At 58.0% G+C, this 230686-nt stretch carries 204 protein-coding genes and 6 pseudogenes (2 of these 210 running past the window's edge); 114 read left to right on the top strand and 96 right to left on the bottom strand.

Features of this window, described 5'->3' with window-relative positions:
• Positions 1–173: the 3' portion of a universal stress protein gene (locus ACJBF3_RS04000; protein WP_032640434.1), read on the top strand. The gene continues 259 nt to the left of window position 1, outside the view; 173 of the gene's 432 nt are visible here — the last part of the coding sequence; the start codon falls outside the window, past its left edge; it ends in the stop codon at positions 171–173.
• 36 nt (positions 174–209) lie between these two features.
• On the opposite strand, the gene ACJBF3_RS03995 is transcribed toward ACJBF3_RS04000, so the two are convergent.
• Both ACJBF3_RS03995 and ydfG read right to left on the bottom strand, forming a co-directional pair.
• Complete coding sequence (locus ACJBF3_RS03995; protein WP_014883681.1) at positions 210–896, bottom strand: GntR family transcriptional regulator; 687 nt, start codon at positions 894–896, stop codon at positions 210–212.
• A gap of 91 nt (positions 897–987) precedes the next feature.
• Positions 988–1734 carry a bifunctional NADP-dependent 3-hydroxy acid dehydrogenase/3-hydroxypropionate dehydrogenase YdfG gene (gene ydfG / locus ACJBF3_RS03990; protein WP_045329041.1) on the bottom strand — a complete coding sequence of 249 codons (747 nt, stop codon included), beginning with the start codon at positions 1732–1734 and terminating at the stop codon, positions 988–990.
• A 142-nt stretch (positions 1735–1876) separates the two neighbouring features.
• Here ydfG and dcp point away from each other — a divergent pair, with 142 nt between their 5' ends.
• The gene (gene dcp, locus ACJBF3_RS03985; RefSeq protein ID WP_045329040.1) at positions 1877–3910 is read left to right on the top strand and encodes a peptidyl-dipeptidase Dcp; all 2034 of its coding nucleotides are present in this window, start codon (positions 1877–1879) and stop codon (positions 3908–3910) included.
• Positions 3911–3958: 48 nt separating this feature from the next.
• Here the strand turns inward: dcp and ACJBF3_RS03980 are convergent, their stop codons facing one another.
• Positions 3959–4630 (bottom strand): MgtC family protein, encoded by a 672-nt coding sequence (locus ACJBF3_RS03980; RefSeq protein WP_045329039.1) that lies wholly within the window; start codon positions 4628–4630, stop codon positions 3959–3961.
• Between the two features lie 460 nt (positions 4631–5090).
• Between ACJBF3_RS03980 and ACJBF3_RS03975 the strand changes: the two genes are divergently transcribed.
• The gene (locus ACJBF3_RS03975) at positions 5091–6296 is read left to right on the top strand and encodes an MFS transporter (protein ID WP_045329038.1); all 1206 of its coding nucleotides are present in this window, start codon (positions 5091–5093) and stop codon (positions 6294–6296) included.
• 19 nt (positions 6297–6315) lie between these two features.
• On the opposite strand, the gene ACJBF3_RS03970 is transcribed toward ACJBF3_RS03975, so the two are convergent.
• Entirely contained in the window at positions 6316–7305 is a 990-nt protein-coding gene (locus ACJBF3_RS03970; RefSeq protein WP_045329037.1) for a 2-hydroxyacid dehydrogenase, read from the bottom strand.
• A 210-nt stretch (positions 7306–7515) separates the two neighbouring features.
• Between ACJBF3_RS03970 and ACJBF3_RS03965 the strand changes: the two genes are divergently transcribed.
• The 3 genes from ACJBF3_RS03965 to ACJBF3_RS03955 are packed head-to-tail and all read left to right on the top strand — an operon-like array spanning position 7516 to position 10668.
• Positions 7516–10155, top strand: a complete 2640-nt coding sequence (locus tag ACJBF3_RS03965) for a YdbH family protein (protein ID WP_045329036.1) — start codon at positions 7516–7518, stop codon at positions 10153–10155.
• Positions 10152–10343 (top strand): YnbE family lipoprotein, encoded by a 192-nt coding sequence (locus tag ACJBF3_RS03960; RefSeq protein WP_032651162.1) that lies wholly within the window; start codon positions 10152–10154, stop codon positions 10341–10343. Before ACJBF3_RS03965 ends, ACJBF3_RS03960 begins: the two co-directional genes overlap by 4 nt.
• A 7-nt stretch (positions 10344–10350) precedes the next feature.
• A complete protein-coding gene (locus tag ACJBF3_RS03955) occupies positions 10351–10668 on the top strand; it encodes a YdbL family protein (RefSeq protein WP_032640419.1) in 318 nt (105 codons plus the stop codon).
• Here ACJBF3_RS03955 and feaR read toward each other — a convergent pair whose 3' ends face one another.
• Positions 10669–11577: a transcriptional regulator FeaR gene (gene feaR / locus ACJBF3_RS03950; RefSeq protein ID WP_045329035.1), complete on the bottom strand. Its 909-nt coding sequence runs from the start codon at positions 11575–11577 to the stop codon at positions 10669–10671.
• Between the two features lie 241 nt (positions 11578–11818).
• Between feaR and ACJBF3_RS03945 the strand changes: the two genes are divergently transcribed.
• Complete coding sequence (locus tag ACJBF3_RS03945) at positions 11819–13318, top strand: aldehyde dehydrogenase family protein (RefSeq protein WP_045329034.1); 1500 nt, start codon at positions 11819–11821, stop codon at positions 13316–13318.
• 87 nt (positions 13319–13405) lie between these two features.
• Here ACJBF3_RS03945 and ACJBF3_RS03940 read toward each other — a convergent pair whose 3' ends face one another.
• From ACJBF3_RS03940 to paaZ, 6 genes are all read right to left on the bottom strand, one after another.
• A complete protein-coding gene (locus ACJBF3_RS03940; RefSeq protein WP_045329033.1) occupies positions 13406–14512 on the bottom strand; it encodes a GGDEF domain-containing protein in 1107 nt (368 codons plus the stop codon).
• A 118-nt stretch (positions 14513–14630) separates the two neighbouring features.
• Positions 14631–16904, bottom strand: a complete 2274-nt coding sequence (tynA, locus tag ACJBF3_RS03935; RefSeq protein WP_047717727.1) for a primary-amine oxidase — start codon at positions 16902–16904, stop codon at positions 14631–14633.
• 160 nt (positions 16905–17064) lie between these two features.
• Entirely contained in the window at positions 17065–17460 is a 396-nt protein-coding gene (locus ACJBF3_RS03930) for a hypothetical protein (protein WP_045329031.1), read from the bottom strand.
• Positions 17438–17842: a polymorphic toxin type 44 domain-containing protein gene (locus ACJBF3_RS03925; RefSeq protein WP_072049952.1), complete on the bottom strand. Its 405-nt coding sequence runs from the start codon at positions 17840–17842 to the stop codon at positions 17438–17440. The genes ACJBF3_RS03930 and ACJBF3_RS03925 overlap by 23 nt, the downstream gene beginning before the upstream one ends.
• A complete protein-coding gene (locus tag ACJBF3_RS03920; RefSeq protein WP_045329029.1) occupies positions 17842–18324 on the bottom strand; it encodes an Hcp family type VI secretion system effector in 483 nt (160 codons plus the stop codon). The genes ACJBF3_RS03925 and ACJBF3_RS03920 overlap by 1 nt, the downstream gene beginning before the upstream one ends.
• Before the next feature lie 224 nt (positions 18325–18548).
• The gene (paaZ, locus tag ACJBF3_RS03915) at positions 18549–20588 is read right to left on the bottom strand and encodes a phenylacetic acid degradation bifunctional protein PaaZ (RefSeq protein ID WP_045329028.1); all 2040 of its coding nucleotides are present in this window, start codon (positions 20586–20588) and stop codon (positions 18549–18551) included.
• Between the two features lie 284 nt (positions 20589–20872).
• On the opposite strand from paaZ, the gene paaA reads away from it, so the two are divergent.
• The 15 genes from paaA to ACJBF3_RS03840 all read left to right on the top strand — a co-directional run bounded on the left by paaA (position 20873) and on the right by ACJBF3_RS03840 (position 33021).
• Entirely contained in the window at positions 20873–21802 is a 930-nt protein-coding gene (paaA, locus tag ACJBF3_RS03910) for a 1,2-phenylacetyl-CoA epoxidase subunit PaaA (protein WP_045329027.1), read from the top strand.
• 12 nt (positions 21803–21814) lie between these two features.
• Positions 21815–22102 (top strand): 1,2-phenylacetyl-CoA epoxidase subunit PaaB, encoded by a 288-nt coding sequence (gene paaB, locus ACJBF3_RS03905; protein ID WP_003857353.1) that lies wholly within the window; start codon positions 21815–21817, stop codon positions 22100–22102.
• A gap of 8 nt (positions 22103–22110) precedes the next feature.
• Complete coding sequence (gene paaC, locus ACJBF3_RS03900; protein ID WP_045329026.1) at positions 22111–22857, top strand: 1,2-phenylacetyl-CoA epoxidase subunit PaaC; 747 nt, start codon at positions 22111–22113, stop codon at positions 22855–22857.
• 11 nt (positions 22858–22868) lie between these two features.
• Positions 22869–23366 (top strand): 1,2-phenylacetyl-CoA epoxidase subunit PaaD, encoded by a 498-nt coding sequence (gene paaD / locus ACJBF3_RS03895; protein ID WP_045329025.1) that lies wholly within the window; start codon positions 22869–22871, stop codon positions 23364–23366.
• 7 nt (positions 23367–23373) lie between these two features.
• Positions 23374–24444, top strand: a complete 1071-nt coding sequence (gene paaE / locus ACJBF3_RS03890) for a 1,2-phenylacetyl-CoA epoxidase subunit PaaE (RefSeq protein WP_045329024.1) — start codon at positions 23374–23376, stop codon at positions 24442–24444.
• A complete protein-coding gene (gene paaF, locus ACJBF3_RS03885; protein ID WP_045329023.1) occupies positions 24441–25208 on the top strand; it encodes a 2,3-dehydroadipyl-CoA hydratase PaaF in 768 nt (255 codons plus the stop codon). Before paaE ends, paaF begins: the two co-directional genes overlap by 4 nt.
• On the top strand, positions 25208–25996 hold the full coding sequence (paaG, locus tag ACJBF3_RS03880) for a 2-(1,2-epoxy-1,2-dihydrophenyl)acetyl-CoA isomerase PaaG (RefSeq protein ID WP_088475360.1): 789 nt from the start codon (positions 25208–25210) through the stop codon (positions 25994–25996). The genes paaF and paaG overlap by 1 nt, the downstream gene beginning before the upstream one ends.
• A 1-nt stretch (position 25997) precedes the next feature.
• Positions 25998–27422 (top strand): 3-hydroxyacyl-CoA dehydrogenase PaaH, encoded by a 1425-nt coding sequence (gene paaH, locus ACJBF3_RS03875; RefSeq protein WP_045329022.1) that lies wholly within the window; start codon positions 25998–26000, stop codon positions 27420–27422.
• On the top strand, positions 27412–27834 hold the full coding sequence (gene paaI / locus ACJBF3_RS03870; RefSeq protein WP_045329021.1) for a hydroxyphenylacetyl-CoA thioesterase PaaI: 423 nt from the start codon (positions 27412–27414) through the stop codon (positions 27832–27834). The genes paaH and paaI overlap by 11 nt, the downstream gene beginning before the upstream one ends.
• The gene (gene pcaF / locus ACJBF3_RS03865; RefSeq protein WP_045329020.1) at positions 27834–29039 is read left to right on the top strand and encodes a 3-oxoadipyl-CoA thiolase; all 1206 of its coding nucleotides are present in this window, start codon (positions 27834–27836) and stop codon (positions 29037–29039) included. Before paaI ends, pcaF begins: the two co-directional genes overlap by 1 nt.
• A gap of 27 nt (positions 29040–29066) precedes the next feature.
• The gene (paaK, locus tag ACJBF3_RS03860; RefSeq protein ID WP_045329019.1) at positions 29067–30383 is read left to right on the top strand and encodes a phenylacetate--CoA ligase PaaK; all 1317 of its coding nucleotides are present in this window, start codon (positions 29067–29069) and stop codon (positions 30381–30383) included.
• Between the two features lie 125 nt (positions 30384–30508).
• Complete coding sequence (gene paaX, locus ACJBF3_RS03855) at positions 30509–31444, top strand: phenylacetic acid degradation operon negative regulatory protein PaaX (RefSeq protein WP_045329018.1); 936 nt, start codon at positions 30509–30511, stop codon at positions 31442–31444.
• A gap of 9 nt (positions 31445–31453) precedes the next feature.
• Positions 31454–32050 (top strand): phenylacetic acid degradation protein PaaY, encoded by a 597-nt coding sequence (paaY, locus tag ACJBF3_RS03850; RefSeq protein ID WP_045329017.1) that lies wholly within the window; start codon positions 31454–31456, stop codon positions 32048–32050.
• Positions 32051–32092: 42 nt separating this feature from the next.
• Positions 32093–32590 carry a glutathione peroxidase gene (locus ACJBF3_RS03845; protein ID WP_045329016.1) on the top strand — a complete coding sequence of 166 codons (498 nt, stop codon included), beginning with the start codon at positions 32093–32095 and terminating at the stop codon, positions 32588–32590.
• 119 nt (positions 32591–32709) lie between these two features.
• On the top strand, positions 32710–33021 hold the full coding sequence (locus ACJBF3_RS03840) for a cupin domain-containing protein (RefSeq protein ID WP_045329015.1): 312 nt from the start codon (positions 32710–32712) through the stop codon (positions 33019–33021).
• A gap of 84 nt (positions 33022–33105) precedes the next feature.
• On the opposite strand, the gene ACJBF3_RS03835 is transcribed toward ACJBF3_RS03840, so the two are convergent.
• The 3 genes from ACJBF3_RS03835 to ACJBF3_RS03825 form a co-directional block, all read right to left on the bottom strand.
• The gene (locus ACJBF3_RS03835; protein WP_045329014.1) at positions 33106–34044 is read right to left on the bottom strand and encodes an omptin family outer membrane protease; all 939 of its coding nucleotides are present in this window, start codon (positions 34042–34044) and stop codon (positions 33106–33108) included.
• Positions 34045–34289: 245 nt separating this feature from the next.
• The gene (locus ACJBF3_RS03830; RefSeq protein WP_045329013.1) at positions 34290–34727 is read right to left on the bottom strand and encodes a VOC family protein; all 438 of its coding nucleotides are present in this window, start codon (positions 34725–34727) and stop codon (positions 34290–34292) included.
• Between the two features lie 64 nt (positions 34728–34791).
• The gene (locus ACJBF3_RS03825) at positions 34792–35949 is read right to left on the bottom strand and encodes an MFS transporter (RefSeq protein ID WP_045329012.1); all 1158 of its coding nucleotides are present in this window, start codon (positions 35947–35949) and stop codon (positions 34792–34794) included.
• Between the two features lie 133 nt (positions 35950–36082).
• On the opposite strand from ACJBF3_RS03825, the gene ACJBF3_RS03820 reads away from it, so the two are divergent.
• Together ACJBF3_RS03820 and ACJBF3_RS03815 are read left to right on the top strand one after the other, a co-directional pair.
• Positions 36083–36619: a MarR family winged helix-turn-helix transcriptional regulator gene (locus tag ACJBF3_RS03820; RefSeq protein WP_045329011.1), complete on the top strand. Its 537-nt coding sequence runs from the start codon at positions 36083–36085 to the stop codon at positions 36617–36619.
• Positions 36620–36639: 20 nt separating this feature from the next.
• A pseudogene (locus ACJBF3_RS03815) lies at positions 36640–37205 on the top strand (LysR family transcriptional regulator).
• Between the two features lies 1 nt (position 37206).
• Here ACJBF3_RS03815 and ACJBF3_RS03810 read toward each other — a convergent pair.
• Positions 37207–37377: a hypothetical protein gene (locus ACJBF3_RS03810; RefSeq protein WP_158409379.1), complete on the bottom strand. Its 171-nt coding sequence runs from the start codon at positions 37375–37377 to the stop codon at positions 37207–37209.
• Positions 37378–37641: 264 nt separating this feature from the next.
• Between ACJBF3_RS03810 and ACJBF3_RS03805 the strand changes: the two genes are divergently transcribed.
• Positions 37642–38118: a WbuC family cupin fold metalloprotein gene (locus ACJBF3_RS03805; protein ID WP_045329010.1), complete on the top strand. Its 477-nt coding sequence runs from the start codon at positions 37642–37644 to the stop codon at positions 38116–38118.
• On the opposite strand, the gene ACJBF3_RS03800 is transcribed toward ACJBF3_RS03805, so the two are convergent.
• From ACJBF3_RS03800 to ACJBF3_RS03775, 6 genes are all read right to left on the bottom strand, one after another.
• On the bottom strand, positions 38108–38713 hold the full coding sequence (locus ACJBF3_RS03800) for an NAD(P)H-dependent oxidoreductase (RefSeq protein WP_045329009.1): 606 nt from the start codon (positions 38711–38713) through the stop codon (positions 38108–38110). The two genes, ACJBF3_RS03805 and ACJBF3_RS03800, sit on opposite strands and share 11 nt — an antisense overlap.
• A gap of 73 nt (positions 38714–38786) precedes the next feature.
• Positions 38787–39380 carry a TetR/AcrR family transcriptional regulator gene (locus ACJBF3_RS03795; protein ID WP_045329008.1) on the bottom strand — a complete coding sequence of 198 codons (594 nt, stop codon included), beginning with the start codon at positions 39378–39380 and terminating at the stop codon, positions 38787–38789.
• A gap of 34 nt (positions 39381–39414) precedes the next feature.
• Positions 39415–42504 (bottom strand): efflux RND transporter permease subunit, encoded by a 3090-nt coding sequence (locus tag ACJBF3_RS03790; protein ID WP_045329007.1) that lies wholly within the window; start codon positions 42502–42504, stop codon positions 39415–39417.
• On the bottom strand, positions 42501–43610 hold the full coding sequence (locus tag ACJBF3_RS03785) for an efflux RND transporter periplasmic adaptor subunit (protein ID WP_045329006.1): 1110 nt from the start codon (positions 43608–43610) through the stop codon (positions 42501–42503). The genes ACJBF3_RS03790 and ACJBF3_RS03785 overlap by 4 nt, the downstream gene beginning before the upstream one ends.
• A gap of 74 nt (positions 43611–43684) precedes the next feature.
• A complete protein-coding gene (locus tag ACJBF3_RS03780; protein ID WP_045329005.1) occupies positions 43685–44299 on the bottom strand; it encodes a TetR/AcrR family transcriptional regulator in 615 nt (204 codons plus the stop codon).
• A gap of 133 nt (positions 44300–44432) precedes the next feature.
• Positions 44433–45344 carry a LysR family transcriptional regulator gene (locus ACJBF3_RS03775; protein WP_045329004.1) on the bottom strand — a complete coding sequence of 304 codons (912 nt, stop codon included), beginning with the start codon at positions 45342–45344 and terminating at the stop codon, positions 44433–44435.
• A 210-nt stretch (positions 45345–45554) separates the two neighbouring features.
• Here ACJBF3_RS03775 and ACJBF3_RS03770 point away from each other — a divergent pair, with 210 nt between their 5' ends.
• The gene (locus tag ACJBF3_RS03770; protein ID WP_045329127.1) at positions 45555–46094 is read left to right on the top strand and encodes an ester cyclase; all 540 of its coding nucleotides are present in this window, start codon (positions 45555–45557) and stop codon (positions 46092–46094) included.
• Between the two features lie 39 nt (positions 46095–46133).
• Here ACJBF3_RS03770 and ACJBF3_RS03765 read toward each other — a convergent pair whose 3' ends face one another.
• Entirely contained in the window at positions 46134–46601 is a 468-nt protein-coding gene (locus ACJBF3_RS03765; protein WP_045329003.1) for a nuclear transport factor 2 family protein, read from the bottom strand.
• 103 nt (positions 46602–46704) lie between these two features.
• Here ACJBF3_RS03765 and ACJBF3_RS03760 point away from each other — a divergent pair, with 103 nt between their 5' ends.
• Complete coding sequence (locus ACJBF3_RS03760; protein WP_045329002.1) at positions 46705–47286, top strand: TetR/AcrR family transcriptional regulator; 582 nt, start codon at positions 46705–46707, stop codon at positions 47284–47286.
• Between the two features lie 91 nt (positions 47287–47377).
• Here ACJBF3_RS03760 and ACJBF3_RS03755 read toward each other — a convergent pair whose 3' ends face one another.
• Positions 47378–48148, bottom strand: a complete 771-nt coding sequence (locus ACJBF3_RS03755; RefSeq protein ID WP_045329001.1) for a hypothetical protein — start codon at positions 48146–48148, stop codon at positions 47378–47380.
• A 1-nt stretch (position 48149) separates the two neighbouring features.
• Positions 48150–48347, bottom strand: a complete 198-nt coding sequence (locus tag ACJBF3_RS03750) for a hypothetical protein (RefSeq protein ID WP_045329000.1) — start codon at positions 48345–48347, stop codon at positions 48150–48152.
• 258 nt (positions 48348–48605) lie between these two features.
• On the opposite strand from ACJBF3_RS03750, the gene ACJBF3_RS03745 reads away from it, so the two are divergent.
• From ACJBF3_RS03745 to ACJBF3_RS03710, 8 genes are read left to right on the top strand one after another with little or no spacing between them, the layout of a single operon-like run.
• On the top strand, positions 48606–49040 hold the full coding sequence (locus ACJBF3_RS03745; protein ID WP_045328999.1) for a nuclear transport factor 2 family protein: 435 nt from the start codon (positions 48606–48608) through the stop codon (positions 49038–49040).
• Positions 49037–49756, top strand: a complete 720-nt coding sequence (locus tag ACJBF3_RS03740) for an SDR family NAD(P)-dependent oxidoreductase (RefSeq protein ID WP_045328998.1) — start codon at positions 49037–49039, stop codon at positions 49754–49756. Before ACJBF3_RS03745 ends, ACJBF3_RS03740 begins: the two co-directional genes overlap by 4 nt.
• On the top strand, positions 49753–51012 hold the full coding sequence (locus tag ACJBF3_RS03735) for an NAD(P)/FAD-dependent oxidoreductase (protein WP_045328997.1): 1260 nt from the start codon (positions 49753–49755) through the stop codon (positions 51010–51012). The genes ACJBF3_RS03740 and ACJBF3_RS03735 overlap by 4 nt, the downstream gene beginning before the upstream one ends.
• Before the next feature lies 1 nt (position 51013).
• Entirely contained in the window at positions 51014–51736 is a 723-nt protein-coding gene (locus tag ACJBF3_RS03730; RefSeq protein ID WP_045328996.1) for a DUF1365 domain-containing protein, read from the top strand.
• Entirely contained in the window at positions 51733–52953 is a 1221-nt protein-coding gene (locus ACJBF3_RS03725) for a cyclopropane-fatty-acyl-phospholipid synthase family protein (protein WP_045328995.1), read from the top strand. The genes ACJBF3_RS03730 and ACJBF3_RS03725 overlap by 4 nt, the downstream gene beginning before the upstream one ends.
• On the top strand, positions 52950–53435 hold the full coding sequence (locus ACJBF3_RS03720) for a DUF2878 domain-containing protein (protein ID WP_045328994.1): 486 nt from the start codon (positions 52950–52952) through the stop codon (positions 53433–53435). Before ACJBF3_RS03725 ends, ACJBF3_RS03720 begins: the two co-directional genes overlap by 4 nt.
• Complete coding sequence (locus tag ACJBF3_RS03715) at positions 53432–53956, top strand: hypothetical protein (protein WP_045328993.1); 525 nt, start codon at positions 53432–53434, stop codon at positions 53954–53956. Before ACJBF3_RS03720 ends, ACJBF3_RS03715 begins: the two co-directional genes overlap by 4 nt.
• Positions 53953–54486 carry a DUF3833 domain-containing protein gene (locus tag ACJBF3_RS03710; protein WP_045328992.1) on the top strand — a complete coding sequence of 178 codons (534 nt, stop codon included), beginning with the start codon at positions 53953–53955 and terminating at the stop codon, positions 54484–54486. The genes ACJBF3_RS03715 and ACJBF3_RS03710 overlap by 4 nt, the downstream gene beginning before the upstream one ends.
• Here the strand turns inward: ACJBF3_RS03710 and ACJBF3_RS03705 are convergent.
• Both ACJBF3_RS03705 and ACJBF3_RS03700 read right to left on the bottom strand, forming a co-directional pair.
• Positions 54483–54941: a DMT family transporter gene (locus tag ACJBF3_RS03705; protein WP_045328991.1), complete on the bottom strand. Its 459-nt coding sequence runs from the start codon at positions 54939–54941 to the stop codon at positions 54483–54485. The two genes, ACJBF3_RS03710 and ACJBF3_RS03705, sit on opposite strands and share 4 nt — an antisense overlap.
• 3 nt (positions 54942–54944) lie before the next feature.
• Positions 54945–55379 carry a DMT family transporter gene (locus ACJBF3_RS03700; protein WP_045328990.1) on the bottom strand — a complete coding sequence of 145 codons (435 nt, stop codon included), beginning with the start codon at positions 55377–55379 and terminating at the stop codon, positions 54945–54947.
• A 99-nt stretch (positions 55380–55478) separates the two neighbouring features.
• Here ACJBF3_RS03700 and ACJBF3_RS03695 point away from each other — a divergent pair, with 99 nt between their 5' ends.
• A complete protein-coding gene (locus tag ACJBF3_RS03695; RefSeq protein WP_045328989.1) occupies positions 55479–56411 on the top strand; it encodes a LysR family transcriptional regulator in 933 nt (310 codons plus the stop codon).
• A gap of 3 nt (positions 56412–56414) precedes the next feature.
• On the opposite strand, the gene ACJBF3_RS03690 is transcribed toward ACJBF3_RS03695, so the two are convergent.
• The 5 genes and pseudogenes from ACJBF3_RS03690 to ACJBF3_RS03670 form a co-directional block, all read right to left on the bottom strand.
• Entirely contained in the window at positions 56415–57443 is a 1029-nt protein-coding gene (locus tag ACJBF3_RS03690) for a methionine synthase (RefSeq protein ID WP_045328988.1), read from the bottom strand.
• A gap of 23 nt (positions 57444–57466) precedes the next feature.
• Positions 57467–58441, bottom strand: a complete 975-nt coding sequence (locus ACJBF3_RS03685; protein ID WP_045328987.1) for a DUF1852 domain-containing protein — start codon at positions 58439–58441, stop codon at positions 57467–57469.
• 181 nt (positions 58442–58622) lie between these two features.
• Positions 58623–58724 (bottom strand): annotated as a pseudogene (locus tag ACJBF3_RS03680) (type VI secretion system tube protein Hcp); the annotation flags it as partial.
• Between the two features lie 27 nt (positions 58725–58751).
• Positions 58752–58967 (bottom strand): annotated as a pseudogene (locus tag ACJBF3_RS03675) (DUF4926 domain-containing protein); the annotation flags it as partial.
• Between the two features lie 10 nt (positions 58968–58977).
• On the bottom strand, positions 58978–60093 hold the full coding sequence (locus tag ACJBF3_RS03670; protein ID WP_045355338.1) for a DUF6883 domain-containing protein: 1116 nt from the start codon (positions 60091–60093) through the stop codon (positions 58978–58980).
• Between the two features lie 311 nt (positions 60094–60404).
• Between ACJBF3_RS03670 and ACJBF3_RS03665 the strand changes: the two genes are divergently transcribed.
• Positions 60405–60944, top strand: coding sequence for a DUF2058 domain-containing protein (locus ACJBF3_RS03665; protein WP_045330134.1), 540 nt, complete (start codon positions 60405–60407; stop codon positions 60942–60944).
• Positions 60945–60951: 7 nt separating this feature from the next.
• Here the strand turns inward: ACJBF3_RS03665 and ACJBF3_RS03660 are convergent, their stop codons facing one another.
• Together ACJBF3_RS03660 and azoR are read right to left on the bottom strand one after the other, a co-directional pair.
• A complete protein-coding gene (locus ACJBF3_RS03660) occupies positions 60952–61638 on the bottom strand; it encodes an RluA family pseudouridine synthase (protein ID WP_045330136.1) in 687 nt (228 codons plus the stop codon).
• Positions 61639–61727: 89 nt separating this feature from the next.
• Positions 61728–62333 carry an FMN-dependent NADH-azoreductase gene (azoR, locus tag ACJBF3_RS03655; RefSeq protein ID WP_045330139.1) on the bottom strand — a complete coding sequence of 202 codons (606 nt, stop codon included), beginning with the start codon at positions 62331–62333 and terminating at the stop codon, positions 61728–61730.
• A gap of 205 nt (positions 62334–62538) precedes the next feature.
• On the opposite strand from azoR, the gene hrpA reads away from it, so the two are divergent.
• Entirely contained in the window at positions 62539–66441 is a 3903-nt protein-coding gene (gene hrpA / locus ACJBF3_RS03650) for an ATP-dependent RNA helicase HrpA (RefSeq protein WP_045330141.1), read from the top strand.
• A gap of 84 nt (positions 66442–66525) precedes the next feature.
• Here hrpA and ACJBF3_RS03645 read toward each other — a convergent pair whose 3' ends face one another.
• The 4 genes from ACJBF3_RS03645 to ACJBF3_RS03630 form a co-directional block, all read right to left on the bottom strand.
• Positions 66526–67185 carry an O-methyltransferase gene (locus ACJBF3_RS03645; RefSeq protein WP_045330144.1) on the bottom strand — a complete coding sequence of 220 codons (660 nt, stop codon included), beginning with the start codon at positions 67183–67185 and terminating at the stop codon, positions 66526–66528.
• Positions 67186–67284: 99 nt separating this feature from the next.
• Positions 67285–68664 (bottom strand): efflux transporter outer membrane subunit, encoded by a 1380-nt coding sequence (locus tag ACJBF3_RS03640; RefSeq protein ID WP_045330147.1) that lies wholly within the window; start codon positions 68662–68664, stop codon positions 67285–67287.
• The gene (locus tag ACJBF3_RS03635) at positions 68664–69743 is read right to left on the bottom strand and encodes an HlyD family secretion protein (RefSeq protein WP_047723587.1); all 1080 of its coding nucleotides are present in this window, start codon (positions 69741–69743) and stop codon (positions 68664–68666) included. The genes ACJBF3_RS03640 and ACJBF3_RS03635 overlap by 1 nt, the downstream gene beginning before the upstream one ends.
• Positions 69744–69765: 22 nt before the next feature.
• Complete coding sequence (locus ACJBF3_RS03630; protein ID WP_045330155.1) at positions 69766–71418, bottom strand: MFS transporter; 1653 nt, start codon at positions 71416–71418, stop codon at positions 69766–69768.
• A gap of 203 nt (positions 71419–71621) precedes the next feature.
• On the opposite strand from ACJBF3_RS03630, the gene ACJBF3_RS03625 reads away from it, so the two are divergent.
• A complete protein-coding gene (locus tag ACJBF3_RS03625) occupies positions 71622–72416 on the top strand; it encodes a YdcF family protein (RefSeq protein WP_045330158.1) in 795 nt (264 codons plus the stop codon).
• A 54-nt stretch (positions 72417–72470) separates the two neighbouring features.
• Here the strand turns inward: ACJBF3_RS03625 and gap are convergent, their stop codons facing one another.
• Complete coding sequence (gap, locus tag ACJBF3_RS03620; RefSeq protein WP_045330161.1) at positions 72471–73472, bottom strand: type I glyceraldehyde-3-phosphate dehydrogenase; 1002 nt, start codon at positions 73470–73472, stop codon at positions 72471–72473.
• Positions 73473–73661: 189 nt separating this feature from the next.
• On the opposite strand from gap, the gene cybB reads away from it, so the two are divergent.
• Complete coding sequence (cybB, locus tag ACJBF3_RS03615; protein ID WP_045330164.1) at positions 73662–74192, top strand: cytochrome b561; 531 nt, start codon at positions 73662–73664, stop codon at positions 74190–74192.
• An 89-nt stretch (positions 74193–74281) separates the two neighbouring features.
• Here the strand turns inward: cybB and ACJBF3_RS03610 are convergent, their stop codons facing one another.
• Complete coding sequence (locus ACJBF3_RS03610) at positions 74282–75349, bottom strand: oxidoreductase (protein WP_045330165.1); 1068 nt, start codon at positions 75347–75349, stop codon at positions 74282–74284.
• 13 nt (positions 75350–75362) lie between these two features.
• Entirely contained in the window at positions 75363–76106 is a 744-nt protein-coding gene (locus tag ACJBF3_RS03605) for a DeoR/GlpR family DNA-binding transcription regulator (protein ID WP_045330168.1), read from the bottom strand.
• Positions 76107–76845: 739 nt separating this feature from the next.
• Between ACJBF3_RS03605 and ACJBF3_RS03600 the strand changes: the two genes are divergently transcribed.
• The 5 genes and pseudogenes from ACJBF3_RS03600 (at position 76846) to ACJBF3_RS03580 (ending at position 99838) form a co-directional block, all read left to right on the top strand.
• Entirely contained in the window at positions 76846–78183 is a 1338-nt protein-coding gene (locus ACJBF3_RS03600; protein ID WP_045330169.1) for a TolC family outer membrane protein, read from the top strand.
• 120 nt (positions 78184–78303) lie between these two features.
• Positions 78304–94180 (top strand): annotated as a pseudogene (locus ACJBF3_RS03595) (Ig-like domain-containing protein); the annotation flags it as partial.
• Positions 94181–94242: 62 nt separating this feature from the next.
• On the top strand, positions 94243–96309 hold the full coding sequence (locus ACJBF3_RS03590) for an FG-GAP-like repeat-containing protein (RefSeq protein WP_406544751.1): 2067 nt from the start codon (positions 94243–94245) through the stop codon (positions 96307–96309).
• A gap of 176 nt (positions 96310–96485) precedes the next feature.
• On the top strand, positions 96486–98666 hold the full coding sequence (locus ACJBF3_RS03585) for a type I secretion system permease/ATPase (protein WP_045330174.1): 2181 nt from the start codon (positions 96486–96488) through the stop codon (positions 98664–98666).
• Positions 98663–99838 carry an HlyD family type I secretion periplasmic adaptor subunit gene (locus ACJBF3_RS03580; RefSeq protein WP_406544725.1) on the top strand — a complete coding sequence of 392 codons (1176 nt, stop codon included), beginning with the start codon at positions 98663–98665 and terminating at the stop codon, positions 99836–99838. Before ACJBF3_RS03585 ends, ACJBF3_RS03580 begins: the two co-directional genes overlap by 4 nt.
• A 36-nt stretch (positions 99839–99874) precedes the next feature.
• Here ACJBF3_RS03580 and ACJBF3_RS03575 read toward each other — a convergent pair whose 3' ends face one another.
• The gene (locus tag ACJBF3_RS03575; protein ID WP_045330178.1) at positions 99875–100759 is read right to left on the bottom strand and encodes a hypothetical protein; all 885 of its coding nucleotides are present in this window, start codon (positions 100757–100759) and stop codon (positions 99875–99877) included.
• 284 nt (positions 100760–101043) lie between these two features.
• Between ACJBF3_RS03575 and ACJBF3_RS03570 the strand changes: the two genes are divergently transcribed.
• A complete protein-coding gene (locus tag ACJBF3_RS03570; protein WP_045330180.1) occupies positions 101044–102507 on the top strand; it encodes an EAL domain-containing protein in 1464 nt (487 codons plus the stop codon).
• Positions 102508–102535: 28 nt separating this feature from the next.
• On the opposite strand, the gene ACJBF3_RS03565 is transcribed toward ACJBF3_RS03570, so the two are convergent.
• The 3 genes from ACJBF3_RS03565 to ACJBF3_RS03555 all read right to left on the bottom strand — a co-directional run bounded on the left by ACJBF3_RS03565 (position 102536) and on the right by ACJBF3_RS03555 (position 104197).
• Positions 102536–102808 carry a YqjD family protein gene (locus ACJBF3_RS03565; RefSeq protein ID WP_045330181.1) on the bottom strand — a complete coding sequence of 91 codons (273 nt, stop codon included), beginning with the start codon at positions 102806–102808 and terminating at the stop codon, positions 102536–102538.
• A 119-nt stretch (positions 102809–102927) separates the two neighbouring features.
• A complete protein-coding gene (locus ACJBF3_RS03560) occupies positions 102928–103596 on the bottom strand; it encodes an epoxyqueuosine reductase QueH (protein ID WP_045330183.1) in 669 nt (222 codons plus the stop codon).
• Between the two features lie 124 nt (positions 103597–103720).
• Positions 103721–104197 carry a GNAT family N-acetyltransferase gene (locus ACJBF3_RS03555; protein WP_047717718.1) on the bottom strand — a complete coding sequence of 159 codons (477 nt, stop codon included), beginning with the start codon at positions 104195–104197 and terminating at the stop codon, positions 103721–103723.
• Positions 104198–104287: 90 nt separating this feature from the next.
• Here ACJBF3_RS03555 and ACJBF3_RS03550 point away from each other — a divergent pair, with 90 nt between their 5' ends.
• Positions 104288–105217 carry a LysR family transcriptional regulator gene (locus ACJBF3_RS03550; protein WP_045330186.1) on the top strand — a complete coding sequence of 310 codons (930 nt, stop codon included), beginning with the start codon at positions 104288–104290 and terminating at the stop codon, positions 105215–105217.
• Positions 105218–105268: 51 nt separating this feature from the next.
• Here the strand turns inward: ACJBF3_RS03550 and ACJBF3_RS03545 are convergent.
• Positions 105269–105724: pseudogene (locus ACJBF3_RS03545) on the bottom strand (GyrI-like domain-containing protein); the annotation flags it as partial.
• Between the two features lie 164 nt (positions 105725–105888).
• Between ACJBF3_RS03545 and ACJBF3_RS03540 the strand changes: the two are divergent.
• Entirely contained in the window at positions 105889–106053 is a 165-nt protein-coding gene (locus ACJBF3_RS03540; RefSeq protein WP_153247016.1) for a hypothetical protein, read from the top strand.
• Positions 106054–106372: 319 nt separating this feature from the next.
• Here ACJBF3_RS03540 and ACJBF3_RS03535 read toward each other — a convergent pair whose 3' ends face one another.
• The gene (locus ACJBF3_RS03535; RefSeq protein ID WP_223239926.1) at positions 106373–107023 is read right to left on the bottom strand and encodes a phospholipase D family protein; all 651 of its coding nucleotides are present in this window, start codon (positions 107021–107023) and stop codon (positions 106373–106375) included.
• 230 nt (positions 107024–107253) lie between these two features.
• On the opposite strand from ACJBF3_RS03535, the gene ACJBF3_RS03530 reads away from it, so the two are divergent.
• The 3 genes from ACJBF3_RS03530 (at position 107254) to ACJBF3_RS03520 (ending at position 110531) form a co-directional block, all read left to right on the top strand.
• Positions 107254–107529, top strand: coding sequence for a metal/formaldehyde-sensitive transcriptional repressor (locus ACJBF3_RS03530; RefSeq protein WP_045330193.1), 276 nt, complete (start codon positions 107254–107256; stop codon positions 107527–107529).
• Positions 107530–107560: 31 nt separating this feature from the next.
• The gene (locus tag ACJBF3_RS03525) at positions 107561–108679 is read left to right on the top strand and encodes an S-(hydroxymethyl)glutathione dehydrogenase/class III alcohol dehydrogenase (RefSeq protein WP_045330196.1); all 1119 of its coding nucleotides are present in this window, start codon (positions 107561–107563) and stop codon (positions 108677–108679) included.
• 160 nt (positions 108680–108839) lie between these two features.
• Positions 108840–110531, top strand: a complete 1692-nt coding sequence (locus tag ACJBF3_RS03520; protein ID WP_045330199.1) for a methyl-accepting chemotaxis protein — start codon at positions 108840–108842, stop codon at positions 110529–110531.
• A gap of 121 nt (positions 110532–110652) precedes the next feature.
• Here ACJBF3_RS03520 and ACJBF3_RS03515 read toward each other — a convergent pair whose 3' ends face one another.
• From ACJBF3_RS03515 to ACJBF3_RS03500, 4 genes are all read right to left on the bottom strand, one after another.
• Positions 110653–113034, bottom strand: a complete 2382-nt coding sequence (locus ACJBF3_RS03515; RefSeq protein ID WP_045330201.1) for a glucose/quinate/shikimate family membrane-bound PQQ-dependent dehydrogenase — start codon at positions 113032–113034, stop codon at positions 110653–110655.
• 246 nt (positions 113035–113280) lie between these two features.
• Positions 113281–114204: a LysR substrate-binding domain-containing protein gene (locus ACJBF3_RS03510; protein ID WP_047717716.1), complete on the bottom strand. Its 924-nt coding sequence runs from the start codon at positions 114202–114204 to the stop codon at positions 113281–113283.
• Positions 114205–114385: 181 nt separating this feature from the next.
• On the bottom strand, positions 114386–115267 hold the full coding sequence (locus ACJBF3_RS03505; RefSeq protein WP_045326143.1) for an SDR family oxidoreductase: 882 nt from the start codon (positions 115265–115267) through the stop codon (positions 114386–114388).
• A gap of 52 nt (positions 115268–115319) precedes the next feature.
• Positions 115320–115709 (bottom strand): YdeI family stress tolerance OB fold protein, encoded by a 390-nt coding sequence (locus ACJBF3_RS03500; protein WP_045326145.1) that lies wholly within the window; start codon positions 115707–115709, stop codon positions 115320–115322.
• A gap of 354 nt (positions 115710–116063) precedes the next feature.
• Between ACJBF3_RS03500 and ACJBF3_RS03495 the strand changes: the two genes are divergently transcribed.
• The gene (locus ACJBF3_RS03495) at positions 116064–116582 is read left to right on the top strand and encodes a 2-oxo-tetronate isomerase (protein WP_045326147.1); all 519 of its coding nucleotides are present in this window, start codon (positions 116064–116066) and stop codon (positions 116580–116582) included.
• Positions 116583–116616: 34 nt separating this feature from the next.
• Here the strand turns inward: ACJBF3_RS03495 and cydB are convergent, their stop codons facing one another.
• The 6 genes from cydB to ACJBF3_RS03465 form a co-directional block, all read right to left on the bottom strand.
• Positions 116617–117627, bottom strand: a complete 1011-nt coding sequence (gene cydB, locus ACJBF3_RS03490) for a cytochrome d ubiquinol oxidase subunit II (protein ID WP_045326148.1) — start codon at positions 117625–117627, stop codon at positions 116617–116619.
• Positions 117627–119030 (bottom strand): cytochrome ubiquinol oxidase subunit I, encoded by a 1404-nt coding sequence (locus ACJBF3_RS03485; protein WP_045326150.1) that lies wholly within the window; start codon positions 119028–119030, stop codon positions 117627–117629. The genes cydB and ACJBF3_RS03485 overlap by 1 nt, the downstream gene beginning before the upstream one ends.
• Positions 119031–119242: 212 nt before the next feature.
• Positions 119243–119749 (bottom strand): ferritin-like domain-containing protein, encoded by a 507-nt coding sequence (locus ACJBF3_RS03480; RefSeq protein ID WP_045326151.1) that lies wholly within the window; start codon positions 119747–119749, stop codon positions 119243–119245.
• Between the two features lie 25 nt (positions 119750–119774).
• Positions 119775–119978: a hypothetical protein gene (locus ACJBF3_RS03475; protein ID WP_032640249.1), complete on the bottom strand. Its 204-nt coding sequence runs from the start codon at positions 119976–119978 to the stop codon at positions 119775–119777.
• A 23-nt stretch (positions 119979–120001) separates the two neighbouring features.
• On the bottom strand, positions 120002–120496 hold the full coding sequence (locus ACJBF3_RS03470; RefSeq protein ID WP_045326152.1) for a ferritin-like domain-containing protein: 495 nt from the start codon (positions 120494–120496) through the stop codon (positions 120002–120004).
• A gap of 93 nt (positions 120497–120589) precedes the next feature.
• Positions 120590–120775, bottom strand: a complete 186-nt coding sequence (locus ACJBF3_RS03465; protein WP_004136767.1) for a general stress protein — start codon at positions 120773–120775, stop codon at positions 120590–120592.
• Between the two features lie 528 nt (positions 120776–121303).
• Here ACJBF3_RS03465 and ACJBF3_RS03460 point away from each other — a divergent pair.
• Both ACJBF3_RS03460 and ACJBF3_RS03455 read left to right on the top strand, forming a co-directional pair.
• Complete coding sequence (locus tag ACJBF3_RS03460) at positions 121304–122647, top strand: VOC family protein (RefSeq protein ID WP_045326154.1); 1344 nt, start codon at positions 121304–121306, stop codon at positions 122645–122647.
• Positions 122648–122691: 44 nt separating this feature from the next.
• Positions 122692–124197, top strand: coding sequence for a carboxylesterase/lipase family protein (locus ACJBF3_RS03455; protein WP_045326609.1), 1506 nt, complete (start codon positions 122692–122694; stop codon positions 124195–124197).
• Here the strand turns inward: ACJBF3_RS03455 and ACJBF3_RS03450 are convergent.
• The gene (locus tag ACJBF3_RS03450; RefSeq protein ID WP_045326156.1) at positions 124184–125026 is read right to left on the bottom strand and encodes a LysR family transcriptional regulator; all 843 of its coding nucleotides are present in this window, start codon (positions 125024–125026) and stop codon (positions 124184–124186) included. The genes ACJBF3_RS03455 and ACJBF3_RS03450 overlap by 14 nt on opposite strands.
• 114 nt (positions 125027–125140) lie before the next feature.
• Here ACJBF3_RS03450 and ACJBF3_RS03445 point away from each other — a divergent pair, with 114 nt between their 5' ends.
• The 4 genes from ACJBF3_RS03445 (at position 125141) to rimL (ending at position 129782) form a co-directional block, all read left to right on the top strand.
• On the top strand, positions 125141–126310 hold the full coding sequence (locus ACJBF3_RS03445) for a pyridoxal phosphate-dependent aminotransferase (RefSeq protein ID WP_045326158.1): 1170 nt from the start codon (positions 125141–125143) through the stop codon (positions 126308–126310).
• Positions 126311–126465: 155 nt separating this feature from the next.
• Positions 126466–127239 (top strand): transporter substrate-binding domain-containing protein, encoded by a 774-nt coding sequence (locus tag ACJBF3_RS03440; protein ID WP_045326160.1) that lies wholly within the window; start codon positions 126466–126468, stop codon positions 127237–127239.
• A 242-nt stretch (positions 127240–127481) separates the two neighbouring features.
• A complete protein-coding gene (locus ACJBF3_RS03435) occupies positions 127482–129137 on the top strand; it encodes a glucan biosynthesis protein D (RefSeq protein ID WP_045326162.1) in 1656 nt (551 codons plus the stop codon).
• Between the two features lie 105 nt (positions 129138–129242).
• The gene (gene rimL / locus ACJBF3_RS03430) at positions 129243–129782 is read left to right on the top strand and encodes a 50S ribosomal protein L7/L12-serine acetyltransferase (RefSeq protein ID WP_045326163.1); all 540 of its coding nucleotides are present in this window, start codon (positions 129243–129245) and stop codon (positions 129780–129782) included.
• Here the strand turns inward: rimL and ydcK are convergent.
• Positions 129777–130757: a YdcK family protein gene (ydcK, locus tag ACJBF3_RS03425; RefSeq protein WP_406544721.1), complete on the bottom strand. Its 981-nt coding sequence runs from the start codon at positions 130755–130757 to the stop codon at positions 129777–129779. The two genes, rimL and ydcK, sit on opposite strands and share 6 nt — an antisense overlap.
• 136 nt (positions 130758–130893) lie before the next feature.
• Here ydcK and tehB point away from each other — a divergent pair, with 136 nt between their 5' ends.
• Positions 130894–131487, top strand: coding sequence for a tellurite resistance methyltransferase TehB (gene tehB, locus ACJBF3_RS03420; protein ID WP_045326166.1), 594 nt, complete (start codon positions 130894–130896; stop codon positions 131485–131487).
• Here tehB and pepT read toward each other — a convergent pair.
• Positions 131484–132713, bottom strand: coding sequence for a peptidase T (gene pepT, locus ACJBF3_RS03415; protein ID WP_045326167.1), 1230 nt, complete (start codon positions 132711–132713; stop codon positions 131484–131486). The two genes, tehB and pepT, sit on opposite strands and share 4 nt — an antisense overlap.
• A gap of 111 nt (positions 132714–132824) precedes the next feature.
• Between pepT and ACJBF3_RS03410 the strand changes: the two genes are divergently transcribed.
• Positions 132825–134420: an ABC transporter substrate-binding protein gene (locus tag ACJBF3_RS03410; RefSeq protein WP_047717714.1), complete on the top strand. Its 1596-nt coding sequence runs from the start codon at positions 132825–132827 to the stop codon at positions 134418–134420.
• 135 nt (positions 134421–134555) lie between these two features.
• Positions 134556–135230 carry a DUF3313 domain-containing protein gene (locus ACJBF3_RS03405; protein ID WP_045326170.1) on the top strand — a complete coding sequence of 225 codons (675 nt, stop codon included), beginning with the start codon at positions 134556–134558 and terminating at the stop codon, positions 135228–135230.
• A 34-nt stretch (positions 135231–135264) separates the two neighbouring features.
• On the opposite strand, the gene ACJBF3_RS03400 is transcribed toward ACJBF3_RS03405, so the two are convergent.
• Positions 135265–136161 (bottom strand): DMT family transporter, encoded by an 897-nt coding sequence (locus ACJBF3_RS03400; RefSeq protein ID WP_045326171.1) that lies wholly within the window; start codon positions 136159–136161, stop codon positions 135265–135267.
• Positions 136162–136335: 174 nt separating this feature from the next.
• Here ACJBF3_RS03400 and ACJBF3_RS03395 point away from each other — a divergent pair, with 174 nt between their 5' ends.
• Positions 136336–137208 (top strand): helix-turn-helix transcriptional regulator, encoded by an 873-nt coding sequence (locus tag ACJBF3_RS03395; protein WP_045326174.1) that lies wholly within the window; start codon positions 136336–136338, stop codon positions 137206–137208.
• Here the strand turns inward: ACJBF3_RS03395 and ACJBF3_RS03390 are convergent.
• Positions 137188–138354 (bottom strand): benzoate/H(+) symporter BenE family transporter, encoded by a 1167-nt coding sequence (locus tag ACJBF3_RS03390; protein ID WP_045326176.1) that lies wholly within the window; start codon positions 138352–138354, stop codon positions 137188–137190. The two genes, ACJBF3_RS03395 and ACJBF3_RS03390, sit on opposite strands and share 21 nt — an antisense overlap.
• 91 nt (positions 138355–138445) lie before the next feature.
• Between ACJBF3_RS03390 and ACJBF3_RS03385 the strand changes: the two genes are divergently transcribed.
• Positions 138446–138973 carry a helix-turn-helix domain-containing protein gene (locus ACJBF3_RS03385; protein ID WP_045326179.1) on the top strand — a complete coding sequence of 176 codons (528 nt, stop codon included), beginning with the start codon at positions 138446–138448 and terminating at the stop codon, positions 138971–138973.
• 80 nt (positions 138974–139053) lie between these two features.
• Positions 139054–141018, top strand: coding sequence for a U32 family peptidase (locus ACJBF3_RS03380; RefSeq protein ID WP_045326181.1), 1965 nt, complete (start codon positions 139054–139056; stop codon positions 141016–141018).
• On the opposite strand, the gene ACJBF3_RS03375 is transcribed toward ACJBF3_RS03380, so the two are convergent.
• Positions 141019–141249 (bottom strand): DUF2554 family protein, encoded by a 231-nt coding sequence (locus ACJBF3_RS03375; protein ID WP_045326184.1) that lies wholly within the window; start codon positions 141247–141249, stop codon positions 141019–141021. It lies immediately after the preceding gene.
• Positions 141250–141492: 243 nt separating this feature from the next.
• Between ACJBF3_RS03375 and ACJBF3_RS03370 the strand changes: the two genes are divergently transcribed.
• Positions 141493–141855: a hypothetical protein gene (locus tag ACJBF3_RS03370; protein ID WP_045326185.1), complete on the top strand. Its 363-nt coding sequence runs from the start codon at positions 141493–141495 to the stop codon at positions 141853–141855.
• Positions 141856–142041: 186 nt separating this feature from the next.
• On the opposite strand, the gene ftrA is transcribed toward ACJBF3_RS03370, so the two are convergent.
• Complete coding sequence (gene ftrA, locus ACJBF3_RS03365; protein WP_045326187.1) at positions 142042–143049, bottom strand: transcriptional regulator FtrA; 1008 nt, start codon at positions 143047–143049, stop codon at positions 142042–142044.
• A 73-nt stretch (positions 143050–143122) separates the two neighbouring features.
• Between ftrA and ACJBF3_RS03360 the strand changes: the two genes are divergently transcribed.
• From ACJBF3_RS03360 to zinT, 8 genes are all read left to right on the top strand, one after another.
• Positions 143123–143536, top strand: a complete 414-nt coding sequence (locus tag ACJBF3_RS03360; protein ID WP_045326190.1) for a rhodanese-like domain-containing protein — start codon at positions 143123–143125, stop codon at positions 143534–143536.
• Between the two features lie 156 nt (positions 143537–143692).
• The gene (locus tag ACJBF3_RS03355; RefSeq protein WP_045326192.1) at positions 143693–144796 is read left to right on the top strand and encodes a cobalamin-independent methionine synthase II family protein; all 1104 of its coding nucleotides are present in this window, start codon (positions 143693–143695) and stop codon (positions 144794–144796) included.
• 200 nt (positions 144797–144996) lie between these two features.
• Entirely contained in the window at positions 144997–146268 is a 1272-nt protein-coding gene (urtA, locus tag ACJBF3_RS03350; protein WP_045326195.1) for an urea ABC transporter substrate-binding protein, read from the top strand.
• Between the two features lie 22 nt (positions 146269–146290).
• On the top strand, positions 146291–147865 hold the full coding sequence (gene urtB, locus ACJBF3_RS03345) for an urea ABC transporter permease subunit UrtB (RefSeq protein WP_045326197.1): 1575 nt from the start codon (positions 146291–146293) through the stop codon (positions 147863–147865).
• The gene (gene urtC / locus ACJBF3_RS03340; RefSeq protein WP_045326202.1) at positions 147865–148938 is read left to right on the top strand and encodes an urea ABC transporter permease subunit UrtC; all 1074 of its coding nucleotides are present in this window, start codon (positions 147865–147867) and stop codon (positions 148936–148938) included. The genes urtB and urtC overlap by 1 nt, the downstream gene beginning before the upstream one ends.
• Positions 148938–149735 carry an urea ABC transporter ATP-binding protein UrtD gene (urtD, locus tag ACJBF3_RS03335; RefSeq protein ID WP_045326204.1) on the top strand — a complete coding sequence of 266 codons (798 nt, stop codon included), beginning with the start codon at positions 148938–148940 and terminating at the stop codon, positions 149733–149735. The genes urtC and urtD overlap by 1 nt, the downstream gene beginning before the upstream one ends.
• A gap of 9 nt (positions 149736–149744) precedes the next feature.
• Positions 149745–150443 (top strand): urea ABC transporter ATP-binding subunit UrtE, encoded by a 699-nt coding sequence (gene urtE / locus ACJBF3_RS03330; RefSeq protein ID WP_045326207.1) that lies wholly within the window; start codon positions 149745–149747, stop codon positions 150441–150443.
• A gap of 52 nt (positions 150444–150495) precedes the next feature.
• Complete coding sequence (gene zinT / locus ACJBF3_RS03325; RefSeq protein WP_045326209.1) at positions 150496–151137, top strand: metal-binding protein ZinT; 642 nt, start codon at positions 150496–150498, stop codon at positions 151135–151137.
• Positions 151138–151184: 47 nt separating this feature from the next.
• On the opposite strand, the gene ydeE is transcribed toward zinT, so the two are convergent.
• The gene (gene ydeE, locus ACJBF3_RS03320; protein ID WP_045326212.1) at positions 151185–152402 is read right to left on the bottom strand and encodes an efflux MFS transporter YdeE; all 1218 of its coding nucleotides are present in this window, start codon (positions 152400–152402) and stop codon (positions 151185–151187) included.
• Positions 152403–152596: 194 nt separating this feature from the next.
• On the opposite strand from ydeE, the gene eamA reads away from it, so the two are divergent.
• Positions 152597–153490, top strand: a complete 894-nt coding sequence (eamA, locus tag ACJBF3_RS03315; protein WP_045326214.1) for an O-acetylserine/cysteine exporter — start codon at positions 152597–152599, stop codon at positions 153488–153490.
• 42 nt (positions 153491–153532) lie between these two features.
• Here eamA and marB read toward each other — a convergent pair whose 3' ends face one another.
• Genes marB through marR form a run of 3 tightly spaced genes read right to left on the bottom strand, consistent with a single transcriptional unit; the run spans position 153533 to position 154620 of the window.
• Complete coding sequence (marB, locus tag ACJBF3_RS03310) at positions 153533–153751, bottom strand: multiple antibiotic resistance protein MarB (RefSeq protein ID WP_045326217.1); 219 nt, start codon at positions 153749–153751, stop codon at positions 153533–153535.
• Between the two features lie 33 nt (positions 153752–153784).
• Complete coding sequence (gene marA, locus ACJBF3_RS03305; protein ID WP_008502237.1) at positions 153785–154165, bottom strand: MDR efflux pump AcrAB transcriptional activator MarA; 381 nt, start codon at positions 154163–154165, stop codon at positions 153785–153787.
• Between the two features lie 20 nt (positions 154166–154185).
• Positions 154186–154620, bottom strand: a complete 435-nt coding sequence (gene marR / locus ACJBF3_RS03300; RefSeq protein ID WP_008502236.1) for a multiple antibiotic resistance transcriptional regulator MarR — start codon at positions 154618–154620, stop codon at positions 154186–154188.
• A gap of 255 nt (positions 154621–154875) precedes the next feature.
• Here marR and ACJBF3_RS03295 point away from each other — a divergent pair, with 255 nt between their 5' ends.
• Complete coding sequence (locus ACJBF3_RS03295; protein ID WP_045326219.1) at positions 154876–155541, top strand: MarC family NAAT transporter; 666 nt, start codon at positions 154876–154878, stop codon at positions 155539–155541.
• Positions 155542–155633: 92 nt separating this feature from the next.
• On the opposite strand, the gene ACJBF3_RS03290 is transcribed toward ACJBF3_RS03295, so the two are convergent.
• Positions 155634–156830, bottom strand: a complete 1197-nt coding sequence (locus tag ACJBF3_RS03290; protein WP_045326221.1) for a sugar transporter — start codon at positions 156828–156830, stop codon at positions 155634–155636.
• A gap of 177 nt (positions 156831–157007) precedes the next feature.
• On the opposite strand from ACJBF3_RS03290, the gene ACJBF3_RS03285 reads away from it, so the two are divergent.
• Positions 157008–157796 carry a PhzF family phenazine biosynthesis protein gene (locus ACJBF3_RS03285; protein WP_045326223.1) on the top strand — a complete coding sequence of 263 codons (789 nt, stop codon included), beginning with the start codon at positions 157008–157010 and terminating at the stop codon, positions 157794–157796.
• Between the two features lie 26 nt (positions 157797–157822).
• Positions 157823–158614, top strand: a complete 792-nt coding sequence (locus ACJBF3_RS03280; RefSeq protein WP_045326225.1) for a PhzF family phenazine biosynthesis protein — start codon at positions 157823–157825, stop codon at positions 158612–158614.
• Here the strand turns inward: ACJBF3_RS03280 and ACJBF3_RS03275 are convergent.
• Positions 158606–159469, bottom strand: a complete 864-nt coding sequence (locus ACJBF3_RS03275) for a putrescine utilization regulator PtrR (RefSeq protein ID WP_045326227.1) — start codon at positions 159467–159469, stop codon at positions 158606–158608. The two genes, ACJBF3_RS03280 and ACJBF3_RS03275, sit on opposite strands and share 9 nt — an antisense overlap.
• A 98-nt stretch (positions 159470–159567) precedes the next feature.
• On the opposite strand from ACJBF3_RS03275, the gene sad reads away from it, so the two are divergent.
• The 9 genes from sad (at position 159568) to ACJBF3_RS03230 (ending at position 169935) form a co-directional block, all read left to right on the top strand.
• Positions 159568–160956, top strand: a complete 1389-nt coding sequence (sad, locus tag ACJBF3_RS03270; protein WP_045326230.1) for a succinate-semialdehyde dehydrogenase — start codon at positions 159568–159570, stop codon at positions 160954–160956.
• A 112-nt stretch (positions 160957–161068) separates the two neighbouring features.
• Positions 161069–162658 (top strand): methyl-accepting chemotaxis protein, encoded by a 1590-nt coding sequence (locus ACJBF3_RS03265; protein WP_045326233.1) that lies wholly within the window; start codon positions 161069–161071, stop codon positions 162656–162658.
• Positions 162659–162720: 62 nt separating this feature from the next.
• A complete protein-coding gene (glsB, locus tag ACJBF3_RS03260) occupies positions 162721–163647 on the top strand; it encodes a glutaminase B (RefSeq protein WP_032640159.1) in 927 nt (308 codons plus the stop codon).
• Complete coding sequence (locus ACJBF3_RS03255; protein ID WP_406544716.1) at positions 163647–164009, top strand: DUF4186 domain-containing protein; 363 nt, start codon at positions 163647–163649, stop codon at positions 164007–164009. Before glsB ends, ACJBF3_RS03255 begins: the two co-directional genes overlap by 1 nt.
• 106 nt (positions 164010–164115) lie before the next feature.
• Positions 164116–165564 carry a GGDEF domain-containing protein gene (locus tag ACJBF3_RS03250; RefSeq protein WP_045326237.1) on the top strand — a complete coding sequence of 483 codons (1449 nt, stop codon included), beginning with the start codon at positions 164116–164118 and terminating at the stop codon, positions 165562–165564.
• Positions 165565–165674: 110 nt separating this feature from the next.
• Entirely contained in the window at positions 165675–166640 is a 966-nt protein-coding gene (locus ACJBF3_RS03245) for a sensor domain-containing diguanylate cyclase (protein WP_045326239.1), read from the top strand.
• An 82-nt stretch (positions 166641–166722) separates the two neighbouring features.
• Positions 166723–167250, top strand: coding sequence for a GNAT family N-acetyltransferase (locus tag ACJBF3_RS03240; protein WP_045326241.1), 528 nt, complete (start codon positions 166723–166725; stop codon positions 167248–167250).
• 118 nt (positions 167251–167368) lie between these two features.
• Entirely contained in the window at positions 167369–168820 is a 1452-nt protein-coding gene (locus ACJBF3_RS03235; protein ID WP_045326243.1) for a tagaturonate reductase, read from the top strand.
• Positions 168821–169020: 200 nt separating this feature from the next.
• Positions 169021–169935, top strand: a complete 915-nt coding sequence (locus tag ACJBF3_RS03230) for a bestrophin family protein (RefSeq protein ID WP_045326244.1) — start codon at positions 169021–169023, stop codon at positions 169933–169935.
• On the opposite strand, the gene ACJBF3_RS03225 is transcribed toward ACJBF3_RS03230, so the two are convergent.
• Positions 169923–170471: a GNAT family N-acetyltransferase gene (locus ACJBF3_RS03225; RefSeq protein ID WP_406544714.1), complete on the bottom strand. Its 549-nt coding sequence runs from the start codon at positions 170469–170471 to the stop codon at positions 169923–169925. The genes ACJBF3_RS03230 and ACJBF3_RS03225 overlap by 13 nt on opposite strands.
• 173 nt (positions 170472–170644) lie before the next feature.
• Here ACJBF3_RS03225 and ACJBF3_RS03220 point away from each other — a divergent pair, with 173 nt between their 5' ends.
• The 7 genes from ACJBF3_RS03220 (at position 170645) to ACJBF3_RS03190 (ending at position 177299) form a co-directional block, all read left to right on the top strand.
• Positions 170645–171607, top strand: coding sequence for a hypothetical protein (locus ACJBF3_RS03220; RefSeq protein ID WP_045326249.1), 963 nt, complete (start codon positions 170645–170647; stop codon positions 171605–171607).
• Positions 171607–172194, top strand: a complete 588-nt coding sequence (locus tag ACJBF3_RS03215) for a hypothetical protein (protein WP_045326252.1) — start codon at positions 171607–171609, stop codon at positions 172192–172194. Before ACJBF3_RS03220 ends, ACJBF3_RS03215 begins: the two co-directional genes overlap by 1 nt.
• A gap of 113 nt (positions 172195–172307) precedes the next feature.
• Positions 172308–172748 carry a GNAT family N-acetyltransferase gene (locus ACJBF3_RS03210; protein ID WP_045326253.1) on the top strand — a complete coding sequence of 147 codons (441 nt, stop codon included), beginning with the start codon at positions 172308–172310 and terminating at the stop codon, positions 172746–172748.
• Between the two features lie 145 nt (positions 172749–172893).
• On the top strand, positions 172894–173889 hold the full coding sequence (locus tag ACJBF3_RS03205) for an alpha/beta fold hydrolase (protein ID WP_045326256.1): 996 nt from the start codon (positions 172894–172896) through the stop codon (positions 173887–173889).
• 44 nt (positions 173890–173933) lie between these two features.
• Positions 173934–174674 carry a response regulator gene (locus ACJBF3_RS03200; protein ID WP_045326258.1) on the top strand — a complete coding sequence of 247 codons (741 nt, stop codon included), beginning with the start codon at positions 173934–173936 and terminating at the stop codon, positions 174672–174674.
• Positions 174671–175969, top strand: coding sequence for a HAMP domain-containing sensor histidine kinase (locus tag ACJBF3_RS03195; protein ID WP_045326261.1), 1299 nt, complete (start codon positions 174671–174673; stop codon positions 175967–175969). The genes ACJBF3_RS03200 and ACJBF3_RS03195 overlap by 4 nt, the downstream gene beginning before the upstream one ends.
• A gap of 139 nt (positions 175970–176108) precedes the next feature.
• On the top strand, positions 176109–177299 hold the full coding sequence (locus ACJBF3_RS03190; RefSeq protein ID WP_045326264.1) for a cytochrome c biogenesis protein/redoxin: 1191 nt from the start codon (positions 176109–176111) through the stop codon (positions 177297–177299).
• A gap of 6 nt (positions 177300–177305) precedes the next feature.
• Here ACJBF3_RS03190 and tam read toward each other — a convergent pair whose 3' ends face one another.
• Both tam and ACJBF3_RS03180 read right to left on the bottom strand, forming a co-directional pair.
• The gene (tam, locus tag ACJBF3_RS03185; protein WP_045326611.1) at positions 177306–178064 is read right to left on the bottom strand and encodes a trans-aconitate 2-methyltransferase; all 759 of its coding nucleotides are present in this window, start codon (positions 178062–178064) and stop codon (positions 177306–177308) included.
• 83 nt (positions 178065–178147) lie between these two features.
• Complete coding sequence (locus tag ACJBF3_RS03180; protein WP_045326266.1) at positions 178148–178732, bottom strand: NUDIX domain-containing protein; 585 nt, start codon at positions 178730–178732, stop codon at positions 178148–178150.
• A gap of 85 nt (positions 178733–178817) precedes the next feature.
• Here ACJBF3_RS03180 and ACJBF3_RS03175 point away from each other — a divergent pair, with 85 nt between their 5' ends.
• Positions 178818–179579: a DeoR/GlpR family DNA-binding transcription regulator gene (locus tag ACJBF3_RS03175; RefSeq protein ID WP_045326267.1), complete on the top strand. Its 762-nt coding sequence runs from the start codon at positions 178818–178820 to the stop codon at positions 179577–179579.
• Between the two features lie 27 nt (positions 179580–179606).
• Here ACJBF3_RS03175 and ACJBF3_RS03170 read toward each other — a convergent pair whose 3' ends face one another.
• Together ACJBF3_RS03170 and ACJBF3_RS03165 are read right to left on the bottom strand one after the other, a co-directional pair.
• Positions 179607–180050, bottom strand: coding sequence for a PACE efflux transporter (locus ACJBF3_RS03170; RefSeq protein ID WP_045326268.1), 444 nt, complete (start codon positions 180048–180050; stop codon positions 179607–179609).
• A 226-nt stretch (positions 180051–180276) separates the two neighbouring features.
• Positions 180277–180483 (bottom strand): annotated as a pseudogene (locus tag ACJBF3_RS03165) (alpha/beta hydrolase); the annotation flags it as partial.
• A 154-nt stretch (positions 180484–180637) separates the two neighbouring features.
• Here ACJBF3_RS03165 and ACJBF3_RS03160 point away from each other — a divergent pair.
• Together ACJBF3_RS03160 and ACJBF3_RS03155 are read left to right on the top strand one after the other, a co-directional pair.
• Positions 180638–181603 (top strand): hypothetical protein, encoded by a 966-nt coding sequence (locus tag ACJBF3_RS03160; protein WP_045326341.1) that lies wholly within the window; start codon positions 180638–180640, stop codon positions 181601–181603.
• 138 nt (positions 181604–181741) lie between these two features.
• A complete protein-coding gene (locus ACJBF3_RS03155) occupies positions 181742–182188 on the top strand; it encodes a hypothetical protein (RefSeq protein ID WP_227658513.1) in 447 nt (148 codons plus the stop codon).
• A 42-nt stretch (positions 182189–182230) separates the two neighbouring features.
• Here ACJBF3_RS03155 and silA read toward each other — a convergent pair whose 3' ends face one another.
• The 4 genes from silA to ACJBF3_RS03135 are packed head-to-tail and all read right to left on the bottom strand — an operon-like array spanning position 182231 to position 188399.
• The gene (gene silA, locus ACJBF3_RS03150) at positions 182231–185371 is read right to left on the bottom strand and encodes a Cu(+)/Ag(+) efflux RND transporter permease subunit SilA (RefSeq protein WP_045326620.1); all 3141 of its coding nucleotides are present in this window, start codon (positions 185369–185371) and stop codon (positions 182231–182233) included.
• Between the two features lie 10 nt (positions 185372–185381).
• Entirely contained in the window at positions 185382–186632 is a 1251-nt protein-coding gene (locus ACJBF3_RS03145) for an efflux RND transporter periplasmic adaptor subunit (RefSeq protein WP_045326344.1), read from the bottom strand.
• Positions 186633–186643: 11 nt separating this feature from the next.
• Positions 186644–186985 (bottom strand): cation efflux system protein CusF, encoded by a 342-nt coding sequence (gene cusF / locus ACJBF3_RS03140; protein WP_045326345.1) that lies wholly within the window; start codon positions 186983–186985, stop codon positions 186644–186646.
• A gap of 28 nt (positions 186986–187013) precedes the next feature.
• Positions 187014–188399 (bottom strand): efflux transporter outer membrane subunit, encoded by a 1386-nt coding sequence (locus ACJBF3_RS03135; protein ID WP_045326347.1) that lies wholly within the window; start codon positions 188397–188399, stop codon positions 187014–187016.
• Positions 188400–188561: 162 nt separating this feature from the next.
• On the opposite strand from ACJBF3_RS03135, the gene ACJBF3_RS03130 reads away from it, so the two are divergent.
• Entirely contained in the window at positions 188562–189245 is a 684-nt protein-coding gene (locus ACJBF3_RS03130) for a copper/silver response regulator transcription factor (RefSeq protein WP_045326350.1), read from the top strand.
• Positions 189235–190695 (top strand): Cu(+)/Ag(+) sensor histidine kinase, encoded by a 1461-nt coding sequence (locus tag ACJBF3_RS03125; RefSeq protein ID WP_045326352.1) that lies wholly within the window; start codon positions 189235–189237, stop codon positions 190693–190695. Before ACJBF3_RS03130 ends, ACJBF3_RS03125 begins: the two co-directional genes overlap by 11 nt.
• Before the next feature lie 4 nt (positions 190696–190699).
• On the opposite strand, the gene ACJBF3_RS03120 is transcribed toward ACJBF3_RS03125, so the two are convergent.
• Complete coding sequence (locus ACJBF3_RS03120) at positions 190700–191605, bottom strand: LysR family transcriptional regulator (protein ID WP_045326354.1); 906 nt, start codon at positions 191603–191605, stop codon at positions 190700–190702.
• Between the two features lie 117 nt (positions 191606–191722).
• Between ACJBF3_RS03120 and ACJBF3_RS03115 the strand changes: the two genes are divergently transcribed.
• Positions 191723–193135: an MFS transporter gene (locus tag ACJBF3_RS03115; protein WP_045326356.1), complete on the top strand. Its 1413-nt coding sequence runs from the start codon at positions 191723–191725 to the stop codon at positions 193133–193135.
• Positions 193136–193194: 59 nt separating this feature from the next.
• Here the strand turns inward: ACJBF3_RS03115 and ACJBF3_RS03110 are convergent, their stop codons facing one another.
• Genes ACJBF3_RS03110 through ACJBF3_RS03100 form a run of 3 tightly spaced genes read right to left on the bottom strand, consistent with a single transcriptional unit; the run spans position 193195 to position 195905 of the window.
• On the bottom strand, positions 193195–194190 hold the full coding sequence (locus ACJBF3_RS03110; RefSeq protein ID WP_045326357.1) for a DUF2891 domain-containing protein: 996 nt from the start codon (positions 194188–194190) through the stop codon (positions 193195–193197).
• A gap of 9 nt (positions 194191–194199) precedes the next feature.
• Entirely contained in the window at positions 194200–195186 is a 987-nt protein-coding gene (locus tag ACJBF3_RS03105) for a DUF979 domain-containing protein (protein ID WP_045326358.1), read from the bottom strand.
• On the bottom strand, positions 195183–195905 hold the full coding sequence (locus ACJBF3_RS03100) for a DUF969 domain-containing protein (protein WP_045326361.1): 723 nt from the start codon (positions 195903–195905) through the stop codon (positions 195183–195185). The genes ACJBF3_RS03105 and ACJBF3_RS03100 overlap by 4 nt, the downstream gene beginning before the upstream one ends.
• A 199-nt stretch (positions 195906–196104) precedes the next feature.
• On the opposite strand from ACJBF3_RS03100, the gene ACJBF3_RS03095 reads away from it, so the two are divergent.
• Complete coding sequence (locus ACJBF3_RS03095) at positions 196105–196656, top strand: winged helix DNA-binding protein (protein ID WP_406544709.1); 552 nt, start codon at positions 196105–196107, stop codon at positions 196654–196656.
• Here the strand turns inward: ACJBF3_RS03095 and glgX are convergent.
• Genes glgX through treZ form a run of 3 tightly spaced genes read right to left on the bottom strand, consistent with a single transcriptional unit; the run spans position 196653 to position 202996 of the window.
• Positions 196653–198728: a glycogen debranching protein GlgX gene (gene glgX / locus ACJBF3_RS03090; RefSeq protein WP_045326362.1), complete on the bottom strand. Its 2076-nt coding sequence runs from the start codon at positions 198726–198728 to the stop codon at positions 196653–196655. The two genes, ACJBF3_RS03095 and glgX, sit on opposite strands and share 4 nt — an antisense overlap.
• A 15-nt stretch (positions 198729–198743) precedes the next feature.
• Complete coding sequence (gene treY, locus ACJBF3_RS03085; RefSeq protein WP_045326364.1) at positions 198744–201212, bottom strand: malto-oligosyltrehalose synthase; 2469 nt, start codon at positions 201210–201212, stop codon at positions 198744–198746.
• Positions 201209–202996 (bottom strand): malto-oligosyltrehalose trehalohydrolase, encoded by a 1788-nt coding sequence (gene treZ, locus ACJBF3_RS03080; RefSeq protein ID WP_045326367.1) that lies wholly within the window; start codon positions 202994–202996, stop codon positions 201209–201211. Before treZ ends, treY begins: the two co-directional genes overlap by 4 nt.
• Before the next feature lie 132 nt (positions 202997–203128).
• Here treZ and ACJBF3_RS03075 point away from each other — a divergent pair, with 132 nt between their 5' ends.
• The 4 genes from ACJBF3_RS03075 to ACJBF3_RS03060 all read left to right on the top strand — a co-directional run bounded on the left by ACJBF3_RS03075 (position 203129) and on the right by ACJBF3_RS03060 (position 206533).
• Positions 203129–203656, top strand: a complete 528-nt coding sequence (locus tag ACJBF3_RS03075; RefSeq protein WP_045326369.1) for a GNAT family N-acetyltransferase — start codon at positions 203129–203131, stop codon at positions 203654–203656.
• 86 nt (positions 203657–203742) lie between these two features.
• Positions 203743–204492 carry a 5'-nucleotidase, lipoprotein e(P4) family gene (locus tag ACJBF3_RS03070; RefSeq protein WP_249431479.1) on the top strand — a complete coding sequence of 250 codons (750 nt, stop codon included), beginning with the start codon at positions 203743–203745 and terminating at the stop codon, positions 204490–204492.
• A 141-nt stretch (positions 204493–204633) separates the two neighbouring features.
• Entirely contained in the window at positions 204634–205620 is a 987-nt protein-coding gene (locus ACJBF3_RS03065) for an MBL fold metallo-hydrolase (protein WP_045326371.1), read from the top strand.
• A gap of 1 nt (position 205621) precedes the next feature.
• Positions 205622–206533: a LysR family transcriptional regulator gene (locus ACJBF3_RS03060; protein ID WP_045326372.1), complete on the top strand. Its 912-nt coding sequence runs from the start codon at positions 205622–205624 to the stop codon at positions 206531–206533.
• On the opposite strand, the gene ACJBF3_RS03055 is transcribed toward ACJBF3_RS03060, so the two are convergent.
• Positions 206524–207408, bottom strand: a complete 885-nt coding sequence (locus tag ACJBF3_RS03055; RefSeq protein ID WP_406544706.1) for a LysR substrate-binding domain-containing protein — start codon at positions 207406–207408, stop codon at positions 206524–206526. The genes ACJBF3_RS03060 and ACJBF3_RS03055 overlap by 10 nt on opposite strands.
• 111 nt (positions 207409–207519) lie before the next feature.
• Here ACJBF3_RS03055 and ACJBF3_RS03050 point away from each other — a divergent pair, with 111 nt between their 5' ends.
• Entirely contained in the window at positions 207520–209010 is a 1491-nt protein-coding gene (locus ACJBF3_RS03050) for a UbiD family decarboxylase (RefSeq protein ID WP_045326375.1), read from the top strand.
• Between the two features lie 21 nt (positions 209011–209031).
• Here the strand turns inward: ACJBF3_RS03050 and ACJBF3_RS03045 are convergent, their stop codons facing one another.
• The 5 genes from ACJBF3_RS03045 to opgC are packed head-to-tail and all read right to left on the bottom strand — an operon-like array spanning position 209032 to position 213123.
• On the bottom strand, positions 209032–209457 hold the full coding sequence (locus ACJBF3_RS03045; protein ID WP_045326378.1) for an ATP-binding protein: 426 nt from the start codon (positions 209455–209457) through the stop codon (positions 209032–209034).
• Positions 209458–209796, bottom strand: a complete 339-nt coding sequence (locus ACJBF3_RS03040) for an STAS domain-containing protein (protein WP_045326379.1) — start codon at positions 209794–209796, stop codon at positions 209458–209460. It lies immediately after the preceding gene.
• Positions 209786–211000 (bottom strand): PP2C family protein-serine/threonine phosphatase, encoded by a 1215-nt coding sequence (locus ACJBF3_RS03035; RefSeq protein ID WP_047717703.1) that lies wholly within the window; start codon positions 210998–211000, stop codon positions 209786–209788. The genes ACJBF3_RS03040 and ACJBF3_RS03035 overlap by 11 nt, the downstream gene beginning before the upstream one ends.
• A 9-nt stretch (positions 211001–211009) precedes the next feature.
• Positions 211010–211894, bottom strand: a complete 885-nt coding sequence (locus tag ACJBF3_RS03030) for a hypothetical protein (protein ID WP_045326381.1) — start codon at positions 211892–211894, stop codon at positions 211010–211012.
• Positions 211895–211905: 11 nt separating this feature from the next.
• Positions 211906–213123, bottom strand: a complete 1218-nt coding sequence (gene opgC, locus ACJBF3_RS03025) for an OpgC domain-containing protein (protein ID WP_045326382.1) — start codon at positions 213121–213123, stop codon at positions 211906–211908.
• Between the two features lie 282 nt (positions 213124–213405).
• On the opposite strand from opgC, the gene ACJBF3_RS03020 reads away from it, so the two are divergent.
• The 9 genes from ACJBF3_RS03020 to ACJBF3_RS02980 all read left to right on the top strand — a co-directional run bounded on the left by ACJBF3_RS03020 (position 213406) and on the right by ACJBF3_RS02980 (position 226426).
• Complete coding sequence (locus ACJBF3_RS03020; protein ID WP_045326385.1) at positions 213406–215223, top strand: glycosyltransferase; 1818 nt, start codon at positions 213406–213408, stop codon at positions 215221–215223.
• Positions 215220–216551 carry a DUF3131 domain-containing protein gene (locus tag ACJBF3_RS03015; RefSeq protein WP_045326388.1) on the top strand — a complete coding sequence of 444 codons (1332 nt, stop codon included), beginning with the start codon at positions 215220–215222 and terminating at the stop codon, positions 216549–216551. The genes ACJBF3_RS03020 and ACJBF3_RS03015 overlap by 4 nt, the downstream gene beginning before the upstream one ends.
• Positions 216548–218095 carry a DUF3131 domain-containing protein gene (locus tag ACJBF3_RS03010; protein WP_045326391.1) on the top strand — a complete coding sequence of 516 codons (1548 nt, stop codon included), beginning with the start codon at positions 216548–216550 and terminating at the stop codon, positions 218093–218095. The genes ACJBF3_RS03015 and ACJBF3_RS03010 overlap by 4 nt, the downstream gene beginning before the upstream one ends.
• A complete protein-coding gene (locus ACJBF3_RS03005; RefSeq protein WP_047717701.1) occupies positions 218080–219474 on the top strand; it encodes a DUF3131 domain-containing protein in 1395 nt (464 codons plus the stop codon). Before ACJBF3_RS03010 ends, ACJBF3_RS03005 begins: the two co-directional genes overlap by 16 nt.
• Positions 219471–219896: a globin gene (locus ACJBF3_RS03000; RefSeq protein WP_045326394.1), complete on the top strand. Its 426-nt coding sequence runs from the start codon at positions 219471–219473 to the stop codon at positions 219894–219896. Before ACJBF3_RS03005 ends, ACJBF3_RS03000 begins: the two co-directional genes overlap by 4 nt.
• Before the next feature lie 11 nt (positions 219897–219907).
• Positions 219908–222577, top strand: a complete 2670-nt coding sequence (locus ACJBF3_RS02995; RefSeq protein ID WP_045326395.1) for a PAS domain-containing hybrid sensor histidine kinase/response regulator — start codon at positions 219908–219910, stop codon at positions 222575–222577.
• Positions 222574–224745, top strand: coding sequence for a glycoside hydrolase family 2 (locus ACJBF3_RS02990; protein WP_045326397.1), 2172 nt, complete (start codon positions 222574–222576; stop codon positions 224743–224745). The genes ACJBF3_RS02995 and ACJBF3_RS02990 overlap by 4 nt, the downstream gene beginning before the upstream one ends.
• Positions 224746–224838: 93 nt before the next feature.
• Positions 224839–225126, top strand: coding sequence for a VF530 family DNA-binding protein (locus ACJBF3_RS02985; protein ID WP_045326398.1), 288 nt, complete (start codon positions 224839–224841; stop codon positions 225124–225126).
• 7 nt (positions 225127–225133) lie between these two features.
• Positions 225134–226426, top strand: coding sequence for a glycoside hydrolase family 10 protein (locus ACJBF3_RS02980; RefSeq protein WP_045326399.1), 1293 nt, complete (start codon positions 225134–225136; stop codon positions 226424–226426).
• Between the two features lie 39 nt (positions 226427–226465).
• Here ACJBF3_RS02980 and dsbG read toward each other — a convergent pair whose 3' ends face one another.
• From dsbG to ACJBF3_RS02955, 5 genes are all read right to left on the bottom strand, one after another.
• Positions 226466–227224, bottom strand: a complete 759-nt coding sequence (dsbG, locus tag ACJBF3_RS02975; RefSeq protein ID WP_045326401.1) for a thiol:disulfide interchange protein DsbG — start codon at positions 227222–227224, stop codon at positions 226466–226468.
• Positions 227225–227265: 41 nt separating this feature from the next.
• Entirely contained in the window at positions 227266–227877 is a 612-nt protein-coding gene (locus ACJBF3_RS02970; RefSeq protein WP_045326403.1) for a DsbA family protein, read from the bottom strand.
• A 7-nt stretch (positions 227878–227884) separates the two neighbouring features.
• Positions 227885–229909, bottom strand: a complete 2025-nt coding sequence (locus ACJBF3_RS02965) for a protein-disulfide reductase DsbD (protein ID WP_045326405.1) — start codon at positions 229907–229909, stop codon at positions 227885–227887.
• Positions 229910–229957: 48 nt separating this feature from the next.
• The gene (locus tag ACJBF3_RS02960; RefSeq protein ID WP_045326406.1) at positions 229958–230329 is read right to left on the bottom strand and encodes a hypothetical protein; all 372 of its coding nucleotides are present in this window, start codon (positions 230327–230329) and stop codon (positions 229958–229960) included.
• A gap of 87 nt (positions 230330–230416) precedes the next feature.
• Positions 230417–230686 carry the 3' end of an RNA polymerase sigma factor gene (locus ACJBF3_RS02955; protein WP_080351139.1) on the bottom strand. It continues 291 nt past the right edge of the window, so only the last 270 of its 561 coding nucleotides appear in the window; its start codon lies off the right edge, out of view; it ends in the stop codon at positions 230417–230419.

The raw sequence follows: 230686 nt of genomic DNA, 5'->3' as shown, positions 1-230686 counted from the left end.
CGCTGGTTCGCTTTGGCAACGTCCGCGATGAAATTATCAGCCTCAGCAAGGAAGGAGAATATGACGCGATCGTCATCGGGTCGAAAAATCCGGGCATCTCCACCCATCTGCTGGGATCAAATGCCGAATCTATTTTGCGCTACGCCACGATCCCGGTGTTAGTCGTTCGCTAACCCCATCGCCGCGCCCGAAAGGGGGGCGGCGTACTATTACTCTTCGCTAAACCACTCGCTATTTTCCTGACGAATCAGCTGCACGGATTCGCTAATTTCCTGCAGATGCAGCGTCATCGCTTTCTCCACGCCGTCCGGGTCGCGTTTTTCCAGCGCGCTGAAAATATCGTGATGCTGTCGAAGCAGCATTTCCGGCGGGGAGACGTGATCGAGGCTCATGTAGCGCACGCGGTCAATAGTGGCCTTGATGTTTTCGATAGTGTCCCAGGCCAGCTGACAATCCGCAATCTGCGCCAGCTTCTGGTGGAATTCATCGTCAAGCTGGAAGAAGTCATTCAGCTGCTTGCGGTCAATCGCAATGCGCTGCTGATGGAGGTTCTGCTCCAGCAGGTAACACTGGTTGTCATTGATAAGCGTTGCGGCCCGGCGGGCGACGGCGCATTCAATGGCCTGGCGAACGAAACAGCCGTTACGCACCTGAGAAAGTGAAATTTTGTTCACATAGCTGCCGCGCTGCGGGCGGATTTGAATCAGGCCGTTTTCAGCAAGCTTGATAAACGCTTCGCGCACCGGCTGACGGGAAACGTCAAAACGCACGGACACCTCTTTTTCAGAAAGCGGCGTGCCGGGTGGGATCAGGCAGTGGACAATATCACGTCGCAAAATGCGATAAATTTGCTGGTTTACGGGCTGGGTAGGATTGAGTTGCGATTCAGCGGCCATGAGTTGTCATTTCTCAGAGAGTTAGCCCGAACATACTACCATTCTTTTAGTTGCCTAAACAGACCCGGCCCGCAGGCCGGGAAGGGCCAATTTAGCCACGATGGACGCTAAGTCCGGCAAAACTCTGGCTGACAGGCATCATTTCTACGGTATTGATGTTGACGTGTTTCGGCAGCGTCGCCACCCACCAGACCGTTTCGGTGACGTCTTCTGGCGTCAGCGCGTTAGCATTTTCGTAGGTCTTGCCCACTTTCGCATCGTCGCCCTTGAAGCGCACGTTGGAAAACTCGGTGCCGCCCACCAGACCCGGCTCGATGTCGGTGACGCGAATGGCGGTGCCGTGCAGGTCAGTACGCAGGTTCAGGCTGAACTGGCGCACAAACGCCTTGGTTGCGCCATAGACGTTGCCGCCCGCGTAGGGCCAGCTTCCGGCGGTAGAACCGATGTTAATAATGTGGCCGCGGTTGCGCTCGACCATGCCCGGCAGCACCGCGCGGGTCATATAGACCAGCCCCTTGTTGTTGGTGTCGATCATGTTTTCCCAGTCTTCAACGCTGGCTTTATGCGCAGGCTCCATGCCCAGCGCCAGACCGGCATTGTTGACCAGCACGTCGATGTCGCGCCACTCGGCGGGCAGGTTGGCAATCATCTCTTCGATGGCCGCGCGGTTGCGCACGTCCAGCTGCGCGGTCAGGATGCTGTCGCCCAGTTCATCCTTCAGCTCCTGTAAACGCTCCTGGCGGCGACCCGTGGCAATAACCTTATGCCCGTTGGCGACGAAGCGACGCGTGATGCTTTCACCAAAACCTGCCGTTGCCCCGGTAACTAAAATAATCATCTCACTGTTCCTCAACGCTTTTTGTGTTGTACTAACATAGCACGGCTGCAGAGGGGGCGTTAAGGCAACATTTGTATGACGGCGTTGCAGGCAATGGCGGCCTGGCCTACTCTGGGAGAATACCCGTACTCAGGAGCGAAAGATGACGGCCACGAATCCCTTTTTTGACATCAGCCTGCTGCCTTACCAGGCCCCCCATTTTGATGAGATCAACGACGACCACTATCGCCCGGCGTTCGATGAAGCGCTTCGCCAGAAGCGGGCGGATATTGACGCCATTGTCTCTCAGACCGCTGCGCCTGACTTCACCAACACCGTGCTGGCGCTGGAGAAAAGCGGCGCTATGCTCGCGCGCGTCAGCAGCGTGTTCTTCGCCATGACCTCCGCGCACACCAATCCGTATTTACAGGCGCTGGAAGAGCAGTTCTCCACCGAGCTTGCCGCCCTGGCGAACGATATCTGGCTGAATGACGTGCTGTTCGCCCGGGTGGAGAGCGTCTGGCAGGACCGCGCCGCGCTGGATGCCGAATCCCGGCGGCTGGTCGAGGAGACGTATCAGCGGTTTATTCTTGCCGGTGCGCGTCTGAATGAGACCGAAAAAGCGGAGCTAAAGGCGCTGAATACCGAGGCGGCGACCCTGACCAGCCAGTTTAACCAGCGTCTGCTGGCGGCCGATAAGACGGGTGGGCTGGTGGTGGATTACGCGCACCAGCTTGACGGGCTCAGCGCCAGCGAGATTGCCGACGCGGCGCAGGCCGCCGCGGAGAGAGGGCTAAACGATCGCTGGCTGATCCCGCTTCTGAACACCACCCAGCAGCCCGCGCTTGCGGCGCTACGCAATCGCCAGACCCGCGAAAACCTCTTCAACGCGGGCTGGACGCGTACCCAGAAAGGGGACGAAAACGACACCCGTGCGCTGATCCTTCGCCTGACGGCGCTGCGCGCGCGACAGGCTCGCCTGCTGGGCTTCGAAGACTACGCCAGCTGGAGCATCGCCGATCAGATGGCGAAAACGCCTGCCGCCGCGCTGGAATTTATGCGCGGCATCGTGCCAGCCGCCCGCGCCCGCGCGGAACGCGAGCAGGCCGATATTCAGAAAGTCATCAACGACGAGCAGGGTGGTTTCACCGTTCAGGCCTGGGACTGGGCCTTCTATGCCGAGCGCGTGCGCCAGGCGAAATATGCGCTTGATGAATCCCAAATCAGACCCTATTTTGCGCTCAACACCGTGCTTCAGGATGGCGTATTCTGGGCCGCAAGCCAGCTGTTTGGCATCCGCTTTGTGGAGCGCTTCGATATCCCCGTGTATCACCCGGACGTCCGCGTATGGGAAATTTTCGACCACACCGGTGAGGGCATGGCGCTGTTTTACGGTGACTTCTTTGCCCGTGATTCCAAGCAGGGCGGCGCCTGGATGGGGAATTTCGTCGAGCAATCCTTCGAGTTTGCTGCCCGCCCGGTGATCTACAACGTCTGTAACTACCAGAAACCGGCTAACGGCGGCGTTGCGCTTCTCTCCTGGGATGACGTGATAACCCTGTTCCACGAGTTTGGCCATACGCTGCACGGCCTGTTTGCCAGCCAGCGCTTCGCCACGCTTTCCGGCACCAATACGCCGCGTGATTTCGTTGAGTTCCCGTCGCAAATTAACGAGCACTGGGCCAGCCATCCGCAGGTGTTTACCCATTATGCGCGCCATTACGAAACCGGCGAGCCGATGCCGGACGCCCTGCGGGAAAGCATGCTCAACGCGACCCATTTCAACAAGGGTTATGACATGACGGAGCTGCTGGGAGCCGCGCTGCTGGACATGAACTGGCACGCCCTCCGTGAAGCCGTATCGGACGTTGAGGGCTTTGAAACGGCAGCGTTGCAAAAAGAGGGGCTGGATCTGCCCGCCGTACCGCCGCGCTACCGCAGCAGCTACTTTGCCCATATCTTCGGCGGCGGCTATGCGGCGGGGTATTACGCTTACCTGTGGACCCAGATGCTGGCGGACGATGGCTATCAGTGGTTTGTCGAGCAGGGCGGCCTGACCCGTGAAAACGGGCAGACATTCCGCGAGGCGATTTTGTCGCGCGGGAATAGTACTGATTTAGCCGAGCTGTATCGCCAGTGGCGCGGGCACGATCCGAAGATTGAACCGATGCTGGAGAATCGCGGGTTGAGCGAGTAGGGGTGCCGTTAGCGGGAAAAAGAACCGGGCTTTGCGCCCGGTTTATGTTTAAGCGGCGTGAAAGCTCACGGAAGCCATAATCTTATTCCCGCCAATATTACCCATAATCAGATCGAGTAATTTTCGGTATTCCTCACGGGTCATCACCTCGGCCCGTATTTCCGTTTTTCCTTCCGCTTGCGCCGTATCGCAATAAATCGCTTTCAGACTCAACGTCAACTCTTTCGCCATGCTGACCACGCTCTGCCGCACCGCATCTTTATGCTCGTCATCGCAGGTAATTTTCAGAACATAGCATTTTTCGCCTTCGTGGAGCGCGGGCAGTTGATTAATCCGCTGCGCGGCCTCGCGAAGCAGGATGTTGGCGCAGAGTATAATTCCGCTGGCCATAGCGGCATTCCAGAATTGACCTAAGCCGCACAACACACCAATTCCGGCCGAGCACCACAGCGTAGCGGCAGTATTGAGACCACGAATATTCATGCCCTCACGCATAATGACCCCTGCGCCAAGAAAGCCTATTCCGGAGACAATCTGCGCTGCAATACGCCCCGGGCTATCAGGCGACGTCGAGAGAGAACTTAAAATAAATACGGCTGCGCCCGTCGCCACCAGTGCATTGGTGCGAAGCCCGGCCATACGCTGGCGCCACTGCCTTTCCGCGCCGATAATTGCGCCCAGCAGCATCGCTGCGAGCAGATGAGAGATATAAGGGAACATCAGCCTGTCGCCTGTTAACGTTATAAAATAATAAGCGTCAGTGCTTCGCTAAGCACATCATAACGCCGTTTAAATGCTAAACGTGTCAGAACGACGGTGGTGGAAAGAGTGAGTGTTTAAACATGAACATCGCGATGCCCCACAAATTGAGCGGTTCTTATTCTGTCGGGATACAATCGCGTAAAGAGGATTGCTGCCCACCGGTTAAGGTAAGCAGCGAGAATATTGCGCTAGCTTACCTTCGTATCGACGCTAAAATAACTTTCCAACGAAGGTCTCCTGTGAAAATTTATTGCCAGTATAGTCAGGCGAGTGAATGAGTAAAGCGAAAAAACAGCCTCCTTTATGAACCGTTTAAGTTCGCAAGGCATGTTTTTTTAAGGCGTCATCTGATTTTCAAACATACCCGGTATACTCCATTGTGCTTTTTAACAGGCGATAACAGTCAAAGGCAGGAAGTATGTCTCTTCGTTCGCTGCGGGCATTATGCCTGACCAGTTTTTTTATCGCGGATGTTCGCGACGGGCTTGGGCCTTTTCTCGGTATTTTTCTGACCGAACGCCACTGGACCCCGGATGATATTGGCATCCTGATGACGGCAGGTGGGCTGGCGGGACTGCTGGCCACGCTTCCGGCGGGGGTTATCACCGACACTTCCCGGAACAAACGTGCGGTGCTGGCGCTGCTGTGCGTGTTGATCACCCTGAGCACGCTGCTGCTCTGGTTTAGCCAGCAGACCATCGTTGTCGCCGTCTCGCAGATGGTCACCGGTATCTGCGCGGCGTTTGTCGGCCCGCTGATTGCGGGGATTACGCTGGGCCTCACCGGGCAGGGCGGGTTCAGCGCGCAGATGGGCAAAAACGAGGCGTTCAATCACGGCGGCAATTTCGTTACCGCACTCCTGGCGGGCGGTATTGCCTGGTACTGGGGCGTCGGGGGGATTTTCCTGCTGATGACCTGCACCACGCTGCTCACGCTGTGCGCTTTACTTGCCATTCGCAACCGGGATATCGATAACGACGCGGCGCGCGGGCTTTCCTCCTCGGGGAGCGCTCCGGTTCCCGGCTTTGCCGTGCTGATTAAAAACCGGGCGCTGTTTGTGACCGGGATGACGCTGCTGCTGTTCCACCTGGCGAACGCCGCGCTGCTGCCGATGCTGAGCATGAGGGTGGCGTCGGCGCCCGCGTCGATCAACCCCGGCCTGTATGCGGCAGGCACCGTCATCATCTCACAGGCCGTGATGATCCCCGTCGCCATTTGGGTTGCTCACCGAATAGACCGCTACGGCTACTGGCGCTTGATTATGCTGGCTCTGCTGGTGATGCCGGTGCGCGCGGCACTGGCGGCCTCTACGGATGCGCCGTTGATGATGATCCCAGTCCAGATTCTTGACGGTCTGGCCGCCGGGATCCTGGGGGTAGTCGTACCGTCGTTTATCGTGGTGCTGTTGCGCGGAAGCGGCCACGTCAATGCCGGGCAGAGTGTGGTGATGCTGATGCAGGGGATTGGGGCATCCTTGAGCCCGGCGTTAACCGGCACGATTGCCGGGCATTACTCCTTTACGACGGCATTCAGCGTTCTGAGCGCGATTGCGCTGGCGGCCGTCCTGATCTGGTGGCGCGTTGCGCATCGTAGCTGGGAAACAAACGCGCCGGGCGAGGTATAGACGCCACCCGGCGTTGGGGTTAAGCCAGTTCGTTAGGGCAGGCTTCACCCTTTTCCAGCTGCTGCAGGTTACCCAGCGTGGTTTCTGAAATGCTGATCAGCGCTTCGGCCGTCAAGAACGCCTGGTGGCCGGTAAACAGCACGTTATGGCAGGCAGACAGGCGGCGGAACACGTCGTCCTGAATCACGTCGTTAGACTTGTCTTCAAAGAACAGATCGCGCTCATTCTCGTACACGTCCATACCCAGCGCGCCAATTTTCTGGGTTTTCAGCGCTTCGATGGCGGCCTGGGAGTCAACCAGCCCGCCGCGGCTGGTGTTGATGATCATCACGCCGTCTTTCATCTGGTCAAACGCCGCCTGGTTCAGCAGGTGGTAGTTTTCCGGCGTCAGCGGGCAGTGCAGGGAGATCACGTCAGACTGTGAGAGCAGGGTCGGCAGGTCGACGTATTCCACGCCCAGCTCCAGCGCTGCGGCGCTTGGGTACGGATCGAACGCCAGCAGACGCATGCCGAAGCCTTTCAGAATGCGCAGGGTCGCTACGCCAATTTTACCGGTGCCGATCACGCCTGCGGTTTTGCCGTACATGGTAAAGCCGGTCAGCCCTTCCAGCGAGAAGTTGGCGTCACGGGTACGCTGATAAGCGCGGTGAATACGACGGTTGAGCGACATCATCATGCCGATCGCATGTTCCGCGACCGCTTCAGGAGAGTAGGCCGGAACGCGCACCACCTTCAGACCCAGCTCTTTCGCCGCGTCGAGGTCCACGTTATTAAAGCCCGCGCAGCGCAGGGCGATGTACTTCACCCCGTGTTTTTTCAGCTCTTCCAGCACCGGGCGACTGCCGTCGTCGTTAACAAAAATGCAGACGCCTTCACAGCCGTGCGCCGTTTTGGCGGTTTTTTCGGACAGCAGAAAGTCGAAAAATTCAAGCTCAAACCCGTAAGCCTCGTTTACATGTTGCAGATACTTTTTGTCGTACTGCTTTGTGCTGTATACCGCGAGTTTCATAAGACTTTCTCCAGTGATTTTGCATTCACGTTAGCATGATTAAAATTATCTTACAATTTCTAAAATATTATTGAATTCAATAAGTTCTATCAATTATTCTAGAGCATCTATCCTTAAAAATGGCATTCCCTTCAACTAACTGGCTAAACATGCGACAATAATCGGCACTGCCGGCTTAATTCTTTCGCTAAATCAGGATATTAACTGCCCATGAAGGGTAAATACAAAGCCGCTCTTGCGCTTTTACTGCTGTTCATACTGTTGCCGCTGACGCTGCTGATGACGCTCGCCCAGTGGGTGCCGACGCTCGCCGGGATCTGGCTTCCCGTCGGGACGCGCATCGCGTTTGAAGAGAGTCCGAAACTGACCCGCCACGCGCTGCTCATCCCCGATCTCCGCTATCTGGTGGATGACTGCGAGATTGCCCGCATCGAGAACGTGACGCTGTCACATCCAAGCCGCTGGCAGCTGGATATCGGCGCGCTGGATCTTAACTCCGTCTGCCTCAGCAAAATTCCCCAGTCAGCGCCCTCAACGGTCGCCCCCAAAACGCTGGCGCAGTGGCAGGCGGTGTTACCCAATACCTGGCTCACGGTTCACCGTCTGACGCTGTCGCCCTGGCAGCAGTGGCAGGGCGAGCTGAAGGCGTCGCTGACCCCGTCCATGCAGGAGATCGCCTATAAAGGCGAACAGGTCAGCATTAAAGGCACGCTTCGCGGCCAGACGCTCTCGGTCAGCCAGTTCGATGTACAGCTTCCTGACCAGCCGCAGCCCGTTAAGCTGGTGGGCGAGTTCACGCTGCCGCTGGTGCCGGACGGCGTGCCGGTGAAAGGCCACGCGGTGGCAACCTTTAACGTGCCACAGTTAACGTCTCTGGTCGATGCCGATCTGGACTGGGAAGACAATCAGGGGCAGCTGGTGGTGATGGCGCGGGACAACCCCGATCCGCTGCTCGATCTGCCGTGGCAGATCGCGGCGGAGCAGCTGAACATCAGCGACGGGCGCTGGAACTGGGATCTTTCCGGTATGCCGCTGAGCGGGCGGGTGTCCCTTCGCGCCGACAACTGGCAGCAGGGGCTGGAGAAAACCACCCTGACCGGACGACTGAACGTGTTGACGCAGGGCGATGCGGGGAAAGGCAACGCGGTACTGAATATTGGGCCCGGCAGGCTCAGCATGGAAAACAGCGACATGCCCCTGCACCTCAGCGGCGAGGCGAAGCAGAACGATCTTATTCTTTACGCCAAACTGCCTGCAACGCTGACCGGCAGCCTGTATGACCCGCAGCTGGCCTTTGAGCCGGGCGCGCTGCTTCGCTCGCGCGGGCGGATCATTAACTCGCTCGATATCGATGAAATCCGCTGGCCGCTGGCGGGCGTGAAGCTCACCCAGAAGGGCGTGGACGGCCGCCTGCAGGCGATCCTGCGCGCCCATGAAAACGAAATGGGCGATTTTGAACTGCACCTGGACGGACAGGCCAGCGACTTTTTACCCGACAGCGGCCTGTGGCAGTGGCGCTACTGGGGGAAAGGCGGGTTTACGCCGATGCACGCCCGGTGGGATGTCGCCGGGAAAGGCGAGTGGCGCGACAACCTTATCGAGCTGACGGCGCTCTCCACCGGTTTTGACAAGCTGCAGTACGGCACGATGGAGGTCAGCAAGCCGCGTCTGGTGCTGGATAGGCCTGTACGCTGGTTGCGCGATGCCGAAAAACCGACCTTCAGCGGCGCGCTGTCGCTCAATGCCGGGCAAACCCGCTTCTCCGGCGGCAGCGTTTTGCCGCCCTCGGTCCTGACCTTCAGCGTCGACGGCACCGACCCGACGGTATTCCAGTTTAAGGGCGACCTCCATGCGGAAAAAATCGGTCCGGTGCAGGTGAACGGTCGCTGGGACGGCGTTCGCCTTCGCGGGCAGGCCTGGTGGCCGAAACAGTCGCTCACCGTCTTCCAGCCGCTTATCCCGCCGGACTGGAAAATGACCCTGCGCGACGGGGAGCTTTATGCCCAGGTGGCCTTCTCGGCGGCGGCCGATCAGGGCTTTGAGGCGGGTGGGCACGGCGTGCTGAAATCCGGCAGCGCCTGGATGCCCGATAACCAGATTAACGGCGTCGACTTTGTGCTGCCGTTCCGCTTCAGCGAGGGCACCTGGTCTCTCGGCACGCGCGGTCCGGTCACGCTGCGCATCGGCGAAGTGGTAAACCTGGTGACCGCGCGCAACATTACCGCGGATTTACAGGGCGATTATCCCTGGACGGAGGACAATCCGCTGCTGCTCACCAACGTGAAGGTGGAAACCCTCGGCGGGAAGATCACCATGCAGCAGCTGCGGATGCCGCAGCACGATCCGGCCCTGCTGCGCGTGGACAATATCTCATCAAGCGAGCTGATTAGCGCCGTCAATCCGAAACAGTTTACCCTCTCTGGCCCGGTCAGCGGGGCGCTGCCGTTCTGGCTGGATAATGAAAAATGGATCATTAAGGATGGCTGGCTGACCAACCCGGGGCCCATGACGCTGCGCATCGACAAAGATACTGCAGACGCCATCGTAAACGATAATATGGTGGCGGGCGCGGCGATTAACTGGCTCCGCTATATGGAAATTTCACGCTCGTGGACGAAAATCAATTTAGATAACCTGGGTGAATTAACCATGCAGGCGACCATCAAGGGGACCAGCCGGGTGGAGGGCAAAAGCAGCTCCGTCAACCTGAACTACACCCATGACGAAAATGTCTTTACCCTCTGGCGCAGCCTGCGTTTTGGGGACAACCTGCAAACCTGGTTTGAGCAACATGCGGCGATACCTGCTCTCCGCAGTTCGACCGGCAAGGAAAGTGAGGAACAACAATGAACAAGATGGCTGGTGCGCTCACCGTTGCCGTTGCCGCGCTACTGACCGGCTGTACGCCGCGTATCGAAGTTGCTGCACCAAAGGAGCCGATTACCATCAATATGAATGTCAAAATCGAACATGAGATCCACATTAAGGTCGATAAAGACGTTGAAACCCTGCTGAAATCGCGCAGCGATCTGTTCTGAGGATGCCATGAAACGATTAGCTCTGATTTTACTGGCGCTGGGGATGAACGTGCAGGCGGCTACGCTGACCTTAAGCGATGCCCGGGCGCAGGGGCGCGTGGGGGAAACCCTCAGCGGTTACCTTGCCCCGATCCAACAGGATGCGGAAACGCTGGCGCTGGTCAATCGTATTAACGCGGCGCGCACGGAGAGCTATCAGAAGCTGGCCGACAGCAATAATTTGCCGGTCGATGAAGTGGCTAAAATGGCAGGGCAAAAGCTGGTTGCCCGCGCGCAGCCGGGTGAATACGTGAAGGGGATTAACGGCAAATGGCTGAAAAAATAGCTAGCGGTAGCGCCTGCGGTATTCCCCCGGCGAGACGCCAAAACGCTGCTTAAATGCCGTTGAGAAATGGCTATGGTCGGTGAACCCCCAGCTGTAGCCAATGCCCGCCAGCTTTTCATCATCCCCGGCAGCGCGCAGCACCTGCGCGCACAAATCCAGCCGACGGTTTTTGATGTACTGCGCCACCACCAGCCCCTTCTCGGCAAACATGCGGTAGAGGCTGCGCACGGACATTCCGCTCTCGGCGGCAATCCATTCCGGGCGCAGCGATTCAGACTGAATATGGTCGTCAATCAGCGCCACGACGTGCTGAAACTGGCGCTCCTTGCGCGGCTGAATCACCTCGCGCTGCTGGAAAGCGGGGCGCAGCAGGCAGATCATTGCTTCGAGCGCCGCTTCACTCTCCCGGTCGCTCAGGTCGGCATTGCTCATGCTCTCCATCAGCAGGCGATGGCTCAGCTGGACCGTGGGCAAGGTGCGGGAAAGGGCGGTCGCGCAGCTTATCTCCTGGAAGCGACACTGCTGCTCAATAATCTGGCGGGGAACCAGCAGCGAAATCTGGCGAGATTTTTCCCGCCAGTTGATCGAGCAGGGTCGTGACGCGTCAATCAGCGTGATATCACCGGTTCTGAGCAGCGCGCGACGGTCATCCTGCTCAATTTCCGCGCTGCCTTCGAGCTGGAAGACGGTATAGAACCAGGCATCATGACTCTGGGCGATCTCCTGACGGGAGCGGAACAGGTTAACGCCGCCTGCGGTGACGGTGCTGAGCTTCAGGCTGCGCGCATAGCTGGTCTCCAGCTCGCCGAAGAACTTCCCCTCCGTGGGCTGCGCGTTAAACCGCCCGCAAACCTGGTTAATTTGCGCCAGCCACTGCTGATACTGTTCCTGCTCGCTTGCACACGCCATCGTTTCTCTCACTGCACCGTCAACGTTTTCACATTGTTGCATTTGTGTTGCATTTTGTCAGAGCTATGAGGCTGACTATAGGAAAGAACGCTCACCGGTAACAGCGATATAAGCGGCAATTATCGCGATTTGCGGAGCCTGTCACAGGTGGCAAAGCGAATGTCACAGAGACAAAAGCGAGAACGTAAAACCCCACTTAGACTGGATAAACACCCTGCGAAGAATAACGAAGGAGTATCCTATGTCTGCATCACAGGTGGCCATTCAGCCCGCCGTACAACAGTTTTTAGACCGCCAGCATGGCCTGTGGATTGAAGGGCGTCAGGCCGCGTCGGACAGTGAAAAGCGGCTGAACGTCTACAATCCGGCCACGGGCGAGGTGATTGCCTCGACGGCCGACGCCAGCGTCGACGACGTTGATCGTGCCGTCATGTCCGGCTGGCGCGCGTTTGTGGCCCGCAGCTGGGCCGGAAAACTCCCGGCAGAGCGCGAGCGGATCCTGCTCCATTTCGCCGATCTGGTGGAGCAGCATAGTGAGGAGCTGGCCCAGCTTGAAACCCTGGAGCAGGGCAAATCCATCAACATTTCCCGGGCCTTTGAAGTGGGCTGCACGCTGAACTGGATGCGCTACACCGCCGGGCTGACCACCAAAATTTCGGGTAAGACCCTCGACCTTTCCATCCCGCTGCCGCAGGGCGCCCGCTATCAGGCGTGGACGCGCAAGGAGCCGGTTGGCGTGGTGGCCGGGATTGTGCCCTGGAACTTCCCGCTGATGATTGGGATGTGGAAGGTGATGCCCGCCCTGGCGGCTGGCTGCTCAATTGTCATCAAGCCGTCAGAAACCACGCCGCTGACCATGCTGCGCGTGGCGGAGCTGGCCAGCGAGGCGGGCATTCCAGACGGGGTATTCAACGTGGTGACCGGCAGCGGCGCGGTGTGTGGCGCTGCGCTGACGTCGCATCCGCATATTGCCAAGGTGAGCTTTACCGGCTCAACGGCGACGGGCAAGCAAATTGCCCGCGCGGCGGCAGACACGCTTACCGGGGTGACCCTGGAGCTGGGCGGGAAAAACCCGGCTATCGTCCTGAAAGACGCGGATCCGGCGTGGGTGATCGAAGGCCTGATGACCGGCAGCTTCCTGAACCAGGGGCAGGTGTGCGCGGCAAGCTCGCGCATCTATATTGAAGCGCCGCTGTTTGACACGCTGGTCAGCGGGTTTGAGCAGGCGGTGAAATCCCTGAGCGTCGGGCCGGGCATGTCGCCGGAGGCGTTTATCAACCCGCTGGTGTCGCGCGCGCACTGCGATAAGGTGCAGGCCTTCCTTGATGAAGCGACCTCGCGCAACGCGGAGCTGCTCGTCGGTAACCGGGGGCCAGAAGGCAAAGGCTATTACGTCTCGCCAACGCTGGTGGTGAACCCGGATGCCTCGCTGCGTTTAACCCGCGAAGAGGTGTTTGGCCCGGTGGTCAACCTGGTGCGCGTCGCCGACGGCGAAGAGGCGCTCCAGCTGGCAAACGACACCGAATACGGCCTGACCGCCAGCGTCTGGACGCAGAACATCAGCAAGGCGCTGGAGTACACCGACCGGCTGCAGGCGGGCACCGTCTGGGTGAACAGCCATACGCTGATCGACGCCAACCTGCCGTTCGGCGGCATGAAGCAGTCCGGTACAGGGCGCGACTTTGGCCCGGACTGGCTGGACGGCTGGTGTGAAACCAAGTCGGTTTGCGTGCGGTATTAAAAAACAAGCCGGGTGGCGGCTACGCCTTACCCGGCCTACAACGGCACGAACCGTAGGCCGGGTAAGCGCAGCGCCACCCGGCTTCGCCTACCGCGACAACCGATCCCGCCCGGCCTCTTTCGCCCGGTACAGCGCCGCATCGGCGCGGGCGATAATCTCGGTGCCCGCGAGCCCCTCCGTCATGCTCGCAATGCCCATGCTCACGGTGACATGGTCGCTGACCGTCGACGCGCCGTGCGGTATGGCTTCCGCGCGCAGGCCGTCCTGAATACGCAGGGCAACCTTTTCAGCGATGTTTACCGGGCAATTGAAGAGGATGACCACGAACTCCTCACCACCGTAGCGCGACACCACATCGTCAGGCGTTCGCACCGACTGCTTCAGCACGCGCGCCACGCGGGTCAGACAGTCGTCGCCCGCCTGGTGCCCGTAGGTATCGTTGTAGCGCTTGAAGTAATCGATATCCAGCATGATCACCGAGAAGGTTTTTTTCTGCTCTACCGCGTTCTCCAGCACCACCTCCATTTTCCGGCGATTGGCGGTTTTGGTTAGCGGATCCTGATGCGCCAGCGCATCCAGTCGCGATATCAGCAGCTGATTTTGCTGGTTACGCCGCCAGGCTTCGTCAAACCAGCTCAACAGGATGAAACGCCCGCAAATCAGGATCAGCGTAAAGACGCTCCAGATAATAATGAAGTGAAGGTTGAGACCGTCATTCAGGATCCCGTTTGCGACAGGCAGGGTGATCCACAGCGGGAGGATAAAAGCGAGTAGCCCCTCAGGATAAAAATAGAGCGCCGTTAAGCCCGCGAGTAAGAGAATGACGCACAGCGGCCAGACGTGCGGGAGCAGCAGCTGGGTAATAAACCAGAAGCAGGAGACCGACCAGATGGCGCTACAGATAAACAGCACCACGCTGATACCGGCGATGCGCCGCCAGGCCATCAGGACCAGCGCGGCAGAGAGGAGGATAATGCCGAGCATCGAGGCATCGACCATCTTCGTCAGCTGCGGCGAATGGGGATAAAGGGGATCGCTGGCCTTGAGCAGGATGTGGCGCAGCAGAATCATCACCGCGAAGCTGATATTCACGAAGGCCAGCCACGGCAGGTTCATCGCCAGCCCATGCATCACCATGGCCTGGCGCGTCGGCCAGGTTGCCCGTTCAAGCGTCGGTTTTTTTCTTTTTTCCATAAATGCCTTTCCCGTCCGGGGGATAAATCATGCAGGTGGGATATCAGTAACTATAAGCAAGCCCGGACGAAGCTCAAATGCAGAGGCAAAAAAAACCGGGCAATTGCCCGGCCGGTGGTTATTTATCCTCTTTTTTCTTCCCGAGCGTTGGCGTCTCGTCGAAGAAGTTCCACGGTTTAAGCAGGGTATGTACCCATTCCGTCGGCATAATCGGCCATTCCTCCGCGCGCGCGACGTGGGTGGTGCCGGTGGTCATCCAGACGACGTCATCCTGGCCGTTGAGCGACTCGTTATCTTTGCTGTACTGTCCCAGGCCGGTATCGTGGATGGAACGATTCGGGAATTTCCCTTCCGGATACAGCTCATCCGGGTGGTAGCGGGTCACCCACAGCTGTTTGTCCATAAAGCTCAGGCGATGGTAGATCCACTCGTCCGGGGCAAATTTCGCGCCGGTCGCCACCGGGTGCGTACCGCCCGCGTAAGGGATGATCTGGTAGGAGACCGGGTTGCCCATGCGGTTCTCTTTACTCGTGTTGCTCAGCAGGCGAATGGTGCCCGGGTCGAACTTCTGCGCCGCCTGCTGCTCGGTATCGATATCGTACTGGTTGACCTGCATGGTGCTGGTGCGCGGGCCTCCGGCGGTATTCGGCTTCACCTCCGGATCCATCGCCACCAGCTTGTTGTTTATGCCGTCCACGTCCATATCAAGACGGAAGTTATAGATGTGCTGGTGCGTGGTGCCCACGATGTTATGGTCGATCAGCGTGCCGTATTTTGTGTCGTCTTTGGCGGTGGCGTCGTGCATGGTTTTCGCCTGCACGCCTTTCACCGCTTCGATACCCGTCGCGCCGGCATCAATGCCGATGGTGCCGTTCTCGTGGAACACCCAGTCGAAGATGTAATCGTAGTTGCCCACGGTACTCACCCAGCGTACCACCAGCTCGCGGCGCTCGGCGCTGACGTTTGGCTGGCCCATCTCCTGATGCTTGTATTCTGGCCCCGCGTAGCGTTCGAAAATAGCGATCGCGCGCGGGATCTCCATCGGCGCGCCGGTGTAGTCCGGAATGGTTTCATTAAGCATCACGGCGTTGGACGGCACGTCTTTCCCGCGAACCAGCGGCGAGGTCAGGGTGCCCATGCCGTAGTCGCCGGAGTCAAGATAGGCCTTAAAGTACCAGCCCACGTCCGGATCGCCGTAGGGGACGATCATGCCGCCCAGCGACCCCTGGTACATAATCTGGCGTTTTTTGCCGTTGTCGTTATACGTGACGGTCGAAATCATCGGGCCGACGCGGGAGTCCAGGCTCAGGTGGAAATCCCAGTTCTGCCAGTGCACCATATCGCCGGTAATGGTGTAGTTCTTGCCCTCCGGCTCGACAATCTCCAGGGGTTTCTTCACCGTTTCTACCCGGTCGCGGCCGTCATACGGGCGCGGGGTGAGCGGGACCGGGATGACCGGGCCTTCTTCGATCTTCTGGATCTTCATCTGCTCAAGGTCGACCACCGCCACCAGGTTTTCAATCGGGTGCGCCCAGTAGTTGCCGTCGCCGACGTCCAGATAGCTCACCACCTTCAACAGGCGATCTTCCTGCTTCAGGCCGTCTTTACCGTCGAAATAGCCGACGGTTAGCGGCGTGGTAATCACTTTTTTCGGGTCGGTGATGCCGTGTTTTTTAAGCACCTCGGCGAACTCGGTACTTTCGTTGATAATTTGCTGAACCGCGGTGAAATCATCCAGCAGCACCATGCCGTGCGCGTCTTTTACCGGTTCCCAGCGCAGGATTTTTTTATCCTTCAGGTCCACCACGCTTTCAATAACGTGCTTTCCATCGAGCATGACGATCTTTGCCTGGCGAGGAGCATCTACTGCGGTACCGTTGAGCACAAAGTCCCACACTTTGGCTTTCTCGGGCTCGGCAAGGGCAATCTGGGTGAAGCGGGTATTCGGTTTAAAATCCGCCGAGGCTTTCACAATCTCAACGGCCTGCTTAATTTCGTCCGCCGTCAGCGCGTTTAGCGGGTGAGGGCGTTTTTCAACCTGGAACGTCTGGTCAAGGCCGGACTGGAAAACATCGTTGATAAACGTATCGGAAATAAAGGCTTTCTTGCCTTTCATCACTACCGGCACCTCAAGCGTGAGGGGTTTCCCGTTGACGATGGCGGTTTTCGCACCCGGTTTGACCTTCACAAAGGCGCCGTCTTTCGCAATGGTGAACATCTGTGCGTAATCATCCCACTGCACATCTGCGCCAAAGTCCTGCAGCGTCTTGTCCATCGGGACCATATGCGCCTCGCTGCCGTGGGCGAAAACAGGGGATTGCCAGGCGCAACACAGCGCAACGGCCATGGCCAGCGCCGTTCTACGGGCAGAAAAAGAAGAATTGCTTCCCATCGTAGACCTCATCTTGTTGTGTTTATTGTGTTGTTACAGCCTTATCCTGACAGGCGCCTGAGAAAAGCGTTTGCCTGCATCTGCCAGATTATTTGTCAGTCTTGCCAGGTTAAAAAAGAGCGGGGATAGGTCACATCCCCGCGATAATGACGCAATGCGATCAGTTGGCGGATCTGTCGAGATGAATAGGTACATCGAACCCCGCTGCAGTGAAGGCGTAAATATTCCCCTGAACGCGGAGATAAATTTCTCCGTTTGTTACCGTTGCAGAGGCTTTTGCATCGTTGGTAACCATGAAAGGATTGATATCTGATACGTGAGACATAAACTCTTCCGTGCTTTTTCTTGCATCGTAGAGATAAAAGTGAAACGTATTTTTGGATAAAGAACTTGCTTCTACCTGGGTGATATACAGAGTCAGACGGTCGTTAACCCGAATTTTTTCCTGAAAATTTTCATATACGGTGAAAAGATCGCGGAAGGGATAGAAGATAAACCCAAGGAAAATGACAACTACTATTCCGCCTCGCCAGTTAAAAACCCGACCGTCGCGCATAATCTATTCCTGCCCTAATCCATAACTGATCAACGGGGTCATCTCCATAAGCATAGGCACCCTGATATTTTGCAAATTCTACGGGATCGCTTGTGCCAGCAAGGATCTGAGCCATACCTGCGCCGCGCAGCAGTATCCCGTCAGGGATGCCCGCAGCCGCGCCAACCGCACCGTAATGGAAATTTCCAAAGTTGGCATATTCGGCGCGGCCCTGCTTATAATCCCAGGGACCGTGGTTTCTCACCATTTGATAAAACCATACGTAAGTCATCAATGACGCACCACCATGAAATCGAGCGATAACCATATGGCTAATAACATCAATGCCAGGTGGTGCAAATGAAGAAATATCATACGGAGTTGAATAAAAGGGAATACGCATTACCGTTCTGCCCAGCTGTCCGCGAACCGCAAATTACCGTCGCGATACGTCCAGGTTATTTTGTCGTAGCGTAGTTCAACGACTTCAAGATGATTGTGTTTTTCCTTCGTAGGGTCTTTAGTGTCATGCATTAATGGCGAAACGGAAACGACGCGAACGTTATCGAGATGCATATTGTAATATTCTACCTCCTGCCCGGCGTCATTAATGCGATACCACCTGAACTCTGCTGTTTTGAGCGTTTGTCCGGTAGCCACGGCTTTCATCAGATAAGGCGAAGATGAATCAATTTCTTTTTGAAAAACAATTGGGGCATGGTTGCGTTTACTGGTGATTTTACCTGTCAAAGGATCCGTTGGCAGTCGCAGGTTATGTGTAAAACCAGTGACCTCAATGCTTCCCTCACGGCCTTGTACATCTACCGAGCCTGTTATTATTGCACCGCCGTCGTCAGTCAAGAAAAGATAAACAGGAATTGCCATAGCTTATTAATCTTCCATGTAATTTAAATCGGGAACATTCCCTGCCCTAAATAATAACCATGGTAACTATGTGGTCAATTTGCTTACTGTTTCTGTTTGTAACTTATGCACAGCACGCTGACTGGATGGCATGGTTAACCCAATCCATCCAGTGCATGCTTTCTCATAAGGCTATTTTGTTGCGCTCAACTCATTCAAGTATCTTCGCTAACGCTTGCTTTTGATTAAAAGTCACCCCGCTGGCGCGCCACCAGCGTCAGAATGGAGTAGAGCGCCACGGCCTGCTGGTGCTGGTTGAAGATCTCAACCGCCCATTCCACCACGCCCGTCGGTTTTTCTTCCGCGGTGCGCTGTTTCTTCAGCGTTTTGCGTTTGCAGGTCAGGCGCACCTGAATGGTATCGCCCGGCTTGACCGGCTCGATAAAGCGCAGGTTTTCCATGCCATAGTTGGCGATCACCGGCCCGACGCCCGCATCAACAAACAGCCCCGCGGCGGCGGAGATGAGGAAGTAACCGTGCACCACGCGCTCGCCAAAGATCGACTCTGCCGCGCCGATCTTGTCCATATGGGCGTAGAAGTGGTCGCCGCTGAGGCAGGCAAAGTTCACGATATCCGCTTCCGTCAGGGTGCGGCGCGGCGTCAGCAGGCTGTCGCCCGGCTGCAGCTCCTCGAAGTATTTGCGGAACGGATGCACGCGATCTTCCTGCACCGCTGCGCCCCGCACCCACTGCTTGCCGATGGCAGCCAGCATAGAGGGGCTACCCTGAACAGCGGTGCGCTGCAGGTAGTGCTTCACCGCGCGCAGGCCGCCCAGCTCTTCACCGCCGCCCGCGCGGCCCGGACCGCCGTGGACCAGCTGCGGCAGCGGGGAGCCGTGGCCGGTGGACTCTTTGGCGGATTCCTCGTTAAGGATCTGAATTCGCCCGTGGGCGCGCGCCGCACCGGCAATAAACTGGCGGGCAAGGGCTACATCAGCGGTAACCAGCGTGCCTGCGAGGCTGCCGCCGCCCGCGCGGGCAAGCGTCATCGCGTGTTGCGTATCGCGGTAGGGCATCAGCGTTGCAACCGGGCCGAAGGCTTCGGTTGAGTGCACCGCCGGGGTTTCATCCGGCTGCGGGCAGAACAGCAGGGTCGGCGGGAAGAATGCGCCCGCGGCCTGCAAATCTGCTTTGCCACCCAGACGGATCTCGCAGCCTGCTGCAACCAGCTGCTCCACTTTCTCCTGAACGTCCGCGCGCTGTTCGGCGTTGACCAGCGCGCCCATCTTTACCCCTTCCTGCGCCGGGTCGCCCACCACCACCTTTTCCAGACGGGCAATCAGCGCCTGGCTCACCGCCTCAATCTGGTTTTGCGGGACGATAATGCGGCGAATGGCCGTACATTTCTGTCCGGCCTTGGCGGTCATCTCGCGGACCACTTCCCGGATGAACAGGGCAAACTCCGGCCGATCTGGCGTAACGTCTTCACCCAGCACGCAGCAGTTCAGGGAGTCGGCTTCCATGGTGAAGGGAATGGAATTCGCCACAATATTCGGGTGCACGCGCAGGCTTTGCCCGGTGCTGGCGGAGCCGGTAAAGGTCACCACGTCCTGGCTGTCGAGCTGGTTGAGCAGATCGCCCGCGCCGCCGCAGATCAGGCTGATGGCGCCGTCCGGCAGCAGCCCGCTGTCGACGATGGATTTCACCATCGCCTGCGTCACCTGCGCGGTAGCGGTAGCGGGTTTGATGATGGCGGGCATACCGGCGAGCCAGGTCGGCGCCAGCTTTTCCAGCATCCCCCAGCAGGGGAAGTTGAAGGCGTTGATGTGTACCGCCACGCCGGATTTCGAGGTCAGAACGTGGCGCGCCGCAAAGCCGCCTTCTTTCGACAGCGGGATTAACTCATCTTCCGGCCACACGGTATCGTCAGGCAGCTCGCGGCTGCCAAGGCTGGCGTATGTGAACAGGGTGCCGATCCCGCCTTCGATATCGACCCAGCTGTCCGCCTTCGTCGCCCCGGTCTGGGCAGACAGAGCATAAAACGTCTCTTTCTCGCTGAGCAGGTGCTTTGCTACCGCCTTCAGCATGGCGGCACGTTCAATAAAGGTCATCCCGTGAAGCGCTTCACCGCCGCGCTCAATCGCATACCGACGGGCGGCCGCCATATCCAGCCCTTCGCTGGTCACGCTCCACAGCGCTTCGCCACTGATGGCGTGATGAATAGTGCGTTCGCGGCCCCGGCCAGACTGCCAGGTACCGGACACGAAGCTGGCTAACTGCTGCATCGCTTATCTCCAAATGTTACGTAATATCACTATTAATAGTTTAATCGTGAATCATAAAAATCAAGCTGAGTTTTAATGAATTGTTAACATTGTGATCCAGTCTTATGGATCTCCTCGTCAGAAATCGCCCGCCCAGAGGCCTGAAATAAAAGCCTTGCGAGCGACATCACAAAACAGGGAAACAATTCTTGGGGTTATATTTAACCTTTGTGTAACTTTTAAAAAACAAAGTGATTCACAATTTCGCTTTAATATGCAAACTAACGAATCATAAAGGTGATGACGTGACGCAAGAACAACGGTTTGAGCAGCGCATAGCGCAGGAGACGGCGATTGAGCCTCAGGACTGGATGCCTGACGCCTACCGTAAGACGTTGATCCGCCAGATTGGTCAGCACGCGCACTCTGAAATTGTCGGCATGCTGCCGGAAGGAAACTGGATCGCCCGCGCCCCGACGCTGCGCCGAAAAGCGATCCTGCTGGCGAAGGTGCAGGACGAGGCCGGACACGGGCTCTACCTCTACAGCGCGGCGGAAACGCTGGGCTGCGCGCGGGAAGACATCTACCAGAAGATGCTCGACGGCAGGATGAAATACTCCTCCATCTTTAACTATCCGACCCTGAGCTGGGCCGATATCGGCGTGATTGGCTGGCTGGTGGACGGGGCCGCTATCGTCAACCAGGTGGCGCTGTGCCGCACCTCCTACGGTCCGTATGCCCGTGCGATGGTGAAAATCTGTAAAGAAGAGAGCTTCCACCAGCGTCAGGGGTTTGAAGCCTGCATGGCGCTGGCGCAGGGCAGTGAATCCCAGCGGCAGATGCTGCAGGACGCCATCAACCGCTTCTGGTGGCCAGCGCTGATGATGTTCGGGCCGAACGACGACAACTCGCCGAACAGCGCCCGCAGCCTGGCCTGGAAAATTAAACGCTTCGGCAACGACGAGCTGCGCCAGCGCTTTGTCGACAACACGGTACCGCAGGTGGAAATGCTGGGCATGACGGTGCCGGATCCCGATCTGCGCTTTGACGAAGAGAGCGGCCACTACCGCTTCGGCGAGATCGACTGGCAGGAATTTGAAGAGGTCATTAACGGGCGCGGCATCTGCAACCACGAACGCCTGGCCGCGAAGCGTAAGGCCTGGGAAGAGGGCGCATGGGTGCGCGAAGCCGCCCTGGCGCACGCGGAAAAACAACGCGCCCGTCAGGCCGCATAAGAGGAAATAACCATGAGCAATGTCTACTGGCCGCTGTACGAAGTGTTCGTACGCAGCAAACAGGGGCTGTCCCACCGTCACGTGGGCAGTCTTCACGCCGCCGACGATCGCATGGCGCTGGAAAATGCGCGCGATGCCTACACCCGCCGCAGCGAAGGGTGTTCTATCTGGGTGGTGAAGGCGAGCGAGATTGTCGCCTCCCAGCCGGAAGAGAGCGGCGAGTTCTTCGACCCGGCGGAAAGCAAGGTTTACCGCCATCCGACGTTCTACACCATCCCCGACGGCATCGAGCATATGTGAGGCAAAGAATGAATTCAGTGACTGCCTATGCCCTGCGTCTGGGCGACAACGGTCTGGTGCTCTCCCAGCGCCTCGGCGCCTGGTGCGGTCACGCGCCGGAGCTGGAAATCGACCTCGCGCTCGCCAACATCGGTCTCGACCTGCTGGGCCAGGCGCGCAATTTCCTGGCCTATGCCGCGGAGATGGAAGGCCAGGGCGATGAAGACACGCTGGCCTTTGGCCGCGACGAGCGTCAGTTCCGCAACGTCCTGCTGGTGGAACAGCCGAACGGCAGCTTCGCCGACACCCTTGCCCGTCAGTACCTGATGGATGCCTGGAACGTGGCGCTGTACGAACGTCTGACCCAAAGCCGCGACGCCCAGCTTGCCGCCATCGCCGCGAAAGCGATTAAAGAGGCGCGCTACCACCTGCGCTTCAGCCGGGGCTGGCTGGTGCGCCTGGGCGACGGCACCGAAACCTCCGCGCAAAAGATGCAGCAGGCCATCGACAATCTGTGGCGCTTTACGGCTGAACTGTTTGAGGCCGATGACGTCGAGCTGGCGCTGGTGGATTCCGGCGTGGCGGTCGATCCGCGCCTCCTGCGCCAGCCGTGGGAAAGCGAAGTGTATGCCGGTCTGAATGAAGCCTGCCTGCAGGTCCCCGCAGAGGTGGCGTACCGCACCGGGGGCAAGCGGGGGCTGCATACCGAACATCTGGGCCCGATGCTCGCTGAAATGCAGTACCTCCAGCGCGCGTATCCCGATCAGCAGTGGTAAAGGAGAAGGCTATGCAACGCCACGTCGACATCGCGCCCGCGCAAATCCCGCAGATATGGGCGCTGTTGAGCCAGATCCCGGACCCGGAAGTGCCGGTGTTAACCATCACCGATCTCGGCATGGTGCGCAGCGTGAAGGCGCAGGGGGAAGGCTGGGTCATCGGCTTCACGCCAACCTACTCGGGATGCCCGGCAACCGAACACCTGCTGGGGGCGATCCGCGAGGCGATGACCGCGCACGGCTTTACCCCGGTGCACATCGTGCTCCAGCTTGAGCCCGCCTGGACCACCGACTGGATGACCGCCGACGCGCGCGAACGCCTGCGGGCTTACGGCATCAGCCCGCCCGTGGGGCATAGCTGCCACGCGCACGCGCCTTTGGCGGTGAGCTGCCCGCGCTGCGCCAGCACCAACACCGCGCTAATCAGTGAATTTGGTTCGACGGCCTGCAAAGCGCTCTACCGCTGCAATACCTGCCGCGAGCCCTTCGACTATTTCAAATGCATTTGAGGCTGCCATGACAACGTTTCATTCATTAACAGTGGCAAAAGTGGAACCCGAAACCCGCGACGCGGTGACCATCACCTTTGCGGTGCCGCAGCCGTTGCAGGACGCCTACCGCTTCCGTCCCGGCCAGCACCTGACGTTAAAAACGAAGCTGGGCGAAGACGAGCTGCGCCGCTGCTACTCCATCTGCCGCAGCGCCGCGCCGGGCGAGATCAGCGTGGCGGTCAAAGCCATCGACGGCGGGCGCTTTTCCCGCTATGCACGGGACGAGATCAAACCGGGCATGGCGCTGGAGGTGATGGTTCCTCAGGGGCAGTTTGGCTACCAGCCCCAGGCCGAACGCGAAGGCCACTACCTGGCGATTGCCGCAGGCTCCGGCATCACTCCGATGCTGGCGATTCTCTCCGCCACGCTGGCGACCGAGCCCAACAGCCATTTCACCCTGATTTACGGTAACCGCAGCAGCCAGAGCATGATGTTCCGCCAGGCGCTGGCGGACCTGAAGGACAAATACCCGCAGCGCCTGCAGCTGGTTTCCATCTTCAGCCAGGAGCGGCTGGACAGCGATCTGCTCTACGGCCGCATCGACGGGGAAAAGCTGCAGGCGCTGGCGAAAACCCTGATCGACTTCCGCCAGTACGACGAGGCCTTTATCTGCGGCCCGTCGGCGATGATGGACGACGCCGAAGCCACGCTGAAGGCGCTGGGGATGCCCGAAAAAGCCATCCATCTTGAGCGCTTCAACACCTCCGGCATCACCGTTAAGCGCGCGGTGCACGTGCAGGCACAAAGACAGAAGGTGACCGTGCGTCAGGACGGGCGCGACCGTGAAATCACCCTCACGGCGGACGACGAAAGCATCCTCGACGCCGCGCTTCGCCAGGGGGCGGATCTGCCGTATGCCTGCAAGGGCGGCGTGTGCGCCACCTGTAAATGCAAAGTGCTGCGCGGGAAGGTGGACATGGCGACCAACTACAGCCTGGAGCCTGACGAGCTGGCCGCCGGGTATGTGCTGAGCTGCCAGTCGCTGCCGCTCACCGCCGACGTGATCGTCGACTTTGACGCGAAGGGGATGGCATGAGCGAGCTGATTGTTACCCGTCATGGTCGCGTGCTGCAGCTGACGCTCAACCGTCCGGCGGCGCGCAACGCCCTCAACAACGCGCTGTTGACTCAGCTTGCGGAACAGCTTGAGGCCGCCGCTGTGGATGCCGACATCGCCGTCTGCGTGATTTACGGCAGCGAGTACTGCTTTGCCGCCGGGGCCGATCTCAGCGAAATGGCGGAGAAAGACCTGCCCGCCACCCTGAACGATATCCGTCCGCAGCTGTGGGCGCGCATTAACGCGTTCAATAAACCGCTGATCGCCGCCGTTAACGGCTTCGCGCTCGGCGCGGGCTGCGAGCTGGCGCTGCTGTGTGACGTGGTTATCGCCGGGGATAAAGCCCGCTTTGGCCTGCCGGAAATCACGCTCGGCATTATGCCCGGCGCGGGCGGTACCCAGCGTCTTATCCGCAGCGTCGGTAAATCGCTCGCCAGCAGGATGGTGCTGACCGGAGAGAGCATTACCGCGCAGCAGGCGCTGGGCGCCGGTCTGGTGAGCGATGTTTTCCCGGCCGCGCTAACGCTGGAGTATGCCCTGAAGCAGGCGGCACTCATGGCGCGCCACTCGCCGCTGGCGCTGCAGGCGGCGAAACAGGCGCTGCGCCAGTCGCAGGAGGTGCCGCTCCAGGCCGGTCTGGCGCAGGAGCGCCAGCTGTTTACCCTGCTTTCCGCTACCGAAGACCGCCGGGAAGGCATCGACGCCTTCTTACAAAAACGCACCCCCGACTTTAAAGGACGCTAATTGTGGAATTTATTCTCAGTCATGTAGAACAGGGCGTAATGACCATTACGCTGAACCGTCCGGAGCGTCTGAACAGCTTTAACGACGTGATGCACCAGCAGCTTGCCGAGTGCCTGAAGCAGGCCGAACGCGACGACACCGTTCGCTGCCTGCTGCTCACCGGGGCAGGACGCGGCTTTTGCGCCGGTCAGGATCTGAACGACCGCAACGTCGACCCCAACGGCCCGGCGCCGGATCTGGGGATGTCCGTGGAGACCTTTTACAACCCGCTGGTGCGCCGCCTGGCAAAGCTGCCGAAGCCGGTTATCTGCGCGGTCAACGGCGTGGCGGCGGGCGCGGGTGCGACCCTGGCGCTCGGCTGCGACATGGTGATTGCCGCGCGTTCCGCCAGCTTTGTGATGGCCTTCAGCAAGCTTGGCCTGGTCCCGGACTGCGGCGGCACCTGGCTGCTGCCGCGCGTGGCCGGACGCGCCCGCGCCATGGGGCTGGCGCTGCTCGGGGACAAGCTCAGCGCCGAGCAGGCGCAGGCGTGGGGCATGATCTGGCAGGTGGTCGATGACGACCAGCTCTCCACCACCGCGCAGCAGATGGCGCTGCACTTTGCCTCTCAGCCGACCTTCGGGCTGGGGCTGATCAAGCAGGCCATTAACGCCGCGGAAACCAACACCCTGGACGCCCAGCTCGATCTGGAGCGTGACTATCAGCGTCTGGCCGGGCGCAGCGACGATTACCGTGAGGGCGTCAGCGCCTTCCTGGCGAAGCGCGCGCCGCACTTTACGGGGAAATAAGATGCTGAACATACGCACGGTCGCCGTGATCGGCAGCGGCACGATGGGGGCCGGAATTGCCGAAGTTGCCGCCAGCCACGGTCATCAGGTTCTGATTTACGACATCGCCGGCGATGCGGTTTCACGCGCCATCGACGGGATCCGCCAGCGGCTGGCCTCCCGGGTGACGCGCGGGAAGCTCTCCGCCGATGCCGGGAGTCAGATCCTCGCCCGGCTGATTCCGGTCACGGATATTGAGGCGCTCGCCGGGGCCGATCTGGTCATCGAAGCGGCCTCCGAGCGGCTGGAGGTCAAAAAGGCGCTGTTTGCGCGGCTGGCTGAGATCTGCCCGCCGCAGACGGTGCTGACCAGCAACACGTCTTCTATCTCCGTCACGGCGATTGCGGCGGACGTGCACCATCCGGAGCGCGTCGCAGGGCTGCATTTCTTTAACCCGGCGCCGGTGATGAAGCTTGTGGAGGTGGTCAGCGGGCTGGCGACCTCTCCGGAGGTGGCCGACGCGCTGTGCGAGCTGGCGCTGAACTGGGGCAAACAGCCCGTTCGCTGCCAGTCAACGCCGGGGTTTATCGTCAACCGCGTCGCCCGCCCGTTCTATTCCGAAGCCTGGCGCGCGCTGGAAGAGCAGGTCGCTCCGCCGGAGGTGATTGACGCTGCACTGCGGGAAGGCGGCGGCTTCCCGATGGGGCCGCTGGAGCTGACCGACATGATTGGTCAGGACGTGAACTTTGCGGTGACCTGCTCGGTGTTTAACGCCTTCTGGCAGGAGCGTCGTTTTCTCCCCTCGCTGGTGCAGCAGGAGCTGGTGCTGGCTGGAAGGCTGGGCAAAAAGAGCGGGAAGGGGGTTTACGACTGGCAGGGGGACAAACCTGAAGTGCAGTGGATTGAGTCGGTGAACGACAGCTATAGCCCGATGCGCGTGGAAAAAAGACGTGACGGTGTCACAGAAATTGATGACGTGTATATGGTTGAAACGCAGGGTGAAACCGCTCAGGCGCTGGCGCTGCGGCTCAACGGGCCGGTGGTGGTGGTGGACCGCGTTGAGTGCGACGTGGCGGTAGTTGCCGCGGCCGCCAGCAACCCGCATACCGCGACGCAAAAAGCCATCCGCTACCTGCAGCAGCAGGGGCACCGGGTGGTGCAAATTGCCGATTATCCCGGCCTGCTGGTCTGGCGCACGCTGGCGATGATTGCCAACGAGGCGCTGGATGCCCTGCAAAAGGGGGTCGCCAGCGAGAAGGACATCGACACCGCCATGCGTCTGGGCGTCAACTACCCGAGCGGCCCGATCGCCTGGGGTGAGCGTCTGGGCTGGCAGCGCCTGCTGACGCTGCTGGAGAACCTGCAGCGTCATTACGGCGAAGAGCGCTATCGCCCCTGTTCACTGCTGCGCCAGCGCGCGCTTCTGGAGAGTAGCTATGAGTCATAACGCCTGGCATAACGCCCGCATCATGTACGAAAACGACGCCTGCGCGCAGGCGATGGGGATGGACATTGTCGAGATGGACGACGGCTACGCGGTGGTGACCATGACCATCACCCCGCAGATGCTTAACGGTCACAAAACATGCCACGGCGGCCAGCTGTTTTCGCTGGCGGACACCGCCTTTGCCTACGCCTGCAACAGCCAGGGGCTGGCGGCGGTAGCCTCCGGCTGCTCGATTGATTTTCTGCGTCCGGGCTTTGCCGGGGACACGCTCACCGCCACCGCGCGGGTGAAGCATCAGGGCAAACTGACCGGCGTCTACGACATTGAAATTCAGAATCAACAACAGAAAACCGTTGCCCTTTTTCGCGGAAAATCTCACCGCATCGGCGGCAGCGTGACAGGAGAGGCCTGATGCGTGACGCATTTATTTGTGATGGCGTGCGAACGCCTGTTGGGCGCTACGGCGGCGCGCTTTCCGCCGTGCGAACGGACGATCTCGGCGCCGTGCCGCTGCGCGCGCTGCTGGCCCGCTACCCGCAGCTCGACCTTGAGCGGATTGACGACGTGATATTCGGCTGCGCCAACCAGGCGGGGGAAGACAACCGCAACGTGGCGCGCATGTCGTCCCTGCTGGCCGGGCTGCCGCAGACGGTGTCCGGGACCACCATTAACCGCCTGTGCGGGTCAGGGCTGGACGCGATTGGCTTTGCCGCCCGCGCCATTAAGGCGGGCGATGGTGACCTGCTGATCGCAGGCGGCGTGGAGTCGATGTCCCGCGCGCCGTTTGTGATGGGCAAAGCCACCGCGGCGTTCCAGCGCCAGGCGGAGATCTTCGATACCACCATCGGCTGGCGATTTGTGAATCCGCTCATGCATCAGCAATTCGGAACTGACAGTATGCCGGAAACGGCAGAGAATGTAGCTGAATTGTTAAATATAAGCCGCGCCGATCAGGACGCGTTCGCGCTGCGCAGCCAGCAGCGCACCGCGCAGGCGCAGCAGAACGGCATTCTGGCGCAGGAGATCGTGCCGGTGCAGATCCCGGGCAAAAAAGGGGCGGTAACGGAATTCAGCGTGGATGAACATCCGCGCGCGGACACCACGCTCGAACAGCTTGCCGGTCTGAAAACGCCGTTTCGCAAGAACGGGGTGGTGACGGCGGGGAATGCCTCCGGCGTTAACGACGGCGCGGCGGCGTTAATCATCGCCAGCGAGAAGGTGGCGCTGGTGCAGGGGTTAATGCCGCGCACGCGGATCGTGGCGATGGCAACGGCGGGCGTTGAGCCACGCCTGATGGGGCTCGGTCCGGTGCCTGCCACCCGCAGGGTGCTCGAGCGTGCAGGACTCAGCATAAACGATATGGACGTCATCGAACTGAACGAAGCCTTCGCCGCACAGGCGCTGGGCGTGCTGCGTCAGCTGGGCCTGCCGGACGACGCCGCGCACGTTAACCCGAACGGTGGCGCGATTGCGCTGGGCCATCCGCTGGGCATGAGCGGCGCCAGGCTGGCGCTGGCCGCGAGCAACGAACTGCACCGACGCGGCGGGCGCTACGCGCTGTGTACGATGTGCATCGGTGTGGGTCAGGGCATTGCCATGATCCTTGAGCGTGTTTGAGCACAAAAACAATGTGAGTACCCTACAATGACAAATACAACAAAGCTTGATCCGATTGAAACGGCCTCTCTTGACGAATTGCAGGCGCTACAGACCGCGCGTCTGAAATGGACGCTGCATCACGCCTACAGCAACGTGCCGATGTACAAACGCAAGTTCGACGCCGCGGGCGTTCACCCTGATGACTTCAACGAGCTGGCGGATATCCGTAAGTTCCCGTGCACCACCAAGCAGGACCTGCGGGATAACTATCCGTTCGATACCTTCGCCGTGCCGATGGAGCAGGTGGTGCGCATTCACGCGTCCTCCGGCACCACCGGCAAACCGACGGTTGTCGGCTACACGCAGGGCGACATCGACAACTGGGCCAACCTGGTGGCCCGCTCCCTGCGCGCCGCGGGCGGCAGCGCGAAGGATAAAATTCACGTGGCGTATGGCTACGGCCTGTTTACCGGCGGGCTGGGGGCGCACTACGGCGCCGAGCGCTTAGGCGCCACGGTGATCCCGATGTCCGGCGGCCAGACCGAGAAACAGGCGCAGCTGATCCGCGATTTTCAGCCGGACATGATCATGGTGACGCCCTCCTACTGCCTCAACCTGATTGAGGAGCTGGAGCGTCAGATGGGCGGCGATGCCAGCACCTGCTCCCTGCGCGTGGGCGTATTCGGCGCCGAGCCGTGGACGCAGGCCATGCGCCGCGAAATTGAAAAACGCTTAGGCATTACGGCGCTGGACATTTATGGCCTCTCCGAGGTGATGGGACCGGGCGTGGCGATGGAGTGCATTGAAACCGCCGACGGCCCGACCATCTGGGAAGACCACTTCTACCCGGAGATCGTCAACCCGAACGACGGCACGCCGCTAAACGATGGCGAGCAGGGCGAACTGCTATTCACCACGCTGACCAAAGAGGCGCTGCCGGTGATCCGCTACCGCACCCGCGACCTGACGCGCCTCCTGCCGGGCACCGCCCGCACCATGCGCCGCATGGACCGGATCAGCGGCCGCAGCGACGATATGCTGATCATCCGCGGCGTTAACGTCTTCCCGTCGCAGCTGGAAGAGGAGATTGTGAAGTTTGAACACCTTTCTCCGCACTACCAGCTGGAGGTGAACCGTCGCGGACATCTTGATTCGCTTTCCGTGAAGGTGGAGCTGAAAGAGAGCAGCCTGACGCTGACGCACGAGCAGCGTTGTCAGGTATGCCACCAGCTGCGCCACCGCATTAAGTCGATGGTCGGGATTTCCACGGACGTGATGATTGTCAACTGCGGCAGCATCCCGCGCTCGGAGGGCAAAGCCTGCCGGGTATTTGATTTGCGTAAAGTTGCGGCTAACGGTTAAATCAACTACCTCTCACAAAGGGCGAAGGGACTGCTCGGTGTGGCCTTTTCCCCTCTCCCCTTTGGGGAGAGGGTCAGGGTGAGGGGAATATGCTATGATTCATCCAGACCAAAAAACACAGCAGAATGAATCACATGAATAAACTCGACGCCTTTATCCAGCACGCGGTCAGCTCGGTTCCCGTTAGCGGTACGTCGCTTATCTCCTCGCTGTACGGTGACGCGCTTTCCCATCGCGGCGGTGAGATCTGGCTCGGCAGCCTCGCCGCCCTGCTGGAAGGCATGGGGTTTGGCGAGCGCTTCGTGCGCACCGCGCTGTTTCGCCTCAACAAAGAGGGCTGGCTGGACGTCTCGCGCATCGGGCGCCGCAGCTATTACCGCCTGAGCGACAAAGGGCTGCGCCTGACCCGTCGCGCGGAAAATAAGATCTACCGCGCCGAACTGCCCGCCTGGGACGGCAAATGGCTGCTGCTGCTCTCCGAGGGGCTGGACAAAACCACCCTTGCCGACGTCAAAAAGCAGCTGATCTGGCAGGGGTTTGGCACGCTGGCGCCGAGCCTGATGGCCTCGCCGTCGCAGCATCTGGCTGACGTGCAGTCCCTGCTTCACGATGCCGGCGTGGCGGAAAACGTGATTTTTTTTGAAGCCCACTCGCCGCTGGCGCTCTCCCGCGCCGCGCTGCGCTCAAGGGTGGAAGAGTGCTGGCAGCTGACCGAGCAAAACGCGATGTACGAGTCGTTTATCAGCTCGTTCCGGCCGCTGCTGCCGCTGCTGAAAGAGGCCGCGCCGGAGGAGCTGACGCCGGAACGCTGCTTCCAGATCCAGCTGCTGCTGATTCACTTTTATCGTCGCGTGGTGCTGAAGGACCCGCTGCTGCCGGAGGAATTGCTGCCCGCGCACTGGGCGGGACAAAGCGCCCGACAGCTTTGCATTAACATCTATCAGCGTGTCGCGCCGGGGGCGCTGGCGTTCGTCAGCGAGAAGGGCGAAACCTCCGTGGGCGAACTGCCCGCGCCCGGCACGCTCTACTATCAACGCTTTGGCGGTCTTACGAGCGCATAAGGGGGGAAGATGCCTGTTTATCAAATTGACGGCCTGACGCCGGTGGTGCCGGACGAGAGCTACGTTCACCCAACGGCGGTGCTGATTGGCGACGTGATTCTGGGCAAAGGCGTTTATGTCGGCCCTAACGCCAGCCTGCGCGGCGATTTTGGCCGCATCGTGGTGAAAGACGGCGCCAACATTCAGGATAACTGCGTCATGCACGGGTTCCCGGAGCAGGATACGGTGGTGGAAGAGGACGGGCACATCGGCCACAGCGCCATTCTCCACGGCTGCATTATCCGCCGCAACGCGCTGGTGGGCATGAACGCGGTGGTGATGGACGGCGCGGTGATTGGTGAAAACAGCATCGTCGGCGCGGCGGCGTTCGTGAAGGCGAAAGCGGAGATGCCCGCCAACCATTTGATTATCGGCAGCCCGGCCAAAGCGATCCGCGAGCTGAGCGAGCAGGAGCGAGCCTGGAAGCAGCAGGGCACGCGGGAGTATCAGGTGCTGGTGGAGCGCTGTAAGCTGACCATGCATCAGGTCGAGCCGCTGCGCGAGGCTGAGCCTGACCGCAAGCGGCTGACGTTTGATGAAAATTTACGGCCGAAGTCGGCGGTGTAGAGAGCATTCGCTTTTCGATTTAGCAGAACAGGGACCCCATAGATGACGCGCTTTTACCAATTTACAGCCACCCGCCTTGATGGCCGCCCGATCTCAATGGCCGACTATGCGGGTAAGGTGGTTTTGGTCGTGAATACGGCCAGCCAGTGCGGCTTTACGCCCCAGTATGCGGGTCTTGAGGCGCTGTACAAAAAATATGCCGCGCAAGGATTAGTGGTGCTGGGCTTCCCCTGCAATCAGTTTGGCAAACAGGAACCCGGCGGCGCCGATGAAATCTCGAAGACCTGTTACATTAACTACGGCGTCAGTTTCCCGATGTTCGAGAAAGTAGAGGTAAACGGCGCGGCAGCGCATCCGCTGTTTCATTATCTGAAAAACGCATTGCCCGGCGTGCTGGGCGGGCGGATTAAGTGGAATTTTACCAAGTTCCTGATTGGCCGCGACGGTAACCCCCTAAAGCGTTTTGCACCGATGACCAGGCCCGAGAAAATGGACGCGGCGATTCGTACGGCTCTGGAAAGCAAAGCCTCTTCGTTTTAAGCAGACCAGAGGGTCTTTCTTTAGTCTTTTTTTCGACTTGTTTTCCCCTATTTGTTATATAGCGAAAGAGATTTTATATGGCATAAATGCACCCTCCGAGTGTGAAAGGGAACAACCTTATGTCGCTTTACGATCTAAAGACTGAAGCAAATGCATTAAATGAGGCCTGGCGCTCCCGCGTATTAGGCAACATTGGGGAGGCAAATCTCAAAATTTTACGAATGGATGAGCGATCGGTCGCTGAAGAGGTGCATGAGTATGACGAGGGGTTACTGGTCATTGACGGACGCCTGGAACTGAGCGTTAACGGTAAAAATATTTCTGTAAGCGCGGGCGAGCTTTATATCGCCAAAGCGGGCGTTCCCCATACGGTGGAAACCGGTAGCGTTGGCACTCTGGTTATTATTGATCTACTCGAACCTGCAAATTGATATCGTTGCGAAATGTAGGCCGGGTAAGCGCAGCGCCACCCGGCAAAACACGGTTAGAACGTTGAGGGCGGGGCTTCCTCTGAATCAGAAGCGATATTGCAAACCCGCTGTAACGGTATAGTTGTGGTTAGAGATACCCGCAGCATCCCCGTCAATAGAGCCGGACTGCCCGGTACGGGTATCAATAATCTGCGTTCCGCCTTTACCTTCTTCGTAACTGCTATAGGTAAATTCAGCAAAAACCCTGGCGTGCGGCGTCACATAATATCCGGCATCCACGGATGCGCCATAATAGCGGGAATCCGATACTTTCTCGCGGAAGGTGAGATCGCGCATGTAGTGCTCGTCGTTATCATGCGCACGAACCCAGTCACTGAATTTAAACAGGGCATTAAACTCAAAATCATTAAAACGGTACTGTCCTGCAAGGCCTATATACGGCATGGAGAAACGCTGACTGTAACCAATACCGCGTTCGCCCGCCGGGAAGCTGCCCTGGTAGGCACCGTTCTCATAATTGTAAGAGCCGCCGGTTGCCGTCCAGCTAAAGCGGGTTTCCTGATAACCTGCGGTGACACCCGCTTTGTAGTTATCGCTCTGGAAGATCCAGCCTTTTACGTTGAGATCGTATTCATTGGCATAATTAACGTTCGTCGCAGGATGGCTTGAATGGTCTGTCCAGGAGGACTGTTTCTCATCCATCCAGTCATAGTCATCCATATGACCTGAGCCTGATGCAAGGGACGTCCAGCCGCGGGCGTTCAGGGTCAAAAATGAGTACGCATCCCAGGAAATATCGCCTTTGAGAATAGCGACATTTTTTATTTTCCAGTCCAGCTGGCTAATTTTTCTTCCTGTGACTTCGTCGTAAACCATTTCGTGGGATTTTCCGCTCAGCACCCCGGCAGAGGCTGAAACCGATAAACTTTCCGGTGAAAAATCCGATATGACCTGTGCTGGTCCTGCATATACCGCCCCTGAAAACGCGGCCATCATCATTCCCGCAACAATATTTCTTGTCATTTTTATTTCCCTAAAACAAATTAATAAATGCGTTGCAGGAGAATTTTAAAATTCATAAAAATAGGTATCAACTGCCAGATTTGGTAATTTTTTATAATTTAACATAAGGGTTGATATTTAACTTTGGGCCACCTGAGGGAGGCCATATTGAATATTTAAATGATTACTGACTCGATATCAAATACGGTCAGCTGTGGATAAATCGCCGTTATTCACCTTGGAAACACACTGCAGACAACTTCCCTTTATCCCCGTAGCCATGGCGTGATCGTCAGTCCGGTCAACAGGCCCTCCGGGCTGAGCAGGCGGGTGACGGTTTGGCCCCACGGCTCGGTCCGGTTGGCCACCAGCAGGTGATAGCCTTTTTCACGCAGAATGCGGGTAGCTGAATCCAGGTCCTGTACCTCATATTCAATCCATCCCTGCGGTATCGGGTGCTCAGCAGGCCATTGCGTTTCGCCAAAACAGGAGGCTGCCGCCTGAGAGAGTGGCCAGACGGCAAAATGCTTAACGCCTTTTAGCTGGCCCTCTTCAACGAGCAGGTAATCGGTATTGCCCTCCATCGGCTTCAGCGGAAGACCAAGCGTCTGGACATAAAACGCGGTGCTGGGATCCGTATCCCCTGAAATAGGCCCAAAGCCGGCGACAAACAAGACATCAATTCCCGGTAACGACTGCGACATATCCCCCTCCTTAACTGGCTGAAACTTCAGAAGTATAGTTAGACTCTCAAATGAGGTACCACTTTCACCGCACGTGCACGTTCTCGACGGGTTTAAATCTCAGCGCGATGACCATCAGCAGCACCACGCCCGCGCTCATCACCAGCCAGGCGCTGGTTAACGAAAGCGAACTGTCACGAACGATCCCCGCAATTAGCGGCATCAGCGCGGCAATCGTATAGCCACCTCCCTGTACTCTGGCGAGAAGTTTTCCGGCCTCAGCGGGCGTGCGGGCGTGATCGAACGTGACGATAAGCGACAGCGGAAAGAGGGCGCCAATACCGATGCCAAGCAGCAGCGTGGACAATACCGGCGTCGTGCCCGGCGAAAAGACCAGACACAGTAATCCTGCCAGCAGCAGCGAAAGCACAGCGAGCAGCGGCACTCGACGGTCGGGAAATTTACCAATCAGCGCGGAGACGGCAAACCCGGCGGCAACCTCGGTTAACGTCAGCCAGGCCAGCATGTAGCCGCTGCTGCGAGCAGACCAGCCTGCCTGAATATAGAGCGGGGGCAGCCAGGCCAGTACCAGCGTGTAGGCTCCTGTTCCTATGCCGAAAAAGAGCAACAGCAGCCCGGTGCGGGAGGAAGAGAGCGTCACGGTTTCGCGTGCGGCTTGTTCTTCTTGTGGATGCTTAACCAGGGTTAACCACAGTATCAGCGCCAGCAGCGCTAACAGCCCAGCTACTGCCAGCGCGGGCTTCAGCGTGAGCCATGAAAACAACGGCTCGGCGCTCGCGGCGGCAACTGCCGCTCCGGCCATAATGCCCGTGCTGAATAGCGACATTATCGTGCTGGCCGTTTGCGTATACTCCTTTTTTATCAGGGCGGGCATTAACGCCTGGATCATGCCTATGCTGGCTCCGCCCAGCAGCGCGGTGCCCATAAGGCTCTCCGGTGAGGCGCTAAAGCCGCGCAGGAAACAGGCCACAAGCAGGATGAATAGCCCGAGCATAATGCCGCGGATGGCGCCGACTCCGGCTAAAAGCCGGGGGCCACACAGGGCGGCCAGTCCCATCATCGCCACGGGCAGGGTGGTCAGCAGGCTAAACTGCGTAGCCGTTAGCCCCGCCTCGCGCTGCAGCACGGGAAACAACGGTCCGACAGAAGCCAGAATAGGGCGCAGGTTCAGCCCGACGATAAACGCGATAATGGCGAAGAGTACAGGTGGCGTGCGTTTCAAGGTGAAATCCTTTTAGGTTGTGAAGGGCCCGTGCAAATCGTCACGAGCATTTATCTTAACGTTAAGATAAAATGTGTTTTTGCGTAAGATGTACCGCACAACAGGATAAATACCCACGCCTCTCGGGAGGAAAATGAAAGACCATGTAGACTTCGTCGTCGACCAGTGGCGCAGCGCCATGCCGGAGCTTGACGCCTCGTCGATGAAAATTTTTGGCCGACTGCTCAGGCTGATGAAGCATCTGGGAAAAACGCATGCGCAGGTCATGGCGCAGTTTGGCTTTCGCGAGGGCGAGTTTGACGTGCTCGCCACCCTGCGTCGCGCCGGGGAGCCGTACTGCCTTTCTCCCACGCAGCTGTATAAATCGCTGCTGATTACCTCAGGGGCGATGACGAACCGGGTCAACCATCTTGAACAGCAAGGGCTTATCAGGCGAATTGCCGACCCGGATGACAAGCGCAGCACGCTCGTGAGCCTGACGCCGCAGGGCCTGGAACGTATTGAACGGGCGCTTTTCGTGCATACGGAAACGCAAAATGCGCTGCTGAGCAGCTTGTCTGACGCGCAGCGCGGCCAGCTTGAGTCTCTGCTGAGGGAAATGCTGCTCACGTTCCCGTCCGAGGAACCGGGTAACCCGCTACAGCGTGTCGATAATAAAGTGCATGATTAACCCTCACCGAAAGGAAATGTATGTCTTTACCGCCACTGTACGCGCTACGCGCTTTTGAAGTTGCCGCGCGGCTGAACTCCTTCAGCAAAGCGGCTGAAGCACTGAATATTACGCCTGGCGCGGTCAGCAGGCATGTCCGGACGCTTGAAATGTGGTTCGACTGTGAGCTCTTTAAACGTCAGGGGCCGAGAGTCGAGATCAGCGATGCCGGGCGCGTTCTGGCCGGACATTTGAGCGAAAGTTTCACCAGCATCGAGTGGGCCTGTCGCGCATTCAAAAGTGAAAATCACCTTCTGCGCCTCAAAGCCCCCAGACCCTGGAACAGGGAAGCCGTGCCGCCATGAACAGACATGGTGTTGCTATGGCCGATCTTCGTCTTACGCTTGAAGCGCTTGAGCGTGGGCTTCTCGCACTGCCTTTCAGGGAAGCTATCGCAACCGGGGATGGCTACTATCTTGTCTGGCCGAAAAATTCGCTCAGAAGAGAGAATATCGAACGCCTGATGGCCTGGCTTGACCTCCATACGCCGGTTTTTCCCTCTCTGGATATTGTTTGTCTCGATAAAGATAAGAAACATTTTTTATAATCTAAATGCTGGATATTCCGGACGGAATATCCAGCATGATGAATGATTTTATGCGTAGGGTATATTTCTTTTCTGTTGAAGGTAACGCTATCAACTCATGCACATTTGCATGGGCGCTAAATTTATGAGGCGAGATAATATTCATTACAGGGAATAAAACATCGAGTGTCATAGGTGCTCCATACAGGCTTGGTATTATTTATTTTTTCTATCCCAGGGATGAATGGATGGTATTTCAGAGGGGCTCTTTTGAAAAACGATAAATAGTGGGAATCAAAGTGAGTTTTACTCAATGTTGGGCTTTGGAGTGCAATCACGCACATCCTCACGCTCGCGTTTTGTTTCACAAATGCCATAGCTCATTGGACGTCCTGAATGGTATAACGTTCTGCGGCAACTGGGTTGCCGTCTGCTGACCTCATTTATAAAGGTGTATATGAAACAAATTACGTTCAGTGACCTGCAGCAACAGAGCGAGCAGGCCGCAAATTCTCCTCGCTTACGCGCGCATCGCAATTTACATCCTGAGCTGAGCGACCCGGTGCAGCGGCTGGCCATCGCGATGGAGCCCGGCACCTACGTTCGTCCCCATCGCCACCCGCACACGTTTGAACTGCTGACCGCGCTGAGCGGCCGCTTTCTGGTGCTGAATTTTGATGAGCGCGGTACCGTGACCCGGCGCGTGGTGTTGGGTGAAGAGTGCAAGGTGCTGGAGATGGACGCAGGCACCTGGCATGCCGTGCTGTCGCTGGATAAAGGCGGCGTCATTTTTGAGGTCAAACACGGCGGCTACCAGCCCGTGGCTGAGCAGGACACCGCCCCGTGGTCACCGGCTGAAAACGCGCCCGGCACCGCGGAGCTGATGAAATGGTACGCCCGGGCGCAAGTGGGTGACGGTGGTTTTACCCTCTGATTGAGCTCTCAAGCTCCTGCAGGAAATCCTCTACCTGGGCAGACGTCGTCGTGTCTGCCTGGAAAAGAATGTCGAGCTTAACGTTCTTCAGCCCGCAGAAGCCAAATACCCCTTCAATAATCTGCGTCTGAATCGCCGTTGAATAGCCGTGTTTGTCGAATCCGCCGGTATCGGTTCCGGCGGTGGCAATCAGGCGGACGGGAACGTCACGTAAGTTGCCCACAATTCGGCCGTCGTCGGCCACCTTATACGCCCAGTTCAGGGTTAACACGCGATCGAACCAGCCTTTCAGCAGCGCGGGGACCGACCACCAGTAAATGGGGAAGACAAATACCAGCATATCCGCCCGCTCGACGCGCTGCTGCTCGCGCAGAATATCGTCGGGAAGGGCGCTCGGATCGCCGTGATACAAATCAAGATCGGCGCGGGACATGGCCGGATTAAACCCTTCAGCATGCAGATTGGCTATCTCCACCTGCGTACCCTGTTCACGCAGCTTCCCGGCAATGCGGGCGGCCAGCGAATGGGATAATGAATTGTCGACAGGGTGAGCCGTCACGATCAGTGCGTTATTAATGGTATTTGTAGCAGACATAGCGACCTCGAAGGGATGGGAATTGACACCTATATTACTATTGGTAACTTAGCTGTCAATCCGCCCCTGCCGATCATTTTGTGCTATTTACGTAGGTCTCCAGCACGCCAATCATGGCGCCGCTGAGCGTATCTTCCGCCACATTCCGGGCGAGCACGCCGTTACCCGCGGCGGTACTGAGGGCGTCCGCCGCACCAATGATGGCCGTCAGCACCGCTTCTCCCTGAACGCCTTTCAGCACGACGAAGGGAGAAAGCGCGGTGCGCAGGCAGTCGGCACATTCGGCCACGCATGCCTCACGAAACGTCTGCAGCGCATGGGAACCGGACAGCGCCGCCGCAATCGGCCCGGTTTCCGGCCCGGCGGTAATCACGCAGTCGATATAGGCGGCGCTGATAAAGCGGATCGTCTTCTCCAGCGTTTTGCTGTCCACCGCCAGCGTCTCGCGGAATTTCGCCAGCTGCCGATCGCTATAGTCCTGGTACAGCGCCATCAGTAACCCCTCACGATCGCCAAAGTGATCGTAGGGGATAGGCTTGGTCACGTTAGCCCGTTCGGCAAGATAGCCAAGCGTCAGCGCCTCGGTGCCTTGCTGACGAACGATTCCGCGCGCCACCTCCAGCAGCTGCACCCGGCGGTCCTCTTTTCTTAAGCGCTTAACAACCATGCTTTCCTCAATTCTGTTATTTACTGATGGTAGTTTACACGTTTTCTGCAGGGCGCTGCACGCGCAGTTCCGCAGGGCGGATCCGGAACCAGATGGCATACATTGCGGGCAGGAAAATAAGCGTAATGAGCGTTCCTCCCAGCGTTCCGCCGATCAGCGTGTAAGCCAGCGTGCCCCAGAACACCGAATGCGTCAGCGGAATGAATGCCAGCACGGCGGCCATGGCGGTCAGTAACACCGGGCGTGCGCGCTGGACCGTCGCTTCCACCACCGCCTGAAACGGATCGAGACCCTCCCGCTGGTTATGAGCGATTTGACCGATCAGGATCAGCGTGTTGCGCATAAGAATGCCGGAAAGGGCGATCAAACCGACCAGCGCGTTGATGCCAAACGGCTGGTTGAAAATCAACAGCATCGGCACCACGCCAATCAGCCCCAGCGGCGCGGTTAAGAACACCATCACCATCGCCGAGATTGAGCGCACCTGCAAAATGATGATCAGCAGCGTCAGGGCAATCATGATCGGGAACAGCGGAATCATTGCCTGCGTGGCTTTGCCCGACTCCTCAATCGAACCCGCCATGTCAATACGGTACCCGGCCGGGAGCGTATCAACTATCGGCTGGAGCTGCTTCATGATGGCGACCGACACGTCCGGTGGCTGAAGATTGTCTGCGATATCGCCCCGCACGGTAATGGTCGGGGTGCGATCGCGACGGCGCAGGATCGGATCTTCCATACCGACTTCAATCTTGCCAATCTGAGACAGCGGCACGCGCTGTCCTGCACTGCCGACCAGGGTAAAGCCCTCGATTTTGGCCGGGTCAAGACGGATCTCACCCGCCGCGCGCGCAACGACGTCTACCGAGCGAATATCTTCCCGCACGGAAGTGACGGTCACGCCTGACAGCAGGAACTGAAGCTGCTGGGCAACGGCGCTGGAGGTTAGGCCGGTCGCCTGCAGGCGGTTTTGATCGAGGGTGAAATGCAGGACGGGAACGCGTGAACCCCAGTCGGTGTTGACGGTTCTCATCATCGGACTTGCCTGGAGTATGGCTTTCACCTTGTCAGCGATGTCGTGCACCTGTTCGACATCCGGCCCCGTCACGCGCCAGGCAACCGGGAAGGGCGAGTAAGGGCCAAACACCAGCTGCGTCACCCGCACGCGCGCTTCGGGCGCAAGGCCGTTGGCGACGGCCTCTCTCAGCCGGCGCTTAAGCGCCTCGCGTGACGTCTCGCTGTCAGTCAGGATCACGATTTTCGCAAAAGACGGGTCGGGCAGTTCAGGCGCCATCGCCAGATAAAAGCGGGGCGAACCCTGACCTATGTAGGCAGTGACGATTTTGGCTTCAGGCTGCTGGCCCAGCCACGCCTCTATTTTTGCCGTGGCGGCGCTGGTTTGCTCAATTGAGGTGCCGTAGGGCATCTGCACCTCGACCAGCACTTCCGGGCGGTCGGAAGTCGGGAAGAACTGTTTTTTAACCAGCCCCATGCCGAGCACGGCCAGAATGAAAATGGCGACCACCGACCCGGCCACCCGCCATTTTCCGGCGATAACGCGGGCAAGCAGCTGGCGAAAACGGTTATAGCGAGGCGTGTTGTAGAGGGCAGCATGACCCCCTTCGACTTTGGGTATAGCCGGCAGGATCTTCACCCCAAGATATGGCGTGAACACCACCGCGACAAACCATGATGCAATGAGGGCGAGACCGACGATCCAGAACATATTGCTGGTGTACTCCCCGGCGGTCGACAGGGCAAAACCATTCGGCATAAAGCCAATGGCCGTCACCAGCGTACCGGCCAGCATCGGCGCGGCGGTATGGCTCCAGGCGAAGGCCGAGGCTTTAATTCTGTCGTAACCTTCCTCCATTTTAACCACCATCATTTCGATAGCGATAATGGCATCGTCAACCAGCAGGCCGAGGGCGAGGATCAGGGAGCCCAGCGTCACGCGGTCAAAGTTAATTCCCGCGGCTTCCATCACCACGAATACGACCGCCAGCGTCAGCGGTACCGCCGCTGCAACGACCACCCCAACGCGCCAGCCCATGCTGAGAAAACAAACCACCATGACCACCAGCAGGGCGACGAAGAATTTGATCATGAATTCATCGACCGACGAACGGATGTTCACGGACTGGTCGGTGACTTTGGTCAGGGACATGCCAAGCGGCAGGCTATCATTAATTTTTGCCGCTTCCGCATCCAGCGCTTTCCCCAGCGCCAGGCCGTTCCATCCTTCGCGCATCACGATGCCCAGCAGAAGGGCGGGTTCATGCTGATTGCGTATCAGCATCGTCGGAGGATCTTCGTAGCCGCGTTCCACCGTTGCCACATCGGACAGCCTGATTGTTTTGCCCTGCGCGACAAAAGGCGTATCGCGGATTTTCTGTAGTTCATCGAACGCGCCGTCCATGCGGATAAAAATCTGTGCGCCACGCGTCTCAATGGAGCCCGCCGCGGTTAACGCGTTCTGGCTGTTAAGGGCGTTAAAAATATCCTGCGGCGAGAGTCCTATCGTCGCCAGGCGGTCATGGGAGAAGGCGATATAAATCCGCTCGGCCTGCTCGCCGATAATGTTCACTTTCTTCACGCCGGGAACGTGCAGAAGCTGCTGACGCAGGCCTTCGGCATCGCGTACCAGCTGCCGCTGCGGTTCGCCTTTCGCTTTCAGGGCAAAGAGGGCAAAGGTGACATCCGCGAATTCGTCATTGATCATCGGGCCGATGACGCCTGCCGGAAGGCGTCGAGATTCATCTCCAAGCTTTTTACGCGCCTGATAGAACTCCTCCTGCACCTCTCCAGGCGGGGTTTTGTCCTGCAGTGACAGCGTGATAAACGCCATGCCGGGACGGGTATAGGTTTCGGTACGGTCATACCATTTAAGTTCCTGCAGGCGCTTTTCCAGCGGTTCGGCGACCTGATCCTGGATCTCCTGCGCGGTCGCGCCCGGCCAGACGGTTATCACCGTCATCTGCTTTACCGTGAAGGGCGGATCTTCCGCGCGCCCGAGCCCGAAGAAGGCGTAGATTCCGGCGATGGTAACCAGAACAATCAGAAACAGCGTGATAGAACGTTCGCGAACGGCCAGCGCCGACAGGTTGAAGCGGTTTCCGCTCATGGCGCGTTCTCCGCCGGGGCGGCATTGCGTTGTTCTGCAAGCCTGACGACCTCACCCTCGTGCAGCAGATGTGCGCCTAACGCCACAATCTTCTCCCCGGGCTTCACGCCGCCCGTGACCTGCACCGCATCGTCACCCACGCTCAGCACCGTGACCGGCGTCCACGCGACCCTGGCCGGCTGGGCGGAAATGCGCCAGACGCCGGGACCTTTTCCGGCATCATAAAGAGACGCCAGCGGAACCTGCATGACCTGGCCTTCCGCTTTATTGTCCTGAATGTTCAGCGTGACGGTTGCCCCCAGCGGCGCGTTCGCCAGCAGGCCATCCAGCACGTAGCGGGCTTCATAGGTGCGGGTCGCGGCATCCGCCGAGTCGGACAGCAGGCGCAGCGTTGCGGTAACCGGGTGTTTTTCATTGCCATACAGCGTGGCCTGCGCTTCGCTGCCGACGGCAGGGCGCAGCGTTTCAGGGAGCTGCACGAGCGCTTCACGCTGTCCCGCCCGGGCAAGCCTGATGACGACCTGTCCGGCGCTGACGACCTGACCCGGTTCGGCGAGCGTCTCCATCACCACGCCGTCCGCATCCGCCAGCAGTACGGCATAGCCCGTGGCATTTTGCGCCACGCTGGACTGTGCCCGGGCGGCGCTGAGATCGGCCCTGGCCGTATCCGCCGCGGCTTTGATCTGATCATACTCCGAGGCAGACACGGCGCCGGACACCACAAGGCCGCGATAGCGCGCCTCGTCGCTGGTCGCTTTTCTCGCCCGCGCCTGGGCCGCATCCACCGCGCGCTGCTGTGCCTGCGCCTGTAACTTCAGGTCAACGGGATCGAGGCGCAGTAAGGGCTGACCCTGTTTGACGGTCTGTCCCGTATCAACCAGTCGTTCAAGGATTTTACCCTGAACTCTGAAACCCAAATCGCTTTGCGTTCTGGCGACCACCACGCCCGTGAAGGTGCGGGCGGTTGTGTTCGCGAGCGCGACGGAGGCGGAGCGGACCAGCGGTGGCTTTGTGCGCGGATCGTCACTCGCGGAAATATCGCCGCATGCCGCCAGGGCAAACGGCAGAAGACAAACGGCAACGTGGGCTGAAGTGAGCCTGAGCATGGGAAACCTTTTTGACGTAACAGGACGGTATCCGCATTCTCTGACTAGTGACCAAAAATGTCAATGGTCACAAATCAGGGGGCCAGGCTTCTCAAAATCAGTGAGGAGAGGAGCACCGCCGCGGTGGGGGCCATTTCGAGGTTGTACTGCAGCTGGTTGGGATTGATAAAAGGACACATCACCATGTGGATAGCCTGAGTGACCTCGTCGAGCGGGGTTTTTCTTTCAAACTCCCCGGCCTGCCTGCCTTCGATAATGATGCTCTCAATCAGCTTCATCAGGCTTTCAGCATAGCGTTCTGTTGAAGGCCACTGCTCGCGGGCGGCGACGGCGGCAATGTCGTACAGCTTACGGTCGCGGAAAAACAGCTCGCTTCCCGCCTCGGTAAGCGCTTTGAAAAGACGACGTAATTTTTCGCTTGCTGAGGGCGCACCCTCGATGGCCGACAGCACCGCAGACATAATCAACTCCAGGCGGTTAGCGCAGATCACCTCGCCGATAGCCTGCTTGGAGTCAAAAAACTTATAAATGTAGGACTTTGAAAAACCGATGGATTTAGCCAGCTCGGCGACGGTGGTTTTTTCATAGCCGTAGTGACCGAAGTGCTCAAAAGCCGCTTCGACGATTTGCTCTCTGACAGAGTGGTCAAGTGGACCACGTATTGATGGTGCATTCATAGTTTTAGTCATTATGTAAGCTTAGCGTGACGGGCTGGGGTTGACAACGAGTGACCATATTGTGCATTGGTCACGTTTGATTTATCCCGCGTCGTGAGGAGGGGACAATCTGCCAGGTGGAGTAAGTGTATCACCGTTTCTTTTGTTAATGTTTTTTAAGCCAGTCGAGAAAAAACTGGCTAAACGCTGTGACCTGGAGCGGCTGCAGCCTGCGCTGCGGATAAACAAACTGCAGCCCGACATCTTTGCGATCGTAGCGGCTAAAGCCGGTGAAGCTGTCAGCAAACAGCACCGTGAGCCTTCCGGCCTCAACGTCCTCTTTTACGTCCCACCACGATTTCCCCGCGATGCCCGCGCCGCTGAGCGCCCACTGACGAAGCAATGCCCCGTCGTCGCACACCATGGCGGGCTCTATCCGAACGACGCTTTCCTCTCCCTCTTTTTCACAGCGCCATTCGTTCATCACCACGCCCTGAGACTCAAGCGCCAGGCACCGGTGTCGGGCTAAATCTGCAAACGTGGAGGGGATACCGCGTTCGTTAAGATACTCCGCGGAGGCAACCAGCACCCGATGGTTCGGGCGGATATTTCTGACGACGAGGCTGCTGTCCGGCAGGTTGCCGAAACGCACGCTCATATCCAGCCGGTTAGCGACCAGGTCCTCAACGTGTTCTCTTAGCGAGATGAAAAATTTAACCTCAGGATGGCGGCGGGAAAATTCAACGACAGCGGGGCTGAGATACTGTCTGCCAAAGTCCGAGGGCGCTGAAAGGCGAATGTTGCCGCTGAGCACGCCTTCTTTTTGCGTTAATAGCGACTCGGCGTGATGCACCTCTTCCAGCACGCGCAGCGCGGCATGGTAAAACTCTTCCCCGGCGCGGGTTAGCGTGATGGACCGCGTTGAGCGGTGAAACAGGCGCGTCTGGTAACGCTCCTCCATCGCTTTTAGCCTGGCCGTCATGGTGGCAGGGGAAAGCGACAGGCGTCGGCCGGCGGCGGAAAGACCTCCGGCCTCGGCCACTTCAACCAGCAACGCCATGTCTTCGAGTTTACCCATTATTCATCTTTTCCGAAAAGTGCATCTGCTTTTAGCGTAATTATCAAAATCAGATGCCGCCTGTAAAGTGATTTCATCCAAACCGGATTTCCCCCACCAGCTGCCTCTGGCCCAGGTGCGCGACCCGCCACGCTGTTTGGGGGCAATGCCACGGGGTATACCGATTATCCCACCTTGCCGTTATTCTGATAAATGATTGAGAGAAAAATGATGAACTCTTCGACCTATTTTCGTTTTGCCTTAATGCCGCTTATTTTTATGGGGCTGTCGGCAACCGCTTATTCTGCGCAGGAGGCGTGGGTGAAACCGCAGCAGCTTATTGTCGATAAAACTCTGCCGCAGGCGCAATTACAGGCGAATGAAGCCGTTGCCAGAGAGTATGCCTCGTTCTGGAATACGGGCAATGAGTCCCTGGCACGTGATGCCCTGGCAGTAAACTTTATTGATAAAACGCCTCCGGAAGGTCGTAGGCAAGGTCCCGAGGGCGCTATTTTAGCTTCCCGGACGTTTCGTACAGCCGTTCCTGATTTGCGTTGTGACGTTGAGCAAATGATTATTTCAGGCGATCGTGTGGTTTCGCATTTACATTTTCACGGCACTTTCACCGGGACATTTGGCAAGCTGAAAGGACAGGGGCAGAAAATAGATTTTATCGCCACCGATATTTATGAAGTCGCTGAAGGTAAGATTGCGGCTAACTGGCACATTGAGGACAACCTGACGCTGATGAAACAGCTGGGCGCCCTGTAAATTCATCACTCCGGGGTGGCCCGGAGTGATGCGCAAATCCTATAAGCCAAGATCGCTCAGCGAAGGGTGATCGTCCGGGCGTCTGCCCAGCGGCCAGTGGAACAGGCGCTCGGATTCTTTTATCGGCATATCGTTTACGCAGGCAAAGCGTCGCTTCATCAACCCGTCCGGCTCAAACTCCCAGTTTTCGTTGCCGTAAGAGCGGAACCAGTTGCCGGAATCATCATGCCATTCATAGGCGTAGCGCACCGCGATCCGGTTATCCGTAAATGCCCAGAGCTCTTTAATCAGACGATAGTCCAGCTCTTTTTTCCATTTCCGCTCCAGAAACGCCTGGGCCTGTTCACGGTTGGTGGCGAACTCTGCGCGGTTGCGCCATTGGGTATCCAGCGTGTAGGCCAGCGCGACGTTGGCCGGGTCGCGGCTGTTCCAGCCATCTTCTGCCAGTCTCACTTTTTCGATGGCGCTTTCACGGGTAAAGGGCGGTAAGGGAGGACGTGTGTTCATGGCGATTACCTCAGTGTGATTTATGTAGACAGGTCTGTCTACTTGCGCTAATCTATGCCTGAAAAATAACGCTGTCAACACTCTTTTTGAGGCTGCCAAAAAAATGAAAACCGAACCCGCAAGCAACGAGAAAATAAACAGCGCCAGGGATAAAATATTAACCACGGCGCACGATCTGTTTTATTCCACGGGCTTTAAAGCCACGGGCGTGGATACGCTGATTAAAGAGGCGAAAGTGACCAAGGTGACGTTTTATCGCCACTTTCCGAGTAAAAGCGAGCTTATCCTTGCCTATTTGCGCTATCGGCATGAAATATGGATGAGCTGGTTTGAAGCCTCATTGCGCCGCAATCTGGATTCGGGTCTGATATCGTCTGACGCGTTATCTGCCACGCTTAATGAATGGTTTATTTCACCAGAGTTCCACGGCTGCGCGTTTATTAATGCCAGCGCAGAAGCCAAATCCGAAGAGATTGAAAGCGAAATAAAAGAGATATGCCGCGATCATAAATCCGACACCAGGAAAATCATTGCGCTGCTGACGGGCATAGCTGATGAGCAGATCGTTGATCAAATCATGTTGTTGGTTGACGGCGCCATTATCCATGCACAAATGGGAATGGATACAGATGCAGTAATAAGCCCATTAAAAACGGGTATCAGATTGCTGACAACGCACAGATAATGAGTTTTGCCCATCGACGCTGCGCCTGCACGGGCCTCCAAACGGCTCAGAATCGTAGGCCGGGTAAGCGCAGCGCCACCCGGCTTCAGCATCAACGCTCTTTCTCGTCCCGCTGAGCCAGCGACAGCGCGCTGGCGCTGGCGGGATCGAACAGCGAGATGCTCTCAATCTGACTGAGCAAAATCACCTTGCGGAACGACATGGCGCTTCGGGGTTCTGAGTCGAGCGTGATGTCATGCTCCGCGTACCACTTGCTATAATTATTTTCGATGCGCAGGTTCATCGTCTTCGCGTCTCGGTACCCGCTCAACATCGGGATCAGCACGATATTGGCGGTTTTTTCATATTCCAGCGTCGCGGTGTGGATCATGCCGACGTAAATCCGTCTCGACCGGAGCGTCACCTGCGCCAGCTCGCCTTGCTCCATGCACTGGTACAGCAGTTGTTCAATACCGCTCGACTGGGCAAGACGCTGGTAGAGCTTTTTCCGGCTTTCGCCGTCCAGCCTGGCGCTGCCTGCCCAGTTAGAGCGGTAAAGGCAAAACAGAATGGCAAATGCCAGCATCACGACCACCGGCGCCTGGATGCCTAAAAAACTCCAGTTCATAAAGTCGATTTGCCAGTCGGTGTATTTCGGTGAGGCAAAGTGAAAGGCGTTTTTGGCGGCGGAAAGGGCGAGCAGCAGCAGCCAGAGCAGCCCCGTGGCGATCACGCCCTGCAGAACGAAAATACAGCCGTACAGCGCGACCAGAAAATAGACGTCCCAGCCGAAGGAGCGCTTGATTTTAAAGCGGGTCGACAGATCGCGACTGGTGTACCAGTACCCGCACACCATCAGCACCATGAATATCGCCGTTCCCATATCAGGCCCTCTTCAGCGTGTTGACGTGGCGCAGAAAATCCTGCCGCACCTCGTTGCTTTTGTAGTTCACCGAGGCGTTCCCATCCTGATCGATAATGATGCGATCGCCGTCTTCAACGGCCTCAATAATTTCCTGCTGGCTCATCACCTGGAGCAAGGATTCGGGGCTTGAAAATAGCGAGAAGAAGAACCGTCTCATGTCAGGCATCCTTATGAATCTAAAAGAATAAGCCTGGAAGAGGATGGGAGGATTTGCCTTAAGGTTAAACTGAAAGAACAATGCCGGGTGGCGGCTACGCCTTACCCGGCCTACAAAAGCCACATTATTCGTGACATTAACTTATTGATATTTTTCAAATATAAAAAATAGACACTTACAAACTTGGACAAATAACAGTAATTGTGTAAGTTTTAATTATGCGATTACGCCACGTTGTATACAGCCAGGATGTGACCCATGAGCACGTTGCCCTCTGTCGTGAGTCGGTTTGTTGATTACTATGCCGCACTGGATAGCCAGCCGCCGTCCGCGCTGGTCGGGCTTTACCATTCAAATGCCACGCTTATCGATCCGTTCGGCGAGCATGACGGAATATTCGCGCTTCAGCGCTATTTCACCCATCTGCTGGCCAACGTCGAGCACTGCCGTTTTACCATCGATTCGCCTCTGATCGACGGAAGTCGGTTTGTCGTTACCTGGGTGATGCACTGGTCGCACCCGCGTATTGCCGGGGGAGAGCCGCTCGAACTGCCGGGCTGTTCGGTGGTGGAGACGGAAAACGATCTCATCACGCGCCAGCGGGACTATTACGATGCGGGAGAGATGATCTACGAACATCTTCCTCTGCTGGGCTGGGCGGTTCGCGGCGTCAAGCGGAGGGTCAAATCATGAAAACGGTACTGATTACCGGCGCTAGCTCGGGGATTGGCGCCGGGCTGGCGAAATCCTTTTCCGCTGACGGCTACCATGTGATTGCCTGCGGGCGCGATCCGGCTCGTCTGGAAGCCCTGCATCAAACCTGTCCCAACCTCACCGTTCGCCTGTTCGATATGACAGACAGGGACGCCTGTCGCCAGGCGCTGACCGGCAGCTACGCCGATCTGATTATTCTCTGCGCCGGTACCTGCGAATATCTCGATGGAGGCGTGGTGGATGCGGCGCTGGTGGAGCGGGTGATGGCGACAAATTTCCTCGGCCCGGTGAACTGTCTTGAGGCGCTTCAGCCGCAGCTGGTCGCGGGCAACCGCGTGGTGCTGGTGAGTTCGATGGCCCACTGGCTGCCTTTCCCACGGGCTGAGGCCTACGGCGCGTCCAAAGCGGCGCTGAGCTGGTTTGCCGAGAGCCTGCGCCTGGACTGGGAGCCAAAAGGGATTGCCGTCACGGTCGTCTCTCCGGGCTTTGTTGATACGCCGCTGACGCAAAAAAACGATTTTGCCATGCCGGGCAGGGTGAGCGTTGACGCGGCGGTCAGGGCGATCCGTACCGGGCTGGCGGCAGGGGAAATGCACATCGCGTTTCCCGCCGGGTTTGGCTTCATTTTGCGGCTGCTCTCCGGGCTACCCGCGTTTCTTCAGCGCGTGCTGCTGCGCAGGATGGTGCGTTCATGAATATTGCGATTATCGGCAGCGGCATCGCCGGGCTGACCTGCGCCTGGCGGCTGGCCGGACACCATCAGGTAACCCTGTTCGAGGCGGGATCCACGCCGGGCGGCCATACCGCAACGGTGGACGTATCGACGCCGCAGGGTAACTATGCGATCGACACCGGGTTTATCGTCTACAACGATCGGACCTATCCGCGCTTTATGGGGCTGCTCAGCGAGCTGGGCATCAGCGGGCAAAAAACGCAGATGAGCTTTTCGGTGCACAATCCGGCGACGGGGCTTGAGTACAACGGCCACACGCTGACGTCGCTGTTTGCCCAGCGCCGAAACCTGGTGAATCCGGCCTTCTGGCGGCTGCTCGGCGAGATCGTCCGCTTCAATCGTCTGGCAAAACAGGCGCTGGAGGGGGAGGTCGACCCTAACGCCACGCTGGAGACGTTTTTGCAACATCACGCCTTCACGCCGTTTTTTGCGCGCCACTACATTCTGCCGATGGGGGCCGCCATCTGGTCGTCGTCGCTGCAGGAGATGAAGCGTTTCCCGCTGCCGCTCTTTTTACGTTTCTTCCAAAACCACGGCCTGCTGGATATTACCCAGCGCCCGCAGTGGTACGTGGTGCCGGGCGGCTCGCGGGAGTATATCCGCGCCATGCTCGACAAGCTGGGGAACCGGCTGACGCTTCACCTCAACGCGCCGGTACAGCGTGTGGCCCGCCATGAGGACGGTGTCACTCTCCAGCTTGAAACCGGTAGCCATACCTTCGATCGGGTGATATTTGCCTGCCACTCCGGCAGTGCCCTGGCGATGCTGGACGACCCGACACCCGCCGAGCGGGAGGTGTTAGGGGATATCGGCTGGCAGCGCAACGAAGTCGTTTTACACAGCGACCCGCGCTGGCTGCCGGTGCGCAAGCACGCGTGGGCCAGCTGGAACTACCGTCTGAGCGAGCAGGACCAGGCCAGCGCCTGCGTGACTTACAACATGAACATTCTGCAGGGGCTGCCAGAGGGAGGTCCGCTGTTCTGCGTCACCCTGAATCCGGACGCACCGGTGGATGAGCGCTTCGTTCTGCGGCGCTTTGTCTATGAGCATCCGCTGTTCAACCCGCAAAGCTGGCGGGCGCAGGCGCGGCGCGGCGAGATCAACGGTCATCGGCGGAGCTGGTACTGCGGCGCCTACTGGTACAACGGTTTTCATGAAGACGGCGTGCGCAGCGCGCTGGACGTGGTCAATGCCATCGCCGCCGGGGAGGGGAACTGAGATGAACAGCTGCCTCTATCAGGGCGTACTGCGCCACCGCCGCCTTCAGCCGAAAAACCACGAATTCAGCTACAGCGTCTTTATGGCCTGGCTGGATCTTGATGAGCTGCCGCTGCTGCCGTCCGTCGGGGTGCGGCGCAATCGCTTTGCCGCCGCCTCGTTCCATGACGCGGACTATCCGCTCGGCGCGCCGCTCAAGGAGAACGCGCTGAGCAGGCTGGAGACCCTGACCGGCGAACGTCCGGACGGGCGGGTCATGCTTCTGACCCAGCTGCGCTACTTCGGCTTTCACTTCAATCCGGTCAACTTTTACTACTGCTACGACGGGAAGGAGACGCTGCGCTGGGTGCTGGCGGAGGTGCGTAACACCCCGTGGAACGAGCGCCATTACTATGCCGTCAACGGACAGGATGCGCAGCCCACGGAAAAAGCGTTTCACGTTTCCCCCTTTAACCCGATGGACATGATTTATCACTGGCGCTTTAACGATCCGGATAACACGCTGCATATGCATATTGAAAACCATCAGGACGAGAAGGTTTTTGACGCCACGCTGGCGCTGCGTCGGGAGCCGTTGACGCGCCCGGCGCTGCGCGCATTGCTGCTGCGCATCCCCCTGATGACCCTGAAAACCGTTTTTGCCATTTACTGGCAGGCGCTGCGGCTGTGGCTCAAGCGCGTGCCGCTGTATAACCATCCCGTCAGCAGGAGTGAACGCTCATGACCGATCCCGTCTTTGCGCTAGAACCCGATATCCCGCGCAACGTCCGCATCGCGCGATGGCTGCTGTTTCGTCTGTTAAGCGGTATCCGCGGCGGCTCGCTCACCCTGCGTGAAGGGGCACAGACCTTTCATTTTGGTGAGGCATCCTCCGGTCTGCATGCCGACGTGCAGATCCTCACGCCCGGCGTCTACTGGCGCGTCTTAACGGGCGGTAGCCTTGCTGCGGCAGAGGCCTGGATGGACGGCGAATGGGAAACCGCGCAGCTCACGCCGCTTCTGGAGCTGCTGGCCCTTAATAGCGAGGTGCTTGGCCGTCTGGAAAAAGGCTTTCGCCTGCTCGGGCGACCGCTGGAGCGGCTGCGCCACTGGACGCGGCGTAATTCCCGCGCCCAGGCGCGCGAAAATATTGCCGCCCATTACGACCTGGGCAACACCTTTTATGCCCACTTTCTGGATGAGGAGCTGCTTTACTCCAGCGCGCTGTTTACCGCTGACGAGCAGGATCTCACGGCGGCTCAGCAGGCCAAAATGGCGCGTCTGTGCGATCAGCTGGCGCTAGGCCCGGCTGACCATCTGCTGGAAATCGGCACCGGCTGGGGCGCGATGGCGGAATTCGCCGCCCGTCGCTACGGCTGTCGGGTCACCACCACCACGCTGTCGCAGGAGCAATACAGCTGGGCGACCGAGCGGATCGCCCGCGCCGGGCTGCAGGATCGGGTCGAGGTGCTGCTCTGCGACTATCGCGATCTCACCGGGCAGTACGACAAGCTGGTCTCTATAGAGATGATCGAAGCCGTGGGGAAACGCTATCTGCCCACGTTCTTCCGCACCTGCCAGGCGCGGCTGCGTCCCGGTGGGCGGATGGCGATTCAGGCCATTACCATTCAGGACCAGCGCTATCGCGACTACAGCAAAAGCGTCGATTTCATCCAGCGCTACATTTTTCCCGGCGGCTTCCTGCCGAGCATTACGGCGATGAACGAGCTGATGACGCGCCATACCGATTTCGTGGTGCGCAACCTCTTCGACATGGGTCCCGACTATGCCCGCACGCTGGCCCACTGGCGGCAGCGCTTTGTCCACGCCTGGCAGGAGATTGAAAAGCTTGGCTTCGATGACCGGTTCCGCCGGATGTGGCTGTACTACTTTGGCTACTGCGAAGCCGGGTTCAACGCTCGCACCATCAGCGTGGTGCAGCTGACCGCCGAGCGCGTATGAGACGTTACCTTCAGGTCTTCCTGCTCGCCGTCGCGTTCGATCTTTACTGGGCGCTGGTGGTGGTCTTTCGCGAACAGGGCCTGATTATCTGGTTTGCGCTGGCGATCCTGGCGTGCCTGCTTTTGCCGTCAACGTACCGTTTTTACGCTCTCGGGCTTGCGGCGGCGGGCAGCCTCCTTGACGCGGTCTGGGCCTTGACCGGCCTGATTGCCTTCACGGGCGAGTCCGTAATGCCGTTATGGATGGTGGCGCTGTGGCTGATGTTCGCCACGGTCTGGACGCAGCTGACGCGCACCACCACGTTACCCGGCTGGCTGCTGACGCTGCTGGCGGCCGCGGGCGGGCCGGTGGCCTACCTGTTTGGCGAGCGGCTGGGGGGCATCACGTTTCTGGAGCCAACCTTTATCGTCGTCAGCTGGATGGCGCCGGGCTGGCTGGTGCTAATGCTGTTTTTCCACCTGCTAATGGGGAGACAAAAATGAGAGCTGCGGTTCTGCTGTTCTGGCTGGCGCTGGTGGTTCCCGCTGCGCAGTCCGCCGACTGGCTGGCCTGGCGCAAAGTGGGCGACGCCACGCTAACCTGGGGACCGTTCACCGTCTACACTTCCCAGCTGCGCACGCCGGACGGCCGTTACAGCCGGGAGAATCAGGATCAGGCGCTGATTATTACCTATGCGCGCGACATCGATCGCAGCGAGCTTGTTGAAGCGACCCGCGACCAGTGGCAGGCGCAGGGGATCCTGGCGCAGGAGCCGCAAAGTGAAGCCTGGCTGCGGATGCTTGAGTCGCTGTGGCCAGATGTCCGGCCGGGCTCGCAGCTGGCGTTTGTTCTCACTGATAAGCAGGGGCAGTTCTGGTACCGGGAACCGGCGACCCAGAAAACCTTTATCCCGCTCGGACCGCGCCAGTCAGAAGCGTTCAGTACCCGCTTTCTGGCCATCTGGCTCAGTCCCCGCACGCAATATCCTGAACTGCGTCAGCAGTTAATCGGAGGCCAAAAATGAAACGTATCCTGATGATGGCGCTGGCATTCACGATGCTGCTGGCGGGCTGTAGCACCGAGGTGGCCGAGTATAAACAGCAGCAGCCACGGCTTGATATCTTCAATTACTTCCAGGGCAAAACCGAAGCGTGGGGCATGGTGCAGGATCGCAGCGGTAAACAGCTCCGCCGCTTTCACGTTGAGATTGCCGGAGATGTTATCGGCGATACGCTGACGCTGAATGAGCACTTTGTCTACGACGATGGCGAGAGGCAGCAGCGGGTCTGGCACATCCGTCGACTGGGGAACGATCGCTACGAGGGAACCGCGGGAGATATTGAAGGGGTTGCCACCGGGCAGGCCGCGGGTAACGCCTTTAACTGGCATTACAGCATGAACGTAAAGGCCAACGGCAGCACGTGGCTGCTGAAGTTTGACGACTGGATGTACCTGCAGGATGAGACGCATCTGTTTAATAAAACCGAGCTGAAGAAGCTGGGCGTCACCGTCGCCACGGTGACGCTGTTCTTTACTAGGAAGACGCAGGCTTAGTCGCGGATGTTGCCGGTTTTGCTGCTGGAATAAATAAAGTACAAGGCAATCCCCAGGCAAACGACCGCGCCCAGACGGCTCAATGAAAACGGAATGGCGGGGTTGTTCAGCCAGCCAAAGTTATCAATCAGCATGCTCATGGCGAGCTGGCCGAAGATCACCGCCACCGTGGCGACGGCGGTGCCGATACGCTGTACGGCAAGCACCATAATGACGATATAGGGCACGCCAAACATCGCGCCGAGGAGCTGCCATTTTGGCACGTCCAGCAGCGTGGCCGCCTGCTTAGGCTCAAAGAAGAAAATGAGCAGGGCGGTCACCAGCGCGCCGACGGAAAAGGTCAGAAACGCGCTTTTAAACACGCCCACGCTGTTGCCGAGCTGGCCGTTAATGGCAGCCTGAATGCTCAGCGTCGCGCCGCCGCAGACGGCCAGAAGAATCATAATCAATGTCATACGTTACCCCTGCGCGACCAGAACCAGTGCCGCAATGATGAACCCCAGTGCAATAATGCGCTTCGCGTTGATCTTCCTGTGCGGCGTACCGAGCAGACCGTAGTGGTCAATGATCAGGCTTTTAAAGACCTGGCCTGCCAGAATGCCAATCATGGTCATGGCGATGCCGATGGCGGGAGTCGCCACGGTCAGGATGACCACGTATACCGGACCGAGCACCCCGCCGAGCAGCTGCCAGCCTGGCTGGGCGAAAAACGACGGGCTGTTGCGCGGGCTGAAAAACAGCATCAGCAGAAACGTCAGCGCGGCGCCGACGCCAAAAATGCTGAAGGTCGCCCATAAGTCCCCAACTTTTCCTCCCAGCGGCCCCAGCAGTCCCGCCTCGACGGAGAGGCCCATCCCGCCTGCAATCACCAGTAAAATCAAAATAATTTGCATAACACATGCTCTCTTGTTGTTCAGGCGACGAAGAATACGGCGTATCAACAGTGAGAAAAATGCCATAATGCAGGAAACACCTTTGCAGGAAATGCATTAATGATCGATGCCGGAAATATCAGTATTCGCGCGCTGCTGATCTTCATCGCGGTCTATGAATCGCAGAATTTCTCCGTGGTTGCGCGGCGGGAAGGGATCTCCGCATCGCAGGTCTCACGTATGATCCACCAGCTTGAGGACGCGATCGGCCAGCAGCTTTTTTATCGCAATACGCGAGCCGTCATCCCGACCGAAAGCGGTCATCTTTTTATCCGCTACGCCCGGAGAATGGCGGGAAGTCTTGAGGAGGCGCGCCGGGAGCTGGAAGCGCGTTCCATCGAGCCAACCGGCCTGATTCGCATTAACTGCCCGGTTTTTTTTGGGCAGCGTCACGTTGCCCCTGGCCTGGCGGGGCTTTCAGCGCGTTACCCCAGGCTCAGCCTTGATTTGACGCTCACCGATGATTTTATCGATCCCCACCGGGATGCCGCCGACGTGCTGTTCCGCATCGGTACGCTGACGGACTCCTCGTTCCACGCGCGGGTGCTCGGGCGGCAGTTTTATCATCTGGCGGCATCGCCGTCCTATCTGCAACAGCACGGCGCACCTGACAGGCCGGAGGATCTGACGCATCATCGCTGCCTTGTTTATCGCGGATCGTCCGGGCCTAACCGCTGGCTAATTCGCCGTAAAAATGAGGCGTGGGTTCACTATCCTGTGGCTCCGCTGATGACGTCCAACAATGCTGAAACACTGCTGGTTGCCGCTCTGGGCGGAATGGGGATCGTTCTGTTTCCCGACTGGCTGGTGAGTGAAAGGCTAAAAAGCGGCGAGCTTGTGTCGCTCTTGCCGGAGCATGAATGTGGGATCAACACGGAGCCGCAGACCATCGCGGCGATCTACCCGAACGCCCGTCATCCGCCCCTTAACGTCAGGGCGGTGATTGATTATTACGTGGAGTTATTCGGCACGCCCCTCTACTGGCAGGCGTGAGCGTTAGCGGGTAAGCTCTTTGCGGATAATCTCTGCCCCGGCGCTCAGCGCCTTCAGCTTGCCGTTCGCAACCTGACGAGAAAGCGGCGCCATGCCGCAGTTGGTTGACGGGTAAAGTTTGTCCGCATCCACAAACTGCAGCGCTTTTCGCAGCGTATCGGCCACTTCCTCCGGGGTTTCTACGGTGTTGGTTGCCACATCAATCGCGCCGACCATCACTTTTTTACCGCGGATCAGCTCCAGCAGATCCATCGGCACGCGGGAGTTGTGGCACTCCAGGGAGATGATGTCGATGTTAGAGGTTTGCAGCTTAGGGAAGGCCTCTTCATACTGGCGCCATTCTGAACCGAGCGTTTTTTTCCAGTCGGTATTGGCCTTGATGCCGTAGCCGTAGCAGATGTGTACGGCGGTTTCGCACTTCAGCCCTTCAATGGCGCGTTCCAGCGCGGCGATGCCCCAGTCGTTAACCTCGTCAAAAAAGACGTTAAACGCCGGTTCGTCAAACTGGATAATATCGACGCCTGCGGCCTCTAGTTCACGCGCTTCCTGATTGAGAATTTTGGCGAACTCCCAGGCCAGCTTTTCGCGGCTTTTATAGTGCGCGTCATACAGGGTGTCGATCATGGTCATCGGCCCCGGCAGAGCCCACTTGATCGGCTTGTCCGTGAGCTGACGCAGGTATTTTGCATCGTCGACGAAGACCGGTTTCTGGCGCGCGACGGCGGAGACCACGGTCGGTACGCTGGCGTCATAGCGGTTACGAATGCGCACCGTCTGACGGTTCTCAAAATCCACGCCGCTCAGGTGTTCAATAAAGGTGGTCACAAAGTGCTGGCGGGTCTGCTCGCCGTCGCTGACGATATCGATTCCCGCGCGGATCTGCTCGTCCAGGGACAGGCGCAGGGCATCCTGTTTACCCGCCAGCAGTTCCTGATCCTCTAATTTCCACGGGGACCACAGCGTTTCAGGTTGCGCAAGCCAGGTCGGCTTAGGCAGGCTGCCAGCCGTTGAAGTCGGGAGCAATGTTTTCATAATAAAAGACCTTTTTTGATGTATTAAAGCGTGTAGTTATCAGACCACTGCTCAAGAATGTGTTGGTAAGGCTTAATGAAGTACGCTTCGGTAAATCGACCCTGTTCAATTGCCAGCCGGCTTCGCTCTTCCCGGTCATACACAATTTTTGTTAAGGAGTGATCCTGCTGGTTTAAATCCGGGCGGTAGTACAGTCCCGCCGCCGAGTTGGCGTTGTAAATTTCCGGGCGATAGATTTTCTGGAACGTCTCCATCGTGCTGATGGTGGCAATCAGCTCCAGATCGCTATAATCGGTCAGCAAATCTCCGGTAAAGAAGAACGCGAACGGCGCTACGCTGTTTTCCGGCATGAAATAGCGCACCTTCAGGCCCATCTTCGCGAAGTACAGCTCCGTTAGCGACTCGCCATCAGGCTGATACTCAATGCCCAGCACAGGGTGCTGATTGCCGGTGCGGCGATAGGTATCCTTGCTGGAGACGCTCAGGCAGATCACCGGGCCTTTATTGAAGTTCTCTCTGTATTCCGGTGAATTGACAAAATGGCGGAAAATATTGCCGTGCAGTTCGCCAAACTTTTCCGGAACGCTGAACTGCGGCTGGTTCTTGTTGTGTTCCAGCAGCAGCACGCTGAAGTCATAGTCCCGCACGTAAGACGAGAAGTTATTCCCGACAATGCCGGGGATACGCTGGTTATTTTTTTTGTCGACGATGTACGTCTGCAATACCTCAATGGCCGGGAAGGGTTTTTCCGCGCCAATGGTTAAATCGACAGAGATGATCTCAAGATCAACCGCGTAGCGATCGGCGTTGGGGTTATCCCAGCTTGCTAAGGCGTTGAAGCGGTTGTTGATCATCACCAGCGTGTTGCGCAGGTTTTCCTGACGTTTTTCACCGCGCGCCAGGTTGGCAAAGTTGGTGGTGGTACGCGTATTTTCTGACGGGTTGTAATTCTCATCGAAGCAACTGCGCTTTAGGGTATATGTGAAAGTATTGCTCATTGTGGTTATGCATCCTAAGTTCATGTTGCCAAGAAGTTATCAATGCATAATTTATGCCTGAGCCCGCGGCGCAGGGGAAGTGACTTAATTTCAATGCAACATGAGGGAAGTTCATGAACAAGGAGACGCAGAGTGGAAACTTCAAATTGCTTCAGGCAGGGAAGTGAAAGAGTAAGGGGCATCAAGCCCCTGTAGGACGTTCGTTCCAGGCGTCGCTGTGCATTATGTTCCCGTCGACGATGCGCCAGGTGATTTTTTCGTACTGCAGGCTTACGCTTTCAACTACCCTTTATTCAGGGCGATCCAACCGTGTTTTGAGGGTGCCAGGAATGAAATCACTCTTTAGCTGAGCGGGTAGCAAAGCAGGCATTGCTATTGTTCTTCCTTCTTCGTCGCAAAATTCGACAAGATAGCCCAGCGTTGGGGTATCGAAAACCATAACAATCGTACCAATAGCCCCTTTCATCAGTCCTTCATCCGGTAAATCCTCGTTTAAAACCACAACGTCTAATTCGGCTCTTTTCATTTTTATTTTCTCATTTAACGAATAGGGTTGTCAGGCGAGGAACTAGCGCGTCAGTTTCATACATCCAGCCTGTACGCACGATCGCTGTTTCACCGTTGACGCCCAAAATGGGCATATCGACAGCCATTGTTTGACCGTAATTGTTGGCCTGCAACACTTTTGCTGGGAACGATAATACGCCTTCCTGAATTCTTGCGGCTAAAACATCCGCATTAGTTGGGGTGTATCCCAGCGCTGACGCAAACACTCGGGCTTTGTGTCCTCCAGTAGGATGTGTTGAGTCTAAAGCATAAGCCGCGAGTTTTTTCGGGTCGACAACCGCGTGTTCAGCATTCACTAGTGTGCCGCTCTGAGAGGTGAAACCTTTTACATATGGGCTCTCAAGTGCGGGTATTTTAATGTGACCCGATATTTCATCTATTTCGCTTAAAGGATTCAACCTGCCCATCGTTAATCCTGCCACAACGGAGGCGCTCGCAATGATTAACCCTTTTTTGTTCATGACTTGCTCATAACCTGATGGAGCATCTCCGCCAAGCTGCAGCGCGGTTTCATGAAACCCTTTAATATTGCCGTTATAAACACCACCAGCGGCGAGCAGACGACCAACAGCTTTACTGTTCAGCGTATTCTCCGACGATGCAGTTGTTGGCGCGTAATAATCATAATGCATCCTTTGAGTAGGAGCGGGCTTCCTGCCTTGCCGATCGGCAATAACGTGCCGATAGGCACTCAGGATTTCGTCCTTATACCATGCATGCCACGATGAGGAAGTAGGGGTAAAAATGAGTTCGCCGTTATTATCGATATAAAACGGGTTCCGGACGCTGCTCCAGCGTCTGGAGGCATCCACGCCAACAAGCCAACCAATTTGCAGCTCGCGTTCAACTTCATCATAAATGGGATCTGCGTAACTGCGATGCCTTCGTTCATAGGGTCTTTGATGTGGAGATATGCTGTATTTTCTTTTGGGAAGACCAAAAGAGAGGCTATGACCGTTTGCTTCATAAGACAGATCATAATGTTTACACGCCTCTTTCAGCGAACCTGCTGGAGTAAGAATGTATTGAAAATCTTCAGGGTTTAATTGCCGTGTTAAATCATGTGACCGGTAGAGTCGAAACATGCGCAATCCTTATGGTTAAGCATCATTGTTCCTTTTAAGGGCTTATTTTTTCTTCATTCTCTCAATAAGAAAAAACAGCCTACGCCAGAATCGATCACAATTATTCAATCCACATCATATTCAAGAACTGCTCATTTTTTTTAAGAAAATGACCTGATGATTTTTAATCACTCTTGCGGCTATACTATTAGTAAACGCTGAATAAAGAATAAACAAAGCTCAGGTGACAAAGCGCCATGTCTACTTCTCTGGCACACGCTCCGCAATTCCCGCTATAATCCCCAAAATTTACAACCGGTTTAGAAACGATCATGACAAAACTCACCTTACAAGAGCAGATGCTGAAAGCGGGCCTCGTCAGCAGCAAGAAAGCGGCGAAAGTGCAGCGTACGGCAAAGAAATCACGCGTGCAGGCGCGTGAGGCTCGGGAAGCGGTAGAAGAGAACAAGAAGGCGCAGATGGAGCGTGACAGGCTGCTGAGCGAGCAGCAGAAGCAGGCCGTGCTGGCGAAAGAGTTTAAGGCGCAGGTGAAGCAGCTGATTGAGATGAACCGCATCACCGTGGCGAGAGGCAACATCACCTTTAACTTCACCGACGGCAATCTGATTAAAAAAATCGACGTCGACAAGCAAACTCAGGCTCAGCTGATCAACGGCCGTCTGGCGATAGCGCGTCTGGTGCTGAATGCCAACGGCGACTGCGAATACGCGATCATTCCGGCGGTGGTGGCGGATAAAATTGCCCAGCGCGATGCCGACAGCATCGTGTTAAACAGCGCGCTCAGCCAGGAAGAGCAGGACGAAGACGATCCGTACGCGGACTTCAAAATCCCTGACGACTTGATGTGGTAAACCGCATTCAGAACGGGGCGGCGTGATGGGCATTCACCGGCTCGCCGCTTACGGGATGAATAAAATTCAACTTGCTGGCATGCAGCATCAGCCGGGACGCTCCCTCAGCTCCCGGCGCGTCAAGACCGCCATACAGATCGCAGCCCAGAATCGGGTGTCCCAGCTGCTGACAGTGAATGCGCAGCTGATGGGTTCGCCCGGTCTCCGGCGTCAGTTCCACCCGCGTTAACGGCAGCCCCGTCTCCTGATAAAACCGCTCCACCACCCGATAGCGAGAGCGGGCGGGTTTACCGTTGATGGCGCAGATCGACATCAGCGGGAACAGCGCCTGGTCTTTGGCAATGGGCGCGTCTATGACTCCCTCATCGTTTTCAAGATGCCCGCAAAGCAGGGCACTGTAACCTTTCTCCACGCTGCGCTGGCTGAACTGCTGACAAAGCGCCGCGTTGATGGCCTTATTGCGCGCCACCACCATCAGCCCGGATGTACCGAAATCGAGACGGTGCACCAGCGTGCAGCCCGGGAAGGTCTGGACCAGACGATAGTGGACGGAGTCGAGGTTTTGCGGATTTTTGCCCGAAAGGCTAAGCAGGCCGGAAGGCTTATCGATCAGCAGCAGATGTTCATCCTGCCAGAGGATCGCAATGTCGTCGTGACACGGTGGGGCAATAAAAGAATCAATAATCGCAGACATCAGGCCGCCCGGCTGGAGAGTGGGAGCGGATGATAGCGAAATGCGGAGAAAAGAAAAACCCTCCCACCGGGCGGTGAGAGGGGGAAATCTTACGCTGCAACCAGGCTGTCGATCGCGGCTTTCGCGTCGTTCTGCGCTTTGGTCGCCACTTCAGGACCGTAAGCGATGCCTTCCGCGAAGACGAAGTTCACGTCGGTGATGCCGATGAAGCCGAGGAACAGGCTCAGGTACGGCGCAACCAGGTCAGTTGGGGTATCTTTGTGGATACCGCCGCGGCTGGTCAGCACGATCGCACGCTTGCCTTTCACCAGACCTTCCGGGCCGTTCTCGGTGTAGCGGAAGGTTACGCCCGCGCGCGCCACCAGGTCGAAGTAGTTCTTCAGCTGGGTTGGGATGTTGAAGTTGTACATTGGGGCGTTAATCACGATAACGTCGTGCGCCTGCAGCTCAGCAATCAGTTCGTCGGACAGGGCCAGGGCTTCCTGCTGACGCGGGCTCAGCGGCGCATCGCTCGGACGCAGCGCGCCAACCAGTTCACCGTCCAGCACAGGAATTGGGTTCGCCGCCAGGTCACGCACGGTGATTTCGTCAGCGGAATGCTGTTCACGCCACTGCTCAACGAAATAATCAGACAGCTGACCAGACTGAGAGTACCCTGCCAGAATACTGGATTTCAAAACTAATACTTTGCTCATGGGTGATTCCTGTTTTTGCATTTGATTGAAGGGGGTTGCCCCGTTGCTTGTTGACACTCTATTCACAATCCTGCCACAGAGATAGCGCAATATATCGAAGCCTATGTTCGAATTTTTTGAATAAGGCGCGGAAAGCGTCAATGTGGTACTCTATAGCAATCATTAAAAAGAGATTTTACCCGGCAGAGCACTGCCCATTAACGCTATGACAGAACAACAAAAATTAACCTTCCCGATGCTCCTGCAACAGCTTGATGCCCTGACGCTGCGCGACAAACAGCGCTTTGCCCGTCGTCTGCACGGCGTGAAGAAGGTTAAAAATCCTGATGCACAACAGGCCATTTACCAGGAGATGGCGAAAGAGATTGAACAGGCGGCAGGTAAGGTTGTGCTGCGCGAAGCCGCGCGTCCGGCGATTACCTACCCGGAAAACCTGCCCGTTAGCCAGAAAAAGCAGGACATCCTTGAGGCCGTCCGCGACCACCAGGTGGTGATCGTCGCGGGGGAAACCGGTTCGGGGAAAACCACCCAGCTGCCGAAAATCTGCATGGAGCTGGGGCGCGGGGTGAAAGGCCTGATTGGCCACACCCAGCCGCGTCGTCTGGCAGCGCGCACCGTGGCGAACCGTATTGCCGAAGAGCTGCAAACGGAGCCGGGCGGCTGCATCGGTTACAAGGTGCGATTCAGCGACCACGTCAGCGATAACACCATGGTCAAGCTGATGACGGACGGTATCCTGCTGGCGGAAATCCAGCAGGACAGGCTGCTGATGCAGTATGACACCATCATCATCGACGAAGCGCACGAGCGCAGCCTGAACATCGACTTCCTGCTCGGCTACCTGAAAGAGCTGCTGCCGCGTCGTCCGGATCTGAAAGTCATCATCACCTCCGCGACCATCGATCCGGAGCGCTTCTCAAAGCATTTCAACAATGCGCCGATTATCGAAGTGTCAGGACGCACGTACCCGGTAGAAGTGCGCTATCGCCCGATTGTTGAGGAGGCGGACGATACCGAGCGCGACCAGCTGCAGGCCATTTTCGATGCCGTTGACGAGCTGGGCAACGAAAGCGCGGGCGACATCCTGATCTTCATGAGCGGCGAACGCGAAATCCGCGATACCGCCGACGCGCTCAGCAAGCGCGACCTGCGCCACACGGAGATCCTGCCGCTGTACGCCCGCCTGTCCAACAGCGAGCAAAACCGCGTCTTCCAGCCGCACGGCGGGCGGCGCATCGTGCTGGCGACCAACGTGGCGGAAACCTCGCTGACCGTGCCTGGGATCAAATACGTGATCGACCCGGGTACGGCGCGCATCAGCCGCTACAGCTACCGCACCAAGGTGCAGCGGCTGCCGATTGAGCCGGTCTCCCAGGCGTCGGCTAACCAACGTAAAGGCCGCTGCGGCCGCGTGTCGGAGGGGATCTGTATTCGTCTCTATTCCGAAGATGACTTCCTCTCGCGCCCTGAGTTTACCGACCCGGAGATTCTGCGCACCAACCTGGCGTCCGTTATCCTGCAGATGACCGCGCTGGGGCTGGGTGACATCGCTGCGTTCCCGTTCGTCGAGGCGCCGGACAAACGCAACATTCAGGACGGCGTCCGTCTGCTGGAAGAGCTCGGGGCGATTACTACCGACGAGCAGGCGACGGTCTACAAGCTGACGCCGCTGGGCCGCCAGCTCAGCCAGCTGCCGGTCGATCCGCGTCTGGCGCGCATGGTGCTGGAAGCGCAAAAGCACGGCTGCGTGCGCGAGGCGATGATCATTACCTCGGCGCTCTCCATTCAGGATCCGCGCGAGCGTCCGATGGACAAACAGCAGGCGTCAGATGAAAAACACCGTCGCTTCCACGACAAAGAGTCCGATTTCCTCGCCTTCGTGAACCTGTGGAACTACCTCGGCGAGCAGCAGAAGGCGCTCTCCTCGAACCAGTTCCGCCGCCAGTGCCGCGTGGATTTCCTCAACTACCTGCGCGTGCGCGAGTGGCAGGATATCTACACCCAGCTGCGCCAGGTGGTGAAAGAGCTGGGTATTCCGGTAAACAGTGAACCGGCGGAGTACCGCGAAGTGCATATCGCGCTGCTGACCGGCCTGCTGTCCCACATTGGGATGAAGGACGCCGAAAAGCAGGAGTATACCGGCGCGCGCAATGCCCGTTTCTCCATCTTCCCGGGTTCCGGCTTGTTCAAGAAGCCGCCAAAATGGACCATGGTCGCCGAACTGGTAGAAACCAGCCGCCTGTGGGGGCGCATTGCGGCGCGAATCGATCCGGAATGGGTGGAGCCGGTGGCGCAGCATCTGCTGAAACGGTCGTACAGTGAACCGCACTGGGAGCGCGCGCAGGGCGCGGTGATGGCGACCGAGAAGGTGACCGTTTACGGCCTGCCGGTGGTGGCCGCGCGTAAGGTCAACTACAGCCAGATCGATCCGGCGCTCAGCCGCGAGCTGTTTATCCGCCACGCGCTGGTGGAGGGCGACTGGCAGACGCGTCACGCCTTCTTCCGTGAAAACCTCAAGCTGCGCGCCGAGGTGGAAGAGCTGGAGCATAAGTCCCGCCGCCGCGACATTCTGGTGGACGATGAAGCGCTGTTCGAGTTTTACGACCAGCGCATCAGCCACGACGTGATTTCCGCCCGCCATTTCGACAGCTGGTGGAAGAAGGCCAGCAAAGAGACGCCGGACCTGCTCAACTTTGAAAAGAGCATGCTGATTAAAGAGGGGGCGGAGTCGGTCAGCAAGCTCGACTACCCGAACTTCTGGCATCAGGGCAACCTCAAGCTGCGTCTGACCTATCAGTTTGAACCGGGCGCAGACGCGGACGGCGTGACCGTCCACATTCCGCTGCCGCTGTTAAATCAGGTCGACGAGAGCGGGTTCGAGTGGCAAATCCCAGGCCTGCGCCGCGAGCTGGTGATTGCGCTGATTAAATCGCTGCCGAAGCCGGTGCGCCGTAACTTTGTGCCCGCGCCGAACTATGCGGAAGCCTTTTTAGGCCGCGTGACGCCGCTGGAGCTGCCACTGCTGGACGCGCTGGAGCGCGAGTTCCGCCGCATGACCGGCACCACCATTGACCGTGAGGACTGGAACTGGGATCAGGTGCCCGATCATCTGAAAATCAGCTTCCGCGTGGTGGACGATAAAAACAAAAAGCTGCTGGAAGGGCGCTCCCTGAGCGAGCTGAAAGAGGCGCTGAAGGGGAAGGTTCAGGAAACGCTTTCGGCAGTAGCGGATGACGGTATCGAACAGAGCGGGCTGCACATCTGGAGCTTTGGTCAGCTTCCGGAAAGCTACGAGCAGAAGCGCGGCAACTATAAGGTGAAAGCCTGGCCCGCGCTGGTGGACGAGCGCGACAGCGTGGCGATTAAGCTGTTTGATAACCCGCAGGAACAGCAGCAGATGATGTGGCGCGGGCTGCGTCGCCTGCTGCTGCTCAACATCCCGTCGCCGATCAAGTATCTGCACGAGAAGCTGCCAAACAAGGCCAAGCTGGGGCTGTACTTTAACCCGTACGGCAAGGTGCTGGATCTGATTGACGACTGCATCTCCTGCGGCGTGGACAAGCTGATCCACGAGGCGGGCGGCCCGGTGTGGACGGAAGAGGGCTTTGCCCAGCTTCATGAGAAGGTGCGCGCAGAGCTGAACGACACCGTTGTTGAGATTGCCAAACAGGTCGAGCAGATCCTGACCGCCGTGTTCAATATCAACAAGCGCCTGAAGGGGCGCGTGGATATGACCATGGCGCTGGGGCTGTCGGACGTGAAGGCGCAGATGGCGGGGCTGGTCTATCGCGGCTTCGTCACCGGCAACGGCTTTAAGCGCCTCGGCGATACGCTGCGCTATCTGCAGGCGATCGAAAAACGCCTGGAGAAAATGGCGGTCGATCCGCACCGCGACCGCGCGCAGATGCTGAAAGTGGAAAGCGTGCAGCAGGCGTGGCAGCAGTGGCTCAACAAGCTGCCGCCTGCCCGCCGCGACGATGAAGACGTTCAGGCGATCCGCTGGATGATCGAGGAGCTGCGCGTCAGCTTCTTTGCCCAGCAGCTCGGTACGCCGTATCCGATTTCGGATAAGCGTATCCTGCAGGCGATGGAGCAGATTTCCGGCTAAGGGCCTTGCCCGGTGGCGCTGCGCTTACCGGGCCTACGGGGCGAAATGTAGGCCGGGTAAGGCGAAGCCGCCACCCGGCTTTTTTCACCCGTTCACCATCGCCAGCGTAAATCCATCCCACCCCTTAACCCCCACCGTTTGCAGCGCGGTGGCGGTTAAGCGCGGGTTATCTCCAGTCATCTCGATAAAACGCCGCACGCCCTGCACGCGCGCGTCGTCGCTTTGCCCGTTAACCACTTCACCCTCGCGCACCACGTTATCGCCGATAATCACCGTGCCGGGGCGGGAATAGTGCAGCGCCCACTCCAGATAGCCGGGATTGTTGGGCTTATCGGCATCGATAAAGATCAGGTCGAACGGCGGAACGTCACCGAAATTTTCGAGCGATCTCAGCGCCGGGCCTTCAATCAATTCAATACGATCGCTGAGTCCTGCGAGATGAATATTCTGACGCGCAACGTCTGCATGTATCGCGTCAGCTTCGAGCGTAACCAGCTTGCCGTCCGGCGGCAGGGCACGCGCCATCCAGATTGAACTGTAGGCACCCAGCGTGCCGATCTCGAGAATGCGTCTTGCCTGCGCCATGCGCACGAACAGCGCCAGCAGCTGCCCCTGATTGGCCGCGACGTCGTGCTCGGGCAGCCCGGCGCGCTTGTTGTTTTCCAGGACCTGATCCAGTACGTCATCGTCAGGAATAAGCGAAGAGATCATGTAATTATCTACAGCAGACCACGGTTGTTGCATAGATTGATTCCTTGTGGGAATTGCCGGGTGGCGGCTGCGCCTTACCCGGCCTACGGGGCAAATGTAGGCCCGGCACGCCTGGCGCCACCGGGCAGGTCTTCAGGCACTGGTCCAGCCGCCGCCCAGCGCTTTATACAAATCAATCTGCGCCAGCAGCAGGTTATTTTTCACCTGCACGACGCTGGTCTGGACCGAGAACAGGGTGCGCTGCGCGTCCAGCACGTCCAGATAGGAAGAATAGCCGTTGCGATAGCGATTCTGAGCAATGCGCAGCGTCTCCTGGGCCACATCCTGCTGGGCAAGCAGCTCGGTCAGCTGTTCCTGGTAGCGCGAAATAGCGTCAAGGCTGTTGTTCACTTCGGCAAACGCGTTACGCACGATTTTTTCATAGGCGTACAGCGCCTGGTTACGCTGGGACTGGGAAATATCTACCTGCGCATTGAGCGCCTGGCGGTTCAGCAGCGGGGCGAGAATACTGCCCCCGACGCTCCAGAGCTGAAGCGGGTTGTCCAGCAGGCCGGACAGGGTACGATCCTGAATCGATCCGGTCGCGGTCAGGTTGATCGACGGCAGCAGGCTGGCGCGCGACGCGGCAAGCGTGGCATCCGCCGCCACCAGCTGTCGTTCGGCCTGAACAATATCCGGCCGACGGTTCAGGAGCGTAGAGGGCAGCTGCGACGGCAGCGCCAGCGGCGTCAGGGCCGCAAAGCTTTCGCTTCGCGCTACCGCACCGGGGTTGCTGCCCAGCAGCAGGCTCAGCGCATTCTCCTGCTGTGCAATCTGGTGCTGCAGCACCGGCACCTGCGCCCGCGTTGAGCGCAGTTCGGAATCCGACTGCATCAGCTCCAGGCGCGAGGTGTAGCCCGTTTCAAACTGACGCTTCGCGAGGTTAAACGCCTCTTCGCGCGACTTCAGCGTGGATTCGGTCACGCGCAGCTGTTCGTCAAGCGAGAGCAGGGTGACATAGCCGGAGGCAACGGAAGACGCGACGGTCAAATCCGCGGCGGCGGCGGCGGCTTTTTGCGCCGCCAGCGAGGCTTCGGCGGCATTGGCCGTGCTGCGGTTGACGCCCCAGATATCCACGTCATAGCTCGCCGTCAGGCTTCCTCTGTACAGCGTGCCGTAGACCGGCAGCCCGGTCGCGGCGGATTGCGAACGCGCGCGCGTCCCCGTGACGCCCGCGTCGAGCGAGGGAAACAGGCTGCCGTCGGCCGCAAAGACCCGCGCCTGATACTCGTTAATGCGTTCCCGGGCGATCAGCACGTCGCTGTTATGCCGTAGCGCCTGGTCCACATAGAGGTTGAGATGATTGTCGTGGAAGTTCCGCCACCAGAGCTGTTGCGTCGGGCTCGCTGGGCCAGCCTCAGCACGCCACTGGGTGGGGATGTGCAGCGTTGGCTGCGCCGGTTTGACGTCGACGGACTGGCATCCGGCAAGCATCGCCGCCGCCACCAGCGCGGCTATCGGACGAAGGATCATTACTTCGCCTCCCGCGTATCAATGGTCACCTGCACCGACATGCCCGGACGCAGCAGCGCCGAATCTTCTGGCTTGCCGAGCACCTCGATGCGAACCGGAATACGCTGGGCGATTTTGACAAAGTTGCCGGTGGCGTTGTCCGGCGTGATGGCGCTGAACTCCACGCCGGTTGCGGGAGAGATGCTCTCCACGCGGCCCTGATAGGCCCTGTCGTTCAGGGCATCGACGGTGAATTTGACCGGCTGACCGACGCGCAGCTCCGCGAGCTGGGTCTCTTTAATATTGGCGATGACCCAGTGCTGAGGGGGCACAAGGGTGGTGAGATGGGTTCCGGCGGTCACAAAGGCCCCGAGGCGTACGGCGATCTGGCCGAGCTGACCGTCACGCGGCGCCACAATGCGGGTGTTTTGCAGGTCAATCTGCGCCAGCTCCAGCGCCGCCTTGGCGTTTTCAACGTCCGCCTCCAGCGCGCCGCGATTGACGATTACCGTCTGCAGATCCTGACGCGACATCTCAAGCGCGGCTTTCGCCTGGTCGATATCGGCGCTGCCCTGGGCGGCGCTGGCCAGCGCCGCGTCGCGCTCGCGAATGGAGAGCGAGCCGTCTGACGTCAGCTCTTTCACCCGCTTTAAATCCGCCTGGGTTTTCAGGCTCTGGGCGCGGGCGTTTTTCAGCGCGGCGTCATTTTTGGCGATCGTCGCTTCGGCGCTTTTGCGCTGCTGCAGGTTGTTATTGAGCGCGGCAACCTTCATCGCCAGCTGCGCCTCGGCCTGATGCACCCGCTGGCGATAGATACGGTCATCAATCTGCAGCAGCAGGTCGCCTTTTTTGACCTGCACAAAGTCCTGAACATGCACCTCGGTGATATAGCCGTTTACCTGCGGGCTGATAAACGTCGTCTGACCGCGCACGTAGGCGTTGTCGGTAAACTGCGCGTGGCGGGTGAACGGCGGCAGCTGCCACGCATAAAGGATCACCAGCACGCCGACAAGACCGATAGCCGCGGCGGTGAAAACGGAAACAATGCGCACATTTTTGCGGGTGTTGGCCTGCTCTTTGGCGGCATCCTGCTGACTCATAAACTCTCCAGAACTCTTTCAATTATTTGTTGCCGGTGGCGTTCTTCAGCGCCATACGGGCAGTGATGCGCAGGCGCAGCAAGCGCCATAAAATCCAGACCAGCGTGGCGGCAGCGATGCTCGCCGTCAGCAGATAAGTATCGTTGTAGGCCAGAATATTCGCCTCCAGCGCGGTTACCGTTTGCAGCTGCGTTATCGCCTGCGTGCCCAGCAGCGAGCTGTCGCCAATCAGGCTTTTATACATCTGGGTATAAAGCTGAATGCGCTCGTTGACCAGCGGGTTGAGCGTGGTGAGCTGGTCCGCCAGCAGGCTGGAATGGTACTTTTCGCGCCAGGTCTGGAAGGTGCCGAGGATCGCGGAGCCCAGCAGGCCGCCGAGGTTCTGGCTCATGCCAAACATCACCGAGAAGCTGACCAGGTTGCGCGGGTCGGCGATCACTCCACCAATCGCGGCCAGCATGGCGGGTGCCAGGAAGAAGGCGCTGCCAAAGCCCAGCAGGAACTGGCTTACCATCAGCTGGTCCGGGCGGGTCAGGTTATTGGACTGGCTGTCCAGCAGCGAGGCAACAATCATCAGCGCCAGGGAGGTAATAATCGGCCACGCCAGCTTCGTGGGCTTGATGGTCAGACAGCTGGTGACGATCCCGCAGACGATCCCGGCAAAAATAGACCACGCCAGGTGGGTCATCTGCTCGTTCTGTAACCCCACGTACTGCAGCCAGCCGATGACGCCGGTGTTTTGCTCTGCCAGCACGATACGGATCAGCAGCATGATCAGTCCCAGACGGACGATGCTGCCGCTCGACAGCCAGCGGGTGTTCAGCAGCGGGTTGGCGCGGTTATGCTCAAAGACGATGGCCGCCACGATCAGCACCAGCGAGAGCGCCAGCGACCAGCCGATCCACGGTGCCTCGAACCACCAGTCAAGGCGGCCTAACGAGAGCACGGCGCAGAGCAGGGCCATTCCGGGCGCCATTAAAAAGAAGGTGATAAAGTCTTTTTTCTCGAAGACCTTGCGCCGGTCGCCCGGCGGCAGTTTCAAGACTATCACGCAGGCCAGGGAGATTAGCGCCAGCCCCAGCTCGAAGAAATAGAGCCCGCGCCACTCGTCCAGCTGCAGCAGCTCGGTCGAAAACAGGCGGGCCAGCGGGATGGCGAGCGACGAGCCGGTGATCCCGATGGTGAGCGCCTTCAGGCGGTGCTTCGCAGGCCAGGCCTGGATCTGATAGTAAATCCCTAATGAGCTGAGCGCGGCGGCCACCATTCCGTGCGCGGCGCGGACCATCAGCGCCGAACTGAGATCGTTCACAAACAGGTGGAAGAAGGTCACCAGCACGTACAGCACCAGAAAACCTTCGGTGAAGGCGCGCAGACCGTACTGCTGGCGGAACTTGACCAGCAGTAGGTTGATGGAGATGTTGGTCATGACATAGACCGCAGGCAGCCAGGCGATTTCGGTCGACCAGGCTCCGAAGGTCCCCTGCAGGTTTTGCAGGTTAGCGGTGACCACCGCGTTTCCCAGCGCCCCCGTCAGGCACACCAGCAGGCCAACCACGCCGTAGGCAATGCGTTTTGGCGTACTGTGCTCGGGCGTGGAGGGCGAACCCAGCAGGGCGGGTTTCTCATGTGGCTGCCACTCGCGAGGAGCATATGGGTCGCGTTCGGGCAGGCGCATAACGTCGTTTACCTTAGAAATGATTGAATAATTAGCGGGCTAGCGATTCTACGTCTGCCGCAAATGATAATTCAAGTGAATATGATTTACGCATGTTAATCAAATGGTGAAGGTAAATTTAAGGAAAAAGAGCGGCCGAACGTTGCCGTTGTGTTGAGAAACTGAAGCCGCTACCCTGAAGGGATACAGAGAAGGAGTTCTTTATGGAGCAGACCCATTTCCCCATCCTGCCGGATGCCACGCTGGCGGCCATCAATACTATTGGTGAATGGCTGGCGCAGGACGATCTCAGTGGCAGTTGCCAGCATCCGGACATCGATGCGGTCATCCTGGCAGGAAACGCCGCGATCCCGACCATTGACGCGGCGTTCCGTATTGCAGCAGAAAAGCAGGTACCGCTGCTGATTAGCGGCGGCATTGGACATTCGACCGCGTTTTTATATGAAGCAATCCGCACGCACTCGCGTTATCACACCGTACCGGTTACAGGGCGGGCGGAAGCGAGCATTCTTGCCGACATTGCGCGGGCGTTCTGGCAGATCCCGGAGGCGCGTCTGTGGGTTGAGGATCGCTCCACCAACTGCGGTGAAAACGCGCGCTTTAGCTGGAACATGCTGAAACAGCGCCATCGAGCGACCGGGCGGATGCTGGTGGTGCAGGATCCGACGATGCAGCGCCGCACGATGGCGACGTTTGCCCGCGTTTGTCGGGATGAATCCGAGTCACCGCAGTGGATAAGCTTCCCGGGGTTTACGCCACTACTGCAAAACGGCAAAAATAGCGTGGTATTCAGCGAGAGTAACGCAGGGCTGTGGCCCGTTGAGCGTTACCTTTCGCTGGTGATGGGGGAGCTGCCGCGCCTGTATGATGATGAGAACGGCTATGGCCCGGCCGGGCGGGATTTTATCGCGCACGTCGAATTCCCCGAGGCCATCACCGCCGCATGGAAACTGCTGCAGCAGGATCCGGTCCTGAAGGTGGCGCGAAAACTCAGCTGAGCACGGAACAATCCCCTCGCCCCTTCGGGGAGAGGGTTAGGGTGAGGGGGAAAATCACAGCGCCGCAAACTTATCCAGCGTCCGCACCAGCTGCGTCACAAACCCATATTCGTTGTCATACCACGCTACGGCCTTCACCAGCTGCAGCTCTCCCGCTTCTGACACCTCCGTCTGCGTGGCGTCAAACACCGAACCATAGTGCGAGCCAATCACGTCGGACGACACGATTTCCTCATCGGTGTACCCGAACGATTTATTACCCTGAGTGGCCTTTTTCAGCGCGGCGTTGATCTCCTCAACGGTGACCTTCTTGCCCAGAATGGCCACCAGCTCGGTTACCGAACCCGTTTTAACCGGCACGCGCTGCGCGTGGCCTTTCAGCTTGCCGCTGAGCGCAGGGATCACCAGACCGATGGCTTTGGCTGCACCAGTGGTGTGCGGAATAATATTCTCTGCCGCCGCCCGTGAGGCGCGAAGGTCTTTCCCGCGCGGGCCATCCACCAGCGCCTGGGTACCGGTATAGGCGTGAATGGTGGTCATAGTGCCTACTTTTATTTCAAACGCATCGTTCAGGGCTTTCGCCAGCGGGGCAAGGCAGTTGGTCGTACAGGAAGCGACGGAAATAATGGTATCACTGGCGTCAAGGGTATCGTCATTCACGCTGTAGACGATGGTTTTCATGTCGCCCGCAGGCGCCGAGATCAGCACTTTCTTCGCGCCGGCGTCCAGGTGCGCCCGTGATTTCTCTTCAGAGGTATAAAAGCCGGTGCACTCCACGACGATATCTACGCCCGCCGTTTTCCAGGGAATGTGCTTCGCCTCTTTTTCGGCGTAGACCGCAATGGTTTTACCGTCAACGATCAGCGCATCCTCGGTGAAATCCACGCTCCACGGGAAGCCGCCGTAGTTGGAATCATGCCTGAGCAGGTAGGCCAGCACTTTCGGGGAGGTGAGGTCGTTGATGGCAACGACGGTATTGCTGTCCTGGGTTTCAAGAAGGCGACGAAGTACAAGGCGCCCAATGCGTCCAAAGCCGTTAATGCCAATTTTACTCATGGTGTTCTCCTGTAAACGTGTCGGTGCGACAGTTTGAACTCATCCAGGCTTAGACCATCACGAGCAGGGCGGCAATTGAAGATGCTTCATGCGTGGCGAAGTATTTGAAAAACCATACAGAAAAATTAATGAATTTTTAAGGAAATGGGATTATGTTGGCGCGATGACTGTTATTCATCGGAAAATCACATGCGCACTAAATATACAAGCCTGCAAATCGGCATCCACTGGCTGGTGTTTCTGTTAATCATCGTCGCCTACTGCGCCATGGAGTTCAAAGGTTTCTTCCCGCGCACCGCGCGTCCCTTGATCAATATGATTCACGTCTCCTGCGGCATCAGTATCCTGGTGCTGATGGTCACGCGTCTGCTGGTTCGCCTGAAATTCCGCGCGCCGCCGATTCAACCGAAGCCAAAAGCGATGGTGACGGGCATGTCCCATCTGGGGCATCTGGTGGTGTATCTGCTGTTTATTGCGCTGCCGCTGATCGGCATTGTGATGATGTATAACCGGGGCAGCGACTGGTTTGCGTTTGGCATGGCGATGCCGCATGCGGCGGAGTCCAATTTTGACCTGGTGGATCAAATGAAAGCGTGGCACGAGACGCTGGCGAACCTGGGCTATTTTGTGATTGGCCTGCACGCGGCGGCGGCGTTGATGCATCACTATTTCTGGAAAGATAATACCCTTCTGCGCATGATGCCGAAAAAGCGTTCGTAGTCTTGAACGTTTGTCGGGTGGCGCTGCGCTTACCCGACCTACATTTACATCGTAGGCCGGGTAAGGCGTAGCCGCCACCCGGCTTGTTTTTAACCCAGCAGAGCTCGCTCTTCGTCCGTTAACGCCAGCGCCTGGGTTGACCCCGTCTCCGCGGACTTCACCGCAGCTTCCAGCACGGCCATCACCGCTAACGCCTCGACCGGGTGGACAGGATTGCTGATTTTCCCGCGTAACGCATCCCGCACGCTGATGTAATACTGGCGCTGATCGCCTTTCGGCGTCGGGATCGTCTGCGCTGCGCCGTCTGCGCCAAAGAACACCATGCTGTCGCTGTCTTCGCCCCAGGCTTCACTGCCGGGAATCACCCCTGAAAGCAGCTGCGTTTCCTGCTGGTCGATTCTGGCTTTCACCACGCTGCCTTTATCCCCGTGCACGGCAAAGCGCGCCGTACCGCCAGCCACCAGCATGCTGGCGTGCAGAATAACCTTGTGCTCCGGGTAGTTTAAGACCACGTGCGCCCAGTCGTTGATTTCTGCGCCGTCGCGCAGCGTCGCGATATTTCCCTGAACCGACTGCGGCAGGCCAAAGAGCTGGAGCGTCTGGTCAATCAGGTGTGGCCCCAGGTCAAACCACAGGCCGCTCCCGGGGACGTTCTGCTCGCGCCAGCGCACGCGCACTTCCGGGCGGAAGCGGTCAATATGCGACTCCAGGTGTTTAACCTTGCCGAGCGTGCCTTGCTCAATAACCTGCTTAATGCCGAGGAAATCGCTGTCCCAGCGGCGGTTGTGGAAAACGGAAAGCAGAAGCTGCTTTTCATCCGCCAGAGCAATCAGATCGCGGGCTTCCTGCATGTCGAGGGTAAAAGGCTTATCCACGACCACGTGTTTACCCGCCTTCAGGGCCAGCGTCGCCAGCGGGGCGTGCGTGGCGTTGGGGGAGGCGATTACGACCAGGTCGACATCCGGATGCTGAATGGCCTCCTCCGGCGTCGCCACCACCTGCACGTCCGGCAGATCGCGTTTCACCTTCTCTTCATCACGCGAAGAGACAACCGCCAGCGTCATCCCGTCCACGGACTGGATTAACGGAGCATGGAAGGTTTTACCAACAAATCCATACCCGATCAGCGCAATGTTGATTGTTTGAACGTTACTCATGACCTTCTCCACGTTAATTCGCGCACACCGTAACCTGCAGTGCGCCAGGGTCCCCAAGCTCAGGCCAGGGACGATCTAAAAAGAGCTGTTGAATGTTGGATAACCCGGAAACCAGATAGGGCTCGCAGCGGTTGACTTTCAGGTGGTCGGCAACAATCCAGTGCGCATGGCTTGCGTCAAGCATCGCGCGTTTAACCTCGGCGTCCGCTTCTTTACCGGCGCTCAGGCCGAGTTCGGCATGGATGGCGCAGGCACCAAGAATGGCGATATCTGCCCGATAGCGGGACAGCAGGGACAGCGTGGCGCTGCCGGCAAACAGCCGCTGCTGGTGGTCCCATTTTCCGCCGAGCAGGATCAGCTCGATGTCTTCCCGGTCGCTAAAATGCTGGGCGATATCCAGCGAGGGGGTAATGACGGTGAGCGGCCCCTGAAGAAAGGTGGCGACGGCCATCACCGTGCTTCCGGCATCCAGAAACAGGGTGGAGCCCGGCGGAACCTGCTGCGCGACCCGTTTACCCAGGCGCTGTTTGGTCTGCGGCAGGAGCGTATTGCGGCCCTGACGGTTCATGGCGGAAAGATTGAGCGCGATGGCGCCGCCGTGGTTCTTCTGCGCAAGGCCCTGGTTCTCAAGGTCGGTTAGATCCCGACGAATGGTATCTGCTGAAACCTGCAGCTTTTCGGCCAGTTCGCTGATGCTGGCCTGACCCTGCTCGCTAAGGAGATCGAGGATAAAGCGTTGCCGAGCGGTTTTGTGCATGGGGGGGTATTCCTGCAAAATGTCGCAATAGTTTGCATAATACAGCATTTTGACGCAGAGAGAAGGGAAACGTCCCTGGGAGGCTCGGCAGGGGAGAGATGGTTCACCTGAGTGATTATTAAAATTTTATTGATAAGGTATGAGGAACCCGTTCTGAATGTTAACGATGATGTTATTGTTATGTTTTATTTAACGGTTTGGTTTATGTCACCAGGGTATTGCTATTGCATGGAGGTAAAAACTATATTTTTGGAGTGAGACAGAATTTTATCTCTTTAATTAGTTTTTTAAGCGTTTTTAATTTTAAATATCTTCCTTTGGTTACGTAAACTGACAGTTCTTTGAAAATCTTTGTGTCTGAACCTCTCTGAAATTAACGCAAAAATGTGCAGGGGGCCAATTAAGAATTCTCCTTAGATAACAGGCAGTTTATATGTTTCATCTGAAAGGTCATTTTAAGACTTTTGTCCAGAAACCCCATATTTTTTCTTGCTTGTAACACCACATTAACATTGTGGGTGTAGTGGGCTATACCACATTTTGTTATGCTGCCAACCACTTTAAGAAATAAGTAAATTCTTAATTGAAATAAGACGCGGACAGATCTCATCTCCAATGGAAATGGGTATGGGGAGTATTACCTGAAATTCAGCAAGGATGCGAAATAAGATATTTGTCTAATTATCTATACCTCTTTTTGGGTAATTGCTTCAGTGTCACTCAGAGTCAGGGAGATAACATGACGATATTACGAAAAACGACGTTATGCCGATTTACAGCAGTGATGGCATTCCTTTCATTAGCCATAAATTCGGCGTACGCCAATAGCCATCAGGTGGGTATTGCCCCGGTGGCAACAACGACCTTAAAAGAAAGTATTCTTTTTGCTATCGATCGCGATCCGTCAATTAGTCAGCAGGCCGCGCAGCTGGGTATTGGCCAGGCGCAAATAGACGAAGCGCGCAGCGGCTGGATGCCGCAAATATCCTTGAACGGGAGCACGGGGCACAGTCAGACCACCGATTCCAGCGGGTCGCTGAAGAATTCAGCCGCCTGGGGACTGAGCCTGACGCAGCTGTTGTACGATTTTGGCAAGACCAATAACAGCATCAGCCAGTCCTCCGCAAGGCGTGATAGCTACCGCTACCAGCTGATGGGCACGCTTTCGGATGTGGCGGAAAAAACGGCGCTGAGCTATGTCGAGGTCAAACGCTATTCCGATCTGCTGCAGGCGGCAAAAGAGAACGTTCAGGCGCTCAAAAACGTCGAGCAGTTGGCAAAGCTGCGCGCAGACGCGGGCGTGAGCTCCACCTCTGATGAGCTCCAGACCCGCACCCGTATTGCCGGCATGCAGGCGACGGTCGCGCAGTATAACGCTGCCTTAAACAGCGCGCGCGCCAGGCTTGCGGTATTGACCGGGATGCAGGCCGAGGCTTATTCGCCCGTGCCCGCGAATCTTGCCGTGGAGCCGGACTCGCTCAACCGCATAGATTATTCCCTGATCCCGGCGGTGATGGCCGCGCAGAACATGGAGCGTTCGGCCCAGTATGGCGTGGAAACGGCGAAGTCTCAGCACTGGCCGACGTTAAGCCTGAAAGGGGGGCGCACCCGATATGAATCGGACAACCGTTCATACTGGGACGACCAAATCCAGCTCAATATTGACGCACCGCTTTATCAGGGCGGCGCGGTCTCCGCACGCGTGCAGCAGGCGGAAGGGGCACGGGCGATGGCCTCCTCGCAGGTCGATCAGGCGCGCTTCGACGTTCTGCAAAAAGCCTCCGTCGCCCAGGCGGACTGGACCGGCGCGCGGGGAAGAATGGAGGCCGGGAAGCAGCAGCTGGAAAATGCGCTGCGCGCCCGCGATGTTTATAAAAATGAATACACCCTGAGCAAGCGGAGCATAAACGATCTGCTCAGCGTTGAGCAGGATGTCTGGCAGGCCACGTCAGCGAAAATAATCGCCGAGTATGATGGCTGGAGTTCGGCAATTAATTATGCCTCCGCGGTTGATAATTTAATGCCGCTTATTGGAATAGAGAAAAACGCTGCCGCAAAATTACCCGATCTGAGTTAACGATAGACGCGCACAGTCGCAAAAAATAAGTCTGACAATAATGGGTGTTTTTTCCCAGGGATAGCTGCATCCGTCTGGTGGTCATATCCACAGGAATACGTACACCTGCAAGGAGAACAAATGAGTAACGTAAAGGTTGTTGATGTCATCATTCGCAAAACGGCGGAGAAAACGAAATTAACCGGCGAAGGAAATCTGTCGGTCTCTATTTCGTCGCCGAGCGTGATTGAAATCCAGGGTTCTGCTCAGGACGTGGCGCGCTATGTCCGCCAGGGTAAAGACCTCCTTATTTATATGAAAGACGGCAGCGTGATTCGCTGCAATAACTATTTTGTCGAAGATGCAGAAACGCATAATCAGTCTGAGCTGGTGTTCAACGACCGTCAGGAACTGACGCATATTTCTTTTGCCGATACCGGGGAAGCGTCAGGCGCTGCGGTGACCGAATTAACCGCGCAGGCCACGCCGATTAGCAGCATTCAGCCTTTCCTCGAGCAGGAAAGTCTGTTAAGCGACGCGCCGTGGGGCTGGATTGCGGGGGCGGCGTTAGGCGGCGGCGCCATCGGCGCACTGCTGGCAAACGGCGGTCACGGCGAAACGAAAACTAAAGTCATTGATAATACGAAAGAAGTGGAAAGCGCGACGCCGACTTTCTTGCTGTCGGATAAAGCGGGCGACAGGCAGGGCGTGCTGAGCGCAAATGCGATCACGGACGATAACACCCCAACCTTTAGCGGTACCGGTCAGCCGGGCGCGACCATCCAGATTAAAGACAGCAGCGGCAGCACCATTGCCAGCACCATGGTCGGTAAAGACGGCACGTGGACGGTAATCTTACCGACCCAGGCCGACGGCGCGCACACCTGGTCGGTCGTGCAGATCGACGGCAGTAAAACCACCTCTGCGGGCAGTATTAGCGTCACGGTTGATACCGCGGAAGCCACGATCGCGCTGGCGACCACGGCGGGTGACAACGTCATTAACGCCAGCGAGCAATCCGCGGGCTTTACGCTCTCCGGAACCAGCAAAAACCTGGCGCAGGGCACCGAACTCACCGTGACGCTGAACGGCAAAACCTACGCGGCGGAAGTGGGCGCGGACGGCGCGTGGCGCGTTAACGTTCCGGCGGCAGACGCGCAGGCGCTGGGCGACGGAACCTGGACGGTTAACGTAAGCGGTAAGGATGCGGCGGGTAACACCGTCAGCGGAAGCCAGACGATTGGCGTGGACACCACCGCGCCAACGATCTCCGTCGATACCCTTGCGCAGGACAACATCATTAATGCCGCCGAGCACGGCCAGCCGCTGACCCTGACCGGTAAAACGAATGCGGAAGCCGGACAGATCGTGACGGTCACGCTGAACGGCAAAAACTATAACGCTACGGTGGGCAGCGACGGCACATGGTCCGTCACGCTTGCGGCCGACGACGTACAGGCCCTCAGCGAGGGCAACCACACCCTGACGGTCAACGTTAGCGACAAAGCGGGCAACGGTTCGTCCGTGACGGCAGATTTCACGGTGGATACCGCCGCGCCGGTCGTCACCATCCATACCGTGGCGGGCGACGACATTCTCAACATCAGCGAGCAGGGCCAGGCGCACGTGATTTCCGGCCTGGCGAGCGGTGCCGCCGCGGGCGACGTGGTAACGGTCACCCTCGGCGGTAAGACCTTCACCGGCGTGGTGCTGGCGGACGGCAGCTGGAGCGTCGGCGTTCCGGCGTCCGTAATGGGCGCGCTGGGCGAAGGACACCACACGATTTCCGTTTCCGTGACCGACGCGGCGGGCAATACCGGCAGCGCCACGCGCGACATTACGCTGAGCGGGCATCCGCCAGAATTTACGATTGACGCCATCAGCCAGGACAACGTGCTGAATGCCCAGGAGGCGATGCAGCCGCTGAGCCTGACCGGCACCAGCAACCTGCCGGACGGCAGCAGCGTCACCGTGACGCTTAACAACGTCAGCTATCAGGCCACCGTCGAAAACGGTCTCTGGGCGGTCCAGGTGCCGGTTTCCGACGTCCTGAATCTGGCGAACACTCTTTACACCGTCACCGTCAGCGGCACCGACAGCGTGGGCAACAGCGGCTCCGCCGGGGCGAATCTGCTGGTGGATACGGTCCTTCCGCAGGTCATCATCAATACGTTTGCTGGCGACAACCTGGTCAATAACGCCGAAGCGGGCGTCGATCAAATCCTTAGTGGTCGCGTCACCGGCGCGGCGGCGGGCGATACCGTGTCCGTTACCGTCGGCGGCAAAAGCTACACCGCCACGGTGGGCAGCGATCTCACCTGGAACGTCACGATCCCGTCGGCGGATCTTAAGGCGTTTGGCGACGGTGACTTAACCTTCACCGCATCGGTCACCAACGGGCACGGCAACACCGGCACCGGCGAGCGTGACATCAACATCAACGCTGAACTGCCGGGCCTGCGCGTGCACACCATTTCCGGCGATGACGTGATCAACGCCATTGAACAGCAGCAGGATCTGAGCGTCACCGGCTCCAGTACCCATCTGGCCCCGGGCACGCAGATTGTCGTCACCATCAACAACGTTGAGTACGTTACCGCGGTTAACGCCAGCGGCAGCTGGCAGATCGGCGTTCCGGCGGCGGACCTGCAGGCCTGGACGGCGGGCGGCATGACCGTTAGCGTCAGCGCGCAGGACGCCTGGGGGAATACCGTTGCGGCTGAACACCCGATTGAACTCGATCTGAACGCCGTGGCGGTCACCATTGATACCGTTTCCAGCGATGACATGCTCAACGCGGTTGAGAAAGGCAGTGAGTTGACCCTTTCCGGCCAGACGCAGGGCGTGGAAGCGGGGCAGACCGTGGTGGTGAAATTCGCCGACCAGACCTTCACCGCGCAGGTGCAGCAGGACGGCTCCTGGAGCCTGACCGTGCCCGCCAGCGCCATGGAGACCCTGATCGACGGGCGCGCGCAGGTGAGCGTCAGCGTCACTAACGTGAATGGCAACAGCGCCGACGCGTCGCGCGTGGTCACGGTGGATACGCAGCCGCCCGCGATTACGCTCGATAACCTGACCGCCGATAACATCATCAATGCGGCCGAAGCGCAGCAGGATTTACTGTTGAGCGGCAGCAGCAGCGCGGAACCGGGCCAGACGGTTACCGTAACGCTGAACGGCAAAACCTATCAGACCACGGTCCAGACGGACGGCACCTGGCAGCTGAGCGTCCCGGCGGCAGACGTCGGCGCCCTGACGGATGGCATCGTGACCGTGACGGCCACCGTCAGCGACGTGGCGGGCAACACCAGCAGCGCCGATCGCGTGGGCCTGGTGGACGCCACCGTACCGCAGGTGACCATTAACGACTTTGTCACCCACAGCAACACCGTAAACCAGCTCGCCCATTCACAGGCACAAATTCTGAGCGGCTCCGTCACCGGCGCCGCTGCGGGCGATCTTGTGACCGTTACCCTCAACGGCACGGATTACACCACCGTGGTAGACGCGGCGGGGAACTGGAGCCTTGGCCTGCCGGCGTCCGTCGTGCAGGGGCTGGCAGACGGGACCTGGACAATCGACGTCTCCGTAACCGACAGATCCGGTAATACCGGAAGCAGTTCGCTGGATGTGGTGGTGAATACCGTGACGCCTGTCATCGGTATCAATACGCTGGCGACGGATGACGTGATCAATGCGACCGAGAAGGGCGAAGATCTGCTGCTCTCCGGCACCAGCAACCAGCCGGAAGGCACAACCATTACGGTAACCCTGAACGGCATTCAGTATGCGGCCACCGCTGACGCCAGCGGCAGCTGGAGCGTGACCGTACCGGCGGCTGCGGTAAGCGCGCTGGGCGAAGCGAATTACACCGTGACGGCGAACGTCACCGACAGCGTGGGCAACAGCGCCTCAGCCTCACACAGCGTGCTGGTGGACAGCTCCCTGCCGGTGGTGACCATCGACACGCTGGCGGGTGACAATATCGTTAACGCGGCGGAAGTGGCGGCCGGGCAAACCCTGACCGGTAAAGTCGCCAATGCGGCTTCAGGTGACACTGTCACCATTATCCTCGGCGGTCAGACATACACCACAACCGTGCAGGACGATCTGACCTGGAGCCTGCCGTTAAGCGAGAGTCAGCTAACCGCCCTCGGCAACGGCGACCTCACCGTATCGGCCAGCGTCACCAACGCGCACGGCAATACCGGATCTTCTTCTCTCGACTTCACCATAGACGCCGAGCTTCCGGGCCTGCGTATTGACACCGTGGCGGGCGATGACGTGATTAACATCATCGAACACGGTCAAAACCTCATTGTGTCCGGTACCAGCACCGATCTGGCGGCGGGCAGCACCGTGACCGTGACCATCAATGGCAACACCTATTCCGCAACGGTGCTGGCGGACGGCAGCTGGCAGGCGGCCGTCCCGGCAGCGGACGTTTCGCAGTGGGCGGACGGTCCGCTGGATATTAAGGCCAGCGCGCAGGATATCTCCGGCAACCCGGTGACGATCGGCACCGTCGTTGACGTCGATCTTGCGCCTGTCGCCGTCAGCATTAACAGCGTGACCGACGACAACGTGCTCAACGCGGCGGAAAAAGGCCAGGATCTGGTGCTGTCCGGCACCACCTCCAACGTTGAAGCGGGCCAGACCGTGACCATCACCTTTGCAGGGAAAACGTATACCACGACGGTGGATGGCAACGGCGACTGGACCTGGACCGTTCCGGCAGCCGATCTGAGCGGCCTGAAGGACGGCGACGCCCGCGTGCAGGTGAACGTCACCAACGTGAACGGCAACGGGGCGTCCTCGGTGCAGGAGTTCAGCGTCGATACCGCCGCGCCGACGGTGACCATTAACACCATCAGCGGCGACAACATGCTGAACGCGGCCGAAGCGGCGCAGGATCTGACCCTGAGCGGTACGTCTACTGCTGAACCCGGCCAGACGGTGACCGTGACCTTCAACGGCAATCAGTACACCGCGCAGGTGCAGGCGGACGGAACCTGGACGCTCGACGTTCCGGCGGCGGATATGGCAGGCATTACCGACGGCAGCGCGGCGGTCACGGCGAGCGTGTCCGACAAGGCAGGTAACCCGGCGAGCGCGGGCTCCTCGGTGCTGGTTGACACCACCGTACCGCAGATTACCTTCAACATCGTTGCGGGCGACGACGTCGTGAACATTGCCGAGCACGGCCAGGCGCTGATCGTCTCCGGTAAGGTGACGGGCGCGCAGGCGGGCGACGTGATTACCGTGACCCTGAACGGCAAAGACTACACCGCCATGCTGGACGCGTCCGGCAGCTGGAGCGTAGGCGTTCCTGCGGCGGACGTGGGCGCGCTGGCTAATGGTAACCAGACGATCTCCGCAACCCTGACCGATAAGGCCGGTAACAGCACCACCGAGACGCATGAGTTTGACGTCTCCCTGACCGCGCCGGTGATTGCCATCAATACCCTGGCGGTTGACGACGTGATCAACGCCACCGAGAAAGGCCAGGATCTGCTGGTATCCGGTACCAGCAACCAGCCGGACGGTACCACCATTACGGTGACCCTCAACGGCATCAGCTACACGGCCACCACAGACGCGAGCGGGAACTGGAGCCTGACCGTACCGGCGGCGAACGTCTCTGCCCTGGGCGAAGCGAGCTACGCCGTGACGGCAAGCGTGACCGATGCCGCAGGGAACAGCGCGAGCACCGGCCATAACGTACTGGTCGACAGCGCGCTGCCGCAGGTTACCATCAACCCAATCGCCACGGATGACGTCATTAACGCAGCGGAAGTGGCTGCCGGGCAGACCCTGAGCGGCAAAGTGAGCGGCGCGGCGAGCGGTGACACTGTCACTATTTCTATCGGTGGAAATACCTATACGGCGACGGTGCAGGACGATCTGAGCTGGTCGGTCAAGGTGCCGTCTGCGGTCCTAACCGCCATCGGTAACGGCGATCTGACGGTGTCCGCCAGCGTCACCAACGGCCACGGCAACACCGGCACCGGCGAGCGCGACATCACCATTGATGCCAACCTGCCGGGCCTGCGCGTCGATACCGTCGCGGGCGACGATGTGATTAACAGCATCGAACATACGCAAAACCTGATTATCACCGGCTCCAGCGACGGGCTGGCGAGCGGCTCCGCGCTGACGGTGACCGTCAACGGCAAAACCTACGCGGCCACCGTGCTGGCGGACGGCACCTGGACGGCGGCCATTCCGAAGGCAGACGTCAGCGCGCTGAATGCGGGCACGGTCACCGTGACGGTGGAAGGCCAGAGCACGGCGGGCAATCCGGTTTCCATCAGCCATGACGTGAAGGTGGATCTGGCCGCGGTCGCCATCAGCATTGACGCGATTGCTTCTGACGACGTGATTAACGCGGCGGAAAAAGGCGCGGACCTGGTGCTGTCCGGCTCGACCACCAACGTCGAAGAAAACCAGACCGTTACCATCACCTTCGGCGGCAGGTCTTACACCGCGACGGTGGATGCCAGCGGCAACTGGACGGCGACCGTACCGTCTGCCGATTTGGGCGGCCTGAAAGACGGCGATGCCAGCGTGCAGGTGAGCGTCAGCAACGTGAACGGCAACAGCGCCTCGGCGGGCCGCGAGTACAGCGTGGACGCGACAGCGCCGACGGTATCTATCGAGATCGTCAGCGACAACAACATCATCAACGCGGCCGAAGCGCAGCAGGATCTGCTGATTAATGGCACGACCAACGCCGAAGCGGGCCAGACGGTGACGGTAACGCTGAACGGCAAAGACTACACCACCACCGTAGAGGCAAACGGCAGCTGGAGCGTGACCGTGCCGTCCGCGGATCTGAGCGGGATTACCGACGGCAACTACACCATCAGCGCCGCCGTTGCGGATAAAGCGGGCAACCCGGCCTCCGCGGATCGCGACGTGCTGGTCGATACTACCGTTCCGCAGCTGACCATCCACACCGTGTCCGACGACGACGTGATCAACAGCGTCGAGCATGCGCAGGCGCTGATTGTCACCGGTTCCGTGACCGGTGCGGCGGCGGGCGATGTGGTCACCGTGACGATCAACAATAAATCCTACACCGCCACCCTGGATGCCTCCGGCAGCTGGAGCGTGGGCGTGCCTGCGGCGGACGTAACCGCGCTGGCCGCAGGCGATTACACCATCACCGCGGCGCTGACCGACAAGGCGGGCAACAGCAACAGCACCACGCACAGCGTGGAGGTCAACCTGAGCGCGCCGGAGCTGACCATTGACACCGTGTCCGGTGACGATGTGATCAACAGTACAGAGAAAACTCAGGATCTGACGATCTCCGGTACGGCTTCCGGCCTGGCTACAGGCGCGGTGGTGACCGTGATGCTGAACGGCAAGGCGTACAGCGCGAAGGTGGATGACAGCGGGAAGTGGACCACCACGGTTCCGGCGGACCAGGTCGGTCAACTGGGTGAAGCGCTTTACACCGTTACCGCGTCAGCAACGGACGGCGTTGGCAACAGCACCAGCACCTCTCATACCGTGAACGTCGAGTCCGTTCTGCCGGGTGTCATTATCAACACCGTGGCGGGCGATGACGTCATTAACGCGGCTGAGCTGGCGGCAGGCCAGAGCATCAGCGGCTCGGTAGTCAATGCTGAAGCAGGCAACACGGTTACCGTGACTCTCGGCGGTAAAACGTATACCGCAACGGTGCAGAGCGATCTCACCTGGTCCGTTAGCGTGACGCAAGCCGAACTGACGGCGCTGGGCAACGGCGAGCTGACGGTTTCAGCCAGCGTCACCAACGGCGTGGGCAACAGCGGCTCCGCTGAGCGCGATATCACTATCGACGCTAGCCTGCCCGGGCTGCGCGTCGATACCGTCGCGGGCGACGACGTGATCAACAGCATCGAACATAATCAAAACCTGATTATTACGGGTACAAGCGACGGGCTGACGACGGGCACGGCGCTGACCGTGACCGTGAACGGCAAAACCTATGCGGCGACCGTCCTGGCGGACGGCACCTGGACAGCGGCGATCCCGGCGGCAGACGTGGGTGCCCTGGCGGCAGGCACGGTGACCGTGACCGTTTCAGGCCAGAGCAGTGCGGGTAATCCGGTCTCTATCGATCATGATGTGAAGGTCGATCTGGACACCGTTGCCGTGAGCATCGACGTGATTGCCGCCGACGACGTGATTAACGCGGCCGAGAAGGGCGCGGATCTGGTGCTTTCCGGTACCACCGCTAACGTGGAGGAGAACCAGACCGTCAGCATTATTTTCGCGGGCAAGAGCTATACCGCGACCGTCGGCGCCGCCGGCAAATGGTCCACCACGGTGCCGGCGGCCGATCTTTCAGCCCTCAAAGACGGCGATGCCAGCGTGCAGGTAAGCGTGACCAACGTGAACGGCAACAGCGCCTCGGCGGGCCGCGAGTACAGCGTGGACGCCACCGCGCCGAGCGTGACCATCAGCACGATCGCGGGCGATGACGTTCTGAACGCGGCCGAAGCGAAGAGCGATCTGACCGTATCCGGCACCAGCACCGCCGAAGCGGGCCAGACCGTGACCGTCTCCCTGAACGGCAAGGACTACACCACGACCGTCGGCGCGGACGGCAGCTGGACGCTGACCGTACCGGCGGCGGATCTGGCAGGATTAACCGACGGCAGCGTAACCGTAACGGCATCCGTGAGCGACAAAGCGGGTAACCCGGCGTCCGTGGATCACAACCTGACGGTAGATCTCACCGCGCCAGCGGTGACCATCAACACCGTTGCGGGCGACGACGTGATTAACATCGCCGAGCACGCGCAGGCGCAAATCATCAGCGGCTCCGCCACCGGCGCGGCGGCGGGTGATAAGGTCACCGTCACCATTGGCGGCCAGACGTACACCACTGTGCTGGACGCGGCGGGGAACTGGAGCGTGGGCGTACCGGCGAGCGTGATTTCCGCGCTGCAGGACGGCACCGTGACCGTTACGGCGTCCGTCACCGATGGCGCGGGCAACACCGGCAGCTTCAAACATGACGTCACCGTCGACACCGGCCTGCCGTCCGTCGGCTTCAACACCCTCAGCGGCGATAACGTGCTGAACGCGGTGGAAAAAGGCCAGGACCTGAGCGTGAGCGGCACCAGCGCCAACCTGGCGGAAGGTACCGTGGTAACCGTAACCCTGAACGGCAAAAACTACACGGCCACGACGGCGGCGGACGGGAGCTGGAGCCTGACCGTTCCGGCAGCGGATCTGGCCGGTCTCGGTCAGGCCAACTACACCCTGAGCGCGACCGCCACCAACGGCGTGGGCAACAGCGTCAGCAACACCGCAAACCTGCTGGTGGATACCGCGCTGCCGACCGTCACCATCAACACCGTGGCGGGCGATAACGTCATCAACGCGGCGGAAGTGGCGGCCGGGCAAATCCTGAGCGGCACCGTGGCGAACGCGGAAGCGGGCAACACCGTCACCGTGACCCTCGGCGGCAACAGCTACACCGCGACGGTGCAAAGCGATCTGACCTGGTCCGTAAACGTGCCGTCTGACGTGCTGACCGCGCTGGGCAACGGCAGCCTGAGCGTGACGGCGACCGTCACCAACGGCCACGGCAATACCGGTTCCGGCGAGCGCGAGATCGCTATCGACGCTAACCTGCCGGGCCTGCGCGTGAATACCGTGGCGGGCGACGACGTGATCAACAGCATTGAACATGCGCAGAACCTGATCGTCACCGGCACCAGCGACGGGCTGGCGGCAGGCACGGCGCTGACCGTCACCGTAAACGGCAAAGACTACGCGGCCACGGTGCTGGCGGACGGCACCTGGAGCGCGGCAATCCCGTCCACCGACGTGAGCGCGTGGCCGGAAGGCGCCGTTAAGATCGGCGTCACCGGCGACAGCGCGGCGGGTAACCCGATTACCATCAGCCACGATGTGACGGTGGATCTGGCGACCGTTGCCATCAGCATCAACGCCATCGCTTCAGACGACGTGATCAACGCCGCGGAGAAAGGCGCGGATTTGGTGCTGTCCGGTGCGACCACCAACGTGGAAGCCGGGCAGACCGTGACCCTGAGCCTGAACGGCAAGATCTACACTACCACCGTCGATGACGGCGGCAACTGGACGTATACCGTACCGTCTGCGGATCTGGCACACCTTAAGGACGGCGACGCCAGCGTGCAGGTGAGCGTCACCAACGTGAACGGCAACAGCGCCTCGGCGGGCCGCGAGTACAGCGTGGACGCCACCGCGCCGACCGTGACCATCAGCACGATCGCGGGCGATGACGTTCTGAACGCGGCCGAAGCGAAGAGCGATCTGACCGTATCCGGCACCAGCACCGCCGAAGCGGGCCAGACAGTGACCGTCTCCCTGAACGGCAAGGATTACACCACGACCGTCGGCGCGGACGGCAGCTGGACGCTGAACGTTCCGGCGGCGGATCTGGCAGGATTAACCGACGGCAGCGTGACCGTAACGGCCTCCGTGAGCGACAAAGCGGGTAACCCGGCGTCGGTTGACCATAACCTGACGGTAGATCTCACCGCGCCAGCGGTGACCATCAACACCGTGGCGGGCGACGACGTGATTAACATCGCCGAGCACGCGCAGGCGCAAATCATCAGCGGCTCCGCCACCGGCGCGGCGGCGGGCGATAAGGTCACAGTTACCCTCGGCGGCCAGACGTACATCACCGTGCTGGACGCGGCGGGCAACTGGAGCGTGGGCGTACCGGCGAGCGTGATTTCCGCGCTGCAGGACGGCACCGTGACCGTTACGGCGTCCGTCACCGACGCGGCGGGCAATACCGGCACCGGCACGCATAACGTCACCGTCGACACCGGCCTGCCGTCCGTCGGCTTCAACGCCCTCAGCGGCGATAACGTGCTGAACGCTGTGGAAAAAGGCCAGGATCTGAGCGTGAGCGGCACCAGCGCCAACCTGGCGGAAGGCACCGTGGTGACCGTAACCCTGAACGGCAAGCAGTACACCGCGACCACGGCGGCGGACGGCACCTGGAGCCTGACCGTTCCGGCTGCGGATCTGTCGGGTCTGGGCGAAGCGAATTACACCCTGAGCGCGACCGCCACCAACGGCGTGGGCAACAGCGTCAGCAACACCGCAAACCTGCTGGTGGATACCGCGCTGCCGACCGTCATCATCAACACCGTGGCGGGCGATAACGTCATCAACGCGGCGGAAGTGGCCGCGGGCCAGATCGTTAGCGGCAGGGTAACGAACGCGGAAGCGGGCAACACCGTGACCGTGACGATCGGCGGCAACAGCTACACCGCGACGGTGCAGGACGATCTGACCTGGTCCGTGAGCGTGCCGGAGTCCGTCCTGACGGCCCTGGGCAACGGTGATTTGACGGTGTCGGCGACCGTGACCAACGGCCACGGCAACACCGGCGTGGGCGAACGCGAAATCGTTATAGACGCCAGCCTGCCGGGCCTGCGCGTGGATACCGTGGCGGGCGACGATGTGATCAACAGCATCGAACACGGTCAGAACCTGATCGTCACCGGCACCAGTGACGGGCTGGCGGTGGGGACCACGCTCACCGTGACCGTCAATGGCAAAACCTATGCGGCCTCCGTGCTGGCAGACGGCAGCTGGACGGCAGCGATCCCGGCAGCAGCCGTTGGGGCGCTGGCAGCAGGTACGGTCACCGTTACCGTTGCGGGCCAGAGCACCGCAGGCAACCCGGTGACCATCAGCCATGACGTGACCGTCGATCTGTCTGCGGTCGCGGTGAGCATTGATGCGATTGCGACCGATGACGTGATTAACGCGGCGGAAAAAGGCGCGGATCTGGTGCTTTCGGGCAGCACGTCAAACGTGGAGGAAAACCAGACCGTCACCATCACCTTCGCCGGTAAGACCTACACCGCGAAAGTGGATGCCGACGGTAACTGGACGGCAACCGTGCCTTCCGCGGATCTGGCGGGCCTTAAGGACGGCGATGCCAGCGTGCAGGCGAGCGTGACCAACGTGAACGGCAACAGCGCCTCGGCGGGCCGCGAGTACAGCGTGGATGCCACCGCGCCAGCCGTGACCATTGATACGGTCGCGGGCGATAACGTCATCAACGCCAGCGAAGCGTCCGCAGGGGTGGCCATCTCCGGCACCACCACGGCGGAAGCCGGACAGACGGTCACCGTGACGCTGGGCGGTAAGAGCTACACCGCGCAGGTGCAGCAGGGCGGAATCTGGAGCGTGAACGTGCCGGGCGCAGACCTCTCGGCACTGGCGGATAACGGCTACACCGTGCAGGTCAGCGTGAGCGACGCCGCGGGTAACCCGGGCAGCGCGGGCAAAGCGATTACGCTTGATACCACGCCGCCGACCGTCAGCTTTAACGTGGTGGCGGGCGATGACGTCATCAACAGCGTGGAGCACGGCCAGGCGCAGATCGTCAGCGGCACGGCAAGCGGCGCGAACGTCGGGGATAAAGTGGTGATCGCTGTCGGTTCGAACCAGTACACCACCACCGTTGACGCCAGCGGCAACTGGAGCGTAGGCGTTCCGGCCAGCGTGGTTTCAGCCCTGACCGACGGCACCGTGACGCTGAGCGCGACCATTACCGACAGCGCGGGCAACAGCAGCACCCAGACCCACGACGTGGTGGTCAACACCGCCTCCGTGGCGCTGACGGTGGACACTCTTAGCGGCGATGACGTCATTAACGCGGCTGAAGCGGGCAACGCGCTGGTGATTAACGGCTCCAGCGCTCAGTTGGCCAGCGGAACCGTGGTCACCGTGACCCTGAACGGCAAGACCTACACCGCCACCATTCAGAGCGACGGCAGCTGGACGACTACCGTGCCGGCCGCCGACGTAGGCGCGCTGGCCGACGGCGCGCGCTATCAGGTGTCTGTGTCTGCGCAGGACAGCGCGGGCAACAGCGCCTCGGCAACGCACGACATCAGCGTGGATACTACCGCGCCGGTGGTGAGCATTGCGACGCTGTCGGGTGATGACATGCTGAACGCGCTTGAAGCGCAGCTGCCGCTGACCGTGCGCGGTTCTTCCAGCGCGGAGGCGGGTCAGACCGTCACCGTAACGCTGGGCAGCAAAAGCTACACTGCGCTTGTTGGCAGCGACGGGACGTGGACGCTGGACGTACCGGCGGCAGATCTGGCTACCCTGAGCCAGGGCGCGCTGACGGTGACCGCATCGGTCAACGACAAAGCCGGTAACAACGGACAGACGACGCACACCTTAACGGTGGACACCGTCGCGCCGACCGTGACCATCAGCACCGTGGCCGATGACGATATCGTTAACAACGCCGAGCAGCTGGCGGGCCAGACCATCAGCGGTACCACCACGGCGGAGCAGGGCCAGACGGTGACCGTCTCCTTCAACGGGCACAGCTATCAGGCGACCGTCGGGGCGGACGGATCGTGGTCGGTCTTCGTGCCGGGCCGTGATTTCCTCGGCCTGAGCGACGGGGATTACACCATCACCGCGTCGGTAAGCGATAAGGCGGGCAACCCGGGCAGCGCGACGCACGACGTGACGCTGAACGGTGACGTCCCAACCATCACCATCAACACCTTTGCGCAGGACGATATCGTCAACGCGGCTGAACACGGCACGCCGCTGGTCATCAGCGGCACCACCGACGCGCCTGCGGGCCAGACGGTGACCATTACGCTTAACGGTAAAACCTATACGGCGACCGTGCAGAATGACGGCAGCTGGAGCTACACGATGGGCAGCGCGGACGTGAGCGCGCTGGCGGACGGCGGTGCGTACGTGATTAACGCCCAGGTCAGCAACGCCATCGGCAATAGCGCCAGCGATAACCACACCGTTACCGTGGATCTGACCGCGCCGTCGATGGGGATTAGCATCGATTCGCTGCAAAACGATACCGGCCTGAGCGCGAGTGATTTCATCACCAACGACAGCAAGGTTGTGGTCAACGGCTCCCTGACCGCGCAGCTCGGCAATAACGAGAAGGCGCAGATCAGCCTCGACGGCGGCACCACCTGGATTGACCTGACCGTCACCGGCACCACCTGGCGCTACGCGGACGGCCGCACCCTGAGCGACGGAACGTATCAGTATCAGGTGCGGGTGATCGATAACGCGGGCAACGTGGGGGCAACGGACAGCCAGGACGTGGTGATTGACCTGACGAAGCCAGCGGCAGGCACCATTACGGTCGATTCCATCACCCAGGACACCGGTCTGTCCGACAGCGACTTCATCACCAGCGACAACCAGATCAGCCTGAAAGGGACGCTCGGCGCGGCGCTGGGCAGCGGCGACCACGCGCAGATCAGCCTCGACGGCGGCGTCACCTGGACCGACGTCAGCGTCAGCGGGCTGAGCTGGACGTATGTCGATGGCTGCACGCTGGCCGACGGTGATTACAACTACCAGCTGCGCGTGATCGACGACGCGGGGAATATCAGCGCCACCGCCAGCCAGGTGGTGACCATTGATACCGTCGCGCCGGACGCCAGCAAAACGATCGCTATCGACCGCATCAGCGACGATACCGGCCTGAGCAGCAGCGACTTTATCACCAACGATACGTCCCTGACGCTGCACGGCTCGCTCGGCGCGACGCTGGCCGACGGCGAGTACGCCCAGATCAGCATCGACGGCGGCGTGACCTGGCAGAACGTCATCGTCACCGGCAACACCTGGTACTACGTGGATGGCCGCACGCTGGGTAACCAGACCTATGACTACTACGTTCGGGTAGTGGATGCGGCGGGCAACGTGGGGGCCAGCGCCCATCAGCAGGTGACCGTCGATACGATTGCTCCGGATGCGGCCATTACGGTGACCGTGGATAACATTACCGTCGATACCGGCTTCGACAACAATGACTTCCTGACCAGCTCGACCTCGTACACGCTGCACGGCACGCTCGGCGCCGGGCTGGGTGCAGGCGAGTATGTTCAGGTGAGCATGGACGGCGGCACCACCTGGGTATACGCCACCGTCAGCGGTACCCAGTGGAGCTACAGCGATACGCGTACCCTGTCAGACGGTAGCCATAACTACCAGGTACGGGTTGTTGACCAGGCGGGTAACGTCGGGGCGACCACCTCGCAGGCGGTGACGGTGGATACGCAGGCGCCGCAGTACGGCATCACCATCGACAGCATCAGCGAAGACACCGGCCAGTCCGGGAGTGATTTCATCACCATGGACACCACGCTGACCATCAACGGCTCGCTGGGCAACGCGCTGGCAAACGACGAGCGCGTCCAGATAAGCCTCGATGGCGGGAATACCTGGTCCGACGCCACGGTTACCAACCAGCGCTGGAGCTATACCGACACCCGCGATCTGGCGGACGGTGACTACACCTACCAAGTGCGAATCATCGACCAGGCAGGCAACGTCGGCTCTACCGCGTCGCAGGTGGTGACGGTAGATACGACGCCGCCAACCACGGTGGGCACAGTCGTGAGCTATACCGACGGTGAAGGCGAGCGTCAGGGCACCTTTGGCAGCGCGCTGGCCACCGACGATAACTCGCCGCTGATCAACGGGACGCTTAACCGCGCCCCGGACGATGGCGAGATCGTACAGCTTTACCGTGACGGGATTCTGCTCGGCCAGGTGACCATGAACGGCAGCGCAAGCTGGTCCTTCCAGGACAACGGCCTGAGCGACGGAAATCACACCTACATTGTGCGCGTCACCGACAGGGCCGGAAACTACACGGAATCCGACGGCTTTGTGCTGAACGTCGACACCAGCATCCCGACCACCAGGGCGGCGATTACCGCGCAGACCACGTCGGATACCACGCCGATCGTCAGCGGTACCGTCTCCGCTGACCTGGTGAACGGTGAATACCTGGTGGTGACGGTGAACGGTAAAACCTACACCTCCCAGACGGGCGGTGCGGTGGTGGTCGACCCGGATCACAACACCTGGTATCTGCAGATCCCGGACAGCGACGCGCTGAACGTAGCGAGCTACAGCGTAACGGCGCAGGTGAAGAGCAGCGCGGGTAACGGCAATACCACCGGTACCGCGACCGGCAGCCTGGTGATTGACACCACTTCGGTGAATACCGACTGGGCAACCGCGGCGGGGAACAGCAACAACTCCACCATGACCCTCGGCATGAACAGCAGCGGTCTGTGGAATATCATTGCGAACGGCCAGTCGTACTCCAGCAGCGACAGCTCGACCTATGCCGGCAATACGCTGACCAACACCCGTAACTACTACGTGGTGAGCCAGACCGCCGCCGACTTTGACCGTAACGGCACGCAGGACATTTTCGCCACGGAGAACACCTACGGTGGCTCCACTCAGGTGATGTGGACCTACGATGGCAGTACCTATAACGCCAGCCAGCTGGCGGTGGGTACCACCATCTGGTACGGCGGGGTGATCGCGTACGACAAAACCGGTGATGGCTATCTGGATCTGGCCTACGGCGATGCGGGTGCAGACTCCATTACCTACCTGATCAACAACAAAGGCGTACTGTCGCCGGATGGAACCAACGGCGGCGCAGGTTTCTGGGGGCAATTCACCACCATGCGTGAAATCTCCGGCGTTGACCTTAACAACGACGGCACGGTGGATATTGTTCAGCATACCAACCGCAGCGGCGCGTACTCGTTAACCGTGATTAACAACAACGGCAACGGCACGCTCTCTATTGGCCAGAACCTGACCAACGTGTTTGTGGCGAACGCCTCGAACACCACCACGGCGGCGTCCATGACGTGGGCGGACTTCAACGGCGACGGCTACATGGATTTGTACCTGGGCAGCAGCTACAACAACAACGGCGGGGTGATCTACTACAACGACGGCACCGGTAAGCTCTCTACCACCAAGAGCGCGGTGGAAGCCTCTAACGCGTCGGCGGGGTATCTTTCGGTGGCGGTGGACTGGAACGGTGACGGGCAGATGGACATCATCAAGCTCAGCACCTACGGCGGTTCGCAAACGGCGACCCTGTTCACCAACAACGGGTACGGTTCCACCTGGACCTCCAGCCAGCTGGCGTCCGGTATTGCCTACGCCACCGGCGTGGCGGCCATAGACTACAACTGGGACGGCGCGAAGGATCTGCTGGTCTCTCAGCAGAACGGCAAGGTTGTGCTGGTCCAGAACAGCAAAACCATTGCGGACGGTACCGCGATGCATCTGCACATTGTCGATAGCGAGGGCATCAACGCCTACTACGGCAACACGGTCAACCTGTATAACGCCGCGGGCGTGCTGGTTGCCTCGCAGATCATCAACGCCCAGTCCGGTATCGGATCGAACGATACCTCCGCGCTGGTGAGCTTCTACGGGCTGGATCCGAAGGAGACCTACTCGGCGGAGATTGTGAAGATTACCAACGGGGTGTCGGATAACGTCACCTGGAGCGATCTGGTAGCGGGCAACGGCAAAGAGGGCTACGTCCTGACGGCCGAAGCGGCCACCGGCGGTCACAGCGGAACGATCACCGGGACCGGGTATAACGACACCTTTATTGCGGAGAATGGCACCTATACCTACAACGGATCCGGCGGCTGGAATACCCATTCCGACCACGACACCTGGAGCAACACCGGTGGGATGGACGTGGTGGATTACCGCAATGCGACCTCCGGCGTGACCGTTGACCTGCGCCTTTCAACCGCGCAGGACACCGGCTTCGGGACCACGCGTCTGTTGAACATTGAAGGCATTAACGGCTCGGACTTCGACGATGTGATTACCGGCAACAGCGCCGATAACCGTTTCGAAGGCCGCGGCGGGAATGACACCTTCAATATCGGCAGCGGCGGTCACGATACGTTGCTCTACAAGCTGATCAACGCCTCGGACGCAACGGGCGGTAACGGTCACGACGTGGTGAACGGCTTTACCGTCGGCACCTGGGAAGGAACGGCGGACACGGATCGCATTGACCTGCGCGATCTGCTCTCCGGCAGCGGCTATACGGGCACGGGCTCCGCGAGCTATGTGAACGGCGTGGCCACGCTGGACAGCAGCGCGGGCAATATCAGCGACTACATCCGCGTGGTGCAGAACGGCAGCAATACCGAAATTCAGGTTGACCTGGACGGTACCGGCGGTCAGTTCTCGCCGACCACCCTGGTGACGCTGAACGGCGTGCAGACGGATCTGGCAACGTTGCTGGCTAACCATCAGCTGTTAATTGCGTAAAACAACGCCGCGGGGAGCGATCCCCGCGGCCTTTTGCGTTTCTTTACATAAACGGCAATAACCCTATATTTCACAAGATTATTTTGCGGGCTCGTTTAAAGAATGTTCGATTTTGAGTTATCCCGTAAAGGTATCATTTCAGTGCGAAATTATCGCCCTGAACAGGACGTAGCAATATGAAGACACATCCACAGTACGAACCCTGGCTGCAGGGCATGCTCATCATCGCGAAGCACTACCGGCTGGACTTTTCCGCAGAGCATGTTCGGGTCACGATTAACCACGAAAGCCAGTCTCCGCGCCAGCTGGTGCTGGAGGAGATGGCGCATCAGCTTGGGCTGGGGATGCGTGCGGTGGCGGCAGAAGCGGTCTCCCTCGACCCGTGGCGCCTGCCGCTGCTGGCGGAGTTCACCGGCGGGCAAATTGCGGTGATCAACCGCATGGACACCGAAGGCAACGTCAGCCTGCAGTTCAGCGGCGACGGCGGCCTGGAGACGACGCTGACGCGCGAGGAGCTAGGGCCGCGGTTAAAAGCCCTGATGGTGCTGCGCCCGCTCGAGTCCACGCCGGATGCCCGCGTGGATGACTACATCAAACCGTACGAGAAAAACTGGTTCTGGCAGCTGGCGCTGAAGGACTGGCGACGCTACGGCGACATTATGCTGGTGGCGCTGGTGGCTAACGTGTTGGCGCTCTCCGGCATGGTCTTCTCCATGCAGGTGTACGACAGGGTGGTGCCGTCGCAGTCCGAAGCCACGCTGTGGGTGCTGTTTGGCGGCGTCATGATTGCCATCGTTTTTGAATTCATCATGCGCATGCTGCGCGTGCATATTTCTGACGTGGTGGGGAAACGCGCCGACCTGCGCATCTCCGAACGCGTCTTTGCCCACGCGCTGCGGATCAAAAACGGCGCGCGCTCCAAATCAACCGGATCGTTTATCGCCCAGATCCGCGAGCTGGAGTCGGTGCGCGAGCTGATCACCTCCACCACCATTGCGGCGATTTCCGATCTGCCGTTCTTCCTGCTGTTCGTCTTTATCCTGTGGATGATTGGCGGCCCGCTGGTGCTGGTGGTCCTGCTCGCCGTGCCGCTGCTGTTGATTCCTGGCCTGCTGGTGCAGCGGCCGCTCGGTAAACTCTCCAGCGAAGGGATGCGTGAATCCGCCATTCGTAACGCCACGCTGGTGGAAGCGGTGCAGGGCATTGAAGACATCAAGCTAATGCGCGCCGAGCAGCGTTTCCAGAACCAGTGGAATAACACCAACGATGTGGCCGCCAGCGTCGGCATGAAGCAGCGCTGGCTGACCGGCCTGCTGCTCACGTGGACGCAGGAGGTGCAGTCCATCGTTTATGCCGTGGTCCTGCTGGTGGGCTGTTACCTGGTCATCAGCGGCGATATGACCACCGGTGCGCTGGTGGGGACCTCGATTCTGGCGTCGCGCACCATCGCGCCGCTGTCGCAGATTTCGGGCGTGCTCTCCCGCTGGCAGTCGGCAAAAGTGGCCCGCAAGGGGCTGGACGACCTGATGCAGCGGCCGATTGACGACCCGCAGCACGGCAAGAAGGTGCACAAAGCCCACCTGCGCGGCAACTATGCGCTCGAGGACGTCGGGTTTTACTACGATGAAGAAGAGAAACTCAGCGTGCTCAACGTCAGCAGGCTGCAGATCCGCGCCGGGGAGCGCGTGGCGGTGCTCGGGCGCAACGGTTCCGGGAAAAGCACGCTGCTACAGCTTCTGGCGGGCATGCAGGAGCCGCAGCAGGGCAGCATTCTGCTGGACGACATTGCCCTCAATCATCTTGACCCGGCCGACGTGCGGCGCGACATGCAGCTGCTGAGCCAGCAGGCGCGGCTTTTCTTTGGCTCCGTGCGGGACAACATCCTGATGGGGAACCCGCTGGCGACGGACGATGAAATTCACCAGGCGCTGGTCAACAGCGGCGCGCTGGAGTTTGTGCGCAAGCAAAAAATGGGGCTCAACACCCTCATCAACGAGGGCGGCACGGGGCTGTCCGGCGGTCAGCGTCAGGCGCTTTTGCTGGCGCGCGCCCTGATCACCTCGCCGAACATTCTGCTGCTGGACGAGCCAACGGCCTGGCTGGACGAAATGAGCGAAAAGCAGTTTATTCAGCATCTTCACAAATGGCTGGGTAAACGCCGGACGCTGGTGGTGGCGACGCATCGCCTGCCGATTCTGGACCTGGTTGACCGCATCATCGTGCTGGAAAACGGCAAGGTGGTGATGGACGGCCCCCGCGATGCGATCCTGCACCAGCACGGCATGGCGCCGCCGAAAGCCGCGCAGCGCACCGTGACCATGAAACCGGCTGCGGCTGCTGAGGAGGGTGTGGCATGAATGATTTATCCCGTTTTAACAGTCGCCTGAAGGAGCCACGCCTGCCGCGATCGTCTCTGGTGGCATGGTCCCTGTTCGCCCTGCTGGCGGTGTTTATCGCCTGGGCGAGCCTGTTCGAGCTTGATGAAGTCACAACCGGCAGCGGCAAGGTGATACCGTCTTCGCATGAGCAGGTGATTCAGTCCCTGGAGGGCGGCATTATCCACAGCCTGATGGTGCGCGAAGGCGACATCGTTGAACGCGGCCAGCAGCTTGCGCAGCTCGACCGGACCAAAACCGAGTCCAGCGTGCTGGAGAGCGAGTCGCGTCTGAATGCCGCGCTGGCAACCGCCGCGCGCCTGAAGGCCGAGGTCAACGACACCGAACTCGCGTTTCCGGACGAGCTGGATGACGACGTTGAGCTGGTCAAACAGGAAACGGCGCTTTACCAGTCCCGTCGCGAAAGCCTGGAAAAAGGGCTGGCCGGCCTCCGCCAGGGCGCCGAGCTGGTGCAGCGCGAGCTGTCGTTAACCCGTCCGCTGGTGACCCAGGGGGCGGCCAGCAAGGTTGAGGTGTTACGTCTTGAGCGTCAAAAGAACGAGCTTGAGAACAAAATCACCGAGATGAAAAACCAGTATTACGTTCGCGCCCGTGAAGAGCTGGCGAAAGCCAATGCGGAGATTGAAGCCCAGCGTTCGGTGATGAAAGGACGTGAGGATTCCCTGACCCGGCTGACCTTCAATGCGCCGGTGCGCGGGATCGTCAAGGATATTGACGTGACGACCGTGGGCGGGGTTATTCCGCCGAACGGCAAGCTGATGAGCCTGGTTCCGCTCGACGATCAGATGGTGGTAGAGGCAAAAATCTCCCCGCGCGATGTGGCGTTTATTCATCCCGGCCAGAAAGCGCTGGTGAAGGTAATGGCCTATGACTATTCCATCTACGGCGGGCTGGAAGGGGAAGTGACCATGATTTCACCGGATACCCTGCAGGACGAGGTGAAAAGGGACGTTTACTACTACCGCGTCTATATCCGCACCGACAGTAACCATCTGACCAATAAGCAAGGAAAAGAATTTCCTGTTTTTCCAGGGATGATTGCGACGGTGGATATAAAAACGGGCAGTAAAACTATCCTTGATTATCTGCTGAAGCCGCTCAACAAAGCAAAAGAGGCGCTGCGGGAAAGATAAGGTAGGGGGCGTTCGGGAAGCCGAACGCCATTTTGGTTATACCATTGTCGTTACGCTGCTGGTTTGACGTCGCTCTTTCGGAACCACGTTGATGTAGTGCGTGACATACGCGAAATATAATCCGGCATAGTTTTCGACCAGTTCGATGAACGCCGGGTAGATTGACATCCGCCCATCTCCACGGTCTTTAAGATAGCCTGCCTCCTGTGCCGATTTGATAATGCGGTTGACGTGAATACGTGAAACAAAAAATTCTTTTGCGAGCGTGCTGGCTGAATAGTCAATCACGGCACCGCAAGCGGATTTGTTTTGCATGGCCTGTAAATAGATATAAAGCATAATCATACGGCCACCATCTTTATCGATAAATAAACCCACCTCGGGTAACACCTTTCTGAACGTTAACCCTCTAAAAAGATATTCCGCCGCGCGCCGGAAGAAATTATTCCGCATTGTGTCATTATCCAGCAGGTTAACATCAATATTAAATGCCGGATAAAGAGTGCTGACGGGCAAAAACGCGCCGGACATATATCGCTTGAGTTCATTCAGGCCTTTTTCGGTTGGCGCGATTCTCGTTTTGCGTCTGTCTTCCGTACAGCGCCAGGTCCTGATGCGTCCGGTGGTTCTGAGTATCGTAATGATCGCGATAACGCTATTGGGGCTGGCTATCTTATAGCGGGAACATAACTCTTTAATCTCAGAAACTGACTCGGCCTGATTGCCAAATATAAAGCAGCACATGGCAAGGATAATGTTAAATCGTGCTTCCTGAAGCATCGTCTTGTAGAACAAAGGTTGTTTTTTATAGATGGCGTCATTAATTGTGTAGTGCTCTAATATTGCCTCACTAAACCACGGGTTGTTCTTAATAACATCCCTTCGATGTAGCAAGGCCCTGGATGAGATGTGATTATCCATAGCATTTTCTCGTATTTGATGAGCCGATAGATGAAGTATCCAGCCTTCTTTTTCGGAATTTTCATTATACCTGAGAAAAATCGCTTTGCGGCTGTTATTTGCAAAGAAAGATATATTTACATTTATCTACAGGAGAGAGGTGATTAACGCAAAGATGTTCCGATGAGTAACGTTGATAACAGTATCTTAACCTCGCGGCGTGCGGTAAAATTCCTCTATTCACCGGATGGTAATTATTCCGCATTCATAATAAGAATGGCGCTTTTTGTGCCCAGGAGCAGGTTATGACCCATACAATTTCTCTCAGAAATGCGGCTTGCAATGAACGGCGATTTGTCATCTCGACCTGCGGTTTTACGTTCCAGGGTTATTCTTTGATGCTTGAAAAATACGGCATTGAGGCCTCGCACATTCACTTTCAGGGAGATGACGCGTGCGATCGGGATAGGGAAAATATTGTTATTAATCATAATGCTCACATCGTCGTGTTCCTCGGAAAAGGTGTTGTTAATCTCCTGGAAAGCCTGAAGCGGCTGGCCTCCGTTCTGAATGCACTTCCGGTTATTCGACGCGTTACCCTGTACGGTGATATTCCCGACAGCTGGCTGTATCGAACCTTAAGCAGCCTTTTAAATAACAGCCATCAATTATCATTGATTCGCATTGCCAGCATTTCCGATGTTATTACCTGTTTTCATACCCATAATAAGGGGTTTAAAGACCGTTCGCGCTTACTGCGCGATAGCTATATGGGGTATTCTCCACAGGAAAACCTGCGGTGGTTAACGCGCAGAGAAATAGATGTGCTATTAAATTTTTACCGCGGCATGTCCATAAAAGAGCTTTGCGACAGACTTGGGCTCTCGAATAAAACGGTTTACACCCATCGTAAAGAAGGCGTGCAAAAATTACAGCATATTAAGCGGTGGTTAAACGATCCGCACAGTTTCAAGACTGAAAGAAGCGTTAAGCGCCAGCGTCAAAAAGAGGGTTTTTCAGATAAAGAAGCAGAGATCTTCAATGCGCTGATGAAGCGAGAGATATTCCCTGCCTATCAGATTATTACCGATCGTGATAAAAAAGGCGTCGGCTTTGAAATACTGATTCGCTGGAATAAGAACGGAAAAATCGTTAAGCCAGCCTGTTTTTTAGATGACATTGTTAATCATGAAATATGGTTGAAAATTACGGCGCTGGTGCTTCATGCCGCCGTATCGGGGATTAATAAATATAACGGGAAATTTTATTTTTCGGTCAATATTCCACCTCGCCTGGCGTCCGGGAACGCATTGCCCGAGATGGCGAGGAAAGCCATTGGCATGCTGCTCAGGCCCCAGTGGGCTGAAAAGCTGGTCTTTGAATTTGCGGAAGATATTGATGTGACGAAAGATAAAAACATTCCTGAAACGATGCGGCACCTTCGTAATACCGGGTGCAAACTGTTTCTGGACGACTGTTTCTCTAACCACCACACCATGTTCCCCGTGAGGCAGGTGCATTTTGACGGGCTAAAACTTGACCGGGACATCGTCGAGCATTTTGTGGCAAACGACAATGACTATAATCTGATTAAAGCCATTCAGATCTACAGCGATATGACGGGAACGGACTGTATTGCCGAGGGGGTAGACAGTGAGGAAAAATTTGAAAAATTAGTCGAGCTAGGCGTGAAAAATTTCCAGGGTTATTATCTTTCGCGCGCCGTAAAAGAGGAGGAGTTAGACCGCATGGTGAGGCTTTTTAGCTAGAAAAAAATAAAGCCCCGAAGGGCCTTGATTATTTACGTCCCAGCAGCAGGCCGAGCACAATACCTACCGCACCCGCCGCGACGAGGCCGGTGAGGGGGTTATTTCTGACCGCGTCTGTGACATCAGAAACAGCATCGCTGGCCTGCGCGGCGTATTTTTTAGCCGCACCTTTTATCTGATGCTTTGGTGAATCAACGAATTCACCAAACTGTTGCTGCGCCGAACCTGCAAGCTCATCAAATTTATTTTTTGCTTTATCTTCAGCATACTGGGTGTTTTTATCAGTACCGATATCAGACATTTTTGCCTCCTTTTGTTGATACTTAAAGGATAGCCGCTCCTGGTGAATGTGGGAGACGGGGGGCTAAATTAACCCCCCAACGGGGCGGTTTTCGGATATATCTCTATAACGGCAAGCCGTTATTTCTCATTCTCATCCTGACCGTAATACAGTTTCCCGATGCGGATCAGCGGCCGTCCCTGAGACTTACGGTGCAGGTTACTGTCCCTGAGCGAATACACGCACCCGCAATATTCCTGCTGGTAAAACTGCTCCCGCTTGCTGATCTCAATCATGCGTGAGGAACCGCCCTGTTTGCGCCAGTTGTAGTCCCAGTAAACCATACCCGGATAGCGCGCGGCCGCGCGCTGGCCGCAGTCATTGATCTGCTGCATGTTCTTCCAGCGGGAGATCCCCAGCGAGCTGCTGATGACGCTGAATCCATGCTCTGCCGCATAGAGCGCCGTACGTTCGAAACGCATATCGAAGCACATGGTGCAGCGGACGCCGCGCTCGGGCTCCCACTCCATGCCTTTTGCGCGCTCAAACCAGTTATCGGTGTCGTAATCGGCATCAACAAAAGGCACGCCGTGTTTTTCTGCAAACCGAATATTCTCCTCCTTGCGGATGAGGTACTCCTTTTGCGGATGGATATTGGGGTTATAGAAAAAAATGGTGTAATCAATGCCCGAAGCCTGGATGGCCTCCATCACCTCACCCGAGCAGGGGGCACAGCAGGAGTGCAGCAGCAGCTTGTCGGCACCGTCTGGAAGGGTGAGCTGAGGGCGGATAAAGGGGGCTGTTGTCATGGCGTTTTGCACTATGTTTATGAAATTTATGGAAGGGTAGCATAAATTCATAACCTGTTGAGACGGGATCGACGCAGGAAAGAGCGATCCCGCGGGGCGGGATCTTCTCGGGTATGACGTGCCGCTATTCGGCAAATTTGAGCAACGCTTCTCCGTCAAGACGGTATCGCACCCATTCGGACTGCGGCAGCGCGCCAATGCTCAGATAAAAATCGATGGCGGGCTGGTTCCAGTCCAGCACGCTCCATTCAAGGCGGCCACACTGCCGTTTTACCGCGAGCTGAGCAATATGTTTCAGCAGCGCTCTTCCCGCGCCTTTACCGCGATATTCCGGGGAAACGTAAAGGTCTTCCATATAAATCCCGTTGCGGCCAAGCCAGGTTGAATAGCTGGTGAAGAACACGGCATAGCCGGCGATCTTGCCTTCATACTCCGCGATCAATGCCTCGGTTTTAGTGCCTGCACCAAAGAGCGTTTCCCGGATCTCCTCCGGCGTGGTAACCACTTCTTCCGGGGCTTTTTCATACACCGCCAGCTCGTAAATCATGGCGTAAATGGCCGCCGCATCTTCGGGGCGTGCCTGACGAAGGGTGATGCTCATTGTTTTTCCTGCTTTCTAGCGTGCGTCTTGATTGATGGCGTTGAGCATACGGAGTATTGTCCGAAGAATTAAGTGCAATGAAATCAACATATGATGAATATTATGCATCCGGCCCTGAGACGACTTGATTTAAACCTGCTGCCCGTTTTCGACGCGATCTACCGCCACCGTTCCGTTCGGCTGGCCGCTGACGAGCTGGCGATGAGCACATCCGCGCTCAGCCATGCGCTGTCGCGCCTGCGCGCCAGCCTGAATGACCCGCTGTTTTTCCGCGAAGGGCATCGTATGTCCCCCAGCGTTTATGCCTCTCAGCTCGCACCTTCGATTGCTTCCGCACTCTCGTTCCTTAATCATGAACTGACCCCGCAGCCGGAGTTTGATGCGGCCAGCAGTACGGAGAGCCTGCAGATTGCGATAACGGACTTTACCGCGCTTTGCATTTTTCCGGCTCTGATGCACAGGCTGCAGCTTACTGCCCCGGGGTTACGCTTTGAATTGCGCTATCTGCCGCACAGTCCGGCGCTGACGGAACTGCTGGCGGGTGAGGTGGATCTGGCGCTGGGCTTCAGCACTCAGGATGATATCCGACACCCGGAACTGGAAGAGATCGACTGGTTTGAAGATGAGTATGTGGTCATCAGCAACGCGCGGCGGACGCGTCTGACGCTGGAGGACTATCTCGCGGCCCGACATCTGGTGGTGACCCCATGGAATGAGAAGCAGGGCGTTCTTGACGTACGGCTTGAGCAGCTGGGCTATACCCGGCAAATCGCGATCAAAACGCCGTCAATGCTCAGCGCACCGTTTATCGTAGCGGAAAGCGACCTGCTGATGGCGATCCCTCGTTACGCCGCTGAGAAGCTGGTTGCGGCAGCAGACCTGAGGATTTTTGCTTTACCGTTTTCGATACGCACGTTTGAAGTGAAAATTTACTCGCATAAACGCAGCGGCCAGCGGGGCGCGACCCGCTGGCTGAAGGAGGAACTGCAGACGCTGGCGCAGGCTGTCAGGGGACGGTAGGCCGGGTAAGCGCAGTGCCACCCGGCAGAAAGGACGGTCTGTAACGGATCGTCAATTTAACGGCAGGTAGATATCCGTTTGCAGCGCGTGTTCCGGCACCTCGTGAATAAAGTTGAGGTAGTGGAAAAATACCGGGGCATCGCGCAGCGTTTCGCCGCTGGCCGGTAGCCAGTCGCGAAACATCGACCACACCGTGGCGGAAATGGTATCCAGCGAACCGGTGTGGCGCCCGACGGCGTAGCGTCCGCCGTCAATTTCACCACTGGAAACGCCAAATTCATTCTCTGGTATCGGTTCCGGGATTCTGCCGCAGATATCGAAACGAAAGGCGTCTGCTGGCGTAGTTGCCGGGTCATCCCAGGCAATGCCAAACGTGCTGCTTTCGTGTACTGGCGATAAGCCCGTGGTTTTACGCCAGGCAATAAACTTCGCCGCGCTGTCATTAACCCGATCCGGACTGCCACGGTGCTGCAGCATTGCCACTTGGGTCTGTGGGAAATCGACAATCTTAATTTCCAGAAGTCAAAACCGTTAAGACAGCGATCGCAAAACTGATTTACGATATCGAATATAACCGCTGCCATCGCCTGGCATATCGCGATGCTGTAGAGGGGCTTTGTCAGGATGTAGCAAACCAGATCACTCGCTGCATGCATTCACGCGATACAGGGATGACGTTAAGCGATCTGCGTGAACTGGCTAAGGAAACGCTGGAAACCATCATTGTTACTGAATCAGAAGAGGGGCAGACACGCCAGAACTACGGTGGTCATTCTGCGATTGACGTGATAAAGCTCCTCATAAGATTGCACCGGCAGGGTATAAAAGCCGCTTAACATGAACTGTCCAACATTCTGGGGTCAGTCCAGAGACTGGGCTTTTTCAGTAACAGGAGCCTATTCTCAAAAATTCCAGGGGGAGTCTAATCAATACAGAACAACTTTACTAGGTATAAGCTCAAGCCTATCCCGACATAAAGAGATACCTTACCGCTGTCATGTTTGAATTTTGCGATACCTGCAATTAAGCAAACCGGAGTAATTAATATAATAATTGCGTGCAGGAACAGAAACATTCCCATGCCACTAAAATCAACACTTGATAACATTCAGTTCACCATATCCATGTTATTTTTAATGTTATTATGTTCATGGATCAAGCCATGTCCAGGTAATTAAGGTTGCCTGACTTCCTTTCAGATTCGTTCCACAGCCTGTTAAATTCCCCCTGATACGTTGCTGCCAGCTCCGGAACCTCCTGAATCAGCAGCACGTTTTCGGCGTTGCGGCTTAAGGCACTGGCCGTGTAGTTAAATGATCCGGGTTGTACCGTGTCGCCATCAACAACCATAAATTTATTGTTCATGATGGCGTACCGGCCATTAAGCCGCACCGGCACGCCCTGGTTTGCAAGGTACGTAACGGCGGTGTATTTGCCGGTGTTACTCTTTTCATCAGCCACTACCCGCACGGCCACCCCACGACGTTTGGCCGCGACGAGCGCCGTCGCCACCGGCTTACTGGTGAAGCTGTAAGCCGCAACGTCAATGTTGAGCCTGACGCTGTTAATGGTGCTCAAAACGAGCTGTAACGCGTTCTGAGACGCAGAAAATGTTTCACTTTGTCCTAAAACTCGAAAACCTGCTTGTTCAAGGTTACTACCATAGTCTTTTGCGTTGGGTGTATTGCCAATATCCACGCCACCTGCACGTATTGCCTTACGCATAAATGCTCCACAGCGTCTTTGCGATGAAGTGCCGGCATTATGGCGTGCGTGCAGGGCTGCTGCGTGTTTGTTCCATGCCATGTTTTAACTCCTGCTGTATATGAAATCGTCACTAAACAAAGGGAGCTTCAATTCGGTTAGGCAAATAATGTTATTTAAAAATAATATATTTCAGTATTTTATACCTTTTTAATGTTTCATTTGCTTGGTTGATGATATGCAGTAGATACGCTGTTGTTGAAACGGAAACAGAAGGTTTACATCGACAGATAAGTAAAATACCATACCCCCCTATAGTATCAGGAGGGCGTATGCCGCATTCACCCGAAGATAAAAAACGTATTCTTACTCGCGTCCGTCGTATTCGGGGCCAGGTTGATGCCCTTGAACGCGCGCTGGAGGCGGGGGATCCCTGTCTGTCCATCCTGCAACAAATTGCCGCCGTGCGCGGAGCTGCCAATGGCCTGATGGGCGAAATGGTTGAAATTCACCTCAAAGACGAGCTGGTGGCGGGAGAGACAACGCCGGACCAGCGAGCCGTTCGCATGGCGGAAGTCGGCCATTTACTGCGCTCTTATCTAAAATAAACCCACACACCTGACAAAAAAGGGAAGACATATGAAATCTCGCGCTGCTGTCGCATTTGGCCCCGGCCAGCCGCTCAAAATCGTTGAAATCGATGTGGCACCGCCGAAAAAAGGCGAAGTGCTGATCAAAATCACCCATACCGGCGTGTGCCATACCGATGCGTTTACCCTCTCGGGCGACGACCCGGAAGGCGTTTTCCCGGCCGTACTCGGACATGAAGGCGGCGGCGTTGTGGTGGAAGTGGGCGAGGGCGTGACCAGCCTGAAGCCGGGCGATCACGTGATTCCGCTCTACACGGCGGAGTGCGGCGAGTGCAAGTTCTGTAAATCCGGCAAAACTAACCTCTGCCAGGCCGTTCGCGCCACGCAGGGGAAAGGGCTGATGCCGGACGGCACCACCCGCTTCTCTTATAACGGCGAGCCTGTTTATCACTACATGGGCACCAGCACCTTCAGCGAATACACCGTTTGCGCGGAGATCTCGCTGGCGAAGGTGAACCCGCAGGCGCCGCTGGATAAAGTCTGCCTGCTGGGCTGCGGCGTGACCACCGGTATTGGCGCGGTGCATAACACGGCAAAGGTCAAAGAGGGCGACACCGTGGCGGTGTTCGGTCTTGGCGGCATCGGTCTGGCGGTGATTCAGGGCGCGGTGCAGGCGAAGGCCGGGCGTATCATCGCGGTCGACACTAACCCGGAGAAATTCAGGCTGGCGGGTAAAATGGGCGCGACCGATTTCGTGAACCCGAAAGATCACGAAAAACCCATTCAGGACGTCATCGTTGAGATGACCGACGGCGGCGTAGACTTCAGCTTCGAATGTATCGGCAACGTCAACGTGATGCGTTCCGCGCTCGAATGTTGCCACAAAGGCTGGGGCGAGAGCATCATCATTGGCGTAGCCGGTGCGGGTCAGGAAATTAAAACCCGTCCATTCCAGCTGGTCACCGGGCGCGTATGGCGCGGTTCTGCATTTGGCGGCGTCAAGGGGCGCACCCAGCTTCCGGGTATGGTTGAAGATGCGATGGTCGGCAAGATTCAGCTCGATCCGTTCATTACCCACCGTTTGCCGCTGGAGCAGATCAACGAGGCGTTCGATCTGATGCACGACGGAAAATCTATCCGTACCGTTATCCACTTCGGCGACAAGTAACTCTTCTGCCAGCGGTTTTTCGCCGCTGGCATTGCTTTAATAATCTTCTCTAAAGTGTGACCAGTGCGGCGTTTTTAGCCGTAATCTTAATCCCCACCGTGCCGATGACTACTTAACACGCACGTTTTTACGCATCTTCCCTACAAGAGAGTCGACGGTCATGGACAACACTTCTTCGATGCAGCCGCAGCGCACGCTGGGCTTCTTGCATCACATCAGGCTGGTTCCGCTGTTTTCCTCCATTCTCGGTGGCATTATTCTTCTGTTTGCCTTGAGCTCGGGTCTGGCGGGGTATTTCCTGCTGCAGGCCGATCGCGACCAGCAGGATGTCACATCCGAAATTCAGGTGCGTATGGGGCTGTCGAACAGCTCAAACCATCTGCGAACCGCGCGTATCAACCTGATCCACGCCGGTGCGGCAAGCCGTATCGCGGAGATGGATGCGATGAAGCAGAACATCAGCGAGGCGGAAACCCGCATTAAGCAGTCCCAGGATAGCTTTACCGCCTACATCAATCGTGCCGTGCGAACCGCTGAGGACGAAGCGCTGGATACTGAGCTGAAAGCGCGCTACGACGCCTATATCGCGGGTATGCAGCCGATGGTGAAGTTCGCCAAAAACGGCATGTTCGAAGCGATTATCAACCACGAAAACGAAACGGCTCGCCCGCTGGATGACGCCTACAACGCCGTGCTGCTGAAGGCGATTAAGATCCGTACCGACCGCGCGAGTGCGCTGACAGCGCAGGCGCACAGCCGCACGCAGCTGGGGCTGATGTTTATGGTGGGCGCGTTTGCCCTGGCGCTGGTGCTGACGGCGATGACCTTTGTGGTGCTGCGCCGCACGGTCATTCATCCGCTGCAGCGTGCAGCGAAACGTATCGAGAATATCGCCAAAGGCGACCTGACGATGCCGGACGACGCGGCGGGCCGCAGCGAAATTGGGCGCCTGACGCGCGATCTGCAAACCATGCAGCACTCGCTTGAAAACACCGTAGGCACCGTGCGCCAGGGGGCGGAAGAAATCTACCGCGGCACCAGCGAGATTTCTGCCGGTAATACCGATCTCTCTTCGCGCACCGAGCAGCAGGCTGCGGCCATTGAGCAGACGGCGGCGAGCATGGAACAGCTGACCGCGACGGTAAAACAGAACGCCGATAACGCCCATCATGCCAGCAAGCTGGCGGAAGATGCGTCCGGTAAGGCCAGCCGCGGCGGCCAGATGGTCTCCGGCGTGGTGAAAACCATGGGCAACATCTCCAGCAGTTCGAAGAAGATCTCTGAGATTACCGCCGTGATTAACAGCATTGCCTTCCAGACCAATATTCTGGCGCTGAACGCGGCGGTGGAAGCGGCGCGGGCGGGTGAACAGGGGCGCGGATTTGCCGTGGTGGCCAGTGAAGTCCGCACCCTGGCAAGCCGCAGCGCGAATGCTGCAAAAGAGATTGAAGGCCTGATCAACGAATCCGTTTCGCTTATCGACCAGGGCTCCGGTGAGGTTGTCGCCGCCGGTAACACCATGAATGAAATCGTCGACGCCGTTAAGCGCGTCACCGATATCATGCTGGAGATTGCCGCCGCCTCGGATGAGCAGAGCCGCGGTATCGTGCAGGTCAGCCAGGCGATTTCGGAGATGGATAAAGTGACCCAGCAGAACGCCTCGCTGGTGGAAGAAGCCTCCGCGGCGGCCGCGTCTCTTGAAGAACAGGGCGCGCGTCTGACCGAGGCGGTGGGAGCGTTTCGTTTGAGCGGCGCGAAGCAGGGCCGCGCGGTGACGGCTGTACCGGTGGCGCAGAACGTGCCGTTGCGTCCTGCGGCGACGGTTTCCGGGGATAACTGGGAGACGTTCTGAGTCGCCAGCCGTGTCGGGTGGCGCTTCGCTTACCCGACCTACAAAATCCGGCCTGTAGGCCCGCGTAAGCGAAGCGCCACCGGGCAAAAAAAAGGGACCAAAAGGTCCCTTTTTTCATCGGTTACTTCTTATCAGGTAACGCGTACGCGATAACGTAATCACCGCGGTCCGGCGACTGACGAGCGCCCCCGGCGTTGATGATGATGTACTGTTTGCCGGTTTTCGGCGACACGTAGGTCATCGGGCCGGACTGGCTGCCGACAGGCAGACGGTCTTTCCAGATCTCTTTCCCGGTGGCGGTATCAAACGCGCGCAGGTAGAAATCCTGGGTGCCGGCGAAGAACAGCAGGCCGGACTGGGTAGAGAGCGACGCGCCCAGCGTTGGCATCCCGATTGGGATCGGCATGTGCATGCGAATGCCCAGCGGGCCGGTATCTTCCACCGTACCGACAGGAACCTGCCACACCAGCTTGCCGGTTTTCAGGTCAACCGCTGACATGGTGCCAAACGGCGGCTTCTGGCACGGAATGCCCAGCGGCGAAAGGAAGCGTTCGCGCATGGCGCCGAACGGCGTGCCGTCCATCGGGACGATACCCATCTCAATGCCGCTGGCGTTTTTCGCCACGTTCGCGCGCGGCACCATGTAGTTTGCCAGCCCCAGGCGCATATCGTTGACGAACATCAGGCTGTTGTTCGGGTCAACCGAGACGCTGCCCCAGTTCATCCCGCCGAGCGAGCCGGGGAACTGCAGGGAACGGTCGAGACCCGGCGGGGTGAAGACGCCCTGATGACGCATCTCTTTAAACTGAATGCGGCACAGCAGCAGGTCGACAGGGGTCGCGCCCCACATGTCGGATTCGGTCAGCGTCTGGTTGCCGATCATCGGCATGCCCACGGAATACGGCTGGGTCGGCGAGTAGCGTTCACCCTCAACGTTACCGGCCGGTACCGGACGTTCTTCCACCTTCGCCACCGGCTTGCCGGTTTCGCGGTTAAGCATGAAGATCATGCCCTGCTTGCTGGTCTGCACCAGTACAGGCGTGGTGCCGCCTTTACCGTCAGGCAGGTCGTACAGCAGCGGCTGGGAAGGGAGGTCAAAGTCCCAGAGATCGTGGTGGGTCGTCTGGAAATGCCAGCGTACCTGACCGGTGGCCGCGTCAACGGCGACGATGGAGGAACTGTACTTGTCGTCCAGCGCGGTACGCTCGCCCGCCCAGAAGTCTGGCGTGGCGTTACCGGTTGGCAGGTAGATCAGGTTCAGTTTGGCGTCGTAGGACATCGCCGACCAGACGTTCGGCGTGCCGCGGGTGTAGGTTTGACCTTCCGGCGGCAGGCCGGTCAGGTTCGGATTACCCGGATCCCACGCCCAGGCCAGCTTGCCGGTGTGAACGTCATACGCGCGGACCACGCCCGGCGGTTCGCCGGTGGAGAAGTTATCCGCGACGCGACCGCCGACGACAACGACGTTCCCGGCGACCAGCGGCGTGGAGGTCTGCTGATAGTATCCAGGTTTGATTTCGCCCATGCCGACGCTCAGATCCACGATACCGTGGTCGCCGAAGTCGTCGCAGACCTTGCCGTTATCCGCATTGATGGCAATCAGGCGGGCATCGGTGGTCGGCAGGAACAGGCGGCGAGGGCAGGCAGCAGGCTGTGTTTCTGCTTGTGACGTTGTCACGCTTGAGCGATCTTCAAAATAGCCAAGTCCGCGGCAGCGCTGCCAGTTAGGCGCGGTGGCTTTCGAGTCGTAGCGCCATTTTTCTTTACCGGAATCCACGTCCAGCGCCAGCACCTTACTGTACGGAGTACAGACATAGAGCGTGTCGCCAATCTGCAGCGGCGTGTTCTGATCTTCCGCGCCTGAGCCGTTGCTCTGCGGGATATCGCCGGTGTGAGCCACCCACGCGACTTTCAGCGAGTTGACGTTTTGCTTGTTAATCTGGTCCAGCGCGGCAAAGCGATCGCCGTGGGTGGTGTTGCCCCAGTGCTCCCAGTTCTTTTGCTGCTCGCCGGGCGAGACGGGCTTCACTGGGACGGGCTCGTTCGCCGCCACGAGGGTTTGCGGCTTAAACATCCAGCCCAGGCTGACCAGCATTGCCAGCGCGAGCACGGCCGCGACGCCAAACGCGGGCGCCTTGTTCGGTGCTGTGTGGTTTGCCGTGCGCAGGAAGGGCCAGACGATGGCGCTCAGGAACGCCAGTACGGCAAAGGTAAACAGGCGGGAGAAGAGCGGCCAGAAGTCCCAGCCCGCATCGCTTACCGCCCAGAACAGCGAGGCGATAAACGCGATGCCGTAAAGCACGATCCCGCTGGTGCGGTTGAGGAAAATCAGGATCGCGGCAATCACCATTACCACGCCCATTATCAGGAAGTAAAGACTTCCGCCCACGGTGGCGAGCTTAAAGCCCAAGCCGCCGACGGCCAGACCGATGAGCATCATCAGTCCGGCAAGAAGCCACTGCAGAATACGAGGTATCCCGCGCGGCGCGCTGCCAAATGCCATTTCTCTCTCCTTAGCGCCCCCCGCCGTGTCGGGTGTGTACCAGTTGGGTAATAAATGCGGAGGGGATAATGTTATATACGAATGAATTCGGGTTTATAAAATGATTTGCGAACCATTTGGTGAATTCACCGATATCATAAAACTGTTAAATTGTTTTACGCAATTGTTAATGATTTATTCCGCATTATTTGATTAACGCACGGGACGGCCCGCTCTCCTCTGAGGGGAGAGGGCCAGAGTGAGGGGTTAAACCGGCATCGATTTACGGATGGCGCTGAGCAGCGTCTGCGCACCCGTTGAGAGAGGGGCATCTACCCGGGTCAAAATGCCGATAGGTTCACCGGCGCCGGGGGCCGTTACCGGGAGAGCGGTCAGCGTGCCCTGGCGCAGGTCATCTTTAACCGCGCCGGAGGGAACGAACCAGACGTAGTCATAATCGAGGGTTAGCTGGCGTGAAAGCGAGGCCGAGAGCGTTTCGATACACCCGGAGGGTAACGTACACCCCTGCATTTGCAGCAGGCTTTCGGCGGACTGGCGCGGAACGGTTCCTTTCGGGCACACCACAACCGGCCACTCCATGACGCGGCTTAAGGTCACCGTATCCTGCAGCAGGGGGTGATCGGGACGAACCACCAGCTTCAGGGATTCAAGGAACAGCAGTTCGTAATTAAGGCCGCCCATCAGTTCAGGATCGGACATGCGGCCGATACCGATATCCAGCTCGCCGGATTTCAACCCCGCGAGCAGCATGGTGTTATTCATGGTGGCGACCTGAATCGTGGTATGCCGCTGCTGCTTGTGGAACTGGCCAATCACCGGCGGAAGAATGCCCAGCGCGGCGGTGGGCAGGGCACCCACGCGCACCACCTCACTGGAGATCTCCTCTTTTCTGTGCAGCGACTGGCCTGCGGTATTGAGCGCATCCAGCACCTTAACGGCGTGCGTCAGGAACTGTTCGCCCACGATGGTAAGCTGCGCGCCCAACCGACCGCGGTCGAAAAGACGCGCGCCGGTCAGCTGTTCCAGCTCGTTGAGGGTTTTCGAGAGCGCAGGCTGGCTCAGGTTGAGAGTTTCAGCCGCGCGCCCCAGCGTTCCCTGTTGAGCGACGGCCACAAATGTATGCAAATGGCGCAAGCGTATGCGCTGACTGAACAGACCATTTTTTTCCATAGGCGATGTTAAAAACAGAGCGATGCGGGTGACAAGTTAAGTTGTTTAAATTTGATAACTTGATAGCAAAATATTTTTAACATTTGATCTGTTTGAGTTACAACATGTTTTTAGGCGGGGGAGCAAAAGCGAACGTCCCTGTTCATTTATTGCTCATTGCTGATGGGAAAGGGTTATGCGGTTAGATTACCCCGTCACCGCCGTCAGAGCACCACACCTGGCCGGACGTAAACGAACATTCATCCGATGCCAGCGTGACGTACAGCGGGGCAATCTCAACCGGCTGGCCAGGACGTCCCAGCGGCGTATCGCCCCCAAACTCCTTCACCTTATCCATCGGCTGCCCGCCGCTGGACTGGAGAACGGTCCAGTAAGGACCGGGGGCAACCGCGTTGACCCGGATGCCCTTAGGACCCAGCTGTTTGGCTAAAGACTTGGTAAACACCGCCAGGCAGGCCTTCGTCTGGGCGTAGTCCAGTAATACGGGGCTGGGCTTCACCGCCTGAACGGAGGAGGTGTTAATGATAACGGACGAGGCTTTCAGGTGGCGCAGCGCCGCCTTGGTGATCCAGAAAGGCGCGTAAACGTTAGTTTTAAACGTGGCGTCAAAGTCTTCGGTGGTCAGCTCTTCCAGAGATTCCCGGTACTGCTGACGGCCAGCGTTGTTGATCAAAATATCCAGCCCGCCCAGCTTAGAGACGGCTTCTTCGACCAGATTCTGGCAGAAGGTTTCGTCCCGAATATCCCCCGGCAGCGCGACGGCCTTACGGCCTTCCGCTTTGATCAGGTCGATGACCTCTGCGGCGTCCTTTTCCTCTTCCGGCAGGTAGTTGATGGCGACGTCAGCACCTTCGCGGGCATAGGCGATGGCCACGGCGCGACCGATACCGGAGTCACCGCCGGTGATCAGCGCTTTTTTGCCTGCGAGGCGGCTGTGTCCTTTATAGCTGGTTTCCCCATGATCGGGAACGGGTTGCATCTCTGACGCCAGCCCCGGCGGCGTTTGCGGCTGTTCCGGGAACGGGGGTTGCGGGTAAGCGTTCTTACGTTGTGTATCACTCATAGCTGACTCCTTAAGCCTTGATGGATAGTTGCAGCGTTAACGCTTCGCTGAATTATTTCTGTAAACGATCGACACGGACGACGGCAGGAGATGATTTTTTATCAAGCGAACCGTTGATGCTGATCATCTGATCGGGTTTAACCGTTCTGCCGTCGAAGACTGCCTGGGGAATAATAACGTCGATTTTTCCGGTTTTATCCTGAAATACAAACCTATCGCCGCTACCGTCAATAAGATTACCGCGCAATGAAATTGTCGCACCGTCGTGCATTTGTTTTGCCTGATTGATGGTCATAATACGCGCATCGTCAGTTCCACGATATCCGCTATCCAGCGCGTGGGGTGGCGGCGGTGCGTCGCCTTTTTGTAACCCGCCGTTATTATCCGCCCAGGCAGCCGGAACCAGAAATATTAATAAAGCGTAACAAGGGGATAATTTCATCTGCTATCCTTCATTTTATCGTGTCTTGACTTGTTAAGTATTGTTGCTATTTCTCTATGTGGCAAATGTGATAAGTCCTAAAAACATTCTCATTGAAAATCATGAGCATCTGAAAATAAGCGAAGCGATGTCGATGACCGTGAAGCGTGAGGTGAAAAGTTGCCAGGGATAGATGAGAGTTATCGCTTGCTGACGTTTGAATACGCGCATCGTCAGATGGATTTTATTGTTATGTTGGCTATGGTTGGGGTGAAAGAATAATAGCATTAAAAACATGGGGGAAATTAAATCTGCCAGGTTAGAACGCAATCATCACATTTAAATTATTCCTTTCGAGAAATCAAAGGGGGAAAGATGAGCACTCTTTTTCACGACAGTAATAATACCGTAGGTGAACTGACGAAAAAACTTGCGAACAAATTAACCGATCTCGGGCTTCGCTTAACCACGGCGGAATCCTGTACCGGGGGAAAGCTCTCGGTTGCGCTTTGTGCGGAAGAGAACACGGCCGATTTTTATGATGTTGGCCTGGTGGTGTTCAGCGATGATGCCAAAACGCGGATCCTGGGCGTTCGTCCTGAGACGCTCGCGCGATACACCGCCGTGAGTGAACGGACGGTAACCGAAATGGCCGCCAGCATCCGCGACATTGCCCAGGCCGATATTAGCATCGCCATCAGCGGCTACGCGGGGCCAGAAGGAGGCGACGATGGCACGGCGGCGGGGACGGTCTGCTTTGCGTGGAACATCCGCGGTGAGACGCAAACCCGCACCGTGCTGTTTTCCGGCGAATGTCAGGATGTTGTGGAAAAAGCGGTACATTTTTCGCTGGCTGAACTGGTAGCCATCTTGTCGAAACGCCCTCGCGGTTGATTTCAGGCGGACACGGCGGCTACCATCGCGTTCCTCAGTGGTAGCCTTCAGTATCCGAAACCTTGCCCCGGAAGACGTAGTAGCTCCAGGCGGTGTAAACCAGGATCACCGGGATAATCAGTAACGTCCCGACCAGCATAAACAGCTGGCTGGCAGGCGGGGCCGCGGCCTCCCACAGGGTAATGCGCGGCGGGATAATGTTTGGCCAGAGGCTGATGCCCAGTCCGCTAAACCCGAGGAAGATCAGCCCCAGCGTCAGCAGGAAGGGGCGGGAGTGGCTGGCCGGGTTGCGGGTCAGCCGCCAGATCAGCACGCTGAAGATCCCGACCAGCAGAGGAACCGGCAGGAACCAGAAGAAGTTGGGCAGGGTAAACCAGCGGTCGGCGACGTACTGCCAGCCGAGCGGCGTCCAGACGCTGACCACCGCGATAACCACCATCAGGGCCAGCAGCACGTGGCGGGTCAGTTCGCGCATGCGGGCCTGCAGCGCGCCCTCGCTTTTCATAATCAGCCAGGTGGTGCCCAGAAGCGTGTAGGCGACGACCAGCCCGATGCCGCAGAAGAGGTTGAAGGGGGTGAGCCAGTCCAGCGCCGAACCCACAAACCGCCGCCCCTCAACGTCGAAGCCGTTGATCACGGCGCCTACCACCACGCCCTGGCTGAAGGTGGCGAGCAGGGAGCCGCCGGCAAAGGAGTAGTCCCAGAACCTGCGGTGTGAGGGCGTGGCTTTGAAGCGGAACTCAAAGGCGACGCCGCGAAAAATAAGGCCAATCAGCATCGCGGTGAGGGGAATGGTCAGCGCATCAATAATCACCGCATAGGCCAGCGGAAACGCGCCGAACAGCCCCGCGCCGCCGAGCACCAGCCAGGTCTCGTTACCGTCCCAGACGGGCGCCACGCTGTTGACCATCACGTCGCGCTCTTTTGCATCGCCCACGAAGTTAAACAGCAGGCCAATCCCCAGATCGAAGCCATCCATAATGATGTACATCAGCGTGGCAAAGACGATGATGGCGAACCAGATTACTGAGATATCGACGCCCATCAGATTCTCTCCTCTTCTGATACCGACTCCGCGGCGGAAAGCGGTCGGGCGGGCGTGCCCGAGGTGTTTGACGTCAGCGTATCGACGGGCTGCGGGCCTTTTTTAATCAGCCGGATGAGGTAAACATAGCCCACGCCGAACACGGAAGAGTAGACGACGTAGAACGCCAGCAGGCTGATGCTCATCTGCAGGGTGCTGTGCAGCGACACCGCGTCGATGGTGCGCAGGTAGCCATAGACGACCCACGGCTGACGCCCCACTTCGGTGGTCACCCAGCCCGCGAGCAGCGCCAGCAGACCGGCAGGCCCCATGCAGAGGGCAAACCAGTGGAAGGGGCGCGAGTGGAACAGGCGGCGACGATAGCGTAGCCAGAGGCTGAGCAGGCCGAGGGTAATCATCAGCAGGCCCATCCCGACCATGATGCGGAACGACCAGAAAACGATGGTCGAGTTGGGACGATCCTCTTTCGGGAAATCCTTCAGCGCCGGGACCTGCTTATCCAGGCTGTGCGTCAGGATAAGGCTGCCGAGTGCGGGGATTTCGAGGCTGTATTTGGTGCGCTCCTCGTCCATATCCGGCAGGCCAAACAGCAGTAGCGGGGTGGCCTCGCCGGGCGGGTTTTCCCAGTGCCCCTCAATGGCGGCAATTTTTGCCGGCTGATGCTCAAGCGTGTTCAGGCCGTGCATATCGCCCACCACCGCCTGAATGGGCGCAACCAGCAGCGCCATCCACATCGCCATGGAGAACATGGTCCGGACGGCGGGCGTGTCGTTACCGCGCAGCAGGTGCCATGCGCCGGACGCGCCGACAAACAGCGCGCTGCTCAGAAACGCGGCGATAGCCATATGAATCAGGCGGTAAGGGAAGGAGGGGTTAAAGACGATCGCCAGCCAGTCCTGAGGAATGACCTGCCCGTTTTCGATAGTGAACCCCTGCGGCGTGTGCATCCAGCTGTTGGAGGCGAGGATCCAGAAGGTCGACATCAGCGTGCCGAGCGCCACCATGCAGGTTGAAAAGAAGTGCAGGCCGGGGCCGACTTTGTTCCAGCCAAACATCATCACGCCGAGGAATCCGGCCTCCAGAAAGAAGGCGGTTAGCACCTCATAGGTCAGAAGCGGGCCGGTAATGCTGCCCGCAAACTGGGAGAACCCGCTCCAGTTGGTGCCAAACTGGTACGCCATCACCAGCCCGGAAACGACGCCCATGCCGAAGTTAACGGCAAATATCTTTAGCCAGAAATGGTATAGCGATCGCCAGACGTCGTTTTTGGTGCGCAGCCACATGCCCTCCAGCACCACCAGGTAGCTGGCGAGACCGATGGTGATCGCGGGAAACAGGATGTGGAACGAGACGGTAAAAGCGAACTGGATTCTGGCCAGATGGAATGCATCAAGTGCGAACATGGTCCGTACCTCTGAAACGATGGGGCACGCGCATTGCCGGGCTGCTTTTGCTACCCGGCAAAACCGATTACGGTTTTTATACCGGCGCCTGAATCGGCCCCGATGAGCAGGTCGGAATGCGGATCGCCGTGCCAACTTCCGCGAACCTCTCTACCTAAAGATAGAGTGTAGTCCGTGTTGGCAAAATCCTCTCCCGGCGGCGTTAGACCGGGCTATTTTTTCGCTTCGACACCCGACGCGTCTGAACGCAGCAGGAACTGTTCCGTGGTTTGCGGAATGTGGCGAATCAGCCAGTCGGCCATTTCAAGCTCTTCCGCCAGAATCGTCTCGATAGCGGGGACCGAGGCGACGTCGCCTGCTTTTTTTGCCGCAGCGAGCAGGGAGGTATAGCAGGCTATTTCAAACTGTTCGAAGACATAGCCGCTGATTGACCCCTTAACGATCTCGTCAGAAGGGAACATGCCGCCGATGGATTGACCGAGCGCCGCCATTTTGCTCATCGAGTCTTTTAAGACCGAACGAGAAATATCATTCCGGTCGAGGATTTCCTCCAGCAATGTAATTTGCCGTTTTGTCTCATTAATATGCTGTTCAATTCTGGCGCGAACATCAGGATAATTATCGATGCGGCTGGCCATGGATTCCAGCATAGATTCGGCTTGCTTTTCCATCGCATGGGCATCGCGTAGCCAGTCATGGTAGTGTTCTACGTGATTCATCATTGTATCCTCATTAGGGGTTCGCTTATTTGGTCTCACTTTCAGCAGCCTGATCGGCACGTGCGGCACTGTAGCCAGATAAATGGCCGACAATATTGGCATAGATACTAATGATAATGACCCACAGCACGCTGCTCTTCCACCATATTACGGAAGGAATGGCGAGAATGAACCATATTATAGCTGCCGCTAAATGGCACCGTTTAATTGTCCTGGGACTGATGCTCATTTTATTTAACCTGTGTTATAGCGTCATTTTTGCGCTTTTTGGTTAATGTTTCCAACGGCCAGGTCGGTGAGTTTAAGGTCGGTCTCTTTTTCTTCTTCCAGCGTTTCGGCAAGAAGCTTAACGGCTTTTTTATAGCCCAGCTGTTCTGCTAAGGTGGCAAGGGTGCCGTAGCTGGCTATTTCGTAATGCTCGACTTTTTGCGCGGCGGCAATTAACGCGGCATCACGCACTTCATTTTTTTCCGTGCTCTCGATAACTTCGTTGGCTTCTTCAATTAAGCCTTCCATCGCCACGCACTTCATGCGTTTGATCTTAATACCGTCTTCCTGCTCGACGATCTGGTCAATACGTTCGATTTGACCCTGAGTCTCTTCCAGGTGGGCGGTAAAGGCGGCGCTCAGCTTCTCGCTGGAGGCGGCGCGGGCGAGCTTGCTCAGCGCACGGGTAAGCTGCTTTTCTGCACTGTAGGTATCCGATAGTAGATGAATAAAAACATCCTCAATACTTTTCATATTCATAATAATTACGCTCCGGTAAAATAAAGAAAGGGTACTGCGAGCTTTTCAGCCCGCAGCATGCTCTCGGTTTTATTAAAAGAGTTTTAAATAAGATTAGGAGTTATCAGACTTACGGCCTCCGCCGTGACTGTTCTGTCCCCCTTTCTTACCCGCTTCAGATGCGCGTTGCGGATCGTTTTTAAAATTACCGCCGCTGTGCTGGCCACCTTTACGTCCAGCTTCTGATGCTTTATCACGGTCTTCAGCGAAATTACCGGAACCACCACGATGCTCTGCCATATTAAACCTCATAGTCATATATTGGTTATGTCAGTACGATACGAAAATATTCCGTATCACTCGTCGTTCGAGTAATAACTCTAGTCGCTGTGCGTCATCCGTCAAATGCGTTTTGCTTTTTGCGGTTGCGTTATTTTTAAATATTGGAGGATTTGCGCTTCGGTTAAAATGGAAATATGGATAGGCAGGAAGGACTTGTAAACAACCATTAAGATTAATCCTAACTTCGGGCTAAAAATTTGAAAGGTGAGAATAAAAATAATGGTGTGCTCAAAGTGGTTTATTTGCAGCTTCGGGAAAGGAAAAAAAATACTCCTTTATAGCTAGAAAGCGGAACCCTAAATAATTATAAGGAAAATCCTGGATAAAAGCGTTCCGGTCAAAAGGGCGGTTCCACCGGGCCGGTTCTGGGGCCAGTAGCACACGGTTTGACCACTGTCGTCTTAAGATCACAAATCAGAAATTCTTCCCCCCGGAAGGAACGGGTTTCTCTACACTCCAGGTAATATTCACTGGAGGCATGACATCATGGCGAACACCATCACGGCTGATGACATTCGGGAACGCTTTTCGCAGGCTATGTCGGCGATGTACCAGCAGGAAGTTCCGCAGTACGGCACCTTGCTCGAACTGGTTGCGGACGTCAACCTGGCGGTTCTGGAAAATAATCCACTATTACATGAACAACTGGCTAACGCCGATGAGCTTGCGCGCCTGAACGTCGAGCGTCACGGGGCGATCCGCGTCGGCACGGCGCAGGAGCTGTCTACCCTGCGCCGCATGTTTGCCATCATGGGCATGTACCCGGTCAGCTACTACGATCTCTCTCAGGCGGGGGTGCCGGTCCACTCCACGGCGTTTCGCCCGATCGATGACGCCGCCCTGTGCCGTAATCCGTTTCGCATCTTTACCTCGCTGCTGCGCCTTGAGCTGATTGACAACGTTGCGCTGCGCGAGCGGGCGGCAGAAATTCTGTCTCACCGGAACATCTTCACCCCGCGCTGTCTGGCGCTTCTCGATCTGCATGAGTCGGAAGGGCAGTTTACCGACGCGCAGGCGCGCGAGTTTGTGCAGGAAGCGTTAGAAACCTTCCGCTGGCACCGTCATGCGACGGTCGACCAGGAAACTTACCTCGCCCTGAGCAACGAGCACAGGCTGATAGCCGACGTGGTCTGCTTCCCGGGCTGCCACATCAACCACCTCACGCCGCGCACGCTGGATATCGACCGGGCGCAGGAGCTGATGCCGAAGTACGGCATTGAGCCAAAAATTCTGATTGAAGGCCCGCCGCGCCGCGAGGTTCCCGTCCTGCTGCGTCAAACCAGCTTTAAGGCGCTGGAAGAACCGGTGCTGTTTGCCGGTGAACATAAGGGCACCCACACCGCGCGCTTTGGTGAAATTGAACAGCGCGGCGTGGCGCTGACCCCTAAAGGCCGTGAGCTGTACGATAGCCTCCTTGCCCTGGCCGGAACGGGTAAAGATAACCTGACGCACCAGCTGCATCTGCGGGAGGTCTTTAGCGCCTTCCCGGACAGCGAGCTGTTAATGCGTCGTCAGGGGCTGGCGTATTTCCGCTACCGTCTGACGCCAGCGGGAGAAGCGCATCGCCATGCGTTCCGCCCGGGAGACGATCCGCAGCCGCTGATTGAGCGGGGATGGGTAGTGGCCCAGCCGATCACCTACGAAGATTTCCTCCCGGTGAGCGCCGCCGGGATTTTCCAGTCCAATCTCGGGAATGAAACCCAGGCGCGAAGCCACGGTAACGCCAGCCGCGAGGCGTTTGAAGCCGCGCTCGGCTGCCCGGTGCATGACGAGTTCGCCCTCTATGAGGAGGCTGAGACGCGCAGCAAACAGCGTTGCGGTTTGCTCTGAAACCGTTACTCTGCTGGGGTGTGATGGAAAAAAATAAGGTCGTTATGCAACATCTTTCCACCCCTGTGGTTGAAACGCGCCAGGGCGCGCTGTCTGGCTTAACCGATGAAAACGTCCACCTCTGGTGCGGTATTCCCTACGCCGCACCGCCCGTGGGCGAGTGGCGGTGGCGTTCGCCCAGGCCGCCCGAACGCTGGGATGGCGTTCGCGAGGCCACCGTCTTTTCGGCCTCAAGCTGGCAAAGCAGCGAGTATTGTCAGGAGCTGGGCGGGGGCGATCCGGGCTCCTTCTCTGAAGATTGCCTCTATCTGAACGTTTGGTCTCCCGTTGACCGTAGCGGGCCGCTTCCGGTTATGGTGTGGCTGCACGGCGGCGGGTTTACCGTGGGCGCGGGTTGCTTGCCGCCCTATAACGGTAAAGCGCTGGCCACGCGCGGCGTGGTTATCGTGACAATCAACTACCGCCTCGGTCATCTCGGCTTTTTTGCCCATCCCGCGCTGGAGGGCGAGGAAGATCGCGTGGTGCATAATTTTGCCCTGCTGGATCAGATCGCCGCGCTGGAATGGGTGCGGGAGAATATTGCCGCGTTTGGTGGCGATCCTGACAATGTGACCCTGTTTGGTGAATCCGCCGGCGCGCGCAGCGTGCTCTCTCTGCTGGCCTCGCCGCTGGCAGAAGGGCTTTTCCATAAGGCGATTGTGCAAAGCGGATACACCCTGCCGGACACGCCGCGCGAGCAGGCCCTGCAAAAAGGGGAGGCGCTGGCCGCCCATTTCGGGCTGGAAAATGCGACGGCGGAGCAGCTGCGGGCCATCCCGCCCGAGGCGTTCTGGCCGCTCGCCGCGCCGCTCAACGTCGCTCCGGCGCCCATCGTGGGGGACTGCGTTCTGCCGGAAGCGATGCTGGACGTCTTTTTCGCTGCGCGCCAGCATCCGGTACCGGTGATGATTGGCTCTAACAGCGATGAGGCCAGCGTGATGGCGGTATTTGGCGTCGATCTCGCCGGACAAATTCAGAAGCTGCGCCGGGAGCGCCGCTTCGGGCTGGGGCTGATTAAGCTGCTCTATCCGGGCGTGAAGGGCGATGAAGAGCTGGGCAGGCAGGTGTGCCGCGACATGGCCTTTACCACGATGGGCTACGTGGTGATGCAGGCTCAGCAGCGTGTCGGCGGCTTGTGCTGGCGCTATTGGTTTGACTATGTCGCCGAAGCGGAGCATGGAACCTACGTTAACGGCGCGTGGCACGGCAACGAAGTGCCCTACGTTTTCGATACCCTCGGCCAGGTGGAGCCTTCACGTCAGTACGTCAACGAGCGGGATCTGCAGTTTGCGGCGCAGGTAGCGGATTACTGGGTGAGCTTCGCGCGTGAAGCGGGATCTCGCGACAGCCTGCCCGGACCGACGCACTGGCCCGCGTGTCGTAAAGGGCGGGACGTTCTGTTACGCATTGGCGTGAATAAACATGCAGATTTCAGGCTTGAAAACCGCTTTATGCGCGCCCGCATGAGCCTCTTCAAACGGGTGATGAAGCACCACGTCAGCCTCGATTAAGCAAACAGGCGCGAAACGCAGCCAGTCCATTCTCCTCGGCTGGCGTTTCGCGGAGCACCAGCCGGTAGCTCGCGCCGGTTTTGATGCTGGTTTCATAAGGCCGCATTAGCCTTCCCGCGCGGACATCCTCGGCCACCAGCGTTTCGTCGGCAATGGCGACGCCCAGCCCCTGAATGGCGGCGGTAATGGCAAGATCCATCGTGTCGAAGTGTTGATTTTTGTGCATGGCAAAGCCGGGACCTTCCTGCTTCGTCAGCCACAGCGACCAGTCTGTTTTATCCCTTGTCGGATGCAGGAACGTCAGCGATCCCAGCGCTGCCCCCGCGCGTACCGGACTGATCACTGGCGTGAGCGCCTCTTCAAACAGCAGATCGCCTGCGCTCATGTGCGTGCCGAAGACAATCGCCGCGTCGTAGGATTCGGTTTTGAAATTGACGTTGTGATCGGTGGTGGTGGTCAGGGCAATCTGCAGATCCGGCTGCTCGCGCTCCACCTCCAGCAGGCGCGGCACCAGCCAGCGCATGGCGCAGGTAGGGGCCTTAAGCCTGATCGCGGTGTGCGGGCTTCGGGCCCGATCGGCCACGGTCAGCAGGTGTTCGAAAGCAGACTGCAGTTCCGGGAGCAGGGCGCTGCCCTGGGAAGAGAGGCGCAGGCCGCGCGCGTGGCGTTCAAACAGCGGAAAGCCAAACCACGCCTCAAGGGAGGCAATCTTACGGCTTACGGCCCCCTGCGTCAGGCAAAGCTCCGCGGCAGCATGGGTCAGATTCAGGTGACGCGCGGTGACTAAAAATGCGTCAATGGCATTGAGCGGGAGCGAACGGCGCGACATAAAAACACCTCAGCTATGCATTTTTCTCATGGCTATTATGACAACAATTCGATTGTCCCGACAGCAGAGATGTTGTTTGAATAGTTATGCAATGTCCATGAGAAGGGAAAGAGGATGACTTTACGAACGCCCGTGCAGACGCGCTCCAAACTGCCCGATGTGGGTACCACCATTTTTACCGTTATCGGCCAGCTCTCGGCGCAGCATAACGCCATTAACCTTTCTCAGGGCGCACCGAATTTTTCCTGTGACCCGAAGCTGATTGCGGGCGTCACCCGGGCCATGGAGGAGGGGCATAACCAGTACGCGTCGATGACCGGTCTGCAGCCGCTCAAAGAGCGCATTTCCGATAAAATCGCCGCGCTCTACGGCACGCAGTATGACCCGACCAGCGAGGTGCTGGTGACCGCCAGCGCCAGCGAAGGGCTCTATTCCGCCATCAGCGGGCTGGTGCATCCGGGGGATGAGGTGATCTACTTTGAGCCCTCCTTTGACAGCTATGCGCCCATTGTCCGCCTGCAGGGGGCAACGCCGGTTGCCATCAGGCTCACGGTGCCGGATTTTGCCGTCAACTGGGACGAGGTCCGCGCTGCCATCACCTCGCGCACGCGGATGATCGTCATCAATACGCCGCACAACCCGAGCGGTCAGGTCTTCTCGACCAATGACCTGCAGCAGCTGGCGGCGCTGACGCGCAACACGGACATCATTATTTTGTCTGACGAAGTGTATGAACACGTCGTTTTCGACGGTGAGCCGCACCACGGGATGGCCACGCACCCGCAGCTGGCGGAGCGCAGCGTGATTATTTCTTCTTTTGGAAAAACCTATCACGTCACCGGGTGGCGCGTGGGGTACTGTGTTGCTCCGGCGGTACTGATGGACGAGATTTGTAAAGTCCATCAATTTTTGATGTTTTCTGCCGATACGCCAATGCAGCACGCGTTTGCTGAACATATGGTCGACCCGCAAACCTGGCTGTCGCTGTCGGCGTTTTACCAGCGTAAGCGCGATCTGCTGCAGAGTCTGCTGGCCGATTCGCCGTTCACGCTGCTGCCCAGCGCCGGATCGTTCTTCATGCTGGCGGACTACAGCCAGTTCAGCGACGAGCGCGACAGCGAGCTGGTGAAGCGGCTCATCGTCGAGTACGGTGTTGCAACCATACCGCTGTCGGCGTTTTATGCGGACGGCACGGATAATAAATTGATTCGTCTCTCTTTTGCGAAAGACGAGGCGACGTTACGGGCAGGTGCCCAAGCCCTGTGTCGGGTCAAACCACGCTGAGCCTATCCCATTAGGCTATTTTATTCGCCATTTTGGCACCGGGCAGTGCTCGAAATCCTCACGTACTACATGTACGTTCCGGTTTCTGTGCGCTGTCCGGTACCAAACTGTCTTCAACAATTACGCCTACTGGGATAGGCTCTGAGGAGTTTGAGATGAAATTACGCGCGCTAGTTGTCGGCATGGGATTGCTGTGTACCTTTTCCTCCTTCGCGGCGTCCGAGCTGCGTTACGGCCTGGAAGCGGAATATCCGCCGTTTGAGAGCCGCAATGCGGCGGGCGAAATGGAAGGGTTTGACGTGGAGCTGGGGAATGCCATCTGCAAAGCGGCTGCGCTGAAGTGCAGCTGGGTGGAAACCGCGTTTGACGCCTTGATTCCGGGGCTGGTGGCGAAGAAGTTTGACGCCATTAACTCGGCGATGAACATTACCGAGCAGCGCCGCAAGAGCATTGATTTTACCCAGCCGATCTACCGTATTCCGTCGCAGCTGGTCGGCAAGGCCGGTACGGCGGTTGAGGCCACGCCAGAAGGGCTGAAGGGCAAAACCATCGGCGTACTGCAGGGCTCAATTCAGGAAACCTACGCGAAAGAGCACTGGGAAAAGCAGGGTGTCACCGTGGTGTCTTATAAAGATCAGAATATGGCCTGGGGCGACCTGCTGAATGGCCGCATTGACGCCTCGCTGGTGATGTCCGCGGCCGGGCAGGCGGGTTTCCTCAGCAAGCCGCAGGGTAAAGGGTTTGGCTTCATCGGCAAGCCGGTGTCTGACGACACGATCCTCGGCAGCGGGATCGGCTTTGGGCTGCGCAAGGGTGACGAGGCCACCAAAAAGCAGCTTGATGCCGCGATTGATAAAGTACGTGCCGACGGCACGATCGCTAAACTCGCTGATAAGTACTTCCCGGGTATCGATGTCAGCGTAAAATAACCACCTCATTAGCCCCGGCGAACGATGTCGCGCCGGGGCATTTTTCTACACATATTCCAGGCTTTCTTTACACCACTTTCGGGCCGTTCTGGTCGACAGAAAATATTTCTCGGTTTGTTCATATAATCACCGGCCAACAATTGGATTCTTAACCATTTTTGTTTAGGCTGTGCGTTCTTTCTTGCCGTCATTTCGCCGAGCGCGGAACACATTCACACGACCATAAGGACGTTTTTCCAGGCATGAATCGCAGACGTTTTCTAAAAGGCTCGCTGGCAGTGGCAGCCCTGAGCGGCACCTCTGGCCTTGCTTCCCTGTTTTCCAACGCGGCATACGCTGCCGACTCTGACATTGCTGACGGCCAGAGCCGTCGTTTTGACTTCTCCGTACTGCAATCCATGGCGCATGATCTGGCGAAAACCCCGTGGGGTGGCGCGCCGCGTCCGCTGCCGGAGACGCTGGCGACCATGACGCCGCAGGCGTATAACGCCATCCGCTACGATGAGAAGCAGTCTCTGTGGAACAACATTGAAGGGCGTCAGCTGGACGTGCAGTTCTTCCATATGGGAATGGGGTTCCGCCGCCGCGTGCGGATGTTCTCGCTGGACCAGTCCACCTCAATGGCGCGCGAGATCCACTTCCGTCCTGAGCTGTTCAGCTACGGTGAAACGGGTGTGGATACCAAACAGCTGGAGGGGCAAAGCGATCTTGGCTTTGCGGGCTTCCGCGCCTTTAAGGCGCCGGAGCTGGCGCGTCGCGATATCGTCTCTTTCCTGGGTGCGAGCTATTTCCGCGCGGTGGATGACACCTACCAGTACGGCCTCTCCGCACGTGGTCTGGCAGTAGACACCTTTACCGACACGCCGGAAGAGTTCCCGGACTTTACCGCCTTCTGGTTTGAAACCGTCAAGCCTGGCGACACCACCTTTACCGTTTATACGCTGCTCGATAGCCCGAGCATTACCGGTGCCTACAAGTTCGTGATCCACTGCGAGAAGAGCCAGGTGATTATGGAGGTGGAAAACCATCTCTACGCGCGTAAGGACATCAAGCAGCTCGGCATCGCGCCGATGACCAGCATGTTCAGCTGCGGCAATAACGAACGCCGCATGTGCGATACCATTCACCCGCAAATTCATGACTCCGACCGCCTGGCGATGTGGCGTGGGAACGGAGAGTGGATCTGCCGTCCGCTGAACAATCCGCAGAAGCTGCAGTTCAACGCCTATATGGATAAAAACCCGAAAGGGTTCGGCCTGCTGCAGCTTGACCGCGATTTTTCGCACTATCAGGACGTGATGGGCTGGTATAACAAGCGCCCGAGCCTGTGGGTTGAGCCGCGTAACGACTGGGGTAAAGGCGCGGTTGGCCTGATGGAGATCCCGACCACCGGTGAAACGCTGGATAACGTGGTCTGCTTCTGGCAGCCGGAAAAAGCGGTGAAGGCGGGCGACGAGCTGGACTTCAAATATCGTCTGTACTGGAGCGCCATGCCGCCGGTGCGTTCCCCGCTGGCCAACGTTTTCGCGACCCGTACCGGCATGGGCGGGTTCCCGGAAGGCTGGGCGCCGGGCGAAAATTACCCGAAAGTGTGGGCCCGTCGCTTCGCGATCGACTTCGTCGGCGGTGACCTGAAGGCCGCTGCGCCAAAAGGCATCGAGCCGGTGATTACGCTCTCCAGCGGTGAAGCGAAGCAGGTTGAGATCCTCTACGTTGAGCCGTTTGACGGCTATCGCATTCTGTTTGACTGGTACCCGACCTCGGATTCAACCGAGCCGGTAGATATGCGCCTGTTCCTGCGCTGCCAGGGCGACGCCATCAGCGAAACCTGGCTGTACCAGTATTTCCCACCGGCGCCGGATAAACGTCAGTATGTTGACGACCGGGTAATGCGTTAACGCTTGTGGGATTGTGCCGGGTGGCGGCTGCGCCTGACCCGGCCTACTCTGGACGCATTTGTAGGCCGGGTAAGCGTTAGCGCCACCCGGCAATAGAGAGGCACCATGTCTTCAGAAATTATCCCCGTTTCCCAGGATATCGAACTTCGCGCCGTCGAAGAGCGCTACACCGCCGAGCTGCACAATCTCGTCGTCAAAAACAGAACCTTTCTGCAAACCGCCTTTGACTGGGCGCAGCACGCGGGCAGCGAAGAGGATACCCGCCGCAACGTGCAGAGCAATCAGATGCTGCACCAGCGCGGCTACGCCAAAATGTTTTTGATCTTTAAGGATGATGCGCTGGCTGGCGTGCTGTCTTTCAACACGATTGAACCCACTAACAAGGCTGGCTATATCGGTTACTGGCTGGATGAAGACCACCAGGGGCAGGGCATTCTCTCCCGTTCGCTGCAGGCATTTATGCGCTACTATGCCGAACGCGGTGAGATCCGCCGCTTTGTGATTAAGTGTCGGGTGGCTAATCGGCACAGCAACAGCGTTGCCGTGCGCAATGGTTTCACCCTGGAAGGCTGCCTGCGGGAAGCGGAATACCTGAATGGCCGCTTTGAGGATGTAAACATCTACGGAAAAATTTATAGCCTATAACGCCCCCAGCAGCGGGGTGCGGGTGATGCGCTGGTCGCCGTTAACCACCTTTTCGCCGCGCAGGTGAATGCTCTCTCCGGCAAACGCTTCAATGACCGCATCGTCGGTGATTTCCACCCGATGCTCAATCAGCACATCGCCGCTGATCCGCGCCCGCCCCTGAATCACCACCTTATCATCCAGCATGATCGGCCCGCCGCGCAGCCACGCCTGGCCGCCAATCAGAACGTGGTGCTTGATGACGCAGTTTCCTTCCACCACGGCATTCTCCGCAATCTGAGAGCTGTAGCGCACCGTCGGAATAGCATCCTCGTCAAAGCCGGCAATCACGCGGGCGTTGCCATAGACTTTTGCGCAGTCGCACACCCAGACGTTATTCAGGTCGTTACCTTCGAGAATGGCCTTGTCGAAGACTTCGGCCCGGTGCTCGACAAAGGCAAAATTGACCATCGCCTCGCCGTAGATTTGCGCCTGGTGCACAACGCGCGATTGGCTCACCGTCGCCTTATCGTAGATTCGCAAGATCTGTTCATGGTCTGGCGTTAACCCTTTGGCGGCAATGACCACGCTGTGATGCAGCACGCGCGCCTCACCGTAAATATGGCACTCGCCCCGCACGCAGGATTGCTGAATGGTGACGTTGTCACTTATTCGCGCGCCGTGGCTGACCTCCGCCCCGTCCAGCCAGCAGCTGCCGCCGATACGGGCATCATGGCTGATGATGCAAGGTAGGGTAAGACGCGCGTTGCCGGACACCGTTGCACAGGCGAACACCACGCTGTTTTCGTCATAGATCCAACAATCACCGTCCTGCGAGAGAGCGTGCGCATCGTCTATCCAGCCGCCCCTGGTGCCGGCCTTCACGTCGTTAAAATCCACTGTCGCGATAATCTGTCGCAGCGCCGTTGAGTGTGCCGTCTCGCCGTTTTTCCACTGCCAGATGCGCGTCTTGTCGCTAAGGCGATATTTGTTCATCGTTATGTCTCTGAAAAGCGTCTTCACTAAACGTAGCAAATTTTTCGGTTTTCGAACGGTTGGCAACCCGACGGTAAACGCCTTAAAATGGCATTCAGGATGCACGTTAAACTTACGCAGGATCAGGAAAAAACGAATGACCGTCGATGAGAATTACTTCACAGAGAAATATGGTTTAACCCGAACCCATTCAGAGGTGCTGTACAGCGCGGAGAGGGTGAAGCCCGGTAAAACGCTGGATCTGGGCTGCGGCAACGGCCGTAACAGCCTGTATCTGGCGGCTAACGGCTACGAGGTGACCGCGTGGGACAAGAACCCAATGAGCATCGACAATATCGAGCGCATCAGGGCGGAAGAAGGGATCGACAACCTCCAAACGGCGGTTAAAGATCTCAATAACCTGCGCTTTGACGGTGAATACGATTTTATTCTCTCCACCGTGGTGCTGATGTTCCTGGAGCCAGAAACTATCCCGGGCCTAATCGCCAACATGCAGCGCTGCACAAGGCCGGGCGGCTACAACCTGATTGTTGCCGCCATGGACACGGCGGATTACCCGTGTACCGTCGGCTTCCCGTTTGCGTTTAAAAGCGGTGAGCTGAGCAACTACTATGAAGGCTGGGCGTTGCTCAAATACAACGAAGACGTTGGCGAACTGCACCGCACGGATGAAAACGGTAACCGCATCAAGCTGCGCTTTGCCACGATGCTGGCACGTAAACCCGCTTAACGGGCGGCCAGCAGACAGATTTGCAGCGCAGTCTTGTAAGAAGCCTCAAATGACGACAGCGGCAGAAATTCAAACTTCGAGTGGAAGTTGTGCGCGCCGGTGAAAAAGTTCGGCGTGAGCAGCCCTTTAGCCGAAAGCGCCGCGCCGTCCGTGCCGCCGCGCATTGGCGTTGGCTTCGGCGTGATGCCGAGTGACTCCATCGCCTCGAACATCAGGTCGATAGCGCGCCGGTCTTCACCCACCGCATTGCTGATATTGCTGTAGGTATCTTCAATGCGATAGTCCACGCTGGCCGTCGGATGTTGGGCGGCAATCAGCGCGGCCACGTCGGCAATCTGCTGCTTGCGGGCGGCAAAGCCGTCCTTGTCAAAATCACGGATGTTCGCCTTAAGCACGGCCTCGTTCTGCCCGGCCTGAATGCCGTTAAACCAGATATAGCCTTCACGCCCCTCGGTGCACTCCGGCGTCTGCTGGCGGTCAAAATGGCTGATGAAGTCGGTTGCCATCAGCAGAGGGTTCACCAGCACGCCTTTGGCGGACATCGGGTGCGCCGTCACGCCGGTAAAGCGGATCTCCGCAGCGGCCGCATTAAAGTTCTCGTAGACAATTTCACCCAGCTCGCAGCAGTCGATGGTCCAGGCAAAGTCGACGTCGAAGCGCTTAAGATCCAGCGCCTTGGCGCCGTTCAGGCCGATCTCCTCGTCAGGCACAAACGCCACGACGATATCCCCGTGCCGATGCTCCGCCGTCAGGTTTTCCAGCACCGTCATGACCACCGTCACGGCGGATTTATTATCCGCGCCCAGAACGCTGGTTCCGTCGCTGAAAATAATCTCCTCATTCGGATAAGCCAGAATTTCAGGATGCTCTTTTACCCTCAGCCAGATGTCTTTCTCTTTATTCAGGCAGAGATCTTCACCGGTAAACGTTAATATTTGTGGATGAATATCCGGTGATAAACCCACGTCTACGGTATCAATATGGGTAATAAAGCCAATGCGCGGCGCGCCGGGCACGTTGCCTTTTTTTACCGCCGTTACCGTGGCGAATTCATCAATCACAATATCGTCTAAACCCAGCTGTGCCAGCTCCTGCGCCAGCTCGCGCGCCATGTCGTGCTGGCCCGGCGTTGAGGGCAGAGTGTTGACTTTGGGATCGCTCTGGCTGGTGATAGCGAGATAGCGGAAAAAACGGTGCGTTAATTGTCTGGAAAGCGGCGAGCCCATAGTGATTTGTTCCTTATTTATTTTTCGGGTGTTTGCCACATCACTTTAATGTTATTTATGAAACGGCAAAAGAATTAATTAGCCGTCGAATTAAAAAGACAGGAATAAATGATGAACAGCAGACTCACAACTTTCACACTGGCGCTCGCGGCACTGACGGTCAGCTCGGCTGTCGCCGCGAAAACGCTGGTGTATTGCTCCGAAGGATCGCCGGAAAACTTTAACCCTCAGCTATACACCTCGGGAACCAGCGTGGACGCCAGCGCCGTGCCGGTCTATAACCGGCTGGTTGATTTCAAACCCGGCACCACGGAGCTGGTGCCAAGCCTGGCAGAACGCTGGGAGGTGAGCGACGACGGCAAGGTGTATACCTTCCATTTGCGCAAAGGCGTTAAATTCCAGAGCAATAAGTCCTTCACGCCGACGCGCGACCTGAACGCCGACGACGTGATTTTCTCATTTATGCGTCAGAAAGATGCGAATCATCCCTACCATAACGTTTCAAACGGCAGCTACGCCAACTTCGAAAGCCTGGAGTTTGGCAGCCTGATAACCGCGATTGATAAAGTCGACGACCACACCGTGCGCTTCACCCTGGCGCACCCGGAAGCGCCGTTTGTTGCCGATTTGGCCTGGTATTTTGCTTCGATCCTTTCCGCGGAATACGCCGACGCGATGCTGAAAGCGGGCACGCCGGAGAAGGTGGATATGGAGCCCATCGGCACCGGGCCGTTCAGGCTGGCGCAGTATCAGAAGGATTCCCGGATCCTGTTCACGGCGTTTGCCGACTACTGGCAGGGGAAATCGAAGCTCGATCGGCTGGTGTTCAGCATCACGCCGGATGCCTCCGTGCGGTTTGCCAAACTTGAGAAGAACGAATGCCAGGTGATGCCGTTCCCGAACCCGGCGGACCTGCCGCGTATGAAGGCCAACAAGGACATCAACCTGATGAGCAAAGCCGGGTTGAATACCGGTTTTCTGGCGTTTAATACCCAAAAGCCGCCGCTGGATAACGTCAAGGTCCGCCAGGCGCTGGCGATGGCGATCAATAAACCGGCCATCATTGAGGCGGTATTCCACGGTACCGGCACCGTAGCGAAGAGTCTGCTGCCGCCGGGCGTCTGGAGCGCCGACAGCGCGCTTAAGGATGACGATTACGATCCCGAAAAGGCGAAGGCGCTGCTGAAAGAGGCCGGTTTTGCCGGCGGCGTGAGCATCGACCTGTGGGCGATGCCGGTGCAGCGTCCGTACAATCCGAATGCGAAACGCATGGCGGAGATGATCCAGGCCGACTGGGCGAAAGTCGGCGTACAGACCCACATCGTTACCTACGAATGGGGCGAATACCTGAAACGCGTGAAGGGGGGTGAGCATCAGGCCGCGCTGATGGGCTGGACCACCGCCACGGGCGATCCTGACAACTTCTTTGGCCCACTGTTTACCTGCACCTCGGCAAACGGCGGATCAAACTCGGCGAAGTGGTGTTATAAGCCTTTTGATCAAATCATTGCGCAAGCAAAATCCACCACCGATCGCGATAAACGCGTGGCGCTGTATAAAGAGGCTCAGCAGATGATGCACGATCAAATGCCAGCAGTAATGATTGCACATTCAACCATTTTCGAACCGGTGCGCAAGGAGGTAACGGGATATGAAATCGACCCGTTTGGTAAGCATCTTTTCTGGCAAGTGGATATAAATCAGTAGTTTTTCACTGCCCGGCACGCCGCCGGGCAGTCTTTTCGCAATTTGTGCTCCCCGCATCATTTTTTGTCACAACAGACCTACCCGTCTTTTGCTATAACTTCAAATGCATACTTGCAGATAACATGGAAAACTATCATGCGTACTCAAACTTTTTTTAAAGTTGCAGCGCTTTCTGGTCTATTGGCTTTGGCGGGCTGTTCTTCAAAAGTCGCCGCGCCAGAACAATACTCTGGCTTTTTAAAAGACTACTCCGGCCTGCAGCAGACGACGTCTGCGACGGGCAAAGCCACGCTGCGTTGGGTTGATCCTTCCTACAACGAAGCTAATTACGACAGCATTATCTGGACGCCGGTCACCTATTACCCAACGCCTAAGCCCTCCACGCAAATCGGGCAAAAAACGCTTGATGAGCTGCTCAACTACACCAATACCAAATTGAAAGCTGCTGCAGGTACGCGCAAGCCGATTGTGACCACGCCGGGTAAACATAGCCTGATTTTCCGCGGCGCGATTACCGGGGTGAGTTCGCAGAAAGAAGGGCTGCAGTTCTATGAAGTGGTGCCCGTTGCGCTGGTGGTTGCCGGTACGCAGATGGCAACCGGACACCGCACCATGGATACCCATCTTTTCTTTGAAGGCGAGCTGATCGATGCGGCCACCAACAAACCGGTCATGAAGGTGGTGCGTAAAGGTGAAGGTAAAGAGGTGAATAACGAAAATACGCCTGTGACCTTTGCGACGCTGAAGCAGGTTGTTGACGACATGGGGACGGATGCCACCATGTTTGATGTGAAAAAGACCGCAAAATAACTGAAAACGGCCTGCACAATGCAGGCCGTTTTGTTCACGCCGTTCGCAAGCGCCTGAACCAGGTTTCCGGTTTGGTAAACATCACCATATTCCCCCCCAGTATCAGCATCAGTCCCACAATGCCGTTGATATGCCAGACGTAGCCTTCATACACCGTGGAGATGGACAACGCCACCAGCGGGAAAAGCAGCGTGCTGTAGGCCGCTTTGCCCGGACCAATGCGGCCCACCAGGGTAAAGTACGCGCCAAAAGCAATCACCGAGCCAAACAGGGCCAGATAAACCAGAGCGCCGAGATAGCTCACCGTCCATTCCGGCACAAAGCTATCGCCTCTGAACAGCGCAATGCAGCCCATCACCAGCGTGCCGTAGAGCATCGCCCAGGCGTTGGTGGTCATGGTTTCCAGACCTCTGCGCTGATGGCGCATGCTGATCATATTGCCCAGCGAGAAGCCGTAGGTGCCAAGCGCGGAGAGGCCGATTCCAGTCAGGAGCGACGCGCTCCAGCCGCTGGCGAGCAGATCGTCCCAGAAGAGGGTGACGATCCCGACCAGGCCCAGCGCCGCCGCCGCCCAGAAACGCGCGGGCGGGCGCTGCCCGAAGAAAATAAAGCTGTTAATGGCGTTATAGAGCACCGCCATGGAGAAGATTACCGACTCCAGCCCGGTGTTGATGTGCGAGGCGGCGGTGTAAAAACACCAGAAGTTAAAGCAGAAAACGCAGCACCCCTGGAGCAGGCAATAAAGGTGATCCCGCAGTGCCAGCGTGCGCAGGCGGCGCAGGGCGATTAACACCACCATCATCGTGAGGCTGGCGACGGCGAAACGCCAGAAAATAGAGACGGGCGCGGCTACGGGACCCTGCTGCAGGAAAATCGCAATCCAGGTGGTTCCCCAGATGATCACCACCAGTCCGTATAATAATGCGTTCATATTTTTTCTCTTCTCAAACCACGGAAGCCCGCAGTATGGCGCTGAGAACCGCACCTGGCTTTCACCGGCTTGCGGGTGACTTGCAAAATCTTGCGCTTTTTTCTTCCACAGGGTCTGGCAACGCGAGACAACTCTTCTTAGACTGATGTTCCGAACCATCATGCGCTAACGGTTATGTCTCACGCTTACGATACCTTTGAAACGCTTTGCCAACAGAATGCGGTCCTGCGGGAGACCGTCTCGCTGAATTCGGGTATTCAGCTGGCAGCGTGGTACAACAAGCACGATACGATAACGGTAAAAAGTAATCACCATACCCTCAGCCTGTACGTGGCGGACGGCTACGAAAGCTATCAAAAAACGCCCGGCGGCTGGAAGAACGGCGGAGGACCGGACCGTTTCTGCCTGATGCCCAAGGAGAGCGAATCGACGTGGGATATCCGTGATGACCTGTCGTTTGTGCATCTCTACTGCACCGATGAACACCTGCGCGACGTGGGGGAAAAGATCTGGGACAAGCGGCCGCTTTCGCTGACGCTGGACGAGCGCATTTTTGGCAGCGATCCGAAGATCACCACGCTGTACCGCCAGTTTTTGCTCGGCTGCGACTGGCAGCAGCATGCCAACCAGCTCACGCTGAGCACCGCCTCCACGCTGCTCCTGACCCATCTGCTGCAAAACTACGCTAACGTGCAGTGGAAGCTGCCGGTCGTCACCGGTGGGCTATCGCCGTTCGTGCTGCGCAACGTGCTGGCCTTTATCGAAGAGAACCTGGGGCAGCCCCTGACGCTGGCCGAGCTGGCGGCGCAGGCTGCACTCAGCGAATACCATTTTGCCCGCATGTTCCGCCAGTCGACGGGGCTGGCACCGCATCAGTATGTGATGCAAAGGCGCATGGAAAAGGCGAAAGAGATGGTGCAGCATACCGCCACGCCGCTAACGGACATCGCTCTGGCCTGCGGGTTTAACTCCGCCAGCCACTTCAGTAACCGCTTTCGCAGCGCGACGGGCATGACGCCTTCGCAGCTACGCGCGGCGAGCGCGTGAAAACAGGGCATAGCACACGCCGCCCAGCACCAGCCCCCAGAATGCCGAACCGATGCCCAGGATCGTGACGCCGCTTGCGGTCATCAGAAACGTGACGATGGCCGCGTCGCGCTCCGCTTCGTGGTTCAATGCCTGACAGAGACTCCCGCTGATGGTGCCCAGCAGGGCCAGACCGGCGAGCGTCTGGATCCAGCTGAGCGGTAGCGCGGCCATCAGCCCGGTAATGGAGCCGCCGAACATTCCCGCCAGCAGATAAAACCCACCGGCCGCGATGGCCGCCAGCCAGCGTTTACCCGCATCCGGATGGGCATCCGGACTTTGACAAATGGCGGCCGTGATGGCCGCGATACAGATGGAAAAAACGCCAAAGGGAGAAAGCAGCAGCGCCAGCGCGCCGGTCACGATTATGAGCGGTGAGACCGCCAGCGGGTAGCCGGAAGCCTTCATCGTGGCGAACCCCGGTGCGTTTTGCGAAGCCATGGTGACCAGGAAGAAGGGCACGCCAATGCTCACCAGGGGGGTGAAAGTGAACGCGGGGGCAATAAACTCAGGCATGACCAGAGAGAGGGTAACTTTATCCGTGACAACATCACCACTCGCCCAGGCCACAATACCCCCGACGAGCAGCGTGACCACGATGGCATAGCGCGGAGCGAGCGCCTTTGCTAAGAGCCACGCCGCTATCATGCTGCCGCACAGCAGAAAATGCCCCTCCAGATGCGCAAACGCGTGCAGGCCAAACTGCAGCAGCACGCCTGCCAGCATGGCGGCAGCGAGCGAATGGGGGATCAGCCTCATCAGACGGGCGAACAGCCCGGTGATGCCGCAAAGTAAAATGAGCGCGTTAGCAAAGATGAATACGCCGATCGTTTCTGCCAGCGTCACGCCGTGCAGGCTGGTGGCGAGCAGCGCCGCGCCGGGCGTCGACCAGGCGGTCAGGACCGGTGCTTTATACCACAAGGAAAGTGCCAGGGTGCTGACGCCCATGCCAATCCCCAGCGCGGTCATCCAGCCCGCAATCTGCTGCGCGTTGGCGCCTGCCGCGGCGGCGGCCTGCCAGATGATGGCGGCCGAACTGGCGTAACCGACCAGCACGGCGACAAATCCTGCCAGTACGGCCGGAACAAGGTGAGAGGAAGGGCGCATGAAAACTCCGCTGTGCGTTATAACGTCCGACATAAGGTAGCACTGTGCGCTATAGCGTACAAGTGGTATGCTGACCGCAACAGGAGGGAATATGGACATCACACAACATCTTGCAGCAACGCTGAAAACGCTGCGCCAGGCGCGCGGCTGGAGTTTGTCGAAGCTCGCGGACGAGACCGGCGTGTCGAAAGCCATGCTTGGGCAAATCGAGCGCAATGAGTCCAGCCCGACGGTGTCGACGCTGTGGAAAATCGCCACCGGGCTGAACGTGCCGTTTTCCGCGTTCATCACGCCGGAGGCTGACCGGCAGGCGGTGTTTGACCCGCAGCAGCAGGCAATGGTCGTCAAGCCGCTTTTTCCGTGGGACGAGACGCTGGGATTTGATTATTTCTCCATTACCCTGGCACCCGGCGCGCTGAGTGAATCCACGCCGCATGAGGCCGGAGTGATTGAACATGTGGTGGTGGTCAGCGGCGAGCTGGAGATGAAGCTCGAGGGCAAATGGCAGACGCTTTCTGCCGATTCAGGCATCCGGTTTGCCGGCGATAAACCGCACGCCTACCGCAACAGCGGCGACCGGACGGTGCATTTTCACTCCCTGATTCATTATCCCCGCTGACGCTACGCAAAACTGTTTCGCTGACGCAGACTTCTGACTACAATAGCCGCCATTTTGACCATAACGGATAACGACGAAGTATGCGCCTGCAATCCCATCATCTTGAACTTTTGAGCCCGGCCCGCGACGCCGCCATTGCCCGTGAAGCGATCCTTCACGGCGCTGACGCCGTCTACATCGGTGGCCCAGGCTTCGGTGCCCGCCATAACGCCAGCAACAGCCTGAGCGATATTGCTGAACTGGTGCCGTTTGCCCACCGTTTCGGGGCGAAGGTGTTCGTGACCCTGAACACCATTCTTCATGATGATGAGCTGGAGCCTGCGCAACGTCTGATCGCCGACCTCTACCAGTCCGGCGTCGATGCCCTGATCGTTCAGGATATGGGCGTGCTGGAGCTGGATATTCCGCCGATTGAGCTGCATGCCAGTACCCAGTGTGATATCCGCACGGTAGAGAAGGCGAAGTTTCTCTCCGACGTCGGGTTTTCGCAGATCGTTCTGGCGCGCGAGCTGAACCTGAATCAAATTCGTGATATTCACCAGGCTACGGACGCGACGATTGAGTTCTTCATCCACGGCGCGCTGTGCGTCGCCTATTCCGGCCAGTGCAACATTTCCCACGCGCAGACGGGCCGCAGCGCCAACCGCGGCGACTGTTCTCAGGCCTGCCGCCTGCCGTATACCCTGAAAGACGATCGGGGACGCGTCGTCGCGTTCGAAAAACACCTGCTCTCCATGAAGGATAACGATCAGACGGCCAACCTGGGCGCGCTGATCGACGCGGGCGTGCGGTCCTTCAAGATTGAAGGGCGCTACAAAGATATGAGCTACGTGAAGAACATCACCGCGCACTATCGTCAGATGCTGGACGCCATTATCGAAGACCGCGGTGACCTGGCGCGCGCGTCGGCCGGACGCACCGAGCATTTCTTTATTCCATCAACGGACAAAACGTTCCACCGCGGCAGCACGGACTATTTCGTGAATGCCCGTAAAGGGGACATCGGCGCGTTTGACTCACCGAAGTTTATCGGTTTACCGGTGGGCGAAGTGCTGAAGGTGGGGAAAGATCACCTGGATGTCGAGGTGACGGAACCGCTGGCGAACGGCGATGGCCTAAACGTAATGATTAAGCGTGAGGTTGTGGGCTTCCGTGCCAATACGGTCGAGAAAACCGGCGAGAACCGCTACCGCGTATGGCCGAATGAAATGCCAGCCGATCTTTACAAGGCGCGGCCAAACGCGGCGCTTAACCGTAACCTCGATCATAACTGGCAGCAGGCGCTGCTGAAAACCTCCAGCGAACGTCGTATCGCCGTGGATATAGCGCTGGGCGGCTGGGAAGAGCAGCTGATTCTGACCATGACCTGTGAAGACGGCATCAGCGTGACCCATACGCTTGAGGGCCACTTCGAGGTGGCAAACAATGCGGAAAAAGCGCTTAACAGCCTGAAAGATGGCGTGGCGAAGCTCGGGCAGACGATTTACTACGCGCGCGCTATCGACGTGAATCTGCCGGACGCGCTGTTCGTACCAAACAGCCTGCTTAACGCGTTCCGCCGTGAAACGGCAGAGATGCTGGATGCCGCGCGCCTGGCACAGTATCCGCGCGCCAGCCGTAAAGCGGAAGCCGTTCCTGCGCCCGTCTACCCGGAGACCCACTTATCCTTCCTGGCCAACGTCTATAACCATAAGGCGCGTGAGTTCTATCATCGCCACGGCGTGCAGCTGATTGACGCCGCCTATGAAGCGCATGAAGAGAAGGGCGACGTACCGGTGATGATCACCAAGCACTGCCTCCGCTTTGCGTTTAACCTGTGTCCGAAGCAGGCGAAAGGAAACATTAAGAGCTGGAAGGCCACGCCTATGCAGCTGGTAAACGGCGACGAAGTGCTGACTCTTAAGTTCGACTGCCGTCCATGTGAAATGCATGTGATTGGCAAGATGAAAAACCACATCTTCAAAATGCCGCAGCCCGGCAGTATCGTGGCGTCCGTCAGTCCGGACGACCTGATGAAAACCCTGCCAAAACGCAAGGGCAGCTAATTACCGAACGTGCGTATCCGGTTTGCGCGATTTTTGCCACAGGTGATGTTCGCGCAAACCCTCCGCCGATTCCTCCGCCGCACTCCGCAACTCATCGCTGTCGGCTTCATGACGAAGCTGATGCCCCACATTCTTTACCCACAAATATTCATGTCCTTTGTGCCCGGCCATAAGCTGGCCAGAAAACAACGCACAAACAAGCATGATAAGAGATAACCCTTTTTTAACCATGGTTTCACCGCAGAAAAACAGTCCAGGATTATCTTGTCGATTATTTCCTGGTGTTATTATTCGAAAATTAAAATTAGCGCAAAGAAAATGTCAAATAATGTGCGGTCGAATTAGCAGTTAGGATGTTTCCTAAAAAGCAAAGGCAACTTTGTAAACTCCCATTTCTGGTACATTATTAGTTGTTCGAATTAAGGAAAAATCTTATATAATAGTTGCCTTGGCTAAGGAACAGGTCACTCCAAAATGAAAAAAATAATTGCGTTTGCGCTTCTGGCGGTTGCTGTGGGCGCCGTCGCGGGGATTCGTTATGCAGGTAATGACGAACCAGAATATCTTCGGTCGGCAGAAGTTCGCGTAGGTTCTTATTTAACCAGCGACTATGGAAACGTTGCCTGCTCCAGCAAAAAAGTAAACGATCAGCGTTGGGAATTAGATTGCACGCATCGGGCTAGAGGAAAAACGTTCCAGTTCGCGGTGTATCCCTCTGAAAAAGCACCTTATGGCGTTGCACGCTCCTTTTATCTTGAAGCCATCAATGATGACGCAAAACAGAGCGCTGAGCAGGGCCTTATGCGTTATTTGCAAATTAATACCCATACAGGCTAATAAGGTTGTTTAGCGTTCGTTAAGACAACCGATGGTAGTTTGTATGAGATCCGCAGCCCGGCCATGGAGTGTCGGGACGTAGAGACCAAAATACAAATCTATCCATGCAAGCATTTACCGCCTTTTGGGGCGGTTTTTTTTTGGACGGTTCACTGCGCGCTTAACCCTGTGTGAAACCCTCAGCCTTTAGCGGGCGGTACCCGGACGCGAAAATTGCTTGCGGTACTGAGCCGGAGAAAGCGCAAACTGCTGGCGGAAATGATGACGCAAGGTCGACGCCTGGCCAAACCCGGTCTGTTCAGCGATGCTGTCGATGCTTAACCGGCTGCTTTCCAGATAATCTTTTGCTCTCAGCAGACGCTCATTGATTAACCAGCGTGCAGGCGTCGTTCCCGTTGCCGCCTCGAAGCGGCGAAGGAAGGTGCGCTGGCTCATTCCGACCCGACGCGCCAGGGAGTCGACGCTATGCGCCTCGATAAGATGCGTGTGCAGAAAATCAAACAGCTGGCCCAGACGCTGGCTCTCCCGCAGCTGGGCCACCGGACGGCTTAGCTGCTGCGGCTGAGAGCCATCCCGGTGGGGCGGAATAACCAGCCGACGCGCCACGCTGTTGGCGGTTTCCATGCCATAATCCCGACGCACGACGTGCAGGCAGAGATCGATCCCCGCCGCGCTGCCCGCGGAGGTCAGAATATCCCCTTCGTCCTGGTACAGCACGTCCTCAACCACGTCGATGTCAGGATAGCGGGCCTTAAGCGCGTCGAGATAGCGCCAGTGCGTGGTGGCTTTACGTCCGTTCAGCAGTCCCGCAGCGGCCAGCACAAACACCCCCGAACAGATAGAGAGCAACTGGCACCCGCGCGCGCTGGCCTGACGCAAGGCGTCGCAGAGCGCATCCGGAACAGGGGAGTCAAGCCCCCGCCAGCCGGGAACCACGATCAGATCGGCAGACTCAAGGAGCGTAATATCACCATCGGTAATGATGCGGATCCCGCCCGTCGCCCGAAGTTCACCGTCATCCACGCTCGCCACCGCAAAACGATACCAGGCGTCGCCCAGCTCGGGGCGCGGCAGGCCGAAGATCTCCACCGCCACGCCAAACTCAAAGGTACACAGACCGTCATACGCCAGCACGACCACCTGCGGGCGGGCAATGTGTCTTAAGTTTGTCATCTTTTTGCTGTTTTCTGGCATAGGCGAACGCATTCATGGGCTGAGTTTGTGGATAGAGTAGTGTTAACACAAACGCCTAAGATGAGGAAGAATCATGAGCTATGTTACTGAATTTCCGGCTGCCGAGCCGCAGGAAGCCGTTACCCATTTCCTGCGCCGCCTGAGCGTCGAGACCGACTGCGCTGATGTGCATCACGCCATGGTCAACCATGAGCAGGACTTCGTGCTGCTGCACGTCGTGGGAAGCCCGGAGCAGTTTGCCCGCCGTCACGTTCCCGGCGCATTGCACCTGCCGCGGAGCCAGATGACGGCGGAGCGCATGGCCCAGTGGCCGGAAGGCACGCTGTTCGTCGTTTACTGCGCGGGGCCGCACTGCAACGGCGCGGACAGAGCCGCACTGAAGCTGGCGCGTCTCGGGCTGCCGGTCAAAATTATGCTGGGCGGCATTACCGGCTGGGAAGATGAAAAGTTCGCCTTTGCCGGCAGCGAAACCGCCGCTGCGCTCTGAACATGAATTTTTTTCAACACCCGTGAAATTTTCTCGTTTGCCCGAGCCGGTGAGGTATGACATTGTTTTTGGACATTTAGACATCCAGAAGTCTAAATATTCAAATAATGAATTATCACTGCTGGCAATCATCGCCAGCAGACTGAGGAGATTTGCATGCAACGACACCACGCCCCGTACCGCGCCGATGTAGTCGGCAGTTTTTTACGCCCGGACGCCATCAAGCAGGCTCGCCTGAAGTATGCCAGCGGTGAGATTGACGCCGGACAGCTGCGTGCGGTAGAGGATGAGGCCATTCGCCACGTCGTTGAGCAGCAGTGCGCGTGCGGCCTGCACGTGGTCACCGACGGGGAGTTTCGCCGGGCGTGGTGGCACTTCGACTTCTTCGATGGGCTGCAGGGCGTCGAGCGCTACGATTCACAGCAGGGTATCCAGTTCAACGGGGTGCAAACTAAGGCCCACGGCGTGCGCGTCACCGGCAAGCTGGGCTTTGGCGAGCATCCGATGCTCGACGATTTTCGCTATCTGAAAAGCATCAGCGGCACTGCGCAGCCGAAGATGACTATCCCCAGCCCGAGCGTGCTTCATTTCCGCGGCGGCCGTAAGGACATTGACGCGACGGTGTATCCGGACCTGAACGTCTATTTTGACGATCTGGCGACCACCTGGCGTGACGCCATTCGGGCCTTTTATGACGCGGGCTGCCGTTACCTGCAGCTGGACGACACCGTCTGGGCCTACCTGTGTTCGGACGATCAGCGCCGTCAAATCCGCGAGCGCGGGGATGATGCCGATGAGCTGGCGCGTATCTATGCCCGCGTTCTTAACAAGGCGCTGGAAGGCAAGCCGGAGGATCTGACCATCGGGCTGCACGTCTGTCGCGGTAACTTCCGTTCCACCTGGATTTCCGAAGGCGGCTATGAGCCGGTGGCTGAAGTGCTGTTTGGGACGGTCAACGTTGACGCCTTCTTCCTGGAATATGATAACGACCGCAGCGGTGATTTCGCGCCGCTGCGCTTTGTCCGCCCGGGCAAGCAGCAGGTGGTGCTGGGCCTGATCACCACCAAAAACGGCGAGCTGGAGAATCCGGAAGGCGTGAAGGCCCGTCTGGAAGAGGCGGCGAAATACGTGGCGAAAGAGCAAATTTGCCTGAGCCCGCAGTGCGGCTTTGCCTCAACCGAAGAGGGTAACAGCCTGAGCGAAGCCCAGCAGTGGGATAAAGTCCGTCTGGTTACGCAGATCGCCAGCGAAGTCTGGTAAAACATCCCCGCAGCGCTGCATTATAAAAGTGCAGCGCTGTACCATTCTGAGTCGTTCTCTTTACATCCCGCATTCCACCGCCCGCTATAGCGCAATCTCCATTCTGGCACTCTTTTTGCTCCTGCTTCGCTGAGACTTTTTTTCCGCGTCCATGCCGTAACGGACGTTTTCGCACAGCGTTCTTTTTCAGGAGTGAAAATATGCAGCGTCGTACCTTATTAAAGGCCTTTGCGTTATCCGCATCCGTCGTGGCGATGGGCATGAGTTTTGGCGCGCGGGCGGCCGATACCATCAAAGTGGGGATCATGCATTCTCTGTCCGGCACCATGGCGATCTCCGAAACGCCGCTTAAGGACGTCGCGCTGATGACCATCGACGAGATCAACGCCAAAGGCGGCGTGCTGGGGAAAAAGCTGGAGCCGGTAGTGGTGGATCCCGCCTCAAACTGGCCGCTGTTTGCCGAGAAAGCGCGCCAGCTGTTAAGTCAGGATAAAGTGGCGGTGGTATTTGGCTGCTGGACGTCGGTGTCGCGCAAATCGGTTCTGCCGGTGTTCGAGGAGCTGAACGGTCTGCTGTTCTACCCGGTGCAGTATGAAGGTGAAGAGATGTCGCCAAACGTCTTCTATACCGGCGCGGCGCCGAACCAGCAGGCGATCCCGGCGGTGGAGTACCTGATGAGCGAAGATGGCGGTGCGGCGAAGCGCTTCTTCCTGCTGGGCACAGACTACGTCTACCCGCGCACTACCAACAAGATCCTGCGCGCCTTCCTGCACTCAAAAGGGGTGGAGGATAAGGATATCGAAGAGGTGTATACCCCGTTTGGCCACAGCGACTACCAGACCATCGTCGCCAGCATTAAGAAATTCTCCGCGGGCGGCAAAACCGCCGTGGTGTCTACCATCAACGGCGATTCCAACGTGCCGTTCTACAAAGAGCTGGCTAACCAGGGGCTGAAGGCGACCGACGTGCCGGTGGTGGCGTTCTCCGTCGGCGAAGAAGAGCTGCGCGGGATCGACACCAAACCGCTGGTGGGTAACCTGGCGGCGTGGAACTACTTTGAATCTGTGGATAACCCCACCAACCAGGCCTTCGTGGCGGATTACAAAGCCTATGCCAAAGCGCACAAGCTGCCGAACGCCGATACCGTGGTGACCAACGACCCGATGGAGGCGACCTACGTGGGGATTCATATGTGGGCGCAGGCGGTGGAAAAAGCGGGCTCGACCGACGTGGATAAAGTGCGTGCCGCAATGGCCGGTCAGTCTTTTAAAGCACCTTCGGGCTTTACGCTCACCATGGATGCCACCAATCACCATCTGCACAAGCCGGTCATGATCGGCGAAATCGAAGGCAGCGGCCAGTTTAACGTGGTCTGGCAGACGGAGCAGCCGGTTCGCGCCCAGCCGTGGAGCCCGTTCATCGCCGGAAATGACAAAAAGCCCGACCAGCCGATAAAAACCGCCAGCAACTAAGCCATCACCAGGGAGAAACGTCATGAACGCCATGCGCATGTTCATCGCTCTTGTATGGCTTACCGGACTGCTGCCAGGGATGGCGCAGGCATCGGATGCCGATCGTTTTGTTGCCGCCAGCCGAAGCCAGCAGGCGGAGTTGCTGACGCAGTGGGCCGCCGCGCCGGATGCCGCGAGGCTGCCGCTGCTGCAGGCGCTACAAAAGGAAAACCTTTATACCGACAGCCAAAAGCACGCCTTCGCGCAGCGTAACGGTCAAATGGTCTCGCTCGGTGACGCGAAGGCTGTCGAAGCGCCAACTAAAGCCGTCCGCCTGACGAACCGGCTGCGGGTGTTGGCCGCGACGGCGATCGCCACGCATCAGCTGGTGAGTGACAGTGTCACAGAAAGGCGGGCGGCTGCACGTCAGCTTCAGCGGGATGCCCAGCCCGGGATGCTCTCGTTTCTGGAAAAACGGGTAAACGATGAAACGGACGCGGTGGCCCGTCAGGCGCTCTTGCTGGCGGTGGCGAACCTCCAGCTGGCAAACCCGCAGGCTGAGGTACGCCGCAGGGCCGTCGAATTATTAGGGCAATCCGACGATCCGGACGCGGAGTCCAGGCTTACCCCGTTTACCCAGCCACAGACGGAGCCGGATGCCGGGGTTCGCGCCGCCGCGCAGGAGAGCCTTAGCCAGATCCAGCACCGACTGATGTGGGGCGATCTGCTGGGCCAGGCGTTTATGGGGCTGTCGCTCGGGTCGGTGCTGCTGCTGGCGGCGCTGGGGCTTGCCATCACCTACGGCCTGCTCGGCGTCATCAACATGGCGCACGGCGAGATGCTGATGCTGGGGGCGTACGCCACCTGGATGGTACAGCAGGCGATGGCCGGGCTGGCGCCCCAGTGGCTTGCGCTCTATCCCGTTGTCGCGCTGCCGGTGGCGTTCTGCCTGACGGCGGGCATTGGGATGGTGCTGGAGCGCACGGTGATTCGACATTTGTACGGTCGTCCGCTGGAAACGCTGCTGGCGACGTGGGGGATCAGCCTGATGCTTATCCAACTGGTGCGCATGACGTTTGGTGCCCAGAATCTGGAGGTCGCCAACCCGGCATGGCTTTCCGGCGGGGTGCAGGTTTTTGCCAACCTGACGCTGCCGTGGAACCGCATCGTGGTGCTGGGCTTCGTGCTGCTGGTGCTGTTCTTTACCTGGCTCATTCTGAATAAAACCCGTCTGGGGCTCAACGTGCGGGCGGTGACGCAAAACCGCGGCATGGCCGCCTGCTGCGGGGTACCGACCGGGCGCGTCGATATGCTGGCGTTCGGGCTTGGCTCGGGGATAGCCGGGTTAGGCGGCGTGGCGCTCTCGCAGCTCGGTAACGTCGGGCCGGAACTGGGCCAGGGATACATCATCGACTCCTTCCTCGTGGTGGTGCTCGGCGGCGTAGGCCAGCTGGCAGGCAGCGTGGCGGCGGCCTTTGGTCTCGGCATTTTCAATAAAATTCTTGAGCCGCAGATGGGGGCGGTGCTGGGGAAGATCGTGATTCTGGTGGCGATCGTGCTGTTTATTCAGAAACGCCCGCAGGGGTTGTTTGCGCTGAAAGGGAGGGTGATTGACTGATGAGCCAGCCGCTGACCTTAACGCTGGCGCGCAAAGCGCCGCGCACGACGCAGCTTGCCGGCAGCCTGCTGGTGGTATGTCTGCTGATATTGCCGTTTTTCGCCCTGCTGCCTGCGACGCATCCGCTGGCGCTTTCGACCTGGATGCTGACGCTGGTGGGCAAGATCCTCTGCTATGCCATCGTTGCGATGGCGCTGGATCTGGTGTGGGGCTATGCCGGAATGCTTTCCCTCGGGCACGGCATCTTCTTCGCCCTGGGCGGCTACGCGATGGGTATGTACCTGATGCGCCAGGCCTCGGGTGACGGTCTGCCCGCGTTTATGTCGTTTCTTTCCTGGAGCGAACTGCCGTGGTTCTGGTGGGGAACCCAGCATTTTGCCTGGGCGCTGGCGCTGATTGTGCTCGTGCCGGGGCTGCTGGCGCTGGTGTTCGGCTGGTTTGCCTTCCGCTCGAAGATCAAAGGGGTCTATTTTTCGATTATGACCCAGGCGCTGACCTACGCGGGGATGCTGCTGTTCTTTCGCAACGAAACCGGCTTTGGCGGCAATAACGGCTTTACCGGTTTTACTACGCTGCTCGGGTTTTCAGTGACGGAAACGACGACCCGTATCGCGCTGTTTCTGGCGACCGTGCTGCTGCTGATTCTGGCGCTGGCTACCGGATTTGCGCTGGCAAAGAGCAAGTTTGGCCGCATCCTGACCGCCGTTCGCGACGCGGAAAACCGCCTGACGTTTTGCGGCTACGATCCGCGCGGCTTCAAGCTGCTGGTGTGGACGCTCTCCGCCGTGCTGTGCGGCCTGGCAGGGGCGCTGTACGTCCCGCAGGTGGGCATCATCAACCCGGGTGAAATGTCGCCGACGAACTCGATAGAGGCCGCCATCTGGGTGGCGCTGGGCGGGCGCGGCACGCTGGTCGGGCCGGTGATTGGCGCTGCGCTGGTGAACGGGGCGAAGAGCTTTTTCACCGTCGCGATGCCGGAGTACTGGCAGCTGTTTCTGGGATTGATTTTTATCGCCGTCACGCTGTTTTTACCGCGCGGCGTCTACGGCCTGTTTCGAAAGGGAGAGAAATAATGCAGCCAGCCGAAGGGTTATTCACCCGCCAGCTGCCGGGCGACCGCTACCGTGACCAGACCGACCCGGTGCTTCAGCTTGAGTCCGTTAACGTCAGTTTTGATGGATTCCAGGCCCTGACCGATCTCTCGCTGAACATCGGCGTGGGGGAGCTACGCTGCGTGATTGGCCCCAACGGCGCCGGTAAAACCACGCTGATGGACGTCATTACCGGCAAAACGCGGCCAAAGAGCGGGAGAGCGATTTACGATCAATCCATCGACCTGACCGCGCTGGAGCCTGCGGCCATTGCCCGCCAGGGGATCGGGCGCAAATTCCAGAAGCCCACGGTCTTTGAGGCGCTGACGGTGTGGGAAAATCTTGAGATTGCGATGAAAGCCGATAAGTGCGTCTGGGCGAGCCTGCGGGCCACGCTCAACGGTGCGCAGCGGGACCGAATTGACGAGATGCTGGTTTTGCTGCGGCTGACCGGCGAGCGCGACCGCCGCGCCGGGCTGCTGTCGCACGGGCAAAAACAGTTCCTGGAGATCGGCATGCTGCTGGTGCAGGACCCGCATCTGCTGCTGCTGGATGAACCGGCCGCCGGAATGACCGACGCGGAAACGGAATACACCGCCGAGCTATTCAAAACCCTGGCGGGCAAGCATTCCCTGATGGTGGTGGAGCACGATATGGGCTTTGTTGAAACCATTGCCGATCGCGTGACCGTGCTGCACCAGGGGCGCGTGCTGGCAGAAGGATCGCTTCGCGAAGTGCAGGCCAACGAGCAGGTGATTGAGGTCTATCTGGGGCGCTAAGGAGAGAGGATGTTACAGGTCAACGAACTGAATCAGTACTACGGCGGGAGCCATATCCTGCGCGGCGTGAGCTTTGAGGCCGTCACCGGCGAAGTCACCTGCCTGCTGGGACGCAACGGCGTCGGGAAAACCACGCTGCTGAAGTGTCTGATGGGGCTCATCCCGGCGAAAACCGGGGAGATTATCTGGCAGGGGAAGAAAATCACCCACAGTAAACCGCACCAGCGGGTGCAGTCTGGCGTGGCGTATGTTCCGCAGGGGCGCGAGATTTTCCCGCGCCTGACCGTGGAAGAGAACCTCCTGCTCGGGCTGTCGCGGTTTCCCGCCCGCGAGGCGAAGCGGGTACCGGATGAGATCTGGCAGCTTTTCCCGGTGCTTAAAGAGATGCAGCACCGCCGCGGGGGCGATCTCTCTGGCGGGCAACAGCAGCAGCTGGCGATTGGGCGCGCGCTGGCGAGCCGCCCGCAGCTGCTGATCCTCGATGAACCCACCGAAGGCATACAGCCGTCAGTGATTAAAGAGATCGGCCAGGTGATCCGCACCCTGGCAAACAGAGGTGACATGGCGATCCTGCTCGTCGAACAGTTTTACGACTTCGCCGCCGAGCTGGCCGACAGCTACCTTCTGATGTCGCGCGGCACCATCATCCAGCGCGGGCGGGGCGAAAACATGGAGCAGGAGGGCGTTCGCGGTTTGGTTGCGATCTGAAATGTTATAATATAACATTCTCATTCTTATCAAACGGAATGAGGGTGTTACTTTGGCTGCACATATTGGAAAATTTGCCATGACTCTGGGGGCGCTGCTGGTCAGCGGCCAGCTGTTTGCCCACTCGCACGGCCATCAGATGACCGAAGCGGAACAGAAAGCGGCAAACGGCGTGTTTGAGGATAAAGACGTGAAGGACAGATCGCTGTCGGACTGGGACGGAACCTGGCAGTCTGTCTATCCTTTCCTGCTGGATGGTTCGCTGGATCCGGTCTTTAAGCAGAAGGCGCAGAAGGATAAAAGCAAAACCTTCGATGAGGTGAAAGCCTACTACCGTAAGGGATATGCAACGGACGTGGATGCCATCGGCATTGAAAATAACGTGATGGAATTCCATCAGGGTAAAGCGGTCAGCCGCTGTCATTATGACTACAGCGGCTACAAAATTCTGACCTACGCGTCAGGCAAGAAAGGCGTGCGGTATCTCTTTGAGTGCAAGGACGCAGACAGCAAGGCACCGAAATTCGTGCAGTTCAGCGACCACACCATCGGGCCGAAGGCCTCTTCGCACTTCCATATCTTCATGGGCAACACCTCTCATGAGGCGCTGCTGAAAGAGATGGATAACTGGCCGACCTACTACCCGAACGAGATGTATAAAGAGCAGGTGGTGGAGGAGATGTTGCACCACTGATGCTTGTGCTTTTGCCGGGTGGCGGCTGCGCCTTACCCGGCCTACGATTAGGGTTTTGTAGGTCGGGTAAGCGCAGCGCCACCCGACACGCTATCTTCACTTTTCACGCTCATCCCGCGCAAAATCATCAGCCAGGCCATAACGATGGCGACCATCATGATCGCAAACAGCGACCAGTGCGGCAGGTGGGTCAGGATAATACCGGTGATCATCGGGTTTGCGGCCGCGCCGAGCCAGCCCAGCGCCTGCGCGGAGAAATAGCTTGCCTTCATGCCCGGCGGGGCGATGTTGTCGATCAGCATGTATTCGCCCGGTGCATAGATAATCTCACCCAGCGTAAAGATGGCGGCGGCGATGCCCCAGTAAACCAGGTTTTCCCCGGAGAGCATAAAGCCGCCAAGCCCCAGGATAAAAAACAGGGTGGCGAGGGTCATCAGCGGGCGAATATTGCTGGCGGAGATCTTGCGCCCGAGCGCATATTGCAGCGTCACCACCACGGCGGCGTTGACGGGCAAGACTACGGCGACCACCTTTTCGGCGAAATCGCTGTCCGCATGAGCGGCCAGGACGTACTGCGAAATACAGCTCGCGAACGATCCGCCGACGTAGGAGGCCAGCAGGCCAGACAGCGTATACCAGAACAGCGCGCGGTCTTTCAGCAGGACCGACGGCTGCCAGGGCATCTTCTCCTCGGCGGTATCTAACGCCACGCTCTTCTGCACGAAGAAATGGATGAATCCCAGCGGAAGGGCGGCGCAGAAGGCTGCCAGCCAGAACGGCAGCTGCAGGCTGTACATTACCAGCAGGGTGCCAATTGGCGGGCCGATCGTCCAGCCAATGTTCAGAAAGCTGTAGTTCAGCGAGAAGACGCGCGCTTTCTGGCTTGCGGTGAGCACGTCGGAGAACCAGGCCTTCAGCACCGTCGAAAAGACGGAATAGGCGCAGTTGATCAGCGCAAAGAAAAGCACCACCAGGGTGACGTTATCGACCAGCGGGATGGCGACGAATCCGGCGATAAACGCCACGATCGCAATCAGCATGTAGCGTTTTTTATCGAATTTGTCGGCCAGAATGCCAAACCCCAGGCTGAATACCACGCCAATGGTCAACGCAATCGTCAGGGCATAACCGATATTCTCGACGCTCATGCTGTAGACGCGCGTGAGATAAATGGTCATAAACGGCAGCGTTGCCCCCCGACCGATGGTTAACAACAATGACGATGCCAGCAGCGCTGCGGTTGAGCGCCTGAGAGATGGTTTCATATTCCTGCCCGACAGTTGCTTATGCTTTTATTAGACGTGTGTTAACAGGATTACCATGACATAAGGGGCTTGTATAGCACCTGATTTATCCCTAAGTGCCTCAGCAGCCTGCCAGAATTAATGATCTTCTCGCCGCGCGCTTTTTTCTGTTACCTTGAAGTGTTAACAAGTTATTAATAATTCAGGGGCAGGGTATGACGCGTAAAGACGGGCTGCTGGCGTTGCTGGTGGTCGTAGTGTGGGGGCTCAATTTTGTGGTCATCAAGCTGGGGCTGCATAACATGCCGCCGCTGATGCTGGCCGGTTTGCGTTTTATGCTGGTGGCGTTCCCGGCCATCTTCTTTGTTGCCCGTCCGAAGATCCCCTTTAAGCTGCTGCTGGGCTACGGTTTGACCATCAGCTTCGGCCAGTTCGCGTTTCTCTTCTGCGCCATCAAGTTCGGTATGCCGGCTGGCCTGGCCTCGCTTGTCTTACAGGCACAGGCGTTCTTTACCATTATTCTCGGCGCGTTTGTGTTTGGCGAACGCCTGCAGGGCAAGCAGCTGGCGGGGATTACGCTGGCGGTGTTTGGTGTGCTGGTGCTCATTGAGGCCAGCCTGAACGGTCAGCACGTGGCGCTGCTCGGCTTTATGCTGACGCTGGCGGCGGGGCTGAGCTGGGCCTGCGGGAATATCTTTAACAAGCTGATTATGCAGCACGAGGCGCGGCCGCAGGTGATGTCCCTGGTGGTGTGGAGCGCGCTGATACCGGTTATCCCGTTTCTGCTGGCGTCGTCTATTCTGGACGGTCCGGCCGTCATGCTTAACAGCCTGGTGGAGATCGACCTGACCACAATCCTTTCGCTAGTCTATCTGGCCTTTGTCGCTACCATCGTGGGCTACGGGATCTGGGGATCGCTCCTGGGGCGCTATGAAACCTGGCGCGTCGCGCCGTTGTCCCTGCTGGTGCCCGTGGTAGGGATGGCGAGTGCGGCTCTCTTACTGGATGAAACGCTCAGCGCGCTGCAGCTGTTTGGTGCCGCGCTGATCATGGCCGGGCTCTATATTAACGTCTTTGGCCTGCGCGTTCGGCGCGCGGCGCGGGTGTGATAAAGGCAAAAAAAAGCCCCGCGTCGGCGGGGCAAAAACGAATCAGAGGCCGTGCTGATTATAATAAGGCACGCCTAATTCGTCGGATTTGTCGCTACCAGCACCCATATGGTTGAAATCATAAGGCGACTGGCCATGTGCTGACGGCAAAATCATCGTATCAGGATTATTTTGCTGCGTTGCACGAGGGGTTTGCTCCGCGAAGGTCTGGCTGGAGAACAGCACCAGCAAGGCGAGGGCGGCGGAGGCGATAACTTTCATGATTTCCTCGGTTACGTCTGTGACAGGCGATAATTAACTACAGTGTTTTAACGGATACAGGTATCGGGATTCGCCCGGCACGCTGGTGATTCGGTACTTATGAGGCGGCACGTCAAAATAGTTCTTGAACGTACGCGTCAGGGTTTGCTGTGATTCAAATCCGTAGCGCTCCGCCAGATAAAGGATCGGCTCATTGCTTTCTTTCAGTTTCTGGGCAATTTCCGTCAGCTTGCGGCTGCGAATATATTGACCCAGTGAATGGCCGGTCTCTTTTTTGAACATCCGTTGCAGGTGCCATTTGGAGTAACCTGAACGCTCTGACACTTTTTCAAGGGAGAGCGGCGATTCCAGGTTATCCTCGATCCAGTCCAAAATGCTATGAATGGTGATAGCGTCAGTATTGCGTCTGGACATCGTCATACCTCTTTTTCTGTTTACGGCAGTATTTTCTTAAGCAGAAGCTCAAGGGTTGCCACCTCATCTGCCGTTAAGTTTTTTGTTAGTTCCTGATGCAGTGTTTGTCCTACTAATTGATGACATTGCTCGCACATGGCCGCGCCATCGCTGGTCAGCTTCACCAGTACGCCGCGTTTGTCATTCGGGTTAGGGCTTCGTTCAATCCATCCTTTACAGACGAGACGATCGAGCATGCGGGTTAACGCGCCCAGATCGACAGAGAGCACCTTTTTCAGCTCAACCGGCGTGATACACACTTCGCAGCGAATGGAGCACAGCACTTTGAACTGTGTTGCGGTGATATCCAGCGGTGACAGGTAGTCATTGAGCAGGCGATCTTTTTTCTGATTGACCATATGAATAAGACGACCCAGCGGAACAACGTCGTTAAAGATATCACTGGTGCTTTTCACAATGGTTGCCCTGGCAAGTAGTTAGTCACGGCAGATATTATTGCTCAGGCAAGTATAAGTCAACTGAATGAATAAGCCGATGCCACGAATTGCTAAAACGTTTCATGAACTTTTTTTGAATGCTTTAAAATCATATAGATAACCACCAGTTATCTTTTCCGAAGTAAAATAATCGTTACGTTGCGCGGATGGCCTAACGTCACACTTTCCCCCTATACTTGCGGGGTTGAATATGGATAAGGACGACGATGCACTATGTTGGATTTAATTAAAGCAGTGAGTCTCGGGCTGGTGGTCTTGCTGCCGTTAGCGAACCCGTTAACTACGGTGGCGCTTTTCCTTGGGCTGGCAGGGAATATGAACAGCGCCGAGCGCAATCATCAGTCGATGATGGCTTCCGTCTATGTGTTTGCCATCATGATGGTGGCCTACTATGCCGGACAGGTGGTGATGAACACCTTCGGGATATCCATCCCGGGTCTGCGTATCGCCGGGGGGCTGATTGTCGCCTTTATCGGTTTCCGCATGCTGTTCCCGGCGCAAAAAGCGCATGAGTCGCCGGAGGCCAAAAGCAAATCCGAAGAGCTGGAAAGCGAACCGTCCGCCAATATTGCCTTTGTGCCGCTGGCCATGCCGAGCACGGCGGGACCGGGGACCATCGCGATGATCATCAGTTCCGCGTCGACGGTGCGCGATAGCTCAACCTTCCCGGACTGGGTGCTGACGATTGCGCCACCGCTGATTTTTGCGATTATCGGGATTATCGTCTGGGCATCGCTGCGCAGTTCCGGCGCCATCATGCGCTGGGTAGGCAAGGGCGGTATCGAGGCGATTTCCCGCCTGATGGGCTTCCTGCTGGTCTGTATGGGCGTGCAGTTTATTATTAACGGCGTGCTGGAGATTATTAAGACCTATCATTGAATTCATTGCCGGGTGGCGCTGCGCTTACCCGGCCTACGTTCGAGCCGTTGTAGGCCGGGTAAGGCGCAGCCGCCACCCGGCACAAACGCTCCTCACCCGTGCTGCCCCTGTTCCTCCAGCGCCACCGGCCATTTACGAAAGATAAGCACCGACCAGACCAGCGCCACCAGGGCCGGAATAGCCCCCAGATAGCCAATCGCCGACATCGAGACGTGCAGAATAACCTGATTTCCCACCAGCGCCCCTGCGCCAATGCCCAGATTGAAAATCCCCGAGAACAGCGACATGGCAACGTCCGTCGCGTCCGGCGCCAGCGCCAGCACCTTCACCTGCATGCCCAGACCAATAATCATGATCGCCACGCCCCAGAACAGGCTGAGGAACGCCAGATGGCTTTCGCTGCCTGCGGCAGGCATCAGCAACAGCAGGCAGGCCAGCAGCAGGCCGATGGCGCCGCTCACGAGCAAGGAGGCGTGCCGGTTGCCCAATTTACCGAACAGCACGCTGCCAATAATGCCCGCGCCGCCGAGGATCAACAGCAAGACGGTGGCAAAGTTGGCGCTAAAGCCCGCCACCACCTGCACAAACGGTTCAATGTAGCTGTAGGCCGTATAGTGGGCCGTTACCACGATCGCGGTAAGGAGATAGATACTCAGCAGCGCCGGGCGACGCATCAGCAGCGGCAGGCTTTTCAGCGAGCCGGAATGTTCGCTCGGCAGCGCGGGCAGGAGCTTGATCAGGCACACCAGGGTAGCGAGCGCGCCCATGCCGATCGCAAAGAAGGTGGTACGCCAGCCGAAGTATTGCCCCACGATGCGGCCAATCGGCAGGCCCAGCACCATCGCCAGCGCGGTACCGGTGGCAATCAGGCTCAGCGCCTGCGCGCGTTTACCCGCAGGGGCCAGGCGTATTGCCAGCGACGCGGTGATCGACCAGAACACCGCATGGGCAAAGGCAATGCCGATGCGGCTTATGACCAGCACCGTAAAATTCCACGCCATAAACGACAAAACGTGGCTGGCGATGAACAGGGCAAACAGGCCGATTAGCAGCTTACGCCGCTCCATCTGGCTGGTCAGCAGCATAAACGGTAAGGACATCAGCGCCACGACCCAGGCGTAGATGGTCAACATAATGCCCACCTGAGCCGTTTCCATCTGGAAACTTTCAGCTATGTCAGACAACAGCCCAACCGGAACAAATTCTGTGGTGTTAAAAATAAACGCGGCAATGGCCAGCGTGACCACGCGTAGCCACGCAACCCTGCGGGAAACTGTGTTCGTTGTCATAGGGATGTCGGAGATTCGTTGCTGAAAAGAAGAGGAGACGATCTTAAAACGTCAACCGGCGAAAACTCAATCATTATGTGATGCAGGTCTCAATATTTACCTTATGAAAGCGGTAGCCGGGGACGCTGTTTTCATTGAATATAAAAGAACAACACAATAAAAACAGGCGGTAAGACAATGCAGGAGATTGATTTTTATCTGGTCGATGCGTTCAGCGATACCACGTTTGGCGGTAACCCGGCCGCCGTGTGCCCGCTGAAAGCCTGGTTGCCCGATGAGACCTTGCTGAAGATGGCGCAGCAGCACAATCAGTCGGAAACGGCCTTTTTCGTCTGCAGCAAAGGGGGCATTGAGCTACGCTGGTTTACCACGCTTAGCGAAGTCAATCTCTGCGGTCACGCCACGCTGGCGGCGGCGCACGTTCTGTTTACCGAGCTGGATTACCCGGACGCGCGGATCCACTTTGATACCGCCTCTGGCCGCCTGACGGTAACCCGCGAAGGGGACTGGATGACGCTGGACTTCCCGGCCTGCCCAACCCATGAAGAGACGCCCCCGCCGGAGATGCTCTCGGCGCTCGGTATCCGTCATTACGTTGAAGCCCGCAAAGGGCGCGCCTGGCTGATCGTGCTGGACAATCGCCAGCAGGTCGAAGCCCTCGCGCCAACCTTTTCGGCGATGACGCCGGGCGAGCATAAGGTGAGCGTGACGGCGCGGGGTGAGGGGAAATACGATTTTGTCAGCCGCTTTTTCTCCCCCGGCGTTTCCGTACCGGAAGATCCGGTCACCGGCTCCGCGCATACGATGCTGATCCCCTACTGGGGCGAAAAGTTGGGCAAAACGACGATGCTTGCCCGTCAGGTTTCCGCGCGCGGCGGGGATGTGCGCTGTGAACTGAAAGGCTCGCGCGTGCTGATGAGCGGACAGGCTTTACTTTATCTGAAAGGCACAGTTTTTCTGCGCTAATACCCATAACAAGAGAGGAAGAGACAATGCAGGAAATTGATTTTTATCTGGTGGATGCCTTCAGCGACAAAACCTTTGGCGGCAACGCCGCGGCGGTATGTCCTCTGGAGGAGTGGCTGCCGGACGAGACGCTGCTCAAGATGGCGCAGCAGCATAACCAGTCCGAGACCGCCTTTTTCGTGCGCACCGACGGCGGGTTTGAGCTGCGCTGGTTTACCACGCGGGATGAAATTAACCTGTGCGGTCACGCTACGCTTGCCGCATCGCACGTTATTTTCGAATACCTTGACTATCCGCACACCGAAATCACCTTCACCACCCGCTTCGTGGGCGAGCTGACGGTTAAGCGCAGCGGCGACTGGCTGACGCTGAACTTCCCCGCGTGGTCAACGGAGGTTGTGGATAATCCCCCCGAGGTGCTGTTTAGCGCCCTGGGTATCACCGCGGCCAAAGAGGTGCGCGTCGGACGCGATTACATGGTGGTGCTGGAGAGCCAGCAGCAGGTGGAAGCGTTAACGCCGGATATTAGCGCCGTGCTTCCGCTGGATAAAATGGTCTGCGTGACCGCGCCGGGAGAGAAATATGACTTCGTCAGCCGCTTCTTCTGCCCGGGCGAAGGGGTGCCGGAAGATCCGGTTACCGGATCCGCCCACAGCATGCTGATCCCTTACTGGAGCGAAAAGCTGGAAAAAACGTCACTCAGCGCCCGCCAGGTGTCCTACCGTGGCGGGGATCTGCGCTGCGAGCTGAAGGGCGACCGCGTGCTGATTGGCGGCCAGGCGACCCTGTACCTGAAGGGAAGCGTCTTTTTACGCTAGCCGTTCGTTTAGCAGCGCGATAAAGGCTTCCAGCTGGCGGGTCATCGCCCCGCGTCGCCACACCAGCCAGGTTGTAAGCCAGCGCCAGTTTTCTGCCAGCGGCCAGGCTTCAACCTGATGGTGTCCCGGCATACTCTCCAGCATCGAGCGCGGCATCAGCGCGATGCCCGCGCCCGCAATGACGCAGGCGAGCATGCCGTGATAGGACTCCATTTCATGAATGCGGCCGGGCGTGGCTCTGTCCGCATGAAACCAGCTTTCAAGGTGTCGGCGATACGAGCAGTTCGCGCGAAAGGCGTAAACATCGCTGCCGCTGACCTGTGCGGCGCGTGAGATTTCCGCCTGTCCGGCTGGCGTGACCAGCATCATCTCTTCTCTGTAGACCGGCATCCCCTCCAGCTCAGGGTGCGACAGCGGCCCGTCGACGAAGGCGGCGCTTAAGGTTCCCTCCAGTACGCCATCAATCATCGTCCCGGATGGCCCGGTAGAAAGGGCAAACTGGATGCGCGGATAGCGCTGGTTAAACTGCGCCAGCGTTTCGGGAATGCGCACGGCGGCGGTACTTTCCAGCGCGCCGAGGGCGAATAACCCCTGCGGCTCGTCACCCGCGACGACCATCCGCGCTTCATCCACCAGCGCCAGGATCTGCCTGCTGTAGCGCAGGAAGTTATGCCCGGCGGGCGATAAACGCAAACGCTGGTTCTCACGGATAAACAGCTCCACGCCAAGATCGGCTTCCAGCTGGCGGATGCGGGTCGTCAGGTTTGAGGGGACGCGGTGCACCTTCTGCGCCGCCTGGGTGATGCTGCCCGTCAGCGCGACGGCATTAAACATTTCAAGCTGGGTTAAGTCCATAGCATTCTCGTTTCGTGAATAAGGTGGTCAGTATTATTCATTTTTAAGAAATAGCAGAGTGGGCCACAATGAATCAACCCAAATGCGTGGAGAACATCATGAAATATTCATCTGCTACACATGCCCTCTCTGTTAACCCGGCTACGGGTGAAACGATCGCTGCGTATCCGTGGGCGACGCCGGAAGAGGTAGAGCGCGCGATTTCTCAGTCTGACTCAGGGTATCGCCAGTGGCGCCGCGAAAGCGTGTCCCACCGCGCGCAGAAGCTCCGCGATCTCGGCGCCGCGCTGCGAAACCGCGCGGAAGAGATGGCGCAGACGATCTCCCGTGAAATGGGAAAACCCATCCTGCAGGCGCGGGCCGAAGTGGCAAAATCCGCCGGTCTGTGCGACTGGTACGCCGAGCACGGCCCGGCGATGCTGCGTGCGGAGCCTACGCTGGTGGAAAACCAGAACGCGGTCATTGAATATCGTCCGCTGGGGCCGATCCTCGCGGTGATGCCGTGGAACTTCCCGCTCTGGCAGGTACTGCGCGGCGCGGTGCCGATTCTGCTGGCAGGGAACAGCTATCTGCTCAAACATGCGCCCAACGTGCTCGGCTCTGCTGAGCTTATCGGGCAGATCTTCGCGGATGCCGGCTTCCCGGAGGGCGTGTTCGGCTGGGTGAACGCCACCAATGATGGCGTCAGCCAGGCGATTAACGATCGTCGTATTGCGGCAGTGACGGTTACCGGCAGCGTCCGTGCCGGTGCGGCGATTGGCGCCCAGGCAGGGGCCGCGCTGAAAAAATGCGTTCTGGAGCTGGGCGGATCCGATCCGTTTATCGTGCTCAACGATGCCGACCTGGATCTCGCCGTGAAGGCCGCGGTGGCGGGTCGCTACCAGAATACCGGGCAGGTGTGCGCGGCGGCGAAACGTTTTATCGTCGAGGAGGGTATCGCCGGGACCTTTACCCAGCGCTTTGTCGAGGCGGTTGCTGCGCTGAAGCTGGGCGCTCCTGACCAGGAGGAAAACTACCTGGGGCCGATGGCGCGTTTTGACCTGCGCGATGAACTGCATCAGCAGGTGCAGGCCACCCTGGCGGAAGGGGCAACGCTGCTGCTGGGCGGAGAGAAAATCAGCGGCGACGGCAATTATTACGCGCCAACCGTGCTGGCCAACGTCACCCCGTCAATGACGGCGTTCCGCCAGGAGCTGTTTGGTCCGGTCGCGGCCATTACCGTCGCGAAAGACGCGGCGCACGCCCTGACGCTTGCCAACGACAGCGACTTTGGCCTCTCCGCCACCGTCTTTACCGCTGACGCTGCGCTTGCGGATACCTTCTCTCGCGAGCTGGAGTGCGGCGGGGTGTTTATCAATGGCTATAGCGCCAGCGATGCGCGCGTGGCCTTTGGGGGCGTGAAGAAAAGCGGCTTTGGCCGCGAGCTTTCCCACTTCGGCTTGCACGAGTTCTGCAACGCGCAGACGGTGTGGAAGGATCGCGTGTAATCCCGTCATGTCGGCCCTCATCGCGAGGGCCGCTGTCATTAATCTGCAATGGTTCTGTCATTTTCATTTCGTAGACTCGCACGCGTCTAACGCATTGTTAATGAAGCTAATTATGAACCTAACGCAAATTTTTCGCCGTATTGCGCAGCGTCTTACCCCTCGTCACTTTGGCCTGTTGACGGGCATCTTTTGTATTATTGGCCTTTTCTCCGCGCTGCAGCTCTCCTCATCCTTCCTGCTTAACGCCTCCCTGAACGAAGCCCAGCGCAACGAGCAGCAGAACCTGCTGGCCTGGCAGCAGCAGAGCAAGCTCGATCTGGCCCGCGTCTCCCTGCTGGCGGCAAGCGATCTGCTTAACCGCTCCGGCGTCTGGTTTATGCAGGATAAAGAGACCGGATCCGACGGAAGCTGGCATAGCCTGATGGATGATGCGCAGAAGGCGCTGACGGTTTCACAGCAGGCGTGGAAGGCCTGGCTGGCGCTGAATCCGCCGAAAGACGACGCCCTGGTGAACAGCTATCAGCTTTTCTACGGCGCGATCGAAGAGCAGGTCGAAGGGCTTCTCAAAACCAACACGATTGACGCCTTTTTTGCCGTGCCGTCTCAGGCCTTTCAGTCCGATTTTAACGACAACTATGCGCGCTATCAGCGGGCAAGCGAGAAGCAGGCCATGCAGGGGCGTCAGAGCTTAATGGCGCAGCTCTCCGGCCTGCAAACGTTATTCCTGCTTGCGCCGGTGCTGCTCCTCGCCATCGCGGTTGCCGTCTGGTTCGGCATGTCCAGATGGGTGATTACGCCGCTGCGTCGCCTGATTGCGCATATTAACCGCCTGGCGGCAGGGGATCTCTCCGGCACGCCGCCGAACGTCATGCGCTTCAACCGGGAGATAGGGCAGCTTGGCGACAGTATTGCGACGATGCAGCACGGTCTCCAGCAGCTGGTAACGCAGGTCAGCCATGCCACTGCCACCATGGTGGAGAATATTGGATCCCTGGCGGAGGGTAACCAGAAGCTGTATCAGCAGTCGGCACGCCAGGCGAAAGAGCTGGAGGACGTGACGGCGCATATCGCGGCGCTGGAAAGCCATGTGGAAGGGAATACCGGCTATGCCAGGCTCGCCAGCTCGCGGGCCGATGAAGCACGACAGGCCGCGGTAGGCGGAGACCAGATGATGTCTACCGTTAACGAATCCATGCAGGCGATCGTCGACCGATCGTCCGAGATGCGTGGGATCGTGGCGATGATCGACAGCGTGGCGTTTCAGACCAACATCCTGGCGCTGAATGCCGCCATTGAGGCTGCCCATGCCGGAAACCAGGGGCGCGGGTTTGCCGTCGTCGCCCGGGAAGTAGGGCTTTTGGCCAGAAAGAGCAGCCACTCAACGCAGACCATTCAGGAACTGATTAACCGCTCCCTGCAGGGCATTGAGGACGGCTCCCGCGCCGTTAACCGGATGGAAGAGAATCTGCAGCAGGTCACCGGTCTGGTGGGAAATTTAAGCAGTTTACTGAATGAGATCTCAACCGCCACGCTCAGTCAGGGGGACAGCATTCACCAGATGACGCGCCAGCTTCAGGCGCTGAATCAGGTTTCCCGTCAGACTGATCTGCTGGTCGCTGGCGCGTCGGACGCGTCCGAACGCCTGCAAAAGCAATCCGATCTTTTGTTGCAGGCCGTTTCGCGTTTTCGTCTTAGCGCCTGACGCAATACATTAGCCTCTGTTATACTCGCAGCCCGTTTTAGCCTGAGGGCAAGGAGCAAAGTGTGGCTGCGGTCATCCATAATGAAATGTTGGACGAGATTCTGGCGCAGGTTCGTCCGTTAATTGGAAAGGGGAAGGTTGCCGACTATATTCCGGCCCTTGCCTCGGTGAGCGGGAATAAGCTGGGAATTGCTATCTGTACCATCGACGGACAGCGGTTCCAGGCAGGTGACGCCACTGAACGTTTTTCCATTCAGTCCATTTCGAAAGTGCTGAGCCTGGTGGCGGCGATGCGCCAGTATGAAGAGGAAGAGATCTGGCAGCGCGTGGGTAAAGATCCGTCCGGCCAGCCTTTTAACTCGCTGCTTCAGCTCGAAATTGAACAGGGTAAACCGCGAAACCCCTTTATTAACGCCGGGGCGCTGGTGGTGTGCGATATGCTGCAAAGCCGCCTCAGCGCGCCGCGCCAGCGCATGCTTGAGATCGTTCGTCAGCTCTCGGGCGTGGACGATATAGCCTACGACCCGGTTGTTGCCCGCTCGGAGTTTGAACACTCCGCCCGTAACGCGGCCATTGCGTGGCTGATGAAATCCTTCGGCAATTTCCATAACGACGTGGCGACGGTGCTGCAAAACTACTTCCACTACTGCGCGCTGAAAATGAGCTGCGTTGAGCTGGCCCAGACGTTCCTGTTCCTGGCACATCAGGGGCACGCGCCGCATCTCGATCAGGAAGTCGTTTCGCCGCTTCAGGCGCGCCAGGTTAACGCCCTGATGGCGACCAGCGGGATGTATCAAAACGCCGGCGAGTTTGCCTGGCGGGTTGGGCTTCCGGCTAAGTCCGGCGTTGGCGGCGGGGTGGTGGCGATCGTGCCGCATGAAATGGCGATAGCCGTCTGGAGCCCGGAGCTGGATGAAACGGGAAATTCACTTGCCGGCGTGGCGGTTCTGGAAAAACTGACCCAGCGTCTGGGACGTTCGGTATACTGATGTCCGAACTGGATCCTCTCTTTTTCCGCCTGGCGCGATCGACATTTCGCTCGCGCTTTCGCTTAGGCGAGAAGGAACGACAGTACTGCTGGGACAAAGGCCCCGACACCATTGACCAGCATGCCGCGGATTTTGTTGAAAAGCGGCTTGCGCCTGCGCACCCCGCAAACGACGGTAAGCAAACGCCGATGCGGGGACACCCGGTGTTTATCGCCCAGCATGCCACCGCCACCTGCTGTCGGGGCTGTCTGGCAAAATGGCACAACATTCCGCAGGGCGTCACGCTCACCGCGCAGCAACAGCAGTATATCGTCGGCGTCATCCACCACTGGCTAGTGCTGCAGATGAACGCCTACATTTGACGAGTTATGCTTCCGTTGTATTTGTGTTATAGATGCATCCTAAGTGAGCCCCGATCATGCTGACGACCGCAATATTGCCATAAGCCATCATATGGAATGATATTTGATGCGATCTGCTCTTACCGCTTTCAGGCCGTTCCAGCCCGACACGCCGCTGCGTAATGCCGCGACGATCTTTATTCTCACCACCGTATTTTATTTTGTGGGCGCAGAATTACGTCTCGTGGAGGCATTGTCGCTGTTCTGGCCACTGAATGGCGTAATGGCAGGGATCTTTGCCCGCTATGTTTACCTGAATCGCCTGCATTACTACGCGGTATCCTGCGTCGCCATGCTGCTGTACGACGCGGTGACGACGAGCTGGGGTATCGCCTCCGTGGTGATCAACCTGTCTAATATGGTCTTTATCGTCGTCGTGGCCGTACTGGTTCAGCGTGACAGGCGGCTGATGAAGAAAACCCCCGATCCGCTTAATGCATTACGCCTGTTTAACTACTGCCTGATTGCCGCGCTGCTGTGCGCCTTGCTCGGCGCGCTGGGCTCGGTCGGGATTGACAGTCATACCTTCTGGCCGCTGTTTGCCGACTGGTTTAGCGAACAGTTCTCAACCGGCGTGCTGGTAGTGCCCTGTATGCTCACGTTGCGTATGCCCGGGGACGCGCTCAGGTTACGTCTGGAGAAACTGCTGCCGGTGATTGCGCTGATCGTCTCGGTGGCCGCGTCGGTGGCGATCGGCGGCGCGGGCAGCCTCTGTTTTCCGCTACCGGCGCTTATCTGGTGTGCGGTTCGCTACTCATTGCCCGCGACCTGTCTGCTGACGTTTATTACCGGCGCGACTGAAATCATTCTTGTCGCCAACGCGATTATTAATATTGCCGTGGCGACGCCGTTTACGACGCCAATGATGTTTTCAGTCCGGCTGGGCATTGCCACGATGGCGATATGTCCGGTGATGGTCTCCGTCAGCATGGCCGCCATTAATTCTCTCATCCGCCAGGTTTCACTGAGGGCGGATTATGATTTTCTCACGCACGTCTATTCGCGTTCCGGGCTCTATGAGGCGTTAAAACAGGAAGAGACGTACCGACACTGCCGTTTTCTGACCGTCATGCTGCTGGATATTGATTACTTTAAAAGCATTAACGATAACTACGGCCACGAGTGCGGCGACCGCGTGCTGGCGTCGTTTGCCCGACAGGTTCAGGAGGTTGTTGGCGAAGACGGTATGGTCGCGCGGATGGGCGGAGAAGAGTTTGCGGTGGTGGTGAACTCTGGCGATGCGCAGCACGGTTACGAACTGGCTGAGCGTATCCGCGCGACCGTTGCCAGCCATCCCTTTACCTGGCGGCAGCAAACGCTCTCTCTGACGGTCAGTATTGGCCTCGGAAGTGGCAAGGCCGAGCCGTGGCAGTTGACCGAGATCTTTAACAAGCTCATGGCCGAGGCGGACGATCAGCTCTATCGTTCCAAAAAAGCGGGTCGAAATCGTACCAGCGCCCGGGTATCGGACGAGCCAATTGGCGCCCCCTCCGGGAGTGAAACTTCGCTGCGTTAAGTGTCATAAGGCATTGACGTGAATCATAAGCGGCTTAACAGGATGTTCGGACACTGACAATGTCTCTGTTTAAGCTACGCTTTTAGTAAGGCTTTACGTCAGGAGACATTATGAAAGCACCTGCAACCCCTGAAAATGAAACAGAAAGACTCAACTCGCTGCGCGAATCAGGTCTGCTTGAGATCGACAGTTCCCCGGCGTTTGACCGCTTAACGCGCCTGGCAAAACGCTTCTTCAAGGTACCGCTGGCGATGGTCAATCTCATTGATGAGCATTCGCTCATCGTTAAGTCGGCTGATGGTCAGTCACCCGGTTCCGTTCCGCGTAATATCTCATTTTGTGGACATACGATCCTTACCGCAGCGCCGCTGGTGGTGGGGGATATGCTTCAGGACGATCGTTTTGCGGATAACCCGCTGGTGGCCGGTGAGCCTCGGGTGCGTTTTTACGCGGGATTCCCGCTGCGCCTGCGCGACGGCGCAAGCGTAGGCTCGCTCTGCCTGATTGACTACTCGCCCAGGGAATTTTCCGCGGCGGATCTCGCCGTTCTGGGCGATCTGGGCGCGCTGGCTGAAGATGAGTTTGCCGCCATCAGCGCGGCGACGACGGATGAATTAACCGGCTTATTCAACCGCCGCGGCTTTAACCAACTCGTGCGGTTCACGCTTTCGGTTGCCCGACGCCGGGCTGAGCCGCTCACGCTCGGCTGGCTGGATTTGGATCGCTTTAAGGAGATCAACGATCGCTACGGGCATGAAGAGGGGGATAAGGCGCTGAAGGCCATGGCGCAGCTGATGCGCACCTCTTTCCGTGAAGCGGATCTGCTGGTGCGTTTTGGCGGGGATGAGTTCGCCGTCCTGTTTGCGGACACGGATGAGAAGGGCGCCTGGATTGCCATGCAGTATCTCGCCGAGCAGGTCGAAAACTATAATGCACGCAAGCTGCACCCCTGGTCGCTGTTGTTCTCGTGGGGATTAAGCGAGTTTGATCATAACGGCAACGACCTGCAGCAGTGGTTAAAAGACGCGGATGAAAAAATGTACGCCATGAAGCAGCAGCGCCACCGCGCCCGGTGACATAACGAAAGCCTATGTCCGATCCGCTTGCGTTAATAAGTTGTTAAATACAAAGTGAGTGTGTTCAACGTAAGGAAAAACAATGAATACCTCACTGCAAATCAAAACCCTCACCGGGGAAGCAATCCTCGCCCATCTTGATGCGCTGGCCGGGATCCTCGAAAACTGCGTAAACGGCGGCGCGTCCGTCAGCTTTATGCTCCCTTATACCCTGGAAAAGGCCCGCATTTTCTGGCGCGGCATCGCGGAAAGCGTAGCGCGAGGTGAACGCCTCGTGTTTGCCTGCGTTGATGCGCAGGATGGCGTCATCGGAACGGTGCAGCTCATTACGGACCAGCCGGAAAACCAGCCGCACAGAGCCGATGTGGCCAAGCTGTTGGTTCACGAGAACGCGCGCCGAAAAGGGGCCGCGATGGCACTGATGGAAGCGCTGGAAGCTGAGGCCAGGGCCAGAAATATTTCCGTTCTGGTGCTCGATACCGCCACCGGCAGCGGCGCCGAGACCTTCTACCAGCGTGCCGGCTGGCAAAAGGTGGGGGAGATCCCTCGCTATGCCCTGATGCCGGACGGTGTCATGACCGCCACGTCCGTGTTTTATAAGTTCTTATAATTATTTTGCACAACCGTGCGGCGGATTGATCGAAACAGGGTTTCTGGTCGTTAAGTTTTGATAAGTTATCGTACCAATCTTATCAGGCTGTATGACTAATCATAAAAGGAACCCCCTTGTGAACACGCTCAACCGTCATGATTTTCCCGGTGCTCAGTACCCCGAACGCATCATTCAGTTTGGTGAAGGCAATTTCCTGCGTGCCTTCATCGACTGGCAAATCGACCTGCTAAATGAACATACCGACCTGAACGCTGGCGTGGTTGTTGTCCGTCCGATTAAGAGCGACTTCCCGCCGTCGCTGAGTACGCAGGACGGGTTGTACACGACGATTATTCGTGGCCTGAACGAGCAGGGCGAGACGGTGAGTGACGCCCGCCTTATTCGCTCCGTTAACCGGGAAATCAGCGTTTATGACGACTATGACGTATTTCTGGCGCTGGCCCACAATCCGGAAATGCGCTTTGTTTTCTCCAACACCACCGAAGCGGGCATCAGCTATCATGCGGATGACAAATTCGACGATGCGCCAGCGGTGAGCTACCCGGCGAAGCTGACGCGGCTGCTGTATGAGCGCTTTAGCTACTTCAACGGTGCGGCTGACAAAGGCTGGATCATCATTCCGTGCGAACTGATTGACTATAACGGTGACGCCCTGCGCGAGCTGGTCTTACGCTATGCGCAGGAGTGGGCGTTACCCGCCGCTTTCATCGAGTGGCTTAATCAGGCCAACACGTTCTGCTCAACCCTGGTCGACCGTATTGTGACCGGCTTCCCGCGCGACGAAGCGGCCGCGCTGGAGGCTGAGCTGGGTTATCGCGACGGGTTCCTGGACACGGCTGAACATTTCTATCTGTTCGTTATCCAGGGGCCTGCATCCCTTTCTCAGGAACTTCGTCTCGATCGGTATCCGTTAAACGTGCTGATTGTCGACGACATCAAGCCCTACAAAGCGCGTAAAGTCGCCATCCTGAACGGTGCGCACACCGCGCTGGTGCCGGTGGCTTTCCAGGCGGGTCTGGATACGGTGGGCGAGGCGATGAACGATGCGGAGATCTGCGCGTTTGTCGAAAAAGCGATTTATCAGGAAATCATTCCGGTGCTCGATCTGCCGCGCGACGAGCTGGAATCTTTTGCCCGTGCGGTAACAGGGCGTTTTCGTAATCCCTACATCCGTCACCAGCTGCTTTCTATTGCGCTCAACGGCATGACTAAATACCGTACCCGCATTCTGCCGCAGCTGCTGGCAGGGCAGAAGGCAAGCGGACAACTCCCTGCGCGTCTGACGTTTGCCTTAGCGGCGCTCATCGCGTTTTATCGCGCGGAGCGTAACGGGGAAAACTATCCGGTGCAGGATGATGCATTCTGGCTGGAACGTTATCAGCAGCTTTGGGCGCAGCACCGGGATCGGCAGTTAAGTACCCGTGACCTGGTGCAGGCTGTACTGAGCGTGAGCGAGCACTGGGAACAGGATCTGACGCAGGTCTCCGGTCTTGTCGATCAGGTCACGCTGGACCTCGATGCCATTCTGCTGAAGGGGATGCGCGCTGCGGTGAAACCGCTTTGCTAATGACGTCACCCGGCTTCGGCCGGGTTTAAACACCCTTCATTTTAGTTACAACATACTATTTGCCGTGTTTGAAAAAAAAGATGCAGCACCGTGCGGTCATTGCCTTGCAGGTGAGAAAATTCAATGTTTCGTTAACATGCTTGCAACCGTGAGGGGGATCACGTTTAATAGCCGAGCGCTTTCATTTCCTGAAACTCACTATGATTGTTCGTCCTAAACAGCACTGGCTCCAACTGATTTTTGTCTGGCACGGTTCGGTACTTCCTAAAATCTATACCCGACTGTTGCTCAACTTCCTGCTTTCTATCGCCGTAATCCTGATGCTGCCCTGGTATACCTCGCTGGGCATCAAATTTACCGTGGCGCCATTCAGCATTCTCGGCGTGGCGATCGCCATCTTTTTGGGCTTCAGGAACAACGCCTGCTATGCACGCTACGTTGAGGCTCGCCTGCTATGGGGGCAGTTGATGATAGCGGCACGCTCGCTGTTTCGCGAGGTAAAAAATACCCTGCCTGACGATAAGCATCTGGGCGAATTCGTCCGCCTGCAGATTGCTTTTGCCAACTGCCTGCGCATGACCCTGCGCCGGGAGCTGAACGCTGAGCAACTTTCTCGCTATCTTGCTGCGGATGATTTACGTAAAGTCATGGACGCTAACTCACCGGCGAACCGTATCTTGCTGATCATGGGGGAGTGGCTGGCCGTACGGCGGCGTAATGGGCAGCTATCCGACATCCTGTTTCACAGCCTGAACAACCGTCTGAACGATATGTCGATCGTCCTTTCCGGATGCGAACGCATTGCGACAACGCCGGTGCCGTTTGCCTATACGCTGATTTTGCACCGCACGGTGTATCTGTTCTGCATCATGCTGCCGTTCGCGCTGGTTGTGGATCTGCACTACATGACGCCGTTTGTCTCCGCGTTAATCTCCTATACCTTTATCTCCCTGGACACGCTGGCGGAAGAGCTGGAGGACCCGTTTGGGACGGAGAATAACGATTTACCGCTGGATGCCATCTGCAACATGATGGAACGCGATCTGCTGCAGATGAACGATGAAGAGAACATTCCGGAACGACTGATGCCGGATAAGCACTATCAGCTGACCTGACGGGCGTTCCACTCGTCGCGGGTGATCTCCCACAGTTCTGAATCCAGGATGCCGCTGACGTACGCTTTCTTCTCCGTCCTGATAAGCCGCATGCCGCTGCTGTCCGAAATACGACGCGAGCGGCCGTTTGCGGCAGCCTTCGGGGCACGTAATACGGGTTTTTTTAGCGTGTTGAACCAGTAATCCGTTGCGGCAATGCTGGCTTCACGCATATATCCTTTGCCCTGAAACTCAGGGGCCAGCCAGAAACCACGGTTGTTATCCTCGACGTCGTACAGGCAAATAATGCCCATCAGTTCATCCGGCACCTCGCGGCGGCGGATACTCCAGAACCAGGCAATCCCTTTTGCCATATCCGGCAGCGCCACGTTGTTGACATAGTTTTCCGCGCCGTTATCCGGGTAGGGCCAGGGCACGGAAGAGACCATATAACGCACAATCTCCCAGCGTGGATACAGCTTCTGTATCTGGATGGCATCTTCCGCAACCAGCGGTTTTAGCAGCAGGCGTTCTGTCGTCAACGTCGGAATTGTCATGCGCGAATCTCCATATTTAGGCGTTATGCTTTTATTTGCGTTCTGGTATTTTCATTTCTACCACATTCTATTTAGTTGCGTTGTAACGTATTTACTACAAAAATTTTGCTCTGCAGGGTACTCAATTGTCAGATTAGTTAGGTTAACTTACCCACCCACATAAGGAATAATGTATGGTTTTGCCTGGAATGAATCCTGAGACAAATCTACCCGGTTATGATTATGCGCGAATGACAGGTTTAGGGGCGGCAGATTTCGATTTCAAAGCACTGGGTTCCGCCATGGACTGTAATCGCGAATTTGCTCAGGCCGGTATCATTTATTCTGATGGTACTCAACGCTACCTGGTTCGCTCTGGGCAGCGTCATCCTAATGGTCAAAGTGGCATTGTAACCCACGTAATTGTCACGAAAGCGAACTCGCAGCCATCCACCTCCAGCGTAGGTAAATCATTGACTGACGCTGTGACATCGACATCCATGGGTACTGAGCTAGCGTCGACTGTACTATCCTGTGGGGCGATGATCATTACTGGAGGTGTAATGCTTGCAGGCACGGCTGCAACACCTCTTACCGCCGGAGGCAGTGGTGTTTTAGTGGCTATCGGCTACGCTGGTACTCTCGCTACCGGATTACAATGTGTTAACGGTCTTTATCGTATTTATGATCTGGTTGAAAACGGTGGAGGAAATGTTGCATGGCTCGATACGCAAGAATGGTACGTCGCCACCTCCACATCACTGGATGTAATTTCGTTAGCAAGTGCAGGAGGGGCATTAAAAGAAGCCGTTACCACCTGGCGTGCAATGAAATCCATATCTTCCTTGAAAGCTACAGAATGGTTAAAAAATTATCCTCGTCAGGATCGAGCTCGTTTGACCGAATTGATAATTCGCGCGCAAAACCCAGGTATAAGCAACAAAGAAATCAAGGCTCTTATCCGCGCGGGTCTTTATCCGAAACGCTTTCCAACCGGGCCGGTTCAGGTAGAACTCACTCGACAACTTGGGCAAGTGGTAACAAGTGCCGCAGCATTGGCAGGAAGTGCGGTGAGCGGCGTTATTGCAGCGCCCAGTAATTTACCACGGACCGGTAAATACATTATCGGTACCATTCAGTCACTGGCGGTATTCTGATGAAGTTTTTGAGTTTGTTAACCGGACGGGTTTTCCAGGATCTCCTGCATCATGGTAAAGATATAGAGGAGGCTATTGCTCGTCGTGATACTCGCCTTCTGGATAATTCCACTCCCGAGTTGGAACGGTACTTTTCGCGCCCCCTCAGTGAGCTTCCGCGTCAAAATCCTTACCCGGTAGCTATGCTGTTACCTCTGTTTTTAGTGGCGTTTGCGCTAAACCTTTTGCCTTTTCTCAGTACGTTGCAGGGTTTGTCACCTTTACATCATGCATTGAGCTTTTTCTTACCATCATTGACGATGACAGGTGCGCTCATTATGACAAGCGTACTGCTGGCTCGCGGGAAGACGTCGGGATTGTCGGGTTTTATGGCGTTGTTCATCATCCTGCTGATAACGACCCTCGTTCAGGTTCTACATATCCTGTTTTCTCATGATGGAAGCCTCTGGCCACTCGTCATTGCATCTTTCGCGCTGTTACTTTGTCGGGTGGTGATGAACAGCAGCGGCTTTGTGCTGTTTACGCTCTATTGTCGTACTCAGCGTCTTGCCAGATCGGCACGGGAAATGCGGCTAAAAAGCCGTTAAAGGGGGAGGTTATGACATTTGTGACGCTGCGCGAAAACTATCATCACTCGCGTATGGCCGGGGCTGATTTACGCTGTTTTGAAATGGCGATTACTCTGTAATGTGAGGAACACATGGCTGTTACGGTACGACCTCTATGCAAAGACGACTATTCCCAATGGCGACCGCTGTGGGACGGCTACACCCAATTTTATGACTGCTTTCTGGAGGAATCCGACACCGCATCAACGTGGGAAAGGGCGCTCTCAGCGCAATCGTCGATGTTCTGCCGTGTGGTAGAGAAGGACGAAAAGGTCATCGGTTTCGCCATGTGCGTACTGCACGAAGGCACCTGGTCAACGGCGCCCATCTGCTACCTTGAAGATCTGTTTGTCGATGCCGACGAACGGGGAACGGGGGCCGGGAGGGCGCTCATCGATGCCCTGATAGAGGAAGGCAAGCGGGAAGGGTGGTCAAAACTGTACTGGGTCACCCGGGAGAACAACCCGGCACGCAAACTGTATGATAAATATTGTGAAGCCGACGATTACGTCCGCTATCGCCTCTCCCTTTGAGGCAAATCCGCCTGTGTTTGTATCACACTGTATCAGCGTTCCACATACATACACAGGCTTGCAATAAACCCGCTTTCGCACATATTCGCTATACACTGCAGTGTTGTTATATCCCCGTGAATTGTACTCAACCGGAGATACCAGCATGTTTAGCAAACTCGCTTACTCAACCCTCGCACTGACCGTTTCGCTTGGCACCGTGATGTCCTGTCAGGCCGAAGTCACCGGCACCCGCTTCGCCGCGGCCTTCGATCATCCTCAGCAAATTAACGCCGGCGATCTGAATGTCGGTTATGTCGACATCGGCCCGAAAAATGGCCAGCCGGTTATTTTGCTGCACGGCTGGCCCTACGATATTCACAGCTATGCTGACGTCGCGCCCGCACTGGCGGCAAAAGGCTACCGGGTGATTGTGCCTTCTCTGCGCGGCTACGGCACCACGCGCTTCCTGTCAGCAAAAACGCCGCGCAACGGCCAGCCTTCCGCCATGGCAAAAGATGTGGTGAACCTGATGGATGCCCTCAATATCAGGCAGGCGGTATTTGCAGGATATGACTGGGGAGCCCGCACGGCGGATATCGTTGCGGCGTTATGGCCAGAGCGCGTGAAGTCGCTCGTCTCGGTCAGCGGCTACCTCATCAGCAGCCAGCAGATTGGCAAACAGCCTTTGCCGCCCAAATCCGAGCAGCAGTGGTGGTATCAGTTCTACTTCGCCACCGAGCGCGGTGCGCAAGGCTATGCCAAAAACACGCATGACTTTGCGCGCTTAATCTGGTCGCAGGCCTCGCCTGACTGGAAATTCAGCGATGCGGTCTTTAACGCCAGCGCTAAATCCCTCGATAATCCGGATCACGTCGCGGTGACGCTCAGTAACTATCGCTGGCGCTTAGGGCTGGAGAAAGGCGAGCGCAAATACGACAGCTACGAGAAAAAACTCGCCACCCTGCCGAACATCACCGTACCGACGATCACCATCGAAGGCGGAAACAACGGCGCGCCGCATCCGGCACCGCAGGCCTACGCGGGTAAATTTACCGGTAAGTATGAACACCGCACCTTTGGGGCGACCGTAGGACACAATCCGCCTCAGGAAGATCCGCAGGATTTCGTCAAGGCCGTCATTGACGCTGACAAACTCTGAAATGTGCTATTTTCAATACGTTACCCTTCGGTCTGGAGATTTCGGTGGAACATATTGATCATATCCTTGTCGTCGATGACGACAGGGATATCCGTGAACTGATTGTCGATTATCTTGGCAAGTCTGGTTATCGCGCGACGGGGGCGGCCAACGGCAAAGAGATGCGCGTCGTGCTGGATAAACAGCATATCGACCTGGTGGTGCTGGACGTTATGATGCCCGGCGATGACGGCCTTACGCTATGCCGGCAGCTGCGCAGCGGCAAACACAAAGATCTGCCTGTTCTTATGCTCACCGCGCGCAATGAGGAGACGGACAGGATCCTGGGCCTGGAGATGGGGGCGGATGACTACGTGGTGAAGCCGTTTGTCGCCCGCGAGCTGCTGGCGCGCATCAAAGCGATTTTGAGACGTTTTCGCACGATGCCGCCCAATCTACAGGTGACAGAAGCAGGGCGGCTGGTGTCGTTCGGTGAATGGCAACTTGATACCGTCGCCCGGCACTTAATCGATCCGGAAGGGATGATTGTCGCGCTCAGCGGGGCGGAATATCGCCTGCTGCGCGTTTTCCTCGATCATCCTCAGCGGGTGCTGACCCGCGATCAGCTGCTCAACCTGACGCAAGGACGGGACGCCGAGCTGTTTGAACGCTCTATCGACCTGCTGGTTAGCCGGGTTCGCCAGCGCCTGAATGAAGATGCCCGCACGCCCGCCTACATCAAAACCGTGCGCAGCGAAGGCTACGTGTTTACCATGCCGGTGATCATCAAAGAGGCCAACGAATGACGTTCTGGCCGCGTTCTCTGCTGGCCCGTTTGCTGATTGTGGTGCTTTCCGGCCTGCTGCTGGCTAATGCCCTGAGCCTGACGCTGGTCATGATTGAACGCATGCACAGCGCCCGCACGGTGATGCTCGGTAATCTGGAAAACGACGTCGCAACCAGCGTCGCCATTTTAGACCGACTACCGGCCAGCGAACGCGCCGCCTGGCTGTCGCGACTGGAACGGGGTAACTATCGCTATATTCTGGGTACGGGGGAGCCTGGCCCAGCGCCGACGGATACGCGTTCGCAGGATGCTATCCGAACCCTAAAAGCGACGCTTGCGGCAGAGTATCCGCTCAGCTTCACCGCCGTTCCCGGCGCCGTTTCCCACATCCAGGCGCACCTTACGCTACGCGATGGCTCGCCGCTGACCATTGACCTGATCCCGCGCATGCCGCCGGTCGCCAGCTGGCTGCCCGTGGTGCTCATCCTGCAGCTGCTGCTGCTCGCGGCCTGCGCCTGGTTTGCCGTGCGGCAGGTCGTGGGGCCGTTTTCGCAATTTACCCGCGCGGTAGACTCCCTCGACCCGGGGGCCAATACGCCAATGGCAGAGAAAGGGCCACTCGAGGTGAGGCGGGCAGCCCATGCGTTCAACGCCATGCAGGCACGCATTCAGTCTTACCTTAAGGAGCGGGCGCAGATCCTGGCCTCCATTTCTCACGACCTCCAGACGCCGATTACCCGCATGAAGCTGCGGGTAGAAATGGCCGAACAGCCTGAACTGCGCGACAAGCTCATGAATGACCTTGATAACATGTCGCGCCTGGTGCGGGAGGGTATTGCGTATGCCCGGTCATCAGAATCGCTGGAAGAGACGCCCCTGAAGCTGGAGCTGAACGCATGGGTCAACAGCATCGCCAGCGACTATCAGGACATCGGTAAAAACGTGCAGTTTCAGGCAGGCGAAGTCCGCTTGCCGATCGTTACGCGCCCGCAGGCGCTTCGCCGGGTGATGACCAACCTGCTGGATAACGCCCTGAAGTTCGGTGAGTATGCCGTCATTACTATTGATGCTTCATCTGCCGCACAGGTGATTATTCACATTACGGACGGCGGACCGGGGATCCCCGAGGCCGAGCTTGAGGCGGTATTGCAGCCGTTTTACCGGGTTGAAACATCGCGCAACCGCGATACCGGCGGCACCGGCCTCGGGCTGGCGATTGCCGCGCAGCTCACCGCGCAGCTGGACGGCAAGCTCAACCTGGTGAACCGGGCCGGAGGCGGGCTCGACGTCGCCATTACGCTGCCGCGCCGTTAGCGAATTGTACGGCTTTGTATCTTCCGGCCCGGATGATACAGAGCCAGACAAAATCCGCGCTTTTACACATATCCTGAACACATCCGCACGATGAAATAGTCTCACTGCAGCGTCGCAGGACTTCTGTCATGAGGTTTCTATGTTTCTGTTAATCGCTTTTCTGGGCGGGATGATAAGCCTGCTCAGTCCATGTACGCTCCCGGTTATCCCGCTTCTGTTCGCCGGTTTTCAGGGGCAAAAACGGCATATTCTGGCCCTGCTTGCGGGGATGATCGTGATGTTTACCCTGGTGGCGATGGTCGTCACCGTCGCCAGCGCATGGATCGCCGAGGCAACCCTCGTCGGACGCTGGCTCGCCCTCATCATCCTCGCCGTGGCCGCGCTGGCCTTAATGTTTCCGTCATTCGCCCAACGCATTGCAGGCCCGGCCGTCAGTGCGGGAAATGTCCTCAACACCCGAAGCGGCAAAACGCGCGGTATGGCCTCGGCTTTTCTGGCCGGGCTTGCGGTCGGGCTGCTCTGGTCTCCCTGCGCCGGGCCCATTCTGGGGGCGATATTCAGCATCAATATTGCAGGGCATTCCGCCATTGCGACGGGCGCGCTGCTCGCCGCCTACGGCAGCGGATGCGCGCTGATGCTGGGCCTGCTCGTTTCAGGAGGCCGCAGGCTGATGGCGCCGTTAAGAGCTAAATCGGCGCTGATGGAAAAGCTGCGGCAGGGGGCGGGCGTGGTGATGCTGGCAGCTGTAGTGCTCAACGCCACAGGGATGACGTCGCTCCTCAGAGGGGCAAACGGCATCGCGGATCGTCTGGAGACCGGGCTTCTGACGCTGGTGAAACCAACGAACGCGCCGGTGAAGCTTCAGCCGGTCGTGGTGACAGAGCCCAGCAGCCAGTTGCCCTCATTGAGCGGAGGAACCGGGTGGATAAACGGTGACCCTGTCACGTCTGAATCCCTGCGAGGGAAGGTGGTGCTGATTGATTTCTGGACCTGGGACTGCATCAACTGCCAGCATACGCTCCCGCATGTGCGAGACTGGGCCACGAAGTACCAGCCGCAGGGGCTGGTCGTGATTGGCGTTCACACGCCGGAATATCCCTGGGAAAAACCGCTCGCCTCGGTGAAAAACGCGGTCAATAAATGGCAGCTGCCGTATCGGGTGGTGACGGATAATAACTACCAAATCTGGAATGCATTCGGCAACCAGTACTGGCCAGCGCATTACTATTTCGATGCCAAAGGCCAGCTGCGCTATACCGCTTTTGGCGAAGGTGATTATGAGCAGCAGGAAAAGGTTATCCAGCAGCTGCTCAAAGAGGCCCGTTCCTGACCCCGCTCAGGGCTGACGCTGAGCCACAATAAACAGCCGCGGGAAAGGTAGCAGTATCTGCCCGTTTTCCTGGAGCGGATACTGCTCTTCCAGCAGTTCATGGTAGCGTTTCAGGAAACGTTTCTGCTCGCTCTCATTCAGTTCCTGAAGCCACGGGCGCAAGCCGGTGGCGCTGACCCAGTCAATAATGGCCTGGTGGGAGCGCATTTTATGGAAATACGTTGTCCGCCAGATATCCACCTCACAGCCGGCCTCCGACAAAATGTCGTAATAGGCGTGCACGCCCGGCAGAGGTTCCCGGCCGCGATCGGGGTAGTCTTGTTCCAGCGCCACTTCACGCATCGCTACGTGAGTCGGTTCAAGCCAGTTATCAGGCATCTGAATCGCTAATACGCCATTCAGCGCCAGCAGAGAAACAAGATGCGGCAGGAGATCGTAATGGTCTGGTATCCACTGTAGCGAGGCGTTGGCGTAAATCAGGCTCAGCGGCTTGCCGGGCTTGTACTGGCGGATATCGGCCTCAACAAAATGGCAGTCAGGTAACGCGGTGCGTGCTTCATCAAGCATTGCAGGGGAGTTATCAACTCCGGTGATCTGTGCCGACGGCCAGCGGTGCTTCAACAACGCGGTGCTGTTTCCTGGCCCGCAGCCCAGATCGACGATGGTCGAGGCCTCATCCAGAGGAACTCTGGCGAGCAGCTCAGCGGCAGGACGCGTTCTTTCCGCGCCGTATTGCAGGTAAAGAGAAGGGTTCCAGTCGGCCATCATCGGTTCTCCGTGTTGCATGCTTCTGCAAGAATAGCACAGGCAGACACCTGCACGATGGCAGATGTCCGGAGCGCGGCAGGCTAGAGAATGCCTTTCAGCGCAACATGATATAGCAGCATGATGGTCTTCCCGTCGACAATCTTGCCCGTTTCAATACCGCGTAAGGCCTCATCAAGCGTCATCTCCAGCACGTCGATATCTTCTCCTTCCGCCTTGATCCCGCCACCTGCGCCGGTTTTGTCTTTCGGCTGGTACTCAGCAAGATAGAAATAGAGCTTTTCCGTAACGGAGCCCGGGCTCATATAGGCTTCAAAGATTTTCTGCACGCTTGAAACGTGGAATCCCGTCTCTTCTTCCGCTTCTGCTTTTATGCGGCTTTCGGGGTCCATGTTGTCCAGCAGCCCCGCAGCGGCTTCAATTAAATCGTCCTCATGCCCGTTGATAAAGACGGGGAAGCGGAACTGGCGAGTCAGGATAACCGTCTGTTTATCACGGTTGTAGAGCAGAATCGTCGCGCCGTTCCCACGATCGTAGACTTCCCGGTGCTGACGCTGCCATTCACCGTCACGTCGCTGCTGGTCGAAGGTGTATTTTTTCAGGACATACCAGTTATCTGACAGGATTTCACTGTCAATGATGCGTACATCTGCACGTTTTGATTGCACGTTTGTTCCTCCTTACGTAGAGTGATTATCATAAACAGCATTTTCGTGCATTTTCAAGATAAAACATGCAACATCAGGAATTATGATGCTTACCAGTCAGCGAAAACAATTGATCCTCGAAAAGCTCAGCGCCGAAGGTCAGGTCCAGTCAAAAGCGCTCAGCATTCTCTTCGATGTCTCTGAAGACACCATTCGGCGTGACCTGCGCGAACTGGCGGCAGAAGGGCGTTTGCAGCGCGTTCACGGTGGGGCGCTGCCGTCGTCTTCCGCGATTGTGCCTTTTGCGGAACGTCAGTCCGTTAAAATGGATGCGAAAAAAAAGGTGGCGCAGAAGGGCGCGCAGCTGATCTCTTCGGGCCAGGTGGTGATTGTTGACGGAGGAACGACGACCTCGGAGCTGATTACCTTCTTGCCGCCCGATCTGCGTATCACCGTGGTGACGCACAGCCCGAGCATCGCCCTGGGGCTTGTTAATCATCCATCTATAGAGGTGATTCTGATCGGCGGTCGCTTGTACAAACACTCGATTGTCGCCGTCGGCGCGGCGGCCATCGAAGGCATCGAAAATATTCATGCAGACCTGTTCTTTATGGGCGTGACCGGGATCCATCCGGAAGCTGGACTGACGACCGGCGATTTCGAAGAGGCGTGCATCAAACGTGCATTTTCCGGCAGAGCCGCGGAGACGGTAGTTCTGGCTTCGACGGAAAAGATTAACACCGCGTCTTCGTTTGTGATTGGCGATGTGTCCCTGGCGAATACCATTGTTGTCGAAGACGATACCGATCGTAGCTGGGTGAATGCGCTATCGGAAAAAGGGGTATCGGTCGTGCTGGCTAACGCATGAGCCAGCCAGATAACTGACCGGCACGGGCTACATAACCGATCGCTTTCGTCCAACGAAGGTCCAGCGCAGGTAATCGTATAGCCAGTTGTACAGCATCGTGTATGGCAGGAAAAAGAACACAAGACCAATCTCAACAAAAAACGCTTCGGTGAGGGTTAAATCCAGCATAAACATAGCCACAGGGATTAAGGTGACGATAAGTCCTGTTTCAAAGCCAACCGCATGGATAGCTCGCACGAGAAATGTACGTTGAAAGCGGTGTTTTTTCTGCAGGGAGTCAAAGAGTTTGTTGAAGACAAAATTCCAGGCGGTGGCGGTAAGTGCAGATATCACAGATAACGAGCCAGACTGCAGTACCGAAACGTTCATCAACCATGCCAGTGACAATGCGATGATAACATTGGCCGTTACTTCAAAAATGACAGCATGGAAAATTCGCTCTCTAAAACTTTTATCTAATTCAATTTCCATAGGTTTACAGCGGGGGCGTGAAAAGGTTGAAGTATACCAGACGCCGTTAAACTCCGTTTAAACATGCAGCTCCTTGACCAGGGCAATCATAAACTGACAAGCACAGATTTCCTCTGGATTTACGCTGGTGCGCATAATGTATATTATGTTAAATTCAATCCGTCGATCATTTAGTTCATAACCGGCCAATCAATACGATTTATCATACTCTTACCTATCCCTCTAAATGCGCTTTTTCACCATGGATGAACTGGATCGGGCGCGGAGAAATTTCCTTAATATAGGTCATGAGCGGGAAATTCATGAAGGACATCGGCGTTGTCACGGACCATGAGTTATCAGAGTTGACGGCTCGTGGATGATAGCCGCGTTTGGTCATGTAATAGTCCTCATAGTCCACGAGGAACTGTGCTTCACCGCCCTTCAGTTTATTCTTCTCTTACCTGCCTTTACCCACCTCAGACCCGATGAACATTGGATCGCCAAGTTAACGCTGCTATTATCTAAGTCTTAACGTTCGAATCATAAATTTCTTCAATAAATTCCCTGCTAATTAATAGTCCTCACGGAATGAAGGAGCTTCCTCGATGAACTTACCCGGTCAGCAGTCGCCTGACAGTACCCTTCCCTCATATGATCTCTCGCGCAGCCTTGGCCTACAGGCCGGTGCTGATATCGATTTTAAAAAGCTGGCCGCGCAGCTCGACTGCACGCGTAATTTTTACAATGTCGGCATCATTTTTGATGATGGCAAGCAACGCTGGCTGGTTCGCCCGTCTCGCCGCATTGCAGATGTGAATCAAAGCACCGTTAGCCATGTAGTAATAAGCAAAATTCCGAATGCGAAGGAAATCAGTGCAGAAAAAGCTGTGGTTGCGACTCTGACAACTCCGTCACTTGCTACGGAAATTACCTCGACTGGTTTTGCCTGTGGCGCGATGATTGTTACGCTTGTCATGGCGTTTGGTGCCGGTGCGGCAGTACCGTTTACTGCTGGCGGGTCTGGTGTGATTGCGGCGATTAGCCTATCCGGTACGCTGGCAACGGGAGCACAATGCATGATTGGCGCTGGCCGTCTGCTGGCTATCCATAACGACCATGGTTCCGATGTTGCATGGCTTGATAGCCAGGACTGGTACGTTGCCACCACGACAGTTCTGGATGTCATTTCGCTTGCTGCGGCAGGAACCGCGCTAAGAGGGACTTTAGAAACGTACAAGCTGATGAAAGCGGCGTCTTCAAGTAAAGTTACCGCTTGGTTCCAGAGCCTGAGCCGTGCCGAGCGTAAGCGCATCACAGAAGAGATAATTAAAGCGCAGAATCCAGGTATCTCCAGTGCCGGGGTAAAGGCAGCGATCCGCGCAGGTGTTTATCCGAAACGTTTCCCAAGCGAATCGTTACAAAAATCACTGCAGCGCGAGCTGATGAGTGCGGTCAACAACGCATCGGCCTTTGTGGGGAGCTCACTCACTGGGACTATCCGCAATCCACAAAATGCCGTCCAGTCAGGACGGTATGTGGTTGGTGTGCTGCAATCATTTTTACCTAACTGAACGCTGAGTATTCAAATGCTTAAAGTTTTAACTCGTCGCCTGCAACACTGTAACGAGGTGGCCACCGGCATAAACCATGCCTCCCCGACGCAGTTGCAACAGCTAAAGACTCAGTTGGCTGAAGAAATGGGCAAACCTGTGGGTCTACACACTATGGGCATTCCGGCAGCAATCAGTACGCTCGGTGTGATTGTCAGTTTCGCGATTCCGCAACTGTGGCTGGGGTATGGCGTACTCGCTGCACTCGGCCAGCCGGCCGAACGCGTATTCGTGTGGGTTGTGCTGATAGCCCTATTGTTCGCAGGCATCAACGGCGTGACGATGTTTATGATTGGCAAAGGCAGCATGCGCGCCGTGCGGTTACACCTTACGCTGGCGGTGATAAGCCTGGTATTAACGGCAGCCTATCTGCTGGTCGCGCTGAGCGGTAGCGCTGCTCAGGGCGTCAGTCTGACCGCGGCGCTAGTGAGTACTGTCATGCTGGGGCTTAGCGGCAGCTGTATCCTCTCTACCGCTTTCTATAAGATGCTGCTGTTTACTCTGCATAATCGTGCCTGGCGCAGGCTTCTCAGCCAGACGCGCTAAGACTTCACCTCGTAAAAAAACCGCCGCGACCGGCGGTTTTTTTTATGCCTTCCTATGCCTGCGCAACCAGATTAACTTATACGCCGCAGGAATAATAAACAGCGACAACAGCGGCGCGGTGATCATCCCGCCGATCATGGGCGCCGCTATCCGGCTCATGACTTCAGACCCAGCCCCGGTCCCCCACAGAATGGGCAGCAGACCGGCAATAATCACCGCGACGGTCATTGCCTTTGGCCGCACGCGCAACACGGCGCCATGATAAAGGGCCTCATCAAGCCCCTGCTCGGTAAACGTTTCCCGATGGGATAACGCCGGATGCGCTTCAATGGCATGACGTAAATACATCAGCATCACCACGCCAAACTCCGCCGCGACCCCGGCCAGGGCGATAAAGCCCGTGCCGGTTGCCACAGACATATGGAAGCCCTGCCAGTAGAGGAACCATATCCCGCCTACCAGGGCGAAAGGCAGGCTCATCAGGATCAGGAACGCTTCATCCACGCGACGGAACGCCAGGTACAGCAGAATGAAGATGATCATCACCGTCATCGGCACCATCAGCTTCAGTTTTTTGTTCGCGTGCTCGAGCAGTTCAAACTGCCCGGAGAATGACACGCTGGTACCTGGCCGCAGCTTCACGTGCTGACCGATGGCCGTCTTAATGTCATTCACCACCGATACCATATCCCTGCCCCGCGCATCGATGTAAATCCAGCTGGCGGGTCGGGCATTTTCCGTTTTCAGCATCGTGGGGCCGGAAACAACCTTAATATCAGCCACATCCCCCAGCGTGATCTGCTGTTTCATCGGCGTCAGGAGCGGCATCTGCTTCAACGCGCTCGGGCTATTCCGGTAGTCCTGGGGATAACGAAGAGTAATCGGGTATCGGGCGACGCCTTCCACCGTTTCACCCACCGTCGCCCCGCCGATGGCCGAGGAGACGAACAGCTGCACGTCGCCCACCGTCATCCCGTAGCGGGACGCTTTTTCCCGGTTTATATCCACATCAATGTAGCGCCCGCCCTCCAGGCGTTCAGCCAGGGCCGACACCACGCCCGGCACCGTTTTGGCGATCGCTTCAATGCTCTGCGCCGTGGCGTCGATATCAGCGAGAACGGTACCGGACACCTTGATACCGATGGGGCTTTTTATACCGGTTGAGAGCATATCAATGCGGTTGCGGATGGGCGGTACCCAAAGGTTAGCCAGACCGGGCAAACGAACGGTTTTGTCCAGCTCGTCAATAATCTTGTCAATCGTCATGCCGGGCCGCCACTGGTCCTCGGGTTTAAGCTGAATAGTGGTTTCCACCATTTCGAGCGGCGCGGAATCCGTTGCCGTTTCGGCCTTACCGGTCTTGCCGAAAACAGACGCCACCTCAGGCACGGTTTTGATGAGCTTGTCCGTGGTCTGCAGGAGCGCCGCCGCCTCTGCCGGAGAGACGCCGGGAAGCGTGGACGGCATATACAGCAGATCGCCTTCGTTGATCTTCGGCAGAAACTCGCCGCCCACCTGGCTCAGGGGCCAGATCACCGTGAAAATGGACAGGGCCGCAACCACCAGGGTTGTTTTTGGCCAGTGGAGCACCTTAATCAGTAGCGGATGATAGGCGTTAATCAGCAGTCTGTTCAACGGGTTACTGTTCTCGGCGGGGATTTTACCCCGGATCCAGAACCCCATCAGAATCGGAATGACGATAATGGCCAGCGCGGCCGCGCCCGCCATGGCGTACGTTTTTGTGAAGGCCAGCGGGCCAAACAGCCGCCCCTCCTGCCCCTCGAGAGTAAAAATCGGAATAAACGACAAGGTGATGATCAGCAGGCTGATAAACAGCGCCGGGCCAACCTCCACAGAGGCATTGGTGATGACCTCCCAACGCGTTGAGTGATCAATCTGCTCACCCGGATGCTGATGATCCCACTCTTCCAGCCGCTTGTGCGCGTTTTCAATCATGACGATGGCGGCATCCACCATCGCGCCGACGGCGATGGCAATGCCTCCCAGCGACATTATGTTGGCGTTCAGCCCCTGGAAGTGCATGATGATAAAGGCAATACACAGGCCAAGCGGCAGAGAGATAATCGCCACCAGCGCGGAGCGGACGTGCCAGAGGAACAGCGCGCAGACGATGGCCACCACGAAAAACTCTTCGAGAAGCTTGCCGCTCAGGTTATCGATGGCCCGGTCGATGAGCTGACTGCGATCGTAGGTCGTGACAATCTCAACGCCTTCCGGCAGGCTGGCCTTCAGCGTCTCCAGCTTATCCTTCACCGCGGCAATGACCTCGCGCGCGTTTTTGCCTGAACGCAGGATCACCACGCCACCCGCCACTTCACCCTGCCCGTTCAGCTCGGCAATCCCGCGGCGCATTTCCGGCCCCGTTTGCACGCGGGCAACATCGCGCAGGTAAATGGGTACGCCGTTCTCGCCGGTTTTCAGAACGATGTTTTTGAAATCATCTATTGTCTGCAGATAGCCGCTGGCGCGGACCATATACTCCGCTTCCGCCATTTCAACTGACGATCCCCCTGCTTCCTGATTAGACGCTTCAAGGGCCTGCTTAACCTCCGGCAGGCTGACGCCATACTGCGCCAGTTTTAACGGTTCGATCTGAATCTGATACTGTTTCACCACGCCGCCGACCGACGCCACCTCGGCGACGTTCGGGATAGTTTTCAGCTCAAATTTCAGGAACCAGTCCTGCAACGAGCGCAGCTCGGCGAGATCGTGCTTTCCGCTGCGATCCACCAGCGCATACTCAAATATCCAGCCCACGCCCGTGGCGTCAGGGCCAATTTCGACGCTCACGCCGGCAGGCAGTTTGCCCTGAACCTGATTCAGGTACTCCAGCACGCGCGAACGGGCCCAGTACAGATCGGTACCATCTTCAAAAATGACGTACACGTACGAATCACCAAACTGCGAAAAACCGCGCACGGTCTTTGCGCCGGGAACCGAGAGCATGGTGGTGGTAAGCGGATAGGTCACCTGGTTTTCAACAATCTGCGGGGCCTGGCCGGGATAGCGGGTTTTGATAATCACCTGAACGTCAGACAGATCGGGCAAGGCATCGACCGGGGTGTTGATGATGGTCCATGTCCCCCAGACGCTGAGGAACAGCGCCCCCATCATGACCAGGAAACGGTTGGCGACAGACCGCCGGATAATCCATTCAATCATCATCGTCTCCTTAATGGCCAGCATGCGCGTCGTGAGCGGTTTCAGCCTGACGCATGCGCTCCAGCGCGCCGGTGATATTGGCCTCCGAGTCAATCAGGAACAGACCGCTGACCACCACCGACTCCCCTTCCTTCAGGCCAGAACCGATGCCGGACTGCTGCTGAGATTCATGCAGAACGTGGATCCTTTTCGGCACAAAATTCCCGTCCGCATCAACGGTAATAACGCGCTGTTCCTTGCCGGTGTCGATAACGGCCTGGGAGGGGATCAGCAGCATCTCCTGACTTTGGGTATTAAGATTCAGGTACGCATTCATGCCCGGTTTCAGCAGCTCATCCTTATTAGAGACCTGCAGGCGAACCTGCAGCGTACGGGTTGCGGGATCCGCGCTCGGCAGAAGATTCCATTTTTCCACCGGGAAGGATTTATCCGGATAAGCCGGTATCGAAACGGTAAACTGCGAGGTATCTTTCAGCAGATAAGCAATCGATTCAGGCACTGCCGCGCCGATCCAGACCGGATCCACCCCCTGAATTTGCGCCACTACCTTATCTTTCGAAATATTCATACCGGTACGCAGGTCAAAGGCCGTAATCACCCCGTCAATAGGCGCTCTGAGGGTGAACCGGGTCTGGATCGTGCGGGTCGCACGCAGCCTCTGAATATCGTCATCCGGCATCCCCGCCAGCCGAAGCCGTTCCAGAACGCCTTTAATTTGCGTTGGCGTTCCGCCGGTGCCGGACAGCAGCAGAAATTCGCTCTGCGCCTCGACCCAATCCGGGATCGTGATATCAACAAGCGGCGTGCCTTTCTTCACCTTATCGCCCGTCGTCAGCGGGTACACTTTCTCCACGAACCCGTCCGCGCGCGCCTGAACAATGACAAACTGATAGTCGTTATAGCTAACGTTGGCCGGGATCGTCTGAGCATAATTCAGCGTGCCGCGCGTGACTTTCTGCGTTTTTAATCCTAAATTCTGGACCTGCGTCGGATCGATACGAATACCGCTACTGCTTTTATCGTCATTCTCGTCCGCATATTTCGGCACCAGATCCATATCCATAAACGGTGATTTACCGGGTTTATCGAATTTAACGTCGGGTTTCATCGGGTCATACCAGAAAAGCACCGTTCTTTCTGCAACGCTATTTACGGCGTTTTCCGATGAATGAAGCGCCTGCCAGGCCGTCACCGAGATCAGTCCTCCCGCAATAAGGCTGCTGACCATTACGGCAGCATATTTTATTTTTAAAGAGGCCATGCCGCTTCTCGCTATTTAATGCTCTTGAGTAAAGAGAGATTGCCCTGCTGAACAAACGAAAAATTCACGCGGTTGCCGACCTTTAAGGCATTGATACTCTCGTCAGCCTGAATAAAGGTGAAGCGCATGGTCATTGCGGGCCAGCCAATTTCCGGGATGGCTTCATGAGAGATCGTGACCTTTTTATTCGTGAGATCAACTGCTTTCACCACCCCCGTGGCGTTGATAATGTGCTCTGAAGTCATGTCGCTGGCGGCATTCATATCTTCGTGCTGATGAACCTCGGCCTGAAGGCCGACAGAAAACACAAGGGAGATTGCACCGACTACAACGGCCTTAAGTGAATTGCGCATGTTTATTTTCCTGTTCAATTAAATAACGTTATTCGACCCAACCGCCGCCGAGCGCGGTGAAAAGATTAATTTCATTCACCTGGCGGGCATAAATAAGGTCGAGAATAGTTTGCTGCGTGGAGAAAAGAGCGCGTTCCGCGTCTAATACTTCGATATAGCTGACGGCGCCGTTGGAATATAACCCTCTGGCCCGCTGCAGGGTGATGCGTAGCGAATCAAGATACCGCTGTTGCGCAGCAAGCTGCTGGTTAATGCTCTCCCGCAACGCGAGCGCGTCAGCAACCTGTTTGAAGGCGGACTGAATTTTTTGTTCGTAATTCACAATCGACTGCTGCTGGCGAATTTCAGCCAGCTTCAGGTTGGCTTTATTTCTGCCTGCATTAAAAATGGGGATATCAATTTTAGGGATAAAATTCCACATCCCACTGCCCGTCGTGAAGAGGCTGGACAATTCCATACTGCCCGTTGAAAGCCCGCTGGTCAGGGAAATGGACGGGAAAAAGGCCGCGCGCGCCGCGCCGATATTCGCATCTGCCGCTTTAAGCTGATACTCCGCCTCCATGATATCCGGACGCTGCAGCAGTATCGCGGAGGAAAGCTGAGGCGGTAGTTTTACCGGCGCAACGTCGCTGGCGTTCATGCCGCCGTCACCCGGCAACGCGCGATACGTCCCCAGCACCCGCTGTAGCGCATTATTGGCCTGCGCCAGCTCCCCCTCTCGTTTGGCAATCTCTGCCTGCGTGCTTTCGATCTGTCCCCGGGCCTGCTCGAGCGCCAGGACGTTCGTGCTGCCCGTCACCAGCTGCTGCTCAACGAACGCATAAGACTGCCGATAGTTTTTCAGCGTATCCCGCGCAATACGCAGCTGTTTATACGCCAGCTGCTGGTTGAAATAGCTCTGGGACACGTTAGAGACGAGCAGGATATGCACCGCGCGACGGGCCTCTTCGCTGGCAAAATAGTTTTGTCTGTCGGCCTCGCTCATGTTCTTCAGCTTGCCGAAGAAATCGAGCTCATAGCTCAGCGCAAGACCCACGTCGTACTGGCGTGACGTCGGCTTGTCACTCTTCAACCCGCCGCTGTACGTGATGCCCGCTGATCCATTCAGCTGAGGATAGCGATCCGCATCCGTTACGTTGAACTGCGCCCGGGCTTCTTCAACCTTCAGGGCGGCCATTTTGATATCGCGGTTATTTCTCAGGGCTTCCGTAATCAACCGGGCGACCTGAGGGTCAACGAAGAAGCTGCGCCAGCCGGTGTCCTGATACCCGGACTGCGCGGACGTCAGGCCGTTACGCGAGAGAGAAAACTGCTGGGGCACCGGCGGCGCCGGGCGCGGGTAGTCAGGGGCCAGCGAGACGCAGCCTGCCAGGATAAAGACCGTACCGATGCTGAGTCGTTTTAACGGGAACATAATGGTTCAAATAGAGTCCTGAATAATTTTAGGGCTACTCTACTGAACGCATCCTGTTTGACGGGTGACAGGATAATGACAATGTTGTCATTTATGGCGTAAGTCATTGTTAACGGTCGCAGGCTCACTAGAATGTCGTCAGCAGCCGGCCAGGGGATGAAGATGAAAATACTGATCGTTGAAGACGAAATGAAAACCGGGGAGTACCTCAGCAAAGGGCTGACTGAAGCGGGGTTTGTTGTGGACCACGCTGACAACGGCCTGAACGGCTACCATCTCGCCATGACGGCGGAATACGATCTGCTGATTCTCGATATCATGCTGCCCGACGTGAACGGCTGGGATATTGTCCGCATGCTCCGCTCTGCCGGAAAAGGAATGCCCATTCTGCTGCTCACGGCGCTGGGTACGATCGAGCACCGTGTTAAAGGGCTTGAGCTGGGGGCGGATGACTATCTGATTAAGCCTTTCGCTTTTGCTGAGCTGCTCGCCCGGGTGAGGACGCTGTTACGACGCGGAAACACGGTGATCGCGGAAAGCCAGCTTCAGGCGGCAGACCTGACGGTTGACCTCGTGTCGAGAAAGGTCAGCCGGGCCGGAAGCCGCATTGTGCTCACCAGCAAGGAGTTCAGCCTGCTGGAGTTCTTTCTTCGTCATCAGGGAGAGGTCCTTCCCCGCTCCCTGATTGCCTCCCAGGTGTGGGACATGAACTTTGACAGCGACACGAACGCGATTGACGTGGCGGTAAAGCGCCTTCGCGCGAAAATCGATAATGACTTTGAAACGAAGCTGATCCAGACGGTGCGCGGCGTGGGCTATATGCTGGAGGTACCGGATGCGCGTTAAGCCCCTCCGACGCCCTTTCTCTCTTGCGCTGCGGCTGACCTTTTTTATCAGTCTTTCCACCATACTGGCCTTCTTCGCCTTTACCTGGTTTATGCTCCATTCCGTTGAAAAGCACTTCGCCGAGCAGGATATCAGCGACCTCAAGCAAATCAGCAGCGCGATGCACCGCATCCTGCACTCGCCGGTCGATCCCGACCAAAAGAAAATCACTAAGATCAAAGAGTCGATCGCCAGCTACCGCAACGTGGCCGTCCTGCTGTTAGATCCGCAGGGAAATACCCTGTTCAGTTCGGCACAGGGGGCGGCACTGCGCCCTGCGATGACCGCAGCGGGCTTTAGCGAACACCGCGGCGCACAGGATGTGTTTCTCTGGACGGTTGAACACGCGCCCACCAACCCGCACGCAGGGTCAGACATGAACATGAAAAGGGAAACGTACCGGATCGTCGCCTCTGCTGGCACGGCGACGCTGCAGGGCAAAACCCAGGACTACGTGATGCTGATCGGGCTGTCGATTAATTTTCATCTCCACTATCTGGAAGCGCTGAAGAAGAATCTTCTGCTTATTGCCGCGGCGATCAGCCTGCTGATTATTGTTGTTATTCGCATCGCGGTGCGCCAGGGGCACCTGCCCCTGCGTAACGTCAGCAACGCCATTAAAAATATCACCTCAGAGAATCTGGACGCGCGCCTGGAGCCGTCCCGCGTCCCCGTTGAGCTGGAACAGCTTGTTGTCTCCTTTAACCAGATGATCGAAAAGATTGAAGATGTCTTTACCCGTCAGGCAAATTTTTCCGCCGATATCGCGCATGAAATCAGAACGCCCATCACCAACCTGGTAACGCAAACGGAAATCGCCCTGAGCCAGCACCGCTCGCAGAAAGAGCTGGAAGATGTGCTTTACTCCAGCCTTGAAGAGTACAACCGGATGACCCGCATGGTCAGCGACATGCTTTTTCTGGCGCAGGCGGATAACAATCAGCTGATCCCTGACCGGGTGATGTTTGATTTAAGTGCCGAGGTGATGAAAGTCTTCGATTTCTTCGAAGCCTGGGCGGAAGAACGCAGCATCACGCTGAAATTTAACGGGATGCCCTGCCTGATAGAGGGCGATCCGCAGATGTTCAGAAGGGCAATAAGCAATCTGTTATCCAATGCCCTTCGCTATACGCCGGGAGGTAAAACGGTAACGGTCGCAATCAGAACACGGGATGACGCCGTTGAGCTGGTGACAGAAAACCCCGGCACGCCGATCCCGCAGGAGCATCTGCCAAAGCTGTTTGACCGTTTCTATCGCGTCGATCCGTCCAGGCAGCGCAAAGGGGAAGGCAGCGGGATCGGGCTTGCCATCGTGAAGTCCATCGTCACCGCGCATCATGGAAAAGTCCGCGTGGAATCGGATGCGGTATCCACTCGCTTCATTCTCATCATCCCGGGAAAGGTCACCTGAGCGCTCAGCGCACGGAGCGGCACACCTCCAGAACCGTCTCTCTGAGCCACCGGTGCGCCGGGTCCTTCTCCATGCGCGGATGCCACATCTGTGACACCGTGATGGCTCGGGTTTTAAACGGCAGCTCAAAGACGTGCACGCGATCGTTCATCGGCTGATTGAGCAGGTACAGCGCGGGCACCATGGCAATCAGGTCGGAAGCCAGCGCCACGGATAGCGCCGTCGGAAAGCCGGGCACTACGCTGGCGATCTTGCGCGTCATTCCCCGTTCCGCCAGCGCCTCGTCGGCAAAGCCGTGTAAGGCGCCGTCCGGCGAGGCCACCACATGCCCCCACGCGACATAATCGTCAAGTGTGACATCCGGCTGTAATGACAGCGGATGCCCCTTGCGCACCGCGCCAACAAACCGATCCTGGAAAAGCCGCTGCAGCCGTATTTCAGGCCCCATGTTGCTCTGCACGCCAATCTCCAGGTCGACAAGCCCCTCCCGCAAATAGCGTGACGTTTTTTCCGGTTTTGGCGCGAAGCGGATGCATACCCCGGGCGCAGCGCTCGCCACCGCGGCAATGAGCAGCGGCCCAAAGGCCACCACAAAACCGTCGTTGGCACGGATGGTAAACAGCCGTTCGAGGCTTTCCACCTTCAGCGCGTCGGTGGAGGGCTGCAGCACCGCCCTCGCCTCGTGCACGGCGCTTCTGGCGCGGTCCCGGGTCGCTTCGGCCCACGGCGTCAACACCATATGACGCCCGGCCCGCACCAGGATCGGATCGCCGGTTACCTCCCGCAGCCTGCTCAGGGTGCGGCTCATGGCAGAGGTGCTCAGGCTCAAACGTCGCGCCGCGCCCGCCACGCTGGCTTCCGCCAGCAAAACGTCGAGCGCAACCAGCAGGTTAAAATCAGGATCGGACATGATAAATCTCCAGATGAGGCGTTACGTGCAACGTTTAAGTGCAAATGCTGCGTCTTCCGCCCTGTATAGCGCATGATTATAGTTTCGTCATCACGATTCTTATTCGGAGTAACGACGATGACGATCTTCTCAAACCAGCCCGGCGATGAGGGTTTACCCGGGCACGAACGCGCCCGGGTCCTGGCCGCCGTCATGACCACCACGCTGATGGGCGTCTTTGACGGCACCATGATCAACATCGCGCTCCCCTCTATGGCAAGGGCGATGCAGGTCCCCGCGAACGTTGCGGTCTGGTTCGCCAACGGCTATCTGCTGTCAGCGGCAATGACGCTCGCCATCTTTGCTGCGCTGGCGGCGCGCGTGGGCTATCGCCCGGTGTTTCTTGCAGGGCTTGCCACCTTTACGCTTACCTCGCTCGGCTGCGCGCTGGCAACAACGCCGGAAACGTTAATCGGGATGCGCATTCTGCAGGGCATCGGCGGCGCGGCTACCCTGAGCATCGCCCCGGCGATCCTGCGATCCGTTTTTCCGGGTCGACTGCTTGGCCGCATTCTGGGGCTGCACGCCCTGCTTATCGCCTCCAGCACGGCGATTGCTCCGGTGCTCGGCGGAACAATACTCGACGCGCTGAGCTGGCAGTGGCTGTTCGCCATTAACCTTATTCCGGGCAGCATCGCCCTGCTGCTGGCATGGCGCGCTTTGCCCCGGCGATCCGCCATTGACCGTTCCCCGTTTGATGCGCCGGGCGCCGTGTTCTCCGCCGCCCTGTTAGGTTCGGCGATCGTGCTGGCCGACAGCCTTCGGCGGGTAACGCAAGGCATCACCCCGGCGGTCACCGGCTGGGGGCTTCTCGCGCTGGTCAGCGCCCTCGCCTTTATCTGGAGCATTCGGCGCGCGCAACATCCCATACTGCCACCCGTCATGTTTAAAAACGTCCGCTTCACTCTCGCCGCGCTGACCTCGCTGGCCTCGTTTGTGAGTCAGGGGATCGCCTTTGTCGCGCTGCCGTTCCTGTTTCAGAGCGTGTATGGCTACAGCCCGGTTGTGTCTTCGCTGCTGTTCACCCCGTGGCCGATTGGCATCGTGCTGATCGCCCCGCACGCGGGGCGCTGGGCGGATATAATCTCCGCGCCGCTGATCTCGACCCTCGGGTTGATTGTTTTTGTCGCCGGGCTGGTCCTGCTGGCAACGCTGCCGGACAGCCCTTCCACCTGGAATATCTGCCTGCGCAGCCTGGTCTGCGGGATGGGGTTTGGCTGTTTCCAGAGCCCCAATAACCGGGAGATGCTCGCTAACGTAGCGCGGGAACATGCCAGCTATGCCTCTGGCGTGTTGTCGATTGTGAGGACATTCGGCCAGTGTCTCGGCGCTGCTACGGTGGGGGTTCTGCTTGCGACAACCGGATCAGACCATGACCGGGCCGTGCATCTGGCGCTGTGGATTGCGGTGATGGCCTCAACGGGATCGGTATTGTTTAGCCTGAGCAGGCTGCGCCCGGCGGCGCTGCGCTTGCACGGGCCTACAAGCTAATTTCAGAATGTAGGCCGGGTAAGCGCAGCGCCACCCGGCAAGAAAGACGGCGCGTTTGTTTACTCCAGCGCCAGCAGCGCAAAGCTCGCCAGCCAGTGTCCGCCGCTGTAGTGGCTACCGACCACATGCTCTACGCTGGCGGCCAGATGTTTTGCCACCGCCTCGTGCAGTGCCGGTTGCGCCGGATGTTTTGCGGGAAGCGCTCTGGCAATATGCTTCATGCACCATGCGCGGCTCAGGTTTAACCCGTCGAGATGGGCAATTTTCGGGTCGGTACGATCGCTCACTTCCGCCGGGTTCATCAGCGCCGCAACGGAACCCACCTCCGGCAGGAACGCGTCAAACCAGGCCGGAAAGTCTTCATACACCTTGCTCATCAGCAGCGCCTCCGTCAGCGCGCCGGAAATATACTCGTCTCCGCCGGGTTCGTAGTGTGCCGGATAGCGCGTGTCGGCGAGATAAAAGCAATCCGCCGCCGTCAGTATCGCCTGCTCAAGCGCGCTATCTTCTACGGCCCGGGCGTAATCGATCGCCAGCGCGAGGGCAAACGCGGTGTTGTAGTGCGTCCCGACGCGGATCGGATAGGTAAGCTTGCCGAGGTAATCCACCAGCCGGTTGCGAATGTCCTGGGTTAACGGCTCAAGCGTCCGGTACCAGCCCGCGGCCTGCGGCAGCGACGACTGTTTCAGCTCCTGGGCCAGCGCCAGCAGCCAGCCGTAGCCGTACGGGCGCTCAAACGAGGCGCGGAACGGCGCGGTGAAATAGGCCAGTTCCTTCGCCACGTTATCTGCCGTCAGGTGCTCGTCGACAAGCGCGACGATCGCGTCGCGGCTCGGCAGTTCCGGGTACAGGCGCACGCAGCGCAGCAGCAGCCAGTAGCCGTGCACCGCCGAGTGCCAGTCGAAGCAGCCATAGAATATCGGGTGCAGTTCACGAGGCGGCAGAACGTCGCCATCATCATTCAGCAGGTGCATGATGTGGTTCGGGTATTCCTGGCGCAGATAGGTCAAAGGCATGCGGGCAAACGCGTCGGCCTGATGTTGCGTTAATTCCATAACAGCTCCTTAGCGAAACACGAGGAAATACATGAGGAACACGTTCACCACCAGCAGGGTTAACGCGGTTGGGATCTGGATCTTGATCACCTGATATTTATCCTTCAGCTCCAGCAGCGCGGCGGGAACGATGTTGAAGTTCGCGGCCATCGGCGTCATCAGCGTGCCGCAGTAGCCTGCGTACATGCCAATCGCCAGCAGCGGCGCCGGGTTGCCGTGATGCACGTTGATCAGGAACGGCAACGCAATCCCCGCGCTCAGCACCGGGAAGGCCGCAAAGGCGTTACCCATGATCATGGTAAACAGCGCCATGCCCACGCAGTAAATCACCACCAGCATAAAGCGGCTATCCGGATTCACGAACAGGCTCACCACCTTTTGCACCGAATCACCGGTGTTGGCGGCCACGAACACCCCGCCCAGCATGGCCAGCATCTGCGGCAGGATCACCGCCCAGCCGATGGTATCCACAAGACGGCGAGACTGGCGAACCGCGTGCAGCGGTGTGCCTTTGGTGAGCCACCAGCCGGTGAGGATCGCCGCGACGCAGGCCACGCACAGCGCCGCGAGGGTGAGCTGTTTCTGGTCGAGAAGATACACGCCGCCAATCGACACGCCCTTCAGAAACAATGTCCCGATAACCGTCACCACGGGGATCATCAGCGCGGGCAGGAACAGCCAGTTCTTGAGCCGATTAGACGACGCGACGCGCTTCTCGTCGGTCGACATTTTATAGTGCCCTTTCCCGACGAGGCCAAACCCTGCCAGCAGCGCGATGGCGATGACGCATCCGCCAACGATCCGGTACGCCAGCGACTTGCCGAGTTCCTGCACCATCAGGTCGCCGAACAGGAAGATCCCGCCAAACAAGAACCAGAACAGCGCCGTGGTAAAACGTTTAGGGTTGGCGCGATCGCGCAGGGTCATCACAACCAGCAGCATCACGATAAAGCCAATCAGGTAGTACACGCGGTTGATGGTGATAAGCGTCATCATTGCGCGGCCTCCTGCGTACCCTGCTCCCCGCGCCAGGCCATCACGTCGCGACGGATGCGGGCATCGAGGCGCAGCAGGCGCGTCATATGAATAATCAATGCCGCAATGGCGGTCGGGATAGCCCACAGGCCGATATGCAGCGGCTCAATGCCCGGAATACCGTTCTCTTTCAGGAACGCGTCAATCAGCAGGACCGCGCCAAAGGCAATAAAGATATCTTCCCCAAAGAAGACCGCGATGTTGTCGCACGCGGCGGCGTGGGCTTTGATTTTGTCGCGAATGTGCTGCGGCAGATCGCCGTATTCGTTCAGCGCCGCCCCTTCGGCCATCGGCGCAAGCAGCGGGCGCACCGTCTGGGCATGGCCGCCCAGCGACATCAGCCCCAGCGCGGCGGTGCCTTCCCGTGCAACAAAGTAGAGCATCAGAATACGCGCCGAGGTGGCGCTGGCGATCTTCGCCACCCAGGCCTGGGCGCGCTCTTTAAGCCCGTAATATTCCAGCAGGCCAATCACCGGAAGGATCAGGATGAAGGTCGCCAGCGAGCGGCTATTGACGAACTTTTCGCCAAAGGTCTCCAGCAGCATCCCGAAATCCATACCGACAAGCAGACCCGTCGCCAGCCCCGCCACCACGACCACCAGCAGCGGGTTGAAGCGCAGTGCAAAACCAATAACCACGATCGGTATCCCGATCAGCGGCAGCAGCGTAGTACCGTCCATAACGTTTACCCTATCGAAAGTGAGCGTTGCGCGCCGACGGCTATTTTTTTAATTTGCGGCGAGCGATGTTGTGTTTTTCGTCAGGCTTCACAAAACCTGCGCTAAAAAGCTATATCTGAACCTCAAAAACATGTAAACAAATTATCAATAAAATGTTCTTATTTTATCGACGAGTTTACATTTCTGGCTAAGGAACGTTATGACCTCAGAAAAGAGTGCTTCACCCGATCGCGACGATATCAACGAAGGCCGGATCGTCTCTTCCCGCCATCTGGTTTCGGAGCGCTGCGCGGAGCTGTCAGAGCTGGAGTACGCGCTGATCATGACCAGCAACGCGTTTAATAAATGGATGGTGCGCTGCATGACGGCTGCCGGCGAGCCGGACATGGGCGCCTTTGACGTGTCGCTGCTGCATCATGTGAACCACCGCGACCGCAAGAAAAAGCTTGCCGATATTTGCTTCGTCCTCAACGTGGAAGATACCCACGTAGTAACCTACGCCCTGAAAAAGCTGGTCAAAGCGGGCTACGTGACGAGCGAGAAAGCGGGAAAAGAGCTCTTTTTCTCCACCACCGAGGAAGGGAAAGCGCTGTGCATGAAATACCGTGACGTGCGGGAGGCGTGCCTGATCGCGATCCACGCGGAGAGCGGCATTGCCGGGAAGTCGATTGGGGAGACCGCGCAGCTGTTACGCACGATCTCCTCGTTGTATGACACCGCCGCCCGGGCGGCGGTGTCATACAAGGGTTAAGGACGTCTGAACAGGGAGATGCTGCGTCCGGCCAGCTCGTACTCAACGGTTTCGGTGATCGCTGTTCCTGCCACAGCGTCATCCGCCGTAGACAGCTCCAGCACCCATCCCCCTTCGCCAAACTGCGGGATCTTGAACGGCACGGTGCCTTCAAACGGGTTGAACAGCATCAGCACGTCGTGCCAGATCCCCTCCTCCTGCCGCAGATCCGGCCTGCTGATGGAGACCCCGAGCGTCGAGCCTTCATCCCACTGCTCCGCTTGCTGCGGGCCGCCGCCGGCATTGAACCAGCGGATCTCCAGCCCGTCGCGCCAGCTTTCACGGCGCAGCAGCGGCTGCTGCGCGCGAAGCGCAATCAGCCGTCGGGTAAAGTCGCGCAGCGCGGCGTCGTTTTCGGACAGCCCCTTCCAGTCGATCCACGAGATCTCACTGTCCTGACAGTAGCCGTTGTTGTTGCCCTTCTGCGAGCGGCCAAACTCGTCCCCCGCCAGCAGCATCGGCGTGCCGTGGGAGAACAGCAGCGTGGTCAGGAAATTGCGCTTTTGCCGTTCGCGGGTAGCCATAATATCCGGGTTTTCCGTCGGCCCCTCCTCGCCGTAGTTGTACGAACGGTTATAGTTGTGCCCGTCGTTATTGTCCTCGCCGTTGTCGGCGTTATGTTTTTCGTTGTACGACACCAGGTCATTCAGCGTAAAGCCGTCATGGGCGGTGATGAAGTTGACGCTGGCCCACGGGCGACGCCCGCGCAGATCGTACAGATCGCCAGAGCCGAGCAGCCGCGCGGCAAAGTCCGTGGAGACGTTATCGCCCTTCCAGTATTCGCGAACGGTATCGCGATATTTGTCGTTCCATTCTCCCCAGCCCGGCGGGAAACCGCCGACCTGATACCCGCCGGGACCAATATCCCAGGGTTCACCGATCAGCTTCAGCCGGGACAGGACCGGATCCTGAGTCACGGCGTCGAAGAAACCGCCGCGCGGGTCAAACCCTTCCGGCTCGCGGCCCAGAATGGTCCCGAGGTCAAAACGAAAACCGTCAATGTGCATCGATTCCGCCCAGTAGCGCAGGGAGTCCATCACCATCTGCAGCACGCGCGGGTGCGAGGTATTCACCGTGTTGCCCGTCCCGGTGTCGTTGATGTAATACCGGTGCTGGTCCGGGAGCGTGCGGTAATAGCTGTAGTTATCAATCCCCTTAAACGAGAGCGTGGGGCCAAGCTCGTTCCCCTCCGCCGTGTGGTTATACACCACGTCCAGAATCACCTCGATGCCCGCGTCATGATAGGCGCGCACCATATCGCGAAAGCCCTGGATCCCCGCCGGGCCGTAGTAGCGTGATGCCGGAGCAAAAAAGCCCAGCGTGTTATAGCCCCAGAAGTTCTTCAGGCCGCGGTCGAGCAGGTGCTGGTCATCCGGGAACCAGTGCACCGGCAGCAGCTCCACCGAGGTAATGCCCAGGCTTTTTATATAGTCGACCGAGGCTTTGTGCCCCATGCCTTCAAACGTGCCGCGCAGCTCGGGCGGAATGGCGGGGTTCAGCTGGGTAAAGCCTTTCACGTGGCTCTCATAGACAACGGTATGCGGCCAGGGCACGTTCGGCCGGTTGCTGTCCTGCCAGTCAAAGGCGTTCGGGTCGATGACCCTGCATTTCGGCGTGAACGGCGCGCTGTCCCGCGTGTCAAAGCTTAAATCTAATTCGTCGTGCCCCAGCTCATAGCCGAAATGGGCGTCGTTCCAGTCGATATCGCCCACCAGTTCCCGGGCGTAGGGGTCGATAAGCAGCTTATGCGGGTTGAAGCGGTGACCGTTCTCCGGGTCGTAAGGGCCGTGGACGCGATAGCCGTAAAGCGCGCCGGGCTTCAGATCGGGTACGTAGCCGTGCCAGACCTCATGGGTATATTCCGGAAGCGTCAGCCGGGCGACTTCCGTTTTCCCGGACGGGTCAAACAGACAGAGCTCCACCCGCTCGGCGTGGGCGGAGAACAGCGCGAAGTTGACGCCTTTCCCGTCATAATTTGCACCCAACTGCTGGCCATGACCGGCCCGAATTTCAAACGTAGTATCCTTTGCCATTGTCGTTCTCCACGATTATTCGCAGGTCAGCAGAACCAGTACCGATCCCTTTTCTGACGTTAAATCCAGCGTTTCTTGCAGCATGCGGCTTTCGCCGCTGAACAGATCCCGATAGCGCTTCCCGGCCAGTTCGTCGGGTAACGCGACCGTGGTGTTGACCCACAGCTGTTGATTATCGGTAACGTCAAAAACCAGACGCGGCACGGCGACGATCAGCGCCTCGTCGTCCTTAACGCGCGCATAGACAATCAGCTTCTCCTCGCGCTCGCCGGTGACCTTAAGCGGCAGCCAGTCGCCGTAGCGGAACAGCGCGTCATAGTGCGGTCGAAGCCGCAGCAGCGTGGCGGTGACGAACTGTTTGACGCTTCCGTCTCGCCAGCATGCCGGGTTGTCAAACACCGCGGCATCCGCCGCGCTGAGGTTTTGTACCAGCGCGTCGAAGTCCGGCTCCCGTCGGTTATCCGGATCAACCAGGCTAAAGTTAAGCGCCTCGCTGCCCTGATAGATGTCCGGCACGCCGGGCGCCGTCAGCTTGATAACCGTCTGGCTCAGGCTGTTCATCAGCCCGGCGCGAATGAAGGGCTGCATCGCCTCGCTGAAATCGTGCAGGAACAGGCTGTTGTCCGGCGAAAGCAGGTGCCGCGCGTAGCTCAGCACCACGCTCTCATAGCTCTCGTTGCTGTCGATCCAGTCGGTGCGCTGCTTCGCCTCGCGCAGGGCTTTTTCGAGAAAGCCGATAAAACGCTCGGCAAGTGATTTCAGCCCGTCGGCGTCGTCCGGTGACAGCGTCGCGGGCCAGACGCCCGCCAGCGCCTGGTAGATCATCCACGTATCGGCGGCGTTCGGCGCGGTACCGTCATTGAGAAAACGCACCTGGGTCTGGTTCATCTGCCGCCAGCGGGCAAGATTTTCGCCCCACCTTTCCGGGGCTTCCGTCAGGGCGTAGAGGCGCGCCCGGGCGTCCTCCCCGCGCTTGGTATCGTGCGTGGAGGTGCCCAGCAGCGCGTCGGGCTGACGCGCCAGACGAATGCGCATCTCCTGATGGAAGCGGGATAGTGAAAACGCGCGCGGCGTCGGGTCGGCGCCCACTTCATTGAGCGCCAGCTCCAGGTTGTGGCGAAAGAACAGCGTGTCTTCAACGGACTTCGCCATCAGCGGCCCGGTCAGCTGCTGGAAGCGGGTTCTGAACAGCGCGGCGGGCTCGCGGCAGTCTTCCGGCAGCTCGCCGGTGAGGATGCGCACGATCAGGCTCAGCGCCGCTTCGGAGGTCTCCACGCTGGCGACCACGCGGTTAAGCAGCGCCACGTCCGGCGGGGTTAATCCCTCCCGGGTGCCGTAGGTGCGGTACACCGGAAAGGCGATAAGCAGCTCGCGCAGCGCATGGCGGATATCGTCGCGCGGCAGCGCAACCTCATTTCGGCGGGCCAGATCGTCGGCAAGGTTCAGCAGCGTGGTGAACTCGCCTTCAAAATTGCGATCGACCATCAGGCCTTTGGCATCGCGCAGCTCCGCGTGGCGATCGACCGTGCCGCCCAGCGTCTCGTCATGAACGGCCTCCAGGCGCGACAGACTGGCGTCGTCGACCAGCACTTCCGCCAGCGAGGCGATAAACTCGTAGCCGGTGGTGCCCGAAATCGGCCACCCGGCGGGGAGCTGCTCCCCTTTGGCGAGGATCTTTTCGACCGTGATATAGCAGTCGGGTCCGGCGGCCTGCCGCAGGCGCTGCAGATAGCCCAGCGGATCCGCCAGGCCGTCGACATGGTCGATGCGCAGGCCGTCCACCACGCCCGCGTGGACCAGCTCAAGGATCAGCCGGTGCGTATCGTCAAAAACCGCGTCATCTTCTACCCGAACGCCGACCAGCCCGGTGATCTCAAAGAAACGCCGCCACGAGAGCTGTTTCGGCGCCTCCCGCCAGGAAATCAGCCGCCAGCTTTGCGCCTCGTGCAGCTCGGCAATGCTTTTGTCATCGCTGAACGTGTCCGGGTTGAGCGGATACGCGGCATCATAGTAAACCAGCGCGGCCTTTTTCGTGACAGGGTCACGTTTTAGCGTAATGGCTCCCTTCTCCAGCTCCGCCTCAAAGGTATCGCCGAGGAACGGCAGCGTCAGCGGGCGCGACCCGTCGATGTCGAAATAGCGAAAATAGCGGCTCTGCTGTCCGTACTCAATCACGTCCCGCCACCAGGGGTTTTCCAGCGAGGTAGACATGTGGTTCGGGACGATGTCCAGAATCAGCCCCATACCGGCCTGCTTAAGCGCCGTGGCCATGCGGTCGAAACCCGCTCGTCCGCCGATAGCGGGGTCGATTTCATTCGGGTTGGTCACGTCATAGCCGTGGGTGGAACCCGCTGTGGCGGTAAAAACGGGCGATGCGTAGAGGTGGCTGATACCGAGATCTTTCAGATACGGCACCAGCGCCGCAGCGCGATCAAAGGTCATGCCGTTTCGAAACTGAATACGGTACGTGGCGGAAGGGATCATAACGTTGCTTCTCCATCAGCAAAGCGAACGACAATACCGTTCGGGGGTAAAACGTCAGTAACCTCATGCGAGGCGAAACGCGTCTCCCCTGGAAGAGCGGGCAGCGCGACGGGCTTAATGCCGATATTGAGCGCCAGCGAAAGCGTCCCCGACGGGAAGCGCCAGCTCACCGCCACCATGCCGGGCGCGGTTTTGATGACCTCGCCCTCAACGGCACCGCGCGGATGCAGAAGCGGCACGATATAGCGATGGCGCAGGGTCAGCAGGTGGCGCGTGTAGCGCAGCCACGTTTTACCCTCGTCGGTGGCAACCTTGTGCCAGTCGAGCGTTGAGCGAACAAAGGTGTTCACGTCATTCGGATCCGGAACGGTTTCATCGTGTCCGGCGTGGCCGGTAAACTCCTTCGCGCGCCCTTCCCGCACCGCCTTTGCCAGTTCGCCGTGAAAATCGGTGAAGAACAGGAACGGGTGCGTTTCACCATACTCCTCGCCCATAAACAGCAGCGGGATATGGGGGGAAAGCAGCAGCGCGGCCAGCAGCACCCGCGTCTTATCGGCACCCGCGAGGGTGATAAGCCGCTCGCCCTGGGCTCGATTGCCGATCTGATCGTGGTTTTGGATAAAATCGACGAAGAACTGGGGCGGCTGCGTGAGGCACTCCACCCCGCGGGATTCTCCGGTTTGCAAAGAGACCTCGCCCTGGTAGACAAACCCTTCCGCCAGCGCCCGGGCGAACTTTTTCTCCGGCTCGAAGGCAAAATCCTGGTAGTAGGCGTGCGTCTCGCCGGTGGCGAACACGTGGGCGGCATTGTGAAAGTCATCATTCCACTCGCCGGTGAACAGCGGCGCGTTGCCCTGTTCATCACGCGGATGCAGAAAAATCACGTTGCGGCTGTCTTCCGTGGTCAGGTGAACGTGTCGGTGGGGAATAGCCTTGCGGATCCGGGTGGCAATCTCCTCAAGAATATGCGTGTCCGAGCCGTCTTTAATCTGGTCGATGGCATCAAAGCGCAGGCCATCGAGGCGGTATTCCGTGAGCCAGTGGAGCGGCGCGTCGGTGATGTACTGCCTCACCGGCTCGCGCTCGTAGGCAATGCCGTTGCCCCACGGCGTCATCCGCTCCGCGTCGAAAAACGCGGGCGACAGCAAAGGCAGATAGTTCCCCTCCGGGCCAAAGTGGTTGAGCACGATATCCAGCACCACGGAAAGCCCCAGCCCGTGCGCGGCGTCGATAAACGCGTGGAAATCCTCCGGCGTGCCGTAGGCCGCGTGCGGAGCATACAGCAGCACGCCGTCATATCCCCAGCCGCGGGAACCGCCAAACTGGGAGACGGGCATGACTTCAAGCTGGGTAATTCCAAGCTCTGCCAGATAAGGGAGTTTATCGGCAGCCGCCCGGAAGGTGCCCTCCGGGGTAAAGGTGCCGATGTGCAGCTCGTAAATGACCGTCTCTTCCCAGGGACGCCCTGTCCAGTCCCGGTTGAGCGGCGGGTAACGGCGGGGATCGATCGCGATGGAGGGGCCGTTAACGTCTCCCGCCTGCGCGCGCGACGCGGGATCGGGTACCATCATGCCGTCCTGCAGGACAAACTGATACTCTGCACCGTGCGCGACGCCGGATACGTCAGCCTGAAACCAGCCGTTGCCCGCTGCCGTCATCGGCACGTCGGCATTGGCCAGACGTAGCGTAAGCTCTTTCTGTCCTTCTGCCCAGACGCGAAAACGTACAACGTCATCGGAAATAAACTCAGCACCCCACTGCTTTTGAAATGTCCTGAATTCCATTCATTGTCCTCGAATGACCCACATTTTACGCGGAATGAATTACAAGCTTAGTTCAGGATTAAAAGTGTGTTAGCCCAGCGAATTTAACCGCTTCGTCTATTCTTTATGAAATAACTCACTACAGGGAAAATTATGCAGATTCGAAAAGGATTAAATACCGACCTCCCACGTCTTGAATGCTGTGACTTTTCTTTCACCGTTAACCGCATTGCGCGAGAGCCCTTTATCCACTGTGATTTGCATATCGAAGCCGTCGCCGAACCCTGGATAAAAATCTACGAGCTTGACATTCAAACCCTGGAAAATCATTGCGTTAATCCTGAGGCCATATTTCTTGTCGCCGAAACGGATGACGGTGAAATAGCGGGATTTATCACTGCGTCAATCGGCTGGAATAAATTTATCTCGGTCGATTATATCGCCGTTGAGCGCACGAAGCGCAGAACCGGCGCCGCGCAAAAACTGATGGCCGCCGCGCACGTGTGGGCCAGAAGCGTAAACGCGCCGGGGCTGCGGCTGGAAACTCAGAATGTGAACGTCACGGCCTGTCTTTTTTACCGTCACTACGGGTTCACCCTGGGCGGATATGACCGTTATCTGTACAACGCCCTGCCGGAAAAAGACGAAGTGGCCCTGTTCTGGTATTACATGCTGGTGTAGCGACGCAGCCTTCATATTTCTGTCACTGAATTTCATTACGCTTTCGGGATTTTAACCACGGTGTTGAGGAAAGAAGTGTGAATTCAATGGCTAAGGCATTACTGCTGGCATTACCGGTTTTGAGTGCAGCGGCAGCGGCGACGGCCGCCGAGAGCGGCCTGTGTGAACCCAAAGCGTACGAAATGGCGCTGCGCTATCAGCAGAAATCGGCGGAAATCATGGCGCTTCAGCTGCAGACGTATCGGTTTGCCACCGAGCGTTTCAACGAAAAGTTAAAGGAGCTGAAAACGCCTGAAAATTACGCCGTGGTGATGGACCTGGATGAAACGGTGCTGGATAACACCCCGCTGCTGGTGCGCGACGTAGAGCAGTGTCACGACTTTACAATATGGGATACCTGGAGCGACTGGGAGAAACAGGGTAAACCCGGCTTAATCCCGGGCGCGAAGGCGTTTCTTGACCATGTGAATCAAAGCAAAGTCCGGATCTACTATGTCTCGGATCGCATGCAGGAAAACAAAGCCGACACGCTGAAGACATTAAACGCCCTCGGCCTGCCGCAGGTGTCCGACGAGAGCGTGCTGCTGGATACGGTCAGCAAAGAAGAGCGTCGCCAGAGTATTCTTAAAAAGCAGAAAATCGTGATGCTGTTTGGCGACAGCCTGCCGGATTTCGCCGTGCAGTTTAAAAACAAAAAGCCGAGCGAGCAGCAGCGCGAGCTGGTTGAAGCCAGCGCTGAGCACTTCGGCAACGACTGGATTGTGCTGCCTAACGCCGCCTATGGCGCCTGGTCCAAAGCCACGCCGGAGAGCTGGAACGCACCGCTGAAAAAATAACGCCTTACGCGCCGGGCCGGGCTTCACCGCCGCCCGGCTGTTGCGTTGATCTATCCAGCGTGTTTATAGGTCCTATCATTTCTGGGCAGGTTCTTATACTTTTACGGAACAGTAAGATGAGCACTTTCAAAGGAGACTCGTATGCTTACCGTAAAAAAACTTGCTCTGTCCTCGCTGATTTCCAGCTCCCTGCTTTTTTACCCCGCGCTTCAGGCGTCGGCTGAAACGCCGCAGCACGTCGTGAAACAACCGGCGGGCGGTTACCGCGTTCAGGTCGGCGACGTTGTGGTCACCTCGTTTACGGACGGGACCGTCGCGCAGGATCTGCATGCGCTGCTGCGCCGGACAACGCCGCAAAACATTGATGCGCTGCTCGCGAAGAATTTCCAGACCAACCCGGCCGAGGTCTCCATCAACGCGTTCCTGATTGCGATCCCCGGACACAAAATTCTGGTGGATACCGGCTCGGGCCAGCTCTTTGGTCCTGATGCGGGGGGACGCCTGGTTGAAAGTCTCGCCACGCAGGGCATAAAGCCCGAGGACATCACTGAAGTCCTGCTGACCCACGCCCACTCCGATCATGCCGGTGGCCTGGTGAAGGATGGAAAAGTGGTGTTTAGCAATGCGCGCGTTTTCGTTGGCAAGCCCGACGTCGACTTTTTCTTTAACGACGACAATCAGAAGAAAACCGGCTACGGCAAGAACTACTTTGACGTCGCGCAGAAGACCTTAAAGCCCTATCTTGACGCCGGTAAAGTGGTGCCGTTTAGCGGCACGTCTGAGATCCTCCCGGGGCTGACGGGCACGGTTCATCCTGGCCATACGCCGGGTTCAGCCTTCTACACGTTGACAAGCAAAGGCGAGAAGATCACCTTCGTTGGTGACATCATCCATGCCGCAGCGGTGCAGTTCCCGCAGCCCGGCGTGACCATCACCTATGATGAAGATCAGAACAAAGCGGCAAGCGTGCGCGAACGGGCGTTTGCGGACTTTGTGAAAAACAGAGACCTGATTGCCGCGCCGCATCTGCCGTTCCCGGGTATCGGCTATGTCACCAAAGGCGAACACGGCGGCTATGCCTGGGTCCCCGTCACCTACGCCAACCGGGACGCCAGCAGCGCGAAATAAGATGACGCCAATTGCTGACATGGATATTGACCTGATCCTGACCCTGGACGCCCTGCTTCGGGACAGGAATATCACCCATGCGGCCGCGCGGCTGGGCATCAGCCAGCCCGCGCTGTCTGCCCGTCTCGCGCGTCTGCGCGCGCTGTTTGGCGAACCGCTGTTTATTCCCTCCCCGCATGGACGCGGGGTGTTACCCACGCCGCGAGCGGAAGCGCTCGAGCCGCAGGTGGAGACCGTGCTGCGCGGCATCAGCGCGATGTTTGCCCCCACGGCATTTGATGCGCAAACCAGCAGCCGGACCTTTGTTATCGCGCTGCATGAAAACCCGGCGCTGATGCTCGGCACCGAACTGCTGAACCAGGTGGGAACCGGTGCCCCCGGCATACGCCTGCGCTTCGCCCTGCCGGAGATGGCTGAACTGCCGCAGCAGCTCGAAAACGGCGATGTGGATATTTACATCGGCGTGAGCGCGGGCGCCCATGACGGCTGGGTCAGGCGCAAGCTCCTCGACGACGCCTTTGCCACCGCCCAGCGCAAAGGCCATCCGCGCGGGACCGATCCGTTAGACCTTGAAAGCTACTGCGCGCTTTCGCATCTGGTAGTGTCATCGGCGGGCGATCCGTTTACCGGATTTGTCGATCAAACCCTGGCCGGACTCGGCTATCAGAGACGCGTCGCGATGTCTACGCAGAGCTACGCCATGGCGCCTGCGCTTGTGGCCGGCACTGGCCTGGTGTGCACCCTGCCGGAACGGATGCTGCAGCGGTTCGCCTCTACGCTGGATATTTTTCCGCCGCCGCTGCCGCTCCAGCCAATTGCCATCAACATGTACTGGCACCCGAAAAACAGCCAGGATCCGGCGAATGCCTGGCTGCGCGAGCAGCTGCTGCGGGCCGCCGGGCGTCAGGTGTGATCGAGGGTAATCAGAAATTTTTTAAGCACTTCTGAGCGAATAATCCGGAGGCAAATCAGCGTCAGCTCGCTTTCCCGAAGCCGGTCGAGGATGTCCACGTAAACCACGTTCTCGACGCTCACCGCCTTTGCCGAGGCGGGCAGCAGCGCCAGGCCAAACCCAGCCGACACCAGGCTTATCACCGTGGGCACGTCGGTCGCATTCTGCACTACCTCAGGCTGAAAGCCCGCCCCGCTGCAGGCGTCGTAGAAGTACTGCTCCAGCCCCATGCCTTCCGGGTCGCGCAGGGAGATCCATTTTTCATCTTTTACCGACGACAGCGTCAGCGCGGAGGACCCGGCCAGCGGATGCTGACGATACAGCGCCAGCACCGTTTTTTCGCTGGTGAACGGGCGGCTTTGCAGATCGTCCGGGAGCGACGGCAGCGGCGCGCGAATGATGGCCACGTCAAGCTGGTTGCTCTGCACCGCGGCGTAGAGCGTCTGCACATTTCCCGTCATCAGCGACATGGTAATAGCCGGCCAGCGCGCGTGCATATGGCGCAGCGCGGCGGGCAGCCTGCCGTCGAACATGGCGCTCGACACGCACCCCAGGTTTAACACCCCCTGCTCGCCCCGTGCCGTTTGCCTGGCGTCCAGCACCGCCTGCTCGGTTAACGAGATGGCGAGCCTGGCTTTCACCAGAAACGCTTCACCCGCGGGCGTCAGGGTCAGGCGGCGGTTCGCCCTGCTAAAGAGCGTGACGCCTAAACGTTCTTCGAGGGCCTTTATCTGCTGGCTAAGCGCCGGTTGCGCCATGTTCAGGCGCTCGGCGGCCCGGTGCATGTGGAGCTCTTCGGCAACCACGATGAAATGGCGCATCTGACGAAACTGCACGCGACGCCTCCTTTTTGATATGAATTTACTTATCAATTTAGCAGTAATGATGCAATTGATGCTATTGGTTATTGCCGTAAAAATGGAGGTATTCAACCGAGGGAGGAAAATATGGAAAACCAGATTAACGATCTCCGCAGCGCCATCGCCTTACTGCAGCAACACGAAGGGCAGTATATTGAAACCCATCATCCGGTCGATCCTAATGCAGAGCTGGCGGGGGTTTACCGCCACATCGGCGCGGGCGGCACGGTAAAACGCCCGACCCGCATCGGCCCGGCCATGATGTTCAACAGCGTGAAGGGCTACCCGGACTCGCGCATTCTGGTGGGCATGCACGCCAGCCGCGAGCGGGCGGCGCTCCTGTTAGGCTGCGAGCCCTCTGAACTGGCAAAACACGTCGGCCAGGCGGTGAAAAAGCCGATAGCGCCGGTGGTGGTCCCTGCCTCGCAGGCGCCCTGCCAGGAGCAGGTCTTCTACGCTGACGATCCGGACTTCGACCTGCGCAAGCTGCTTCCGGCACCGACCAACACGCCGATTGATGCGGGCCCGTTCTTCTGCCTGGGGCTGGTGCTGGCAAGCGACCCGGAGGACAGCTCGCTGACGGACGTCACCATTCACCGCCTCTGCGTTCAGGAGCGCGACGAGCTTTCCATGTTCCTTGCCGCCGGTCGCCATATCGAAGTCTTCCGCAAAAAAGCGGAAGCGGCCGGAAAACCGCTGCCGGTGACGATCAACATGGGGCTCGATCCCGCCATCTATATCGGCGCGTGCTTTGAGGCCCCTACCACACCGTTTGGCTACAACGAGCTGGGCGTGGCCGGGGCGCTGCGCCAGCAGCCGGTGGAGCTGGTGCAGGGCGTGGCGGTCAAAGAGAAAGCGATCGCGCGGGCGGAAATCATTATCGAAGGTGAACTGCTCCCTAACGTGCGCGTAAGAGAAGATCAGCACACCAATACCGGCCACGCGATGCCGGAGTTCCCGGGCTACTGCGGCGAGGCGAACCCCTCCCTGCCGGTGATCAAGGTGAAAGCCGTGACCATGCGAAACCACGCGATCCTGCAAACGCTGGTGGGACCGGGAGAAGAACATACCACCCTGGCCGGTTTGCCGACGGAGGCCAGCATCCGCAACGCCGTTGAGGAGGCGATCCCGGGCTTCCTGCAAAACGTCTACGCCCATACCGCGGGCGGCGGCAAGTTCCTCGGTATTCTGCAGGTGAAAAAACGCCAGCCGTCAGACGAAGGGCGTCAGGGCCAGGCGGCGCTCATTGCCTTAGCCACCTATTCGGAGCTCAAGAACATCATTCTTGTCGACGAAGACGTGGATATTTTCGACAGCGACGACATCCTGTGGGCGATGACCACCCGCATGCAGGGGGATGTCAGCATCACCAATATTCCGGGGATCCGCGGCCACCAGCTCGATCCGTCCCAGTCGCCGGATTACAGCAACTCGATTCGCGGCAACGGCATTTCCTGCAAGACCATCTTCGACTGCACGGTGCCGTGGGCGCTGAAGGACCGCTTCGAGCGCGCCCCGTTTATGGAGGTGGACCCGCGTCCGTGGGCGCCGACGTTGTTTGCTGACAATACGAAATAAAATCAGCGTATGGCCTGCGGGTCATACGCTGATTTTCTTCTCAAGCGTGGCAATATTTTCACCCGCCACGCGTTCCACGGTGAAACGATCGACGCTCAGCAAAATGAGCATCAGCCCCCTGCCGCTCTCCAGCAGCGGCGACATTTCGCAGAAACGGTCTCGCCTGGCGGCCTCAAGCCGCTCCAGCGGGAACGCATCACCCGCGTCGCTAAAAATAACGCAGGCATCGTTGCCGCGGATGTCGAACCGTACGCTAAAGAGGCGCGAGCTATCCTCGTGCAGCGCGTAGCGGATGATATTCGTCGCCGCTTCACAGACGGCGAGATCGAAGGCAAAACGCCACTCGTCGTCTACGGCGAGCGCGCCCAGCCGCTCTCCCAGCCAGCCGGCAAGCGGCGTCAGGGAATCGATCGCCGCCGGAAATTCAGCATGGTCCGGCCCCGGCATCTACGGCCCCAGCTGCGCAAGCGCGCTGCTTTTATCCGGATAGATGCGGAATATGCGATCCATTCGGGTCAGGGTGAACATATTCATGATCCCTGGGTTCAGGGCGCACAGCGCCATTTCGCCTTTGCCGTTCATCAGCTTAAACAATGACACCAGCATCCCCAGCCCGCTGCTGTCGATGAAATCCACTTTGCTAAAGTCGACGATTAAGGCTTTACGATCGCTGCCAATCTCTTCAGCGACAGAGGCCTTAAACGCGGCGGCAACAGAGGCATCCAGCCGCCGGATTGCGGGCGTAAGAATGTTGGCGTGCGGTAGTCTTTCAGTATCAACGATCATTCTGTTCTCCCTGACGCTCGATCACTAACAGTGAAACGTCATCGGTTAAGGCGGTCGGTTCATCACGATTCGCGTTGCGCCAGCCGGTCAGGTGGTCACCGAACCGCGGCAGGAGTTCGTCAACCGGCAGTCGGGCGTGCTGCTGAAGCCAGCGTTCAAGACGCTGCGGGCCAAACTGCTCCCCCCCGACGTTCTCGCACTCCGTGATACCGTCGCTGAATAAGCATAAACGATCCCCTGGATTGAGGGTAAACGTCACGTCCTCCCAGCTCAGGTCCGGGATCAGCCCGACCGGCGGTCCGCCATCGCCCACCGGGGTGACGGCACGCGCCGCGTTGACAATAAGGGGAGTAGGATGTCCGGCCTGGCACAACACCCCCTGACCGCTGTCTGGATCGATCACCCCGTAGATGATGGTGAAATAGCTGGTGATGTCGCTCTCTTCGCTGCAAAAGCGGCTGTTCAGTATCCTGACGACCTCGGCAGGTGACTGAATCCCGCCCTCTTCGGTAAACAAAAAACGATCCACCACTCTGCCGTGCAGGAACTGACGCGCCACCGCAAGGGACATCATCGCCGCCCCCACGCCGTGGCCGGACACATCCACGCAGTAAAACCCCAGATGCGAATCGAGAGCAAAAATATTGAAAACATCACCTGCGACCCACGCTGAGGGTAAAAAAAGCCAGTCGGAAAAATAGTCGCCGAAGCGTAAGCGGTGCGAAGGCAGCACCGAGTGCTGAACGCGCGCCGCCAGCTCAAGATCCTTTTCAATCTGGCGTAACGCTTCACTCAGACGCTTGTTGTGCGCCGCAAGGGTCGCCTCCAGCGTCAAAATGCGCCCCCCGGCGTGCAGCCGCGCCCGCAGCTCGTCCTGCTCGACGGGCTTATTCAAAAATTCATCGGCTCCGGCGTCAAAACCCCGCGCCAAATCTCCCGAATTCTCACGCGCCGTCAGCAGAATGACGTACACGTAGTGGCCCCATTCCCGGCTACGGATCGCCTTGCAGAGGGCAAGGCCGTCCATTTCAGGCATTTCCCAGTCACTGATCACCATGCTGACGGGCTGGCTGGACAATATTTCCAGCGCGGCGACGCCATTTTCCGCTTCGCTCACGGTGTAGCCCCACTGGATGAGCATTCGGGAGAGTAAGCGACGATAAATCAGTGAATCTTCGACGATTAATACGTGCAGCGCTGACATGCATCCCTCCTAGATCGGTAAGAACCAGATGAGGCTCACGGTCCCTTCCCTGAATTTTGAATTCCCGCTGCCATGACCCGGATAGCGCGTCCCCGCATAGTTTGCATACTGGATGGAGAACGACCCCGGCGTATAGCCCGCGTAGCCAAAGCTGTAGCTGTAATCGCCGTTCCAGGGCTGCTGCTGGCTGCTGTCCGGGAACCAGAATGCCGTTGCGCGAATGAAGAAATTTTGCCTGAAGGTATAGCCGCAGCCGCCGAGCATGACGTTTTTATTTTTGCGGATATCGTTACTGCTGAGGTCATAGTAGCGTGGAGCCCAGCTGTACCCGACCTGGCAAATAATGGAGTCGCCTTTGTTGATCAGTAGCGAATTTTCTACCGGCTTGGGCAAAGAAAACTTATAGGCCAGCGTAAACGCGCCCTGTTCGAAATAGGTGTGTCTCCGGCTGCCCGACGTCCAGAAGTGGTTTTCGCCGTAGTTGCCGTAAACCAGGCTCACCGTATTGGCATGCCAGTCGTCATAGCCGAAACTGTAGCGAAAATCCGTGGTGTAGCGGTTGGTATCTCTGATCGGCAAGCGAGAGGTTATGTTGGCAAACCAGAAGCTATAGGGGGAATACTGCAGGCTAAGGTTCACCGTCTGGTTAAGCGTGTTCTTCTGCGCGGCGCCGTCCGAGCTGTTAGGCACGCTCACCAGCTGCTCTTTCAGCCCTGAACTAAAGCTCAGGGCACCAGAAAATTGCTTCTCATTCCCCGAGAACAGCCGCCCCCAGCGGCTGGTAAAGACGCCAGCCTGAACGGGTTCGCCGTTCCGATCGCGCAGCGTGTCTGCCGCATCCGCCGCGGGTATCGCGGCGAGCAGGACGCCCGCCAGAAGCCATTTTTCGCGCATAGCCGCCATCCTTAGTTAGGTATCCAGCGTGCGGCAACGTTGTATTTTGCCATCAGCCATAACACGCCCAGCGCAGCCGCATGCACTAACGTATTTTCTATCCAGGCGTGACGCCATAAGTCGAAGGTGATGAACTGGCTCACCAGCAGCACCACGTACACATGCAAAATAAAGGTATAAAGCGAGTGCTGGCCTAGCGGGATCAGAAACCATCCCAGCAGGCGGTTAAGCGGCGTCCAGCAATACGTCAGCACCAGATAGACGGTGACCATCAGGGCGATATCATTCAGCACCCGCACCGGGCCCAGCTCATTCTTTGCCGCCCAGGTGTGGTAAAACGTATTGAAGCTGTCAGGCGAAATGACGTGTAGCATCAGCGCGGGCGGCATAAACGGGTTGGTATGGTTCTGGGCAACAAAACCCAGAACGAGCGCCACTATCACCAGCGCAGCTACCACCGCTTTTCCTGCCGGGGTGCGGGCGAAAGAGATCAGTTCAGCCTTGTACCAGCCGCTGGTCATGCCCAGCACGAAGATGAACTGCCAGACCAGCAGCGGGAAAGCGAACTCGAATTCCGACGGCGTGAGCCGCACCGGCCACTGCTGCCACAGGCCATACACCAGCAGCGACAGCCCCAGCAGCCACCAGACCTTTCCTTTCTGCAGCATCCCCAAAAACAGGGGGCTAAAGAGCAGCAAAAAGATATACAGCCCCAGAATCTGCGTCTGATGGGGGCCGATCTGCAAATAGAGAATAATGTTGAACCAGGTCTCCTTTATTTGCGGCGTAACCGGATAAAGCGACCAGCTTTCACCTGAAAAGCGGTCGGTAAAGTGGGTGACCTCGAAAAGATTAATATGTGGGACATAGCTCAGCAAAATAAACGACACTATGATAATGATATTTACGCGATATATTTTCCACGCCCTGAGATAAATCCCCCAGGAAACCGTGAGCAAAACCGCTTTTTGCAGGCGCGCGCGATTCAGCATGCCCAGCATAAATCCTGAAAGAATGACAAAGCCCTCTGCACCGGTTGTTAACCCAAAACGCTCCCAGGAGAATATATTAAATACCGACATCACCTCCGTGTGCGCCACCACCATCATGACGAGGGCAATGCCGCGCATAAAGTCGATTCTCAGGTCCCGGGCACCTGCCACGTCGTACCGCCATGATATTGATTTGACTTCATCTTCTTGCGCAAGCGACGGCGCAACATGGCTCATAGGGTGTCCTTTGCCTGGAAATGAAAACAACGTTCTAAATAAAGTAGATAGCCTAAAGGAATAGTATCCGCAATTTATCGCAGGCAGAAGAAATTAATTAAGCTAAGTTTAAATTCGATTAACGCCCACTAAATAATAGTAATAAACGTTGCTGGACACTTTTATTCGGCGTTCTACACTTACCTTAAATCTTGTTTAGCCGTCATTTTCTGTTACTTTCGGGCCACTGCCTGCGCCGCAGAATGGGTCTGCATTTTTCACGGAATCAGGAACGCCGGAACTATGGATTTTTATTTTTCCCGTTTTGAACAACGTCGACCTCCGGAACCGTTAAAAACACCGCGCTGGGTCATGATGACCTGGCAGGTGCTTGCGGTCGCGGCGCTTATTCTGGGCGCAAATTATATTTACTGGCGCTGGACCGCTTCCCTGAATACCGACGCGCTATGGTATGCCATACCGCTGGTCCTCGCCGAAACCCTGGCCTGGATAGGCACCGTGCTGTTTACCATCAACTTGTGGAAAGAGCAGGATCCTCCCCAGAGCCCGCCGCCTGGCGAGATTAACGAATGCCTGGCACCTGACGAGGCCGTAGAGCCCCGTCCCGTTAAGGTGGATCTGTTCATTGCCACCTACTCCGAAGACACCGAGCTGGTCAGGCTGTCCATTCGCGACGCCCTGAAGATGGAATACCCGTTCCCGATTGACTATCGCATCCACGTGCTCGACGACGGCCGCCGCCCGGAGATGAAAGCCGTCTGTGAAGAGGAAGGCGTTAACTATATCAGCCGTCAGACCAACATCGGCTTTAAGGCGGGCAACCTGCGCAACGGTCTGGAGCAAACCGACGGCGATTTTATTGTGATCTGCGACGCCGATACCCGCGTATTTCCCACCTTGCTCAGCCATACGCTGGGCTATTTTCGCGATCCGGATGTCGCCTGGGTCCAGACGCCGCAGTGGTTCTTCGATCTCCCGGAAGGGGAAAATCTGTCGCGCTGGGGGCAGCGAAAAGCCGGAAAAGTGGGCTACGGCCTGGGCTGGCTGATTCAGAAATTTGTCGGACCGGTCACCGTTGGCCGCGACCCGTTTTTTAACGATCCGCGCATGTTCTATGACGTCATCCTGCGGCGGCGCAACTGGGCCAACGCGGCATTCTGCTGCGGCGCGGCGTCCATCCACCGTCGCGAGGCGGTCATGCAGGCCGCGCTGCGCAGCTACGTCTGGTCCGTCGAAGAGGAGATCCATCGCCATACCCGCGACATCCGCGATGACGAAACGCGGGAAGCGCTGCAGGAGGCGATGCGCCCGCACGTGGCGTTCGACACCGAACTCACGCCCTACAAATTCCACGTCTCCGAAGATATCTACACCTCGGTGCTGCTGCACGGTGACGCCGCCCGGCGCTGGCGCTCGGTCATGCATCCGCGCGTTGAGTCGAAGATGCTCTCGCCGCAGGATATGCTGACCTGGATGATCCAGCGCTTTAAGTACGCCGCCGGTTCGCTGGATATTTTGTTCCATGACAATATCTTCAGCCGTCGCCGCTTCAGGCTTTCGCTTCCCCAGACGCTGATGTATGCCACCACCTTCTGGTCCTATATGGCCTGCGTGTGGAACACGGTATTTTTGATCTCACCCATTATCTATCTGTTCACCGGCATTCCGCCGGTCTCCGCCTGGTCGACGCCGTTCTATCTCCATTTTCTGCCGTTTTTTATCGTCTCGGAGCTGGCCTTTATGTTCGGAACCTGGGGGATCTCGGCCTGGGACGGCAGGGCCTCTTACCTCTCCTTCTTTTCCATGAACCTGCGCGCGCTTAATACGGTGCTTCGGGGCGAGCAGATCAAATTTCACGTCACGCCAAAAGAGCGGCAGACGGGCCGTTTTCTCTACCTGGTAAAGCCGCAGATTGCCATCGTGATGCTCACCCTCGCAGGGCTTATCTGGGGTGGGATTCAGGTCGCGCGCGGTCAGGTGGACGACCCTTCCGGCTACGTGATCAATATATTCTGGGGAGGGGTGAACATCGCTGCCATGCTTCCCCTGATTTTTGCGGCCATGTGGACGCCCGCTGAAGAGGACGAGGTCACCCCATGAGGATACGTGATGCCCTGCTTTCCGCGCGCAGTTACCTCACCATCTTGCTCGGGTTTCTGCTCGGCTTTGCCGTGGTGGTCTGGGTTGAGAAACAGATGCCTACCCGCGTGGAGAGCAGCGGCGGAATCGCGCTCAGTAAAGACTTCCCGCCGCTGCCCGCGAAGCGCGCGCTGACCTATGACGAAGCCATCTGGGCGCGGGTCGCCTGGCAATACTACGTGAATAATACCCAGCCGAACGGCCTGGCGAACGCCAGCGACGGCGAGCCCTGGCTGAGCCTCTGGAGCGTCGGAAGCTACCTGTTTGCGACCGCTGCCGCAGAGCAGCTCAACATTATTTCCACCGATGAGTTCGACGAGAGGATCGGCACCGCCCTGTTCACGCTCGGACAACTGCCGCTCAACGAGCAGGGCCTTCCCGCCGCGTATTACCATGCGGATACCCTGAAGATCCTCGGGAAACCCGACGCCTCGGCAATTGGGCTGAGCCGCCTGCTGACGGCGCTGCAAACCCTCCTGTGGCGCTATCCTCAGCACGCGGCGGCTATCAACGATCTGATTAGCCTCTGGAACACCGGCGCTCTGATAGAAAATAACGACCAAAGCCAGGCGGCCGTGCCGCTTCACCACTGGGCGCTGACCGCTGACGAACAGCGGGACAGCTTTGGCTACCGTCTCTACGCCAGCCATACGCTACGTCTGATTGACAGCACGGCGGGCCTTGCGGTCACCAATCCGCCGGAAGGGCAAAAGATGGTCGATCTGGACGGCGTGATGGTGCCCGATGAAGGGCTACGCACGCCGTGGGGAAAGCAAACCTCCCTCATCAGTCTCCCGTATCTGCTAACCGGTCTTGAGCTGGGCTTTGATGCGCAGAGCGCTGAAATCGCGTGGCGGATTATGCAGATCCAGCAGCGGCGCCATAGCCTGCGCAGCCCAAAACCGCCGGTCAGCACGGATTATGCCGAACCGGCGCCGGATTACGTTAACGATCTGCCGGACAGTCAGCCGGTTCAGGCGCGCAACCTGCGCGACGAGGTGCCGGAGAAAGTGGCGATTACCTCAACCCGCACCGCATTTGCCTGGTATGCCCTGTTCCGCAATAGCTGGAGCGAAGCGCTGCGCCAGCAGGTTGTGCCGCTTCAGGTGCCGGGTAAGGGCTGGCAGCGCGGGTTGAATCTCAACAACAGCGTCAATGCCGTCGTGGACGCCGATACCAATGCCATCGTGCTGGAAAGTTTGTCGTACATCGCGCACGGCCAGATGCTTTGTCTGGCCTGCCTTAACACGGTTCCCTATTCATCCACTCCTGCAGGAGCAACGCCATGAAGCCACGATCCACGATCCTTTTCCACCTGCTCGCGGGAATAACGATCTGCTGGCTGGCGCTTTCGACCGCGCGTGCGGATATCGAGCTGCCTGCATCGGGTTACTCTCCGCGCAGCGGCGAGCTGACGGCCAGAGAGATGACCATCGCGAAGAACGCATGGCAGTATTTCGTCTCCAACTATCAGCCTACGACGGGCCTGGTAAATGCGGTAAACAAATATCCCTCCACCACCATGTGGGACAGCGCCTCCTATCTGGCTGCCCTGACGGCGGCGCGCGAGCTGGGGATTATTGATAAAGCAGAATTCGATCGCCGGATGCTGAAATTTCTCGCCACGTTGAATACCCTGGTGCTGTTCCGCAACGAGCTGCCTAACAAAGCCTATAACACCATCAGCGCCCAGAAGGTGGACTACACCAACAAGCCCGGCGAAATTGGCTTCTCGGCGCTGGATATCGGGCGGATGCTGGTCTGGCTGAAAATCATCAAGGAGCGTTATCCGGAGTATGGCAACAGCGTGGATAACGTGGTGCTCCGCTGGGATTTCAGCCATGCGATCGACCCCTGCGGCACGCTGTACGGGGCCTATCTGGAAAACGGCCAGCCGAAGTATGTTCAGGAGGGCCGCCTGGGCTATGAAGAGTATGGCGCGGCGGGCTTCCAGCTGTGGGGCTTTAATACCTGTAAAGCCAGCCGCCCACAGCCTTACGAGCTGGCCGAGATCTACTGCGTGCTGGTCCCGTACGATTCACGCGATCCGCGCGACACCTCTCAGCATAACTACGTGGTTACGGAATCTTACCTGCTCTACGGGCTGGAGTTCGGCTTTGATAAGCCGACCGACCGGGACAACGCCCCGGGCGACTACTCCCTGACGTGGATGAAAAACTTTGCCGACCGCGTTTATCAGGCTCAGGAGAACCGCTATACCATTACCGGTGTCCTCACCGCGCGCTCCGAGCACCAGCTCGATAAAGCCCCGTACTTCGTCTATGACACCGTCTTCAGCGACGGGTACAACTGGAACACCATTACCGATAAGGGCCAGTTCGTCCCTGACGCTGCCGCGATTTCGTTAAAGGCGGCGCTGGGCATGTGGGTGCTGTGGAACTCCCCTTATACCGACCGCCTGCTGAACACCATTGAAAATGCCAACGAAGAGGGAAAAGGCTACTACGAGGGGCTGTATGAAAACGGTGACGGCCCGATCAAAGAGTTCACGGCGAACAATAACGGCATCATGCTGGAGGCCCTGCTGTTCAAAAAAGAGGGAAAACTGCTGGCCTTCAACACCGCCAACCCGAAGAGCAAGGATTTTGCCCCGTCTCTGTGGGATCAAAAGCTGCTCGATCAGTTTGAAGAGAACAACGCGCAGCGCAACCGTCCGTTCCTGAGCAGCACGCCGTCGGTAAAAAGCTGGTGCGACCGAACCGGCGTCACGCTGCGCACCAAACCCGCCTGTCAGGCCTGTCAGTGCGCGTCATGCAGCGCAGATGAGCCCGTCAAACTGCCTCCGGTGACTGCGCAATGCTTAAAACCATAGCCAGAGGGCTCGCGGGATTACTTCTCGCCGGCGGGGTCGCGTTTGCCCTGTTTGCTCATCAGGGTGCGGGCTGGCGCTGGCTCATCAACGGCGGCTGGCACTCCAGCGCGCGTATCGCCGCCCTGACGCCGGAAGAACGGCAGTGGGCGGCGATCGCCTGGCGCTATTTCGCCAATAATACCCAGCCGCAAACCGGGCTGGTCAACGGAAGCGACAGCCAGCCCCGCGTCACGCTCTGGCAAATGGGCGATACGCTGATCGCCCTGCTGGCGGCGAAAGAGCTGGGGCTAATTGACGACGTCGAGTATGACGCCCGCCTGACCCGTCTGATGGGCACCCTTAACCGCCTGATGCTCACCGATGCCCAGACGCCGGGTCGGCTCTATTCCAGCCAGACGGCGACGCCCGTCGACTTTAGCGGTAAGCCCATCAAAAATGGTTGGTCCGCACGCGACATGGCGCGCCTGATGCTCGCCCTGCGCCTCACCGCGGAGCGGGAGCCGCAGTACAGCGAATACCTGGATAAAATTATCCTGCGCTGGAATTTCTGCCCGGTCATCGACAGCGAAGGCGAACTGTGGTCATCGTCTCTGCAAAACGGCCAGCCGGTCGTCCGGGAAGAGCTGCGCCTGGGCGAGAGCGAATATGCCGCGACGGCGTTCCAGCTGTGGGGATTTTCTCCGGATAAGGCGTTTACGCCCCCGGCGCGCCACGTCATCATCGCCCAGCGGCGTCTGGCCGTGGACGCGCGGGATCCACGCACCACGTGGCAGCCTTCTCTGATTACCACCCTTCCCTATATGCTGCCGGGCCTAGAGTTTGGCTGGGAGCCCGAAGGCGTGGGCGCCGACCTGCAAAAGCGTCTGCGCAAGCAGGCCGAAAACGTCTGGCTGAGCCAGAAGACCCGCTGGGAGACCGATAAGGTCCTCACGGCAAGGGCAGATTTCTCGCTCTCACAGGCCCCCTGGCATATTCAGGATACCGTCTGGGGAAATGGCTATGCCTGGAACACAGTCGGCGACGATGGCCAGGACTATACCCGTTTTGCCCAGGTATCGACCAGGGCGGTTTTTGCCCTGTGGGCGCTGTGGGACACCCCTTACACTGACATGCTGATGTCGGTGACAAAACACCTTAACGACCCGCAGAAAGGCTGGTATGAAGGCCGCCTTGAAGCCACCGGCGATACCAACGCTGCGTTAACCCTCTCTACCAACGCCACGGTGCTGGAAGCCCTCTTCTTCAAGCACAACGCCGGGCCTCTGTTTGACGTGCGTCGGTCGAAGAAAGAGAGCTACTTTTCACGCCGCCTGGCAGATGAATACACGCCCATCGGGCACTGTCTGCCGGGCGAAAGCGCCGTAAGGAGGACGCCGTGAAGTTCTATCGCGATCTGTTTGAATCCAGCCTGAACCGCGTCTTTCCGAATAATGAAAAAACCGCGTTTTTTCAGACGTTCTATGACGCCTTTATCCATATGTCGCCCGAGACGGAGCAGCACTTCTCTCGCCTGCCGGAACGGGAAGGTCAGCAGACCCTGTTTAAAAGTTTCTTCGCCATGCTGGCGGTGGACGGCGCCCTGATCGTGCCTGATTTTCTTGAGCGCCTGGCGCGGGAGCAAAGCAATGACGGTCTTCATCTTCCCCCGCGCTTTTTTGCCCTGTGGCGCGAAGCCATGCTGAACGCGGTGAGCCTGCGCGATCCGCTCTGCGACGATGAGATCCTGACCGCCTGGGCGATGGCCATCGCGCCCGGTCTGGAATACCTGCGCCGACAGGCAGAACTGCACTACCGCGCGTAGGGAGAATCACGATGAACGCATTCTCGTACGATCTCAACGCGCTGCCGGCCGCCGTCATGATTTATGACCGTAACGAACGCCTGCTGGCCTGGAATCACAACGTGACCCTGTTTTATCCGGTCATCACACCGTGGCTGAAGGAAGGGACGACACTCGAAGCGCTGGCGGAGCGCTTTATTGATGCCGTTTACAACGTCGATCCTGGCCTGCGCCAGACGCTGCGCGAGTCTGTAGTACGCAACTGCCGGCAGGATAAACACTGCGAGGTGCGACAGGCCGGACAGCGCCGCATCTTCGTTCAGCACCAGCGGCTGGCGGACGGCGGCATTGTCAGCCTCCACAGCGACATCACCGAGCTGGACGAAGCCCAGCGCGCGCGATATCAGCTGCATGACGACTTTCTGCTCACGGCGGAATCGATTCACATCGGGATCTGGGACTGGCAGGTTTCTGGCGACACGCTCCAGGTGAACGACACCCTGCTCGCCATGCTGGGCCAGTCGCGCACCCGGTGGCACTATCCGGTGCATTTTTTGCTCAACCTGGTCCACCAGGACGATCGCGCAGCGCTGGGCAAGGCGCTGGACGACTCGAAGCAGGATCACCGCCCGGTCTTTGAATGCGAGATCCGCGTGCATCACCCAGGCGAAGGGCTGCGCTGGATGCTGCTGTCCGGACAGGTGGTCACGCTCTCCATCGACGGAAACGCCGAACGGGTTATTGGCACGCTTCAGGATATAACCCGGCGTAAAGAGGCTGAAATTCAGGCGATCGCCTCGGCCCTTGAGGCAAAAAAAGCCAACGAGGCGAAAAGCGCTTTTCTGGCGAATATGAGCCATGAAATCCGCACCCCGATGAACGGCATCATCGGCATGACCCAGCTATGCCTCGATACCCCTCTCAGCGCCGATCAGCGCGATTATCTGACGCTGGTGATGAGTTCAGCGCAGTCTCTGCTGCATATCATCAACGATATTCTCGATTTTTCCCGTATTGAAGCTGGCAAAGTGGTACTGGACTCCGGGCCGGTTAATATTCGCCCTTTTATACAGTCACTGATTCGCCCTCTAATGCCCGGCGCGAGTGATAAAGGCATTGAACTTCTAGTGGATATCGCACCCGTTGTACCAGACATCCTGCTTGTTGATGGCGACCGGCTTCGTCAAGTCCTGACTAATTTACTGGGTAACGCGCTGAAATTTACCCATCAGGGGGAAATTATCCTGATTGTCGAGCCCGGCGATAGCGAGAGTCACTGGCGTTTTCGCGTCCGCGACAGCGGCATTGGCATACCGGCTGATAAGCAGAAGGTCATTTTTGAAGCCTTCAGCCAGGCGGATAATTCAACCACCCGCCGCTATGGCGGAACAGGACTCGGGTTAACCATTTCTTCGTGGCTGGTTTCAGCAATGGGAGGCAAGCTAACGGTTAGCAGTGAGCCCGGAAAAGGCAGCGAGTTTGCCTTTACGTTACCGCTAGCCGCCTGTGCGCTCTCTTCAGAGGAACGGCCATATAGCCACCGATTCAATGGAGAGGCGGTACTGGTGGTCGATGACAATACAACCAACCTGCAGTTGCTGGCCGCCATGCTCAGCCAGATGGGGCTGAAACCCACCTGCGTTAACAACGCCAGCGAGGCCATTGACCGGGTTAAAACGGGAACAGTATGGCCGCTGATCCTGCTGGACGCGCAGATGCCGGAGATGGACGGCGTGTCCCTGGCCCTTGAGCTTTCGGTACTGCCGCAGGTTGCTGAAAGCCATATCATCATGCTGAGCTCCATGAGCCGGCATTTTGATATCACTATGCTGAAGCGGATCGGGATTAAAAGCTATCTGCATAAGCCTATCGCCCAGGACGAGCTGCATCAGGCGATTGCCGCCGCGTTTGAGCGTTCGCCGGTGCCCGTGGGTGAAAGCACGCCCGCGCCTGCCGCCTCTCAAGGGGCTACGGGGCTACGGATCCTGCTGGCTGAAGATAATCTGGTTAACCAGAAGGTCGCCGCACGCCTGCTTGAGCGGCTCGGCCACAGCTGTCAGATCGTCGATAACGGCGTCGCGCTGCTGGAACGATGGCGCGCGGACGCCTGGGACGTTTTGCTGATCGACCTTCAAATGCCAGAGATGGACGGCGAGACCGCCATTCGCCTGCTTCGTGAACAAGAACGGTCCCGGCCCGGACCGGCTCAGCCCACCGTCGCCATGACCGCTCACGCCATGCAGGGGGATAAAGAGCGCTGTCTCAACATGGGGTTCGATGGCTACATTGCTAAACCCATCAGCCAGGCGCGTCTCGCTGAGGAGATTGCCCGCGTGCTCGAGCGCCACGATGAGTCCGCCGGTTTTCCGGATGAAGCGCGCCTGCTGAAGCAGTGCGCTGACGATCCCGCCCTGGTGCAGGAGCTGCTGGCCCTGTTTGGGGAAGGACTCAATGAGGCGATTAAAACCATTACCCTGGCCATCGACAGCAACGACCGCGACGCCCTGCGACGCGCTGCCCATAAGCTGCGCGGAGAAGCCGTCACCCTGGACTTCAGCACGCTCGCTCAGCAGCTTCAGGTGCTGGAAAGCGACGCGCACGCGCTGGATGGGCAACAGCTTGCGGCGCTGAATGACAATCTTCGTAAGGAATCGCTGCGCCTGCTGGCGTGGCTCAACGCGCGCGGGGTAAACGAACCATGACGAGAAGCTTCGCACTGCTTTTTTCGCTCTTTATTCCCCCGCTGGCGGCGAACCCGGTCCCGGTCAGCTGGTCTCTCGCGGGAGAGTGGCAGGTTCAGGACGCTAACGACAGCACCACGCCTTCCGCGTCAGGCTGGCGCGCGCTTAAGGTTCCGGCCAACTGGTACAGCGCCGGATACGATCATCAGGGGGCGCTGTGGTATAAGCAGGCGTTTACCGTGCCCGCGCAGCCGCCCGACGTGATGAGCACCCTCGTGTTTGACGGCGTCGATTATCTGGCGGACGTCACGCTGAACGGCCAGCCGCTGGGCAGGCATGAGGGCTATTTTCAGCGCTTTTCGCTGGATGCCAGCTCAGCGTTACAACGTCACAACCGGCTCGTGGTGAGGGTGGATAGCCCTTACGAAGATCCACAGAAGGTCTGGCCGCTGCATAAGACCGCCATGAAGGGGATCCTTAACCAGCATGATACGCGCCCCGGGGGCGCCTGGTCGCCGGAAGGACAGGACGCTAACTCTGGCGGCATCTGGGCACCGGTCAGGCTGCATCTCAGCCGGGGTGTGGCGATCGATGACGTTATCCTCCGTCCGGACTGGTCCCGGGGGCTGACGCAGCCAACGCTGAAGGCCGAGATCCGCTATCGCGCGCGCGGTCAGGCCCCGGCTACCGTGCGGCTCACCGCCACGCCCGCCAACTTCAGCGGCAAGCGCTACCAGGCAGATTTACCGGTTACCCTCGAAAGCGGGGCCCATTCCGCACAGGTGACGCTGCCGATGCCGGCGGCAAAACTGTGGTGGCCGGTCGGCACGGGGAAACCGCACCTGTATAACATTCGCGTGGCATTACGCGATGAAAACGGCGTGATGGACACGGCGACAACCCGCACCGGGCTGCGCAAAATCGTCGAGCAGCCCGACAATAAAGGCTGGCTCATTAACGACAGGCGTCTTTTCATTAAGGGCAGCAACTACATCGGCTCTCCCTGGCTCGGCACCATGACGCGAGAGAAATATCGTCGCGACCTTCAGCTGGTGAAAGCCATGAACGCCAACGCCATACGCGTGCACGGACACGTTGCCGGGCGCGCGCTGTATGACGTGGCCGATGAGATGGGGATGATGATCTGGCAGGACGTTCCGCTACAGTGGGGCTACGACAGCAGCGATGCCTTTACGGAAAACGCGGTGCGACAGACGCGGGAGATGGTTGAACAGTTCGGGAACTCCCCCGCCATTATCGTCTGGGGCGGCCACAACGAGCCGCCTTGGGATTCGCCGTGGATGGAACAACGCTTCCCGGACTGGAATAAAGATCTGAACCGCACGCTTACGCAACGGGTCGCGGATACGCTCGCCGAAGATACCTCCCGCATCGTGCATCGCTTTTCCGCCGTTGAGGAGCACTACTGGGCGGGCTGGTATTTCGGCACCGTGCACGACCTGCTTGCTCCGGCTAAAACGGGGATCATTACCGAGTTCGGCGCGCAGGCGCTGCCCCGCCTGTCCACGCTAAAAACCATCATCCCGGCGTCGCATCTGTGGCCAAAAACCACCGCCGCTGACGATCCCGGCTGGACCGTCTGGAAATACCATAACTTTCAGCCCTTCCAGACCTTTAAGTTTGCCGGTATTCCGCGCGGGAAGACTATTCAGGAGATGATTCGCAACACCCAGACGTACCAGTCTGATCTGGTCGCCACGGCGGCAGAAAGCTACCGCCGACAGCGATACCAGCCGGTGACGGCCCTGTTCCACTTCATGTTTGTGGAAACCTGGCCCTCTATCAACTGGGGCGTGGTGGACTACCTGCGTAAACCTAAGCCCGGGTATTATGCGTTACAACGCGCCTACCAGCCGATTCTGCCGTCCATTGAGCCGGTCACCACCCAGTGGAAATCAGGCGCGGCAGCGACCGTGCGCCTTTGGGCCATCAACGACACCAGGAAACCGTGCAGCGAGTGCCGTCTGACCTGGCGCATCAGCCAGGGCGATAAGGTGCTGGCAAAAGGCACGACGACGATGACGATCGCCGCCGACTCGGGAGAAATGGTAAAAGCGCTTACGGCCACGCCCGTGGGCGAGGACGAGGTGTCGATTCGGTTTACGATTGAAAACGGCGCGGGAAAAATTGTCGGTCAAAACCAGCGCACGGAGCCCGTCATAAAGTGAGCGAGGGGAAAAGGAAAATTGCCGCTTCCCCTGCTTTCTTGTACCCTTTCAGCGTTTATCCCAATCCTTACAAAGCGAGACACCCGGACGCCTATGACTGCACATATTTCCAAAGATCCTTTGCATGGCGTGACGCTGGAGATGATCGTTAACGCCCTGGTGGCGAAATATGGCTGGAGCGAGCTGGGCGACCGCATTAAAATTAACTGCTTCAGAAAAGACCCCAGCGTTAAATCGAGCCTGAAATTTCTGCGCCGTACCCCGTGGGCACGCGCGGAAGTGGAAGCCCTGTATCTGGACTCTCTCAACGATGAGGGAAACAGAGAGCAGGCGGCGCCCGCCTTTAATCCCTGGGCTAACAGTCGGATTATCAAGAGCTAATACGCAAATGACGCGACACGTAAAACGGATTGGTGCGCTGGCTGCCTGCGCACTTTTACTTGTAAGCTGCTCCTCAAAACCACCAAAGTCATTAGTTACCCCGCTCCCCACCGTAAGTAAACCGACGCCGCAGGCAAACGAGCCGATGCGCGGGATCTGGCTGGCGACGGTCTCTCGTCTCGACTGGCCGCCGGTGGCCTCGGTGAACGGCCGCAGCGCGGACCAGCGCATCGCGATGCAAAAGCAGGCGCTGATTGCAAAGCTGGACAACCTGAAGCACCTCGGCATCAACACGGTATTTTTCCAGGTGAAGCCGGACAGCACGGCGCTCTGGTCATCCAAAATTTTACCGTGGTCAGACATGCTGACGGGCAACATCGGCGAGTATCCGGGATACGATCCGCTGCAGTTTATGCTGGATGAAGCGCACAAGCGCGGCATGAAGGTGCATGCCTGGTTCAACCCGTACCGCGTGTCTACCAACACCAAACCGTCCACCATCGCCGCCCTGAACCGGACCGCCAATCAGTCCCCGTCCAGCGTCTACGTCCAGCACCCGGAGTGGGTGCGCATCTCGGGCGACCGCTTTGTGCTCGACCCGGGCATTCCCGACGTGCGGGACTGGATAACCAAAGTAGTTACCGAAGTGGTGGCGAACTACCCGATAGACGGCGTGCAGTTTGATGATTACTTTTATACCGAATCGCCGGGATCCGCGCTGAATGATTCGCAGACCTGGCGCCAGTACGGCCAGGGATTTGCCTCTAAGGCCGACTGGCGAAGACACAACACGCAGCAGCTGATCGTCCAGGTCTCCCGCGCGATCAAGCAGACAAAGCCCGACGTTGAGTTTGGCGTCAGCCCGGCGGGAGTATGGCGTAACCGCTCCTTTGACCCGGCAGGCTCCGACACACGGGGCGCCGCGGCCTACGATGAGTCCTACGCCGATACGCGTCAGTGGGTGCAGCAGGGCCTGCTGGACTACATCGCCCCGCAGATTTACTGGCCCTTCGCCCGGGATGCCGCCCGCTACGACGTGCTGACCAAATGGTGGGCCGACGTCGTGAAGCCGACCCACACTCGCCTGTACATCGGGATTGCGTTCTACAAGGTGGGCGAGCCGTCGCGAAACGAGCCGGACTGGACGGTTCAGGGCGGCGTGCCGGAGCTGAAAAAACAGCTCGATCTCAACGATTCGCTGCCCAACGTCAACGGCACCATCCTGTTCCGGGAAGATTACCTGAACCAGCCTCAGACGCAGCAGGCGGTGAACTACCTGCGTGGCCGTTGGGGTAGCTGAAAGACCGTCAGGCAGAAACGCCCCGTTTCTGCCTGCTTTTTACGGCTTCGGCCCGAACATCGCCTCAAGCTGCTGGGCGTCCGGCATCCCCACCACCTGCTGCAGCTCGTTTTCCGCATTCAGATAGTAAATGGCCGGGGTGGCGTTAGCGCCCAGGCTGTCCATCAGCGCCTGGTGCTTCTGCAGGATCGCTACCGTTTCGCGTGACGTTTCCCCTTCAGGCTTCGGCAGTTTCTTCCCACCGGAAAGCTCGTAGTCGCGCCAGGCCGAGACCGGATCTTTCGCATTCAGAATGGCGGAGGCGTTACGCCCGCTGTTAGGGTTAAGAAACGCCACCAGCAGCGTATTGAGCTGAACCCTGCCCGCCTTCACCCACGGCTGCGCCTCGGACCAGAACTGCTTGCAGTAGGGGCAGAACGGATCGGCAAAGACAAAGACCTTGCGCGGCGCGCTATCCGCCCCTTCCTTCAGAGGGTGCGCCGCGTTGAGGTTCTTCCACATTTCGCGCCCCATCGGGGCGTAGATCTCTTTCTGGAAATACCCCTCGCTGAGGTTTTTCCCTTTTTCATCGTACAAATAGCCCGAAATCACGTGCTTGCCGTCCGGGGTTAAAAAAAGCGTCACGCCCATGTCCTGATACTGCCCCAGCCAGGCAGGCGCGCCGCCGGGCGCATCCAGCCTCTTGATGATTTTAATGTCCTGCTGCTCGCTGAAGTGCTTCACCACATCCGGTATGGCGTCAGCGGCCTGGACCAGCCCTGAGGTTGCCAGCGCCGAAAGTAACAGTAATTTTTTCATTTCCCTCTCCGGTTTATCGGGGGCATTACGCCCCCTTCAGGTTAGCGGTTTTTCAGCGCCTCGCTGACCATTTCGTCGAACTGTTCGAAAGGCACCCAGCCTGGCAGTAACCCCTCGCCAATCAGCGTGGCGGGCGTGCCCTGAATGCCCATTTTTTCCGCAACGAGCAGGCTGCGCCGGATCGTCAGAAAACTCTCCTCGTCCGGCGTCGTGACGCTCACGCCCGCTCGCTTTTGCGCCTCCTGAATGCTGGCGTCATCGTGGTACCCCTTCTTCGCCATCAGGGTTTGGTTCAGCTTCATAAACTGCTCAGGATGCGCACGCCAGAGCGTTAACGCGTCTCGCGCGGCGGTCAGCGAGCTTTCCGAGCGAAAAGGTAAAAACTTAAATACCACCGCGACGTCGGGGTGTTTTTCAACAATCTTCTCCAGGTACGGATCGAATTTCTTGCAGTACGGGCAGTTGTAGTCGGTAAACACCACCAGGGTGAGCTTCGGATTTTTAGCGCCAATGCGCGGAGAGTTCGGATCGTTAAACAGAAAATCCGCGATGATCTTCTGCGCGCGCTGCTCCTGGTCCGGCGTCAGCGGCTGGGTGGCGAATACCTGAACCGGGGTCAGCAGGAGCATAAGCGTGATAAGCAGTTTTTTCATAATACGTTTAGCCTTTTGCGTTGTTCAGGGTAGTGACCAGGGTGCGCGTGTCCAGCAGCGGCGAGAGAATTTCCCCCTCAGGCAGGCCGGGGCCATACACGGCGTTAAACGGAATGGCGTAGCGGTTTCGCTTCGCCAGAAAATCCGCGATAAACGCGGACGGCTGGCTCCAGTCTCCGCGCAGGGCCACCACGTCCGCCTGGCGCAGGGCGGCAATGACGTCCGGCTGACTGAGTACGCGGAGTTCGTTCACCTTGCACGTCACGCACCAGTCCGCCGAGATATCCACAAAGACCCGTTTCCCCTGCGCCAGCGCGCCTTCGATAGCCTCTTCACTGAGCGGCTGCCACGGGATGGTCTGCGCAACGTTTTGTGCCGGAGCGTCCGGCGGCGCGTTAAGCAGCCCGCGCACCTGATACCCGCCGAACGCCGACAGCGCGATGACCACGACCCAAAACAGCGGTGAAGATTTTTGCCCCTTCAGCGCAAACAGCACCAGCGCGACGGCCATCAGCACCAGCATCACCATCTGGCTAACCGCCTCGCCCAGATGCACGCTCAGCAGCGTCGCCAGCCAGAGGCTGGAGGCCAGCATCATCAGGCCCAGGATGACCTTGAGGGTGTTCATCCAGCGGCCGGGCTTCGGCAGCAGCATGGCCGTTTTCGGCACCAGGGCAACGAACAGCCACGGCAGGCTCATGCCCACGCCGAGCATCAGGAAGATCAGCCACAGAGCGTGCAGCGGCGCGCCAAGGGCAAAGGCGACCGCGGTACCGAGGAACGGCGCGGAGCATGGCGTGGCCAGCAGCGTGGCGAACACGCCTTCGCAGAAGCTGCCGCCGAGCCCCCTACCGCCTGCGGTTGCCAGCCGTCCTGAGGCGGCAGAAGGCAGCAGCACCTCAAACGCGCTAAACAGGTTCAGCGCAAACAGGAAGGTCACGGCGACCATCAGGCCGATAAACCACGGGTTCTGGAACTGAATGCCCCACCCCAGCGACGCCCCGGTCAGCTTAAGGGCGGTCACCATCCCCGCCAGCAGCATAAAGGAGGTGAGGATCCCGGCGCTGGTGGCGAGGAAGCGCAGCCTGATCGCGCGCCTGTCCGATCCCGCCTGCAGGATGCTGTTAAGCTTCATGCCCATCACCGGCAGCACGCAGGGCATCAGATTCAGGATCAGCCCACCCAGCAGGGCAAAGAGCACCATTTTCCACGTCCCATCGGGCGCGGAAGGCTCGGCGGGCGTGGCCCCTACGGTCAGGGTGGTTTGCTGCGCGTGACCGCCATTGGTCAGCACAAACGACAGCCGCTTGCCTGCCAGCGAGGCGGGGTTATCACCCCATTCGTCGGTGACGGGCACCGTGACCCGAAGCGCATTGCCGTCGAGATTTATGATCGGATCGCCGGGCAGAATATCGCCCTCCAGCGGGTCAAAATAAATCCCTGGATTGTCCCATTTCCCATCCGTGGTGCCGGTAATCACCAGCTTGTCGCCCGAGAGCCAGGCGGAGAGATCCGACGACACGCCGGAGGTGCCGGGCACGTCGCGCATCGCCTGTTCGAAGGCGCTGCGGAAGCCCTCATCCACGGACTGGGTAAAATCGAGACGCAGCGGGTAGTCCGTCAGCAGGCAGACGTTGCTGCACGTAGAGAGCGTGAGCGTTGCGTCGAGCGCGTCGCCCTTCACGCCGTCGAGCGTAATGGGGATGGTGACCTTGTCGTGATAGCCCTGGGTAGTCATGCCGGAGATATCAAAGCGCGACGGCACCGGCCAGGACCAGCTGTCCGTTACGCCCTCCGGCCAGCGGATTGTCGGCGCGACGCCGCCCTCGCCCGGCGATCGCCAGTAGGTTTTCCAGCCGGGCTTGAGCTCAACGGTGAGCAGGCCTTTAACGTGCGTTTGTTCCCTCTCCGCCTGAAAGCGGATGCGGGCGTGATCGTTTTGTGGGGAGACCAGCCAGCCGGTGTCCGCCGCATGGACAATGCCGATGCAGGACAGCCACAGGAAGACGAATCCCCTGAAGAGGTTAACCATGTTTTACTCCGTGAACAGTGAAAAATTATCGTGCGGTAACGATGTTTTTCATTCACGGAAGACGCAGTTTTTGAGGTGTATTCGGGGAGGCGGTGCCTGAACGGGCTGTTCCACGGGCGCCAGGGCCCGCCCTTGCGTAAACAGCTGCAGCAGCGCGAAGAAGATAATAATGGCCGGCAGCGCGCCGTCGAAGAACAGCGGCTGGGCGCAGAGCAGCGAGTGCGCGCCTAACTGACAGGGCGATGGTCCGGGTTTTTCAGTGTTGCTGGTTTGAGCCGGGGCATCTGCACTCAGGGAAATCTGCGTCTCCAGACCCTGTAAAAAATGGTTGAGCATCACCGCGCGCTGCACGAGGCAAAGCGCCATCGCGAGACAGGTGACGATCAAAAGCCATTTTCCGAGGAGCTGACGGTTGCGCATAACATTCCAGAGTAACAAGACGCCCCGATCATAAACGATAGTGATGAATCTACAAGTGCCGGAAGTGTAAGGTTTTGTCTGCCGCCGCTAGTCGCCCGTCAGGGCGTCATAAACGTCCCGCAGCCGCGTGCGCAGAAACAGCACCGCCTTGTGCTTGCGGGATAACAGCGCCTGTTCGCTGGCGCCGGTCTCCTCTGCCAGCATTTTGATGCTGTAACCGTGAAGCTCCGTTTTTTCGAACGCCTCCCGCTGCGGCGGCGGCAGCTCGGACAGCGCCTGCCCAAGCTCTTCCCACAGCAGCGTCTTGAGGTACTCCTCCTCCGGCGTGTGCGGGACGCCGAACAGGGTGTCGGCCAG

The organism is Enterobacter sp. PP-008-ECC_S150 (assembly GCF_045257065.1).
Lineage (GTDB): Bacteria > Pseudomonadota > Gammaproteobacteria > Enterobacterales > Enterobacteriaceae > Enterobacter > Enterobacter chengduensis.
Note: the sequence above shows the minus strand (reverse complement) of the source record. Positions and strands in the feature narration are given on the sequence as shown.

Coding starts and splice junctions, on each gene's coding strand:
- marB (WP_045326217.1), bottom strand. CDS start 153,751: ATGAAAGTTATCGCCTCCGCCGCCCTCGCCTTGCTGGTGCTGTTCTCC.
- ACJBF3_RS03395 (WP_045326174.1), top strand. CDS start 136,336: ATGTCTCACGCTTACGATACCTTTGAAACGCTTTGCCAACAGAATGCG.
- paaK (WP_045329019.1), top strand. CDS start 29,067: ATGACAAATACAACAAAGCTTGATCCGATTGAAACGGCCTCTCTTGAC.
- ACJBF3_RS03480 (WP_045326151.1), bottom strand. CDS start 119,749: ATGAATCACGTAGAACACTACCATGACTGGCTACGCGATGCCCATGCG.
- ACJBF3_RS03355 (WP_045326192.1), top strand. CDS start 143,693: ATGCAACGACACCACGCCCCGTACCGCGCCGATGTAGTCGGCAGTTTT.
- ACJBF3_RS03275 (WP_045326227.1), bottom strand. CDS start 159,469: ATGGACTTAACCCAGCTTGAAATGTTTAATGCCGTCGCGCTGACGGGC.
- ACJBF3_RS03925 (WP_072049952.1), bottom strand. CDS start 17,842: ATGCGTATTCCCTTTTATTCAACTCCGTATGATATTTCTTCATTTGCA.
- ACJBF3_RS03830 (WP_045329013.1), bottom strand. CDS start 34,727: ATGTCGCAGTCGTTACCGGGAATTGATGTCTTGTTTGTCGCCGGCTTT.
- eamA (WP_045326214.1), top strand. CDS start 152,597: ATGACGCGTAAAGACGGGCTGCTGGCGTTGCTGGTGGTCGTAGTGTGG.
- paaB (WP_003857353.1), top strand. CDS start 21,815: ATGAGCAATGTCTACTGGCCGCTGTACGAAGTGTTCGTACGCAGCAAA.
- dcp (WP_045329040.1), top strand. CDS start 1,877: ATGACGGCCACGAATCCCTTTTTTGACATCAGCCTGCTGCCTTACCAG.
- ACJBF3_RS03120 (WP_045326354.1), bottom strand. CDS start 191,605: ATGTCCGATCCTGATTTTAACCTGCTGGTTGCGCTCGACGTTTTGCTG.
- ACJBF3_RS03230 (WP_045326244.1), top strand. CDS start 169,021: ATGATTGTTCGTCCTAAACAGCACTGGCTCCAACTGATTTTTGTCTGG.
- marA (WP_008502237.1), bottom strand. CDS start 154,165: ATGTCCAGACGCAATACTGACGCTATCACCATTCATAGCATTTTGGAC.
- ACJBF3_RS03500 (WP_045326145.1), bottom strand. CDS start 115,709: ATGAAATTATCCCCTTGTTACGCTTTATTAATATTTCTGGTTCCGGCT.
- paaZ (WP_045329028.1), bottom strand. CDS start 20,588: ATGCAGCAGTTAGCCAGCTTCGTGTCCGGTACCTGGCAGTCTGGCCGG.
- ACJBF3_RS03625 (WP_045330158.1), top strand. CDS start 71,622: ATGGAGCAGACCCATTTCCCCATCCTGCCGGATGCCACGCTGGCGGCC.
- dsbG (WP_045326401.1), bottom strand. CDS start 227,224: ATGAAAAAATTACTGTTACTTTCGGCGCTGGCAACCTCAGGGCTGGTC.
- ACJBF3_RS03810 (WP_158409379.1), bottom strand. CDS start 37,377: ATGACACTCGATGTTTTATTCCCTGTAATGAATATTATCTCGCCTCAT.
- paaH (WP_045329022.1), top strand. CDS start 25,998: ATGCTGAACATACGCACGGTCGCCGTGATCGGCAGCGGCACGATGGGG.
- ACJBF3_RS03610 (WP_045330165.1), bottom strand. CDS start 75,349: ATGAGTAACGTTCAAACAATCAACATTGCGCTGATCGGGTATGGATTT.
- ACJBF3_RS03400 (WP_045326171.1), bottom strand. CDS start 136,161: ATGAACGCATTATTATACGGACTGGTGGTGATCATCTGGGGAACCACC.
- ACJBF3_RS03115 (WP_045326356.1), top strand. CDS start 191,723: ATGACGATCTTCTCAAACCAGCCCGGCGATGAGGGTTTACCCGGGCAC.
- ACJBF3_RS02990 (WP_045326397.1), top strand. CDS start 222,574: ATGACGAGAAGCTTCGCACTGCTTTTTTCGCTCTTTATTCCCCCGCTG.
- ACJBF3_RS03720 (WP_045328994.1), top strand. CDS start 52,950: ATGAGACGTTACCTTCAGGTCTTCCTGCTCGCCGTCGCGTTCGATCTT.
- ACJBF3_RS03960 (WP_032651162.1), top strand. CDS start 10,152: ATGAACAAGATGGCTGGTGCGCTCACCGTTGCCGTTGCCGCGCTACTG.
- ACJBF3_RS03540 (WP_153247016.1), top strand. CDS start 105,889: ATGACGTTAAGCGATCTGCGTGAACTGGCTAAGGAAACGCTGGAAACC.
- ACJBF3_RS03765 (WP_045329003.1), bottom strand. CDS start 46,601: ATGAACACACGTCCTCCCTTACCGCCCTTTACCCGTGAAAGCGCCATC.
- ACJBF3_RS03580 (WP_406544725.1), top strand. CDS start 98,663: ATGAATGATTTATCCCGTTTTAACAGTCGCCTGAAGGAGCCACGCCTG.
- ACJBF3_RS03245 (WP_045326239.1), top strand. CDS start 165,675: ATGAAAGCACCTGCAACCCCTGAAAATGAAACAGAAAGACTCAACTCG.
- ACJBF3_RS03035 (WP_047717703.1), bottom strand. CDS start 211,000: ATGTCAGCGCTGCACGTATTAATCGTCGAAGATTCACTGATTTATCGT.
- ACJBF3_RS03030 (WP_045326381.1), bottom strand. CDS start 211,894: ATGCGCGAAAAATGGCTTCTGGCGGGCGTCCTGCTCGCCGCGATACCC.
- ydcK (WP_406544721.1), bottom strand. CDS start 130,757: ATGAACAAATATCGCCTTAGCGACAAGACGCGCATCTGGCAGTGGAAA.
- ACJBF3_RS03780 (WP_045329005.1), bottom strand. CDS start 44,299: ATGACTAAAACTATGAATGCACCATCAATACGTGGTCCACTTGACCAC.
- ACJBF3_RS03410 (WP_047717714.1), top strand. CDS start 132,825: ATGAACAGCAGACTCACAACTTTCACACTGGCGCTCGCGGCACTGACG.
- ACJBF3_RS03745 (WP_045328999.1), top strand. CDS start 48,606: ATGAGCACGTTGCCCTCTGTCGTGAGTCGGTTTGTTGATTACTATGCC.
- ACJBF3_RS03785 (WP_045329006.1), bottom strand. CDS start 43,610: ATGCTCAGGCTCACTTCAGCCCACGTTGCCGTTTGTCTTCTGCCGTTT.
- ACJBF3_RS03450 (WP_045326156.1), bottom strand. CDS start 125,026: ATGTCGCGCCGTTCGCTCCCGCTCAATGCCATTGACGCATTTTTAGTC.
- ACJBF3_RS03565 (WP_045330181.1), bottom strand. CDS start 102,808: ATGTCTGATATCGGTACTGATAAAAACACCCAGTATGCTGAAGATAAA.
- ACJBF3_RS03570 (WP_045330180.1), top strand. CDS start 101,044: ATGACCCATACAATTTCTCTCAGAAATGCGGCTTGCAATGAACGGCGA.
- ACJBF3_RS03755 (WP_045329001.1), bottom strand. CDS start 48,148: ATGGGAACGGCGATATTCATGGTGCTGATGGTGTGCGGGTACTGGTAC.
- hrpA (WP_045330141.1), top strand. CDS start 62,539: ATGACAGAACAACAAAAATTAACCTTCCCGATGCTCCTGCAACAGCTT.
- azoR (WP_045330139.1), bottom strand. CDS start 62,333: ATGAGCAAAGTATTAGTTTTGAAATCCAGTATTCTGGCAGGGTACTCT.
- ACJBF3_RS03485 (WP_045326150.1), bottom strand. CDS start 119,030: ATGTTCGCACTTGATGCATTCCATCTGGCCAGAATCCAGTTCGCTTTT.
- paaF (WP_045329023.1), top strand. CDS start 24,441: ATGAGCGAGCTGATTGTTACCCGTCATGGTCGCGTGCTGCAGCTGACG.
- ACJBF3_RS02965 (WP_045326405.1), bottom strand. CDS start 229,909: ATGGTTAACCTCTTCAGGGGATTCGTCTTCCTGTGGCTGTCCTGCATC.
- ACJBF3_RS03955 (WP_032640419.1), top strand. CDS start 10,351: ATGAAACGATTAGCTCTGATTTTACTGGCGCTGGGGATGAACGTGCAG.
- ACJBF3_RS03160 (WP_045326341.1), top strand. CDS start 180,638: ATGAACTTACCCGGTCAGCAGTCGCCTGACAGTACCCTTCCCTCATAT.
- ACJBF3_RS03250 (WP_045326237.1), top strand. CDS start 164,116: ATGCGATCTGCTCTTACCGCTTTCAGGCCGTTCCAGCCCGACACGCCG.
- ACJBF3_RS03800 (WP_045329009.1), bottom strand. CDS start 38,713: ATGTCTGCTACAAATACCATTAATAACGCACTGATCGTGACGGCTCAC.
- ACJBF3_RS03590 (WP_406544751.1), top strand. CDS start 94,243: ATGACCCTCGGCATGAACAGCAGCGGTCTGTGGAATATCATTGCGAAC.
- ACJBF3_RS03920 (WP_045329029.1), bottom strand. CDS start 18,324: ATGGCAATTCCTGTTTATCTTTTCTTGACTGACGACGGCGGTGCAATA.
- ACJBF3_RS03735 (WP_045328997.1), top strand. CDS start 49,753: ATGAATATTGCGATTATCGGCAGCGGCATCGCCGGGCTGACCTGCGCC.
- glgX (WP_045326362.1), bottom strand. CDS start 198,728: ATGGCAAAGGATACTACGTTTGAAATTCGGGCCGGTCATGGCCAGCAG.
- ACJBF3_RS03220 (WP_045326249.1), top strand. CDS start 170,645: ATGGTTTTGCCTGGAATGAATCCTGAGACAAATCTACCCGGTTATGAT.
- ACJBF3_RS03770 (WP_045329127.1), top strand. CDS start 45,555: ATGAACTCTTCGACCTATTTTCGTTTTGCCTTAATGCCGCTTATTTTT.
- ACJBF3_RS03750 (WP_045329000.1), bottom strand. CDS start 48,347: ATGAGACGGTTCTTCTTCTCGCTATTTTCAAGCCCCGAATCCTTGCTC.
- ACJBF3_RS03060 (WP_045326372.1), top strand. CDS start 205,622: ATGACGCCAATTGCTGACATGGATATTGACCTGATCCTGACCCTGGAC.
- paaD (WP_045329025.1), top strand. CDS start 22,869: ATGCAACGCCACGTCGACATCGCGCCCGCGCAAATCCCGCAGATATGG.
- ACJBF3_RS03470 (WP_045326152.1), bottom strand. CDS start 120,496: ATGAATATGAAAAGTATTGAGGATGTTTTTATTCATCTACTATCGGAT.
- ACJBF3_RS03170 (WP_045326268.1), bottom strand. CDS start 180,050: ATGGAAATTGAATTAGATAAAAGTTTTAGAGAGCGAATTTTCCATGCT.
- ACJBF3_RS03015 (WP_045326388.1), top strand. CDS start 215,220: ATGAGGATACGTGATGCCCTGCTTTCCGCGCGCAGTTACCTCACCATC.
- ACJBF3_RS03790 (WP_045329007.1), bottom strand. CDS start 42,504: ATGAGCGGAAACCGCTTCAACCTGTCGGCGCTGGCCGTTCGCGAACGT.
- ACJBF3_RS03560 (WP_045330183.1), bottom strand. CDS start 103,596: ATGACAACAGCCCCCTTTATCCGCCCTCAGCTCACCCTTCCAGACGGT.
- ACJBF3_RS03495 (WP_045326147.1), top strand. CDS start 116,064: ATGAGCACTCTTTTTCACGACAGTAATAATACCGTAGGTGAACTGACG.
- ACJBF3_RS03005 (WP_047717701.1), top strand. CDS start 218,080: ATGCTTAAAACCATAGCCAGAGGGCTCGCGGGATTACTTCTCGCCGGC.
- ACJBF3_RS03535 (WP_223239926.1), bottom strand. CDS start 107,023: ATGGCATGGAACAAACACGCAGCAGCCCTGCACGCACGCCATAATGCC.
- ACJBF3_RS03695 (WP_045328989.1), top strand. CDS start 55,479: ATGATCGATGCCGGAAATATCAGTATTCGCGCGCTGCTGATCTTCATC.
- ACJBF3_RS03070 (WP_249431479.1), top strand. CDS start 203,743: ATGGCTAAGGCATTACTGCTGGCATTACCGGTTTTGAGTGCAGCGGCA.
- ACJBF3_RS03475 (WP_032640249.1), bottom strand. CDS start 119,978: ATGAGCATCAGTCCCAGGACAATTAAACGGTGCCATTTAGCGGCAGCT.
- feaR (WP_045329035.1), bottom strand. CDS start 11,577: ATGGCGTGTGCAAGCGAGCAGGAACAGTATCAGCAGTGGCTGGCGCAA.
- pcaF (WP_045329020.1), top strand. CDS start 27,834: ATGCGTGACGCATTTATTTGTGATGGCGTGCGAACGCCTGTTGGGCGC.
- ACJBF3_RS03065 (WP_045326371.1), top strand. CDS start 204,634: ATGCTTACCGTAAAAAAACTTGCTCTGTCCTCGCTGATTTCCAGCTCC.
- ACJBF3_RS03285 (WP_045326223.1), top strand. CDS start 157,008: ATGCAGGAGATTGATTTTTATCTGGTCGATGCGTTCAGCGATACCACG.
- ACJBF3_RS03195 (WP_045326261.1), top strand. CDS start 174,671: ATGACGTTCTGGCCGCGTTCTCTGCTGGCCCGTTTGCTGATTGTGGTG.
- ACJBF3_RS03380 (WP_045326181.1), top strand. CDS start 139,054: ATGCGCCTGCAATCCCATCATCTTGAACTTTTGAGCCCGGCCCGCGAC.
- ACJBF3_RS03725 (WP_045328995.1), top strand. CDS start 51,733: ATGACCGATCCCGTCTTTGCGCTAGAACCCGATATCCCGCGCAACGTC.
- ACJBF3_RS02980 (WP_045326399.1), top strand. CDS start 225,134: ATGACGCGACACGTAAAACGGATTGGTGCGCTGGCTGCCTGCGCACTT.
- ACJBF3_RS03135 (WP_045326347.1), bottom strand. CDS start 188,399: ATGTTCCCGTTAAAACGACTCAGCATCGGTACGGTCTTTATCCTGGCA.
- ACJBF3_RS03975 (WP_045329038.1), top strand. CDS start 5,091: ATGTCTCTTCGTTCGCTGCGGGCATTATGCCTGACCAGTTTTTTTATC.
- ACJBF3_RS03995 (WP_014883681.1), bottom strand. CDS start 896: ATGGCCGCTGAATCGCAACTCAATCCTACCCAGCCCGTAAACCAGCAA.
- ACJBF3_RS03440 (WP_045326160.1), top strand. CDS start 126,466: ATGAAATTACGCGCGCTAGTTGTCGGCATGGGATTGCTGTGTACCTTT.
- ACJBF3_RS03520 (WP_045330199.1), top strand. CDS start 108,840: ATGGACAACACTTCTTCGATGCAGCCGCAGCGCACGCTGGGCTTCTTG.
- ACJBF3_RS03010 (WP_045326391.1), top strand. CDS start 216,548: ATGAAGCCACGATCCACGATCCTTTTCCACCTGCTCGCGGGAATAACG.
- ACJBF3_RS03930 (WP_045329031.1), bottom strand. CDS start 17,460: ATGCGCGACGGTCGGGTTTTTAACTGGCGAGGCGGAATAGTAGTTGTC.
- gap (WP_045330161.1), bottom strand. CDS start 73,472: ATGAGTAAAATTGGCATTAACGGCTTTGGACGCATTGGGCGCCTTGTA.
- ACJBF3_RS03105 (WP_045326358.1), bottom strand. CDS start 195,186: ATGATGACGCTTATCACCATCAACCGCGTGTACTACCTGATTGGCTTT.
- ACJBF3_RS03705 (WP_045328991.1), bottom strand. CDS start 54,941: ATGACATTGATTATGATTCTTCTGGCCGTCTGCGGCGGCGCGACGCTG.
- urtA (WP_045326195.1), top strand. CDS start 144,997: ATGCAGCGTCGTACCTTATTAAAGGCCTTTGCGTTATCCGCATCCGTC.
- ACJBF3_RS03965 (WP_045329036.1), top strand. CDS start 7,516: ATGAAGGGTAAATACAAAGCCGCTCTTGCGCTTTTACTGCTGTTCATA.
- ftrA (WP_045326187.1), bottom strand. CDS start 143,049: ATGCCAGAAAACAGCAAAAAGATGACAAACTTAAGACACATTGCCCGC.
- ACJBF3_RS03795 (WP_045329008.1), bottom strand. CDS start 39,380: ATGGTTGTTAAGCGCTTAAGAAAAGAGGACCGCCGGGTGCAGCTGCTG.
- cusF (WP_045326345.1), bottom strand. CDS start 186,985: ATGCGCAATTCACTTAAGGCCGTTGTAGTCGGTGCAATCTCCCTTGTG.
- ACJBF3_RS03760 (WP_045329002.1), top strand. CDS start 46,705: ATGAAAACCGAACCCGCAAGCAACGAGAAAATAAACAGCGCCAGGGAT.
- ACJBF3_RS03715 (WP_045328993.1), top strand. CDS start 53,432: ATGAGAGCTGCGGTTCTGCTGTTCTGGCTGGCGCTGGTGGTTCCCGCT.
- ACJBF3_RS03020 (WP_045326385.1), top strand. CDS start 213,406: ATGGATTTTTATTTTTCCCGTTTTGAACAACGTCGACCTCCGGAACCG.
- ACJBF3_RS03465 (WP_004136767.1), bottom strand. CDS start 120,775: ATGGCAGAGCATCGTGGTGGTTCCGGTAATTTCGCTGAAGACCGTGAT.
- tehB (WP_045326166.1), top strand. CDS start 130,894: ATGACCGTCGATGAGAATTACTTCACAGAGAAATATGGTTTAACCCGA.
- sad (WP_045326230.1), top strand. CDS start 159,568: ATGAAATATTCATCTGCTACACATGCCCTCTCTGTTAACCCGGCTACG.
- ACJBF3_RS03360 (WP_045326190.1), top strand. CDS start 143,123: ATGAGCTATGTTACTGAATTTCCGGCTGCCGAGCCGCAGGAAGCCGTT.
- ACJBF3_RS03370 (WP_045326185.1), top strand. CDS start 141,493: ATGAAAAAAATAATTGCGTTTGCGCTTCTGGCGGTTGCTGTGGGCGCC.
- ACJBF3_RS03435 (WP_045326162.1), top strand. CDS start 127,482: ATGAATCGCAGACGTTTTCTAAAAGGCTCGCTGGCAGTGGCAGCCCTG.
- ydfG (WP_045329041.1), bottom strand. CDS start 1,734: ATGATTATTTTAGTTACCGGGGCAACGGCAGGTTTTGGTGAAAGCATC.
- ACJBF3_RS03175 (WP_045326267.1), top strand. CDS start 178,818: ATGCTTACCAGTCAGCGAAAACAATTGATCCTCGAAAAGCTCAGCGCC.
- ACJBF3_RS03515 (WP_045330201.1), bottom strand. CDS start 113,034: ATGGCATTTGGCAGCGCGCCGCGCGGGATACCTCGTATTCTGCAGTGG.
- ACJBF3_RS02960 (WP_045326406.1), bottom strand. CDS start 230,329: ATGCGCAACCGTCAGCTCCTCGGAAAATGGCTTTTGATCGTCACCTGT.
- rimL (WP_045326163.1), top strand. CDS start 129,243: ATGTCTTCAGAAATTATCCCCGTTTCCCAGGATATCGAACTTCGCGCC.
- urtC (WP_045326202.1), top strand. CDS start 147,865: ATGAGCCAGCCGCTGACCTTAACGCTGGCGCGCAAAGCGCCGCGCACG.
- ACJBF3_RS03835 (WP_045329014.1), bottom strand. CDS start 34,044: ATGACAAGAAATATTGTTGCGGGAATGATGATGGCCGCGTTTTCAGGG.
- ACJBF3_RS03225 (WP_406544714.1), bottom strand. CDS start 170,471: ATGACAATTCCGACGTTGACGACAGAACGCCTGCTGCTAAAACCGCTG.
- ACJBF3_RS03690 (WP_045328988.1), bottom strand. CDS start 57,443: ATGAAAACATTGCTCCCGACTTCAACGGCTGGCAGCCTGCCTAAGCCG.
- ACJBF3_RS03945 (WP_045329034.1), top strand. CDS start 11,819: ATGTCTGCATCACAGGTGGCCATTCAGCCCGCCGTACAACAGTTTTTA.
- urtB (WP_045326197.1), top strand. CDS start 146,291: ATGAACGCCATGCGCATGTTCATCGCTCTTGTATGGCTTACCGGACTG.
- ACJBF3_RS03640 (WP_045330147.1), bottom strand. CDS start 68,664: ATGATCCTTCGTCCGATAGCCGCGCTGGTGGCGGCGGCGATGCTTGCC.
- cybB (WP_045330164.1), top strand. CDS start 73,662: ATGCGCACTAAATATACAAGCCTGCAAATCGGCATCCACTGGCTGGTG.
- urtE (WP_045326207.1), top strand. CDS start 149,745: ATGTTACAGGTCAACGAACTGAATCAGTACTACGGCGGGAGCCATATC.
- ACJBF3_RS03075 (WP_045326369.1), top strand. CDS start 203,129: ATGCAGATTCGAAAAGGATTAAATACCGACCTCCCACGTCTTGAATGC.
- ACJBF3_RS03635 (WP_047723587.1), bottom strand. CDS start 69,743: ATGAGTCAGCAGGATGCCGCCAAAGAGCAGGCCAACACCCGCAAAAAT.
- silA (WP_045326620.1), bottom strand. CDS start 185,371: ATGATTGAATGGATTATCCGGCGGTCTGTCGCCAACCGTTTCCTGGTC.
- ACJBF3_RS03530 (WP_045330193.1), top strand. CDS start 107,254: ATGCCGCATTCACCCGAAGATAAAAAACGTATTCTTACTCGCGTCCGT.
- ACJBF3_RS02970 (WP_045326403.1), bottom strand. CDS start 227,877: ATGAAAAAACTGCTTATCACGCTTATGCTCCTGCTGACCCCGGTTCAG.
- tynA (WP_047717727.1), bottom strand. CDS start 16,904: ATGGGAAGCAATTCTTCTTTTTCTGCCCGTAGAACGGCGCTGGCCATG.
- ACJBF3_RS03805 (WP_045329010.1), top strand. CDS start 37,642: ATGAAACAAATTACGTTCAGTGACCTGCAGCAACAGAGCGAGCAGGCC.
- urtD (WP_045326204.1), top strand. CDS start 148,938: ATGCAGCCAGCCGAAGGGTTATTCACCCGCCAGCTGCCGGGCGACCGC.
- ACJBF3_RS03190 (WP_045326264.1), top strand. CDS start 176,109: ATGTTTCTGTTAATCGCTTTTCTGGGCGGGATGATAAGCCTGCTCAGT.
- treY (WP_045326364.1), bottom strand. CDS start 201,212: ATGATCCCTTCCGCCACGTACCGTATTCAGTTTCGAAACGGCATGACC.
- ACJBF3_RS03255 (WP_406544716.1), top strand. CDS start 163,647: ATGTCCGAACTGGATCCTCTCTTTTTCCGCCTGGCGCGATCGACATTT.
- ACJBF3_RS03210 (WP_045326253.1), top strand. CDS start 172,308: ATGGCTGTTACGGTACGACCTCTATGCAAAGACGACTATTCCCAATGG.
- ACJBF3_RS03665 (WP_045330134.1), top strand. CDS start 60,405: ATGACAAAACTCACCTTACAAGAGCAGATGCTGAAAGCGGGCCTCGTC.
- ACJBF3_RS03940 (WP_045329033.1), bottom strand. CDS start 14,512: ATGGAAAAAAGAAAAAAACCGACGCTTGAACGGGCAACCTGGCCGACG.
- ACJBF3_RS03375 (WP_045326184.1), bottom strand. CDS start 141,249: ATGGTTAAAAAAGGGTTATCTCTTATCATGCTTGTTTGTGCGTTGTTT.
- ACJBF3_RS03290 (WP_045326221.1), bottom strand. CDS start 156,830: ATGACAACGAACACAGTTTCCCGCAGGGTTGCGTGGCTACGCGTGGTC.
- ACJBF3_RS03385 (WP_045326179.1), top strand. CDS start 138,446: ATGGACATCACACAACATCTTGCAGCAACGCTGAAAACGCTGCGCCAG.
- ACJBF3_RS03970 (WP_045329037.1), bottom strand. CDS start 7,305: ATGAAACTCGCGGTATACAGCACAAAGCAGTACGACAAAAAGTATCTG.
- ACJBF3_RS03280 (WP_045326225.1), top strand. CDS start 157,823: ATGCAGGAAATTGATTTTTATCTGGTGGATGCCTTCAGCGACAAAACC.
- ACJBF3_RS03600 (WP_045330169.1), top strand. CDS start 76,846: ATGACGATATTACGAAAAACGACGTTATGCCGATTTACAGCAGTGATG.
- ACJBF3_RS03730 (WP_045328996.1), top strand. CDS start 51,014: ATGAACAGCTGCCTCTATCAGGGCGTACTGCGCCACCGCCGCCTTCAG.
- ACJBF3_RS03265 (WP_045326233.1), top strand. CDS start 161,069: ATGAACCTAACGCAAATTTTTCGCCGTATTGCGCAGCGTCTTACCCCT.
- ACJBF3_RS03740 (WP_045328998.1), top strand. CDS start 49,037: ATGAAAACGGTACTGATTACCGGCGCTAGCTCGGGGATTGGCGCCGGG.
- ACJBF3_RS03840 (WP_045329015.1), top strand. CDS start 32,710: ATGTCGCTTTACGATCTAAAGACTGAAGCAAATGCATTAAATGAGGCC.
- ACJBF3_RS02985 (WP_045326398.1), top strand. CDS start 224,839: ATGACTGCACATATTTCCAAAGATCCTTTGCATGGCGTGACGCTGGAG.
- paaY (WP_045329017.1), top strand. CDS start 31,454: ATGCCTGTTTATCAAATTGACGGCCTGACGCCGGTGGTGCCGGACGAG.
- ACJBF3_RS03550 (WP_045330186.1), top strand. CDS start 104,288: ATGATGAATATTATGCATCCGGCCCTGAGACGACTTGATTTAAACCTG.
- ACJBF3_RS03040 (WP_045326379.1), bottom strand. CDS start 209,796: ATGATCGTTGATACTGAAAGACTACCGCACGCCAACATTCTTACGCCC.
- ACJBF3_RS03050 (WP_045326375.1), top strand. CDS start 207,520: ATGGAAAACCAGATTAACGATCTCCGCAGCGCCATCGCCTTACTGCAG.
- ACJBF3_RS03525 (WP_045330196.1), top strand. CDS start 107,561: ATGAAATCTCGCGCTGCTGTCGCATTTGGCCCCGGCCAGCCGCTCAAA.
- pepT (WP_045326167.1), bottom strand. CDS start 132,713: ATGGGCTCGCCGCTTTCCAGACAATTAACGCACCGTTTTTTCCGCTAT.
- ACJBF3_RS03980 (WP_045329039.1), bottom strand. CDS start 4,630: ATGTTCCCTTATATCTCTCATCTGCTCGCAGCGATGCTGCTGGGCGCA.
- ydeE (WP_045326212.1), bottom strand. CDS start 152,402: ATGAAACCATCTCTCAGGCGCTCAACCGCAGCGCTGCTGGCATCGTCA.
- tam (WP_045326611.1), bottom strand. CDS start 178,064: ATGGCCGACTGGAACCCTTCTCTTTACCTGCAATACGGCGCGGAAAGA.
- cydB (WP_045326148.1), bottom strand. CDS start 117,627: ATGGGCGTCGATATCTCAGTAATCTGGTTCGCCATCATCGTCTTTGCC.
- paaE (WP_045329024.1), top strand. CDS start 23,374: ATGACAACGTTTCATTCATTAACAGTGGCAAAAGTGGAACCCGAAACC.
- ACJBF3_RS03845 (WP_045329016.1), top strand. CDS start 32,093: ATGACGCGCTTTTACCAATTTACAGCCACCCGCCTTGATGGCCGCCCG.
- ACJBF3_RS03145 (WP_045326344.1), bottom strand. CDS start 186,632: ATGGCCTCTTTAAAAATAAAATATGCTGCCGTAATGGTCAGCAGCCTT.
- opgC (WP_045326382.1), bottom strand. CDS start 213,123: ATGAGCCATGTTGCGCCGTCGCTTGCGCAAGAAGATGAAGTCAAATCA.
- ACJBF3_RS03405 (WP_045326170.1), top strand. CDS start 134,556: ATGCGTACTCAAACTTTTTTTAAAGTTGCAGCGCTTTCTGGTCTATTG.
- ACJBF3_RS03125 (WP_045326352.1), top strand. CDS start 189,235: ATGCGCGTTAAGCCCCTCCGACGCCCTTTCTCTCTTGCGCTGCGGCTG.
- ACJBF3_RS03670 (WP_045355338.1), bottom strand. CDS start 60,093: ATGTTTCGACTCTACCGGTCACATGATTTAACACGGCAATTAAACCCT.
- ACJBF3_RS03130 (WP_045326350.1), top strand. CDS start 188,562: ATGAAAATACTGATCGTTGAAGACGAAATGAAAACCGGGGAGTACCTC.
- ACJBF3_RS03215 (WP_045326252.1), top strand. CDS start 171,607: ATGAAGTTTTTGAGTTTGTTAACCGGACGGGTTTTCCAGGATCTCCTG.
- ACJBF3_RS03685 (WP_045328987.1), bottom strand. CDS start 58,441: ATGAGCAATACTTTCACATATACCCTAAAGCGCAGTTGCTTCGATGAG.
- paaX (WP_045329018.1), top strand. CDS start 30,509: ATGAATCACATGAATAAACTCGACGCCTTTATCCAGCACGCGGTCAGC.
- ACJBF3_RS03240 (WP_045326241.1), top strand. CDS start 166,723: ATGAATACCTCACTGCAAATCAAAACCCTCACCGGGGAAGCAATCCTC.
- ACJBF3_RS03460 (WP_045326154.1), top strand. CDS start 121,304: ATGGCGAACACCATCACGGCTGATGACATTCGGGAACGCTTTTCGCAG.
- ACJBF3_RS03605 (WP_045330168.1), bottom strand. CDS start 76,106: ATGCACAAAACCGCTCGGCAACGCTTTATCCTCGATCTCCTTAGCGAG.
- ACJBF3_RS03100 (WP_045326361.1), bottom strand. CDS start 195,905: ATGGACGGTACTACGCTGCTGCCGCTGATCGGGATACCGATCGTGGTT.
- ACJBF3_RS03205 (WP_045326256.1), top strand. CDS start 172,894: ATGTTTAGCAAACTCGCTTACTCAACCCTCGCACTGACCGTTTCGCTT.
- paaC (WP_045329026.1), top strand. CDS start 22,111: ATGAATTCAGTGACTGCCTATGCCCTGCGTCTGGGCGACAACGGTCTG.
- ACJBF3_RS03585 (WP_045330174.1), top strand. CDS start 96,486: ATGAAGACACATCCACAGTACGAACCCTGGCTGCAGGGCATGCTCATC.
- ACJBF3_RS03295 (WP_045326219.1), top strand. CDS start 154,876: ATGTTGGATTTAATTAAAGCAGTGAGTCTCGGGCTGGTGGTCTTGCTG.
- ACJBF3_RS03630 (WP_045330155.1), bottom strand. CDS start 71,418: ATGCGCCTGCCCGAACGCGACCCATATGCTCCTCGCGAGTGGCAGCCA.
- ACJBF3_RS03510 (WP_047717716.1), bottom strand. CDS start 114,204: ATGGAAAAAAATGGTCTGTTCAGTCAGCGCATACGCTTGCGCCATTTG.
- ACJBF3_RS03700 (WP_045328990.1), bottom strand. CDS start 55,379: ATGCAAATTATTTTGATTTTACTGGTGATTGCAGGCGGGATGGGCCTC.
- ACJBF3_RS03095 (WP_406544709.1), top strand. CDS start 196,105: ATGACCTCAGAAAAGAGTGCTTCACCCGATCGCGACGATATCAACGAA.
- ACJBF3_RS03645 (WP_045330144.1), bottom strand. CDS start 67,185: ATGCAACAACCGTGGTCTGCTGTAGATAATTACATGATCTCTTCGCTT.
- ACJBF3_RS03710 (WP_045328992.1), top strand. CDS start 53,953: ATGAAACGTATCCTGATGATGGCGCTGGCATTCACGATGCTGCTGGCG.
- ACJBF3_RS03555 (WP_047717718.1), bottom strand. CDS start 104,197: ATGAGCATCACCCTTCGTCAGGCACGCCCCGAAGATGCGGCGGCCATT.
- ACJBF3_RS03390 (WP_045326176.1), bottom strand. CDS start 138,354: ATGCGCCCTTCCTCTCACCTTGTTCCGGCCGTACTGGCAGGATTTGTC.
- ACJBF3_RS03455 (WP_045326609.1), top strand. CDS start 122,692: ATGCAACATCTTTCCACCCCTGTGGTTGAAACGCGCCAGGGCGCGCTG.
- ACJBF3_RS03660 (WP_045330136.1), bottom strand. CDS start 61,638: ATGTCTGCGATTATTGATTCTTTTATTGCCCCACCGTGTCACGACGAC.
- treZ (WP_045326367.1), bottom strand. CDS start 202,996: ATGGAATTCAGGACATTTCAAAAGCAGTGGGGTGCTGAGTTTATTTCC.
- ACJBF3_RS03110 (WP_045326357.1), bottom strand. CDS start 194,190: ATGGAATTAACGCAACATCAGGCCGACGCGTTTGCCCGCATGCCTTTG.
- ACJBF3_RS03445 (WP_045326158.1), top strand. CDS start 125,141: ATGACTTTACGAACGCCCGTGCAGACGCGCTCCAAACTGCCCGATGTG.
- ACJBF3_RS03775 (WP_045329004.1), bottom strand. CDS start 45,344: ATGGGTAAACTCGAAGACATGGCGTTGCTGGTTGAAGTGGCCGAGGCC.
- paaI (WP_045329021.1), top strand. CDS start 27,412: ATGAGTCATAACGCCTGGCATAACGCCCGCATCATGTACGAAAACGAC.
- ACJBF3_RS03045 (WP_045326378.1), bottom strand. CDS start 209,457: ATGCCGGGGCCGGACCATGCTGAATTTCCGGCGGCGATCGATTCCCTG.
- ACJBF3_RS02995 (WP_045326395.1), top strand. CDS start 219,908: ATGAACGCATTCTCGTACGATCTCAACGCGCTGCCGGCCGCCGTCATG.
- ACJBF3_RS03575 (WP_045330178.1), bottom strand. CDS start 100,759: ATGGATAATCACATCTCATCCAGGGCCTTGCTACATCGAAGGGATGTT.
- ACJBF3_RS03505 (WP_045326143.1), bottom strand. CDS start 115,267: ATGAGTGATACACAACGTAAGAACGCTTACCCGCAACCCCCGTTCCCG.
- ACJBF3_RS03820 (WP_045329011.1), top strand. CDS start 36,083: ATGAAAGACCATGTAGACTTCGTCGTCGACCAGTGGCGCAGCGCCATG.